We start from the raw sequence: 230,686 nt of genomic DNA, 5'->3' as shown, positions 1-230,686 counted from the left end.
GAGCGACGGAAAACGGGAGAGTTTTACGGAGCATGAGGAAGTCTCAACGGGTATGAGGAGATGTATCGTTATAGTAAGGCGAATGATACGAATTTTGATTCACAATCACAACACGAAAGGCAAGGCACTCTGATTTTTAGATTTTTCTAATTGAAGGTACTCACCGCGCCGGATAGTATGGACATACAAATAAAACTTAATAGCTGGGTAGGCAGCTCGATACGGAGCCTTGAGACGATGGCCAGGTTCATTCCAACACTGACGACCATTCCTCGTATGAATCCCGGTGAACGCCGGGTAGCACAGCGACTCGACAGCCTGCTCGAAGACGACTATCTCGTTTGGTACGACATACCGTTAGGGGCAAAGCGCCGCTATCCCGACTTCATCGTCCTGCATCCTGCTCGAGGTCTGCTGTTTCTTGAAGTCAAGGATTGGAAGGTCGACACCCTGCGTTCGATCACGCCGGACAGTGTTGAAATCGACACTCATCAAGGTCGCAAGACCATCAGCAATCCGCTCGCCCAGGCCCGCCAATGCGCCTTTTCCGCCATCAACCAGCTACAGCGCGACCCACAGTTGACTCAAGCGGGTCAGCGCTATCGTGGGAAATTGTGTTTCCCCTACGGCTTTGGAGTCGTCTTTCCCAATATCACTCGTTTGCAGTGGAATAAGGCCGTTTCAGAGGAGGATCAAGCGCTTGTCTTGCCAAGCCGCCTGGTGATATGTAAAGACGAGATGCTGACCACCACAGATCCCGAAGCCTTTCAGGAACGACTCTGGAACATGTTCGAGTATCGCTTCGGTGAGAAGCTTAGCGTCCCGCAGATCGACCGAATTCGTTGGCAGCTATTTCCGGAAGTTCGTATCGATGCACCCACGCAGGACTTCTTCGAGAGTGATAGCGCCGAGAAAGAAGAGTCAGCCGTGAGTCTCGTACCCGATATCACTCGCGTGATGGACCTACACCAAGAGCAGCTGGCACGCAGCATGGGGGACGGCCACCGAGTGATCCACGGCGTGGCTGGCTCTGGCAAGACACTGATTCTCGGCTATCGCTGCCTTCACCTAGCCCAAGCGACGAGCAAGCCGATTTTGGTGCTCTGTTTCAACATCACCCTAGCGGCACGACTACGCAGCTTCATTGCCGACAAGGGGCTTTCCGAAAAGGTCAAGGTGCACCATTTCCATGAGTGGTGCGGACTGCAACTCAAAACCTACCACGTCAACCTGCTACCGGGTCATCAACCCATTTGGGAGCGCCAAGTGGAAAGCGTCATACAGGCCGTCGATCAGTCGCATATTCCGCGGGCGCAATATGGCGCGGTGATGATTGACGAAGGCCATGATTTCGAGCAGGCCTGGCTCAAGCTGGTGGTACAGATGATCGATCCAGATACCAACTCGCTGCTGCTGCTCTACGACGACGCTCAATCCATTTACCAAAAGGGCTCACTCAAATTCCCGCTCTCCTCGGCCGGCATTCAGGCACGTGGACGCACTACCATTCTCAAGCTCAACTATCGCAATACCCGAGAAATACTGACATTTGCCTACGACTTCGCACGGGATTTTCTCGAGGCACACGATACCGACGAGGATCACGTTCCATTGATTGCGCCAGAAGTGGCCGGTGTCAGCGGCCCCAAGCCCGCCTTTCGCCACTTCGACAGTGACCAGCAGGAGAGCCGTTATCTCGTACACTGTATCCAGGCTTGGCAGCAGCAAGGTAGCCCCTTAAGCAGCATAGCGGTGGTGTATACCACCAATACTCAAGGACAGTACTTCCACAAGGCCCTTCAAAAAGCGGGCATCCCTAGCCGTTGCCTTCAGCAACCTGCCGACAAGCATCGCTACGACCCAAACAGCGATGAAGTCGTGCTTCTTAGCCGCCAAAGCAGCAAGGGGTTGGAGTTCGACACCGTGCTATTGAGTGGACTCGGAGCGCTGAGTAACGACGAGGAGAGGCTGGCTCAAGAAGCACGCCTCCTTTACGTCGGGATGACTCGCGCCAGGCGCCGGCTACTAGTGACGAGCTGTAAAGAAAACTGGTACACCCAGCGACTGAAAGAGCAGGCATGCGCATAATGACGGCCAACGAAAGGGGCAAGTAATAATTCGAGGAAGGTGGTGGGTCCAATAAATTCTGAACCTATGACTAAGGGATTATGAGTTGGCTTTTAAAACAATAAGCCACTGATACAAAAGGAAAAGTGACCGTAATCAAGCGGAAGGTACAGTTCTTTGGAATCAGTAGCTTAGCGAAAGTTAAGGATAGCATACGAAGCTGGTGTGTGTACCGGTCGTGTACCTTTGACGCAGCAGATCACTGGAAGAGTAGCTCTTCTCGGAAGAGCTCTCATTCTCTGCTGTGGCTGAATAGATATAAATTGATGCGAATTAAAGGTTACAGAACCAACGAACATAGCTCAGCAATTGCCAAATGGCGCAGACAATGACCTCCCCCCCTCTTACGCAGGAAGAAAAGCTATGGTATAATAGAAGGTTTTTATGAGATATCACACCTCTTTTTGTAAACTTGATAGCATGGAGAAGTAGGCGGGCATAAACATGCAGAGAAAATTCATGCAATCTACAGATGCCTTGATTAGAGAGGCATTGCATAAAAAAATATTGCAACCTCAGCACAGCTGCCCCCAGACCATAGTTTTGGATGAGTTGGGCCTTGCTCATGGGAAGAATAGAATAGATATTGCTGTTATCAATGGCGACATACACGGCTATGAAATAAAGAGCTCGAAAGACAATCTTTCAAGATTCACCTCTCAACTTGACCAGTATAGAAAAAGCCTCCAAAAACTTACCATTGTTGCCGCCCCAAATCATATTGATGAAATCTTAAACGTCTCGCCAGATTGGTGCGGAGTTATAAAAGTAGAAATAGGACCTAGAGGAGGAGTAAAGTTCAAGACCATAAGACGGTCTTCTAAAAACCCAAGCGTAGATATGGTCGAACTAGCACACTTACTTTGGAAAAAAGAAGCCATAGAACTTCTACAGGAATACGGAATGAAGAACAATCTAAACAACAAGAACAGAAAAGCACTGTATGAAGAAATAGCAAACTGCGCAAAGATGGAAGAATTAGTGGCTTGGATAAAAAACAAGTTCAACAAACGCGAAACGTGGAGAGCTGTTTAATGACAAATGTAATATGGTGATTTACACCCACACCTTTCCATGTCCCCTGATTGCCAGTGCCTTCAATTTTATGTAAAGTGTCATATATCCTTTTATCTCCGTGAGAAAATTTTGGCCCACAATATTTACCAGAGTTAACAATATAGGAGCAGTGACCAACCATTTGACCATTGTCCTCTCTGAAATTTTTACCTTTTGGCACCAGCCAAGTACTATCTGTCGTATATACAATCTTACCAGCAGGCTTTAGAAACCTCATATCCTGATCGATAAAATTAGGGGTTTCGATAGTATAATCCCCATACTCAGGAATTCTAATGTCTTTTAGCTCACGAGCCAGCTCTTTATAAAAGAGCCATTCATGTCGGGTAGGCTCGCCGCCAGGTCGCTGAACGTTAGATAGTTTCAAAGAAGTTCCAACAACAAAAAAAGTCCTGAACGCAACTAAGTCTGAGATATTCCTCATAGCACTTGACAATGCTTTAGCAAAAATATCATAGGGTTGAAAGGATTCCGGGTCTTCAACATCAACAATCAAGTCAACATTGGAAATGGCAACGTCTACTCTTGACATGACTAACTTAATCAAAGAACCAATTTTTGGAGACATAATATCATCAAGAGAGATACATAATGCGACTCCTTTTCCATCAACAGAAACAATGTGCTTAACCTCGCTGAGGAAGCTCACGTCATGAGAAAGCCTAATCACGGGGATAGCAGCACACCCTTCCTGCCTTAGCTCTTCAAAAATATAGCTTACAACAAAGCTCGCATTCTGCATCCGAGCAGAAACAAGGCTATCATGGAGATCGATGCAAGCCTTCCTGCCTCCCCACTTTTTGATAAAGCGTTTCGCAAAAGGTTGAATATGCTCTTGTACTGTTTTCTTAGGGCGCTTCTCCTCAAAATCATATTCAACAGGCGGAACTACAATTAGCGGGAAGACGTGATCTTTAACCGGTTCATGCAATCTGAGCAAGGCTTGGTACTCACCTTGTCGCCACTTAATTACCGGCATGTACAGAAAAGGGTTTTCCATCAATCTCCTCCGAGAATAGTACGTACCTCACCATGCCCTAACAAGTCGGTTAATATCGTATAGTTGTTTTTCTCCTTTCGAATTCGCCCTGCAATAATACTAGGATGAATCTTCAACCTTTCTGCATCTTTTAAAACTGATTGTCGACTCATTGAAAACCTAGACAAGCACGTATCCCAAGCATCCTGGGGGATCAGAGAATCCAACGCAAACTTGTCAGCCTCCTCCTCAAGAGGATCATGATAACTGCCATCTTCTTCGTCAAAGAAATCCATATTTAACGAATCGTAAAGATGAAGAAAAACGTGGCCAAGCTCATGAAAAATCACAAACCAAAAATTATCTAATCTATCGTGACGTAGCGTAATCGCAATGACTGGATGCCCAGTATCCAGCATCATAGCGGCACCGTCTAAATATGTGCCTTGCAGATGCGGTTCAATTATAAGTATGACACCTTTGGATGCTAAAAAATCTTTAACATTTTCAAGAGCATTGTCTGAAACAGAGAGTAAAGCGAGATCCCTTACCCAACTGTCATTCAAGAAAAAATCACCAACATCTCCAGAGGAAGCAACATCTCGGGCTTTCTCAAGCACCCTTGCTTGCCAAGCAAGTAGAGAATACTCTTTTGGAGAATTTCCTCCGTAAAACTTTTTTCTATGTAAAGCCGTAGCATACTGGCCTCCAGCTGCACGTAAAAAGAAATTCTTTACTGCCTCAGCCGGTGATGCCTTATGCTTAAGCTCGATCCAACCTCTTTTTATCATTTCTTTTACAGGAAATTCAGCCCAATCTACATCCTCTTCTTTTTCCCAAACGAAAACAGTACTTCCACTAGAATTCGTAGATCCACCCCAGGATTCAGAAACCTTTACATCCAATATCCGAGAAATTTCAATCAACCTAGATAGGCTAGCTCCCATGTACTCTGAAGACTCATATCTTTGTATCTGCTGAGGTTTAACTTTGACTAAATCTGCCAAAGACTTCTGAGACAGCCCTTTTGCTATTCGAGCTTGGATTAACACCCTAGGCAAACTGCTTAAATCAGAATGTTCAGAATGCCTTAAATCACCTTGCTTCAGAAATGAATACTCAGCAACTTGAGATTCAAGATCAGATATCTGGCTCTCTAAAGCTGCCTTTTGTGCGTTGACAAGCCAATCACTAGCCTCTCCCCCATTTAAAGAGATCAAGGCAGATTTTAGCTCCTCAAGCTGCTTTGAGGTGATTTTGTATTGCCTTTCATTACAAATCATGACGATCCTCCTTCAACAGCGTTAAAGGATTCAGCAGTTAAATCGATAGCGACAATACCTTTTCCACCCCCAGAATGTTTTTCTATCTGAAAAAATTCTATAAATGTCTTACCAGGCGCGGCTTCTAAAGAGAAAGGAAACACCTCTCCCAAAAACTTTTCTTTTTGTTTTCTTCGCATTTCTGAGAAATCAAGAAGAACCGGGTCTAGTAAGCTAGGGTCAACGGCACACGGATCCCAACATCCATCGTAATCCCCCGGATTAGGCTTCCCAGTGACATAACTACCGTCTAGAAATAAACGTCTGCATCCAGCACGTGCCAGCGCTTCAGATACTCCCAAGAGACCAGAAAAAAGCTTTCGTCTACATACATTCGTCGCAAACGCTGCCTCAACCTCGGCAAGGGTCGCCCAGTGGATACCTGGAGGGAGCACGCTCCAAGGCGCGTCATGTAAAGTCACTAAATTGGGCAGCATAAACACAACGATAGTGTTGTGTTTGTTAATTGTCAACAGCTAATGCAATGTACTGAAAAAACGAAAGGGATTAAAAACCAAAAAAATCAATAACTTATGTAAGAGCCCAGCTTATGCGATTTAGAAATTAAAAAATAGCGCTTTGCTTTCGTTCACCTCTCATCCAAGGTTCCAACGTTTTCGGCTACCTGTCGCCACGCACAATCTTGATCTTACACACACAACCATGAATCTCGACAAGGCTGACCTCCTAGCAACCCTTAGCCGTGAAACGCATAAGGGGTATACCCAACTTAATGCGCCAAAGCTTGGGGACAGTTCCTCATCACTCCATTAATGGAAAAATCACGCCTTGGTTGCTCATCTCATGCGTTCCCCTCCGCCAGCAATCTCAGTATCAACAGCGCTCCCTGCCTCCCCATTACGTTCGATATGGTCGACGATGCCGTTGGCGAAGCGAGACCAGCAGCCGGACCTGTTCGTGGTAGCGAGCTTCAATCGGCATGCAGGAACGCCTCCGGCACCGTCACGTGATATTCCCTGTCCAGCTTGCCGCCACTGCAAAGCTGCCGCTTGCCCTTGCCTAGGTCCAGTCGACGAGGTTCCAGGCGACCGTACCAGGCATGCCCGGCGTGGCGAGCCAGCACCAGGAAGGCCCGCTTGGTTCTCACCGAACGGCACCCCTCCAGCAATGCCTGCAGCCGTCGCGGGCGCAGCGTATTGAGCCCGCCGAAGGTGTCCACCAGCTCACTGCTGAACAGCAGCTCATTCGGCGTCACGGCGATCCACTCCAGCACCGCTCGCTCTGGGGTCGATACCTGCAGGCTGAAGGCCCTGCCATCCGGCGCGTAGTCCATGAAGCTGCCGGGAATCTGAACTGGCAGGCCCTTTTCGGAGTGGAGCGCCATCCGCCCTGCCCACTTAGCATCATTCAACCATCGGGGCAGCCGAACGGCCTCCTTGCCATATAGGTGCGTCGTGCTCTCCCCCATGGGCAGATAGTGGGCATAGCCATGCAGCGCCAGGGCCGTCTGGCCTCCCGGCCACAGCAGTGGTAAGCCCGTGTCGTCGCTCGTCTGCAGGGCGAAAACAGCGCTCTCCCAGTTGAGGGGATCTCCCGCCCGGCAATAGGCGCCGTGCCCCACGCGTTGCAGCCAGCCACTGCTGGCCAGCTTACGCGCCTGATCAGATGTGACGCCGTGTGACGCCAGCCAGGCGGTCGTCACGACGGCGCCATATGGGATCTTGTGCAGCAGTTGGTTTATTTTCACGTAAAAAAGCGGCCTTAAATTCCGTCTACATAGTGCAGAATAAACCACGCCGGTTAATCTTCAAGCACAGAATCGCCATTCCAAGCCGCTTCTAGTAAATATCTTAAACCGAAAGCTGGACAATCCTCCCGAAAAGCAGCTTGTTATCGTCGCTGATCTCGGCGCCATGGAGGTCGTTGAGCCGTTTGATGATCCCAGCCAGGCGCTGCTTCTCAGAATCGTGAGGCTTGCCGGCCCCTTCCTCGTCCCCCATGCGTTTCTGCTCAGATTCACGTAAGCTAGCGTAAAAAAGTGGTAAGTAATCTATAGCGCAGCAGGGAAGCAGCTATGACAAGGCAAGCTTTCAGCGAACGGGACATCTGCACCAAGTATATCACCCCCGCCATCCAGCGGGCTGGGTGGGATATTCATACCCAGGTGCGCGAGGAGTATCCCGTCAGCGATGGCCGCATCACGGTACGTGGTCGCATGCACCACCGAGCGCATCCGCGTCGGGCGGATTACGTGCTGTCTTTCCAGAAAAACCAACCCATCGCCGTTATCGAGGCCAAGGACGCCAGCCACAGCCTGGGCCATGGCATGCAGCAGGCCCAGGCCTACGCAGAGAAACTCGATGTCCCCTTCGCCATTAGCTCCAACGGCAGCGGTTTCCTGTTCAGCGACCCCCACCGCCTGGTCTTCGATCAGGCTGAGACCACACTGCCGCTCGATCAGCTCCCCGGGCCCGACGCACTCTGGCACGGCTACCGCCGCTGGAAAGGCCTGAGTGAAGAGACACGCCCGGTCGTCGAGCAGCCCTTCTACGACGACGGCAGCGGCCGCACGCCCCGCTACTACCAGATGGTCGCGGTCAATCGCACGGTCGAAGCCATCGCCAAAGGGCAGGATCGCCTGCTGCTGGTGATGGCCACCGGCACTGGCAAGACCTACACCGCTTTCCAGCTGATATGGCGACTTTGGAAGGCCGGGCGCAAGCAGCGCATCCTGTTTCTGGCCGACCGTAACGTACTCGTCGACCAGACCAAGAGTGGCGACTTCAAGCCCTTCGGCGCGGCCATGACCAAAATCACCAAGCGCCAGGTAGAGAAATCTCACGAGATCTACCTCTCGCTGTATCAGGCCGTCACCGGCAGCGAAGAAGAGCAGAACATCTACAAGCAGTTCAGCCCGGACTTCTTCGACCTGATCGTCATCGACGAATGCCACCGGGGCAGCGCCGCCGAAGACTCCGCCTGGCGCGCCATTCTGGACTACTTCAGCGGGGCCACCCATATCGGGCTGACCGCGACGCCCAAGGAGACCACCGAGGTTTCCAACATCCACTACTTCGGCGAGCCCATCTACACCTACTCGCTCAAGCAGGGCATCGACGACGGCTACCTGGCGCCCTACAAGGTGATTCGGGTCGACCTGGACCGCGACCTGCAAGGGTGGCGCCCCAGCGACGGCCAGACCGACATCCACGGCGAGGTGATCGAGGATCGTATCTACAACCAGCGCGACTTCGACCGCAATCTAATTCTGACGCAACGCACCGAGCTGGTCGCGCGCACCATCACCGACTATCTGACCCAGACCGACCCGATGCAAAAGACCATCGTCTTCTGCGAGAACATCGATCATGCCGAGCGGATGCGCCAAGCGTTGGTCAATCTCAACCCTGAGCACGTGGCCAAGAACCGCAAGTACGTGATGCGTATCACCGGGGATGAACTCGAGGGTAAGGCCGAACTGGATCACTTCATCGATCCCGAAGAGCCTTATCCGGTGATCGCCGTCACTAGCAAGCTGATGACCACCGGCGTCGACGCCAAGACCTGCAAGCTGATCGTGCTCGACCAGCGCATCCAGTCGATGACCGAGTTCAAGCAAATCATCGGGCGCGGTACGCGGATTGATGCAGAGCACGATAAGTTCTGGTTCACGATTCTTGACTTCCGCAAGGCCACGGAGCTGTTTGCTGATCCCGCCTTCGATGGCGAACCAGAAAAGGTCTACGTACCAGGCGCCAACGACCCACTACTGCCCATAGAAGACGACGATACCGAAGACACGGATGACGGGAGTGACCCTACGGACGAAGATGTCGTCTCTCCTGATGACGAGTCACCGACGTATCCCTCCCCCACCGGAGAAGATGACGAGGGGCTTGTCATCGGCGAGCCGCGCAGAAGGTACATAGTGGATAACGTCACCGTGGCGGTCATTGGCCGACGCGTGCAGTATATGGGCCCCGATGGCAAGCTGATTACCGAAGAGCTGACCGATTACACCCGCAAGACGGTACGCGCTCATTACGCCACTCTGAGTGACTTCCTACGCCGCTGGGAGGCCAGCGACCGTAAACAAGCCGTGCTGGATGAATTGGCAGAGCAAGGCGTGTTCTGGGAAGACCTCACCAGCGAGGTCGAGAAGACCCTCGGGGATGCGCCAGATCCCTTCGACGCCATTTTGCACATTGTCTACGGCCAACCCGCACTCACCCGCCGCCAGCGTGCGGCCAAGGCCCGCCAGTCGGATTACTTCGAGCGTTACGAGGGCCAGGCCCGCGCCGTGCTGGACGCGCTGCTCGACAAGTACGCCGACAACGGCGTGGCCACGATCGAGGACACTAAAGTCCTGCAGATGGCACCGCTGGACCGGCTCGGCACCGTCGTGGAACTGGCCGATGCCTTCGGTGGCAAAACAGGCTATCGCGAAGCCGTGCGGGAGCTTGAGATGCACATTTACGCCAGCTAAAGATCAATAAGAGCATGACACCTTGAGATACGCCTATATTTCGAAATCATCTGCAAACGAAAGCCATGAAAAATGGCTCAGGATCGATGACAAAGGCATTGGCTTCTTGCTAGCGCCAATTCTCAGAAGCGCTAGTTTTACAGAGAGCCATGATGGAAAAATCTGGCACCTGGGATTTTTCCAAAATAAATTTAGTCGAAGCCTTTTCAAGATAGAGCTGAAAGTCGAGTTCTCGGACGCCCCAAAAGCTGCGGACGAAGAAAGCAATTACTTAGCCAAGGCCATGTGGCTGCCTCGAGAACAGGCTTTTTCCAGAGAAGACATGCGTCGCCAGTCTTCAGAATTCCTGAGGCACTCTAATACCCTGGAGCTATCCAGCTTTGTAGAGACAACCCGAGAGCGCGATTTTGTCACAGATAGAAAAGGGCTTGTCTACGTATCCAATGACGAACACCAATTTCATCGCGTCTTATTATGCCTTGCGCTAACAGTAGCTTATGGCAGAGTGATTCAACGCTGCATAGAAAAGTTGGTCGACTCCATCAACAGCGGAAACTCTTCAGAGCTTTCCAAGCTTTACAAGGAGGTACTTTCCTATAACGCCACCGACTACTTTGGCCAACCTGTCGAGCTCGACCGGCACGAACTTTTGTCCGTTTGGAAAAACTTAAAAACCCACTGGCACATCGACGAACTAAACAACGAACTAGTTCAGCAGCTCTCGGGAATTGCCAAACTCATTGAAGAGGAGCGCAAAAAAGAAGAAACCCAACAAAGGCACCAATTTTACGCAGATCAAAATAAAGCCTGGCAGAAAGAACAACAACTCTGGCACCAGGAGAACCAGCGCCTGAAGCAATTGCACGCTGAAGAGAAAAAAAGATTCGAGCAGGAGATACTGAATCACCAAAGGATCACCACCGCGTACCGCGAACAGAAAGAGGCACAAGCGGCCAGCCAGCAAAGCGTCGAAAAACAGTACAAAAAACTGAACATAATACTTGTGGCAATAACGGTAATTTTTACAGCCATCACAACGCTCAGCACAACGCCTTCCGACATTGGCACGTCAATTCAGGAGTGGTTTTCTGTGCTAACACGTCTCTATTCATGGGGCTCCACCCATGCTGTAGAATTGTGGTCATGGCTTATATCCCACCTTGGATGACCCCTATTTCATGAGCATCAGCACCACCATCAAGAGCATCCAGGACATCATGCGCAAAGACGTCGGCGTCGACGGCGACGCCCAGCGCATCGGCCAGCTGGTCTGGATGCTGTTCCTGAAAATCTACGATGACCGCGAGCGGGAATGGGAACTGATCTACGACGACTACGTGAGCCCCATCCCGAAAGACCTGCGCTGGAGAAGCTGGGCCGCCAACTCGGAGGGGCTGACTGGCGAGGGACTGAAGGGCTTCATCGACAACACCCTCTTTCCCGGGTTGCAACAGCTGGATGCCGGCGGCGACGCCCGCGCCGCCGTCATCCGCAGCGTGTTCGAAGACGCCTACAACTACATGAAGTCCGGCCAACTACTGCGCCAGGTGATCAATCGCATCGAAGACGGTATCGACTTCAACGCCTACCAGCAGCGTCATGCCTTCGGCGATATGTACGAGCAGATCCTCAAGGACCTGCAAAGCGCCGGTAATGCCGGTGAGTTCTACACACCGCGCGCCGTGACCGAGTTCATGGTCAACCGCGTCGATCCCAAGCTTGCCGAGAGCGTGATGGACCCAGCCTGCGGCACCGGCGGCTTTCTCACCTGCGCTATCGAGCACAAGCGTAAACATTATGTGCAGACGCCCGCCGACGAGCAGACGCTGCAACACAGCATCTACGGCTGGGAGAAGAAACCGCTGCCGCACCTGCTGGCTACCACCAACATGATCCTGCACGGCATCGAGGTGCCCAGCCAGATTCGTCACGACAACACCCTGAATCGCCCTTACCGGGACTGGGGCCCGAAGGAGCGGGTCGATGTGATCGTCGCCAACCCGCCGTTCGGCGGCACCGAGGAAGACGGCATCGAGAACAACTTCCCGGCGGAATTCCGCACTCGTGAGACCGCCGACCTGTTTATGGCGCTGTTCATTCGACTGCTGAAGCAGGATGGCCGCGCCGCCGTGGTACTGCCGGATGGCTTTCTCTTCGGCGAGGGCATGAAGACGCGCCTCAAGGAAAAGCTGCTCAGCGAGTGCAACTTGCACACCATCGTTCGCCTGCCCAACGGCGTGTTCAACCCCTACACCGGCATCAAGACCAACCTGCTGTTCTTCACCAAGGGCCAGCCGACCGAACAGGTGTGGTACTACGAGCACCCCTACCCCGAGGGCTATAAGAACTACAGCAAGACCAAGCCCATGCGCGTCGAGGAGTTCGCCACCGAGATCGACTGGTGGGGCGACGAAGCCGATGGCTTCGCCAGCCGCCAGGAAACCGAGCAGGCCTGGAAGGTCGGTATCGACGAGATCAGGGCGCGCAACTACAACTTGGACATCAAGAACCCCTGGCAGGAAGAGCAGATCAGCCACGACCCCAACGAGCTGCTCGCGCAATACGCTCGCCAGCAGGCCGAGATCCAGGAACTGCGCGATCAGCTGAAGACCGTGCTCGGCGATGCGCTCAGCCATAAGCCGCAAGACCAGGTAGCACCGCAGCAAGCGGAGGAGCCGGCATGAGCGCTCAGGAGCTGATAACCGACCATCTCGACCTCTGGACCGGCGCCGTGACGCACAAGCGCGGCACTGGGCGTGGCGCATCGAGCAAGAACGGGAATGTCGAGTTCACGGGCATCAAGAAGCTGCGCGAGCTGATCCTGGAGCTCGCCGTGCGCGGCAAACTGGTGGAGCAAGACCCAAGCGATGAACCTGCCAGCGTACTGCTGGAACGTGTCGCCGAGGAGAAAGCCCGGCTGATCAAGGATGGGAAGATCAAGAAGCCGAGAAAGCTGCCTCCACTAACCGATGCTAACAAGCCATTTTCGCTGCCAGAACGTTGGGAATGGACTCAAATAGAAGCGGTCGGTCATGACTGGGGACAAAAGGAACCAGATCAGGTATTTAGCTATATTGACGTATCATCGATTGACAACATCAAGGGGATAATAGATCAGCCTGAAGCTGTCAGTCCAAGTAATGCACCTTCACGGGCCAGAAAGAAAGTTAGACAAAACACCGTTGTTTACTCAACTGTTCGACCCTATCTTAAAAACATAGCGGTCATTGATAAAAAGATTGAACCCGAGCCCATTGCTAGCACAGCTTTCGCTATAGTGAGCCCGTTAAGTGGTATCCCTGCAAAATATCTATTGCACTACCTTAGAAGCCCAGTATTTGTTCGCTACGTGGAGTCTGTTCAGACAGGCATTGCCTATCCAGCCATTAATGACAAGCAGTTCTTTTCGGGCGCTCTTCCAGTTCCACCTTTGCAAGAACAGCACCGCATCGTCGAAAAAGTCGACGAGCTAATGGCCCTCTGCGATCGGTTGGAACAGCAGGTTGGCGACCAGCTGGAAGCCCATAAGGTGCTGGTCGATACCCTGCTCGATGCCCTCACCCGCTCCACGGATCCCGCCGAGTTAGCCGAGAACTGGGGCCGCGTGGCCGAGCATTTCGATACGCTCTTTACCACCGAAGCCAGCATCGAAAAGCTCAAGCAAGTCATTCTTCAGCTGGCGGTGATGGGTAGGCTGGTGGAGCAGGATCCCAACGACGAGCCCGCCAGTTTGCTGCTGGACAAAATCGCTGAGGAGAAGGCGCGGCTAGTCAAGGAAGGTAAAATAAAACCAGCAAAATATCAGCCCCCACTTACCGAGGATAAACTGCCGTATAGTCTTCCGCATTCATGGTCTTATTGCCGAATTTCCGATGTCGGAGAGGTCAAGCTTGGTCGACAGCGATCACCTAAAGATCATACTGGAACCAATATGACGCCTTATCTCAGGGTTGCGAATGTTCTTGAGGATAAGATCGATACATCTGATATCAAAGAGATGAATTTCACGGAAGCTGAAAAGAATACTTTTAGCCTCTTCCCAGGGGACGTTCTGCTCAACGAGGGGCAGAGTAGAGAGCTTGTTGGAAGACCTGCAGTCTATCAGGGAGAAGTTCCTGGCGCATGCTTTCAGAACACACTTCTTAGATTTAGAGCTTACGACGGAGTTATCCCCGAGTATGCAAACAAGGTGTTTTTGGCATACCTCCACAATGGGAGGTTTCAAAATGCTGCTACTCAAACCACCAACATCGCTCATCTCAGTGCTGGCCGTTTATCTCCCATTGAATTTCCATTACCGCCTCAAAATGAGCAGAAGCGAATTATTGAGAAAGTCGACGAGCTGACGGCTCTTTGCAATCAGCTTAAAGCACGCCTGGGTGAAGCCAGCGAGACTCGCGCTCAACTGGCTGAAACTGTGGTGGAACAGGCGGTGAGCTGATGGCCTATGATCGCCCGTGGAAGTCGTTTCAAGAGCAGCTGGCCCTGCTCACCGAACGCGGGATGCAGGTCGGCGATGAGGCCGCCGCCCTAGACTATCTGGAGCGCGTCGGTTACTACCGCCTGAGCGCCTACTGGTACTCCTTTCGGGTCTTCGAGACGGTGGATCACGACCAGCATGGTCGACCGATTATCCAGGCCACCGACCGGTTCGTTCCCGATACCCAGTTCGTCGACGCGGTGCGACTTTACCTCTTCGACAAGGAGCTTCGGCTGCGCCTGACCGATGCCCTTGAGCGCATCGAGATCGCGCTGCGAGTAGATATCGCCTATCGGCTGGGGGAGCCGGATGCCTTCGCGCACCTTCACCGCGACACCTTCCACCCCTCCTTCGCCCGCCGCAAGTCCGGGCGTGACCCACGCGACAACTTCGAGAAGTGGCAGGAGCGCTGCGAGGGGATGGAGCGACGCTCCAAGGAGGACTTCGTCAAGCACTATCGGCAAAAGCACGGGCCGCGGCTACCGATCTGGGTCGCCGTCGAGACCTGGGACTTCGGGACCCTCTCGCAGCTCTTCGCCATGATGAAGGTGCCGGACCAAGTACGGATCGCGCAGAAATATGGCGTTCAGGACTGGAAGGTCTTCCAGAGCTGGCTTCGCTCGATCAACTACCTGCGCAATGTCTGCGCACACCACAGCCGGCTCTGGAACCGCAACGTCATCGACCAGCCCAGGCTGCCCAAACCTGGCGAAATACCATGGTGCGATGCGTTCCGCGACGAACAGCGGCTCGCCCGTCCTTTCCTGCTACTGAGCATCGTTCGGCACATGACCCTAGTGGTCTGCCCCAATACCGGATGGCATCGACGCCTACAGGCACATCTGGAACGTTTCTCGGTGCCGCATTCCAGGCGGAGGCTATCGCTGGAGGACATGGGGGCTCCACCGGGCTGGGAGCGCTGGTGGGCCGAGTGAGGCGGCGAGAACACAAATAAGAACCCCCGCGTAAGCTCGTGAGAGCCAAGAGGCGAGGGCCGTGTTAACAACTATGGTAGATCACCCTCCTGGGCGAGGCAACGCTTTTCTCTACCAAACGCAAGGAGGCACCTGGATGGCCATCGAGCAAGGAATCTGGAAGCTGGCAGGTACTACGGGCGAGCTGCCGCAGAAACTGCGGCCCACGGGGCTCGCCGACGAGGGGCAGCTGGAAGATCAGATCATGCAGGATGTCTCGATCCTCAACCGGGACTGGCTGCTGATCGGCCGGCAGGTACGCACTGGTTTCGACAAGCTGATCGACCTGTTGGCCATCGACGCCAACGGCACGGTCATCGTCATCGAGCTCAAGCGCGACAAGACGCCCCGCGACGTCGTGGCTCAGGCCATCGACTATGCCTCCTGGGTCGTCACCCTGGCCGACTACCAGCTGATCGAGATCTACCAAGCCTTCGCCAAACGCTATCAGCGCCCGCATACATCTCTCGAGGAGGCCTTCGAGGCCAAGTTCGGCATCCCGCTGGACAGTGTCACCCTTAACGAGAATCACCAGCTGGTGGTCGTGGCCACCCAGCTCGACGCCAGTAGCGAACGGATCATCAACTACCTCAACGCGCATGCCCAACTCTCGATCAACGCTATGTTCTTCTCAGCCTTCGAGGATCAGGGTAACCATTACCTGAGCCGCGCCTGGATGATCGACCCGGACGAACCCACTCAACCAGCCGTGCGCAAGATACGTAAAGCGCCCTGGAACGGCGAGTTCTACGCCTCATTCGGTGACGACCGGCCTTGGGAGCTGGCACGCCGCTATGGCTTCATCGCGGGCGGCGGTGCGGCCTGGTACTCGAAAACGTTGGCGATGCTCTCAGAGGGAGACCGTGTCTGGGTCAATATCCCCAAAACCGGCTATGTCGGGGTCGCCGAGGTGATGGGAGAGCGCTGCCGCGCCGATCAATTCATGGTCGAGACGGAACAGGGGCCTTCTCGGCTACAAGAGATCGTCACCCTAAACGAATATCCGCACATCCACCGATCGGTGGCAGCGGGAGAGGAGGAGACGGCGGAGTACCTCGTGCCTGTTCGCTGGGTGGCCTCATTGCCTACATCGCAGGCATTCAGCGAGGTTGGTTTATTCGGCAACCAGAACACTGTTTGCAAGCCGACAACCCCGAAGTGGGAACACACCGTTACCCGTTTGAAGCAGGCCTGGGGCATCAGCTGATAGCCGGCGCGCTATTTGTCCCTAACTAACGATGTCAGCGCTGCCGAGCATAGCCTTACCCAGCAGGCGAAGTCGCGTCAGTTGGGAAAGCTAGTGCTTGGGCACAGGAAGCTCAAAGCAGGCACTCGAGCTCTGAAATGGTCCGGAGTAGACCTGAAAGACGGGAAACTGTGGTGGGCCCAGTAGGACTTGAACCTACGACCAAGGGATTATGAGTGCAACCAAACAACCTTTGGGATCGCGCCTGCAATGCGGAAACAAATATTTTTCAATGAGTTAGGGTTTTCCATGATTTACATTACTCACACCGTTCTCACCCTGTTAGCAGCCAAATGACAACCAAGCGACGACCAGTAGGCGACCAAATCACTGCCAGCCACAGCAAAATATAGGATGGATAATTGATAACCAAAAATGTACTATGTACACCAAACCAACGCATTGGCTAAAGGAAGCGCCCTAACGTGAGTCATGCGATTGAATTTATCGAAACCCCGACGTTCACACGCCAGGTCCAGGCCATTGCGACAGACGACGAATTAAAGGAGCTGCAGCGAACCCTGATTGCTCAACCCGACAAAGGTGACCCGATTCAAGGCACGGGAGGGCTGCGCAAAATACGCATGGCGCTGGGCAACCAAGGTAAGAGCGGCGGTGCCAGGGTCATCTATTTTTTGGCAACAGCAGAGAGAATCTATCTGATACTGGCCTACCCCAAGAGCGTGAAGGACAGCTTAACGCCCGCTGAAAAGGCCGCACTGAAAACACTGACCCACCAATTGAAGGGGGAGGTTTCCAAATGAGCATCTTTGACGATCTGCAATCATCACTGCAGGAAGCCGTTGAGATTAAACAAGGCAAAGCGCAGGCCAGCCGCATCACACGTCATGAAGTAGCCGATGTGAAGGCCATTCGCGCCAAGCTGCATGTTTCGCAGGCGGAGTTTGCTGAGGCTATGGGAACCAGCGTGGACACAATCAAAAGCTGGGAAACCAAGCGCCGTAACCCTACAGGACTAGCTGCTAAGGTACTGGCGACGATTCAGGCCAACCCAGCCTTTTTCAACGAACTTGCTTCGCATTAGCGCTTTTTTTTGCAGGACGAATGCAGTGTCAATATCTAGTTAATATTCATGAAGAATATCGCTCGATACTCAAGTGGTATTTGCCGTAGGCAATCTGCCGATTAAATAGGCCTTTTACTTTGACCACCACCCGCGCCGGAATTTGTGTGCCGCCCGCCTGATAAGCTTTTTCTGCACTGGCTGGCTCCCACTGCACCCCTAGGCGGTTCAATGCCTCTTTGCCAACTTGGTCATAACCACCCAGTTGCAGCGAAATCATCACGTAGAAAAACCATCCGCCGACTTTTACGAATTGTGTCACGAATGCGTGACTCAAGCGTTTGAGTAGCCATGTAACCTGATCCATGGATATCATGGGTTAGTTTTGAAGATACACTCTTTAGATCTTCGTTCTTTTCTACTATTGCACTTTAGCGCAGATTTCTCGATGTTAGAAGTTGAAATTCAGGTGCTCAATAAATTTAATAAAAAATAAACAGAGGAGTATGTATTAAAGCATTGCGAAAAACTAACGTTTGATCACTTGTCTAAATAACTTTTCAGTGGACTAACAACCTCCTCGTGACTGAACTTTGATATCGAATCCTCTTGTATTAACTCCCCCTCATAAATCTTACAACAAACCTCTTTTACAATAATTCCTTTTTTTACAGTAACCTGAAGCTTCTGTGAAATACCAGACACCCCTTCTTGCAAATAAGGAACTTTATCATAGGCTTCAATTATTCCACTATACCACTTTGAGAATACTCGATCTTCGCCGTTAGGGAAAAATCTAAGCATCCCATTACCTTTATAACCAGATATCTTCACATCTTTAATATAAAGTCTCCCACAATCAACTTCCCATGTTGCCACATAACCTCTTTTCAGGGCCGTGCTCGCAAAGAAATTCTTGAAGCCAACGTGCTTTGCCATATCGCTCAACGGTTCCTGCATTGTGTAAAGCACTGCTGAATTGTATATAATGATCTCAGGAGACTGTATAGTCACAACGCACTCCAGCCAGACTTTAATTTAGCATCAGAAACATGAAAAGAAGAAAAAATATTTTATTTCAAGCGAGAACCTCTCCACACATCAATCTCCATTGAAGACTTACCATAGGTATCATAACGATATTTTCCTTTTGGCTTTCCCATTGGGCCAGTGGATTCAGGGGCTGGGTTTCTATTCAAAAAATCTCTAATAACTTTTTTCTCTTCTTCTTTTAATTCATGATCTTTATCGACACCTCCATTTTTCTTTAAATATTCAGCCCTATTTTTCACTAAACCCACTATTCGCTCTAATTCAGCCTGAAGATAATCAACAAATCCTTCAAGATCTAGCGGAATATCTACAGGCCTATTCTTATACCTTTGAAATCTTTCGGCCTCATTGTGAAAGTCTTCAGGATCACAAGCATAAGGGGTGTTAAGCGCACCTTCTATCGACCAGCATTTTCCAGCATTAATTACTTTTCTTCCTGATATTTCATATGGAGTATGCCTCCTGATCCATCCTAAAAAACCCCTGCGCACTTCTAATTGATCGGCTGCATATACAACATTTTCCATAGAAATTTCGCCAGAGCCACTCTTTACTTCACGAAGCAACAAAGATAAGAATGCATGTTTTGTCACAGCATGGATCTTTAATGCTCTGACAGTCCAATCGAACATTTTGAACCGCCCCGGTTATTCCGGAGACCGGTTTGTTTGAGTCAGGCAGCTTCACCCGACTCTTCCAGTTGATGATAATACGTCCTTTCTCGTTCTGCTGGTGGAACGTTTCCGATGGGGTCCAGCAGTCGGCGGTTGTTGAACCAGTCAACCCACTCCAGCGTGGCATACTCAACGGCATCCAGTCCCCTCCATGGGCCACGATGATGGATCACCTCCGTTTTGAACAAGCCGATGATGGTTTCAGCCAGCGCATTGTCGTAGGAGTCGCCGGTGGTGCCGACTGAGGCATTGATACCCTCGTCAGCCATACGCTCGGTGTAGCGGATCGAGAGATATTGGCTTCCCCTATCACTATGATGGATCAACCCTTGTCTGTGTTTTCGTGCCCACAGAGCTTGCTCCAGAGCGTCCAGCACCAGTGCCGTTCTCATCGACGTCGCTACACGCCAACCCACGATACGGCGTGCATAAACATCGATAACGAACGCAACGTAAACGAAGCCAGACCAGGTAGCGACATAGGTAAAATCGGCCACCCAAAGCTGATTAGGACGCATGGCCGTAAAGTCACGTTTCACTAAATCAGGTGCCCGTTTCTGGCCGGTATCACTGATGGTCGTGAAGGGGCGTTGGCCTCGCACCACGCCGCGAATTCCTAGGCGGCGCATGAGCCGTTCTACAGTGCAACGAGCAACATTAACGCCTTCACGGCGGAGTTGCCGCCAGACCTTACGGGCACCGTAGACGCAGAAGTTTTCTTCCCACACGCGCTGAATCTCAGCGGTAAGAAACGCATCCTGCCGATACCGGTCTGCCCGCCGTTCAGGATCAGCTTCAAGTGCCTTGTGGTGGTAATACGTCGATGGGGCGATTGGCAGTTGACTACAAATCGACTCGACCCCGAACTGAGCACGATGCTCGTCGATAAATGACACCATCAATTGGGTTTGCGGTCGAGCTCCGCCTGGGCGAAAAAAGCAGCCGCCTTACGGAGAATTTCATTAGCGCGCTTCAATTCGACGTTTTCACGCTCTAGCTGCTTGAGCCGTTCATGTTCAGGCAGGTTAGCCGAACTATCTTTCTGCGTGAGTTCTGAGCGTTTGCACCAGGCTCTCAAAGTCTCTGGTGTACAGCCGAACTTGCTGGCAATGGAGCATATCGCCGCCCACTTGGACGGGTATTCGCCTTGCTGTTCAAGGACTAATCGAACAGCTCGCTCCCGGACTTCTGGGGAATATCGTTTTGGTGAGTTCATAACTCCATCCTCTCAAGATATGGAGTCTCCGGTAAAGCCGGGGCGGTTCAATTTTACTGTCAAAGTATTCTTTTTCTTTCATGACACGACCCCAATTATTGTATTCTTTAAAAAAGGAGCGTTGTAGCGCTCCTATACGCCACTACCCCTCAAACTCTGAGCTGCTAAATTTCAACACATTGCAGTTCTCTTTGATTGTCCGCTGAAGCGCCTCATCAAAGCCATCGGTACTCGTTGCTTCAATCTCTACGGAGATCTTCACCTCTACGCCTGTGCGCAGAGTAAACTGCTCGACAATCTCATCAACGACGGTCGCAAAGTCCATTTTGGCCTTTACCGGATCAAGACTCACCGTACCGTAGAATTGCTTCTTGGCAATATGAGTAGGAGCAGCCTCTGGCCCAGCCGAACTACCGCTGCTTACTCCAGCGCCCATAGGGTGAGCTATTCCACTGCCTACCCCTACGCCTGAACCACCACCTCTTACCCTTTCATCGCTTTGGCCAGATGAATCGTCTGTGTTGCGATCAGCAATCTCTCTAGCGCGCCGCTGGGCAGCGTCGGCCACGAGCTTGTCTCGGTAGGCTTTAGCAGCCTCACGCTCGATAATGCGTGCCTCACCATCCAGCCCACCAATACTCCCTTCCCCAAAGGTAAAGCCAAGATAAGTGTCGCCCTCTTTTCCAGAGGCGTAGCCAAAGAAATCCTCCGAGGCGACACCTTGGTTCATGGCATTTTTAAATACCTGATCATTCACAAGGCGTGGCAAGTAAAGATAATGACAACTGTCTTGCCACACCTTCAGGGCGCTGACCGCGGTCACGCCATCCTTGAAATACCATTGATTGAGGATATTGCGTAAGAAGATTGGCGACCATTCGTAAATCAGCCACTCTTCTTCACGCAGTTTGTTCTCAATGGTATCTACTAAGTTCGTCGTTGTGGTCGAGACCTGAACCACTTCCCACTCCAGTGTTGGTTTACCTTTTACGAACTCCTCTACCGGCGCCATCAGCCACTTATAAGTCTCGCGGATTAACTGAGACAGCGACGAATCTGCCGAATCACGGCTTTGTTTGGCCTGCCGTAAGTGCGTCATATCGTGATTCAGAGAACCATTTTCGATGTCCTCCACAATCGATTTCCACGCTAGATAGGTACGACCTTGATCCTTCAAGCGGCTTACTACATCAAAGTCGGCTGCCAAAAAAATCAACCGGTTCCGCTTCTGGCGTGGTTGTTCACCACGGGTTTGCAAAATGTCCTGCGCCGCCAGATAAGCCTGATTACTCTCTGTGCGGCTATAAGCGGACTCTGTCGGCAACACCACCAAACGTGGCCCAATTCCGTATTCATCCGGCACATCGCTAGATTGAGTGAATACGTGGATGCCCGCAAAGTGGTGTTGACGTCCCATTAGACGGGTCGTGCGATCTTTAAGCAGTGGAATCAGTGCATCACGGTCGCTAATGTTCTGCTTGCGGCTTTCCATCTCCTTTCGGAGGTTAGGCTTCGTATCGAACCAAAAACGATCCTGCTCGGAGTAGAGGTAGTGCAACCGATCACGCAGGCGTTTGAGCACATCTTCAAAAATGCCAATTGACTGCCCCGGTTGAACAGCACCCAGCAAGATACGCTCTTGCTTGATACCTCTAGCGGCCTGGATGCTGTTGGAAGCAGCACTACCCAAAAAGATGGTGCGCGCAGCACGACGGGCTGCATGCACGCCACCAAAGAGGGCAACCTCATTATCAAGCGTTTGTGCTGCCGAACGAGGCCCATCTATCTCTCGCTCAATCACCGGCTGCCAACCTCCGGGCAGATAGTGAATGCTCTTATCTCGCACATGGCTGTCTTCTAAAGGCAGCGACCCAGGCATAATTAAAGCGTCATGATTGCCCGACTCCCACAATTTGTGGATCACGAACGCCATGTACTGCAGCACACCACGGGTGCGTTGGAATTTATCCAGTGTTGACCAATCTTCGTAAAGGCGGTCGAACACCTCGGGATGGATCGGATAAGAGCGGCAAAGTCGCTCAAAATACTCGTTGGACTGCGTCTCGTTAGGAAACTGCCCGGCGTACTGCCGGTAAAAGTCAGAAAACTGACGGCTGATGCCTTCTATTTCGGCACGCTCACCGGCATGTTCAAACAGGCGGCGGCGAACAATCTCGAATGCCTCTTCGGTAGCCACCGGCTTCCACACCGATTCTACACGACCAAAATACTTCTCAAGGGCCGTCAGCGTTTGCTGGCCCATTGTGCCGCCTACTTCGAGCTCAGACTCCGGCAACGAAGCCAGCAGGATGGCACTGGGAACCGCCTTCATCGCCTCAGTCAGCGCTTGGATGAAGCTGATATTGCTGTCGTAGGTACCTGCAGAATACGATTTTCCTAGCTCAAACTGACGAATATAAGCTAACAGCTCATCTACCAGCACTACACAGGGAGCGGCTCGCTGTAGCAAATCGACCAGCACCTGCTTACCCGGCGACGTGCCCTGCTCGTGGGATTCTTTTACCAACGCCAGGCCTTCATCACCCAGCAGCTGCCACGCCAGCTCACCCCATAGGGTCGTGACTTTTTGCCCCTGCTTTTTAACCGACTGCTGGCTCGGAGCCATGTTGATACCGTCGATAACGGCTACACGAGCATGGGGCAGCTCATGAATACGAGCCTCATCTAAAATAGGGGGAATGCCATGCAGCTTATCGGTAGAAGTCTTGCGAGATGCGAGGTGATAGACCGCCAGCATCGTGTGGGTTTTGCCACCACCGAAAGCTGTCTGCAGCTGAATAACTGGGTCGCCACCGTTGCCAGAGAGGCGCTGGGCTACCGAAATCAGAAGTAGGCGCATACCCTCGGTAATATAGGTACGTGAGAAGAATTTCTCTGCGTCTTGGTACTCCTCGGGCGCCGTACCGGTTGCTACCTGAGTGATATCCGCAGCAAACTCCGCTTGTTGGAACAAGCCTTTTTGAACATCTTTATGGGGACGGGCGATTTCACGCCAGGGCTTTAGGCTCATACTCAATGCTCCTCATCATCTAGCAAGTCCATCGCTTTGAACTTCTCAAGGATCAGCACCTGCCGTTGCTCGATGAACTCTTCAAATTTTTCCGGTTTCCATAAAGACTTTTTACGCGGTATGCAGTGCAAATCGAGAAAATCATCATCGACTGTTTTAAGCCATTGATCTAAGGATTTCGCGCCTTTATCGCCCACACTGTTTTGGTGTGCAGGCAAGAGCATGCAATTTGCTAGCTGATCAATTTCACGCTTGCTATAGCGTTGCACCATTCGTCCCGTATCGGGACTTACCTCTTTCTGTTGTTTCAGAATAGTGCGGGCAAAAATGTGATCGATTTGAGGTTCATGTTTGATGCTGGACGCCTTGTACTCAGCGCCATACCAGAGATTAAACAGCAGGTGGATATTGCCGCTGCCATACCCGCAACGGTACAGCAGCTTTTCTTCACTGATATCGAGTGTGCGCCCATTATCTCGGATGGTGTCGAAGATACTGTTAAGCTTAAAACCTTGGTCTTCTTTGATGGTGTTGATCATGCGATCAATCAAGCCATCCGGCTGACCTGAGAAGGCACCGCTCAGTAGCGCACGAATCAAGTACTTGGGCAAAAATACCGCTCGGCCCCAGCTTTCGGGGTAGTGATAATAGGTATACACCAGCGGAATCAATGCATTGTAAGACACCATCGCCTTGCCAGAACGTATATAAGTTTTCTTGACTACCTCATCCTTAACGAACCGCAGCGCCTTTTCAATATCCGTCCAACGCTCGCTGATGGACTTTCTGACATCCTCTCTGCGTAGTTTATCAACATCGTATTTGGCACCGTAGCCAAGCAGAGTTGTGCTCAGTTTGATCATGAAGTCACGCGTGAATTGGAAGCGGTCGTTGTCGTTAATATCTTCTAAGAAGTCTTCCAGCTCAATATCCGCATCTGACCATTCCGTTGTCAGCAAGGTGAACATCAGATCAGACTTGCTGAGTTTGGTACCGCCAGAGTTAGCACGAATAAACACCTCAACGACGTCTTCAAACGACATGCCGTTATCTTCGTAGGTGTTATCCAGTTCCTGATAGAGCAGGCTGCCTTCGTTGCTGAATTCGCGAGAAACCCTCTCAATGTTAATCGAAGCCTGATCCTTCTCAGCTGACGACAACTTAACGTCGTGTAACTTCATCAGCCTTGGAAGTATTTGAGATGGCAAATCATTGGTGAATACCAAATTAGCCACCGACACCCAAGGCCAGCCTGAGTCTTTGGAATTCATAAAACTGAAGCGATAACGCACGTCATCTGTAGGGCTGGCATCACCGCTGAGAATATCAAAGTGCAACTCACGGCCATCGATGCTGCCGCGCAGGCCCAGATAAAGGCTTTGTAGACGCTGCTGACCATCCAGCACCAGGCGCTTGGTGCATTTGTGATTGTTCTGATAGTGCGACTTTAGACTAACCTTCGCATCGTTGTAGCTCTGGATGAAGGCACGGTGCTTAATATCATCACGTGTTTTCCAGATCAACATTGATGACAGGGGGTACTGACGCATGATTGAGTCAAACAGCCGTTCAATCTGCTCTTCTTCCCATACGAATTCCCGTTGGATATTAGGCAGCCAAAGCCCGCCACCGTCAGCTTCCGGGTTATTAATATCCTGAACCATCGCCTTGATTGATTTACTCGGCATCGTGCTCTGTCCTTAACCTTGCTATTCGATAATTATTTCCGTTCAGGATCTTCGTCAGAACCCAAGCCCGCCTTGCTCACCCGCATGTCCCGATTCATGTGACGCCGCCACGATGGCATGCCAGGAGCCAATTAGCTCGTTGTAGGCGCGTGCTTCCTCGGCCCACTTCCTGCGCTCGCAGAGAGTGTAGAGGTGGTACGACAGCTGACGGATCGCCTCGCCCTTCTCCGGCATCTTGGCCAGCAGCTCACCGGCAGCGGATTCGCCATGGTTCTGCAGGCGGCGGATCATCTGATGGCAGGCTTCCCACACCGGCGTGCGCTTGTCGGTGGTCGGGTTCCATTCAGATTGGTACTCGCCCCACTTAAGCAGGCGCACCTTGCCGCTACCGGATTCGATAACACCGGCTTCCTTTAAGCCAGCCTCACTGGTGCCCTTGGCCCGTGCAAGCGTATCCGCTTCACCGAAAGGTCCAGCGCTCCAGGCGTACTGGTCGAACCAGCTGGCACAGAACTGAGTATCGGCATCGAAGTTGCCGGAATCGGGGCTTAAGAACTCGGTAATTGCACGGTTGATCAGCACCAGGGCATCGTGGACACTCATTTTTGAGCCATCCTGGTTCAGCACTGCTTCGTACTTGGAATAGATTGCCATACCTGGGCCGATCGCCGCCTGGGCTAGATCCACCGGTGCAATTGGCGCCTGGCCGGTAACGCCGCCGATCATTGTTTCCAAGGCTTCGGGCATTTCCTCGCGAAGCTGACGTTGAAAGTCGCGGCGAGAAATGGTCTCAGCGGTAATTAAGCGTTTGCGGCAGACAAGCACGATTGAGGACGCAAGGGCGTTGGTGCCTGAACCGATCATCCGGTTAGCCATTTCAGTGCGCATGGGCCAGGTGCCGTCAATTGAAAAGCCGGCTTGTATAACTGCCTCAAGAAAGGTGACCCAGCCGGTACTGGTGGTGCTGCCGTCTTTGGTTTCAGACTGCTTAAAAGCATAGTAAATAGAAACTGGAAAAGCTGGATGAGCCTGCTCTGCCAGGTTATGAATAGCTCGTGTCATGCCATCCATAAAGAAGGCATCGGCTTTTTCTTTGTTCCCATGCCGGTAAGGCGTGGCAACCAGCTCCTCTGCCTTGGGGACAGCCATCGTTCCAAACAGCGAAGGATAAATACTTCGCAAGGAGCGGCGCATCCATACATAGAAAAAATCTGATAAGTCGGCATAGCCAATGTTGTCGTAATAAGGAGGATCAGTCGAAATAACCTTATTGACACTCAAGTTTTGCGAAGCTGCATCTAGTTGTTGCGCACTACTTCCGATAAAAGCAGGCAGCTTATAAACTACTTTTAGAAGACTGCTTAGGCTTACTAAAAAGCCACCTGCAGCTTTTCCAAAAGGGTTATTTTCACCGAAATCCCAAAGCATAGGTATAGCTTGTTTCGTAAACAAGTGACGCACTTGGGTCTTGGAAGACTCCCAACTACAAAGTGAGTTAAGTATGTCTGCTAGTCTACTGACACCAAAACCTAAATATACTCCTACTGCATCCCCATAAGCAGTCGGCCCTGAACCTCCTTTTGCAAGCCCCTGATTGTCATCCGCAATTCCGGCTGCTCTGGCATCGGCAATAGCTTTTATTCGGGCTTCCTGTGCCAAGTCAGAAAAGGTGTTTAATGCTACTAATTGGCGAGAAGTAAACAGGTCTCCAAAAGTGTTAAGCCCATAGTTAGGTGTTTTGAAATCTCGTGGGTTCACTGGCAAAGCATGTTCTGGCTTCCACTCAGGTTGAGCTATTCGAGCCATCTGCACCATTTCTTCAGTCGGTGAGAGGTAAACTCTACCTCGGGCTCCCTCTGCAACAACTGCCATCAGTCGTTCGCCCATACGACCAGCTTTACCCTCTGCCCTGACGTACTTAAATGGCATAGCGGTTTGCGACATGATGCAAGTAGCACCGGTGCGCTTTACCGTCCCTTCAATTGCTTCGTCGGGTTGCTGCCCCATTCTGACTTCAAAGCGATAGTTGTCACCCTCAATAACAGGCTCGACCCAAACTTCTTTGCCCTTTTTGGAGGAAAGAACAAACGAACGCACCAAGGGAACATCGACATCATTGAACGCCGGGTTAGGGCTTTTCACCGTTCTGGCCCACAGCCAGGCAATCACCGTCAGCTTTTCACCTTCATACTGCTTCAAATCAAGTCGTTCAGCGACCATTTCCGAAGTGATCTCTACTTTAGGATAAAGGTGCCCAATCCGCTTGAAAGCTTCTTCGCGCATCCAGTGGCCATAGCGGCGCACGTCTTCTGCCAAGCCCTTGGCGCCGGACCAGTCCTCATGCATTTTTTGCTGCTTTTCGCCCTCGGGAATCGGCCCCACTGGCGGCTGACCAGCAAACTTAGGCGGTATCTCGATCATCGCTTTGTTGATCATCACCGCTACGGGATTGAGGTCCGAGGCGTAGCTCTCAAGCCCCAGCCGCTGGGCTTCTAGTGGTATCGCGCCACCACCGGCAAATGGATCGTGAAAGGCTGGCAGCTTCTCAGGGTTGAATAACTCGGTTGCCTCGGGGTGGTTGCGATTGAGATGACAAGTCTCCCGCCAGCTCTCCCAAATCGCCTCACGGGCACGATTCAACACCTCTTCGTTATTGGTGTTCTCCCACTTCACCAAGTCGCGGATGATATCGAACAGCTTCTCGCGTTTAAGCTCGGCTTCTTGCTTATTCACCCCGTAGCCTAATTCGCGCTGATAGCCGGGGTCGTTAACCAACTGGGCAAACAGCACCGCCCGAGCCGCCGCCAAGGGGCGACGTGCCCACCACAGGTGCAATGTGCTGGGGTGGCCATGGCGGATCGATTTCTCACGGGCGGCCGCAACGTTGATATCGTCCAGCGGCAACGCCACTTCGATCAGCTTTTTGGGGGATTTAATCGGGTGCATCGGTATTCCTTATCCGCTCACCCGGCACAACGTGTGCCGAATGGCAGTGACAAACGGGAGGTGTTCAATAGCAGCAAGTTCTTCATCGAGCAGCGCTTGCCACTCTTCATCAGAGAATTCGTTAACTAACGACCAAAGTTCTTCGGCAGTGTCTAAATAGCCAGCCGTCGCGGCTTTACGCATTCGGCGCAACGCACCGTGCTCAGCATCCAGGTTGAAGATGCGCAGGGTTTCTTCTGCCCTGCGCTGTTGCTCAGCATTGAGCCATTGCCGTGGATAAATCGTTCCGTCTGGAACAAATACAAAAAAATCATCGGGGTCATCAGTATCAGGTTTTAGTAGGTCAGCCGCATGGTAGTGTCCAGCGTCATGATCCTTGTGCTTACCGCAGGTATCTTGGCGGTTACACGAGCCAAAGAGGTTATCCCACTGAAACGTCACACGAGGGTCTCGACCTTTCTGAACAAAATGTTCTACATGACGCCGACCCTGCTGAAGCTCTGCCTCACAGTAGGCGCAGCGGTTTCCCTGCATGGCTTCAAGTGCCTGCCAGAGTTCAACTCGGTCGTCATGGCTTAAGTCGCGCCAGTTATCTCGGCCATGCTGGTAGTTTTTTAGGCAATCAGGCGCTTGGCCACGGGCGAGAAAATGCATTCCTAGCGCCCCTCTTCATTACGCCGAGTATGCTTACGCCGTTTAAGCGCCTGCAGCCTGATTAACCGATCACACTCCAGCATGTGTGGATGATGCTTTCCATAGTGCACTTCCAACAGCGAGCGTAACTGGTTTGCCTCATCGCTTGATTCCAAGTCTTGCTGAATCAGCGCCATGTAGTGGCTGAGCTGGCGGACAATCTCGATATTCGGTAATGGGTCGGTACCCATGATCTCTGCCAGCAAATCTGAGCTTGCGACCCCTTGAGTCTGACGAGTCACCGGATGAACCACGATGCGTTGCTGGTCACGTTCCTCATCCAACTCCGACACCAGGATTCGAATGCATTCAGCCGGAATGGTACTAAGCACCTGAGGGCTGTGCGTAGTGACGATGAATTGCACTTGTGGAAAAGCCTCTTGCAGCTGCTGCAGCACCACCTGCTGCCAGCGTGGGTGCAGGTGCATATCCACTTCATCAATCATTACCACGCCTATCGTTTCCCGTGCGGCATTGACGCCCATGTGTGGGTTAAGTTTGATGCAGCGGTAAGCAATGTCCCCCACCATGGCCAATACGCTGCGAATGCCGTCGCTGAGCTGTTCGACATCGAGAGTGCCTTGATCCTCATGGTGCAGAATCAGCGATTTCTCGCGGCTGATGCTGTATTCCAGCGTATGCCAGCCGGTGATGGGCTTTAAAAAGGTATCGATCGCCTGCTGAACCACACGGATGCGGCCCTGTGCTGCGCTCAGCTCCTCGTCGTTGGCACGACCTTCCATCTTGTTGATCTGCTGCTCTCGCAGGCTCTCATAGGCCCAGATAAACCACTCTTTGAAGTGCTTGTAAGAAGAAGCTGGGTCAAGGCAGTTCACATAGCCAAAGGTTCGAATATAAAAATCAGGATCCTGCGTATCATCTTTCCCTTTTGGCTTTTCAATCAGACGCTTTTGCGCCCAGAGCCTTCCTGTACCGTAGTAACCAAAAACTGGCAGGTCCAGCGTAGGTTTGTCGGGGCTCCTAATCTGGGCTTGAACGGCAGAGCTCCAGTTTTTCATCTTACTGGTATCGCCATCGTCTTTGGTCTTGGTCGCCTTTGCTTCACTATCACGATAGCGTACCCAGGTATCAGAGCTTCCCATACCGAAATCACCAGTGAGCGCCACTTCGGTAGGTAGCTGCCTAGCCATATCTCCATTTGGTAAACGAACCAAGCGAACATCACTAATAGCGATAGCATTGCCCGGCGGATTAAAAGCTGACCGAGCAAGATCAAAACTACTAACAAATGGCCATAGACCAATACGAATGGCATCCAGCAGTGCCGATTTACCCTGGCCGTTCTCTGCAACAAGAACCGTCAATTGTTCGTTGAGTTCCAACTCAAGGTCGGTGAAGCAGCGAAAATTCTTGATACGTAGTTGGGAGAGCTTCATTCGAGGACACCCACTGGCGCTGCTTTAGAAAGCAGCTCCTCCAGGTCATAGTTGATACTGGCCACGCCAAAGTCAGGTTCACTCGTGAAGGGCTTCTGCACGTAATAAGGCCCATCTACGCTATCGCCCTCAACAATGGCGATAGCCAGCCAGAATTTGTCGGCTTGGTTAAGGCCATAGATAATCTCGTTACGTGAAACAGTAATGGTGCTCTGCCCTTTTGCACGCCCCTTCACCTCAATATGGCGGTCAGGCAGAATCGAGCCATCCGGGTTGGCTGGCGGGCGAGCCGTTACATCCCAACCACATTTCTGGTCAGATACGTCAAACACTTGATTACCCATGGCACGCTCGGCGTCCATTACCGCCTGCATGGCAAGCTGTTCGATGCGGGCACGGGCCTGAGCATCGACGCTGAACTGGGTCTCACCTTGGCGCTGGGCCAGCAGCCCCTGCGGAATCACCAAGGCACCGCCAATCACCACTGGCGTGCTGGAGACCACCTGCTTCATGGCATCGAGCTCGCTGCGGCGCTGGTTGAGCCGCTCGGTCAATTCATCCACCCGCCTGCGCGCCATCTCTGGCTGCATGCGTGGCTGCTTTCCGGCCTTCATGTCGTCGGTGAGTTTGATATAGCGATCCGACCAATAATTAATCTCTTTAACCAGCCGCTCGTTGACGGCATTGAGCACCTTGTCGGCGTGGCGTTCGCGGCGCCCCTTCACCTCGCGGAAGTGCTCTGGCACAAGCGCCTCCACAGCGTGATTGAGCGCTAGGGCCTCTAGGTCGCCAGTGATCCAAGGCGCTTTGAGCACATCCTGCACCAGGTTGAGTTCATGATCATCAACGGGCTGCATGTCCAAATGCGGCGCCCAGCCCGCATGGATCGCTCTGCCCTGCTCGTCGATTTCCACGAACTGTAGGCGGCGTGAAACCACCCGGGGTGAGCCGTTGATCTGTTTCTCAACTTCACGCACCGAGTGATCGACCATGAACAGCACTTTAGGCTCAGTGCCGTCGTCGTTGGGGTCGACAAGCACGGCGCCCTGCTTTAGCTTGGCCCTGTGGGCCTGCAGCACCAAATCGGTCGTGGCATGCATTAGCGGGTGCATGGGGTGAATCAAGTCCGCCATTGGCTTGCCAGGCAGGCGTACATGCTCTTTCTCAAAGCAGATACGCTCATATTTTCTCAGCACTGGCGTTCTACTTTCCCCAACGATGCGATCCCGCTCACGTATGGCGGCGGGAACGTGGCGTACTTCATAGCGCCCTTGCTCTCTTGGGCGCATTTCGCCTCGCAGCCCTTGAAATGCTTCAGTGAAAAAAGCGCGGATAAAGTAGGGCTGTAGCTTGCGTGCTTCGGCCTTTTCCATCTCCTCCTTCACCGCGTAGAGCTCTTCCAGGCCCATATGCTGTTCGACGAGGGCATTCCGGCGAATGATCTCGCGCAAGTGGTCGGTATCCAACGCACCTTCAATCACCTGCTCTAACCGCGACTTCACTTCGTCGGACTCGCCATAGCGAATGGCTTCTACTAACAGGTCTTTCAGCGAAGTATTCTCAAACGCCTCACCAAGAATATCGAAGACCTTGCCACCAAGCGCGCTCTTCTCCACCTCGAGCTTGTCGAAAAGCTTCTGAAATACGGCACCTTCACGCGTCTCATTAGCCACCAGGTTCCATAGGTGGCAGACCTCAGTCTGGCCGATGCGGTGAATTCGCCCGAAGCGCTGTTCCAACCGGTTTGGGTTCCAAGGCAAATCATAATTCGCCATCAAGTTGGCATTCTGTAGGTTAACGCCCTCACCGGCGGCATCAGTGGCCACTAATACCAGCACATCCGGGTCGTTGCGGAACTGCTCTTGGGCTTTACGGCGCTCATCACGGTTAGTGCCGCCATGGATGGTGATCACCGCCTCAGGGCAGCCCAACAGGCTGCGGATGCGATCAACCAGATAGTTGAGCGTATCCTTGTGCTCGGTGAAGATGATCAGCTTTCGGCGGCTGCCGCCGGACGTGTACATCTCAGGGCTGTCTTGTAGCAGGTGCGAAAGCTCTTCCCACTTGCGGTCGTTACCAGATGCGACCAGCTGCGAGGCCTGCTCCTCTAAGTCCTGAAGAATCAGTATCTCAGCCTCCAATTCAGGCACAGTCTCCGCGGCGGTGGCCTGATCCACTACCTGTTCGGCGTAGAGCTCGTACTCCTCGGCGCTCAGTTCTTCATCTAGCTCGTCTAAATTATCTGGCAGTTCAATCTGCTTCTGTACCGCATAAGTGCCCAGGGTGGAGGCGACCTTCCCTTCATGAATAGCCTGACCACGAGCCATAAGCTTCATCTCATTTAGGCGGTCTTCCAACTTGCGACGGCGCCGCTTGAGAGACTGGTAAATCGCTTCTGGGCTGGACGCCAACCGCCGCTGCAGCTGAGTTAGCGCGAAACCTACAGTGCCCTTTCGTTTACCAGAGAGCGCATCGGCTCGGTTCATTTCGTTGCGAACGTAGTCGGTCACTTGCTCGTAGAGCGAAGCCTCTGAGTCGGAGAGGTCGTAATTAGCGGTGTAGGCGCGGCGCTCAGGGAAAAGTGGGGTGCCATCGAACTTGAGCAGCTCTTCCTTAACCCTACGCTGCATCATGTCGGAAACATCGACCTTGTGGGCACCTTCGCGGAACTTGCCGTAGAAGCGGTCGCTATCAATCAGCGATAGCCAAATCTGGAAGTCTTCTTCCTTGCCATTATGCGGGGTGGCCGTCATCAACAAAAAGTGGCGGGTAATCGAGCCTAGCAGCTCACCGAGTTGGAAGCGCTTGGTCTTGTTGATCTTATTGCCGAAGTAGTTGGCCGATAGCTTGTGGGCCTCATCGACAATTATCAGATCCCACTCCGTATTGGCGAGCTTCTGTTGATAAAGCTCGTTGCGCGAGAGCTGGTCCAAGCGGCAGATCAGTTGGTTTTGCTCATCGAAATAGTTACCAGAAGCGCACTGCTCCTGTTTCTCGCGGCTAAAGATTTCGAACTGCACGCCAAATTTCTCTAGCAGCTCATCCTGCCATTGGTCGGTCAGCCCGCCGGGCGACACGATGAGGATGCGCTTAGCATCGGCACGCATCAGCAGCTCGCGAATCAACAGGCCCGCCATGATGGTTTTACCAGCACCGGGATCATCAGCCAGTACAAAACGTAGCGGCTGACGAGGTAGCATAGCCTCGTAGACAGCAGATATTTGGTGGGGTAAAGGCTCCACGTTGGAGGTATGCACCGCCATCATGGGATCAAACAGCGCAGCCTGGCTGATGCGGTAGGCCTCTAGGCCCAGCTTGAAGTCAGCGCCTGGGGCGTCAAAGGCCCAAGGACGCCCAGCCTGGGCCAGCGAGAGGTTGGGCTCGTTGTCACGAAACAGCATCTGCTCATGAACCGCGCCCTGGCTATCCTTGTAGTAAATGGTCAGCGCATCGGCGCCCACTGGCACCACGGCTACAACTCGTACCACCTCATCAGGCTTGATGCCACGAACCTGAGCATCCTGTTTGATCTCTTCCAGCTTCAGCATGCAGCTCCCTCCGCAAGTCGGCTTTTGCCGTTTCTTCATTTATCGTCGATCTAGGCCAGCTGGAGTATTGCCCCTACTGGGCTAATACTAACTGATACGCTGCATTTCTTCAGCGCTCCCACAGAAACTCAGCCGCTGCTCACTTAATTGCCTACAAAAATCAAAAAAAATACTGTGACAAACAAGCCGCCAAATGAGGCGGCTTTATGGGGCACATCAAGGTTGCAGCGACACAATCAGATCAATCTGCTTAGCGGTTTGGCTCATCATACAAAGCTTATAATTTAATTCACCACCTGGGGCGTAATCTGTCACGCCTTCAAGCTGGCACCAGCTCTCTCGAAAATTGAGCCACGCTCGCTGACCAGCAAGCAGTGCTGACTGCTGATCTTGCGAAAAGCTTCCACGTAGCTGTTGGTACTCGCGATTAAGCACCACATCCTGCCTTTCAAGCTCGCCTTCTACGCAGTTATCTAGCTGAGAGTTTCTAAAAGCACTATCATCAATATTGCCTAAGCACGCATAGTACTGGTCTGAATACGCTGTTTCTGCGGCAACAGGCAACGACACTAATGCAGTAACACATGCCCCAACAATCAACGCCGCCTTGATAGCTGTCTGACTCTTCATTTACTGCTCCGCTTCATGATCAATATAAAGTGAATGGGTAGCACCATAGTCTCATCATTCTTAGATATATCCCATCTCAGCAAGTGATTTGCACCCATCGCTTCCCACTACCACATGATCAATCACCCGTATATCCATCAAGCCAAGCGCTTCTTTGAGGCGTTCAGTAATACGCCGATCCGCATCGCTAGGCTCAGGATCACCGCTGGGGTGGTTATGTACCAGAATGACAGCGGCGGCGTTGTAAGCGAGTGCCGCTTTTAGTACCTCTCGTGGGTACACGCTGGCAGAATCAATTGTGCCGCGAAACAGCTCTTCAAAGCGGATGACACGGTGTTGGCTATCGAGGAATAGAACGCTGAAGACCTCGTACTCATAGTCCTGAAGCAGGAGCTGCAGGTGCTCAAACGCTTGCGAGGGCTTGGATATCTTGCGGCCTTTGGCGAGCTTGCGGCGTGCGAAACGCTTGGCCATCGTAATGATGTCAGTTTCCGTGACCGGCGAAGTGACTAAGTAGGTGCCTGCCACTTCACCGGCTTTGAGTTTGCTATGGGGCATGATGACCTCCAAAAAAATAAAGATGCCGGGGTGGTGGCCCCGGCATCTATGTCGTTAATTGTGGATGTGTATTGTGGTTCAGTGGGCAAGTCACGCGGCCATCACTTGGCTGATGCGTCGCTCCATCTCTTCATGAAAGGCATCAACCCGCTCGGCAATCGTGCGGATCAGAGCCTCGTCTCGGTAAGCGCGTTTCACAAACAGCGGCATTCCGGGCCAATAGCTCACAAAGTCGATCCATTCCCGTTCACTGACCCATAGCCCACCTTGGCATTGGGGCACGTGTTCGTCGGGTATTTCCCCGCTGAGCAGCACCTCAATTTGGAACTTAGGCAGCTTGGTTTTGATCTCCAGCAGGCCGTTTCTGCCGATCAAGCTATCCGGTGAGTAGCCCACGTCGTAGTTGAGGATCAGGCCCACTTCTTGGGGTTTCGGTGCGCCGGTCATATCGCGATACAGCGAGCGGGCGACGCTCTCTAGCTCCTGCCCTCGCTTGGTGTGGGCATTGCCTTGAAACGGCTCGGCCAGCTCTCCGGTCATACGCTCACCGATCAACTGGTGCATATAGGTTATGGCTCCGGTACCCAACCCGCCGGGACCTTTGCCATTTACCAGCAATGCCTTGAGTTCTGACATGGTGACGCGCCCAAGACGCGCCGCCAGCCACTCCGGCGAGCCTTGTGGCATGGTGAGTATCTTCATAACGCCTCCTTTAGGCGATGAGTGGTCGGGCTGAGCCGCTATTTCACGGCTCGTTTGGTGAGGGATGCGCGGAGTTTGTCGAAATCTGCCTGAGGCACCTGAACCGCAGCGCCGTATTTGCCGCTGAACCACTCTTGCGTTGTGGCTGGGCATTGGCTGATCAAACGCTGAATCTGCCCCGCCTGAAAGGCCGTAACCCTCTTTACAGCTGCTCGTGTGCTGGTCTGGCCATTATCGTCTTGCCCGCGTGTGGTGATATTGAGCAAGGCGCAGAGTACGTAGCGCTTGCCGTAGCTGGTAGACGATCCAAAGGCCTGAACGGCATTCTTGTTACCGCTCATATCCGCAGGCAATAGCATGCTGGTCTCTTCCCGATGGCCGTCCTTGTGCATCAGCACGCCCGTTACTTGGATACCGCGTTCCTGGGTCTGAATACGGAAGCTCACTGCGAAGCCGTGTTTTTGCAGGATGGGCCGCACAGTATCGACGATATCCTCCAGCGTGGCGTAGCAACCGTTGTTGGTTTGGCCGCGCTCTTCAATGCTGGGCAACTCGGTCTGCATCGCTGCCATAGCAGCGCTGTAGGCCATCATGGCCTGGCGGTCCATCACGCGCTCCTGCATTTGCAGCAGGCGCTCCATCTTGTCGATATCAACGTCTGGGTTAAGAGCAGCACGTTCGATTACCTGGATGATCGCGGTGCTATCAGCTGTAGGATGCGCTTCTAGCGCCGCTGAGCTTGGGGAATGTTGAGCGTTGGCGTCTGCTGGAATGGAAGGTACTGGGCCTTTTTGGGGAGACGCATTTACTACATGAGTACGCTGTGCCATGGGGCACCTCCTTTTATGTGAATAGAGAAATGCGGGCTAGTCAGCCCTGTTCATGGGGTGTGTCATTTAACGAGCGCCGGAACGTCGGGTAAGTGACGCGCAATGTCAGCGGGATCGATACGCTCCAGGCGTATCTCCGCGCGATAAAACTCGCCCTGGGCGCACACCAGCGACGTTGCGTTGTGGGCGTCGTGCTCTAGCAGTTGTTTGGTTAGTCGAGTGAGCGCCATCTCAATGGCGTCGGAAATAAAGCTCATGCAGTTACCTCTCGGCATAAGCCTCACAGCAAAACGCCCAGCCTTTTCAGGGGCTGGGCGTCTATGCCGTGAGGGTTAGGATGATCATTAGGTGAATCGCTTGTGGGGGTGGGTGTATTGATGGTTAAGACACCAGCTGAAGGGCGGCATCTAAGGCCTCTTGTTTGAGCTGTGCCCCCTGACCAAACCAGGCTGAGTCCATACGGGTATCGTTACTGCGTGCCCGCTTGTCGTGATCGACGTACTCAGTCACGGCATTAAGCAGGCCCCAGGCCGTGTCTTTGGCGGTCACCAAGTGAGCTCCACGCCCTTCGCCGTGGTAGAGCTTCTGCACCTTGTTCAGCGCCCGGTAGTTGGGCAGTTTGGAGGGATCGTCCAGCGGCTTCTCGGCCCCACAAATCACCGACTGAAGATACTGCTGTGCTTCCTGCCGAGTAATTTTACGCTCCGCTAGGGTTTTCATCCGGTACATGAAGTCATTCCATTGCGACACCGAAATGCCTAACTGACGCTTCACGGCACGCGGATCAAACTCTGAACGATGGGGCACTTTCACCGCTTGCGACGTGCCATCGACGGCAATTTGCAGCGTGTTGTTGCACACCACCCGCACCGTGGTGGGCGTTGCCATGGTGGCAAGGGTGCCATCGCAGGAAGTGGCCAACAGCAAGTAGTCGTTGACCTCATCCTGACCTTTGAGTGACGTGCTTAAGCCGCTACGCGCCAGGGCCCAGAACTTACGTCCGCCTTTGAGCACGCCAGCGGTTTCTAGCTCATAACCGGCGTACTCGGTCAGGTCACGGTAAAACTCCAAAATCTCCTCGGGCTGCACCACCTTATAGCGCTGAGACACCACCGACAGCGGTGCTTTGGTATCTGAGCGGTAGAGCACCTTTTGCTCAGGGAACGAGTGAATGCTGCCCAGGTGACTAGCCCCTTCGGCAATAAAGCGCACCGGCGCTTCTTCGATATGCCAATTCATACCGGCCTGTTGCTGCCAGACCTCCAGCGGTTGATGACGAGACAGCTGTTGCCCCAGGCCATGCCAAGGGGTATCGCCTACGTAAGCCATGTGTTCAACGAGATGTGCCATGAGTCATTCTCCAGACATAAAAAAAGCGCCGACCAAAGGCCAGCGCGAGAAAGTGAATAGGCGGATCATTCGCCCCACACAGGGCGAACAACGATAGGTTAAGCGTTAGGTGCTAAAGGCGGATAGGCGTCGCGGTAGGTGCAGCCGCACGACAAGCATAACCATGGTGTTCCGCTACCTACTGGCAGCCACTGTTCAAACAATGAGGTGGCCATGCGCGAGCCGGTTTGGCCACCGACCACGGCCCCCATCATGGCGGCAGGCAGTTTTGCCAGTGGAAAGCGAGTCACCGCCAATGGCAATGGGCCGGTGACGGCGGTTGCGCGCCATGCGCCAATAGCACCGCCAATCAATGTGCTGCCTACCACGCTCACGCGTTGGGCAGTCTCCAGGTTCAGCAGGCGTGTTGATGCACAACGCTTACAGGGTAGGGACATATTGAAGCTCCTATGCAGCGGAAAAGGTTCCCGTGGGGTGGATGCATAGGAGTGATATAGGTCTGAATATTTTTTACTGGCGTGACTGATACTGTGAGCCTGAAAGCTTTCTTATTATCTCATTGATTAAATGGAATTATTTTTTTCATCTTCAGGGATAGTCCCTCAACACATCTATCACTGAACATCATGCCTCGAATGGTGCCGACACCACCATAAGAATAGGAATAATGACGGTAATAGTAATATGCAATAGCAAATTCATAACTAATAGTAATAAAGGTACTGAGGAGGTTGAGAAACAGATTTACCAGGGAGGAGGACTTTCGGAGGCTCCGACCATCCCATAAAAGAGGCCAGAGAAATGCTGTTCCTCACAGTATCAACAGGAAGGATCACACCGACAGCAACTTGATGGCGAATAACGCCATGACAATAAGGCCACCTCAGAAGATCGCCTTTCCAAAAGGCGATACACAGACAACCCTTCTACTGACCACCCCTTACAGCGCTGCGCTTCCTTATTCGCCCAAGGCCACCCCATGTAAGGGCATTGACGTTCACCCAATGACCATCAATCAAAGCCACCGCTTAACTGCGGAGAGTGCCGTGTACGCGTGTGTCATTAACTACATCTAAGAGACTCTCATGTTCACGAATAAACCAAAACGCCACCCTTACAACCCAAAGCTACGCCTCTATTACGATAGCTGGTACCAGGGGCTACCAGTTCAGCAGCGTCTACAGGGCCCTCAGATTGAGAACTATCTGGAGACCACTCTGCGGGTACTACAGCACACTACCTACGAGCAGAACCGAACCTTGGCGTTTCGCCTCGACCTGCGCTTCCCCCAAGCAATGCCAGTTGGGCCGATCCACGCTGACAACGCGTGCCTTAACCGGTTTTTTTATGCCTTGCGGAAGGAGCTTGAAGCGGCAGGCACCAAGTATCACACCGAAATCCGCTACCTGTGGGCCCGAGAGCAGGACACTAGCGACAAGCCTCACTACCATATGCAGTTATTGCTTAACTATGATGCCTTTTGTTCACTGGGGTGCTTCTCCCCCTCCTTCAGTGGTAAATACGAGCAGGGCAATCTCTACCACCGCTGCGTTAGGGCTTGGAGCTGGGCCATCAACTGGCCGATTTACGACATGGCTGGACTACTCCATGTCGCCACGGACAAGCTGACAAAGCAGCCCTATGTGTATCGAATGCACCGAAATGACGCGGAAACTTTTGCACAGGTTTTCTACGCAGCCTCCTATCTGAGCAAAGCCTACTCCAAGCCCATCGCCCAAAGAATCCGCTGTCACCAAGGCAGTAGCCGTTAAGTCTTTAATTGGACCCCATATTTGGATTATCTCTAAGTTGTTCCAAGCTCAGAACGTAATTCCATCACCCCCGTATCGACTGATTAAAGCAACGTCTTTACTCATTGGCATGTAGCGCGGCAAGCTAGAAACCTCCCATAAACCATCCATTATCAACTTAGTATATAAAGAAATAGAATATAAATTTTAACCACCCACACCCTGTAGGTGCTCATCGGTATGGGGCATAGCTCCTACTGCCAGTGTAAAAGCCGGTCATTTTGGCTATCCGTAGCCAAAATGACCGGCTAGATTGACTGTTTACCTTTAAATATTCAAAAACCTCGTCATTATTTTAATTCTTTTGTCAACCCCTCTGCTTATCCAGCCGTCTCGCTTGTAAGCAGCGCTAGTTTCACCACTTTCAACAAGCCTCACTCTCTTCACTGACACCGAAACAGGCTCGATGGAGCCCAACCACACGAATTAGGAGAGTGACAATGAGCTATCTCTTTTACCCGATACTGCCTGCCCCGGGCAGTTTCAATCCCCAACGCGTCGCATCAACTCTATTGTGGCGATCCAGCAATGAGCTCAGTCAGAATTGCCAGGCGTCGCAAGACCTCACCACTCTGACCCTGTTAGCAGGGGTCAGTATAGTGGCTCAGGGTCGCTACGATTTGAGGATGCCCTTTGGTGCGATCAAACCAATCTCTATCAACGTGCTAGGAGTTGCTGGCTCCGGCGAAGGTAAATCTCCGCTCTTCGACAAAGTGCTACACCCCATTCAAGAAGAACAGCGCAGGCAGCGCAAGGAGTGGCGCAAACAGCTGGATACCTATCAAGGGGAGCTAGAGGAGTGGCGAACCGAGGAGAAGGTGCTGACTCAATCAATCTATCGCAAACGGACCAAAGGCGGTACAGCGGAGCGTGAACGACAATTGCTGCAAGAGCTGCATCAACGCCGGCCCCAATTACCACGCGAGTTCCGGTTACTGTATGACGACACCTCACCAGAAGCACTCTTTTCAGGACTGGACAAAAGGGTGCCAAGCGCCGCGTTGGCGACAGACGAAGCGGAGCTATTCTTCAAGGGCCCTATGAATCGGGCACGCAGCCATATCAACTCCTTATGGAGCGGTGGTAGCACAATCATCACCAGGGCTACTAAAGAAGATATTGCCTTAGATGATGTCCGCCTGATGCTGCTACTGATGGTGCAGCCCGGCATCCTGGACAATTACATAGAAGCACAGGGTCGACAGGCAAGAGACTCCGGCATGCTCGCTCGCTTTCTCGTCTGTGCACCGCTACCGACTCGCGGTCAACGGCTCCACTCGCAACCGTCCTCCTCGACATGGGATGCTTGGGAACAAGCTGAAGTACGCCTGACCACTCTGATGCGGGAGAACCTGATCCTGACAAACGAACCAGACACACCAAGAGAGGTACTTGAATTTACGCAAGAAGGTGCAGCCTGCTGGATACAGATGGCCAATGAGATCGAGCAACAGATGCGCCCCGGGGGATACTTTGAAGCGTGTCCCGACCATGGCTCGAAGCTGGCGGAAAACGTGGCTCGCATCGCGGCATTGATCCACTTGCTCGAGGATTATGACGGGGGTATCACACAAGAGACAGTGTTGATGGCAATGGATATCAGCCTCTATTACTCTGGCCACTTCATGCAGGTTTTCATGCCACCTCCACAAGAGGAGCAAGATGCTCAGCGGCTAAACGAGTGGTTCAATGAGCTGAGGCAATTCAACTGGCGTATTATTCGGTACAACGAAGTGCGTCAACGCGGTCCACGCCCGTTGCGTGATAAGAAGCGGCTCAAAGCAGCGCTTGATGTGCTGCTTAACCATCAGCAAGTGGCTGTTTTTACTCTCAACCGAACCCGCCACATCGACATCGCTCCTTGGCTGGGTCCGCAGAACCCGAGCATTTACTGACATTCGTGGTTTATTGCCGCCCAGCTGGGTTGGGCGGCAAGTACAATTACATCATTTGTCTTCTTCAGGCACCTGCAGCACGGCTTGCCAAGACACCGCTTCGGGCAACCGACCAAGGCAGGCCTGGAGGTTATCAATATCAGAAATCGAAAGAACCAGATCTAGCCCTTCATCTGGCAATTCACCGAAACGTTGCTCTAACACATTTATTAGAGCGAATTGAAACCCTTCTCTTTGACCTTGCTCGCGTATCAGCTCTGCATCTTCACACCTGCTATCGTCACTACTAGACTTACTGTTCCTTTCTGAAAGGCCTTGAAGTTTCAATCTTGAACGCATTTGACTTTCGCTAACACCTTCACTCTTACTACGTTTCTTTATTAATACATCTAGAACTTCTCCTTGAAACTTATCAAGCCCACCGCCCCAGCTAAAAATAGGAATTCTCTTATTAATCTCGTAAATTTTTTCTGCCCACTCATCTACTACTGCTGTAACATTCCGCTCAACTCGGCTTGGCGCCTTTGGATCTGAGATCATCAATCCTTTTATCATGACTTCTAGAAGTTTCCGCTGATCTTTTTCTGAAGCAGATCGTGATCGTGAGTGCCCACCTTTGGCCGCTCGAATGGTATAAGTCTCCTTCCTAACATTTTCCAAAACATCTAATGCGGCCAAGTGCCGATGCGATTCAACGAGCCAGCTTATCATGAGCTGAAAGGACTCAGCTGATTGTTTTAAAAAAGGTTCTTCAGGGTATACTAGCGAGGTTTTTACATTTCTATTGAACTCCTCCAAAACTGCAACAGCATATCGCATCGCTTGGTCAGCACAGAGCCTCCGAAACTCAACACCTTTAACTTCATACTGATTAAACTCGATAGCTTGATATAACTTACGATCCTTAAAACGGATATCAACGATACTTTTCTCAAGCTTTGATAAGTATTCTTCTCGCTTATTTTCATCGAAAATACTTAAACGCTTGAAAGCCTGATTGACAACTTTCTGCGCACAAGCACCTAACTCTTGGAAAACCCAAAACATAGCCCCGATCGACTTAGGGCGCAATATCTCTTCCCCAGGCCTCTCATCACCTACCATATTTAGCCCCATCTCATCCCCACGCATAAAACACCACCTAATCATTACCAAAGTTTAAGCAGACCAAAAATCAATGCGAACTAGAAAACTCTTTATTCAGCCTTAGACGCATCCACCTAATCGATTCAGAGCAGCTCCTCAAGCGACTCACGATCCACGGCTCACGACTCACTAAAAAAGTCAACACCTCTGCTTGTCTAAAAAACTGTCGCTTAGCAGACAGTATGAAAAAGCCAAGACTTTTCGCAATCATATTTTCGTCAACTTCTTCAGTGGCGAGGATACTTATGGCCAGATCGCTAATAAAACCAGAGCAGGTAGCAGAGCAGTTGGGTATGAGCCTGAGCTGGGTATACGAGCACAAGCAAGACATCGGATTCGTTCAATTTGGGAGCGCTGTGCGCTTTGATCAGCAAGAGGTTGAGGAGTACGCTAGGAACTGCAGGCGCGGTCCTCAGCGTAAGGAGGATCGAAAATGGGATACACCGTCTCACAAAGGAAAGATCGTGGCACGTGGATCGTGCGCGCCAGGGTCAACGGCCAGCGTACTCAACGAACTTTTCGCACAGAAGGAGAAGCGAGGCAGTACGCGTTAAAGGCAGAAGCCCAGCGCCAAGAAGATGAGTTTAATGGTGTTATGGGCCGCAAGCCCAAATACACCTTCTCAGAGGGGCTGCAACGGATGGTCAGCGAATATGACGTTCGCTCTCAGAAGCAGCACATCCTATTGGTCGCTAGGTGGATGGATGAGCATGCTCCAGGCGTCATCATCGGCCAGGAACTGCTAGACGCGGCTCGTAGGATGCAGAAGGCTCTGAAAGAAAAGGGATTGGCACAGTCGACCATCAACAACCGCATACAGGCTGTCAAGCGAGTGCTCTCGCTATCGTATCGCGAATGGGATTGGATAGACTTGCCACTTGACGGCAAGCTACGTAAGCCTTCGCCTAAAAACGAGCGCCACGTTTATCTCTCTGAATTAGAGCTTGCAGAGCTGCTGGAAGCTGTACCCGAGCGGTATCAGGTCGAACGGAAGGTGATTTTGTTAGCCATGCTGACAGGGATGAGACGCGGTGAGCTGATGGCACTGGAGCCGGGGAATGTCTTCAACGGACGTATTGTGCTCAAGCCACACCAGACGAAAAATGGCAAACCCAGAGTCATCCCGCTTTCTGAAGAAGCAATACCGCTGCTTGAAAGCTTACCGTTTGATACAACGGGGGATAGAGTCAGGGGAGCATTTGAAAGGGCTAGGGAAGCAATCGGCCGACCAGATATCCGTTTTCACGACATGCGCCACTGCTACGCTTCATTGCTAGCTAGCAAAGGAGAGTCACTAACGAGTATCAGAGATTTGCTGGGGCATTCATCACTGACGGTAACAAGCCGATATGCCCATGCTGATCCAACAAGGTGGGATAGCGTGGTTGCCAAATTGCCGCGCATTAGCAACCAAATGGCAACCAAGCACTGACAGAAACTAGCTCTAATCTCTGTAACCACTTGATTTCATTGGTGGGCCCAGTAGGACTTGAACCTACGACCAAGGGATTATGAGTCCCCTGCTCTAACCAACTGAGCTATAGGCCCGAAAAGCGTGCATATCATAGCGAATGTGGGGGGGCGAGGCTACCCCTTCGGGCGCTATCTTACGGCGTGATCGGCATTTTTTCGGCACTAATTACCGGCGCTGGGGTCTGGTGATGAATGCTTCTATGGAGAATCGCTTTGAAAGCTTTGATGGCTCTTTTTCCACTGCTGTTGGCGCTGCCGGTGCAGGCGGATTGGCAGCTTGATCCTGGCCAATCCCAGGTACAGGCGTCGATTACCAAATTGGATGGCGAGGCTCCGCAAACCCATCACCATCGGGTGAGCAATTTGCAGGGTGATATTTCGGCCGATGGCACGCTGCGCCTGCCGCTGCGCTTGAGCCAAACCGACCTGCTCGACCGCTTTGGAGAACTGCCGCCGTGGGTGGGCATGCTGGCGAACACCCCGCTGGTGACGCTGGTGGCGCAAATGCCGCCGGAGCGGTTAGACGGCTTGGATATTGGCGAGTCGATGGTGGAAACCCTCACCTTTCGGGTGCAAACCGATCTGATTAACCAGGAAGAGGCGGTGCCGCTGCGCTTTACCCGCGAGGGGTTGAACGAGGTGCGCGTGACCCACGCCGAACCCATGGCGTTGGATGGCAACGCGCTGATGGCCAACAGCACGGTACGCACCGTGCTGTCGATGTTGGGCTACCAGCAGATTGATGAGCATGTACCCGTCACGCTCAATGCGCTGCTGGTGAACCGCTAACGTTGGCTTAGCCACTGATGAGCGCTTAGTGGCTAAGCGCTTCCACATCGCCTGCTTGGGCGGCCCCGGTTTGTACCCGCCACTGGGCGGCGTAGTGGCCGTTGGCGTCTAGCAGGCTGGCGTGGGTGCCGCGCTCGGCCACTTGGCCTTTCTCAATCACCACAATCTCGTCAGCGTGCACAATAGTGGAAAGGCGGTGGGCAATCATGATCACCGTGCGGCCGTGGGCGATGCGTTTGAGCGAGCGCTGAATGGCCGCTTCGGTTTCGTTATCCACCGCGCTGGTGGCTTCATCCAGCACCAGAATCGGCGGGTCTTTTAACAGCGCCCGCGCCAGTGACAGCCGCTGGCGCTGGCCGCCGGAAAGGCGCACGCCCCGCTCGCCCACCGGTGTATCCAACCCTTGCGGCAGCGTTTCGATAAAGCTCCAGGCTTCGGCAGTGTTGGCGGCCTCGATAATCGCGGCCTCGTCCGCATCCGGCTGGCCGTAGGCGATGTTGTCGCGAATGCTGCCTTCGAACAGGTACACGTCCTGGCTGACCAGGCCAATCGCCTGGCGAAGTGAATGCATACTGACGTCGGTGATGGGCTGGCCATCTACCAGCACACGGCCACTGGCGGGGTCGTAAAAGCGCAGCAGCAGTTTGATCAGCGTCGATTTACCGGAGCCGGTGGCCCCTACCAGCGCCAGCGTATTGCCAGCGGGCACGTGGAGGTCCACGCCGTTCACGCCTACTTGGCTAGCCTCATATTGAAAGCTGACCGCCTCGAAACGCACGTCGCCTTTTACCGGGGCGGCCAACGGCGTGGTGCTGTCGTCCTTCACGGTAATCGGCACTTCGAGCAAATCCAGAATCCGTTTGGTGCTGGCCATGGCGCGCTCGAACAGATCGATCACCTGGGCAAGGCCGGTAAGCGGCCACAGCAGGCGCTGGGTCAAAAACACCAGCACGCCGTAAGCGCCCACGTTGAGGCTGCCGTTCAGTGCCATCATGCCGCCGACGGTGAAGGTAGCAAGAAAGCCCGCAAGAATCGCCATGCGGATGACCGGAATAAACGCAGAACTGACTTTGATCGCGCGGCGGTTGGCGTCCACATAGGCTTCGCTTGCCTCCCGCAGCCGCTCGGCTTCCCGCGCTTCGCTGGTGAAGCTTTTGATCGTGGCGATACCGCTGAGGTTGTTGGAGAGACGGCTGGCCAGGTCGCCCACTTTTTCGCGCACGTCGCTATATAGCGGCCCCGCTTTGCGCTGGAAGAAGAACGCGCCCCAAACGATCAGCGGAATCGGCGTAAACGCCAGCAGCGCGATGAGCGGAGAAAGCACGAAGAATACCGCGCCTACGGCCACCACCGTTACCACCACTTGAATCAACGCGTTGGCACCGCCGTCCAAAAAGCGCTCTAGTTGGTTGACGTCGTCGTTCATGGTGGCCACTAGCTGGCCGGAGCTTTTCGATTCGAAAAACGCCATGTCGAGGCGCTGGGCGTGCTCATACGTGTCCTGGCGCATATCTGCTTGCAGCCGCTGGGCCAAGTTGCGCCAGAGGATCTGGAACAGGTACTCGAACAGCGACTCCCCCGCCCAAATAAAGAAGGTGAGCACCGCCAAAATGGTGATTTGTTCCTGGGGGGACTCGAACCCCAGCCGCGCCACGAAGCTGCTCTCCTGGTTCACTACCACATCGATCGCCACGCCAATCAGAATCTCTGGGGCGATATCGAACAGCTTGTTGATGATCGAGCAGATCGTCGCGGTGATGATTTGCCGCCGATAGCCTTTGGCGTAGCGCAGCAGGCGCATCAAGGCATGAAAGCTTTGATTGACGGACGCTTTGTCAGCGCGGGGTGGGGAAGAAGCCACATCGATTCCTTTTACGTCGTTATCTAGCGTTGTTATAGAGCATTAGCCGCCTTTAAACGGGTGGCGCTGCTCGGCGCACGTTGGCCAGCAAAGGGCTGCCGGTATCGGGGTCGAGCAGCAGCGTGCACTCTACCTGATACAGCTCCCGCACTAGCGCTGGCGTAACCACTTCAGCGGGCGCCCCCTGGGCAACGATTTGCCCGTCGCGCATGGCAATCAGGTGGTCGGCGTAGCGGCAGGCGCTGGCGAGGTCGTGCAGCACCATTACCACGGTGCGCCCGTGGCAGGCCAGGTCGCGCACCAGCTCGAACACTTCGATTTGGTGGCCTAAGTCTAACGCGGAGGTGGGCTCGTCGAGTAGTAAAAGCGGCGTTTGCTGGGCGATGGTCATGGCGATCCAGGCGCGCTGGCGCTGGCCGCCGGAAAGCGCTTCCAGCGGCCGGTCGGCCAGCGCTTCCAACCCGGCAGCGGCAAGGGCGTGGTACACCACCTGTTGATCTTCCGCCGACCACTGGCGCAGCCAGCCTTGGTGGGGCTGGCGGCCAAAGCGAATCAGCTCGGTCACGGTTAACCCTTCCGGCGCAACCGCCTCTTGGGGCAGTAGCGCTAGCTTAGTAGCCAATTTGCGGGCGGGCATCTGTGCGATGTCCTGGCCGTTAAGCAGCACGGCACCGCTGTCCGGTTTATGCAAGCGGGCAAGCCCTGAGAGCAGCGTGGATTTACCGCAGCCGTTGGGGCCAACAATGGCGGTTACTTGCCCGCTGGGCAGGCTAACGCCGAGGTCGTAAATCACTTGGCGCTGGCCGTAGCTCATGCTGAGCGCATCGGTAGAAAGCGTGGGTAACGAGATCATGGGCGGCTCCGTTGCGGGCGCATTAGTATCCAGAGTAGCCAGGGGCCACCCACCACGGCGGTGACGATCCCCACGGGGATCTCGATGGGGGCAAACAGCGTGCGGCCCGCTAAATCGGCCAGCACCATCACCAGCGCCCCCGCCAGCGTGGCGGCTAGAATGGGTACATGGCGGGCGCTGGAGAGCGAACGGGCGATTTCAGGGCCAATCAGCGCCACCAAGCCCACCGGCCCCGCCACGGCAACCGCCAGCGCCGTGAGCACCACTGACAGTAACAGCACCTGCAGCCGCCGCGCTTTCACCGCGGTGCCCAGGCCGCTGGCGGTCGCATCTTTAAAGCGCAGCAGCGTGAGCGAGCGGGCCAGCGCCAGCGCGGCCACCAGCCCAAGCGCCAGGCCAATGCCCAGCAGCTGTACCGCGCTTGCCGGGCGGGCATTGAGGGAACCAACGGTCCAGGGGTAGGCAGCGTTGGCGGTATCAATCGCTACCCGCGCCAGCATCAGCTGTGTAACCGCGCCAAAAACCGCGCCCACGCCAATGCCCGCCACGATAAAGCGATAGCCCTGGGTGCCGCTGCCCGCCGCCAGGCCAAAGGTGAGTACGGCGGCGGTAGTCGCCCCCGCCAGCGCCATGGCGGGCGGGGCGATGCCGACGCCCAAGCCGACAATCGAGGCCACCGCAAAGGCAGTGGCACCGTTATCGATGCCGATGATGCCGGGGGTCGCCAAGCGGTTACGGGCCAGGGTCTGCATCAGCACGCCGGCCAGCGCAAAGGCGGCCCCGGTGAAACAGGCGGCGATGAGGCGCGGCAGGCGCAGCTGCTGCACCATGAACGTGGTCATGCTATCGCCCTGCCCTATTAAGGAAGCCACCACCGCACTCGGGGAAAGCGTCACGCTCCCCAGGCTTAAATAGAGCACGCAGGCGGCCAACAGCACGGCACTCAACCCGATATTGACCGCCACGGCGCGCTTTTCCAGCAGCACGCTCACCCCATAACGGGGCAGCGCGGCGCGCCAGTAGCCCAGCGGGGCAGCCACCGTCTGGGCACTCGCCTCTTCTTGATAAGCGGTGGATGTGCGGGGCAGTGTCACACCGCTCATCGACTGTTTTGCCGTTATTTTCATAGCATCAGATAACCAAAAAAGTGCGTTAGAGCATGGGCAGGCGCTTGGCCCGCACCACCGCAATCAGCACCGGCGCGCCGCATAGCGCGGTGAGCACGCCCAGGGGCAGCTCGGAGGGAGCAACGACGACACGGGAGATGATATCGGCGGTAAGCACGATCAGAGGGCCAATGGGCAGGCAGAACCAGAGCGTGCGGCGAATATCCGGCCCGGCGATGGCCCTCGCCACGAACGGCACCACTAGCCCTACGAAGGCAATCGGACCGGCAATGGCGGTCGCCGCGCCGACCAGCAGCGCCACACAGCCCACCGCCAGCCAGCGAATCAGCCCAGGGCGGTGCCCTAGTCCGCTTGCGGCCCGCTCCCCTAGCGCCAGTGCGGCCAATGGCCGGGCAATCACGACAACGCCCGCTCCTGCTATCAACAGGCTTGGCAGCACGGCCCATAAATCGTCCAGTCGCCTTCCTGCCAAGCTGCCTACCACCCAAAAACGGATCTCGTCGGCGGCGCGCTGGTCGTAAAGCAGCATCAGGGCGCTGAGCGAACCGAGCAGCCCAGAAAACGCAGCCCCCGCTAACACTAAGCGCACCGGGTCGCTACCAACACCGCGCAGCCGCGCCACGCTGAGCACGCACACACAGCCGATCAGTGCGCCTAGCTGGGCCACGGGGATGCGTAAAGTGGCCGCGCTGGCCCCTAACACCAGCGCCAGGGAAACGGCAAATGCCGCGCCTGCGCTCACGCCCAACAAGCCCGGCTCGGCCAGCGGGTTGCGGGAAACCGCCTGCAGCAGCGCCCCCGCTACGCCCAGCGCCACGCCAACGGCAATGCCAATTAGCGTGCGGGGCGCGCGCAGCTCCCAGACGATAAAACGCACTTCCGCGTGATCACTACCGCTCAGCAGCCCTAACACTTGCCGGGGGCCAACGCTGCCTGCGCCTATCAATAAGCTAACGACGCTCACCGCCACAAGGGCGGTGAGCAAAATAAGCATCCAAGCGCGTGGCGAACAGCGCCAGCCGCTCGCAAGGTGAGCAAAACGATTCACGGCACTCGTCACGGCAACAGGGCGTTCTCGATATCATCCAGAATCGCCTGGGCCGCCAGCGGGCCGTTGGCGCTGCTCCAAAGCTGGCCGTTGACTGGCACCACCCGCTCGTTCTGGACCACGTTCAAGCGGTTGAAGGCCGCGCTCTGTTTAGCGCTCTCCAGGGCGGCTTGGCCATCGTCGTTCAGCGTGGCCAGGAACAGCCAGTCGCCGTCTACCTGGGAGAGGTTTTCAAGGCTCAACACGTCGCTATGCACACCCCGCTCCCCAATCAGCTCGCCGCCTTGAACGTCCAGACCAACGCGCTCCAACAAGCCAGTGGCAATCAGCTTTTCCGACATGACCATGGGGCCGCCGGGCATCCAGCGCACCAGATAGGCGTTGTCGCCTACATCGGCGTCAGCCACCGCCTCTGCCATCGCGTCGACACGCTGATCGACGGCGCTGATGGCTTCGTCAATGGCCTCTTCCTGGTTCAAGGCCTGGCCGAACAGGCGCGCTTCGGCTTCCCAGTTATCGGCTGCCAGTGGCTGTGTGGGAGGTACCACGGTGGGGGCGATTTGCGATAGCAGCTGGTACTGCTCCTCCGGCAGCTGTGCTGCGGCTAGAATCAGGTCCGGCTGCTGGGCCAACACGGCTTCGATATTGATTTCCCGCACGACGCCCACGATCTCGGGGTGCGCAAGCTCGTGGGCATTCAGGTAGTCAGTAACGTATTGCGCCACGTTATCACCGCCACGGGTGGTGACGGCCCCTATCGGCGTCACGCCCGCCGCCAGCGCGGCATCCAGCGCGCCTTCATACAGCGTGACGACACGCACCGGGTTATCAGCAACCTCCACGTCGCCGTAGGCCGTCTCCAAGGTGCGCGCTTGGGCAGTACCCACCAGCAAACCGCCTATCACCATTCCCAGTAAACCGCGCTGCAGTAACGTGTGTCGCATATGACTCTCCGGTGAAACGCTATGCCTAAATGATCCTCGCCGCTGATAATAACGATTCTCAAAAACACTTGCACCTATATTCCAACGAATCTCCCGTTGCATGTCCTGCAACGCTGGGTGGAACGGCACATGGCGCTTCTAACTCCATGGGCAGCTCAGCGTCTTTCTGCCAGCGATCGTTCCACTACTAGCAACGCCTTGTTCGATAAAACCATCTCGCAAGTGGGAACCTTTCTTCTTAGAATCCGCAACTCATTTGATAATCAGTTTCATTAACAAACAAGATTCATATCAGGGGATCGCCATGCCACGCTTTACTCGCACCGCCCTCGCGAGCGCCATCGCGCTTAGCGTTACTGCGGTGGCTCATGCCCAAGAAGCCACCCAAAGCAGCACACCGCTCAACAATATAGTGGTCACCGCCGCCGGTTATGAGCAAACGCTGAACAATGCCCCTGCGAGTATTGCCGTGATTACCCGTGAAGAGCTGGAGCAACAACAGTTCTCTAACATCGCCGAGGCGATTGCCGATGTGCCGGGGGTCGATGTGCGCGCCGGGACGGGCAAAACCGGCGGATTGAACATCTCCATCCGCGGCATGCCTAGCGACTACACGCTGATTTTGATCGATGGCCGCCGCCAGAACACCTCAGGTAGCGTCACGCCGAACGGTTTTGGCGAAACCTCCACCAGCTTCATGCCGCCGCTCTCTGCCATCGAGCGTATCGAGGTCATTCGTGGCCCGATGTCGACGCTATATGGCTCGGACGCCATGGGCGGGGTCATCAACATCATTACGCGCCGCATTGGTGACGACTGGGCGGGCTCGGTGAGTGTCGAAAACACCTTCCAGGAAGATCGCGATGCGGGCAACCGCTCGGCCATCAATCTCTACAGTGCCGGGCCGCTGGTGGAGGATACGGTAGGCCTGCAAGTACGTGGCCGCCTGTTCGACCGCGACAGCTCCGAGCGCATGATCGAGAACAGCGCTGGTCGCGACCCGCGCCCTTCTGAAGCGCGCATTTACTCCATCGGCGGGCGTTTGAACGTCACCCCGGATGAAGCCAACGAGTTCTGGCTGGATGCAGAGCGCGCTCGTCAGGTGTACGCCAACGACGATAACCGCCTGGGTACCCAGGATGGCACCGACCGTGCCGGTCAGCCTTCGCCGGGCCGGGTCAACGGCTATAGAGACGAGCTGCGCTTCAATCGCGACCAGATCGCCATTGGCCACACCGGCCACTACAGCGCAGGCACCTGGGAAAGCAGCGTAACGCGTAACTTCACCGAAACCCTCGGCCGCACGCTGCCAGCAGGCAGCGCCCCAGATTACGGCTATGAAGCCCAGGGCGGTGAAGATCGCCTGCTGGAAAACCGCGATATTATCGTCGACACCAAATTTGTAGCGCCTTTAGGTGACCACATGGCCACTATTGGCGGCCAGTACATCGATGCCGAGCTGCAGGACGGCACCGCAGGCGATATTACCTTCGAGCAAACCAGCTGGGCGCTGTTTGCCGAAGATGAATGGATGCTGCGCGACGACTTAGCGCTAACACTAGGTGGCCGCTATGAACACCACGATGCTTTCGGCGGCCACTTTAGCCCACGGGGTTACTTGGTGTGGAACACCACGCCCGAATGGACGCTGAAAGGCGGCGTGAGCCGTGGCTACAAAACGCCGAGCCTGAACGACCTGCATAGCGGCATCAACGGTTTTGGCGGCCAGGGCACTACGGTCAACATTGGCTCGCCGGACCTAGAACCCGAGAAGAGCACCAACTACGAAATTGGCGCTATTTACGATAACCAAAGCGGCTTCTCGGCAGGGGCGACGGTGTTCTACAACCGGTTCACCGACCGTATCGCCGATGCGGCCGACATTCCTAACTGCCAGTTTGTGGATGGTAATGGCAATACGCCCAACGCCGGGCTGGCGAACTGCCTGAGCGTCGGCAACTTTACCCAGCAGGAGAGCTTTGGCCAGCTGACCAATATCGACGAAGCCGAAACCCGTGGCGTCGAGCTGAATGCCAGCTACCAGCTAGCGCCGGCATGGCGGGTCAGCGGTGGCTACACCTTCACCGATTCCGAAATCACCTCGGGGGCCAATGAAGGCCAGGTGCTGACCAACACGCCTGATCACAAGCTGACCGCTGACCTCACCTGGGCGATCAACGACCGCTGGAGCACTACGCTGGAAGGTGAGTACTACTCTTCCCGCGAGCGTTTCGTGGGCGAGGTGAGCGGTGAATCCGCCTCGCTGGTAGAGCAGTTGGGCAACAAGCTGGATGGTTACGAGCTGTTCAACCTGCGCAGCTCCTACCGCTTCAGCGACAACGTGCGCCTGACCGGCACCATCTACAACCTGTTCGATAAAGACTTCACCGGCGCGGATACCTTCGTGCACAACGGCGACACGCTGCTGGCCTACCGCTTTACCCAAACCGGCCGCTCCACCGACGGCGTAGCGCTGGATGGCCGCAGCGTCTGGGTCTCTGCCACTTATGATTTCTAACGTCTGACGGTTCACTTACTGTTTCAATGCTGACTTCTGCCCCGGTGACGCGCCGGGGCTTTTTTATGACGTGCATTTGTGGAGCGCCACGCTCGCCTCCAACGCCACCACCATTTACGATCGCTTCCCCGGCATGCGCGCCTTTGCCTCGAAAGGCTCGATCATTTCCAGCAACGACGGCGGCACGCGCAGCATCAACCTGGATGTGGCGGGCCCGGACTTAGCCACGGTGTACGGCGCGGCCAACACGCTCTACCGGGAAGCCCAAACGCTATTTGGCAACCCGCGCATCCAGAGTCAACCCTCTTCGCTGTCGCTCGACCAGCCCTTGATCCAAATTCGCCCCGACTGGGCGCGGGTCGCGGAGCTGGGTATTTCTGCCGAAGCCATAGGGTTTAGCGTTTCCGCACTGGGGGAAGGAGCGTATGTGGATGACTTCTTTCTGGACGATGAGAAGATCGATATTTACCTCTACGGCTCGCAGCCGTCGCTGCCGCTAGATCAGTTACCGAATCTGCCGCTGCATACCCCCGATGGCTACACGCTGCCGCTGTCGGCGGTGGCGCGTATCGATGAAACCATGGATACCAGCGTGATTCGTCGGATGGACAGTCGCCGCACGGTGACGCTGAACGTGATCCCCCCTGCCAGCATTGCACTGGAAGCGGGCGTTGAGCAGGCCGAAGGAATGCTAGAGCGGCTGCGCCAAGAGGGCGTGCTGCCCTCGTCGGTAGGTGTCTCGATCTCCGGTGCCAGCGACCAGCTAAACGCCACCCGTGAGGCGCTTACCGGCAACTTCCTGATCGCTATCGTGATCGTTTACCTTCTCCTGGTGGCGATCTTCTCCCACTGGGGTTATCCGCTGCTGATTCTGACGTCGATACCGCTGGGCGTGGTGGGCGGCATCATGGGGCTGGCCGCCATGAACGGCGTGGGCAGCCTACTGCCATTGATCGGTATGGCACCGCTCAGCCAGCCCTTCGATATGATTACCATGCTGGGCTTTTTGATTCTGATGGGCACGGTGGTCAACAATCCGATTTTGGTGGTCGACCAGGCCAGACGGCGCTTGCATGACAAAACGCTCAGCGTTCAGGAAGCGGTGTCTCAGGCGGTACAGACCCGACTGCGTCCCATCGCCATCACCACGCTGACCACTCTGTGCGGGCTCTCGCCGCTGGTCTTTTTACCCGGCGAGGGCACCGAGCTGTACCGCGGCGTGGGGGCCATCGTGCTGTTTGGCCTGTTAGGCACGGCCATCGTCACAGTGACGTTCCTCCCTGAGTTGATGATCAGCGTGCTCAATATCACCGAGCGTCGTTCAGCCCGCTCGCGGGCATAAAAAACGCGGCCACCCATCGGCGGCCGCGTCTATTGCCTACTGACAGGATGTTTAGAAAGCGACGTTCAGGCCCAACCATACCCGGCGGCCGTCATCCACGTAACCGTACTCGTCGTAGGTGATGCGCTCGTCGAACAGGTTGTAGATACCGGCGTTCACCGTGGTGCTATCGTTGAGCTGATAGCCGATACCGGCATCCACGAAGGTGTAAGACGGCGCGACGATGGCGCTTTGCGAGGGCCCGGTGGTGGGCTGGCTCTCTTCTCCCCGGTAGGTCACTTTGGTCCACTGGCTAAGCCGTGCGTTCACGTCCCAATCCAGCGAGGCCGACACCTGATGGCGGGGCAGCTGGGTCAGCGGCTCGCCGGCGTACTCACCGCTTTTCTGTTCGGAATCGGTGAACGTGTAGCTGGCGGTCAGCGCCAGCGTATCGCTCAACGGTGCGCTCAGGCTGGCCTCGACCCCTTGGGTCACCGCGTCATCGATGTTGACGCGATACGTCGGGTCGCTGCCAAACTGATTCGCGCCATCATTACAAATATCAATGGGGCAGGCGATACGGGTAATTTTGTCTTCGAAGTCGTTGTGGAACAGCGTCAGGCTGCCGTTCAGGCCTGCGTCGTTACCGTAAAGCAGCGCGATCTCTTTGTTGAGCGAGGTTTCCGGCTCGAGATCCGGGTTGCCATAAATATTACCGCCGCGGCTGACCTGCCCCCAATCCGGGGTGATTTCCCGCAGGTTGGGCGAGCGGTAGCCGGTAGACACGCCGCCTTTCAGGGTCCATTCCGGCGTCATGTTCCATACGCTATAAAGACGCGGGCTCAGGTGGCTGCCGTAGTTGTCGTCATCGTCCAAGCGCAGCCCGCCGGTCAGTGCCCAAGCGTCGGTCAGCATCCACTCATCTTCCACGAACAGCGCCCACTGGCTGTTTTCGATGGTCTGCCGGTCGGAGATTTGGTTGGTCGAGCTATCGTCCAGCGACTCCTCCTCCCAGCTCGCGCCAACGGTGAGCATGTGCATACCCAAGGGAATCACTGCGCTGGTTTTCGCGGTGGTGTTGGTAATCTCGATACCCCGCGATTGGTTTTCGCTGCGCTCGCGCTGTACGAAGGTCTCACTGGTGCCCCAATCAAAGCGTCCGCTGTGGGTCACCGCCACGTGGGTGTTGGTGTACTCGCCGATGCTGTCGGTGCAGCCGCCACGGCAGCCGTCCACCGGCCCGGAGCGGCCCACCAGCGAGCGGCGGTCCTGCTCGGTAATCCCCGCTTCGGCAGTCACGTCGTGGTTGTCGCTAGCCGCCAAGCTCAACCGTGCGGTGAGGCTCTGCAGACGCTTCTCTTCGTAGCCGTATTCGATGTCGTCTTCGTCGCGCTCGGAGGTGCGGCCATAGAGCTGTAGCCCTAAGCGCTCACCCACCAGCGGCCCGCTGAGATAAAAGTTCGCTTGGCGGCTATCGCCAGAGGCGCTGTCTTCCTGCAGTACGGTGTCGAGCTGGATGTTGCCGTGCCAGGTATCCGCCACTTTGCGGGTAATCACGTTGATCACCCCGCCGATGGCATCGGAGCCGTACAGGGTCGACATCGGCCCTCGCACCACCTCGATGCGCTCGATGGCCTGCAGCGGTGGCAGCCAGTCCTGCTCGAAGCCCGCATCGCCGTTGGGGCGCGATTCGCGTGAGTTGATCGGGCGACCATCTACCAGGATCAGGGTGTACTGCGACGGCATGCCACGAATGGAAATATCGTTGCCGTTATCGCCACGCCCACCGCCGGTGACCACCACGCCCGGCACGTCGCGCAGGGCATCGGTGACGTTTTGGTAGTAACCCCGCTCCAGCTCTTCACGGGAGATCACGCTGATCGAGGCGGGGGCGCTGCTGATTTGCTGCTCGAAGCCGGAGGCCGTCACCACGATATCGTTGAGCTGGGGCGTTTCTTGTGCAACGGCGGTAGTGCAGGCAACAGAGGCGACAGCGCTGGCCAGCAGCGAACGGCGCAAACGAGGAGACATAGAAGATTCCTTGAGATGAAAGAGCACTTTTTACAAATACGAATTATTAGCATTTATATTTTTACATACTCTTTGCACAAAGGGGCGGGACGGTGCGTTCAATCAAACGGAACACAAATGGCAATTATTTTCATTCAGCCAATTCGGTGGCACAATAGTGTGACTCCGTTCCGCCAGTGGTCCCGACTATGTACGATTTCGACGAACTTGCCGCTTTTGCCGATGTGATGACCACCGGCAGCCTGACGCGCAGCGCACAGAAGCTCGGGCTGGCAAAATCGACGTTGAGCCGCCGAATTAGCCAGCTAGAAGCGCGGCTGAACCAGCCGCTGCTGCGTCGCCAGGCGAACCGTTTGATTCCCACCGAAGCGGGCCTGCTGTTTCATCAGTACTGCACCGAGCTGCTGGCCATGGCCACCCACAGCCAGGAGGCGCTGGCGGAGCTGCGCGAGGAGATCAGTGGGAAAGTGACGCTGGAAGTCCATGGCGCGCTGGCACGGGGCTGGATGGCAGGCGTCGTGGATGCGTTTCTGACCCGCTACCCCAAGGTCGAGCTGACCCTGCATACTCGGGAAACGCCGCCCACCAAGATGCACAGCAACAGCGTGCACATTTGGCTAGGCGCCACCCATGAGTGCGGGCTGAATCAAGAGCGCTTGGGCCACCTCACCCGCGGCCTCTACGCCAACCCACACTATCTGGCCCACGCGGGAACACCGCAACACCCCCAAGAGCTGGATGCGCATGCCTGGATCGACTTGTTGGATACCGCATCGAGCGGTCTTATGCTGCATCACCCCGAACACGCCGACTACCTGTTCAACGCACCCCGCTCGCGGCTCCGGGTAGATCTCACGGCGCTCCACATCGATGCCATTGCCTATGGCCAAGGGATCGGCCTGCTGCCCCACTGGGTGGTCGAGAAACGCGAACGCCACCACCCTGGGGATCTGGTCAACTGCCTGCCCGGCTGGGAGCCCGCCCCCTTACCCGTGACGCTGCTGTATGCCTATGGGCATCACTCCCGCCGGATCAACGCGCTGCTGGACTTTCTGCGTGACCAGGTGCCTAACGAGTGGCAAACCCACGCAAACGCCGTTTACGCCCATTAGCAATTCGCCTTGCCAGTTAGCCGCCTAATTACCCACAATAGGCGGCCGATGATCGTCAAGGAACGTTAATGCTCGCTGAACTCTTCGCCGTCATGGCCCCCGTGTTGGCCGGTGCCGGACTGGGCTTTTTATGGGTTCGCCTTGGCCAACCCTACCCCGTCGACTTTGTGACACGCCTCGTTTTCAATATTGGGACGCCCGCGCTAGTGCTGGCGTCGCTGTCGGGGGCAACGATCGATGCCAGCACGTTCGGCCAAGTCATGCTGGCTGCCGCCCTAGTGATCGTCGGCATGGGGGCCGCTAGTTTTGCCGTTGCCAAGGTGCTGCGGCGAGACTGGCGAGTGCTCATCGCGCCGATGATGTACCCCAACACGGGCAATATGGGGCTGCCGGTGGTGCTGTACGCCTTTGGGAGCGCGGGCTTTGCTTACGGCATTACGGTCATGGTGACGGTCTCGCTGTTTCAATTCACCTTGGGAGCGGTGCTCAGTAGCCAGGGCAACCCGGTTAAAACTCTGCTCAAAACCCCGACAGTGTATGCCATCGTCATCTCCATGGCGCTGCTGCTGACCGAGACCCCGCTGCCGCTATGGATGGCCAATACGGTCGATCTCATGTCGGGCTTTACCGTGCCCCTCATGCTCATCACGCTTGGCGTATCGCTCGCCAGCATTCAGGTGAAAAGCCTGCGCTCTGGGGTTGGCTTCAGCCTCATCCGCATTCCCCTGGCCGCGGCGGCCGCGTGGTTCATCGCTGGCTGGCTAGGCCTGCCGCCGCTGGCGCAGAACATTCTGGTGGTACAGATGTGCATGCCAGTGGCGGTCTTCAACTACCTATTTGCCCAACGCGCCCAACGCGAACCGGCCTATGTGGCCAGCCTCGTGTTCTGCTCGACCTTGATGGCACTGTTCTATTTACCGGCCTTGCTGGCGCTACTGATGTAGCGCTGGGGAACCCCCACCCGTCGATGGCAGTCACTGCTAGACTACTACAGACGCTGCGCCACTCGAGGACATACAATGCCCATGCGATACGCCCTGCCCATTCGACCGCAAACGCCACACCCCCGCTCGCTCTGCCATCGCGCCGCTCGCTGGGTGGCCCCTTCTTTAACGGGGCTTCTGCTTGCCAGCGCTGCCCATGCGGACGTCGTTCACCAAGCCCTCGACACCGATCATCTAGCCATCACTATCGAGCGCGTGGCTGATGGCTTCGAGAATCCCTGGGCGGTGGCGTTTTTGCCCGATGGCCGCTACCTGGTCAGCGAGCGCAGCGGGGAGTTGAATCTGGTCGACGCCGAGGGGCGCGTCGAGGAACTGAGCGGCCTGCCCCGCGTCAGCCAAAACGGCCAGGGAGGCCTGCTCGACGTGGCCCTGCACCCTGAGTTCGGCGACGGCGAGCACGATTGGATCTACTTCACCTGGAGCAAGCCAGAAGGCAGCCAAAGCCGCTCGGCGCTGTCGCGCGTCAAGTGGCAAGACGACGCCTTGGGCGACGTCGAGCATTTGTTCGAGCAGGATCGCGCCTCCTCCCCCGGCCGACACTACGGTTCTCGTATGGCGTGGCTCCAGGATGGCACGCTACTGATGAGCATTGGCGACCGTGGCGTCGACCCTTCCCGTGCCCAGGACAGCGGTGACCATGCGGGCTCTACGCTGCGGCTCACCGAAACCGGCGGCGTGCCCGATGACAATCCCTTCGTGGATGACGACGATACGCTGGATGAGATTTACACCCTGGGCAACCGTAATATTCAGGGCATGACCGTGCTAAGTAATGGTGAGTCCTGGGCCACCGAACACGGCCCGCGCACCGGCGATGAATTGAACCAGATCGTGCCTGGCAACAACTACGGCTGGCCGGAGGTGAGCTTGGGCAACGATTATGCCACCAACGAACCCATCGGTGTGGAATCCAAACCCGGCATGGAAGACCCGGTTTACCGCTTCGAGGGGCGCTTTGCCCCTTCTGGCTTGGCCGAAGTGACCAGCGATGCCTTCGCACCGTGGCAAGGTAGCTTGCTGGCGGGCGGCCTGGGCAGTCAAAAGCTGCTGCGCCTCACCCTCGACGAGGGTCAAGTGGCCGATGAAGAGCTGATTCTGGAAGGCGAGATTGGCCGTATCCGCGACGTTCGCCAAGGGCCCGATGAGGCGATTTACTTGCTAACCGACGGTAGCCAGGGCAGCCTTTATCGCTTGACGCCCACACAGCGCTAACCTTGTTCGACTCCCGAGACACCACCAGGAAGCACGATGCGATTACGTAACCTCATCATCTTAACGGTCATCGTGCCGCTCTTCGTGATCCTGGTGGTGTTTAGTCTAGTGGCGATCAAATCGCTGGAAGACAACGTTCGCTCCAAACTGCAAACCGAAGTCGAGATCATTACTCGCGCACTGAGCACGTCGTTGAGCTATGCGGTAGCCCGCGACAGCGCCACCCCGTTGGAAGAGGCGCTGCAGTCGGCGTTTTCGTTTCACCGTATCTATGGCGCTTACGTGTTCGATCCCCAAGGGCGTGAAGTATATGGTTTAGGGTTGGGTAAAGATCTCTTCACGCCAGAAGAGATCCAGCAGGTCATCGAAACCGACGACATGCATAGCAGCTACCGTCAGCAGGAGGGCTGGACCTACTACTCCGCCCTGACGCCGTTGCGCACCCAAGATGGCACGGTGCTGGGCGTGCTGCAGGTCAACCGCCTCAATACCGGCATCGAGAATTACACCGGTTTCATTAGCATCGTGGCGGTGCTGGTCTTCGTCATTGGCGCGGCGGGCATCGTGTTCAGCATTTGGTGGGGGTTTCGTCACTACATCGAGCGGCCGCTCAACCGCCTGCTGCGCGTCATGCTCTTGGTCGAAGATGGTGACCGCAGCCAGCGGGCCACGGCAGATGGCCCCACGGAGTATCGCCGCTTAGCCTCTGGCCTGAATGGCATGCTGGATGCCATGGCCGAAAAAGATCGCGACATCGATGCCCGCCAGCGCCGTGAAATCGAGCTGGAAAAACGCCTGCGCAAATCCAAAAAGCTGGCCGAGCTGGGCGTGCTCGCCGCCGGGGTCGCCCACGAGATCGGTGCCCCGTTGACGGTCATCAACGGTCAAGCCCAACGACTGGCACGCCGCGATACGATTGGCGACGATGAGCGGGCACGGCTGGGCAGGATACGTGGCGAAGTGGAACGTATCGTCGATATCGTCCGTCAATTGATGGAGCTTGGCCGACAACATAACGTAGAGAAAGGACACCAAGCGCTCGATCAGCTTATCATCAGCGCCAGCGAGCTGGTCGAAGAGGAGCTGGAACCACGAAATATCCACTTGGATATTGATCTTCCCACTCCGACACCCCATTTATTGGTCAATGGTCAGCAAATCGTTCAGGTGTTGACCAATTTATTACGCAATGCCGCCCAAGCTCCCCAGGTCAGCCACATTCGTGTGCGCGCGCAGGCACACAGTGAAGAGTTGACCCTTTGGGTTGAAGACGACGGGCCCGGCATACCTGCATCGCACCATCACCAAGTGTTCGATCCTTTTTTCACCACCAAGCCGGTGGGTCAAGGCAGCGGCTTGGGATTATCGATGGTGCACCGCATTATCAACGACCACGGCGGGACGATTGGCGTATTTGACAGCGCACTTGGCGGCGCTGGCTTTGAAATTACGCTGCCCCTTAGTGAAACCGCATCCGCTTGAGGACGACGTTTGTGACCCATCAGGAACACCTTTTACCGTTATTGGTGGTGGAAGATGACGCCGCTATCCGTGAGTTGCTAGAGGAGGAGCTCAACGACGCGGGCTACGACACACTGGGTGTCCCCAGCGCAGAAGAAGCCATTGCCCTACTGAGCCATACGCCGGTGGCGATGATGATCACCGATGTACGGCTACCGGGCATGACCGGCATTCAGTTACTTCAACAGCTCCGCCAGAGCGGCAGCGAGCTAGGCATCATCGTGATTACCGCCTTTGGCACCATCGATCAGGCGGTAGAAGCCCTCAAGCTAGGTGCCGATGACTTTTTGACCAAACCGCTCGATTTGGATGCCATTCGTGACGCCGTTTTTCGCGTACTGGAGCGTCAGCGCTTGTCGCTGTCTCATGATACGGAGCTCAGCCATTTCCACGGCATCGTGGGTAAAAGTCCGGCCATGCAGTCGCTGTTTCACGATGCCTCTCGGTTGGCGAAAAGCGATGCGCCCATTTTGATTCTGGGTGAAAGCGGCACCGGCAAAGAGCTGCTGGCCCGGGCGATCCACCAGGAAAGTAGCCGTCACGACGCGCCCTTCGTGCCCGTGAACTGCGCCAGTATTCCTGCCGATCTGATGGAGAGCGAATTCTTCGGCCACGTAAAAGGCGCTTTCACGGGCGCAAACGAGGCCAGAAAAGGGCTTTTCCAAAGTGCCCAAGGCGGTAGCCTATTCCTCGATGAGATTGGTGAAATGCCGATCAATCTGCAGGCCAAGCTGCTGCGCGCCCTGCAAGAGAAAACCGTACGCCCCGTGGGCGGTGAGCGGGAGGAACCGGTGGATGTGCGCATCATTGCCGCTACGCACCGCCACCTGGAGAAAGAGATCGAGCAGGAGAACTTCCGTAGCGACCTGTTTTACCGCCTGGAAACCTTCTCGCTACGCATTCCACCGCTACGTGAGCGCGGCACGGACATCGAGCACTTGGTGTTCGCCTTGATCGACAAACATGCCGACACCCAAGGGAAACAGATCGAGCAGATCGAGCCAGAGGCCCTCAATAGCCTGTTGAACTACTCCTATCCCGGCAACGTGCGCGAGTTGGAGAACGCGATCATGCGCGCGGTCACGCTCAGCGAAGCAGGCGTGCTACAGCATCAGGATCTCCCCGAGCGCCTGCGCGAACAGTCCGGCCAGCAAAAGAGCAGTACCGACACGACGCCCACGCTAAGCGGGGAGGTACTACCAGGCACGCAAATTCCGGCACCCGCGCCAGCCCGCTGGCCAAGTTTGGAAGAGGTGGAAAAGCGCTATATTCGCAAAGTGTTGGAAGCGACAGGAGGAAATAAACGTCGGACGGCCGAAGTACTAGGCATCGCCCGCCGCACTCTTTACCGGCGTTTGGAAGATAGCGAGGAGTAAGACCAAGCCGGTCGCACTCGCCGACCGGCTTTTTCATGCTTACTCCGGGTCACTCACGCCATCGCCGGGCGACTCACGTGTCGCTTGCCCATCATTCGCCATGGGGCCGGTATCCATGGGCTCTTGAGGTTCGTCGGTCGGTACTTCCGAATCGGTGGTCGGTGCTTCGGAATCACCGCAGCCTGTCAGCACGCCCGCCATGAGCAGTGCGCTCAACAGTAGCGCCGTCCCACGCGCATTGCGTAATCGTGACATCATGTCCATTCTCCTTCCTTGTTCATGGGCTAGCAGCCGCCAAAGCAGCGTCTGCTCCCCCTAACCTTAGCGGCTGACGGGTAACTTGCAACCGCCCAAACTCACCGTCATACGCTTTAAACAAGCAAAAAAAGCCCCCGCGGGCGCGGGGGCGAAAGGATGATAAACCGTGTGGAGCAGCCGCAGGGAACAGACAGCTGGGTCGGCTTACCATCGTAGGGAGCGTTGACGGCTATTGGCCGTTAGTCATGTCGTCTTCATCATCGGTACTGTTAACGTCGTCGGTAGTGGTATCGCTTGCACCGGGCATGGGATCGGTACCTTCACCGAAACCAGGGTTCTCTTCAGGATCATTGACAGCGCCCGTTTGCGTATTCTCACCCGGCATTGGCTCTTGCGTCGCCGCGGGATCTTCGCCTAAGCCCGGGTCTTCATTCATCGGCTCGTCTGCCATGGTAGGCTCGTTACCGGAAGCCGGAGCCGTCGTGGTCGTCGCGTCCTGCTCCATGGTGTCAGGTTGCTGCGCCGGGGGCATTTCCTCTTCGCCGTTGCCACACCCCGCCAGGGCCAAGGTGCTAACGGTTGCGGCTAACATGCACAGTGTCAGCACACGTGGACGCTTGCGCGATTGGCTCACTTGTTTATCCATAAAGATTGCCTCCTTTTTCGACTAACGTGCTTGCGTCACTTGCCAAGCTTTTCTAGAAAGATAATTTCACACTTCGTGCCAACATTGAAAAAAAATAAATTTATGTTTTAAAAAACAGCAACTTATTAAAAAATCGTAGCCACCATTCGCTGTCACGACAGGGTCATGGGTGGGGGTTCAAAATGGCACATGTGGCGTAAATTGCCGGGGTGAGCAGGAGCGTTGTGGCACATCCTGCTCACTTATGTATAATAATTTGTAATAACTTGTTAAATATAATCTTAACTCCTACTTATGAACCGTTTTGTGTCGCTGCTTGCAGGAAGCACGTCTAGGCCGCAGGTAAGCGCGTTGAGTAACGACACAAGGCTGCTCATTCAATCAAAAGGCACCGCTGATGGACGAGACACGCCCTGTCAAAATTCAGGTACGCGGCTTGAGCAAGGTCTTTGGTAAACAGCCCAAAAAAGCTCTCGAGTTACGCGACCAGGGCCTCAAACGCCCTGAGATTCTCGAAAAAACTGGCCAAACCCTCGGCCTTTCCGATATCTCCTTCGACGTCTACGAAGGTGAACTACTGGTCATCATGGGCCTGTCTGGCTCGGGTAAATCCACGCTGATTCGCTGCTTGAATCGCCTGATCGATACGACCGAAGGCGAGATCATCATCGACGGAGAGAACATCCCCACGTTGGGTGAGAAAGCGCTGCTGGAGTGCCGCCGCCGTCATTTCTCGATGGTGTTTCAAAACTTCGCGCTTTTCCCTCACCGGACGGTACAACAGAACGCCGAATTTGGTTTGGAGATTCGCGGGGTAGAGAAGTCCGAGCGGCAGTCGATCGCCCACAACGCGCTCAAGCAGGTGGGCTTGGAAGGCTGGGAAGATGCCTACCCCAACCAGCTATCGGGCGGTATGCAGCAGCGTGTAGGACTTGCCCGCGCACTGGCCAACGATGCCAGCGTACTGCTCATGGACGAGGCCTTCTCAGCCCTTGATCCGCTCATCCGCAAGGACATGCAGCAAGAGCTTCTGCAGCTGCAAACCAAAATGCAGAAGACTACCGTCTTCATTACTCACGACTTGGATGAGGCGCTCAATATCGGCGACCGCATCGTGCTGCTGAAAGATGGCGAGGTGGTGCAGATCGGTACGCCCGAGGAGATTTTGACCAAGCCTGCCGATGATTACGTGCGCCGCTTCATCGAAGGGGTCGATCGTTCTCGTATCTTGACCGCCGAAAGCGCCATGCGCCCGGTGCGCACCACCGCCCGCGACAGCGACGGCCCGCGTACGGCACTGCACCGCATGCGTGATCACAGCATCGACTCCATCTATGTGACCGACCGTGACCGCCAGCTATTGGGCTTGCTGGAGGCCGACGCTGCTAGCCGTGCCATCGAGGAGAAAGCCGACACCATCACCGATTACCTGACCCAAGATTTCCGCAAAGTGCCGCCAGACGAGCCGCTGCAGCACCTCTTCGCCATGTTCAGCGAGAAGAGCTACCCCATTGCCGTGGTCGATGAGCAGCAGCGCCTATTGGGCGTCGTGGTAAAAGGCGCAGTCCTGGATGAACTGGCACGAGCAGGAGAACAGTAATGGAGATAACACGCATTCCTTTAGGTAGTTGGATTGAATCCGGCCTGACATGGCTGACCAGCGAATACTCCGCCGTGACGCGCGGCATTTCGCGTATTACGCAAACCGGCATCAATAGTTTGAACGATAGCCTGATGTGGTTGCCCGAGTGGGCGTTGCTGGCGATCATTGCCCTGCTGTGCTGGAAACTGGCCAGCATGCGCTTGGCGATTGGCGCCACGGCTGGGCTTGCGTTGATCTGGAACCTAGGGCTTTGGAACCCGATGATCGAAACGCTGACGCTGGTGGTGATTGCCACACTAGTGGCGGTGGTCATCGCGCTGCCCGTAGGCATCGCCGCGGCGCTTTCCGAGCGACTCTACCGGCTGATCATGCCCGTGCTGGACTTCATGCAGACCATGCCCGCGTTCGTGTACCTGATCCCTGCCATCCCGTTTTTCGGCATTGGCTCGGTGTCGGCGATTTTTGCCACGGTCATCTTCTCCATGCCGCCCGCCATTCGCTTTACTACACTAGGCATCCGCCAAGTGCCGACCGAACTCATCGAAGCTGCCGACGCCTACGGTGCCACGCGAGGCCAAAAACTGTTCAAAGTGCAGTTGCCGCTGTCGCTGCCCACGGTGATGGCGGGCATCAACCAAACCATCATGCTGGCCCTGTCGATGGTGGTCATTGCCGCCATGATTGGCGCCGATGGTTTGGGTAGCGAAGTCTGGCGTGCCATCCAGCGCTTGCGTCCAGGGGATGGCTTCGAGGCCGGGATTGCCGTGGTCATTCTAGCCATGCTGCTGGACCGTCTGACGCAGTCGCTGCGCAAATCGCGCCGCTCGCCTTAGCATTGAGCGCTGCGTTGATTGGCATGCTTGAACCACCGGTCATGAATGACCATGCTGATCGATTCAAGCGATCATTAAGGTCAAGACCTTGAAGTAAGCAAAGAACGACCTCTTCATACCGCAGTGGCAAGTGCCACTGCCCATCAACAGGGAGCAAGTGAATGAAAACGCGTACGTTGAATCACCGCATCCGTCTCGCCTCTTTGGCCCTGGTCGCGGGTACCGGGCTAGCCGCTGGCAGCCTGGCCCACGCCCAAGATCAAGGCACGGTCAACTTGGCCTATGTCGAGTGGTCCTCTGAAGTCGCTTCCACTAACGTCATTGCTGCGGTTCTCGAGCAGGCAGGGTTCGAGGTGGAACTGACCTCGCTGTCCGCAGCGGCCATGTTCCAAGCCCTCTCCACGGGTGATGCCGATGCCATCGTCGCCGCCTGGCTGCCGACGACCCACGCAGACTACATGGAGCGTGTCGGTGACAATACCGAAGACTTAGGCCCCAATCTGGATGGCACCAAACTCGGCTTGGTCGTACCTGAGTACACCGACGTGGACTCCATCGCCGATCTGAACGACAACGCCGACAGCTTCAACGGCGAGATCATCGGTATTGACCCCGGTGCTGGCCTGATGGCACTCACCGAAGAGGTCGTGGATACCTATGACCTCGGGCTGAACCTGCGCAGCGGCAGCGGTGCCACCATGACGGCTGCTTTGGCCAGCGCCATCCAAAACGAAGAGGATGTGGTCGTCACTGGCTGGACGCCGCATTGGATGTTTGCTCGGTTCGATCTGAAATACCTCGAAGACCCAGAAAACGTCTACGGCGGTGCCGAGCAGATCCATACCGTCGTACGTAGCGGTCTGGAAGAAGACATGCCAGAAGCCTACGCCATTCTGGATGCCTTCGAGTGGACGCCCGAGCAGATGGGCGAGGTGATGCTGATGAACCAAGAAGATGGCAGCGACCCCTACGAAAATGCCAAGCAGTGGGTAGAAGAGAACCAAGACGTGGTCGAGCAGTGGCTCAACGGCTAGTCATACTCTGCCCCGAGCGTTAAATGACAGAGGGCTTCGGCCCTCTGTCGTCGTTGTAAATGTGACGTTTTTTCGTGCTAACGTGCCCGCGCGTTGAACAAAGATTAAGCAACGTTTGCTACTGTTACTGATGTAATACACGCCTGCTAATGCATTTGTGATTGGCCAGAAGGTAACTGCTGGTCCATCCAGGTGCGTTTGGCGGTTTCTGTCCGACATGGAGAGGCTCCCGTGGATAATCCTGACTCTAAGCGTCCCGCTGATGAGCCGGTATCAGAAGGCATCCCCGCCCCTGATGGCCCGGCTAACCTGATCGATACCGATTACGTGATCGGCCAAGACAACATTACGACGAGTGCAATGGGCTTCAACCTTGACCTACACGGCAAGGTATTCACCATTTCGTCACTCGTGGTGCTGCTGTTCGTCATACTCACCTTGGCACTGCAAGATACGATTTCGCCGATCTACGACGCCGTTTTTGGCTTCCTGACCGGCAATCTGGCTTGGTTCTTCATTTTGGCCGCCAATATCTTCGTCATTCTTTGCCTGGGTTTGATCGTCTCTCCCCTGGGTAAAATCCGCATTGGCGGGGCAGATGCCAAGCCGGACTTTACCTATGCCGGCTGGTTTTCGATGCTGTTCGCCGCCGGTATGGGCATTGGGCTAATGTTCTTTGGCGTCAATGAGCCGCTGACCCACTTCGGCACCTCTTTGGATGGTGGCGACTGGGCACCGCTGGCTGGCGCTGAGGGCGATACGGCAGGCGCAGCGGCGCTGGGCATGGCGGCAACGATCTTCCACTGGGGTCTGCATCCGTGGGCGATTTATGCCGTGGTGGCTCTGTCATTGGCGCTATTCTCGTTCAACAAAGGCTTGCCGCTCTCCATGCGCTCGGTGTTCTACCCGCTACTGGGTGAACGCGTTTGGGGTTGGCCGGGCCACTTGATCGACATTCTGGCAGTGTTTGCCACACTGTTTGGTCTGGCCACGTCACTGGGGCTGGGCGCTACCCAGGCCGCTGCTGGCTTGACCTATCTGTTTGGCGCGCCGGAAAGTGATATCACGATGATTCTGCTCATCATCGGTATCACGATGATAGCGATTGGCTCGATCGTTGCCGGTGTCGACAAGGGCGTACAGCTGCTGTCGAAAATCAACATCGCCATGGCTGCCGCGCTGCTGTTCTTCGTGATCGGTGTCGGCCCGACGCTGCTGATCGCGACCGGCTTTTTCGAGAACCTATTGAGCTACGTGGTTCATCTTCCGGCGCTGTCGAACCCCTTTGGCCGTGAAGACGCGAACTTTAGCCAAGGCTGGACGGCCTTCTACTGGGCATGGTGGATCTCCTGGTCTCCGTACGTCGGCATGTTCATTGCGCGGGTATCCCGCGGCCGTACCGTACGTGAGTTCCTGGTCTCCGTGCTGATCGTGCCGTCCGTCGTTTCGGTACTGTGGATGACGACCTTCGGTGGCACCGCCATCGATCAGTACGTCAGCCAAGGCATCGAGGCCGTGCGCGACGCAGGCGTGGATCTGCAGCTGTTCATCATGCTCGAGCAACTGCCGCTGTCACAGATCACCTCGTTCATCGCCATCGTGCTGGTCATCGTGTTCTTCGTGACCTCGTCGGATTCTGGCTCGCTGGTCATCGATTCCATTACCGCAGGTGGCAAGGTCGATGCACCGAAACCGCAGCGTGTGTTCTGGGCGATCATCGAAGGCGCGATTGCCATTGCACTGCTGCTGGGGGGCGGTTTGACCGCGCTGCAAACCATGGCCGTGTCGACCGGGTTCCCGTTCACCATCATTCTACTGGTGGCCTGCTACGCCATCATCAAAGGCTTGATGAGCGAACCCAAAGCAGTGTAAGTAGCAGCTTCAACTCGGCAAGACGTCAACGGGCAGCCCAAGGGCTGCCCGTTTTATTATGCAAAGAAGGTGCGAGCGCTAACACCACAGCGCTTTTAAAGGCGTCTCAGGGCTATAGCGATTGGCGATTTGCGCCTGCAAAAGCTCGGCAGTGGCCAGAGCATCAATGAGCGCATGGTGGCCTTGGTAAACGGGTAAGCCGTAGCGCTCGCGGCTGGCGTTGAGGCGAATCGATACCGGCGGACGACCCAGCCAGCGGCGAAAGCGGGCCCACAGTGTTTGTCGATGCAACCGCGCTTCCAGCGACATGGTATCGATCATGGGAAACAACACTCCCTCACCACGGCGCGCCTTCACCGCCGCATCGAGAAAAGGTCGCTCGATATTACGAAAGTGAACCACCACGACCCGCCCGGCCAACACCGTCAACAGCTCGTCTAGCACGCTATCCAAGTCTGGCGCATCGGCAATCTCCGAGTGCGTGATGTGGTGATACGCTATCGAGTCCTCATCTAACGGACGGGGCGGTTTCACTACCCAGTAACGGCGCTGAGCCATGGATATACGCCCTAACGTAAACGGCACGACGCCAATACTGACGATCGCATGGCGTCGCTCATCGAGTCCGGTGGTTTCCATATCCAGCGCGACGAGCGGCACCTCGGACAGCGGCGTCTCGGAATCAGGCATCGGCGTATCGAAAAAGCGTATCAAGGTGTCATCTTTGGCCCGCTCGGCCCGAGCGGCCATATAGCCCTTCCAATCGGCTTGAGTGACCTTTTGGCGCGGACGAATACCGTGCATATCAGCGCCTCTGCCGTTGGGTGGGAACGGGGTAGCGGAACTTCAAAAATTTCTGAGCATTGCTCAACACCTGAAAAGCATCCTTTAGGGTGTGCCGTTCGCTGTCTTCTACGTTCTCCGGCTCGATATTATTGTCCGGCTCACGCTCCTCCTGCAGGTCGATCATTTGGTGACGGATCCGCGACATGCACAAGAACTCGAGCGCATAGCTGAGTTTGTCACTCACCCCGGTGGCTAGCAGCTGGGTTTTGCTGATGTCGTCCAACCGTTGAAAGGAGCTTTGCGCTTTAGAACCACAGGCCAAGGCATGCACACGAATCAAATCTACCATCGGCGCCGTGCCGCGTCGCTTGAGGTTGATGGAGTTGTTGTGCTTGCCATCTTTTTCCATGACGATAGTGCGGAAAAAGCCCAAAGGTGGGGTGCGATTGAGCGCATTACGCGCCATGGCCGCCAGGAACAGCGGTGATTTGGGAGCCGTTTGGGCAATTAAATCCTGCAGCGTTTCAACGAACAGGTCCTCCCCGTAAACACTATCGAGATCGAAAAAGATCGAGCTGTGCAGCAGCTTCTCGGGCGTTGGGTTCGCCATCCAGTCCTGGAAGTAGCGCTTCCATACCGCCAACGGCTGACGCCACTGCCGGTTGGTCGCCATGACATCCCCTTTGCAGTACGTATAGCCACAGGCGGCAAGGCCGTCGCTGACGAACGCGGCCAACGCATGGAAGTACTCATCATGCTCTTCGGCAACGAAGTCATCGGAGAGAATCAGCGCGTTATCCTGATCCGTGACGATGCTCTGCTCGTTACGCGCCATGGAGCCATTGACCATGAAGCAGTAGGGTACCGGCGGCGGACCCAACGTATCTTCTGCCAACTCCAGCAGTCGGCGGGTGAAGCTGCGGCCGATGGTAGAGAGCGCGCTGCCCACCATTTGCGAGTTTGCGCCCTCCTGCACCATGCGTACGAACGCTGCTCGAACGTCGGGCGCCAGTTTGGCAAGCCCTTGTGCACTGGACTGGTTGAAGATATTGCTCACCAGGTAGAGTCCGCTGTGCGTTTCGTAGCGAATGATATCGGATAGGTGCACCACACCCACCGGGCGCTGGCGGTAGAGTACCGGGAGGTGATGGACGTTGCTACGCAGCATGGTCAGCATCGCTTCATACACGGATGCATCGGACTGGACGGTAATCAGCCGCTCGGAGATGACCTCTCCCACAGGGGTGCTGGGCGATAGCCCCTCGGCCACGACCCGCGTGCGGAAATCGCTATCGGTGAGAATACCGCACATCTGCCAAATTTGGCCTTCGCTATCCTGAAAGCTATAGCGAGGGTTATCGCTCCCCTCTTTGATGACCAACACCGCAGACGCCTGGGCATCGATAATTTGCCTAGCCGCCTGCTGGACACTCGTCGTCGCCTCCACCATGACCGGATAGCGGGTGACCAGTTTGCGAATACGCGTCACCATCATGTCGTTCGACTTCTTCTGCTGCTCTGCGGCAGTCTCTAAGCGTGGGCGCTCGAGTTCGACGAAGTCGGCAAAGTCATCGTCCTCTTCACATAGGCGCTGAAATACCGCGTCGGGAATAAAGTAAATCAGCGTGTCTTCAATGGCTTTGGCAGGAAAGCGAACCTTGTGATTTCGCAGCAGGCTGAAGTGACCAAAAATATCGCCCTCGCCCAAGCGGTTGTAGAGCTCTCCTTGGCGACGATACACCTCGACCGCGCCGCTGCGGATGTAGCAAAGCTCGTCGAGGGTATCGTTGAGCGCCAGAATATCGCTGCCCGTTTTGAAGTAGCTTACCTCTACCTGCTCGGCAATCGCATCCAGCAGTTCATCCGATAAGCCATCAAACGGGGGAAACTGCCCCATGTGCTGGCGTATTTCTAATAACTCGACGTCCATACGCTCTCCTGCTGGGCGCTGACTCTGTTGAACGGACGGTGCTTTGATGCATCATGGGACGACAATAGGCCGTCCTGGTCTCAGTGTGTCGTGAACATTCACCTTGGACAACCCTTTGAGGTGAAACGAAAGTGCCGGACTCAATGACCCGCACAAAAAAAGCCCAACGCATGTACGTTGGGCTTTGGTCGGCTTGCGGCGTGACAGTTACTTCGCACGTTAAAGAAAATCTGGCACTATCCACATAGCCTTGGGTAAAACATTCAATTCATGGCCTTTACGACTGGCTAGCCATTTCCTGAACGCGCTGCATCATTTCTGGATCTTGCTGAATGGACTGACCGATTGCGTTGAACGTATCGACATCCAAGCCGCTATCTTCGACGACTTCGATCATGCGGTCGTTAGCTTCAGCGCGTACTTCCTGTTGTGCGGCTTCGTCTTCTGCTTCCTGCAGACGCTGTGTGTACTCTTGCGAGATCACGGCGATTTCTTGAGAAGCATCGGCGAACTGCTGTAGCTGCTGATCAGAAAAATCCTGAGTCGGGGCTTGTTGAGTAGCCATTGGGTCTTGCGCTTGACCGTCGGCTTGTTGGGCGTGAGCGGTGCCCGCCATCAGACCCGTCGCAAGAAGTGCAGCAGAAAACAAAGCAGTCATACGTTGCATGGTAAGAAACCTCATTGGCGCGTTATGAATGTGCCCAGTGTGACGCGTCGTTTGGGCGCTGGTTCAATCTTTTATGTAAAACTAAGTAACAAAAAGAACAAAGCGTAAGTCACCCAACTCACGAATCATGCTACTCCAGGAAGATTATGTCTATTAATTTCAGAAAGTTAACAGATAAGGACGCTGCCTCCCTTGGTTTGACTGCCATGCCAGGCCTGTTCGTTCTGTTGTGGAGTACTGGCTTTATTGGCGCAAAATTTGGCCTCCCCTACGCCGAACCCTTCACCTTTTTGTTCATCCGTTTCGTACTCACCCTACTGCTACTGACTCCCTTGATATGGGTAATGCGTATTTCTTGGCCTTCATCACCTACGTTATGGAAACATATTGCGGTATCGGGTTTGCTGGTCCATGGCACCTACTTAGGCGGTGTATTTTACGGTATCTATTTGGGCATGCCTGCAGGTCTGGCTGCGCTCTTGGTCGGCCTGCAGCCACTCCTCACCGCCGCCTGCGCAGGACCGCTGCTCGGCGAGCGGTTGACCAGACGGCAGTGGTTAGGCCTGTTGTTGGGATTGGTCGGCATCAGCTTGGTTCTGGGCAGTAAGCTGGAGCTCGGCAGCACGCTCTTTAGCGGCTTCGGGATGGGTGCGTTGGTGAGCGTGATGGCCGCCCTAGTGGGTATCTCGCTTGGCACCCTATACCAAAAGCGCTACTGCACCAGCATGCCACTGCTGTCGGGCGCAGCGATCCAGTACATGGCGGCAGGTGGACTGTTGGGCATTGGCGCCCTACTGTTCGAAAGCCGCGAGGTGGAGTGGAGCACAACGTTCATACTCACGCTTGGCTGGCTCGTGCTGATTCTCTCAATTGCCGCTATCCTGCTATTGATGGCCTTGATAAAGAAGGGGGAGGCTTCTCGTGTAGCGAGTCTCTTTTATCTGGTGCCTCCAGTCACGGCGCTTCAGGCGTGGTGGCTATTCGATGAGCGTTTGCCGCTGCTGGGATTGGCAGGCATGGTCATTGCCATTATCGGTGTGGTCATGGTGGTACGCCCCTCGACGACATAATTCGATACGAAAAAAACGAATCTTCCAGGGCTTGGAAAAAATGACTGCACAACCTCACTGCGCCAGGGTCGACGGCGTTTGCAACCGATGCGATACCCCAGTTCCCTTTGCGTTTACGATGGCCTTTCAACCCATTGTCGATGTTTCCCAACGACGAGTGGTGTATTACGAAGCATTGGTGCGCGGAGTTAACGGCGAATCGGCCTTTTCGATCCTGAATCAAGTGACCGATGAGCTGATGTATCGCTTCGACCAAGCCTGTCGCGTAAAGGCCATCGAGCTTGCCAGCGAACTGGGCATGACCGAGCGGCTGTCGATCAATTTTTTACCGAATGCCGTGTACGAACCGGAGGCGTGCATTCAGTCCACGCTCGACACGTCACGCCGCGTGGGCTGGCCCACCGAGCGGCTTAACTTCGAAATCACCGAAACAGAGCGTGTCGTCGACAGAGCGCATATGCGTAATATCATCGATAGCTATCGACGGATGGGGTTTACCACCTCGCTAGATGACTTCGGCAATGGCTACGCCAACTTGGATTTGTTGACCGACCTTCGCCCCGACACCCTCAAAATCGACCGCGAGCTGGTCATGGGCTGCGATAGCAACGTGCGTCGTCAGGCCATTCTCAAGAGCATGGTGTCATTGGCACGCACTCTAGGCACACAGCTCGTCGCCGAAGGGGTCGAAACCCGAGAAGAGTCCCGCTGCCTGCTGGCGCTAGGCATTTCCGTGCAGCAAGGTTACTACTTTGCGCGCCCTCAGATCGGCGAACTGCCTACCGTGGCACCCGTGCGATACGACTGAGCCAAGCGGCTCAGTCAAACGCCCACCTCATTGCCTCTACGCTCATAGCCGCTCCAAGTAGGCCGTGCCGCCTAAATTGCGCATCTGCTGACGAATCCACTGGCTGCGACGCTCGACCTGGGCGTCGGGCCGGGAAGCGCTGCGAGTGCGTGGGCTGGGTAGTATGGCGGCCAACAAACTAGCCTGACGCTCGGTCAACGCGCTGCCTGAAGCACCGAAGTAGTGATTGGCCGCCGCTTCCAAACCGAACACGCCGGTATCCCACTCGGCGACGTTGAGATACACCTCTAGAATTCGCTGTTTCCCCCAGAGCGTTTCGATCAACAGAGTGAACCACGCTTCTAGCCCTTTACGCACCCAGCTACGCCCGGTCCATAGAAACACGTTTTTGGCAGTCTGTTGGCTCAGGGTACTGGCGCCGCGCAGCCGCTCACCGTCTCGACTTGCTTCCCAGGCGCGACGCATTTCGACGAAATCGAACCCGCGATGCTGGGGGAACCGCTGATCCTCTGCGGAGATCACCGCCAGTTTGGCATTGCTAGACAGTTGCTCCCAACTACGCCACTGACGCTGAATGTCGATGGGCTCACTGTTGATCCAGCTCTGCACTTTACGCTCGACCATCACCATGGAGCCAGGCGGCGGTACGAAACGAAATAGCAGCACCAACGCCACGGAGAGCACCACGAACCCCAGCGCACCACGCCAGACAAGCCGCCATAGCAGACGAAGAAAACGGCGCAGCGCGCGATCGAGCATCTCGGAATCCTTAGCGTTTCATGAGGTGTTCCGCATGATAGCGCAAATGATCCTCGATGAACGAGGCGATGAAGAAGTAGCTATGGTCATAGCCCGGCTGGCGACGCAATGTCAGCGGGTGATCGTGCTCTTCACAGACGGCTTCCAGGCGCTCAGGCATGAGCTGCTCTTCCAAGAACTGGTCCGCCTCGCCCTGGTCGATGAACAGCCGCTGGCGAGACGCACCGTTGGCCACTAGCTCACAGGCATCGTATTGACGCCAGCGCGACTGGTCGTCGCCCAAGTAGCTGGTAAAGGCTTTTTGGCCCCAAGGGCAGTTCATTGGATTGACGATCGGCGCGAAGGCCGAGACCGAACGGAACCGACCGGGATGGCGCAGCGCAAGGATCAGCGCGCCGTGCCCGCCCATGGAGTGACCGCTGATCGATTCACGACCATTGACGGGAAAGTGCTGGCGCACGACCGACGGTAGCTCCTCGATCACATAGTCGTACATCCGGTAATGCGGCTTCCACGGCGCTTGGGTGGCATTGACGTAGAAACCGGCCCCAGAGCCGAGATCGTAGCTGTCGTGCTCGCCGGGTAGATCGGTACCTCGCGGGCTGGTATCGGGGCAGACGATCGCCACCCCAAGCTCAGCAGCAATCCGGTGGGCGCCCGCCTTCTGCATGAAGTTTTCGTCATTACAGGTCAGCCCGGACAGCCACCACAACAGCGGCACCCGCTCGTTTTCCGCTTGCGGCGGCAGGTAAACGGCGAAGACCATGTCGCAGTCAAGCGCCCGGGAGTAGTGGCGGTAGCGCTTGTGCCAGCCGCCGCTGCTGCGGTTGGCCGACACCAGTTCTAAGGTTTCACTCATGCTCATGGGGCAGGCTCCTCGAGAAGATGAAAACGCGGAGGGTCGCCCCTACCGCGTTCGTTTACCCGGTTTCGTTGACTTGATGATACTCAGTAATGCAGCACGGTACGAATGCTCTTGCCCTCGTGCAGCAAGTCGAAGGCTTCGTTGATCTGCTCGAACGGCATGTCGTGGGTGATGAAGTCGTCGATATTGAGCTCGCCGTTCATGTAGCGCTCGACGTAACCCGGCAGCTCGCTGCGCCCCTTCACACCGCCAAACGCAGAGCCTTTCCAAACACGACCCGTGACCAATTGGAATGGACGTGTAGAGATCTCTTCGCCTGCGCCAGCCACACCAATGATGATCGATTCGCCCCAACCCTTATGGCAGCACTCCAGCGCCGAGCGCATGACGTTGACGTTGCCGATACACTCGAAAGAGTAGTCGACGCCACCATCGGTCATATCGACGATGACCTGCTGGATCGGATCGCTGTAATCTTTAGGATTGACGAAATCCGTCGCGCCGAACTGCTTGGCCAGGGCGAATTTATCCGGATTGACGTCGATCGCGATGATTTTGGACGCCTTGGCCATCACCGCACCCTGAATGACCGCCAAGCCGATGGCGCCCAAACCAAACACGGCCACCGTCGAGCCGGGCTCTACTTTAGCGGTGTTCAAGACGGCACCAATGCCCGTGGTCACGCCACAGCCCAATAGACAGATTTTGTCCATGGGTGCTTCTTTGGACACCACCGCTAGGGACACCTCCGGCAGCACCGTGTACTCGCTGAACGTGGACGTCCCCATGTAGTGGTGCAACATCTTACCGTCTAGGGAGAAACGCGACGTGCCATCAGGCATGACGCCTTTGCCTTGAGTCGCCCGTACACTGCCGCACAGGTTGGTTTTACCTGACAGGCAGAATTTGCACTTGCCGCACTCTGCAGTGTAAAGAGGAATGACATGATCGCCTGGCTTGACGCTGGTGACGCCTTCCCCCACCTCTTGAACGACGCCCGCACCCTCGTGCCCGAGCACTGCCGGGAAGTTGCCCTCTGGGTCGGCGCCAGAGAGCGTGTAAGCGTCGGTATGGCACACGCTTGTAGCGGCCATTTTGACCAACACTTCTCCCGCCTTCGGGCCTTCTACATCGATCTCTACCAGCTCAAGAGGCTTACCCGCTTCGAGTGCAACTGCCGCGCGTGATTTCATGGTGACTCCTTGGGGTTCACGGTCATCGAACGCGTCGTGACGCGTTCGCGAAAACAGACAGAAAGTGTAGGTCAGCTAGGCGACCGGGATAAAGCGGGATACACTCATAAGATTATTGTCACTGAGCAACAATCCACTCGATTAAGGGCTCGCCATGCAGCGCTGGGATCGTATCGAAGCCTTCGTCGAGGTGGTCAGGCTGGGCACCTTTTCCGCCGCTGCTCGACACCTCAAAGTCTCTACTTCACATATCAGCCGTTTGGTCAGCCAGTTAGAGAACCAGCTAGGCGTGCAGCTACTCTACCGCACCACGCGGCAGATTCGGCTGACCGATGCGGGGGCGCTTTACGTGGAGCACTGCCGGCATCTCTTCGACGGACTGCGCGACGCCGAGCAAGCCATCAGCGAACTTCAAGCCAGCCCGCAAGGTCTGTTGAAGCTCACCTCGGCCACCACCTTTGGCGAGCGCTATATCGCGCCGCTGGTCAACGACTTCCAGCGTCTGCACCCCCAGTTGGAAGTCCACATGCACTTTACCAATCGCCCGGTCGAGCTGATCGAGGAAGGCTTCGACATTGCCATCCGCATGGGCGTACTCAAAGACTCCAGCCTGATTGCCCGACGGCTGTGTGAACGCCAGGAGTACGTGGTGGGCTCGAGCGCCTACTTTCGTCAAGCGCCCAGGCCACACACCCTGTCGGAATTGAGCCAGCACCGCTGCCTGATCGGCTCGCGGCCCAACTGGCTCTTCGAAGTCAACGGCCAGCGCCGGGAGGTAAAGGTAGAGGGATGTTGGAGCGCTAATTCTGGACCGGCCCTGCTGGATGCCGCTCTCAAAGGGCTGGGGCTCGCCCAACTGCCGGATTACTACGTGGCGCCTTATCTGGCCAGTGGAGAGTTAGTGTCGGTGCTGGAGCCGTTCCAGCATCACGATACGGCGGTCTGGGCGGTGTACCCTCGCCACCGCCACTTATCGCCCAAGATTCGTCAGTTGGTCGACCATTTGGTCGACCATATCGACACTCTGTTACCTGCTCATTAGCACTCGATGGCATTGACTGCGAGACCACCTTTCGAGGTCTCTTTGTACTTGTCCTGCATATCGCGACCGGTATCGCGCATGGTGCGGATCACCTTATCCAGCGAAACGAAGTGGTCTCCGTCGCCATGTAGCGCCATACGTGCGGCGTTGATCGCCTTCACCGAGGCAATCGCGTTGCGCTCGATACAGGGCACCTGTACTAGTCCTGCCACTGGGTCGCAGGTCAGCCCCAAGTTATGCTCCAAGCCGATTTCGGCAGCGTTCTCTACCTGCTTGGGCGTGCCGCCCAGCACCTCGGCAAGGCCCGCCGCGGCCATGGCGCAGGCGGAGCCCACCTCCCCCTGACAGCCTACTTCAGCGCCGGAAATGGACGCGTTCTTTTTACACAGGATGCCCATGGCCCCCGCCGCCAACAAGAAATCCACCACATCGGCATCGCAGGCGTCCGGCTCGAACTTCAGATAGTACGCCAGCACGGCGGGCACGATGCCCGCAGCGCCGTTGGTCGGCGCGGTCACCATTCGCTTACCGGCGGCATTCTCTTCGTTCACCGCTAGGGCAAACAGATTGACCCAATCCATGACCGAGAAACTGGTCACGATGAGACGCTGATGGTCGGGCGGTGCAAGCAGCTGCTGATGCAGCGCATGAGCGCGGCGGCGGACGTTCAAACCACCCGGCAGCCGCCCGGTGGCCTTCAAACCGTTATCGATACTCTGGCGCATGGCGTGCCAAATCGTTAACAGCGTTTGTCGAATCGACGCTTCGCTGCGCCACGCTTTTTCGTTTTCGAGCATCAGCTCGCTAATCCGCAGATCGTGCTGCTGGCACAATGCCAGCAGCTCATTGGCCGATTCGAACGGGTATGGCAGCGCCGTTTTATCCTCATCCAGCCCCCCCTGATCGGCACAGGCCTGGTCCACGTAGAACCCACCGCCGAGTGAATAATAGGTGTTCGTGCTAACCACCGTATCGTCATGGTAGGCCGTCAGCGTCATGGCGTTAGGGTGGAAGGGCAAGCAGGTGTCGTCCCATTCGATGTCCTGAGCGCGCTGAAATACCAGGGACTGGCCGCGGGGAAGCGTCAACGGCTTACCGTCATCCAAACCGGCCAATCGCCCGGCAATGATGTCCGGGTCGATCGCTTCGGGTGTCTCACCCATGAGCCCCATGATGACCGCACTATCGGTCCCGTGCCCAACGCCAGTGGCGGCCAGCGATCCATGCAGCCTTACCACCACTCGGGTGAGGTCTGGTGCGGTCAGTGACATCACGAAATCCCGCGCGGCCCGCATGGGGCCCACGGTATGCGAGCTGGAGGGCCCAATCCCTATTCGAAACAGATCAAACACGCTAATGGCCATAATAGTGCCCGCCCCTCAACGGTCATGCTTAGTAGTGACGACGACTTGATACCATCGCCGCTTGGTATTTTCTTGGTTACTCTTACTTTGCAGCGTTATCGACTGTCCGTCGAGTCATGCATAGAAGGTTAGACGTGCGAGCACAGGAAAGTGACGATATAATGAACATTCATTTCTGAATGTTTACTCTCCTCGCCTCACCCCCAATAAGGATGTTGGTATGCCATCGTCACCCCCCTGGGCGATCAGTTTTCGCACCGCGCTACTTCGTGCCACTCTGTACACGCTCGCCATCGGCGGTATCGCCCAAGGCGGTTACCTGGAAGTGCTTTATTTGCCCGAGGTTCGCTACACCGAGCTTGGTTTTACCGAATTCACCCAAACCTTGGTATTGGCAAGCTGCTGCGCGCTACTGATCTATATTCGCCACGTATTGAAAGTATGGCCCACCGTCACGCTGCTGCTGCTGGCGTTTATCGGCGCATCGCTCGTGCGTGAGCAGGACTACTTTCTCGATCACTACGTGGCGGAAGACACCTGGAAATATCTCGTCGCGCTGATCGTGCTCCCAAGTCTTGGCTGGGTCATCTTTCACCGCCAGCGGTTTTTGGAAGAGTTTCGCCACTACAGCAACACCTTCTCGTTTGGTCTATTTGCGGCAGGCGTGCTGGTCACCTATATCTTTTCTCGCCTTTATGGACGCCAAGATTTTTGGCGAGCCGTGTTGCAAGAGCACTATATCCGTGACTTCAAAGACATTGCCGAAGAGGCCATCGAACTACTCGGCTACAGCTTGATTCTGTTTGCCACCATCGAGCTTCTCTTTCTCGCACGACGCATCTATCGCGCACGGCAAACGCCTTAACCAATCACTTATCCCCCCAGCCAAACACCGCTGACGCCCCGCATCAGCGGTGTTTCATTTTTTACATCTCGCTATACGTAAAGCCATTTGCGCCCTTGGCACCATCAACGTAGTGTCAGCCGATCTGTTTTCATAGGCATTTTTGCTAAACAATAACCTACCAACGATATAAACCTTATGACAAACCCACGAAATCGCGAAGAAAACCTGAGCCGCGGAGCGTTCACACGCTTTCTCGATAGCGTCGAATGGCTGGGAAATCTATTACCGCACCCGGTCACACTGTTTGCCATTCTCTGTGTACTGGTCGTGCTGGCTAGCGGTATCGCTGCCGCCCTGGGCGTATCCGTCGCCGACCCGCGCCCCGCGAACGAGGGCGAGTGGATTGCGGTGAATTCACTGCTCAATGCGGAAGGGCTACGCCTTCTCGTCACCAATATGGTGACCAACTTCACCGGTTTTGCACCTTTGGGCACGGTGCTGGTGGCCATGTTAGGAGTCGGCGTTGCCGAACACTCCGGCCTATTATCGGCGAGTATGCGCGCGCTGGTGCTCAACCGCTCTCCGCGCATCGTGACTTACGCCGTAGTGTTTGCCGGGATCATGTCGAACATGGCCGCCGAGCTTGGCTATGTGGTGCTCATTCCGTTGGCCGCAATGATCTTCCACTCCTTGGGTCGCCACCCACTGGCCGGCTTGGCAGCGGCTTTCTGCGGCGTTTCCGGTGGCTATAGCGCCAACCTTTTGATCGGCACGGTCGACCCGCTGCTTTCCGGCATCACCCAAGAAGCCGCACGCCTGCTCGACCCTGCCTACGTCGTTGGCGCTGAGGCTAACTGGTTCTTCATGTTTGCCAGCACGTTCTTCGTCACCCTGATTGGCGGTTTGGTTACCGAACGCATCGTCGAACCCAAGCTTGGCAAATTCGATTCGGCCTATGCCGATAGCGACATCGACCAGCATCGTATGGATGGCCTGACCGCTACAGAGAAACGGGCACTCAAAGGTACGGGCTTAGCCGCCCTGGCGCTGGTAGCGTTAGTGGCCGTCATGGTGGTGCCGGAGAGTGGCATTCTGCGCAACCCAGAGACGGGCCTCGTGAGCGGTTCGCCGTTCCTACGCGGCATTGTGGTCATCGTTGCCATTGCGTTCACCGTACTGGGCTTTGTCTATGGCCGTTTGGCGGGCACCATGCAAAACGATCGCGATATCGTCGATGCCATGGCCAAAAGCATGAGCAGTCTCGGCCTCTATATCGTGCTGGTGTTCTTTGCCGCTCAGTTCGTGGCGCTGTTCAACTGGAGTAATTTTGGCACCGTTACCGCCGTGGCGGGCGCTGACCTGCTGGACTCCCTTGGCTTGCGAGGCCCCGGTCTGTTTGCGCTGTTCATTCTCATGTGTGCCTTCGTCAACCTGTCGCTGGGTAGCGCCTCGGCGCAGTGGGCGGTCACTGCCCCTATCTTCGTCCCCATGCTGATGCTCATGGGTTACGCGCCCGAAGTCATTCAGGCGGCGTATAGGATCGGCGATTCCGTCACCAACCTAATTACGCCCATGATGAGCTACTTTGGCCTGATTCTCGCGGTGGCGACCCGTTATCGTAACGACATGGGCATCGGCACGCTGGTGGCGCTCATGCTGCCTTACACGCTGTTCATGCTGATCGGTTGGAGTGTGCTGTTCTTTATCTGGGTGTTTATTCTTGGCCTACCGGTTGGTCCAGGCTCTGCCACTTACTACACGCTCTAAGCTTTAAACGGCATAACATAAAAAGCCCGCCGTTCAGAGAACGGCGGGCTTTTCGGTCTTCGTGGCTACTCTATTCACCACTCACTCTGCACTACTCGCGGCTTTACTCGTCCAGGAACGAGCGCAGCGGTTCTGAGCGGCTGGGGTGACGCAGCTTGCGCAGCGCTTTGGCCTCGATCTGACGAATCCGCTCGCGGGTAACGTCAAACTGTTTGCCCACTTCTTCCAGCGTGTGGTCGGTATTCATATCGATACCAAAACGCATACGCAGGACTTTCGCTTCCCGGGCCGTCAAACCACCCAGCACGTTGCGGGTCGCTTCGATCAAGCCTTCGCCAGTGGCCATATCGATCGGCAGCAGCATGGTGCCGTCCTCGATGAAATCCCCCAGGTGCGAATCGTCGTCATCACCAATCGGCGTCTCCATGGAGATCGGCTCTTTGGCAATTTTGAGCACCTTACGCACCTTGTCTTCAGGCATTTCCAGACGCTCGCCCAGCTCTTCCGGCGTCGGCTCACGCCCCATCTCTTGCAGCATTTGACGGGAGACGCGGTTGAGCTTGTTGATCGTCTCGATCATGTGGACCGGAATACGAATGGTCCGCGCCTGATCGGCAATCGAGCGAGTGATGGCCTGACGAATCCACCATGTCGCGTAGGTCGAGAACTTGTAGCCACGACGGTATTCGAACTTGTCCACCGCCTTCATCAAGCCAATGTTACCTTCCTGAATTAGATCGAGGAATTGCAGGCCGCGGTTGGTGTACTTCTTGGCAATCGAGATCACCAAGCGCAAGTTCGCCTCGACCATCTCTTTCTTGGCACGACGTGCTTTCGCTTCGCCAATCGACAGCTTGCGGTTGACCTCTTTCAGATCGGCTACCGAGAGCTGCACCATGTCCTCTTCGAAGGCAATCTTGCGCTGAGAGCGGGCGATATCGGCACGCAGTGGCTCTAAGCGGTCAGCGTACTTGGGCTGCGCTTCTTGGAAGGCGTCCAGCCACGTCTGATCAGACTCGTGGCCCGGGAACGACTTGATGAACGTCTTGCGCGGCACCTTGGCTTTCTTGACGCACAGCTGCATGACCGCTTTTTCTTGGGCACGCACCTGCTCGACGCTGATCCGCACTTGGCCTACCAGTCGCTCGAAGTGCTTCGGCACCAGCTTGATCGGCGAGAACAGCTCGGCGAGGCGCTCCTGTTCGAATTTCAATTCGGAGCTACCACGACCGTGTTTGGCTAACGCGGCTTCCACCGCCGCGTTCTGCTCACGAATCTGCTCGAAACGCGCTTTGGCCTCTTCTGGATCTGGACCGCCTTCGCTGGCGCTGGTGTCTTCTTCGTCATCGTCGGCGTCGCTATCGATATCGTCATCGTCGCTCAGCTCGGTATCGACGTCAGGCTCCGGCGTCTCCGCTTCGGCAACCCCGGGGATACCTTCGTCGGGGTCGATGAAGCCAGAGAAAAGATCGGATAGGCGCCCAGGCGCTTCTTCGTCCTGAGTGGCGTCGTAGGCTTCGAGGATCGACGCGACCGCGCCCGGCAAATACGCCAGTGCGGACATCACTTCCCGCGTGCCTTCTTCGATCCGCTTGGCGATTTCGATTTCGCCTTCGCGGGTCAAAAGCTCGACCGTTCCCATTTCACGCATGTACATGCGAACGGGGTCGGTGGTGCGACCTACGTCGCTTTCCACGGCGGCGAGTGCCGCAACGGCCTCTTCCGCAGCGGACTCGTCCGTGGAGTGATCCGACATCATCAAAGTGTCTTCATCAGGCGCTTCCTCAACGACACTGATACCCATGTCGTTGATCATGCCAATGATGTCTTCCACTTGATCCGGGTCGGCGATATCCTCGGGTAGATGGTCGTTGACCTCGGCATAGGTCAGGTAGCCCTGCTCCTTGCCGCGCGCGATCAACTCCTTCAGACGTGACTGCTGCTGCGCATTTCCAGCCATAGAAACCCTATCTCGACGAAGAAGAATGAAACACCTGGGGCGCTGAATCGATTAAACTCAACAAGCCGAACAGTATAGCGTAAATAGCGGGATTTTTTCCAGCGAAACGTATTTGCGCGGTCATTCAGGTGTGTTAGGTTGTTCGGTTAGGCCAGCGCCTGGCGACTAACCCTATATGTGGTGTTGAAGCGTCGTAATTCAACCCCTCGCTATGTATTGCTCTTGACCGGTCTGTCTCCTGAGCGCTGAACCAGCTCCATCATCAGACTCGCCAATCGCTGACGCTGCTCCTTATCCAGCCTCTGTCCAGAGCGCTCCAGCGCCAGCAGCGCATCGTACTCTTCCTGAGGCGAGCGCTTGCGCTGCTTTTCTAGCAAATGTTCGACCAAACCATTGAGCTCCGCCTCCCGAGTGCTTTTCGGAATCAGCAGCTCACGCTGGGCGAGCTCGGCCAACACCTGACCCTCATGGCTACCCTGAAAATGCGCCAGCACCACCTGCGGACTCCGGTAGCGCCCGGCGCGCAGCAGCGCGATCAGGTCGCGACACAGCGGTGCCTCTTCGCTGTTGTCGGGTAGCCACTCCAACGTCTCGGGCAGCACCGTCACCAAGCGTGGTTCGTGAAGCAGTAGCTGTACGATCCGAGCCACCGTCGATAGCGCCTGCAGCTTCGCTCCCTGACGGCGGCGGGCAGCAGGGCGTGAAGTCTCGTCCGCCACCACCGGCTCGAGCGGCGCGTCATCCACTGGCTCCCACTGCGGCGATGCGCTGGCGGCAGCAGTGCGCTTATCCAGCAGCGCCTGAAGCTGCGACTGGGCCAGTCCGCTGCGTTTGGCCAGTGACTCGAGCAGTAGCGATTTCAGCATACCGTCAGGCACCTTGTTCAGCGCCTCTAGCACTTGACTCGCAAATCGCTCGCGCCCTTCCACCGTATTCAAATCGCGCCCCTGGGCGGCCTGCTCGAAGAGAAACTCCGAGAGCGGCATCGCACAGGTGACACGATCTTCGAACGCCTCTCTGCCCTCTCGACGCACCAGCGAATCCGGGTCGTCACCCTCCGGCAAAAACAGAAACCTTGCCTCGCGCCCATCGATCATCTGCGGGAGTGCTGTTTCCAATGCGCGACTTGCCGCTTGGCGGCCCGCGCGGTCACCGTCGAAGCAGAACACTACCCGGCTCACCAAACGAAACAGGCGGCTCAAGTGATCTTCCGTGGTCGCCGTGCCCAACGTAGCGACGGCGTTATGAATGCCGAACTGGGCCAGCGCCACCACGTCCATATAGCCTTCGACCATCACCAACTGCTCGAGTTTGCTAGACGCTTGACGCGCCTCGTACAAACCGTATAGCTCGCGCCCTTTATGAAAGACAGGCGTTTCTGGTGAATTGAGATATTTGGGCTGTTCATCCCCCATGACCCGGCCGCCAAAGCCTAGGGTACGACCACGCAAGTCGCGGATGGGAAACATCACTCGGTCGCGAAAACGATCGTAGGTGCGCCCAGTGTCTTCGCGGTGGATCAGCAGTCCGTACTCGACCTGTACCGGCTCGCCGATCCCTTTTGCCGACAGATGCTGCTTGAGCGCCTCCCAGCCACCCGGCGCATAACCAATACCGTAGGTGTCGATGACCTCTGGCGACAGTCCGCGGCCCTGCAGGTAGCGCTGAGCACTTTGACCCTCCTGCATTTTCAGCCGCTCGCGGTAGAAGCTGGCGGCCACTTCCAGCAGGTTGACGCCCTCTTTACGCTTTTTCTCGCGCTGCTGAGCACGCGGGTCATCCGCTCCCTCACGGGGAACATCGAGACCTAAACGCCCGGCCAACTGCTCTACCGCTTCGGGGAACGGCAGCTTGTCGTACTCCATCAAAAAGCGCAGCGCGTTGCCATGAGCGCCACAGCCAAAGCAGTGGTAAAACTGCTTGTCGGCACTCACCGTGAACGACGGTGTTTTTTCCTGATGGAAAGGGCACAAACCGGAGAAGTTACGACCCGCTTTCTTAAGCTGCACGCGCTCGCCGACAACCTCCACCACGTCAACGCGGCCGAGCAGGTCGTCAATGAAACGCTGTGGAATTTGGCCTGCCATGAACTGCGGGCATCCTCGCGCGAAGCGCTAATGGGCGGGTCTAACGTCATCAGACAATGCGCCTGATCACCTTAAACCGCGCAAAACACACATCACAGAACGAAAAACAAACGGCCACCTAGTGGCGGCCGCTTGGCATCCCTCTTGGGATAACCGGTCAATTGCGCTGGCTATCCCCAGGTACGGATCAATAGAGCCGTTCGAAACGCTTACGCTCACGCTGCAACTTCTTAGCGTGACGTTTTACGGCAGCGGCCGCTTTGCGTTTACGCTCAGCAGTCGGCTTCTCGTAGTGCTCGCGACGACGTACTTCAGACAGAACGCCAGCTTTTTCGCAAGAACGCTTGAAGCGACGCAGGGCGACGTCAAACGGCTCGTTATCACGTACTTTTACAGAAGGCATTAAGCACTCACCTACCTTAAGGAGTCTTGAGTTCGGATAGTACGCACACCGAACACAACGGTGTACGACCCAGTTTTACAGCGCACAGTAGTCTAGTCGCGGTTGGCGATCTTTGCAAATGCTTACGCCCCTCTACTGCCATAATGCTAGACTAGCCGGTTTGTAACCTCTGCCTTACCACCTACACGAGTTCTTTTGCCATGCGCGTACTGGGCATTGAAACGTCTTGCGACGAAACCGGCGTCGCCATTTACGATACCGCGTTCACCGGCGGGCGCGGCCTGTTGGCCGATGCGCTGTATAGCCAAATCGCCATGCATGCGGAGTACGGCGGCGTCGTGCCGGAGCTGGCCTCCCGAGATCACACCCGCAAGCTGTTGCCGTTGATCGAGCAAGTATTGAAAGACGCCCAGCTCACCCGCCAAGACCTGGACGGTATCGCTTACACCGCCGGACCGGGCCTCGTCGGCGCGCTAATGGTTGGCGCCAGCACTGCCCACGGCATGGCCAAAGCGCTGAACATACCGGTGCTGGGCGTTCACCACATGGAGGGCCACCTACTCGCCCCGATGCTGGAAGATGACGCCCCCGATTTCCCGTTCGTGGCCCTTCTGGTCTCGGGCGGCCACACTCAGCTAGCCGAAGTACAGGGGTTAGGGCACTACCAACTGCTGGGGGAGTCGGTGGATGACGCCGCCGGGGAGGCTTTCGACAAGGCCGCCAAAATGCTCGGCCTTGCTTATCCAGGCGGACCGCTGGTCGCAAAGCTTGCCGAACAGGGCGACCCGACGCGCTTTCGTTTTCCGCGCCCAATGACTGATCGTCCGGGGCTGGACTTCAGTTTCTCAGGCCTTAAAACCCACACCCTAACGGCTATTCGACAGCTAGAAGCGGCAGACGAACTGGATGATCAGGCGAAGGCCGACGTTGCGCGAGCCTTCGAAGAAGCCGTCGTCGATACACTGGTGATCAAATGCCGCCGCGCCCTTGACCAAACCGGCCTAAAACGCATCGTGATGGCAGGCGGCGTCAGCGCCAATACTCGCCTGCGTGAACGGCTAGCGCTGGAGACCCAAAAGCGCCAAGCCCGTGCTTATTACCCTCGCGGGCGCTTTTGTACCGACAACGGCGCCATGATTGCCTATGTCGGTGCGCAGCGCTTGGCAGCCGGCGAGCGGGATGACAACGGCGTGATGCAGGCGACCCCTCGCTGGCCGCTCGATACGCTTACCGCACCACGGTAGCTCTCGCGCCTATCCGCGTAGGGGCGGCTCTTCCCCGCGGCGCAAACGGCGAATATTGAGGCCATGGCGGGCCAATACGAGCAGGCTAAAGCCCCCTACGACGCTGACGTAGCCGGGGGCTAGCCAGAGACACAGCAGCGGTGCCAACAGCGCGCTAACGAGCGATGCAGCCGCCGCCGTGCGCAAACGCCACGCGAGTAGCGCCCAGCAAAGCGCCGTGAGCAGCGCCACGCTGGGTACCAGCACCAACAGCACGCCAAACGCGCTGGAGACCGACTTTCCGCCGCGAAAGCCGTGCCAGATCGGATAGCTATGACCCAGCAACACGGCCAGCCCCACAATTCCCTGCAACCATACCGGCAGCGCCAGCAGCTTGGCAGCCAGTACGGCAGGCACCCCTTTTAACGCATCGAGCAGCAGCGTGGCCGCGGCGAGCCTTGGACCATATAGGCGGAGCACGTTCGAAAATCCTGGGTTGTAAGAGCCGCAAAACCGTGGATCCGTCACACCGGCCCACCGACATACGCTCACCGCCGCCAGCCAACTACCGCTCAAATAACCGATTACGATCCATATCATGGACTGCCTACCCTGGCATGGGCGGCCGACGCCGCTGCCTTACTGTCGTTTCTGGTCATCCTCAAGTACAATCGCCCGCTTGTTGACCCTGGGGGAAGGCCTGTGGACCGCATTTTGATCGAAGCACTCACCGTCGACACCGTCATCGGTGTGTACGACTGGGAACGCACGATAACGCAATCGCTGAGCCTGGATCTATCGCTGGCAACAGATATTCGGCCAGCGGCCGCCACGGACGAGCTACGCCTAACGCTGGATTATGCCGCTATCTGCCAGCGAATCCAGCAGTTTGCCGACGAGCATCAATTCGCCTTGGTGGAAACGTTCGCAGAGCGCCTTGCTGCCTGCTTGCAGCACGAATTTCCGATCAGTTGGCTTCGCATGACCGTCCGCAAACCCGGTGCCGTTCCTCAAGCGGCCAGCGTCGGCCTGGAAATCACGCGCGGCACGCTGCCGGAGGCCACGCAGGACACATCGTCATGAATCTGGTCACACTCAGCTTGGGCAGCAACATCGATCCTGACACCCATATCCGACTTTGCCTAGACGCCCTGGAAGATACCTTCGGCCCGCTGCAGATATCACGCATTTTCGAAAGTGAGCCGGTCGGCTTCAACGATAGCCGCAACTTCTACAACTTGGTGGTCGCTTTCTATAGCGACTGGTCGGTGAGCGAGCTTCAAGCATGGTCCAAAGAGCTCGAAATCGCCCACGGCCGAACGCCGGACATGATGAAATGCAGCCCCCGCGCGCTGGACATCGATCTACTGACCGTCGGCGATGCCTGCGGGGTCATCGATGACGTCGCGCTGCCGCGTGGCGAAATCACCCGTAACGCCTTCGTGCTTCAACCCCTGGCGGAGCTTTTGCCCAACACGCGCCACCCCGCCTGCCAAACCCCCTATGCCACACTCTGGAAGCGCTTTACCTTAGGCGACCAACGCCTATGGCCGATCGATTTTCACTGGCGAGGCCGCTGGATTTCCCAAGCCGACCCGCAGCTCCGGGTGGCCATAGCGCGCTAGCGCGACGCCCCCTCGTCTAACGCGCCTGCCACCGCTTTTTGGCGATGCTGGCGCAGCGCGTCTCCTAGGGCGGCGCCACGATACCCCTCACCGAGCAATGCCTGGGGGCTCACTGCCTGAGCGGCTTGCCACGCCTTCTCAAGCCGGGGTTGGCGCGCCGGTGCCAAACGGCTGACAAGTTGTAACTGCGCAATGACTTGAGCGGGTTTGCGCCAGCCATCCAAGCGCTCCAACCAGTGCAGCACTCGCTCATCGTCGAGCGGTTCATTGAGCAGCGCTTTCGTCAGCGCGGTATGGCGGGCCAACTGCGCCACCGCGTTGGGCAGCCGCAGCCTGCTCGCTAACGCGTCGCGCTGCTCATCACTAAGCACCGACACCAATAGCGCATAGCGCCAGTGGGCCAGCGCGGGTGACGAGGTCTCAGGCGCGCTGGCTAGCGCATCGAGGGCAGCAGCCAACGTTTCGTCATCGGCAAGTTCCGGCCACCAAGTGGCCAGCGCTTGGCACTCGTGTAGCGTCGTGAAATAGCGCTCTGGATTGGGTTCGCCAAGCGCTTTTTCGGTCTCGACCCACACCCGCTCTGCGGCGAGATGGCCAAGTTCGCCGCTTTCACTGACATGACGCATCAACGCCTGGGTATCTGGGGCGATGGCAAAGCCCAGATGCGCATAGCGAGCTAAAAAGCGCGCGGTACGTAGCACCCGCAGCGGATCTTCGCTGAAGGCAGGCGATACGTGGCGCAACAGGCGTTGCTGGATATCCTGCCGACCGTGAAACGGGTCGGTCAGCGCTCCGTTAGTCCCTTGAGCGATGGCATTGATCGTCAGGTCACGCCGTGACAGATCTTCTTCCAGCGTCACGTCCGGGCTGGCATACACATCGAAGCCCCCGTAGCCATGACCGGATTTGCGCTCGGTGCGCGCCAGCGCATACTCCTCTGACGTATGGGGATGCAAAAAAACCGGAAAGTCGCGACCCACAGGCTTGAAGCCCCGCCGACGCATGTCGTCCGGCGTCGCCCCTACTACGACCCAGTCGTGATCGACCACCGGCCAGCCCAGCAGCGCATCCCGCACTGCTCCACCTACCCGGTACACCTCTAACCCTTGGGTAAGAGCATCCTGTTGAAACACTTAACGGCCTCCTTGCTGGCTAATCACGCAGGTGCGCTCGCCGGTCTCCAGATTCATAGCGGTCAACGCGCCGCCCCATACACAGCCGGTGTCCAGCCCCTCGACGTTGATCTTGGCGTGGGGCGTGCGCCCCTCCAACGCGGCCCAGTGGCCAAACATTAGGCGTATATCATCCTGACGTGGAAACTGGAACCAGGGAGCGAATCCATCAGGGGCGCTATCGAGCCCCTCTTTGGCCGCAAAATCGAGACGCTCCTGGGTGTCGATGAAGCGCATCCGGGTCAACACGTTGACGATACAGCGCAGACGATCCATGCCTTCCAGGTCGTCCCGAAAACGATCCGGCTGATTGCCAAAAAGCTGGGACAGAAACTCGCCCGAACGCTCGCTCTGAAGTGCCGACTGCACTTCACCGCTAAGCGCTAGCGCCTGCTCGGCACTCCAACTTGGCAGTAGGCCCGCGTGCGCCATGAGCGTACTCTCCTCGCGCACGACCAGGGGCTGGTTCTGCAGCCAATCCAGCAGCGACTCACGCTGGGGAGATGCCAGAATATCGTCCAAGGTATCGTTCTTTTTCAACTTGCCGCCCCCACGAGCCACCACCAGCAAATGAAAATCGTGGTTGCCCAGCACGCAGCGCACGGCCCCCCCCAACGCCTTGGCCTCCATCAGGCAAGCGAGCGAACCAGGGCCGCGATTAATCAGATCCCCTACCAGCCAAAGCCTATCCTGGGCCGGGTTGAAGCGTAGTTTTTCCAACAGGCTGACAAATTCGGCATGGCAACCATGGAGATCGCCAATGGCGTACGTACTCATAGGCTAAGGCCTTGTGATGAATGGAATGAAAATGATGGACAACACGCCTAACGACTCAGGGGAACGCCTCGGCGTTATCTCCCTCCAGCAGCACAAAAATTCTGGAGCAATCGGCAAAGTTACATCACTATGTACTCAGACAGCTCGCGACTCTCTGTTAAGGATAACGGTACGCTGATGAGCCCTTACTTGCCGCGTCACTCCCCGATCGATCTTGCCCGCCGAGACGTTTTAAGATGCCTGCTTGTTTCGACAGGCACCGTGCTCACCCTAAGCCGGTGGCCGATAGCGGCTGCACAATCCGTCTCTCCACCGGCGCCGGTACTGGTGAACGGTTGGCTGCTAAGCGCTGAAGATCGCTAATGTATCTCGCCTTTGACACCCTCGCGACCCAAGCAACCGACTACGACATCTGCATCATCGGTGCCGGTGCAGCCGGAATCGCCATGGCCGTGACGCTGGCTGAGCAAGGCCATCGTACGTTGCTGTGCGAAGGTGGAGAGGCCTCTTACAGCGAGCGCTCCCAAGCCATTTACCGAGGCGAGGTCGTCGGCGACACCTACATTCCCCTGGATGACGCACGCCTACGCTATTTAGGTGGCTCTACCAATCACTGGGGCGGGGTATGTAGGCCTTTGGACGCCCACGATTTTACTGCAAAGACGGCCGCCCCTGATACGGCTTGGCCAATTACTCAAGAGGCGCTCGCGCCCTATTACACCCAGGCCGCCAAGCTACTGAATTTAACGCAGCCCCATGCCGATTACCCGGTGCCCGGCTCAGGATTTGAGCGTATTTACTTCTCTTTGGGCAACCCTGTGCGGCTGAAAGATAAATATGCCGCCACACTCAATGCGTCTGCCCATGTTAACTACTGTCTGACGGCCAATTTGGTGGCGCTTGAACGTCACGCTGGCCGAGTCGAGCGCGCCACCTTGCGTAACTTTCAGGGGGATGAGTGCCAGGTTCGTGCACGATACTTCGTACTCGCCTGCGGCGGCATCGAAAACTCGCGACTGCTGCTGTGGTTAAACCAGCAGTCCAATGGTCAGCTTATCCGCAACGCCTCGACATTGGGTCGCTATTGGATGGAGCATCCGCATGCTTCCGTGGGCCAAGCACTGCTGTTTGAGCCGCAGGCACTGGGGCTGGATCAAGAGTACAACGTCTTTTTATCCCCCACTCCCGATATGCTTTCCAAGCGCCAGTTGCTCAACTGCGGCCTGCGCTTACACCGCATGAACAGGGAGGCCACTCAGCAGTTGATCAATACGCTGTCACAAGACGCGCCAGCACTAGGAGAACAGCTCTCCACGTGGCAAGCCCAAGGTCGCGTCATGCATGGCGTGATTCTACGCGCCGCCTGGGAGCAGGAGCCGCGTTTCGACAATCGAGTGGCGCTGGATACGGAGGTCGATGAGTTCGGTATCCCACGCAGTCGGCTTATTTGGCAGCAGTCAGCGCTAGACCGCCACACCATTCGCGACAGTATGCTGCTACTTGGAGAACACCTGCTCAACCAGAATATCGGGCGCTTAAAGCTCGCTGATTGGTTAGCTGCCCAGCCTGTCGTAATGCCCAGCGAAGGCGAGCTGGCGGGGCGCCACCATATGGGCGGTACTCGGATGAGCCATCGCGCCGAACAGGGGATCGTCAATAGTGACTGTCGCCTGTTCGACCAAGAAAACATGTACTTAGCGGGGTCAAGCGTGTTTCCAAGCGTCGGCCACGCCAACCCTACGCTGACGATCGTTCAACTGGCGTTGCGCCTTTGTGACCATTTAGATCGTCAACTCAGGCGACCGTCCCACGCCTGATCAGCGTCAATGTAGCTGCCGTGGAACGGCGAGCCGAAACGGTGCAATGGGCACGTCGAAGGCTCGTTGGGTATAGGTATTGAGCAGCGTATAAGCCCCCTCCATCACCCCCACCGGCGTTTGTAAGATCGCTCGACTGGTGTAGCGAAAACGCTGACCAGGGCCAATCAGCGGCTGCTGGCCCACCACGCCTTTGCCGCGTACCTCTTGGCTATCGCCGCTGCCCTGGGTGATCTTCCAGTAACGCGCCATTAGCTGCACGCTATGTGGGCTTTGATTGTGGACCGTTACGGTGTAACTAAACACGTAGCGGGATTCACTGTCGCTCGACTCGGCATCACGAAACTCGGGCGTAACGCTGACCTCGATCTCCAAACCACTCACCCCTCGTCGCCTCCCTGGCGGTCGTTGTCTGCGCTGGCCGACTCGTTGGCCGCGACCTGATTGGCGATGGTGACGTACTCCGCCACCGTCAGGGTTTGCGGGCGTCGCGCCGGGTCGATGCCCAACGCTTCCAACGTCTCGGCGCTGACCCGCCCTTTCAGGTTATTGCGCAGCGTTTTACGCCGCTGCCCAAAGGCCAGCTTGACCAGTTCGAACAGCAGGGCCGGATCGTCGGCGATGTGGGGCAGGTGCTCAAAGGGAGTGAGACGCACGATCGCGGAGTCCACCTTCGGGCGCGGCACGAAGGCCTCCGGAGGCACGATGAACAGCTGATCGACCTGACAGTAGTACTGCGCCATCACCGACAGGCGACCCCAGTCGGTGCTGCCCGGCTCGGCGGCCAAGCGCTCCACCACCTCTTTCTGCAGCATGAAGTGCATATCGGCGATGGCGCTACCCATACTCAGCAAATGCACGATCAAAGGCGTGGAAATGTTGTAAGGCAGGTTACCCACTACCCTCAGCGCCGGGCCCTCGCCCTTGAGCTCGGCAAAATCGAACTTCAGCGCGTCGCCTTCATGAATCACGAATTCAGGGTAGTTAAAAAACTGTACTCGCAAGCCTGGAACCAGATCGCGGTCCAGCTCGATCACCTCCAGCTTTCCCGCCGCTTCCAGCAGCGGCGCCGTCAGTGCACCTTGCCCGGGGCCAATTTCGACGAGTCGGTCGCCTTCGCGTGGCCCAATGGCGCGGACGATACGCGAAATGATGCCGAGGTCACGCAGAAAGTTCTGACCGAAGCGTTTACGAGCACGGTGCTGCTGAGGCACTTGAGACATCTAACAGTGTTCCTTGGAGGGTTGATTCATGAAGCGGCCAGGGAGCTGGCACGCTGAGCGGCAAGCCGCTGCGCGAGGGCAAGCGCGACGCCCAGGCTATTGGGGTCGGCAGTACCGTGGCCCGCCAAATCCAGCGCGGTGCCGTGGTCCACCGAGGTACGCACCAGCGGCAGCCCCAGGGTAATGTTCGCGGCCTGACCAAAGCCGGCGTATTTTAGCACTGCCAAGCCCTGGTCGTGATACATCGCGAGAACGGCATCGATCCCGGCCAAATGACGCGGCGTGAATAGCGTATCGGCGGGCAGCGGCCCTTGGATATCCAACCCGTCGGCACGCAGCGCGTCGAGGGCCGGAATGATCGTGTCCAGCTCTTCGCGCCCCAAATGCCCTTCCTCCCCGGCATGGGGGTTGAGGCCGCACACCGCAATGCGCGGATTCGAGATGCCGAATTGGCGCTTCAAGTCAGCGGCCAGCAGGCGAGTAATCTGGGTGACCCGCTCGAATGTGATGGCATCGGCCACGTCACGCAGCGGCAGGTGAGTCGTCACCAGCGCCACGCGCAAATCGCCGCTGCCTTGCCAAAGCGGGTTCTTGGCATGCAGCGCGGCATCGGTCGCCAACAGCATCACCACCTCATCGACGCCACAGGCGTCGCGCAACCACTCGGTATGGCCGGTGAAATGGGGAAAACCCCCTTCGATGATGACCCCTTTATGCAGCGGCGCGGTGACCATAGCCGCAGCCTGCCCTGCTTGGCAGGCGTCTACGGCGATTTGCAGTGTCTCCAACACGTAGCGGGCATTGGCGGGATCGAGCACCCCAGGCGTGGCAGGCGCTCGCAGTGTGGCGGGCCACACCACCAAACGCCCTGGAGAGGATATATCCAAGCCACCCGGCGTGGCCTCGACGACCTCTACGGCCAGCCCGAGCAGCGCGGCGCGCTGGCGCAGCATCTGCGGGTCACCCACCGCCACCGTGTTGGCTAATTGCCCACGAGCGGCCAGCATCAGCGCAAGCTCTGGCCCGATGCCCGCGGGCTCACCGGTGGTCAACAGCAGCGGCCGCGTCATTAGAGACGAATATCCACGAAGGCCTGTTCACGGATTTCACGCTGCCAGGTTTGCAGCTCTTCGTTGGCACGACGCTGGAAAATCGCTTGGCGCACCTGCTCACGACGGCTCTCTTCGGTCACGTCCTGACGGCGACGCTCCAGCACTTCGATGACGTGATAGCCGAACTGCGAGCGCACAGGCTCGGAGAGCTGGTTCGGGCTGAGAGACGTCATGGCTTCTTCAAACGCAGGGACCGTTTGTCCAGGGCGCACCCAGCCCAGGTCGCCGCCGTTCATGGCGCTACCACGATCGTCGCTGTACTCACGGGCCACCGACGCGAACTCTGCGCCCTGCTGTAAACGCTGGCGAGCCTCTTCTGCGCGGGCACGGGCTTGGTTCTCGTTACGCGTAGGCGTCAGTTCCACCAGGATATGGCGGGCACGGGTTTCTTCGATAAAGGCTTGGCCCTGCTGCTGGCTCGGCTGCTGGCTCAAGAAACGCTCCACATCGCGATCGGAGACCGTGACACGCTGACTGATCTGGCGCTGCTGTACTTGGCGCATCAACATTTCACGACGTACGTCTTCGCGCACGTCGGCCAGGGTAATGCCGTCGGCTTCTACCGCATCGGCAAACTGGTCCAGCGTCATGCCGTTGGATTCGGCAATGCTGCGCAGCTGGCGGTTGAGTTCGGTGTCATCCACGCTCAGATTGGCTCGGCGGGCCATTTGCAGCTGGATTTCATCCATGACCATACGCTCCAACACTTGCTGGGCCAGCTGGTTACGCGGCGGCAAATTGCCGCCCTGAGCCGCTGCTTGCTGCTCCACCTGGGCAATGCGGTCATCCAACTCGCTGCGCATGATGACGCCATCATTGACGACTGCGACGACGCTATCCAACTGCTGACGCTGGGCCGACTCGAAGTTTTGCGCATGAACGGTCAGCGGAACCAGCGCCGCACCCGTGCCCAGGCAGAGCACCATCAGGCTGCCTGCGGACAGCTGGGTGGCTCGTTTCTTCAGCGCGCAGCTCAGCAAGGTCTTTCTGATCATCATAAAAAGTCTCTTTCAGTCGCTATTTTAAAGTGGTCGTTCATAAGGGCGTGGGACGGTAGCCAGGAATCGCCTGTTCAAAGTAGCCGTCGGCCTCTTGGCCCACGCCACCTAGACCACGAAACACGAAGCGCAAAAATAGCCCGCGGTCGTTGAAGTCATCGCCAACCCGCGCCGTATCGTTGTCGTCGATCCATTCACGCCATACCAGCTGTACGCCGTAGCAGCAGTCGTTCCACTGCAGGCCCGCGAGCTGTTCCAAGGGACGGTTGTTGGTTTGATCGTGCAGGTAGCGGCCAATCAAATCAATCCTTGGGCTCGCTTTCCACGCCAGCGAAAGATCCCACTCTTCACGGCTGTAGTCGCGGAAACCATCGTCCCCCGGCACCACGCTCGGATCGAACCCTTCGATCTCCCAACGGTAGCCAAGGTTCACTACGTGCCCCTCCGGATGGCGATAGCGAACGTCCACGCTGGATCGCTCGGTCTGTTCACGCTCATCATCGTAAAGCCACTCGTAACCGGTACTCCAGCGATCCGATATTTGCCAATCCAGGCGAGTGACCAGCGGAGAGCGGTCACGGGTGGCCTGATAGCGGCTTTCCGGATTCACGGAAGGGTCTTCGCTGGGGCGCGGCGGCAGCGTGTCCGGGTCGCCTTCGCTATCGATGCGCCGCTCGGAGAAATAGTAACTTTGACCGACGCCGAAGGTGAGCCGGTCCCGACCAGCGCTATCTTCGATCAAGCGTGACTGTACGCCGAGCGAGACGCGGTTGAGGTCGCCAACGCGGTCAGCTCCAGAGAAGCGGTGCGGCGACCAGAGCTGATCCCAGGAGAACGCCCGCTCACGACTATCGAAATCGGGTAGTTGGGTCTGGTCGGTGCGCGGCACATAGGCATAGTTCACCCGGGGTTCGAGGGTTTGGCGATAATCGCGCCCGCCGAGCTCCAGTTCACGTTCGAAGACCAAGCCGCTATCGATGGAGGTGATCGCCACGCTGCGCGAAGGCGAGGTGGCGCGATCGGTCACCCGATCGCCATAATCCAATTCGTACGCGGTGTGCCAAAGCTCGGTGCGCGGCTCGATATAGCCCCAAGGCTGCTCGTAGCGCCAGCCCACGGCGGGCGTCAGGTGCAGGCGCGAACCGATGGCCGCTTCGCGTTCAGGAACTCGCCGCTCATCCACGTCGCGCCAGAAGTAGGTCGCGTTCGAGCGCCACTGCGTATACAGGCCGTTGTCTAGCTGCCAGTTGGCGTTGGCGGTCAAACTCGGCAGGCGGTAGAACGGACGATCGGTATCGCTGAGCGGGTCTTCCAGGCGCTGAAAGCCCTGGGCCCTTGCGTCGAGCTGCCAGCGCTCACCGCGATAATCGACCTGGGCCAGACGCTCCATACTGACGCGGTCGCTGTTGCCGAACTCGCCGCCAAAGTCGTCGAAATAGCGGCCATCGCTGGCCGCGCCGTAGCGCAGTCGATAGTCGCTGCGCGGCGTGAGCCGTCCTGCATGCTGAGCATCAATGTACCAGCGGTCGTCGCCTTCGAAGCGGTTATCGCCGTTATTGGTGCCGCCGTCGCTATCGAGATAGCCGCCCTCCACCAAGCCCTGGCTACCCTCGAGCAGGTAGCGATACTCTCCGTTGAGCAGCAGACCACGGTCCGACATCCAGCGCGGGGTAATGGTGGCATCCTGGTTCGGTGCAATGTTCCAGTAGAAAGGCTGCGTATAATCGAAGCCATCGCTTGAGAAGCTCACTGACGGCGAGAGCAGCCCGGTATGGCGGCGGTCATCGATGGGGAAACGCAGCCACGGCCAGTAAAATATCGGGACGTCTTTGACTTCCAGCCGCGCGTGACGGGCGGTACCAAACCCCGAGGCTTGATCGAGACGAATATCGCTACCCACCAGTTGCCAGCTATTGGCACCGGGGTCACAGGTAGTAAACGTAGCCTCCTGAAGGCGGTACTGATTTTCGCCAGTCTGCTCTAGCTGTCGGGCTTGCCCACGCAGATGCTGTTCGTAAAGCACGTAGTGGCTGTTACGCAGCGAGGCGCGATCTTCGTTCAGCATCAGCGTGGCTTGTTCACCGCGCACGAGGGCCTGTCCATCACGAATGGCCAGGCTCCCCTCGGCATCCACCCGCTGGCGATCCGCCGGAAGAAAGACGCGCTCGGCCTCCAGCTCGGTATTACCTCGGCGCAGCACCACATCGCCCCGCAGCAAGGCTTCGCCATCGGCGGCGTAGTCCACTTCGTCGGTTTCCACCGAAAGCGTTTCTGGGTTCTGTTCCGCTGGCAAGCGGTAGCCGGGCATCACATAGCGCCCCCGGCATAGCTGTTGCGACGCTTCGTCTTGGCGCCAGGCCTGCCAGTCCAGCGCCTCTGCGGGCAGGGTTGGGTCCTGTGCCACCGCTGAAAACGAGGCGCCAGCGAGCAAACTGCCCAGCAGCGTATGCGCAACCGGTACGGTGCGCGAGATTCGCTTGCCCATGTTCGTTATCCTTGGCATCCAGAATCGGTATTATACAGCCCGCATGATGCCCGACCAGCAAGGAGCTTGCATGTCCTCTTCTCGGATCGACGCCCTCACTCAGTGGGCGGCGCAACACCACGGCCTCGACCGTGCCACTCTTCGCCTCTCTGCTGCGGGCGGTGACGCCAGTTTTAGGCGCTATTTTCGGCTAACGCTACCGGATGGCAACACGCAAATCATCATGGATGCGCCACCTGCCCAGGAGGACTCCGCGCCGTTTGTGACCATCGGCCAGCGCTGGCACGCCGCCGGGCTACCGGTTCCCGCCATTCACGCCAGCGACTTGGAGGCCGGCTTTTTGCTGCTCGACGATCTGGGCGATACGCCGCTGCAGGCTACCTTTACCGACCCGACACGCACGAAAGAGAACTACTTGGCGGCGCTGTCACTGATTGCCGAGTTGCAAAACCGCGCCAATCCGGCCGCTCTTCCCGCCTACGATGCCGCCCTGCTCGCCCGGGAACTGGATCTCTTTCCCGAATGGTGCCTGGAGCGCTGGCTGTCGCTATCCGCTCCCGATAGCTGGGAAACGCTGCGCACGAGCTTGATCGAGCGCGCCCTAGAACAGCCGGTGGTGAGCGTTCACCGCGATTTCGATGCGATGAATCTGATGTGGCACGATCAGACGCTTTATATGATCGACTTTCAAGACGCCGTGGCAGGCCCGCTCAGCTACGACGTCATTTCGCTGTTGCGAGGTCGCTACTGCCGTTTCAGCGCTGACCAGTTTGCCGCGCTGGTGAGTACCTTCTATCAGCAAGCCCGGCAAGAGGGTCGCTTGACCCGCTCGGTGAGCGAGGCTGCCTTTTTGGCCCAGTGCCACGCGATGGCCGCCCAACGCTCGCTCAAAGTCCTGGGCATTTTTTGTCGATTGACGCTGCGTGACAGCAAGCAAGGCTACTTGGCCCGCCTGCCGCACTTTTTAAGCCACTTGGAAGATAGCTTAATGGCCCTTCCCGAACACGATGAGTTTGCCGACTGGGTCCGCGAGGTGCTGCGCCCCGCCATTCTCCAGCGCCTGGAGGCATCAGCGCCATGAAAGCGATGATCCTAGCAGCGGGCTTGGGCAAACGGATGCGCCCACTCACCGACCACTGCCCGAAACCGCTGCTACCCGTAGCGGGCAAACCGCTGATCGTCCACCACCTGGAGCGTTTGAAGCGTGCGGGCATCGAGGAGGTGGTGATCAACGTAAGCTACCGTGCCGAGCAGATCATGGAGGCGCTGGGTGATGGCTCGGCACACCAACTGCACCTTCACTGGAGCGTGGAGCCACAACCACTCGAAACCGGCGGAGGCATTCGCAAGGCGCTGCCTCTGCTAGGTGAGGCGCCGTTTTTACTCGTCAATGGCGATGTGTGGTGTGATCGCCTGCCCAGCGCGGCCGCGCTGACAGAGGGCGATCTTGCCCACTTGATCTTGGTGGACAACCCGGAACACCACCCAAACGGCGATTTTGCCCTCGACCGGGGCCGCGTTACGCCAATGGGAGAGCCACGCCTGACCTACGCCGGTATTGGCATCCTACACCCCGAACTCGTCGCTCGAGAGCCCCTTGGGGCGTTTGCACTGGCACCGTTACTAAAGCAAGCCATGGCCAAGCAACGAGTCAGCGGTGAGCATTTTTCCGGCCACTGGGTAGACGTAGGCACCCCGGAGCGGCTCGCCGAACTGGAACAGCATCTGGCGCAGCCTTGACGCCTGTTAACCGCGCGCGATGAAGCCGTGCGCTGTCGCCTAGAAATGTTATGCTGCGCGACTTACCTATCGTCGCCAAGATGAGGAGAGCAACGTGAAAGCACGGGTAAAATGGACCGATGGTCGTCAGTTCGTCGCAGAGTCGGGTAGCGGGCACAGCGTAGTTATCGATGGTCCGCCCGATCACGGTGGCCGCAATACCGGCCCGCGGCCGATGGAAATGCTGCTGATGGGCATGGGAAGCTGCACCGCTTTCGATATCTTGAACATTCTCGATAAGGCCCGCGCCGATGTCACCGACTGCGTGGCGGAGCTCGACGCCGAGCGTGCCGACGAAGTGCCCTCTGTGTTTACCAAGATTCACGTCCACTTTGTCGTTACAGGCCGCAGCCTGAAAGAAAAGCAGGTACAACGGGCGGTAGAGCTGTCCGCGGAGAAGTATTGCAGCGCCTCGATTATGCTCGTCAACGGCGGCGTCGAGATTACTCACTCCTTCGAGATTATCGAAGCTTGAGCCCTGCGCCGCGAGACGGTCGCTCTGCGTCAAAAAAAATCGCCTGGCCGGATGCAACCCACGCCACGGGCGGGCATAATACGCCCGCTTGTTTCTCCCCCTACTGCGTAGTGCGGGGCCGCGTCGGACGTCGCGGCTGCTTCAGCACGGTAACAAGTGTTTATCGGTTCCGGCGCTGGATCGTCGGGGTGTCTTCATCTGCCATAGGGAGGTTCGGACGTGTCAGATAATCTCCGACTCCACGGGTTCAACAACCTGACCAGCTCGTTGAGCTTCAATATTTACGACATCTGTTACGCCAAGACCGAAGAGCAGCGTGCGGCTTACATCGACTATATCGATGAGCTCTACAACGCCGAACGTTTGACGCAGATTCTCAAGGACGTGACCAATATCATCGGCGCCCACGTGCTGAATATTTCACGCCAGGATTACGAACCCCACGGGGCGAGCGTCACCATCCTGATCGCCGAGCACGAGCTGGATGAACCCACGCCGGGTCAAACCGAGCCGGGGCCGGGCCCGCTACCGGAAACCGTGGTCGCGCACCTGGACAAGAGCCACGTGACGGTGCACAGCTACCCAGAATCGCACCCGGACAACGGCATTAGTACCTTCCGTTTGGATATCGATGTCTCGACCTGTGGTCATATCAGCCCGCTGAAAGCGCTGAACTACCTGATCCACAGCTTCGACTCCGACATCGTGACCATGGATTACCGCGTACGTGGTTTTACCCGGGACGTGGATGGCAAAAAACTGTTCATTGATCACGATATCACGTCCATTCAGGACTACTTGGCAGAAGATACCAAGCAGGCCTACCAGATGATTGACGTGAATGTGTATCAAGAAAACATGTTCCACACCAAGATGCTGCTCAAGGATTTCGAACTGGATAACTACCTGTTCGGCACCTCACGTCGCGACATCACCTTCGAAGAAGCACGAGACATCGAAAGCCGTCTGCGCAAAGAGATGCTGGAAATTTTCTACTCCCGCAACCTCGACTAATACATGGCTGTAAGACCGCCTCGATACCAATGAAAAGCTGCCCGCGGGCAGCTTTTTTCTTACCTTGACTGGGCAGCGATGGCTAGTAAACACTCTCCTCGCCCTCTGGGCGAGTCTTGAACCGCCGATGCAGCCATAGATACTGCTCGGGATGTTTGCGTATCGCCCGCTCGATGAAGACATTCACCCGCGAGGCATCGGCCATTTCATCCCCACTAGGGAAATCCTCGAACGCCGGCAAACACTCGATGGTGTAGGTGCGATTATCCGGGTTGCGGTGGAACATCAGCGGAACGACGGGGGCGCCCGTCATGCGGGCGATTTTCGAGGTGAGACGGATGGTCGCCGCCGGCTGACCAAACAGCGGCGCAAAGACGCTGACATCGCGGCCGAAATCCTGATCCGGTGAGTACCACACGATGTGCCCCGCTTTGATGCGGCGCACCACGCCGCGCAGGTCATGGCGATCAATGGCTTGGCCAAAGATGCGTGAACGTGCTCGGGTCATGAATCGCTCGAAGAGCGGGTTGTTATGGGGGCGGTAAACCACATCTGCCGGGAAGAACAGCGAGTGTAACGCCCCGCCTAAGTCCAGCGTCGAAAAGTGGATACCCACCACCAGCACGCCTTTGCCCTGGGCTTTAGCGCGTGCAAGGTGCTCTTGGCCGTGATAGGCCACTCGATGACGCAGCCCTTCGGCATCACGACACCAGCCAGTTGCGGTTTCGACCAAACCGATCCCGTTGGCAATGAAGGTCTCTTTGACCAGTTGGCGCTGCTCGTCGGCGCTTTTTTCTGGAAAGCAGAGCGCGATGTTCGTGGCGGTGATGTGCCGACGACGCTTCACGAAGCGCCACGCCAGCAGGCCAATCGCTTTCCCCACCCAGAGCTTCACGCGCCAAGGAAGCCACGCGGCCACGTACATAAGGCCAATCGCCAGCCATGTTGGCCAGTAACGAGGGTGCGCAAAGGAGCGCGGATTAGACGCGTTAGACATACCGATAACCGTTCAAACGTTAGCCCCATGATAACGCCGAGGAGCTCTAGGCAGCACCCCGGTGAGCAGTGTATAGCTGATGGTAGCGCAATAGCGGGCCACCTCATCCACCGGCAGTACGGCGCCATTGCTGGCTGCTCCCCATAGCACCACTTCACTGCCAATGGCCGCGTCGGGTACATCGGTCACGTCCACCGTCAGCATGTCCATCGACACCTTTCCAGCAATCGGGCAGCGCTGGCCATTAACTAGCACCGGCGTGCCGTCGACCGCGTGGCGATCATAGCCATCGCCATACCCTGCCGCCACCACGGCAATCTTGGAGGGACGCGGAGCCTTCCAGCGCCCGCCGTAGCCGACCTGCTCGCCGGTATCGAGTTCGCGCAGCGCGATGATTTCCGAGCGTAACGACATGACCGGGCGTAGCTGGCGGGTGACGTCGTTGGCCACTTCCAGCGGGTCGCTGCCATAGAGCATCACCCCAGGGCGATTCCAATCACCGTGAGCGACTGGCCAGGCCAGCGTCGCCGGAGAGTTGGCCAAACACAGCGGTGCCTTCAGTTCATCCGCTAGCCCTTGCAGCACGCGCATCTGCTGGTTGAAGACGCTAGGGTCTTGGGCATCGGCACTGGCAAAGTGGCTCATCAGATGCAGCGCCGTTACCTGGGGTGCGTCGACCAGCCGCTGCCACACGCTGACCGCTTGCTCGGGCGAGAACCCCAGCCGGTGCATGCCGGAATCCACCTTCAGCCAAACAGGAATCGGCTGCCGGGGCGAATAAGACAGCAGCGCCTCTACCTGCCAGGCGCTATGAACGCTGATCCACAGACGGTGTTCATCTACCAGGGCCAGCTCGTCGGCGTCGAAGATACCCTCGAGCAGGACAATGGGGGCTTGGATACCGCCTTCACGCAGGCTCAACGCTTCTTCGATGCACGCCACGGCAAAGGCCGGGACGTCGGCTTCCAGCGCACGGGCGCAGGCCAGTGCTCCATGCCCATAGGCGTCGGCTTTGATCACCGCTACCGAGCGGCTTTGCGGGGCGCAGCGACACGCCAGTTGATAGTTGTGACGCAGGGCGTCCAAATCAATATGGGCCACTAGCGGGCGCATGGCATTCTCGCTCTTTCATCTACCATTTCATTCACTATCTCGTTCACCCTCTCATTCACTCCTGCATGGGCAGGTAGTGCCGCTGGCGGATGGACAATGCTGACACGATCAAGCGTCCCGCCCGGCAGCGGTGGAAAACCTTTCGCCCAAAAACAGCGCACCGAGTGGGTCACTCGGTGCGCTATCGGTGCTGCGTGCCTAGGCTTGGCCAGAACGGCTGACGCGACTCACGACGATCGCCTAGCTCTCGAAAATCGCGTCGAGAGAGAGGCCCTGTTTTTCCAGCGAGCGGCGTAGCTTCTTTAGCGCTTCTACCTGGATTTGACGCACCCGCTCACGGGTGAGACCAATTTCGGCACCCACTTCTTCTAGCGTTGCCGCCTCGTGGCCGCGCAGACCAAAGCGACGCACCACGACTTCTCGCTGCTTCTCGCTCAGTTCATCCAGCCAGTGGTCTACGTGCTCACGCACGTCGCCGTCCACTAAGCAGGCTTCCGGGCCGAGTACTTCATCATCGGTGAGCGTATCGATCAGCGGCTTGTCGCTTTCGCCTCCCATGGGATAATCCACCGACGATACTCGTTCGTTCAGCCCGAGCATTTTCTTGACCGTCTCGACCGGCTTGTCGAGATGTTCGGCAATCTCTTCGGCGGTGGCTTCGTGGTCCAGCTTTTGGGTCAGTTCACGAGCAGCGCGCAGATAAATATTCAGCTCTTTAACCACATGGATAGGCAGACGAATGGTGCGCGTCTGATTCATCAACGCACGCTCGATGGTCTGGCGAATCCACCATGTGGCGTACGTCGAGAAGCGAAAACCCCGTTCGGGATCGAACTTCTCTACCGCACGGATCAAACCAAGATTACCTTCTTCGATTAGATCGAGCAGCGTCAACCCCCGGTTCAAGTAACGTCTGGCAATTTTAACCACCAAGCGCAAGTTCGACTCGATCATCCTCGAACGCCCCAGGGCATCGCCTTTGCGCGCCAAGCGTCCGTAATACACTTCTTCTTCCGGCGTCAGTAGCGGAGAAAAGCCAATCTCATTGAGGTAGATCTGTGTCGCGTCCAAGCTTTGAGTCGATTGACGGTCTTCACGGCCCAGCGCTTTTTCGAACGCATCCTCTTCGGCTGTGGCGTCGTCATCGGCGTCATCCAACGCCTCTTCAACTTCATCCAGGTCAATCTCCTGTAGGTCCTTCTCCAGCATACTCATGGTCATACCCCCGTGGTTTCGCCTATCCGCCATGTAGAAAAGTAAGGGTGGTCGCACTTCCTGTGCGCGTGCACCTTATTGTTATATGACGCCCTGATTCAGCTGTTCGGGTAGTCTTGGCAGGTCTACCTTACACCCGCCAAGGGATGACTAGCGAGAGGGCAGATAGTCCAACGGATTTTGCGGCTGGCCATCGCGGCGCACCTCAAAATGCAGTTTGACGGCATCTGCATCGCTATCGCCCATCGTGGCGATGACTTCACCAGCCTCGACGACATCATTCTCTTTTACGCTCAAACTATCATTGTGTGCGTAGGCACTGAGAAACTGATCGTTGTGTTTCAGTAGTATTAGGTTACCGTAACCGCGTACGCCGCTACCGGCGTAGACCACGATCCCAGGACCTGCAGCACGGACAGGTTGCCCCTTTTGTCCGGCGATATCAATCCCAGCGGTGATGCTGCCGCCTTGCCCGAACTCGCCGGTCACTTGGCCGTCGGTGGGCCAGCGCCAGTCGATGTTTTCGGCAGGCGTAAAGGTCCGTGACGAACGATCGGTGCGGGCAGCTTGAGCCGGCTCAGCGGCAGGCTCTGGTGCGGCGGCGGGTGTCGGCTCAGGTTCCGGCGCGGGTGCCCGCTCGGGCTCGGGCTCCTGCTCGGGCTGAGTGCTTGGCTGCTGGGGAGCAGCCACCTCAGACGACTCGGTAGCGGCAGCGACCTGTTGAGACGCCTCGACCGCCGTGCGCTCCGCACGCTCTGCCGTCAGCCGCTGGTTGCGCTCGATGGCACTCTCGTCCGGCAGCAGCCAGTCGAGTTCCTGGTCATTGCTCGCCACGGCAGTGGCTTGTGGTTGTAGCCCCGTAGCAACGGCACCGCTGGTCGAAGCGGGTGACGCGTTGCCGCCAGACGCAGTCGACATGCCTCCCGCGCCTTCACGCAAAGCGATGGTTTGACCAGGATAAATTTGGTAAGGCGCGTCGATATTGTTGATGGCGGCGAGCTGGCGATAGTCCAGATTGTGCTGCCACGCGATGCCATAGAGCGTATCGCCTGCTTTGACGGTGTACTGTGGTGAGTTTTCCACCGCACGGCGTGCGTCGCTCAAATCGCGCACCTGGGGGGTGTTGGACTGCTGACTGGCACAGCCACTCACCGCCAGTGCAAGCACCGTCATCATAAAAACCTTACGCATGGAAAACCTACTCCTGTTCAACGCCGTGCTAACGATCAATGGAACGATTATCTGTCGAGTGATGCTGGGCATGAGTGGCCGCACGACGGTTGAGCGCTACGACGAGTAGCGCACCGACGACCATCAACGTTATCACGCCAGTTACCTGTGCCGACGCCCCTGTCAGCACGGCGTAATCGCTGGGTAACAAATAGCGGTAAGCCAGCGGGATCATCTGCCCATCGGGGCCTAGCTGGTAGCGTAACAGTTCACGCCAGGGCCAGAGAACCGGTAGCGAGCCGATAATGAAGCCCAGCAGCAGCTGCAACGTCGCGCCATGGTAGCGCCGTAGCAGCCACGATAGCAGGCGCGACGAGAGTGCCAGCCCCACCACACAGCCCATTCCAAACAGTATGATAATACCGATGTCGAAGCTGCGAATAGCCCCCATGATGGTGCCGTAGAGCCCCATCGTCAGCAGTAAAAAGCTGCCCGATACGCCGGGCAGCAACATGGCACTGATCGCAATGGCACCCGCCAGGATGACGACCAGCGACTCGTTACCCACCATGAGTACCAGCGGCATCAGGCTCGGCAACCATTCGGCGAGCATCAAGCCAATGAGCAGCGGCAGCAAGTACCAAATTTTCCATCGATCACCGGCTTGACCGACCACCAAGGCCGACGCCGCGACCAGCCCAAAAAAGAAGCCTTCCAACAGTAGCGGATGGGCCTCCATCAGCCACAGCGCCAAGTGGGCAACGCTGAACAAGCTGACCGCCACACCCAGCAGCAGCGGCAGCAAAAACGCCACGTTCAGATGCTGCGACAGCCCTTTCCAGCCGCCGCTGCGCCATGCGCCAAGAGCGCTGGGGCCAAACTGCTTGATGGTATCGATGAGTTCTTCGTAAATACCGGTAATAAAGGCAATCGTGCCTCCCGAGACGCCGGGAACGGCATCGGCCGCGCCCATCCCAGCGCCTCGCAAAAACAGTCCTAGGGGTCGACGCTTCAATCCACCACTCCTTGCAATAAAGGTACGAAACGCACGGGTTCTAAGCGGCGCTTTTCGAAGGCGGAGCCAATCCGCTTGATTTGGGTCAGCCACTGGCTGCCGTCTGGCTCTTCCAGCGGCGCGATCATCACGCCATCGGGGCGTAGCTGTTCCAGCAGCGCCTCAGGCAGCGTTTGCGCACAAGCGGTGAGCAGGATGACGTCGAAAGGGGCTGCTTCCGGCCACCCCTCACCGCCATCGGCGACGGCCAGCGTGGCCGGTGCTTGCAGCCGCCAAAGACGTTCGGCGGCACGCTCGTGCAGGGTATAGATTCGCTCGACGGAGTAAAGCGTTTCTACCAGCCGCGATAGAATCAGCGTTTGATAGCCTGAGCCAGTGCCCACTTCTAGCACACACCGGGGCGATGCGCGCAGCACTAACTCCGTCATGCGCGCCACCGTTAGCGGCTGCGACAGCGTTTGGCCGAAGCCAATGGGCAGTGCGGTGTCTTCATAAGCACGATGGGCCAGCGCTTCGTCGACGAACAGATGGCGAGGCTCGCTGGCCATGACGTCCAGTACGCGCGGGTCGCTCACGCCTTGCTGGACCAGGCGCTCGATCATACGATCTCGAGTGCGCTGAGAGGTCATGCCCCGCCCGCGCAGCTCCCTAGGGGATAGATCAGGCAAAGGCATCCAACCAATCCTGCACATCACGACGCGCCGGGTGGCGCGTTAAATCGGTTTGCAGCGGCGTGATCGACACATAGCCTGCATCGACGGCGGCAAAGTCAGTATCCTCTCCGTCATCCGCATTCGCCGCCACCGGCGCGATCCAGTAGCGCGTACGCCCTCGGGGGTCTTTGACGGGCACCGGTTTTTCTGCGGGCCCGCGATAGCCGAGACGCGTGACCTTGACACCCTTGATCGCTTCCCAGGGAACGTCTGGCACGTTCACGTTCAGCAGCGTGCGCGGCGGCAGCGAGAGCTGGTCGGCCGCGCCGATCAAGCTGGCAGCAAACTTGGCTGCCGTGGCAAAGTGCTGGGTGCCGCATAGCGACATGGCGATGGCCGTCATGCCGAGATTGCGTCCCTCCATCGCGGCGGCCACTGTGCCCGAGTAAAGCACGTCGTCCCCCAGGTTACTGCCATGATTGATACCCGAGATGACCAGATCCGGACGCTCGTCCCACACGCCGTTGACGCCCAGATAAACGCAGTCCGCGGGCGTGCCATCGACACTGTAAAAACCATTCTCCAGCGCGGTGAGCGACAGCGGACGCGACAGCGTGAGCGAGTTACTTGCGCCGCTACGGTCGCGATCCGGGGCGACCACACGCAAATGGGCATGGGGCAAAAGCGCCTCGTAGAGCGCACGTAAGCCAGGAGCATGGACGCCGTCATCGTTGGAAAGCAGCAGTCGCCGCATCAGAACCTCCTTCTTACTTCGGCGTCATGCCGTGTCGGGATGATGAATCAATTCGCCAATCACCGCCGTCGCGAAACTGCCTCGGGGCAGCGCGAACGAGAGTAGCACGGACTCTTGTTCGAAGTTGGCCTGAGGCGCGATCAACCGGGCACGCAGCGCACGCTGTCCACGCTTGACGCCGCTCTGCTCGAGGCCGGCGCACAACGCAGGATGGCGTGCCGCCAGTTGCGCTTCGTAACGGCCCGCATCGCCGTGCGCCCCGCCGCCCACACCCCACAAAACGCCCGTGGGATGAACATCCAGCGCGGCGGCGCGTGCCACCAGGCTCTCCTCGACGTCATCGATGGAAAACACGCTTTGCGTGCCATCAAGCATCAAGGTATCGCCCGCGACGGGCTGGCACCAGTTACCGTCTGCCAGTCGGACACTGAGCAGCTCGTTGAACAGAAAGCTGCGCGCGGTCGAAAGCATCATCCCCTGGCGATCATCGCGTTTGCGCCAACCTTTGGCCAGTACGGCAGCGGCGCGCTGCAGATTGCGCGCACCAGCGCCAAACCGCTGGTGGCCAAAGTAGTTGGGGACTCCTTGGGCGCAGAGCGCTTCCCAACGCGGCAATAAATCGTTTGGGCGAACCGCGTCACCACTTAGGCGCAGCGTAAAATGATTCGTGCGGTGCACGCCCCGCTTTAACTTTCGCGGATGACGCGCCATGGCCAGCACCGTGACGCCCGCTGTGCCGAGCGTGGCAGTTAAGTCCTCAGGCGCTTCGCGACCGGGCAGATGAACGCTCAGCCACTGGCGCGCAACGGCCACGCGATCCTTCATACCGGAGTAGCCGATATCGCGCGGGGTGACACCGCACAAACGGCTGAGCAGTTTCACCACATCTAACGTGGTTTGGTTACGCTTTTCAAGGCGTAGCCACAGATGCTCGCCGTGTTCCTCCGGGGTAAAGTCGAGCTGTTCATCGACGATGAAGTCTTCCGGCCGAGCGCGATACTGGCCGGGCGCAGGCACGCCGAATGTTGGCGTCAAGCTGCGCTGCCAGGTGGGGAGATCAAGCATTCGATGCCTCTTGCGCGGCCAGCAGCACCACCGCTTCGGCGGCGATCCCTTCCCCCCGCCCGGTAAAGCCAAGACGTTCGGTGGTGGTGGCTTTAACGTTGACCTGCCCCAGCGTCACGCCTATTTCCTCGGCAATCGCGGCACGCATGGCCTCGATGTGCGGCGCCATTTTGGGCGCTTGCGCCATGATGGTAGCGTCCAGGTTTACGACGTCGAACCCTTCGTCCCTCACCAGCGCGACCACATGACGAAGTAAGCCGCGACTGTCCGCGCCTTTCCATGCCGGGTCGGTATCGGGAAAGTGGCGGCCAATATCGCCCAGCGCACAGGCGCCGAGCAGCGCATCGCTGATGGCGTGGAGCAGCACATCGCCATCGGAGTGGGCAACGAAGCCCTGTTCGAACGGCAGCTTGACGCCACCGATCATCAAATGATCACCCGGCCCAAAGCGGTGTACATCGAAGCCGTGGCCAATTCGCATTAGAAACTCCTGTTACTTGAGCTGCGCTGGGCTGCCATGATGGCCGTTGCCAACGCTAAATCGTCAGGGTGGGTGACTTTCATATTATCGCGCCGCCCACTAACGAGCTGGGGAGCTTCCCCCAACGCCTCGACGGCCGAGGCTTCATCCGTGACCACGGTGCCCTGCTGCTGGGCCTTGGTCAGCGCGCGCCGCAGCAGCGCATAGCGAAACCCTTGCGGCGTCAGCGCGTGCCACAGGCCATCACGCGGTTCGGTGGCGTGGCTTAGTTGGTCCCCCTGATCGCGCTTCATGGTATCTGCTACCGGCATGGCCAGCAGGGCACCACTGGGATGAGACTGGGCCGCCCGATACAAGGCGTGCAGATCGGCGCGGGTGATACAAGGTCGCGCGACGTCGTGCACCATGACCAAGTCGCTGTCGTTGGCCGCGATGGCCTCCAGTGCGTTCATCACGCTATCCATCCGTTCTATACCGCCGGGCACCTGCTGCCAGTGACTGAACGGTACCCAGTCTGGCCGAAACCAGTGATCCTCTGGGTCCAGGCAAAGCACTAAATGCGCCTGAGGGAAGGCATCATGCAGACGTGCAAGGGTGTGCGCCAAGATGGGTTGGCCTTCCAGGGGAAGGTACTGTTTGGGCTTGTCGGCGCCCATTCGTTTCCCCTGCCCGGCCGCAGGCACAACGAGCCAAAGCGGCGAGGTCTGCATCACTCGCTCTCACCGTCGGCTGGAATGACACCGGGCTGAGCGACTAGCCCGGCATGAATGCCGACCAACTCGTTTTCGATGGCCACGCCCGGCACCCAGAAGAACTGCTCGTCGGTGCGCACCATGCCCATGTCGCTGCGGGCGCGTTCCTCGATGGCATCCAACCCGGTTTTCAAATCGGTGATTTCCGCCGCCAGCCGTGCGTTGCGTTCACGCAGCGGATCATTGGCCGCCTCCTGCAGGGCCACCCGCTGCTCCACCTGCTGCAGATCTTGCCAGCCGCCGTTGCCCAGCCAAAGTTGGTACTGTAGCAACCCCAACACGGTCAGTAGCAGGCCCACGAGCCATTTGTGCATCCCAGACATCCTTCGTGAAAACGGAAACGGCGCGCATTATGCCATTAAGGGTAGAGTCCAGCGAGCCGCGACGCGGTAGGCGTTACTTAAACGGTAAAGCATCTTCGGCGGCGCGGCGATAGGCCATGATATGGACACCCTCTTGCTGACAAAACTGCGCCACGCCAGCGGCCAACCCCGGGTGGGCCAAATAGTGCAGCGAACGAACCCGCTGGGGAGCAAACCCCCGTACGAGCTTGTGTTCGCCCTGGGTGCCGGGATCGAATAGCGTCATGCCCTTTGCCAAGCACGCGTCGATGCCCTGGTAGTAGCACGCTTCGAAATGCAGGCAGTCGGCGACGACCTCACTCCCCCAGTAGCGACCGTAGAGCGTCTTGCCTCCCTGGAAGTAGAGCGCTGCGGCGATGGGACGCCCCGCTAGCCGCGCCTGCACCAGCATCAGCGCTTCGGGCATCACGTGACGCAAACGTTCGAAGAAGGCGTGATTGAGGTAGGGCGGGCGTCCGCGTTCGTGGTAAGTAATGGTGTAGCAGCGGTAAAAATGCGCCATGTCGACATCGCGGATCTCCCCGCCTTCCAAACGGTGCAGGGTAATGCCCTGGTCGGCCACTAAACGCCGCTCACGCTTGATCATTTTCCGCCGCTTGGAAGTGAGGCTGGCGAGAAAGCCTTCGAAATCACCGAAACCACGATCTCGCCACTGAAACTGTACGCCTTCCCGAGCGATCAGATCAGGGCACTGGCGCTGCCACGCCTCGACTTCCGGCTCTTCGGCAAACAGCAGGTGCCAACTCGACAGCGCCAGGGTGTCACACTGCTCCCGCCAGCCTATCGCCAACTGGGCTCGAACGGCGTCGGCATCGGCGTCTGGCGCGATCAAGGTACGAGGGCCTGGCACTGGCGTGAAAGGTATCGCACTCAGCGCCTTGGGGTAATAATCGCCGCCGGCGCGCTCCAGCGCGTCGGCCCACCCCCAGTCGAACACGTACTCCCCATAGGAATGGTACTTACGGTACATTGGCAGCGCACCCACCAGCGCCTCGCCCTGCCAGACACACAGATGACAAGGCTCCCAGCCGGTGGCCGTGCTGACGGAGCCGCTGGCCTCCAGCGCGTGTAAAAACCCGTGACGTAAAAAAGGCTGTTCGTCAGACCCGAGCGCATCCCACTGGCTTGCCGCAACGGCCTCGATGGTAGGTAGAATGGAGTAGGAGAGCGGACGAGAAGGCATAACATCTCCCTGGCACACTGGCACAGATGGCGTATGCCTTACTGTACCACTCCGGCCGCTGACGCGTGTGAAGCGCCTAGTTTGTAAACAATTGTCGATCCTGCTCAAACAGCGTTTCAAGGTCGCCTGGCCCTGCGTATCGTCGGCAGTCAGTATACCCCTAAGGAGAGGCCATGAATCGCGATTTAACGGATACGTTACAGGCGCAGCGCGAGGCGGCAGGCCCGGCGCCTTTTCCCACGCTGGGCGTACGGCGCGAGCGCTTGGCGCGCCTCGCCCGCATGACGAAACGCCATCAGCACGACATCGTGCGAGCCATCCAGCTCGATTTCGGCCAGCGCAGCGAAATCGAAATCCATCTCGCTGAAATTCTTCCCGTCCTTCATGCCGCTCGCTATGCGCGCCGCCACCTGTGGCACTGGATGCGCCCTCGTCGCGCACGCGTTCCGCTGCGGCTCTGGCCAGCGCGCGCCCGAGTCGCTCCTCAGCCGCTGGGCGTCGTGGGGGTAATGTCTCCCTGGAACTATCCTTGGAGCCTTAGCATGATGCCCGCCATCGATGCGCTAGCGGCTGGCAACACGGTGATGCTCAAACCCAGCGAACACGCGCGGCACACCAGCGCACTGCTCGCCAAGCTGATTCCCCAACACTTCACGCAAGAGGAGTACTGCGTGATCGAGGGCGGGGCCGACGTCGCCAAGACGTTCAGCGCGCTGGCGTTCGACCATCTGGTGTTTACCGGATCGACCCAGATAGGCAGGCAGGTCGCGACGGCTGCCGCCGCCAACCTAACACCGGTCACGTTGGAGCTAGGCGGCAAATCACCAGCGCTGGTGGCCAGTGATGCGGACCTCGACAGCGCCGCTGAGGCGATTATCTTCGGTAAAGGTTTCAACGCAGGACAAACCTGTATCGCGCCGGATTACGTCATCGTTGAGAGCCGCCGCTTGGACGCTCTAACCCACGCCTTGGAACGAGCCATTCGCCGCCAGCGACCCGATGCCAAAGACGCCACCGGCTACGTCAGCGACGCCCACCACGCACGAATCGAACGGCTGCTCGATGATGCCCGAGCGCGCGGTTGTCGCGTGCTCGAACACGGACCCCACGCGCCGGCGTTGGTCATCGACCCGCAGCAGAGCTTATCGCTCATGCAAGAGGAGATCTTTGGGCGGGCGCTACCGGTGATCAGCGTCAAACATATCGATGATGCCATTCGGCTGATCAATGCACGCCCTCGCCCCTTGGCGCTATATGCCTTCACCCACCAGAAGGCGCTGCAGGAGACGCTTCGCCATCAAACGTGTTCCGGGGCGTTGGTGTTCAATGAGACCCTCCTTCACCACGCCGTACCGACTCTTCCTTTTGGTGGCGTTGGCGAGAGTGGCAGCGGCGCTTACCACGGCCGCCACGGGTTTGAACGCTTTAGCCATCAACGTAGCGTGTTCTACCAGCCCAAGCGCTCCAATAGCGGCTGGTTAAGACCGCCCTATCATCGCTGGCTGCTGCATTTGCTGCGTCTTGGTTAAAGCTAGGGGATTAATGTCCGATATTTATTTAATACGTTCTTTTCACCCCCCTCACGTCTAGGAAACGCCATGCAAGCCGCCAAGCGACCGGAGAATGAAACACAGCGCCTGACGGCCTTGCGCGCGTTGAGCATCCTCGATACCCCCGCCGACGACGCCTTCGAGCGTCTGACACAGCTTGCCCGGGACCTGTTTGACGTGCCGATGGCACTCGTGTCACTGGTCGACGAAGAGCGCCAGTGGTTCAAGTCTCACCCGGGGCTACCCATCTGCGAAACCAGCCGAGAGGTCTCTTTTTGTGCCCACGCCATCGCCGCCGATATGCCGCTGGTCATCGAAGATGCCCAGAGCGATCGGCGCTTTGCCGATAACCCGCTCGTCACCGGAAAACCTCATATCCGCTTCTATGCGGGGCACCCGCTCAGGCCTTCCGATACGCTGGCCGTGGGTACGCTATGTTTGATCAGTGATCGGCCACGCGCATTCTCGACGCGGGATAGACAGCTGCTGGCCAGCTTGGCAGGGCAAGTGGACGAACTGTTGCGCCAACATCAAATGCGCCACACCCTGTCGCAAACCACGCGACGTTACGAGGCGCTGTTCAACGAGAGTGCCACCGGCATCGTGCGAATCGACCTAGCTGGCAACGTGCTGAGCATCAACCCTTTTGCACTCACCATGTTGGGCTATACCAAAGCCGAGGTGCTGGGTCGCAACGTCTCGATGCTGACCCCGGCCGCAATTCGCGCCGAACATGACCAATTCATTGCGCGCTTTTTGGCTGGCAGTGCCCCTAATGTCATTGGGCGGGGTCGCGAAGTAGAGGCGTTGCACAAAGAAGGCCACCTCGTTCCCGTTCATCTAGCGGTCAACGCCATCCATAACGAGCAGAACGACGTGGTGGAATTTCTTGGTATTTTGACCAACCTGAGCGACGTTTACGACGCCAACCACCGCATGCATAAAGAGCAGAGCCTGCTGAAAGTGCTGCACCAGGGCATTACCGATTATCAGGCGCTAATGTCCGGCGAGCAGCTCTGGACCTTTCTCATGGAGGCATTGCGCGAGCTGACTGACAGCGATTACGCGCTGATTGGCGAAGTAATGCCAACGAGCACCACCAATACGCTCAAGATCCACGCCATTACCGATCTCTCTTGGAGCGATGAGTCGCGCCATTTGATGGAACAGCTGCGCAGTGGGGATATGATGCTGACCAATCCCGACTCGCTGTTGGGCCGTGTGTTTGCCCACGGCGACGTGGTGATCACCGACGACGTTTATCGTCACGCCAAACGCGGCGGCTTTCCACCGGGCCACCCGCGTATCGATAATTACCTGGGCGCGCCAATTTTCAGTGGCGATAAATTGATAGGCATGTTCGCCATTGCCAACAGCCAACAAACGCTGAACCATTCGTTGTTACACTGGCTTCAGCCGTTTACCGATACCTGCGCGCTGCTGATCAACCTCTATCGACAGATGGCAGAGCGCGAGCAGGTCACCATGGACCTCGCGGCGGCGAGGGACCAAGCCGAACAGGCCAATAGGGCGAAGAGCGAATTTCTCTCGTCCATGAGCCACGAGCTACGTACGCCGCTCAATGCCATCATTGGTTTTGCGCAGCTGCTTGGCAAAGGGCGGCGCGAGCCGCTCAGCGACAAGCAGAAGCGACAGGTAGGGCAAATCCAGAAAAGTGGGCAGCACCTGCTTAGCTTGATCAACGAAGTGCTCGATTTGGCTAAAATCGAGTCCGGCCACATGGCGCTCTCCATCGAGCCGATCGCGATAGAGAGCGTGATCGAGGATGCCTGCAGCACGTTAGAAGCCAATATCGAGGCATCAGGGCTAGTGCTTCAGCGCGAGCCACTCGCGGCGCCTTGGCGGGTCGCCGCGGATTACACCCGCACCAAGCAGGTATTGCTCAACTTACTCTCCAATGCCATCAAATATAATCGCCCCCAGGGCTCGATCCGGATTGCCGTCGATCAACGGGACAACGACGTGTGCGTTCGCGTCACGGATGCCGGGCATGGTATCGCACCCGAGCGACAGCACGAGCTCTTCGAACCCTTCAATCGGCTCGATGCCGAGCATGGCACCATCGAGGGGACGGGTATTGGGTTAGCGATCACCCGAGAGTTAGTGGAGCGAATGCAGGGCCAAATTGGCGTGACGAGTGCACCCGGCCAAGGCGCGACGTTCTGGTTTACCCTCCCCATCACCGAGGCCGATGCGCTTAGCGAGACGCCCTTGCCGATGACGCTGGCCAGCGCCGCCCCTGGCCAGCGTCATCACCTACTCTATATCGAAGACAACCCCACCAACCAGCGCTTGATGGAAGATATCATGGAGGACTTTGACCAGGTGCGGCTACAGACCGTCACCAGCGCCGAGCTAGGGCTCGATCTCATGCGCTACTCTCCTCCGGATCTGGTGCTGATGGACATTCACCTACCGGGCATGAACGGCTATCAGGCGCTGGATGCAATTCAAAAAGATGCCTCGTTACGTCACATTCCAGTGGTGGCCCTCTCGGCCAACGCCATGGAGCGTGACCGAGCGCACGGCCTAGCGGCAGGGTTTGCCGATTACCTCACGAAGCCGCTCGACATCGATCAGCTCTCGGCGACACTGAGACGCTATGTGTCTACAGACGCCATACCAAGGAAGGCGCCATGACGTTCATGAACAAACACCTGCTGGTAGTGGATGACAACAGCATCAACGTCGAGCTACTGCTAGATCTGCTCGACGATCATGGATTCGATAACGTGCATGGTCTGAGCGATCCTCGCCAAGTCCTGCAACATTGTCAGCAAGCGATGCCGGATCTCATCTTGCTGGATATCCGTATGCCTCATTTAGATGGCTACAGCGTGATGGAGCAACTGCAGGCGACGTTTGCCGAGCATGCGCCGCCAATCATCGTGCTGACCGCACAAATCGATGACGAAACCCGCCATCGCGCGCTGAGCATGGGTGTAAGGGACTTTCTGACCAAACCCTTCAAACACGATGAAGTGCTTCAGCGGATTCACAACACGTTGAGCGTGGAGCACCGCTATCGTGTTCGCGACCAGCAGGCCGAGACGCTGGAGGAGATGGTGGCCAAGCGCACCGAGGAGTTGGATCGCCAGTCACGCACCGACCCTATCACCCAGCTACCCAACCGTCGCGCCTTGACACAACGCTTGGCCGATGCGGCGCAACAGGGCTGTCCCACGGGGTTGTTGTTTATCGCGCTGGATCACCTCGATGATGTCGTGCGTTTACATGGCTACGGCATTGCCGACCAGCTCATGGTGCACATTAGCCGCCGGCTCGACGGCCAGTTGGACGTTAGCAGCACACTCGGGCTGTGGGGCGGCAGCGAGCTGCTGGTGATTACCCCAACGGCCGAGCTGAGCGAGCTGCGTCAGCTCGCTTCACGGCTGCTCGACTGCTTCGAACACGACCAGTCCCTAGACGACCTGCTACTGCCGCTTAACGCGCGTATTGGTATCAGTTGGTCGCAGGGCCACTTCGACATCGAGCGCTTGGTGCACATGGCCGCCCTGGCACTTCCGCAGAGCGGCACACTGCGACTGCAAAGCTACAATGAAGCTCTGGAAAACCAGCAGCGCCACCGACTGCACCTACAGCAGGCCATTCGCGGCGCCACACAGCGAGGGGAAATGTCCCTGGCCTTCCAACCCAAGCTGTCACTCGAAACTCAGCGCGTAGTGGGCGCCGAAGCGCTGCTACGCTGGCACCACCCAGAGCTGGGCCACGTCTCCCCTGGCGACTTCATTCCTCTGGCAGAAGCCAGCGGTGATATCCTCTACATTGGCGAGTGGGTACTCGAGGAAGCCATGCGCTATATTGCCGACTGGCGGGCCAAGGGACTGTTGGACGACGATTTCCATATTGCCGTGAACGTAGCAGCACGTCAGCTAGCGCGTAAGGACTTTGCCGAGAACCTGCTGGCGCGACTGGCCAATCATGGCATCCCGGCGAGGTTCTTTGCCCTGGAAGTCACCGAATCGGGTCTGCTCAGCGATATGCACAATGCGCGCATCCAGCTCGCGCAGTTGGCAGAGGTGAACATTGCCGTGGCCATCGATGATTTTGGTACCGGGCACTCGTCACTGGCGTATGTCAAAACGCTGCCCTTCTCGACGCTGAAAATCGATCGCGCCTTCGTGATGGACCTGGAGGAGGACGCCATCGATCGCCATTTGGCTCTCACCATCACCCAGCTTGCCCATGCCGTGGGCTGCGACGTGGTCGCCGAGGGTATCGAAACGGCTGCGCAGGCCGACTACTTACGTTCAATTGGTTGCGAAGCTGCTCAGGGGTATTACTATGCTCGTCCATTGCCTGCCGATGAGTTCTATCGCTGGTGCAGGGACTGGACACCTTCTTCACACCTAACGCTTGCCACGGAGTCAGTTAATGGCGCATGACCTGCTAGACCGCTTACGGGAACGCTTGGAAGAGTTGAATCGCTCAGAGCGTAAAGTTGCGAACGTCATTCTGGAAGACCCCGCAGCGGCCACCAGCCTGAGCATCGCCAGCCTTGCTCAAGCGGCGAGCGTCAGTGAACCGACCGTCAACCGCTTCTGTCGCAACTTCGGCGCCAAGGGCTATCCCGATTTCAAAATCAAGCTGGCCCAGAGCTTGGCAGGCGGCACGCCCTACGTCACCCGTGCCGTCGAGCCGGGCGATAGCGCTACTCAGTACACCCATAAAATCTTTGGGGCGACCATTGCGGCGCTAGACGAAGCGCAGCGGGAAGTGGACATGGCCGCCGTCGAAAGGATGGTGGATTACCTGACGCAAGCCAAACAGATCCACTTTTTTGGATTGGGCGCCTCCGGCGCCGTGGCGCAAGACGCCCAGCATAAGTTTTTCCGCTTCAACCTACCGGTGATGGCCTACGTCGACGTGCTGATGCAGCGAATGGTGGCAGCCGCTTGCCATACCGGCGATGTGGTAGTGATCATCTCCTACACTGGGCGTACCCGTGAGCTGGTCGACATTGCCAAGGTAGCCAGGGAAGCAGGCGCCGTGGTGCTGGGCATCACCGCCCCCCACTCTCCGCTCGCTCAGGAGTGCACGGCCACGCTGGAAGTCGCCACCCCTGAAGATACCGACCACTACATGCCGATGACGTCTCGGGTCATTCAACTGACGCTGATCGATGCCCTGGCCACGGGTGTCACGCTCAGGCGCGGCGAAGATTTTCTGCCGCACCTAAAAAAGATCAAAGATAGCCTACGCGACACCCGCTTTCCGGCAGAAAAGCCTGTCAAATAAGCGATAGCAGTTACGCACCCACGGCCGTCGTCACGGTAATCTCGACTTTCAGCTCATCGGCAGGCATCGGCGCGCATACGCAGGTGCGTGCCGGTGCATGGCCTTCCGGTACCCAGGCATCCCATATCGCGTTCATGGCGGCGAAATCGCTGCCATCTTTCAAGTAAATCGTGGCGCTTAGCAGTTGTTCTCGGCTAGAGCCGATCTCTTTTAAAAGCGCATCGACGCGCGCCAGCATGCTCTCGGTTTGTGCTTTGATATCGCCATGGCGAGCCTCGGGGCCTGCTACCTGACCGCATAAATAGGCCACCCCCTGATGTATCACGGCACGGCTCATGCGGGCTTTTGTATCATGGCGCTGAATATGCATAGATCGAACTCCTGGCTAGATGAAAAAAAGCAGTGTAAACCGCTATGCCGCCGCTGCCTACGCTTCGTTAGCCAGCGAGTATGAGGTAGGCACGGGGCGATGCTCGAACACCCGGCGCAACACGAAACTCGTATGGGCGCCGGTGACGCCTTCGATGCGGTTGATCACATGGAGCAGCAGGTGTTGATAATCGTCCATGTCTCTCACCAGAATTTTGAGCTGAAAATCCGCCGCTTGCCCGGTAATGATCAAACACTCCACCACGTTGGGAATGTTACGGATATGACGCTCGAAGTTATCGAAGCGCTCGGGGGTGTGCTGATCCATCGAGATATGCAGCAGCGCCATGAGTTGAAAGCCGAGCGGCCGCGCATCGACCACCGCTCGATACTGGGTGATCAAGCCGTGCTCTTCCAGGGCTCGCACGCGCCGTAAGCACGGCGAAGGGGACAGTCCAATGCGTTCGGCCAGTTCCTGATTGCTGATACGCCCCTCCTGTTGCAACACGTCGAGGATGCGGCGATCAAAACGGTCGAGGGTCAAAGGCGCGTTGGCCACAGCGATACCTCCTACCAAAATAAGAATTTAATTCGATATATTCTGCCATTTTTTTGCGCTAACGCCATATTTTCGCAATAACCTTTCGCGCCATGTGTCGTAGACTATGTTGACTGCCAAAAGCAGTCCTCGATTGACGCCTTACCCAGGCGTCCTCCCTAGGCTCTCCCTGACCCGGAAGAGCACGCCACAGCGGCTTGCGCCACCAGCGGCCGCCCCAAACAACTCACCGTTCTCAGGAAATTCACCATGCCTGCTTTTGATCATCGCAAATATCGTCCTGCTCCCCGGGTGCCCGCGTTCGACCGTCAGTGGCCCGACCGGGAGCTGACTCAAGCGCCCATCTGGGTGAGTGAAGACCTACGCGATGGCAACCAGGCCCTGCTCGAGCCGATGACGGTAGAGCAGAAACAGCGCTTCTGGCATCAGATCATCAAGGTCGGTATCAAAGAAGTGATGGTCGGCTTTCCCTCCGCCAGCCAGCCGGATTACGATTTCGTGCGCTGGCTGATCGAAGAGGATCAAATTCCTGACGACGTGACCATCGCCGTGCTCGTGCAGTGCCGCGAACACCTGATCGAAAAAACGTTTGCGTCATTGGTGGGCGTCAAGCGCGCCATCATCCACCTGTATAACTCCACGTCCACGATCCAACGGGAGCGGGTGTTCGAGATGGATCGCGACGGTATCACCGATATCGCCGTGCAAGGCGCAACGTGGGTCAAGACCTATGCGGCCCAATATCCCGACGTCGATTGGCGCTTCCAGTACTCACCGGAGAGCTTCTCCAGCACCGAAATCGATTTCTCCCTGGCCATCTGCGAAGCGGTGATGGATGTCTGGCAGCCCACCCCAGACAACAAGTGCATTCTCAACCTGCCCACCACCGTGGAAGTGGCAGGCCCCCACCATCACGCCGATCAGATCGAGTACTTCTGCCAGCACATCAGTCGCCGCGATAGCGTGATCATTTCGGTGCATACCCATAACGACCGGGGCGGTGCCGTGGCGTCGGCAGAGCTTGCACTACTGGCGGGGGCCGACCGTGTCGAAGGCACCTTACTGGGAAACGGTGAACGCACCGGCAACATGGATATCGTTACGCTGGCCATGAACCTCTACAGCCAGGGTATCGATCCCAAGCTGGATCTTTCCAACCCCGACGAGATCATTCAGGTGGTGCACGAGTGTACAGGGATTGCCATGCATCCCCGTCACCCCTGGGTAGGTGAGATGGTGTATACCGCCTTTTCTGGCAGTCACCAGGATGCGATTCGTAAATCGCTCAAGCACCAAAAACCCGACGAACCGTGGCAAGTGGCCTATTTGCCCATCGACCCGCACGATATCGGGCGGGACTATCAAGCCGTCATTCGGGTTAACAGCCAGTCGGGCAAAGGCGGCATGGCCTTTCTGTTGGAGCGCGACTACGGCATCAGCCTGCCTCGTTGGATGATGCTCGCGCTGGCCCCCTACGTACAACAAGAGAGCGAACGCCGTAATAGCGAGCTCTCCAGCGAAATGATTCGACAGGTGATGTTCGACCATTTCTCCCATGGTGCGCCGCTGTCCCTCGCCGACTATCGACTCTCGAAGGGGCAGCAGGAAGGGATCGACATCACGCTGTGGCAGGGTGCCGACACGCTGCGCTTATCAGGGACCGGCAATGGCGCCATGTCGTCGTTCACCGATGCCTGGAGACGCCATACTGGTAGCCACGTCGCCATTCTCGATTACAGCGAACACTCACTGGGCGGCGACAGCGAAGCCAACGCCATTGCCTTCGTGCAGCTCAACATCGATGGTCAGCGGGTGTGTGCCGTGGCGGAGGATAGCGATACGGTGAGCGCATCGCTCAAAGCCGTGCTGTCGGGGATTAATGCGACTCAGCCCGCTCGCGCCGAGCAGCAGGAAGTGGCTAGTAGCACCGCCTGATCGGTCCCCCCGGCCGCTGCCAAACGCGCGGCGGCCGGGGGGACCACCGCTTTACATCAGCGTAAAATCAACACCGGCAAGTGGGCATTACGCAACATCGCCGTGGTAGTGCTACCCACCAGCAGATGACGAATGCGCGAGTGACCGTACGCGCCCATCACGAGCAGGTCGATCCCCTTTTCCTCTTTATAGGCACGCAGCGCTTCTTCGACGTCTCCCGCTCGAATGGCACCTTCGGTATGGTGCCCTGCCGACCGAAGCGTCTCGGTGGCCCACTCGAGCTGCGAGCGATTCTCGGCGGTTTCGGCCCCCACGATCACCACGTGACACTCAGCGCCCTCGAATAGCGGGCTTTTTGCCAGCATTTCTACCCCTTTGCGGGCGGTTTTGCTGCCATCGAAGGCCATCAGAATGCGCTTGGGTGGGGCGAATGCCTTCGGCACCATTAATATGGGCCGATGCAGCTCGCGAACGACGCGCTCGAGGTTAGACCCTAGATGGCCGCTGGCTTGGTGCGCCGTTTCTCCTCGTTTGCCGAGCACCAACAGGCGGAGCTCTTTTTCATGCTCCGCCAAGGTATCCACCAATGTGCCGTTACGCTGCATGCAGGGAGTGTCTGCAAAACCGGCTGCCTCGCTGCGCGCTTTGGCAGCATCCAGCATCAAACGCCCCTGCTCGCGGGCGAGCTTTCCCCTCTGCTCTTCGATGTCCGAAAGCTGTTCCAAGAGGTGCTCGCGGGTGCCTAGGCCAAGATGGCCGGTCAGATCGGGCTCGGCGACTTGGGCATGGTTATCGACGGTGTGCAGAAAACGCAGCGGAGCCGAGAGCGCCGTGGCGGCCCACACCGCATAGTCACAGACACTTTCTGAGTAGTGGGAACCATCGATGGCGGCTAACACGTAGTCAGACATGGGGGTGTCTCCTTACACGGGTGCATGAACAGTGATCGTCATTCTGACTCTTTTGTACACGAAGAGGTGGATCGGCAACACCGTAGCACCGGCTTTTTTGAGTAATGGCCGACTTCTGCGTCCCTCCCGTCGCAATGCTACACTTAGCCGCCTAGCGATTTCACCACGACAGCGCGAGGCGTAGCATGGGGCACGGCATCACGAGTCTATTACTCGTCGCATTGGGCGGTGCACTGGGAGGATTGGGACGCTTTGCGATCTCCAATACCATGGCCCGCTTACTGGGCAACGCCTTCCCCTGGGGAACACTCGTCGTCAACGCTAGCGGAGCGCTGCTGGCAGGCTGGCTGCTAGGCGTTTACGGCGTGCCCAACACACAGCCGTTTTGGCTATTTGCGCTAGCGGGTCTGCTCGGCGGCTATACCACGGTATCGTCGTTTAGCTTACAGACCCTCGAGCTGTGGCAGCGCGGCCAGGCGTTGCGCGCCGCCCTCAACATGGTCGCCACGCTACTGTTGGGCGTCGCCACGGCAGCGCTGGGCTGGTGGCTGGCCCAGGCTTGAAGAGCAGAGGAGCCCTCGATGAATCTTAACGCCTATCTTGCCGTTGGCCTTGGCAGCGCTCTGGGCAGCGTGCTGCGCTATGGCGTTTCGCTGGCGTCGATGGCCGTGCTGGGTGGCCACTTCCCTTGGGGGACATTGCTGGTCAACGTGTTGGGTTCTTGCCTCATCGGCTGGCTCGCCGCGACGACGACCCGCCTGCCCCAAAGCGCGCTGGCACGACAGCAACCGCTGCTAATGGCAGGTTTCTGCGGGGGATTCACCACCTTCTCACTGTTTAGCCTGGAAACGCTGCACTTGGCCCAGCAGGGCAGCCTAGGGCTGGCGCTGCTCTACGGTATAGGCAGCTTACCGCTGTGCGTAGCCGCCGCCTGGATGGGCGAGCGCTTGGCCTTTTTAAACCAACCAGTGGCCTAAGCTCTTGATACGTGAACAGCTCGAACAGCAGCAGTCATGGATTTATCTGGCGTTTATCGCGCTCGGACTTTGCCTTGGCCTATTGGCTCCAGAACCAATGGCAGCGTTTGAGCAGGCACTATGGCCGCTGCTCGGTTTACTGCTCTTCGCCACGTTCACCCAAATCCCGCTGCTGCAAATAAAGCAGGGTCTTCAAGATACGCGCTTCATAGCGGCGCTGTTGATAGGTAATTTTGTCGTGATTCCTGCACTGCTGGGGGTGTTGGTGGTGTGGATTCCCTTGCCGCTGCCCGTGCTGGCAGGCGTTTTATTGGTGCTGCTGATGCCTTGCACCGACTGGTTTATTACCTTTACGCACTTAGGCCAAGGCGACGCAGCCCGCGCCATTGCCGCGACCCCCCTTTTATTGCTCGTGCAGATGGTGGCACTACCTGCCTATCTATGGCTATTGCTAGGCAGCGAATGGTTGCAATTAACACTCTCCCCTACGTTACTGAGCGCCTTTTTGAGCTTGATAGTGCTGCCCCTGCTGCTCGCCTGGCTCACGGAGCGCGCAGCGCAGAGATCCGCCACTATCGAACGGGCTACCCGAGCACTGGGATGGATGCCGGTACCGCTTTTAGCCTGCGTGTTGCTGATCATTGCGGCGACTCAGGTCACACAGGTGTTGACCCTGCGTCAGCTACTCGGGCACGCAGTGTTGATCTTCATAGGCTTCTTGATCGTCGCGGCGCTGCTCGGCAAAGCGCTTGGCCACCTCTTTCAACTGCCGCCCACCAGCACACGCACACTGGTGTTTAGCTTCGGCACCCGTAATTCCTTCGTCATGCTGCCCATCGCTCTCACCCTACCCAATGGCTGGCAAGCCGCGGTGGTCATCATCGTGTGCCAATCGCTGGTCGAGTTACTGGGTATGGTGGCATACCTTCGCTGGGTACCGAAGCGTCTAATTCCCAGCAAAGACACAAAAAAAGCCGACGCTCACGGCAAGTAAGCGTCGGCGATGACAGGATGGCCGTGAGGATTAATGGCCGCCCATCAGTTTATCGACCGCTTCCGGGTCGTTATGAACGGCGTAGCGATCCACGACAGTGGCGCTTGCTTCGCTCAAGCCCACTAGGTCTACCTCGGTGCCTTCGCGACGGAACTTGATCACCACGCGGTCCAGTGCCTGAACGGCGGTCACATCCCAAAAGTGCGCTTTCGATAAATCAATGGTGACTTTGTCGATGCTCTCTTTGAAGTCGAACGCAGCCATAAAACGCTCGGATGAGGCAAAAAACACCTGCCCCACCACCTGATACTCGCGCTGTTTGCCGGCCTCTACCTCTTTCGAACCAACGTACATGATGTTGCCGACTTTGTTGGCAAAAAACAGCGCCGCCAGCAGTACGCCCACGAAAACCCCGATCGCCAGATTGTGGGTACCGACCGTGACGGCCACCGTTGCCAGCATGACGATATTGGTGCTCAACGGGTGCTTCTTCAGATCGCGAATGGACTCCCAGCTAAAGGTGCCAATCGAGACCATGATCATCACCGCCACCAGCGCTGCCATGGGAATTTGCGACACCCAGTCTGCTAGGAATACCACCATCAGCAGAAGCACCACGCCCGCGATCAGTGTCGATAGGCGCGTCCGGCCGCCCGACTTGATGTTGATCACCGACTGGCCGATCATCGCACAACCGGCCATGCCGCCCATAAAACCCGCCCCAATGTTGGCGATGCCTTGGCCTTTACACTCGCGATTTTTATCACTAGGCGTATCGGTAAGGTCATCTACAATGGTGGCCGTCATCATCGACTCAAGCAGACCCACCACGGCCAACATCACAGCATAGGGGAAAATGATCATCAGCGTTTCAAGGTTCAACGGCACGTTTGGCCACAGGAAAACCGGCAGCGTATCCGGCAGCTCGCCCATATCCCCCACGGTGCGAATATCCATACCGCTCACCATGTACACCACCGTCAGTACCACGATGCATACCAGCGGCGAAGGCACCGATTTTCCGATCATCGGCAGATAGGGGAACAGATAGATAATGCCCAGGCCTACCAGCGTCATGGCATACACGTGCCACGTCACGTTGGTCAGCTCCGGCAGTTGCGCCATGAAAATCAGAATCGCCAGCGCATTCACGAACCCGGTGACCACCGAGCGAGATACGAACCGCATGAGTTCCGCCAGCCGCAGGTAACCCGCGATGATTTGCAGCACGCCGGTCAGCAGCGTGGCGGCCAGCAGGTACTCTAGCCCGTGCTCTTTCACTAGCGTCACCATCAGCAGCGCCATCGCCCCTGTCGCGGCAGAAATCATACCTGGGCGGCCACCGGTAAAGGCGATCACCACCGCAATACAGAACGAAGCATAGAGCCCTACTTTCGGGTCCACGCCAGCAATGATCGAAAAGGCGATCGCTTCAGGAATGAGCGCCAGCGCGACGACAATACCGGACAGCGTGTCGCCCTTGATGTTAGAAAACCACTCATGCTTGCTGAAAGGTGCCATTCAGGGAGTCCATGGTTTGAGGTTTAAAGATAGTGCGTGCCATAGCCGCACAGAGGCAGCAAATGAGCACACATTAGTCATAGCTTGTCGAATGAATGCTACCGAACGAAGACGCACACGCGTCGGTAGCCAAATAGCGGCATCGGAGTGGCATAGCGCCGGGATGACGCGACAAGCATCATGGCGCTGATAAGGAGGGAAAAACCTAGGGTGGAGTCATCAGCCCTGAAGTCGGCAGAGCAATGAATGCCCATGCATTGTTCATTATGGTTACACCTTGCTGTTCTATCATCGTTATTCAGGCGAGAGGCCATACGTGCTGGTCGCCGTGAGCGCGGCATTCTACCAGCAAACAGGCCGATTGACACCCGCCTCCCTAGACGTTTAGACGATGACCTGCCCCCTAAGCTTGGCTTACCATGGCACTTGTATGGCGATATTACCGTCGCCTTCTCGACATCTTGATTCTTTCCCACGCTATCGAACGAGAGGACCCGCACATGAGCCAGACAGTCGCAGTGATCAAAGGTGATGGCATCGGCCCTGAGATCATGGACGCCACCCTGCAAGTGCTCGACGCACTCGAGTGCGGGTTGACCTACGAATTCATCGACGCGGGCTTGGTCGCGCTAGACAAACACGGCACGCTCATCCCGCAATCCTCGCTGGATGCCATCGAAAAGCACGGTATCGCTCTGAAAGGCCCGCTCACCACGCCGATTGGGAAGGGATTTTCATCGATCAACGTACAGCTACGCCGCCACTTCGATCTCTATGCCAACGTGCGTCCCGCCATCAGCTTTCCGGGCACGCGCTCCCGTTACGACGATATCGACATGATCACCGTGCGGGAAAACACCGAAGGGGCCTACCTCTCCGATGGCCAGGAGATGATTGACGACGGCAACACCGGCATTTCAGTGATCAAAGTGACCCGCCAAGGCTCCGAGCGCATCGTGCGTTACGCCTTTGAACTCGCCAAGCAAAACGGCCGCAAGAAAGTCACTGCCGTTCACAAAGCCAACATCATCAAAACCAGCTCCGGCCTGTTTTTGGACGTAGCCCGCGACATCGCCAGCGAGTATCCCGAGATCGAATTCCAAGAGATGATCGTGGATAACGCCTGTATGCAGCTGGTCATGAACCCTCATCAGTTCGATGTGGTGGTCACCACCAACCTATTTGGCGATATTCTATCCGACCTCTGCGCCGGTCTCGTAGGCGGTTTGGGCCTCGCCCCAGGGGCGAACATCGGTGAGAAAGCAGCTATTTTCGAAGCGGTACACGGCTCAGCCCCCGATATTGCAGGCAAGAAAATTGCCAACCCCTGTGCCCTACTGCTCGCCGCCGCCCAGATGCTCGACCATCTCGGCATGACCGCCAAGGGGGATGCCATTCGTCAGGGGATTCGCGCCGTGCTCGAAAACCGCCGCGACATGGTGACACCCGATATGGGCGGCACCGGCACTACCGATACTTTTGCCCAGGCGCTCGTAGAACACTTGCAACGCTGAGCCTAGCCCAGCCACACATCGAGAAACAGCATGATCACCAAGCCCATCGCCAGGCCAAACGTCGCTTTCTTCTGATGGCCGCAGCGGTGGGTTTCGGGAATGATTTCATGGCTGATCACATAGAGCATGGCCCCTGCCGCAAACGCCAACCCCCAAGGCAGCAGTACTTGGGAGACGGTGACGACGCTAGCACCAAAGAGCCCCCCAATCGGTTCGATGAGCCCGGTCAGCGCGGCGATCGACCAGGAGCGCCACTTGGAGTAACCCTCGCCCATCAGCGCGACGGCCACCGCCAGCCCTTCCGGCATGTTCTGTAAGCCAATACCTATCGCTAGCGGCATACCTCCTTCTAGGCCATTGGCACCAAAACCAACGCCGACCGCTAACCCTTCCGGCAGATTGTGAATCGCAATGGCAAACACGAATAGCCAAACGCGGCGCAGCGATGCGGCTTCGGGCCCTTCCCGCCCCTGTTGAAAGTGCTCGTGGGGCAACCCCTCGTTGAGTAAGGCAAGGGCACCCATACCTAGCAAAATGGCAGTGCAGACGAGAGCCGCAGGCACCGGCCCGCCAGCATAGTAAATCTCAGCGGCGTCGAGTGCGGGAATGATCAGTGAAAAAAACGAGGCCGCCAGCATCACACCCGCGGCAAAACCCAGCGCTAAATCTCGAAACCCTCGACTCGGCGTGGTTCCCAGCAGTACTGGCAGAGCCCCCACTGCGGTCAATGACCCCGCCACCAAACTCCCTACGACTCCTAGTACCAGCGTATTTTCCATGAGAAATCATTGACTCGATATGTCATATAAAAAGGTGAGATAACCGCTGACGACGTCTGTAAGGAAACGGGCGTCTGGGTCACCCATTGGCGAATCAGTGTAACCTCACATGGCGATGTCTTCGAGAGCACTCGAAGTACAGCTGGGTTCGCGAGCAGGGGTCAATCGTAGGTTAACGTGCATGAAAGCGACACCCTGCGCGCAGTTAGAGAGATGACCACTATGACAACGAAAAGAAAGCATCAAAACGGTATGTGCGGCACGTCTTGGCCATGTCTCATCATGACGTTCTTAATCAGCGTTAACATCACTCATCACGCCTCGGCGCAAGAAGTACGCTTTACACCAGAGCGAATCATGACATGGCCAACGCGCAGCTTCGCTGGGGAAACGCGCTACCGCGTGGTGGAAAAATCCGGCCAGCGCGTGCTTCAAACAGACGCCTTGGGGCAAGCCTCCGCTCGCTATCTTGAGCGAACCATCGACCTAAACGCCACACCGTATCTGCACTGGTGCTGGCAAGTTAGCACTACCTACCCGGGACTTGACGAAACGACCAAAGCGGGCGACGACTACCCCGCAAGAGTATACGTTGCCCGAAAAACAGGCCTATTGCCCTGGCAAGTGGAATCCGTGAATTACGTTTGGGCGTCTGAGCAACCGCAGGGAGCTCATTGGTCCAATGCGTTTACTGACCGCGCTCAGCTTCTGGCACTGCAAAGCGGCGAACACAACGTAGGCCAGTGGCAGGCGGAAGTACGCGACGTGCGCGCCGACTATCGCTCCCTGTTCGGCAGCGCGCCCGATGAGATTCACGGCATCGCTTTAATGAGCGACGGCGATAACGCTGGCGGCAGCGCAATAGCTTGGTTCACCCACTTGGGCTTCTCCGCCGATGCTACCCCACCTACCTGTCCATACTAGTCAACATATGTTAAAACATATACATAACGCTACCCATGTGACATTTTGTGTCACACTGATACAAAACAATGTTTTCTATAAGAAACTGGTCTACTCTTAGCGGATTTATAATAACGTGTTTGAGAGTCTGTCCCATGTTTAGCCCCTTCCCCTCTGATAACTTGCGCGGCGCCATGGCGCAACATACGGCCTGCATTTACTTCACTCCCGCAGGCATCATTCAAGATGCCAGCCCGCAGTTTCTGGAAACGGTGGGATACTCTCTGGCAGAGATCAAAGGTCAGCATCACCGTCTTTTCTGCTATCCAGAAGATACTCAGAGCGCAGCCTATGCCACCTTTTGGGAAGCACTCGCCGCAGGAGAGCGTCAGCAAGGTCGTTTCCGGCGCATCAATGCCCACGGTGAGGAAGTGTGGCTAGAGGCCACTTATGTCCCTATTAAAAATCGTCGAGGCAATGTAGTACAGGTGTTCAAAGTGGCCACTGACGTCACCGACAAACACCAGCGCGCCGCCCGTGAACGCGCGATTTTACAGGCGCTGGATAGCTCTATGGCAGTCATCGAATTTACCCCAGACGGTTACATCTTGGATGCTAACCGTAACTTCGAGCAGGCCATGGGCTATTCGCTAGGTGACATTCGTGGCAAGCATCACCGTATGTTTTGTACGAAGGAGTTCTACCAGCAGCGCCCAGACTTCTGGAAGCAGCTCGCCAAGGGTGAGTTCAAGCAAGGCAAGTTCATGCGCTTGAATGCAAAGGGCCGCGTGGTCTGGCTGGAAGCCACGTACAACCCCATCGTGGACGATGATGGCAAGGTGGTGAAGGTGGTGAAATTCGCCACGGACATTACCCGTGCTATGGAAGCATCCGAAGCCGCTCGCGCGACCGTGGGTAGCGCCCGCGTGTCGTCTCATCAGACTCAGCGCATTGCGCAAGAGGGACTCGAGCATCTGCGAAACGTCCTCTCTCACTTTCAGCATGCAAGCCACACGCTGGGAGACGCGCAGCGCCTGATTAGCGACCTAAACAAACAGGCAGAGCAAATCAACAAAACGGCCAACACGATTGCTCAAATTGCCAGCCAAACTAACTTGCTTTCCCTCAATGCTGCCGTGGAAGCCGCCCGTGCGGGTGAACAAGGGCGTGGTTTTGCGGTCGTGGCTAACGAGGTTCGCCAGCTCGCCCGAGGCTCAAGCGACGCCGTCAACGAGATCACCCGAGTGCTCAAAGAGAATAGCGCTCTAGTGCTGCGCACCACTGAGGCGATGCAACAGGTCGTGGAGCAGGGGCAAACCAGCCAGACCAGCGTGCAGGAGATAGAGGCGATCGTGAACGACATTCTTCAGGGGGCACAAAGCGTTTCTCACTCCATCGAACACCTGACGCTCGAACCTGCATGACGGTGACGCCCTATGAACACGAAAGCCCCGCCAGCTTGCGCTGACGGGGCTTTTAACACGTGCTATCGGCGTGCTTAACGCAGCTTGGTCTTGCGCAGGTAAGGCAGCACGGCATCAAACTCACCAAACTTCTGCTTGGCATCCTCGTCGGAGACACTGGGTGGAATGATGACATCCTGACCCACCGTCCAATCCGCCGGGGTGGCGATGCCATGCTTCGCAGTGGTTTGCAACGCATCCAACGCCCGCAAAATCTCCGCAAAGTTACGGCCAACGGTCATCGGGTAGGTCATGGAAAGCTTGAGCTGCTTGTCCGGGCCGATGATGAAGACCGAACGCACCGTGGCGCTATCGGCGGGCGTGCGGCCATCAGGCAGGTAGGCATCTTCCGGCAGCATATCGAACAGCTTGGAGACGGTGAGACCTTCATCGGCAATGATCGGGAAGCCGACGCTGCTGCCGCTCACGGTTTCGATGTCGCCCGCCCAGCGCTTGTGATCCTCTACACCATCGACGGACACACCGATGACCTTGGTGCCACGCTTTTCCCACTCGGCACTTAGCGTTGCGACGGCGCCGAACTCCGTAGTGCACACCGGCGTGAAATCTTTCGGATGTGAGAACAGAATCGCCCAGTTGTCGCCGATCCAATCGTGAAAACGGATCGGCCCGTGGCTCGTCTCTGCTTCGAAATCAGGCACGACTGCATTGATACGTAATGACATCGTTGCTCCTCGTTAAAATGAAGTGGTTCTCATACCATATATGACTTTCAACGCCTTCACTATAGAACGTTTAGTGCTAAAGCAATGAAATGATGGCAGCGTTCACTCGGCCGGTTTTACCTCTTTCTCTTCGCGTTTGATCCGCTTAACCCAGCGCTGTTTTGCATAATGGCGCAAGTTCGCCACGCTATCGGTCTCATCGACGATATCTTGACCCAGGATGGTTTCGATAATGTCCTCCAGGGTGATCAGACCCACGAAGGTACCGTGCTCATCGTAGACCACGCGCATATGAAGGTGATCTTTCAACATGGAGGTGAAGACCTGCTCCACATTATTGGAGACGTCGACGCTGCCGATGGGATGCATCAATTCACGCATCGTCTTGGTGTCATCGGCGTGGTACATATCCGATTTATGCACATAGCCAAACGCCTGCTCGCCGTTATCCATCACCGGAAAGCGTGTGAATGGCGCCTTTCCGTACTGCTCGTCGAACTCGCTGACGGTCATGTTGGGTGGCACGGTCTCACATACGGTGCGTGGCGTCATAGCCTTGTTCACCGTAATATCGTGCAGGTTGAGCATGTTGATGATGGTGCGTGATTCGTCAGCATCCAACACCTCCTCTTCGAGCCCCACCCGCGCCAATACTTTAATTTCGTCACGCAAATCCACGTCATGTTCAGATTTACCTAGACGGCGAGTAATCTGCTCTGACATCCAAATGAACGGTAGTAAACCTACGATCATTGGATTGAGGAGTTTTGGCAATACAGGGGCCAAACCACGCCAGTAGGTCGCACCAATCGTTTTGGGGATGATCTCTGAAAGGATCAGAATCAACATGGTCATGACCGCAGACACGATCGCAATGGAAGACTCGCCGAACACCACCGCTGCCTGGGCACCGACAGCCGTGGCACCGACGGTATGCGCAATCGTATTGAGCGTCAGAATCGCCGCCAGGGGCCTATCGATATTGGTTTTTAACTTGGTCAGCGCGGTATGTAGCTTTGGATTGTCTTCTTTTTGCTTGGCAATATAGCTCGGCGTAATCGACAGCAGCGCTGCCTCAAGGATGGAACACAGAAAGGAAAACGCGATTGAAAGGGTAGCAATCGTGATGAGAAGGAACATGGAAGCTCTTGGTAGTGGGTGAAATAGCCTTATAGAGACTCAACATTAGGCTGTCAATCATTAGAGCTTAGGCAATTCATTGCTGCACTGCTAGCCCACCTATGTAAAATGTGTCGATATGCTCGGCATGTGCCATCTCACCCGATTGCGTCCCTCTTTTTTGGCACGATATAGCGCCATATCGGCATGGCGTAAATCCTCTTCCCAATGTTCATCACTCCCGCAGGGGCTTACTTGGCAAGCGCCAATGCTCACTGTGACATGCACCGCCCCTTCACTGGTCAAAACAGGCTTTTCAGCGATCCCTCGCCGAAGTGTCTCTAGCGTTGGGGCGTCATGAGTGTCGCACAAGCAGACGCCAAACTCCTCGCCGCCCATACGTGCGACCAAGTCATCCGTACGTAGCGAGTTGCTGAGACGATTGGCCACCTCTTTGAGTACCTCATCGCCTACATGATGTCCGTATTGATCGTTGATCGACTTGAAATAATCAATATCGATGACAGCAACAGTAAAGGTAAACCTCGCTTGTAAATAAAAGGCCATTGCGCGCTCCACAAAAGCGCGCCGATTTGGCAATGTCGTCAACATATCGGTTTCAGCGAGATAACGTAGCTGCTGTTCTGCATGATGGCGGGACTTTTCCACTTCCAAGGCATAAAAGAGGGCGCCTAACGTATCTAAAAGTGGCTGAAAAAAGAGGGCGTCCTCGTCAGTGTAGTCGTCTTGTTTATTGGCGAGCCCTATCATACCGACAGTGTCATCGGCAATTTTGATAGGTAACCCTAAAAACCTCTGTAGCGGTGGATGCCCGGCAGGCGTACCGCGAGATGCATGATGCTGACGAGGGCGATTGGCAATCACGACATGACCACTGGTCACTACGTGGCCAAACAAATTGTCCAGATTATTGAAAAACAGTTCGCCCCGTTGGTAAGCCCGGTACTGTTCATTGGTCTCCTCGCTCCAGCTAATGTTCGATAGGGCGTGGATAAACAGGGATTTCTCCCCGTCGCTTCGCACTTGCACCTGGCCGATCAGTCCAAACTGGCTCTCTGCGAGATATAACAGCTCATCGAAGATCAGTTCACAGGAGTGGCGAATGTCTTTTTCGCGAAGAAAAACGCTCTGGGCGCGGTTCATGAAGTTGAGTAGCTGCACCTGCTTTCGCTCCCGAAGCTCGGCGCTCTTTTTCTCCGAAATATCCCGCGTGATGCAGGTTAAACGCAGCGGCCTCCCTGCGCTGTCATTGGCCACCACCCGGCCATAGGAGTTGACCCACAGCCAATGGCCCTCGGCATGACACATGCGATACTCGACGTTCAATACACCGTCCTCCTGCGCCAAGAGCCGCCGGATAGCGTTATTGACCGACGTGAAGTCCTCCGAATGAATCAAACGTTTCCAGAAGCTGGAGCGACTCTCCACCTCATCGCACTCCAGGCCCAGCATCTCACACCAACGCTGATTGAATACACTGTGATCGTTGGCTATCTCCCAGTCCCAAACGCCCACGTCAGCAGACTCGATCATCATGGCGAAATCACTATTACTGATGCCTGATCTTTGCTTATCGATAAGATAGATGTAATCGCTAATGAAGTAACTCAACGACTCCAAGAAACGTAGGTCTTTCTCAGACAGGGTATTGGGTCGGTTATCGATCAAGCAAACGGCCCCTACCTCGCGACCGCCTGCCGTGAGGGGCACGCCCGCATAAAAGCGTATGTGCGGCGCTGCTAGCACCAGTGGGTTATCGCAAAAATCAGGATGTTGGCTGGCATCCTCGATCACAAGTGGAGCCCGTAAAGCTACCACGTGGCGGCAGAATGCATCCTCCAACGACGTAACATCTACGTCTAACCCTGATTTGGCGATAAACCACTGTTTCTGACCCAGAACGGAAACCAGCGCAATGGGAAATTCGAAAAAGTCTGCGACGGAAGCAATGAGCTTATCCAGTGCGTCGGTGTCGACGTCAGCAGACAACTTATAGTGACGAATGTGTTGCCAGCGCTTGTTGAGCATTACGTTATACCCTGGTGGCATCGACCCAGTTGCCCACATCATAGGCTAGCTATACTTTATCTCGCGCCAGGGTAGCACTGTCAATTGGTAAAACGCCTCGTTTTCTAAGCACCATTACTTTCAGATGATTACTTCAAAAAGTTGATGTTTTTTAACATTAATGAAACACAAGGAGTGATACGACCAGTGTGCAATCAGGCTAAAACCTAAAGAGCAATGAAATAGCAAAAGAACCAAGCGGACACTTTTTATTATATGCTTCATCAAACATTTAGCTGCGCTGATAGGCGTACTGCACATGCACAAGTACGTGCACCTTAGCGACTCGCCAGCGTGCGTAATACATGTTCGACCTGCGCTTTCGCTTGCTGTTGATTGACACCACTTTTGAGTAGTAACCGCAGCCCTGACATAGAGAGCGTCAAGAAGTACGCCAAGCTGCCTGCATCATGTCCCGGAGAGATAGCGCCTTCTTGCTGTGCTTGTTCAATCACCGTAACGAAGAAATCGGTGATGGCCTGAACACTTTGCTTGGCCGCCTGGGCCTCTGCGCTGTCACCGTTACCCAACTCAGTGGCCGAGTTGAATATCAAGCAGCCCAACGCCGCTTGCTCGCTCTCTGCCTGCTCGGCAGTGCGTGTCAGTAAACTGTCGATAAAGTGCCAAGCGCTCTCTTGTTGAGCGAGCAATGTCGCTAACTCTCCCAAAAGCTGATCCCGGTAACGTGTCAGCGCTTCGGTAAAAAGCGCTTCTTTACTGCCATAGGCATGATAGAGGCTACTGCGGGAAATGTTCATGGCACTCAGCAAATCGCGCAGCGATGTATGATGGTAGCCCGAACGCCAAAAGGATTGCATAGCAGCGCTCAATGCGGCTTCTGGCTCATGCTGCATCGGTCTTCCAACACCCATGTATCTACCCCACTGCCTGTCTGACTCATTAGCGGCCTAATATACCATGGGCGGTCTCGTTTGCGATGGCCACGCTTTCCTATACCCCAAATGCCCGCACGACATGTGCGGGCTATAAAAGGCTTAGTTGAGCAGCTCACGTACCTGCTTGATGCCTTCACGGGCAAGCTGTACTGGCCGTGAGTCGCTAATGGTCCAGGCGGCCATAGAGCCGTCGTACATGGCGATATTCTCAAATCCGGCCACTTCACTGAGCACAAACCAGTCGGTCGCCGCCCAATGCCCGGTATTGCAAAACGCGATGGTGCGCTCACGGCTATCGAGGTCGGCTTCATTGATGCGTGATTGCAGACCATCCACATCCAGATAGTAAGCACCGTTTTGAACATTCAAGTGGCTTTGGTGCGGTAGGCTTCGTGCGCCTGGTATCGTGCCGGCCACTCGTGCGGCGGGTGATTTATTCTCACCTGAAAAATAGTCAGAGGGTCGTGCGTCTACCAACTGCGCCTGCTCTTCTCGTGCTGCCTCTACCTCTTCCGTGCTGGCCACTAACTGCTCCCGTAACGACGCTTCGAAGCTGGTCGAGTCAACAGCACTTGGTTTACCGCTGGCAACGTCATAGCCCTGCTGCTGCCAGCCTGCAAAGCCACCGTTCAAAATTGCCACGTCATCGTGACCTAATACTTTCAAGGTCCAATAAATCCTGGCTGCACTGCCAAAGTCAGTCGGCCCCGTGCCTGCTGGCACAATTACTACATCGCTGTCGTTGCTGATGCCCAAACTACCGATCAATGCTTCCAGGTCATCGACCTCGGGCATTATCCCCGCCACGCTGTCACGAGTTTCACGCCAGCCGTCATCGGTGTAGCTGGTGTAACGGCTGCCCGGTATGCGCGCTTCTCGAAAGCTATCTTCATCTCCGCCGTTATCGATGGAGGAACGAACGTCCAAAATCACCAGCGATGGCTCATCTTTGTGGGTATCTAACCACTGCGCATCCACAAGGGGCGTCATTTCCAACGCTTGCGCTTGGGCAACCACACTGAAGACACCAACGACACTGATAACGCTGCGTTTCATGGAGACAACTCCTCTGCCAGGAAGGAACGATTGGTACAATACTCTTATCATGCGCTATAAAGAGAGAAGCTGACAATAGAGTTTGGCTATATGGCACTCGCCAAGGGCACAAGAAAATAATCTGCGTGACGCTGTAAGTATTTTGAAAGTGGCCTCACTGAACATCAGCACAATGCATGAGAACAATGCAACAGGAGCACTGCTATGCCCCCTTCCACCCCACGCTCGTCTGAGTCAGCGCCTACCTTCTGGCTCAGCGGTAAGCGCCATGCCGAGCAGGATCATTTTTTCCGTCGCAATTTAGAAGCTCAGCAGTGGAAGGAAGGGGATGAACGTCACTGGCAGGCTGCTTGGGTAACCGGCATGCCGTTGAAGAGTGCTTTCCGTCACACCTCGCCCACGTGCAAAATGAACCATATCCCGGGTAATGCCGCACTCACCGTTAAGAGCCGCTTGCACGAAAGTCTGAACGGCTTGCGCGAGCGCATGCGTCACGCCTTCGGGGAAGACCATGAGACCGTAACGCGGCTGGACTTTTTTCCGCGTGCCTATGAAATGCCTCACGACTACCCGGCCTTGATCGAAGATGCCTCGGCTAACCCGCATAAACACTGGATTTTAAAGCCCACCAACGCTTCCAAAGGGCAGGGTGTTCGTGTTCTCAAGGACCCCACCACCGCCCCTCTCACCCCCAACTGGCTGGTACAAGAGTACGTCGCGAACCCGCATACCATTCGCGGGCACAAGTACGTGCTGCGTCTTTATATGTTGATCGCCAGTATCGATCCGCTGCGGGTGTACCTGTATGACCAGGGTTTTGCCAAGCTCGCCTCTGAACCCTGGGACCCCGACGATATCGACAACCCCTTTAGTCAGTTAACCAACCCAGATATCAATGCCTTGAATATCGAGGCGGAGATCCCTGTCGAGTTTATTGATCTAGAACGCTACCGAGAGTGGTTACGCGATCAGGGGCATGATGATGACGTGCTGTTCCACCAGCTGCGGGATCTTGCCACGCTCACGGCGCTCTCGGCAGCCGGTACCATGCGGTTACGAACCCAAGAGGATGGCGCAGACCCTATGGGCTGTTACGAGTTGATTGGCTTGGACTGCCTGGTGGATGATCAACTGAAGCCGTGGATTTTGGAGTGTAATTTAAGCCCGTCGCTGGGTATTTGCGCAAAACCAGAACATGGAGGTACCGTCGAAGAGGCGGTGAAAGGCGCCCTAGTGAGCGATATGCTTAGCCTTGTAGGACTCTCACCACGGGTGACACCTCCCTATATAGATGCAGAAGCGCTGGCCGCTGAACGCAAGCGCTCAGGAGGGTTTGTGCCTCTCTATCCTGAGGCCAGCTTAGATGCCACGCTGGATTACTTACCGTTCATCGGACTCCCCAGCCTCGCCGACTACCAGCTGGCTTCACCTGAGCTTCAGCAAGCTATCGCGTTTCGTACTCACGGAGTGAGTGAGCTGATTGAAGGCGACCAACTGGCGCTTTATCACCACCCAAGCGGCCTCTACTACCAGTTAAACGATAGCGCTGCCTTGATGTGGCTACTGGCTAGCGAGGGCGAGTCTATCGAGCAGATGATCGTACACCTCACCGCCGCCAGCGGGGGGCAAATAGCCAAAGAGCAGTTGATGGCCGACCTATGGGCAACGTTAACCCCTTGGTATCAGCAAGGCCTCTTGACACCGCATACGACTACTTCAGACGTGCCGGAGGCCTATTCCGAGCGCCCAACATCTACCGCGTGGCAAACCACCTTTTATTTTGCAGGGCGACAGTGGCTATTAACGGCCCCTAGCGGTGCTATCGCGGAGCATTTATCGAGCGCCTTATCGCCATTGGCGAAAGGCATGCATGACGCCGCCTTACCCGCCGAGCCTTTACACCTATTAGAAAGCGCCAACGGTTACTGCCTCACCAACCATTGCCGCGTCATCAGCGCTCGCCTTAAACGGCCCGATATTCTGAATGCCATCACCCGCTACTGCATGAAGACAGCCTCTCGTGCGGGCGAGTTAACGCTCGATATTGCGCTACTGGGCAATACACAGCAGCAATTCGCCTGCGTATTACCCACCCCAATGTCCCCAGGCGTACTCGACACACTGGCACACGTGGCTACGCAGCACGGCTTGAGCATCACCCGTGGGGCACGACTTTTCCCTCAGTCACCCACGTGCCTTGTTCCACTGAATCTTCCGCTCAGTGATCACGATTGGACGCCTCTGCCTCATCAGCACTTAGAGACACCTCCCGTCATCGTCCTCTCCGCAGATGCCGAAACGCTGCCCGAGCCGCTCACTTCTTTGTCTTTACTAGGCGCGCTGTTACCGACAGCGTATGAAACAGAACACCACCTCAGCGCCGAATCGCTTCATGCGCTGCACACGCTGTGTCAGCGCTCAGAGCAGGTATCGCTTAGCTTGGCTTCTCAGGGTCATGATCTTGACGCATGGCTGAGCCGCCACGTATTGCAACCCACTTCCCATGCCGCTGTGTAGCGGTGGGTAAGAGGCGCCATTTGGCGCAATGATCGCGACCATAGGAGAACGACCATGTCTCAACATGAAGCAAAACGCCGGTTACTCAGCCGTTTGAGCCGTCAGTTTGGCTACACGGCTCCCGCCCTCGCGCTGGTAGCGAGCGGTCTGGCGTTTCAAGCCCACGCTGATGAGCCAACCGACAGCATGACGAACGTTCAGCAAGCACCCATGATGCTGGCGGAAGGTGGTGCTGAAGGCGGCGGTGAAGGCGAAAAACCAGAAGGTGAAGGGGAAGCCGAAGGCGGTGCTGAAGCCGGTTAACACTGCGCTCACTGCTTAATCCGTTGTGCTGAGCTGGTGCTTCGACCAGCTCAGCTTATGAGGAGCCTTCGCTATGCCCGTGACATCGCTGCCCGTCTCAAAATGCCAATTTCCCTGCCAACCGTTGGTTGAAGAGAACACGCTCTCGCTCACACAGCTGCAGTCGCTCGTGGCCTCTCTTGCTAGCACGTCGTATAGCCAACTATTTGGCAGCCAGTCAGTGGGCAAACATGTTCGCCACATCATAGAGCACTACCAAACGCTGCTGGCGGGATATACTAACGCACCCCATGTGGATCAGATTGATTATGAGCAGCGCCTACGAGAAGAGGCACTTGAAGAGAGTCCTGCGGTAGCCGCTCATACGATTAACGCGCTACACAGCGCTCTTCACGCATTGAATGATAAGCCCGCGGATGCCCCCTTGATACTGAACTATCCCGTTGGCCATGAAGGCCATGCGTATCCGCTCGCCTCTAGTTTAGGAAGAGAGTTGGCGTTTCTTACCAGCCATACGGTGCACCACATGGCACTGATTCGCTTACTGTGCGACACCCTGAGTGTCACGGTACCCAAAGACTTTGGTGTTCACCCCTCCACGCTTCGCCATTGGCGGCAATGCGATCATTAAATAGAGTGTTACCAAGCTGTGATCGCGTACCGCCATGGCACCGACGTGCCATGGCGCTCTATCCAGTCTCCTTATCCGTAAACACAATGCGTTGCACTGGCCTGGCCGATCATTTGGTAAATATCCATGTCGGTGACCGGCTCAGCGTTTTCCTCTTCAGACACATAGAGCGAGGAAAGTAACCAAATCTGGTCGTCTGATTGCTCGAACCACTGGTTCACCTTGTCGGCATCTAATAAGGCCAGCTCGTCTTCCTCGATTAACGCCTGGGAAAGCAGCAGCGCCTTAAGCGTTTCCAAAGTGGCTTGTTCATCGTCAAGGGTGTTGAACACCTGCACCACTACATCACCGTCTTGGCCACTGCCTACCTTAATGGGTTCATCAATGATATTGACCTGCGTTCCCGTAGGCACGTTATCGAAAATTGAGCCAATGTCTTCCGGATACATCCGTATGCACCCTCGGCTGGCCCGCATGCCAATCCCGTCGGGCTGGTTGGTACCGTGGATTAAATACCCAGGTATATCCAACAAAATAGCGTGCTCACCCAGCGGATTATCTGGCCCGGGTGGCACCACAGCGGGTGCGGGCTCACCACGCGCCGCCGCCTCTTCACGCATGGAGCGCGGCGGGTACCAAGCAGGATTTTCAAGGCGCATGGTCGTTTGTGTGATACCCAGCGGCGTATCGTAGCCATCACGCCCGATCCCGATAGGATAGGTCTCAACCCTAGGGGCTTCCCCTTGAGACACATTTGGATAGTAATAGAGCCTTAATTCCGCCACGTTGATGACGATGCCCGTGCGTGGCACATTGGGCAGAATGTGTTGCCTGGGAATGGTGACAGCCGTTCCTTCCCCTGGCACCCACAGGCTTACATCGGGATTGGCCGCACGGATCTCTTCGTAGCCTACTTTGTGCGTCCGAGCGATATCAATCAGCGTATCTTCTTCATTGGCAAGCACTTGATAATATTGACCGATGACATCGCCACTGTCAGGCAGCGGATAGTGGTTATCGGGCACCGTCGTTTCCTCTGCGCTCACCCATATCGGCCATGTCAACACGCTCAGTAATGCGGCGTTACGTACCGCCGCGACACTCTGTTTCAACATCACTCGTTTTACCTTCTGACGCATAACAGCACTCATTGTGTTACCTCCTTAACATTGGCAGCAGGCTGATAACGTGACCACAGCATTAACCCCAGCCCCCCTACTATCATCGGTAGCGTAAGCGCATGACCCATGGTGACCCAGTCGAAAGCGATAAACCCAAGATGGGCATCGGGCATACGCACAAACTCCACCGCAAAGCGGAATACGCCATAGCCGAATAGGAATGCCCCGGATAGCAATCCCCTTTGACGAGGACGACGTGATAACCAGAAGAGCACAACAAATAGCACCACTCCTTCTAGCAGCATCTCGTATAGCGCAGAGGGATGGCGTGGCTCAGGCCCTAGCTGCGGGAAGATCAGCGCCCACGGCACATCCGTCACACGGCCCGGAAGCTCTTGATTAATAAAGTTGCCCAACCGCCCAGCGCCTAAGCCAATGGGCACAAGAAGAGCCACAAAGTCAGCGATATCGATAAACGCCATTCGCTTTTTGCGCGCAAAAAAGAGCGCTGCCGCGATCACGCCAACGAGGCCACCATGGAAGCTCATGCCTCCATCCCATACCTGCAATACCCACAGCGGGTCGCTTGACCACTGCTCCATGCCATAGAAAAGGGCGTATCCCAATCGGCCGCCAACAATCACGCCAACAGCGCCATAAAAAATCAGATCACTAATGTCATCTTTACTAAGGCCCAAGTAGTCGGCACGCCAACGCCCCAACCACCATGCAGATAAGAAACCCACCACATACATTAATCCATACCAATGAATCACCAGTGGCCCAAGCGCCACGGCAACGGGGTCAATCGCCGGATAGTCCATTGTTTTCTCCGTTTTTCTAACAGGCATACCGTGATGTCACGGAGTATCTCCATGAACGCCAAGCGGTATGAAAAAGCGTTTAAGGTGCTAGAAAGACAAGAAAAAGCGGGGAGGTTTCTCTAATTGCTCAGGAAGGGATTGCGGGTAAGGCACCTTCATCAACCCTTGTGGGGAAGGTGTTAGCACATGGCCTGACATCGCGCAGGCACTCGCAGGTGCAAAGGGAGAACAGGAGGCGTCGGTATGCTCGGCGGCCTGCTCTAAGGCAGAGAGAGAAAGACAGTGGGCGTCAGCCACACTAGACACTGACACAGGCGCATCGACTAAGCAGCTGCCTTTAGCAAGGCTGCTCACACTGGCTCCTGACAGCATAACGATGACCACCATCATCATGGCAGCCAGTTGCTTAGCTAGTCCGTTACGCATTTTTCGCCATGTCAGCCAACCTTCGATGTCTAGCTACCAGTGTCTTTTAGCCATGCCCTCTTTACCCAAGCGAGCAAACGCGAGCAAATAGTCTTACCACAAAAAGAACAGTCAGTCCAAAAGGCGACTTTCAGCTCAAGTCTAAAGCCGCCCTGCATCTCTAAATCCTGCGGGTCTACCTATTACAGTGCCCATCTACCTCACCTGTGAAGCGTTGCTGTGCGTGCACCACATACGCCGCCAAGGCCGCTAGCTCCTCAGAATCCCATGGGAGTGGGTCCGCTGCCATAGGCGCTACCATGCACAGTTGAACCATTTCATCGGCATGAACAGTCTCCATGCCAAACATGTTGGTTCCCATCGCGACGGGGTGGGGGAACGGCTGCTGAAAGCTCGTTTGAAAACCGGCATCGCCTTTTGCGCCGTGGCAGCTTGCACATGAAAGGCCATTGGTGCTCAGCGAAGCATCGTTAAACAGCGCTTCACCGCGCTCGATGAGCGATGCCGGGTTATTTCCACGCTCATCATACTGCGGCGTATAGCCGTCAGGCCTTCTCACCAACGCTGCTTTAGGGTGCGAGGCTGCTTCTGCTTGGGCTTCACCTTCTGCTTCCCCCTCTGCTTCTGCCTCGGCTTCGCCACCCGCCTCTGGGCTTGCCTCCGCCGAGCGATGGTTGCTCGCCAACATGATGCTCGTAAATGACGCCTCTTCTGCCAAAACGGTTTGTTGCCCCGTGAATGTTTGGAACATAACGCCGCCTGCTACCAAGGCAATGGCAGGGGCAGAGTAGCAAAGCTGTTTACGCAGACGGTCAAGCAATTGGCTTCGTAGATCACGATCTAGGCGCATAGCGATCACCTGTCGATAAAATTGTTATTGGGGCATGCGCTTCTCTGTGATCGAACCATAAATATCCTTACACACGGCACGCAAAAAAGAGCATTGTCATTTTTGAACCGATTGTTCCATAATCTTACAGCATCCTGGCATGACGCCTTGCGTGATGCCTTCATCGATTTATTTATCGTACAGAAGGAGGTTGTAATGGCTGATTTTCCGCTTCACACCACGGAGAGTGCTCCTGAAGCTGCCCACGCTAACTTGCAGGCTGCCGAGAAAAAAATGGGCTTTTTGCCCAACATTTTTGCCAAGATGGCAGAAGCTCCTACCCTACTGGAAGCCTACCTAACGCTTGATGGCATTTATGCCAAAACAAGCTTGAGCCCCGTCGAGCAACAAGCGGCTTTGCTGGCCATCAGCGCGGATAACCAATGCTCTTTTTGCGTCGCAGCCCATACCGGCGGTATCAAAAAAGCAGGCGCGGATGATGAATTAATTAAAGACTTACGCTCTCGCAAGACCCCCAACGACGCGAAAATTGCGGCGGTGACCCGTTTTGCTCGTCATCTAAACGCACAACGCGGTTGGGCAGAACAAACAGAAATCGATGCCTTTTTAGAAGCGGGTTTTTCGCACCAGCAAATCTTAGAACTGGTCATTGCCTGTGCGTTAAAAACGCTGTCTAACTACACGAACCATGTCGCTGGAACACCACTTAACGAAGAGCTAAAGCCACTTGCTTGGAAAGCTGACACTTAAATCGATCTCTGTGGCCGCCACAGCGGCCGCTTCGATAACCGTTCTCTAGGGATACACCTGACGATGACGCTGTTACCTATGGATGATCACATCGCCGCCCTGCGACCAAAACTTATTTCCTTTGCACGGTTACAGCTACGAGATCACACGGCAGCGGAAGACATTGTTCAAGATACGCTCATCACTGCGATTGAAAAACAAGACACCTTCAGCGGCCGATCTGCCTTTGAAACATGGGTGTTTGGGATTTTAAAAAACAAGCTTCTTGAACGAATACGATACGAACGCCGCTACATTTCATGGCAAGACGAAGAGTATAGCGACGAAGACTCCTTCGAGAACTTGTTCAAAGAAAATGGACGATGGCAAGCCGCCAGCAAACCTAAGTCCTGGGGTGAGCCTGATCAAATGTTAGAAAATGCGGCTTTCTGGCAATTGTTAGATACCTGTTTGATCGCCCTTCCTGGCAACACAGCCCGTGTTTTTACGATGCGCGAACTCATGGATCTCACCACGCAAGAAATTTGCCAAATACTTTCGCTGAGTGAAGCGAATTGCTGGGTCATCTTACATAGAGCAAGGCTCAAATTACGTGCTTGCATTGAAAAAGGCTGGTTAATAGAGAAATGAAGAAGACGTCAAAAAAGGCAAACAAGCCGCTAAAGAAAGGCATCAAATTCCGCAAGCTGATGCGCAAAGCAGCCATCCTTCTCGCCTTCTTGGCGGTCCCCATTGCTTGGCTAATCGCTAACGAACAGTCGGCTCGACAAGAATCAGACTTGAGCATCCTGGGAAGTGGTCAGCCGGTGGCGGTACAAGTGCATGATCACAGCTGCCCACTGTGCCAACGTCTCAGAACGAATGCGGAGCAAGCGCTGAACGAAATGGAGCATCCGCCAGCTTGGCGCATTGCAGATATCAACACCACCAGTGGTGCCGATTTTGCGCATAGATACGGAGTGGGCCACGTCACTATTCTTCTATTTGATGGGCAGGGAAATCGCCAGCAGACCATCGAAGGTGTTACTGCCTCACATGATTTACGCAGTGCTTTCGAGAAGCTTATGCAATCGAGCTACTAGAGCCAAACTTACTTATTTGATTAATTTCAATATTATTACCAGGGAGGGCTCCAAAAATGCAAAAAGTAAACTTAAACAAACATCTTCCCAATACACCCTAAAATAACTCAATGGAGGACCCAGGTATGATTATGTGCAAAGAAGCCACTCGGCTAATGTCACTGAGAATTGAGCAACCACTAACATTTCAACAAAAAACTCAGCTAGCAATTCATCTTTCAATGTGTGGAGCATGTCGTCGCTGTGACAAGCAGTTTCGTTTTCTACACGACTCATTCAATCGCCACCCCAGTCAACTTGGCGATACTAACAAAAAATAAAGTGAAAGCATCTAGCTATTAACAAGTGACTAGATGCTTACACTTTTAACGTTATATTACCTATACAGCCCATCACCGACGTCATGCATCAAGTCGATAACGCTAGTATTGTCAAGCCTTCCTGTTCGCGTATTGAATATAGAAACTGCCTACACTCTCTAACGAAAACGCCCCCAATGAAGGGGGCGTTTGGCGTGTTAGATTAACGCCAGGGTTTTAAGCAAAGACCTCGGTCCATTCACTGCGCTTGGCCAGCAGGCCTTTGGCGAGTTCCTGAGCGCCTTCCAAGCTGTGGCTGGCGGCCCAGCCGCACTGCATTTCGTTGCAAGCGGGCACCTCGGTGGCGGTAAGTACGTCGTTGAGGGTCTGCTCGATGATCGACAGTACATCGTCGTAATCATCGTGGTTGATCAGCGCGATGTAAAAGCCGGTCTGGCAGCCCATTGGGCTGATATCGACCACTTTATCCGTGTGATTGCGCGACATTTCCGCCATCAAATGCTCCAGGGAGTGCAGCGCAGGCATCTCCATGTGCTCTTTGTTAGGCTGGCAGATACGCAGATCGTATTTATGGATACGGTCGCCGTTCTGGCCCTCTTTGATATCGGCCAAACGTACGTAGGGGGCTTTTACCTTGGTGTGATCCAGGTTAAAGCTTTCGACGTTCATCTTTTTCTCGGTCATATGGGCTCCATCATCGTTCGGTTTTGGTCGCCTATTCTACACGTTGTGCCCTCATGACACCTTGGGCGCATCAAAATTCCACGGCTCATCGGTGTAGACGCACACGTTGGCGTCTTCGATATCGCCATCGGGCGACTCAACGTGCTGGGCGAAGAACTCTTGAATTTCTTTGCGCTGGCAGTGCGCCTCGAACTCTTCACGACTGGCCCAAATCTCGTGAAACACGATGGGATAGCTAGTGCCCTGGGCAAACGGGTTATCGATTTGGCGGGTCACCGTGTAGTGCAGGCAGGCATCTTCGCGATGCGTATTGGGCTCCAGGCTCTGCAGCGCTTTGAAGACGGCTTCCTCTTTACCGGCTTTGGGTTTGAAGCTTGCGATGCAGTAGATTTTTTTCGACATATCGTCTTACCCGTGAGAATGAAAGCTGCCCCCATTATGGGGTCGATAGCGATGGATACCAACCTATCGCATCATGCGTTCTGCCAACGTCTCCAACTCGGGCACCGTCATATCGGGTTCGATCCCCCAAGGGTCGAACGGTGCATCCGAATGGCGACGTACCCAGGCACTGCGCAAGCCCGCATGGGTGGCACCAATCACATCGAACGGGTTACTGGAGATGAGCCATGTGGTTTCCGGCCGTGTCTCTAACCGTGTGCGAAGATAGGCGTAAACGGCGGGGTCGGGCTTGAAGCGCTTGATGGCGTCGACACTCACCACGGCGTCCATGTGACTTTTCACCCCGGCGCGCGTCAACAGCTGATTGACGGCGTCTTCGGTACCGTTCGAAAACGCCACGCAGCGAATACCGGCATCGCGCAGTCGGTCCAGCGCGGGCACCACGTCGGGGAAAGCGGGCAGCTCAGCATAGACGGCCATCAAGTGATCGCGGTCGTTATCCGACAGGCCGGTTTGCAGCGCGCGGTCGGTAAACACCAGCGCCTCGCGAGTACACTCGGCAAAGGGCACGTAGGCGCCCATCAGCCCATGGCGAAAGCTGTACTCGAGCTGTTTTTCCCGCCAGCGCTTGGCGAACTCTCCCGCCTGCTGCGCATCTTGCAGGCGACGTTCCAGCTCGATCGTCACGCCTTGGGTATCAATCAGCGTGCCGTATACGTCAAAAGCGAGTACCGGTTGCATGACAGGCTCCTTTCCAAACATTGATGGCTTTATGACGTTAAGCGTAGCGGGCTGGCCGAAAACCTCCATTAGCATGACATCTCTCTTGGCCGTGAAAAGAGACCTCGCCTTGCGGTGTTCGTTTCATTACTTGCCAACAGTAATGCAAACAATCATTATTATCATTCGCCAGAACAATGCTCTTTATGGTTCATGATGCCTGCTCCTCACCATCTCTTATTGATCGACGATGACCCCATCCTTGGTAAGCAGTTGATCACGCTGCTCAGCCAGCGTAACTACCGCGTTACTCACTGCCTGGATGCCGACAGCGGTTTTCGATGTGTACAGGAAAACGATATCCATCTACTGCTACTGGACGTCCGACTGCCGGGTATGAGCGGCTTGGAGCTACTCGCAGTGCTGCGTGACAGGTTCTCCCTGCCCGTTCTAATGCTGAGCGCGTGCGGGGCCGAAGAAGAGCGCATCAAAGGGCTACAGCACGGCGCGGATGACTATTTGGCCAAGCCCTTCCACCCGCTCGAATTGGCGCTGCGTATCGACGCATTGCTGCGTCGCTCGGCCCCACCACCCGCTGCCCAAGCGCAGTGGTTGCAGGTCGATGACCTCTCCCTTGACGCCTCTCGCACAGAGCTCAAAGTGGCAGGGAAAGCCGTCGAGCTTACCCCACTACAGTTTCGTTTACTTTGGTTGTTGGCCCATCACCGAGGCCAAACGCTGAGCAAGACGTATCTTTATCATCGCCTGTTTCAGCGGGAGTACAGCCCCTATGACCGTAGCCTGGATATGCACGTCAGCCGCGTTCGTCGTAAGCTCAGCGGTGCCGGGTTCGACGCGCTTAGGCTGCAAACTCAGCACGGCAAAGGGTACTGCTTGCAATGAGACAGCGATTGCGATGGAAGCTGTGCGGCATCGTGGCGACCGGTGGCATTGCGTTAGTGGTCTCGACGTCACTGCTCGAGAAATGGGCAGAGCGCCAAATGAGCGTGATTGCCCCACACCACCAACACACTTTGGCAAGCTGGGGCGAGACTGCCGAAGCCCTATACCGCGCGGGCGACGACGCCGCACTCGCCGACTGGCTAGACGCACTGCAAGCCCAGGAGAACACCTGGGCAGCGGTGGTTACCTCCAGCGTAACGCCAGTGGCTGGGGGCACGCTCTCCGAACAGTTTCGAGAGGGTTATCGGTTGGGCCGGCTGATCGAGTGGCCGATTCATCTCTATTTTCCCGACAATCCCATCATGGACATCACCTTCGAAGGCGGCCACCGTCACTTTTTAATTACCCTGCCCCAGCGCATGCGCCCGGGTAGCCACTTGAGAAGCGTCATTTGGCTCGTCAATGGTGTTATCCCGCTTCTGACGCTGTTAGCCATTGGCTTGCTGCTGTATCGACACATTAGCGGGCCGCTGCGCTACCTGCGCGATGCCACGCAGGCCATCAGCGACGGTCAGCCTCATCCGCCACCAAGCACGATGCCCCGTGACGACGAGTTAGGCGAGCTCATGCTCCGATTCGACGGCATGGCCAGCAAAACCCAAGCGACCATCGCTGCCCAGCGGCAGCTTTTGGCCGATCTATCCCATGAAATTCGCGCGCCGCTGACACGCCTTGGCTTGGCGATCGAGCATATGAAAGCAGGCGCTAGCTCGCCTTCGTCCGTCGCTCGCCTGGAGCAGGAAAGTCAGCAGATGCGCCAGTTAGTCAATGATGCCCTAACGCTTGCTTGGCTGAGCCATGAGACACCGGTTTTGGGTACCGACACCTTTGATCTGGTCGACCTACTGGACGCTTTGTTGGACGACGCGCGTTTCGAGTACCCCGATCACCGCTGGAGCGTGTCGCTGCCGGAGAGCGCTCTGCTGTACCACTCTAGCCAGCGCGCATTGGGACAGGCGCTGGAGAATCTGTTACGCAACGCCTGCCACTATTCGTTGGCTACGTCACCGCCGCCCACAGTGACACTGTCTCTGACCCCCCAGCCGCGCGGCTATCGGCTAACCCTGCGCGATAACGGTCCAGGCGTCGAGGCCTCGCAGTTACCACACTTGTTTACCCCCTTCTATCGCACAGCCGATGCACGCCGATGCCGCCCAGAAGGCACGGGGCTAGGACTTGCATTATCACTGCGTCATATCCATGCCGTGCACGGTAACATCGTCACACGTAACCACCCCGAGGGTGGTTTGGAACACCTCATCACACTGCCGAGAGATGCAGCCCAGCAAGGCATCGACCTACCCGCACACGATCAGTTGTAACAGTTGTAAAAACGGTAGCCAGCCGCGCACACTCAAACGAGAATAATAATCAAATAGAAAAATATGGGAGCCTACTCGTTACCATGCAGCCAACCGCTCGCTTTCTTCGTCATCCTCTTACGCTAACCATCGCTACTCTGATGAGCAGCACCGCGTTTGCTCAATCGCCAGCGTCGCTGGATACCCTTCACGTCGTCGAGGAAGCGCCTCTCCATGGCGACAGCGTGGTAGAAGCCGAGACGCTGGAGCGCTACCAAGCCGACGATCTTGGCGATCTATTCGATCAAGACCCACAAATCAGCGTGGGCGGCTCGCTCGGCATCGCACAGAAGCTCTACGTGCGAGGCATCGAAGACCCGCTGTTGAACGTTACCATCGACGGCGCGGCCCAAAGCGGCAGCCTGTTTCACCATACGGGCCGTATTGGTGTAGATCCTGCCCTGCTCAAGCGCGTCGAAGTCACCACGGGGGCCGGTCGTGCCACTGATGGCCCCGGTGCCCTAGGCGGCAGCGTGCGCTTCGTCACTAAAGACCCCGATGATCTACTGCGTGATGGAGAGCGCTTGGGCGGGCTATTGTCGGCGGGAGCGGGCACCAACCCAGAAAGTTATCGCGTGAGCACCACCCTGTTTGGTCGCGTCAACGACCAGTGGAGCGCCATGGGCACTCTCGTCGAACGCGACCAGCAACGCTATGAAGACGGCAACGGCAGCGAACAGGCCGGCACCGAGGCCAATCAGCAGTTGGGCCAAGTGAAACTGCTAGGGGACTTCGGCACACAGCGTTTTACGCTCAGCCATGAGATTCGTCAGGACGAAGGCGAGCGGGCCCAGCGGCCTCAATGGGTCGTTAGCGGCTTCAATCGCCTGTACTCGCTGGATGCCGAGCGCCAAACCAGTACGCTGAATTACCAACTGCGCCCGCAGGGGCAATCATGGCTCGACCTGGAAGCCACGCTATACCACACCACGGCCGATGTGGAACAAAACGTCGCGGACCGCTGGGGACGTTATTTCGGCGAATCCGAGTCCACCGGGCTGACCCTTGCCAATACGAGCCGTGTGGGCAGCCACCGTATCGTTTACGGCATTGACTATCGGGATGACGAGGTCACCGCAGGTTACGAGGAAAACCCTACACAGGAACGCGAAAGCGGTGATATCGCCGGGATATTCGTACAAAACGACCTGCAGCTCACCGATGACGTTCGGCTGGGGATCGGCGCCCGGTACGACCGCTATCGCCTCACCGATAATAGCGGCCTCTCTTACCGCGAGGACGACATAAGCCCCAATATCGACGCCGAATGGATGGTCTCCGATCACGTCACGTTGAGCGCTGCCCATGCGCGCGCATTCCGCGGCCCGAAAGCCCACGATGCGTTCAAGCTCGAAGGCGCCGCCAACGCCCCGGATCTTCGCGGCGAACAGGCACGTAACAGTGAAATCGCCGCGCGCTTCGAGCAGGGTCCTTGGCAACTCAGCGCGGAGCTGTACCGTTCGACCATCGATGACGTCATTGCCGACCCCCTGGGCCGCCCTACCCTGTATCAGAACGTCGGCGATCTTGAATCCAACGGTTATGTGCTCAGCGCGAATTACCAGTGGGCATCGCTGTCCGCCGGGCTGAGCTTCCATCACAATGATATCGAGCTGAATGGCCAGCCGCTGACCGTTTATGAGTACAACGGTATTGGTAACACCATCGGCAATACCTGGACGGCAAACGTCGACTACCAAGTCAATCGCGCCTGGCAGGTGGGCTGGCGTGGCCAGTTCGTCGAAGGCATTAGCGCCTTGGAGACCTCGGTGGGCACCATTGGCAAACCGGGGTATGGCGTACACGATGCCTATGTCCGATGGCTTCCCACCCAAAGCGAGGACTTAGCGGTCACGCTAACCGTCAACAACTTGCTGGATAAGCAGTATCTGGACCATGCCAGCAACGCTGACTTCGAGCACCTCCCAGGCTATGAGGGCATCGTAGGGCTGGCCGAGCCCGGGCGCGACGTTCGCCTGGGCGTCGACTACCGGTTTTAATCCCAGTGATCACTACGTACTGAAACGACACTGCCCGCAGCAAGCGGGCAGTGTCGTTGGTCGAGTTATGCGTTCAGGCGTTAAATCGTGAAGGCGGCTTCCTGCTGGCCGGTTTTCAGATCACCCGCGCGCACCAGCTCATCGGTCACGCGGTCGATGGCGCGCTTGGCACGGCCGATCATCTCGTCCACTTCACCACGGTTGATGGTCAGCGGCGGCGCGAAGCCGAGAATGTCGCCCTGGGGCATGGCGCGGGCAATCAGATTTTCTTCCATAGCCGCTGCCGCCACCCGAGGGCCGACTTTCAGCGTGGGGTCGAAGTGCAGGCGCTGCTTGGCATCCGGTGAAAACTCCAGCGCCGCCATCAGGCCTACACCGCGCACGTCGCCCAGCAACGGGTGGCCTTCGAAGGTCGCTTTCAGCTGCTGCTGGAAGTAAGCGCCGGTTTCTGCTGCGTTGCCCACTAGGTTTTCGCGCTCGATGATATCCAGGTTGGCAAGGCCAGCAGCACAGCCCAAGGCGTGGCCGGAATAGGTCCAGCCGTGGCCGATGGGGCCGAATTCACCGGTGCCCTGCTCCAGCACTTTCCATACCTTGTCGCCGACGATGACGCCGGACAGCGGCTGGTAGGCGCTGGTCAGGCCTTTGGCGATGGTGATCAGGTCAGGTTTCATGTTGTAGTGGTGGCTGCCGAAGTCGGAGCCAGTACGGCCAAAACCACACACCACTTCGTCGGCAATCAGCAGCACGTCGTACTTGTCCAGCACCGGCTGAATCGCTTCCCAGTAGCCTTCTGGCGGCGGCACGATACCACCGGTGCCTAGCACCGGCTCGCCGATGAAGGCGGCCACGGTGTCCGGACCCTCTTCCAGAATCATCGCTTCGAGCTTGTCCGCGCAGTAGGCGGAGAATTCGAGCTCGGTCATGCCGTGTTGTTCGGCGGCACGCAGGTAGTAGTGCGGCGCTTCGGTATGACGGATGGTTTCGATGGGCAGATCGAAGTGGTCGTGGAACGCCTTCAGGCCGGTCAGTGAGCCAGACGCGATGCCGGAGCCGTGGTAGCCGCGCATACGCGAGATGACCTTTTTCTTCTGCGGGCGGCCCAGCACGTTGTTGTAGTAGCGCACGATCTTGAGCTGGGTTTCGTTGGCGTCAGAGCCGGACATGCCGTAGTAAACCTTGGACATGTTGAGGCCCGCGATTTTCAATACGCGCTCGGACAGCTCGATTTGCGGCTCGTTGGAGTGGCCGACGTAGGTGTGGTAGTAGGAAAGCTCAAGCGCCTGCTTGTAAATCGCTTCCGCCACTTCGGTGCGGCCATAACCGATGTTGACGCAGTAAAGGCCCGCAAAACCGTCGATGAACTCACGGCCATCTTTATCCACGATGTGGATGCCTTTACCGCCGGTAATCACGCGGCCCGGCGCATCGCCATGGGCGAAATCACGCAAATGGGTAGAGGCGTGGAAGGTGACTTTGCGGTCGCGTTCGATCAGGTCCTGATGCAAGCTCATAACGTTCTCTCTGTACGATACGCCTTTCACATATTAGAAAGGCTTCAATTCAATAGTACTGGGGCCAGCGGGGCTGGATAGGGGCTAAGCGAACCGTCTTTTTCAGGGATGAAAAAGCCGAGCGCCCAGGGATGGGTCTACAGCGTGTTCGTGTGCCCCTATCCAGCCATGCACAATGGCGATATTTAACTACCCGATACGGAACCCAGCGCCCCCAGGCAGTAGTACTTCGTTTCCAGGTACTCATCGATGCCCGTCGCGCCACCTTCACGGCCAAGGCCGGACTGTTTGACGCCGCCGAAAGGCACGGGCGGGCCGGTCATCTTCACCGAGTTGACGCTCACCATGCCGTACTCCAGCGCGCGCATCAGCTTCCAGATGCGGCGAATATCGTGGGTATAGATATACGCAGCCAAACCATATTCGGTGTCGTTGGCCATCTCGATCACTTCGTCGTCGCTACTATAAGCGGTAATGCCGGCCACGGGGGCAAAGTTCTCTTCCCGCCATACTTTCATTTGCGGCGTCACACCGGTCAGCAGCACCGGCATGAAGAAGTTATCGCCCGGCGCTTGGCTTTGGTCACCCGCGATCATCGTGGCACCTTTCGAGATCGCATCATCGACAATCGCAGCCGCTTTTTCGACCGCTTGGCGGTGAATCAGAGGGCCAAGATCTACTTCGCCGTGCAGGCCGTTGCCCACGGTGAGTGCCGCCATGCGCTCGGTGAACTGGGCCACGAACTCATCGTGAATGGATTCGTGTACCAGTATCCGGTTAGCGGCTAGGCAATCCTGCCCGGCGGTTTGGAACTTCGCGGCCACCGCCGCATAGGCGGCTTCTTTGGGGTCCATATCCGGTCCAACGATGAACGGCGCGTTGCCACCCAGCTCCAGCGAAAGACGTTTTACCGTATTGGCGCTCTGTTCGATGAGCAGGCGGCCCACGCGGGTGGAGCCGGTGAACGAGAGCGCACGAATGCGCGGTTCGCTGCATAAAATCTTGGAGACTTCCGCAGGGTCACCCAACACCACGTTGAAGATACCCTCCGGAATGCCCGCACGCTCGGCAAGCTCGGCCAGCGCCAGTGCCGAAAAAGGCGTCTCGTTGGCGGGCTTCACGATCACCGGGCAGCCTGCGGCCAGCGCAGCGGCGGCTTTACGGGTGATCATCGCCAGCGGGAAGTTCCAGGGTGTGATCATCGCCGCAATGCCCACCGGCTCCTTGATGGTGCCGAGCGATGCATTGGGAATGTGGCTTGGGATGGTTTCGCCGTAGGTGCGTTTGCCCTCTTCGGCGAACCAACGCACGAAGCTGGCACCGTACTCCACCTCACCACGAGCATCCGGCAGCGGTTTACCCTGCTCCAGCGTCATGATAGTGGCCAGGTCTTCACGGTTGGCTTGAATCAGGTCGTACCACGCCAGCAGGCGTTCGCAACGCTCATCGGCGCGCAGGGCGCGCCAGTGGACGAAGGCCGCTTCCGCTGCGTCCACCGCCGCGGTGATTTGAGCCGCCTCTAGCAGAGGAATATGACCAATGGCCTCATTCGTCGCGGGGTCAACCACCGCTTCTTCGCGGCCACCCTCGCCATGGGTCCATTTGCCATTCACATAGGCGTACTGCCGAAACAGGCGCGGATCTTCCAGACGTTTCACGAGCGTGGTGGATAGTGTGGTCATGAGTATCTCCCCAGGTGCAGCCAGTACGGTGAAGCCAGCCAACGGCGACACACCGTGTACATCGAAAGAGCCATTAACGGCGGTTAAGGCCGTGTGGAATCTATGTGCCTAGCGTAAGGGAGAACCATCACGAAGTGTTTTCGAAAGCGCCGGAGATTTCCGGCACTTTTTTTGTGGCAGGACGATTTAAATCGGTTTTTTTTGGCAGCCCATAAACGTAGCTATAGTGCGGCGCTGGTATCGATGCCGATGGGCTGATGCTTGACCGTTTTCGTCACGATATAGGTGAAGTAACGCTCGATGCCCGCCTCGGAGACCAGCCACTTATCCATTAGGCGCTGATAGCTGTCGATGCTGCGGGCCTCGAACTTGACCAGATAATCCACCCCGCCGCCGACGGCCACGCACTCGGTCACTTCGGGGGTTTGCATCACCAGGGCTTCGAAGCGGGCAAAGCTGTCGGCATTGTGCTGTTTGAGTTCGATCTGCACCCATACCGGGTTGCGCGGTACCAACACGTCGGCATTGATTCGCGCGGTGTAGCCCTCGATCACCCCAGCCTTTTCAAGGCGCTTCACCCGTTCCCAGCAGGGGCTAACGGACAGGTTAATCGCCTCGGCCAGTTTGGATTTGGTGATTCGCCCATCCCGAGAGAGGATATCAAGGATTTTGAGATCAAAACGGTCCAGTTTCATCATGCCGGGGGCTACGCCTCCAGGCGTTCGACAACATCGGCGATCACCGCCAGGGTATCCCCCATATTGATCAGTGACGGCGCACGGCGAGCCATGAGAATGCCGTCACGCTCAGCTTGGTAGGCCACCGGAGCCGTGCCGCTGCGGGTCATGTCGTAGACATAGGCGATGGTTTGACCCTTCTTCACTTCATCCCCCAGGGCCACTAACAGTTCCAACACGCCGGAGTGTTGGCTCTGCACGTAGCAGCTGGCATCGGGCATATCGAGGTACATCTGCCCACCTTCGGGCATCTCAACATCACCCGCTACTAGGCCGTAATGAATCAAGAAGTTGCGTACGCCACGCTCGGCAATGGCGATGCTTTGCGGTGTAGAGGTGCCGCCGCCGCCCAGCTCAGTGGCTACAAACACTTTGCCCTGGCGCTCGCAGGCAGTGTCGAACAGCTTTTCGGCATCCAGCTCGAACATCACCATGGCGTAAGGCGCACCAAAGGCCTTGGCACCTTCCAAGGCGGCCTGCTGCTGCTGTTTGTCATCCAACACATGAGAGGCACCAAACGGCAGGATATCCAGCGTGCGGCCGCCGGAGTGCAGATCGAGCACCACATCGCTCATGGGCACCAGTACGCGGGTGAAATAGTCGGCGATTTGCGAAGTCACCGTGCCGTTGGGGTCACCGGGAAAGCTGCGGTTCAGGTTGCCCTTGTCCATCGGCGAGGTACGCTTGCCTGCCATGACCGCCGGGGTGTTCATGCAGGGCACGATGATGACGCGGCCGGTCACGTCCTCTGCTTTGAGCGTCGAAGAGAGCTTGAGTAGGGAGGTAATTCCCTCGTACTCATCGCCGTGGTTGCCCCCCGTCAACAGCGCCGTAGGGCCTTCGCCGTTTTTCACCACCGTGACGGGAATCATCACCGCGCCCCAGGCCGACTCATCGGTGGAGATCGGCAGTTTTAAAAAGCCGTGCTGAACGCCGTCGGCGTCGAAATCAACGGTGGCAGCAATAGGGCTTGGGCGCAGTGAGTTCGGTTGAAGCGTCATTGTGTGTCCCTTGTGTTGTCACGCAGCTACTTGACGAACAGCTGGCGGGGGAAGTTTGCCAGCGTTTCGCAGCCGTCTTCGGTAATCAGTATGCTTTCGGTAATTTCCAGCCCCCAGTCATCGACCCACAGGCCTGGCATGAAGTGGAACGTCATACCGGGCTGCAGAATCGTTTCGTCCGACGGGCGCAGGCTCATGGTGCGCTCGCCCCAGTCGGGGGGGTAGGAGATACCGATGGGGTAGCCACAGCGTGCGCCGCCGCGGTCAAAGCCGTACTTGTCCATCGCCGCGCCCAGCGCCATGGCGATATCGGCCGTGCGGTTACCGGGTTTTGCCACCGCCAAGCCGTGCTCGATGCCTTCCAGCAAGGCCGACTCGGCGCGGATGAAGTCGGTGGGCGGCGTGCCGAGAAACACGGTCCGAGACATGGGGGCATGGTAGCGTTTGAACACCCCGGCAATTTCGAAGAAGGTGCCCTCGCCGCTGCGAAAGGGCGTGTCGTCCCAGGTCAAGTGTGGGGCGGCGGCGTCTTTACCGGTGGGCAGCATCGGCACGATGGCTGGATAGTCACCACCAAACACCTTGCCGTTCTCGTCCACGAAGCCTTCGATACCGACGCGATAGATTTCAGACACCAGCTTGCTCTTTGGCAGTCCTGGCTCGATCACCTCTAGAATGCGTGAGTGCATACCTTCGACGATTTTGGCCGCCACGCGCATATAGGCGACTTCTTGCGGTGACTTGATCGCCCGGCACCAGTTGACCAGTGCATTAGCATCCATGAAGCGTGCGTGGGGCAGCTCCTTGAGCAGGCTTTGGTAGGCTTTAGCAGAGAAGTAGTAGTTATCCATCTCCATACCCACCACGCCGGTGTGCCAACCGCGGTCGGGCATGATCGACTGCGCCAAATACTCCATCGGGTGCATGTCGGGGTTCTGGACGTAATAATCCGGGTAGTAGGTAATGTTGTCTGGATGAATCCAACAGGTGCGCAGCGCGCCGTTGGCATCCATACGTCGCCCAAACCACACCGGCTCGCCTTCCAGCCCTACCAATACACACTGGTGAACATAAAACGACCAGCCATCGTAGCCGGTTAGCCACGCCATGTTGGAGGGATCGCTGACGATCAGTACATCGATGCCGCGAACGGCCATTTCGGTACGCACCTTCCAAAGGCGGTTTGCATACTCTTCACGAGTGAAAGGCAGGGAAACCTCAGTCATCGGGCAACTCGCCATCAAAGATCACTAAGAACCAGCGCGAGCCGCAAGGACATGCCGCACTGGGCCACAGGATCGACCTGGCCACCGCCGCTGTTGGCCCGCCAATGTCGTCTTAAGCCGATACTAGCACCCACCCTTGGTTGCCGGTCAAAACCTTTATGACAAAAATTTCATATGCCGTTAACGTTGTATACATCGAGGTGTTAACAGCGCTCTTACTCCTTGGCACAAGGCGCTCTACGGGTTGCGAACTCGTAAGACTCTCACCCATGATAGTGAATGACGGCATTGGCTAGATAACGAGGAGATCATATGAAAATTGTCCTGCATATCGACGACGCGGCCCAGTGGCAGGACGCCATTGCCCAAGCGCTACCCCACGCGGACGTCGTGACGAGCGACGCTCCCCCTAGTGAGCGCGCCAATGCCGATTACCTCGCGGTGTGGAAAGCGCCCGCGCATCTCTTCGAGGAACAAACCCAGCTGAAGGGGATTATCAACCTGGGAGCCGGCGTCGATCATTTGCTCAAGACGCCTGAACTACCCAAAGACGTGCCCATCGTCAAATTGCGTGATGCCGGGATGAGCGAGCTGATGGCCGACTATGTGCTCTACGGCGTGCTGTATTTTTATCGCAGTATGGATCGTTACGCTGCGCAACAATCCAGCGCTCGTTGGCAGCCCCAGACAGTGCCGGATAAAGCAAACTGGCCAGTCGGCGTATTAGGGCTGGGCGCCATCGGTAGCTACGTCGCCAGTGCACTCCAGCAAGCAGGCTTCCCCGTTTTGGGCTGGAGCCGAACGCCCAAGCACATCAACGGTGTGCGCTGCTTACATGGCGATGAGGGTCTGAACGACCTGTTGAGCCAAGTACAAAGCGTGGTGACGATCTTGCCTGACACCGCGGCAACCCGGCACATTCTCGACGGCGAGCGGCTGGCCCAACTGCCTAAAGGGGCCAGTGTCATCAATCCAGGTCGCGGTAGCCTGATCGACGAACAGGCGCTGCTCGATGCGTTGGGTCAGGACGAGCGTTCAGGCCATCTGCGCGGCGCGCTACTGGATGTGTTCGATAAAGAACCCTTGCCCGCTGACCATCCGCTATGGCGGCACCCCAAGGTCATCGTCACGCCTCACATGGCGGCCCCCACACCGCTGAACGATGCCATCGACCAGGTCATCTCCTACCTGCATGCCTTCGATGCAGGAGAGCCGGTCGCCACCGTCGATCCCAAGCTGGGCTACTGACGGCAAGTAGCCCGCTCGCTATACTCACCCAAGGAACCAAGCGCTTGCTAAAGGCTCTTAGGACGACACACTGTAGGGAGGAAGAGCCTTTGCAACACACATTCGCTCGTAACACACGGCACGGCCTAATGGGCGCTACACTGACTGCCGCGCTGATGACGACCAGCGCCGCCGCGCTTGCCGATGACAGCGCTTCCTTGGCCTCTCCTCAGCCATTCGAGGCGCAGTACCGGCTTGACATTCGCGGCTGGCCGAGCGCCAACATTACCCATACGCTCACGCATGAAGGCTCGCATTGGCTGAGCGACATGAGTTTCTCCATTGCCGTCGCCCGAGGTAACGAGCGCAGTCGTTTCTACATCGATGATGGCGACACACACTCTTTGCTTTATAACAGCAGCTACTCTCTCTTCGGCGTCGGCGACAGCTATCAGCTCAACCAAGACGACATTCCCTCCATCGATCGTCAAGCCGCCCTGTTCGACCTCTCCCGCCGGGCTGGCACAGAAGGCTGCACCGAGAGCAACCCCTGCGATATCGACTTCGTGGATCACCGTGGGCGCGACGAACACTTCCAGTACTTCGTGAACGAGCCCACTACAGCCCGTGTGCCTGCCGGTGAGTTCGACGCCAAGCAGGTCACGCTGATCGATGCTGAAAAGCCCGATCGGCATTTGCTGATCAACTTCCATCCTGACTGGCCGGGGCTCATCCTCTCAGCCACCTATGAAAAAGAGGGGCGCCGACAAACGACGCTCACCATGACCCAGTTCACCCCTGCCGAGGATAACGCGCCCTAAATGCTGTCTGGCCTATTGATCGTTTTACTGCCGCTGTTTTTGGGCTACTTGGTACGCGTTGGCTCATCAACTTTACTCAACCTGATCAACCGAGCCGTTAGCAGCTCGGTATATGTGATCCTGCTGTTGATGGGCATCAGCCTTGCCGGTCTCGACAACCTAGGCAGCCAGCTCTCTCGTTTGGGGGGCAATGCCCTGCTGCTGTTTAGCATGACCACCCTATTTAACCTAGCGGCGCTATGGTGGCTGTCACGGCGGGTACGACTCAGCGCGGGCGGCTCGCCAGTGGTGAAAGATGCCCCCACCAGTAAACTCGCCGCGATGCAGGGCTCGTTAATGTTAGTGGGAGTGGTCGCCGCGGGTGTCACTGCAGGTCTGCTGCTGGGGCCTAGGGTTGGCGAGGCGCTATTCACCACGGCTGACCGGCTGGCGGAGTGGGTGCTCTACCTGCTGTTGGCGTTGATTGGCTGCCAGTTACGCAACTCCGGCATGCCATTGAAGCAGATTTTGCTAAACCGCTTGGGGCTTGCCATTGCCATCACGCTGGCGCTGAGCTCGCTGCTGGCGGGACTGGCCGCCGCGCCGCTGCTCTCGCTTAGCTGGAACGAAGGATTGGCCCTGGCTTCTGGGTTTGGATGGTACTCGCTGTCGGCCATCCTGATTGGCGACCAGCTCGGCCCTTTGATGGGCGGCGTGGCGTTCTTCAACGACCTCACCCGCGAGCTGCTGGCGTTCATTTTGATTCCCTTGGTCATTCACCGCCACACCGCGCTAGCAATTGGCTACGGCGGGGCCACCTCCATGGACTTCACCCTGCCCGTCATACAGCAGCACGGCGGCGTGGCCTGCGTGCCGATTGCGGTGGTTAGCGGTTTTATCCTGTCGCTGCTGTCGCCTCCGCTGATACTGTTTTTTCTTTCGCTGTCGGGTTAGCGCGTACGGGCGCTCCTTGGGTAGGATACGCAGCAAGTGCTCTGCTTTATTCATCACCAAGGACGCCCACCCGCCATGCTCAACGGAATTTGGTTAAGTTTTTTCATTGCCGCCTTTGCGGCATCGCTTTGGCAGTGGCTGGTGGGTGGCGACAGCGAGGTGTTTGCCCGCCTAGTGCAGTCGCTGTTCGATATGGCGAAGGTCAGCGTCGATATCATTCTGGTGCTGCTGGGCACCATGACGCTGTGGCTGGGGTTTCTGGCCATTGCCGAAAAGGCGGGCTTGATACGCCTGCTGGGGCGAGTGCTCGACCCGCTGTTCTGCCGATTGATGCCCGAGGTGCCCCGCGGCCACCCAGCCATGGGCCTGATCAGCATGAACTTTGCCGCCAACATTCTGGGGCTGGACAACGCTGCGACGCCGATTGGCATCAAGGCGATGCACTCGCTGCAAACCCTGAACCCCAGCCGCGATACCGCCAGCAATGCGCAAATTCTGTTTCTTGTACTGAACACCTCGTCGCTGACCCTGCTGCCCGTCACGATCTTCATGTACCGTGCCCAGCAAGGGGCGGACGAGCCAACGCTGGTCTTTCTACCGATCCTGTTGGCGACAAGCGCCTCCAGTCTGGCAGGGCTGTTAGCCGTGGCGATCATGCAGCGCTTGAAACTATGGCAGCCGGTGGTGTTGGCCTATCTGTTAGCCGCAGCACTCGCGCTGGGCCTGCTGATGACCACACTCGCCGGGATGTCCGCCCAGGCACTGGCGGCAGCGTCTACTCTGGTCGGCAACCTAACGCTATTTAGCATCGTGATACTGTTCTTGATGGTTGGGGCGCTACGCGGCGTCAAGGTGTACGACGCTTTTATCGAAGGGGCTAAAGAGGGCCTGAGCTTTACCATCACCCTACTGCCCTACCTGATTGCCATGCTTGTCGCGGTGGGTGTGCTGCGCGCCAGCGGCGTGCTGGATGCCGGGCTTGGCGGTATCCGCTGGCTGGTGGAGGGCATTGGCTGGGATATCCGCTTCGTGGATGCGCTGCCCACCGCCTTTGTGAAACCGCTTTCTGGCAGTGGCTCCCGTGCCATGATGATCGAAACCATGAACACCTTTGGGGTCGATAGCTTTCCTGGGCTACTGGCCGCGACCTTCCAAGGCAGCACCGAAACCACGTTTTACGTGCTGGCGGTTTACTTCGGCGCCGTGGGCATTAGCCGCATTCGCCATGGGTTGGGATGCGCCCTGGTCGCCGATATAGCAGGCATCACCACCGCCATTCTGGTGTGTTACTGGTTCTTTGGCTGAATCAGCAAGACCGTTCGCCACGAATCGCTGCGCTGAGTGCTTTGCGCAGCGCTGGCCCGGAAAGCCCACGGCCAAGCAGAACGATGAGCTTGGCCACGGCGGCTTCCAGCGTGATGTCTCCTCCAGCGATCACGCCCGCCTGATTGAGCGCCGCCCCGGTGGCGTAGGCGCCTTGAATGACCTCCCCCTGAGCGCACTGAGTGACGTTGAGCAGCGCCACGCCCCGCTCATGGGCTGCCTTCAAGGCGTCGAGCAGTGCACCGTCAAAGCTGGGCGGGTTCCCCACGCCGTAGCTGTGTAGCACCACACCTTTCAGCGTGTCGTCTGCCAGTAGCGCTTTTGCGCGCGTTAGCGACATGCCTGGGTGTAGCGATAGCACCGCTACCGCCTCGTCATCGAGTTCGATGGGAGCAAAGTTGGGCTCCCCGCTGAGCAGCGCCGAGGGCTGGGGAAAGGTGATGCCAATGCCGATCTCGGCCAGCCAAGGGAAGTTGGGTGAGTCGAAAGCATCCAGACCTTGCGTGCGCACCTTACGGGCGCGATTGCCGCGCAGTAGCCGGTCATGAAAGAGCAGGCTCACTTCGCAGGGCGTTGCCGGATGAGCCGCTAACTGTAATGCGCTGACCACATTGTTCAGCGCGTCACTTCTTGGCTCACCCAGCGGAATTTGGGAGCCGGTGAAGAGCACCGGCTTGTTAATCGCACCGAGCATGAACGACAGCGCCGCCGCGCTGTAGGCCATGGTATCGGTACCGTGCAGGATGACGAGCGCATCGTAACGCTGCCAGTGCGTTTCCAGCACGGCCACGAGGCGATTCCACGCCTCGGGCATCAGCTCAGCGCTGTCGATCAGTGGCTGTATTTCAACCACCTCGAAGACAGGCAGCCGATAAGGATCACCTACGGCCAAGTGCGCCGCCAAGCGCTCGGCCAGCCCCGCGCTTGGCACGTACCCTTGGGGCGAGGGTTGCATACCGATGGTGCCGCCCGTATAGAGGATGAGGACGCGGGGCATGGGTTCTCCTTATGAGCTGAAAAGAAGCGAACTTACTTCGCTAGCGCACTTTCCAGGCGCTGTTTTAGCGCTTCGGCCTCTTGGGGCTCCAGCTCCCACGCTTTGGGGTCCAGGTCGAGATCCGGGTGCTGGTTGGCGTCGAAAATCGGCTGTTCGATGCCCTGACGGCGCTGGCTGTCAAAATCCTTCATAATGCGCAGACCGCATTTGAACAGCAGAATGAGCGCCACGAGGTTCACGACCGCTAAGAGGCCCATGGTGACGTCGGCAAAACCGAACACGGTGCCTAGGTCGGTCGTCGCGCCCCAGCACACCAGCAGCACGATGGCCACGCGGAAGGCGTTGAACAGATTCTGGTTATCACGGCTGAAGAAGTTCAGGCTGTTTTCGCCCAGGTAGTAGTTGTACAAAATGGTGCTGAAGGCAAACAGCAGCAGCGCCAGGCTCACGAAGGTGCGGCCCCACTCACCCACATGGTCTGCCAGAGCAGCTTGGGTCAACGCAATACCTTCGACACCCGCACCGGCAGCCGGGTCATACACGCCACTAAGCAGAATCAGAAACGCCGTGGCCGAACAGATGATGACCGTGTCGATAAACACCGAGAACGCCTGAACGATCCCTTGGTTGGCCGGGTGCGGCACGTAGGCAACGGCGGCCACGTTGGGCGCACTGCCCAAACCCGCTTCGTTGGAGAACAGGCCGCGCTTCAAGCCCATCATGATGGCCGCGCCAATACCGCCGCCCACCAGCGGCTCCAAACCAAAGGCGCTCTTCACGATCAGCGCGATCACGCCAGGAATCTCAGCGATGTTCAACGCAATGACCAGCAGCGCCACGGCGATGTACCCCACGGCCATGAACGGCACCAAAAATTCGGAAATTCGGGCAATCCGCTTGATACCGCCAAAGATGATCAGCCCCACCAGCATGGCCAGCGCGATACCGCTGTACAGCACCGGCACGCCAAAGGCATCGCCAAAGGACGTGGCAACCGCATAGGACTGTAGGGCTGTAAAGGCAAAACCGAAGGTAATCAGCAGCAGCACCGAGTAGAACGCCGCCAGCCAGCGCCACTGCTTGCCCAGGCCTTTGACGATGTAGTACGCCGGGCCGCCACGGTAGGTGCCGTCGCCCTCGGCCTCTTTATAGGTTTGCGCTAGCGTACACTCCAGAAAGCTGGTGGCCATGCCCATTAGGCCGACGAGCCACATCCAGAAAATGGCCCCAGGACCGCCCAGCGTAATCGCCACGGCCACACCGGCAATGTTGCCGCCACCTACACGACCCGCCACCGACAGCACCAGCGCCTGGAACGAGCTCAAGTGGCCGTGCTGGTTACGCTTGAAGGCTTGTCCTGTGCCCAGGATACGGAACATTTCACCAAAATAGCGAAACTGTACGAAGCGGGAGGCAACGGTAAAACCGATCCCCACTCCCACCAGTAAAACAAGTAATACCTTCCCCCAGAGGAGGTCATTGAGCATATCGAGCATGGAGTACTCTCCGCGTTATTATTGAGCGTTATGTTGTAAGTTGCGTCGTTAACGACCGCGTCTTTGTGCTATTGGGATGCGTGGAGAGTGTTGTACCAAGCCAAGGGCGGGATGAAATTTGGCGCAGCGGTGCAGTTGGTTGCACTCACTGCGCCAATTGCTGCACCACAGTGCATCACATAAAAAAACGGTGCGGGCCAAGGGGCCGCGCACCGCTGTCGTTACTCACCGATAAACGCCGTTAGAGACCCGCTTTAGCCGCTCGCGCTGCGTGAAGCTTCTTGTAGCTTTCGATCAGGCGCTGGTGGCGATCCAAGCCCTCTAACTGCATATTGGTGGGCGTGAGGCCGTGAAAGCGTACCGTGCCGTCTACCGAACCGACGACGGCTTCCATGGTGGCTTCGCCGAACATGCGTTTGAAGTTGGGCAGGTAGTCCTCCAGCGCCAGCTCGTCGTCCAGGGCAATTTCTAGCACCGCATTCACGGCTTGATAGAACAGGCCGCGCTCGACAGTGTTGTCGTTGTACTGGAGGAACATCTGCACGCAGTCCAGCGCCTCTTCATGGCGTTGCAGGGCCAGGTAGACCAGTAGTTTGAGCTCCAGAATGGTCAACTGGCCCCACACGGTGTTCTCGTCGAACTCGATGCCGATTAGCGTGATGATATCGGCGTGGTCGTCCATCTGGCTCTCTTCCAGCCGCTCGACCAGATCGGTGAGCTGCTCGTCGTCCAGGCGGTGCAGGTTGAGGATATCTTCGCGGTAATCCAGCGCCTTGTTGGTGTTGTCCCAAATCAGGTCTTCGATGGGGTACACCTCGGAGTAGCCCGGCACCAGAATACGGCATACCGGTGCGCCCAGGTCTTCGTGCACCGCCATGTACACTTCGGCCCCCAGCTCCTCGAAAATGCCGAACAGGGTCTCGGCTTCCTCTTCGTTGCTGCCGGAGAAGTCCCACTCGCTGAACTCGAAATCAGGCTTGGCACTGAAGAAGCGCCAGGAGACCACGCCCACCGAGTCGATGAAGTGCTCGACGAAGTTGTTGGGCTCGGACACCGTTTGCGAGTTGAAGGTCGGCAGCGGCAGGTCGTTCAGGCCTTCAAAGCTGCGGCCCTGCAACAGCTCGGTCAGGCTGCGCTCCAGCGCTACTTCGAAGCTTGGGTGGGCACCGAAGGAGGCAAACACGCCGCCGGTGCGCGGGTTCATCAGCGTGACGCACATCACCGGGAACTGCCCGCCCATGGAGGCATCCTTCACCAGTATCGGGAAGCCTTGAGCTTCCAGGGCATTAATGCCCTCTACAATGCTCGGGTACTTGGCCAGCACTTCTTGGGGTACGTCGGGCAGGGTCAGCTCCTGCTCGAGGATCTCACGCTTCACCGCCCGCTCGAAAATTTCAGATAAACACTGCACCTGAGCTTCCACCAGGGTATTGCCCGCGCTCATACCGTTACTGAGGAACAGGTTCTCGATCAGGTTGGAGGGGAAGTAGACCGTTTCGCCATCGCTCTGGCGCACGAACGGCAGCGAGACGATGCCCCGGTCTTCGCGGCCCGAGTTGGTATCGATCAGGTGCGAGCCGCACAGCTCGCCTTCGGGGTTGTAAATCGCCAGGCAGTGCTCGTCGAGAATCTCGGCGGGCAGCTCGTCATTTGGGCCGGGCTTGAACCACTTCTCATTGGGATAGTGTACGAACGCGCTGTCCGCGATCTCTTCACCGAAGAATTGATCGTTGTAGAAGAAGTTGCAGCTCAAACGCTCGATGAACTCGCCCAGCGCCGAGCAGAGCGCGCTCTCTTTGGTCGCGCCTTTACCGTTGGTAAAGCACATCGGCGATGCCGCGTCGCGGATATGCAACGACCACACGTGGGGCACGATATTGCGCCAGGAAGCGATCTCGATCTTCATACCGAGATCGGCCAGAATACCGCTCATGTTGGCAATGGTCTGCTCCAGCGGCAAGTCTTTGCCTTCGATGTAGGTGCTGCTCCCTTCCGGCGCGCCCAGCAGCAGCGCCTGGGCGTCCTCGTCGATGTTCTCGACCACCTCGATCTGAAATTCCGGGCCGGTCTGCACGACCTTCTTCACCGTGCAGCGGTCAATGGAGCGGAGTATGCCTTCGCGATCCTTTTCCGAGATATCTTCCGGCAGTTCGACCTGGATTTTGAAGATCTGCTTATAGCGGTTTTCCGGATCGACGATATTGTTCTGCGACAGACGGATGTTCTCGGTGGGGATATTGCGCGCGTTGCAGTACACCTTGACGAAGTAAGCGGCACACATGGCCGACGAGGCCAGGAAGTAGTCGAACGGGCCGGGGGCCGAGCCGTCGCCCTTGTAGCGAATCGGCTGGTCGGAGATGACCGTAAAATCGTCGAACTTGGACTCCAGGCGGAGGTTGTCGAGGTAGTTGACTTTGATTTCCATGGGCGGGCGTCCAGAATAATGAGTGTGCCTGAGCGCCAACGCATCAGGCGAATGGCGGCCATTATCCAGTTTTTTGCCCGCCTCGTCTTGGGCCACCGCCTAAATCACCGGCTGCCGTTATGTGCCAATGGCAGTGCCGGCCATAGCAGCATCCTGGCGATCCGTTCAGGAGAGTAACGTCTTACTGCGCTTGCAACATACGCTCGGCCTCGGTGTCACTGATCCCGAGCATGAGTAGAATCTGGCGCTGTGTGGCGATCAATACCTGCTTGCGCTCTGCCTCGCTAGGTAGACTTTTCGCAATCGCCACGGCTCCCACTAGAGATGCCAATATTACCCGCGACTTATCCGCAATCGCGTTGCGATCAGCCGCAAAGGGGAGTTTTTTCAACTTGCTAAGCGCCATCAGCCGCGTTTCGAGCATCTTTTTCATACTCATGTAAGACGCTTCGAACAGGGTGCGGATTTCGGCTTTTTCACTGCCTATTTCATTGAACAGCACCGATTCGGGCCCAGGCTTATGCTTCGCTTCCAGCTCTTGGAGATTGCAGTAATTATCGACTAACTCGGTCAGGTGTTTTAACGAAAGAGGGCCTTTTACCAGTCTAGCGGCCCGACTGTTATCGATGGTCAGGCGTACGGATTCATGGTAGAGGGCCTCTTTTGACGCGAAATGGGCATAAAAGGCGCCGTGAGTCATCTTCGCCAGCTTCATGATCTGGCCAATTGATACCTTCTGAAACCCGTTGCGGCTGAATAGCTCGGTCGCCGACGCCAAAATGCGCTCTTTGGTTTTCGATTTATGGCTCTTGGGGTAAGGCATACTCACCTCATCGTGCGTCAGCTAAATATTATCTTGATCATATACTGCCCATTGCTAGGGTGACCACACTACTGATTCAGGAGTCACTTATGCAGTCACCTATTGTGATTACCGGCATGGGAATGGTCAGCCCGCTAGGCAACAGCGTCAATAAAAGTTGGCAGCGCCTGGTTGACGGCCAATCTGGCATCAGCACCATTGACCGCTTCGATACCAGCAATATCCCGATCAAAATTGCTGGGACGGTACCAAGCATTCACCAGGACCCCAGCGGCGGCGTTGACGTGAGTGCCATCGCCGACCCCAAAGAGCAGCGCAAAATGGACCTGTTCAGCCTGTACGCGTTAGCAGCCGCCCAAGAGGCACTGTCGCAGGCCGACTGGTTCCCCGTCGAGCAGTCGCAAAAACGCCGAACGGCTACCATCATTGGCTCTGGTATTGGCGGGTTTCCTACCATCACACAAGCGCAAAGGACGCTGGTCGAGCGCGGCTATCGCAAACTTACCCCTTTCACGGTGCCTGCCTTTCTAGCCAATCTGGCAGCGGGCAATCTATCTATTCGTTATGGATTCCAAGGCCCCTTGGGGTGTCCGGTAACGGCGTGCGCCGCAGGACTACAGGCGATTGGCGACGGCATGCGCATCATCCGCAGTGGCGAAGCCGATGTCGCCCTCGTCGGCGGGGCTGAAGCATGTATTGATCCGCTTTCGCTCGCCAGCTTTAATGCTTTAAAGGCCGTTTCCACTGAATCAGACGCCCCGGAGCGTGCTTCCAGGCCGTTTGATAACGCCCGTAATGGTTTCGTCATGGGAGAAGGCGCTGGCGTCATGGTGATCGAACCCCTTGACCATGCGATGGCACGGGGCGCCACGCCCTTAGCAGTGATTAGCGGTTACGGTACCAGCGCGGACGCCTACCATCTGACGGCGGGTCCAAAAGATGGATCTGGCGCAGCCGCCGCGATCCAAGCGGCGCTAGGGATGGCCAAACTAGATCCTGATGCGATTGACCATATCAATGCCCACGCCACCTCCACACCCGTTGGCGATCGGGCTGAAATAGCGTCATTGCGCAACGTATTCGGTGAGCGCTTGCCCGCTATTCCCATATCGGCCACGAAAGCCGCCACAGGCCACTTGTTGGGCGCAGCCGGCGGCATAGAGAGTATTTTTTCCGTACTGGCACTCCGGCATCAGCAACTCCCGCCCACCATTAACCTGGAGGCGTGCGACGAGGATATGCAGGATTTGACCTTCGTCACGTCGGCGCATCAGCACGCCACTCAGCATGTATTGTGCAACGGGTTTGGTTTTGGTGGCGTCAATGCGGCACTGATCGTCAGCAGCATGGAACGTTAAGAGTAGCGCTAGCAGAACCGACGCGATGTTCAGTGCTGCTGGCGCCTAATGTCATTCATCCTGGTGTAGAAACGACAGCGCCTCCTCCAGCAGCAAGTCAGGAACCTCCTCGGCAATGTAGTGCCCGCAGGGCAGCGCCTTGCCCTCTACCTGCGTCGCTACCTTGCGCCATTCAGCCAAGGCATCGAAGCAGGCTTCAATCGCCCCTTCGGCACCCCACATCACGTTGATCGGGCAGGAGAGTTTTACCCCCGCGTCAATATCCGCCTGGTCGTGCTCCAAGTCGATGGTGGCGCTGGCGCGGTAGTCGCCGCAGATACCGGTGGCCGTGCCGGGAAGCGCCAGGCAGCGCTCGTACTCCGCCAGCGCTTCTGGGGCGAACGGTGCCATGCCCGCGCTGCGGGCGCCCATCACGCTTTTTAAGTACTGAGCGGGATCGGCTTGAATCAGCATTTCCGGCAGCGGCTGGGGGCGAATCAAAAAGAACCAGTGCCAGTAGCTGCGGGCAAACGCCTCATTCGTGCCGCGATACATGGCCAGCGTCGGGGCAATGTCCAGCAGTACCATGCGCTCGACCCGCTCTGCGTGATCGACGCCTAGACGATGCGCCACCCGCGCGCCACGGTCGTGAGCCAGTACTTTAAAACGCTCGAACCCAAGCGCGCCCATCAGTTCAGCCATATCGGCGGCCATGGTGCGCTTGGCGTAATTCTGGTGCTCTGGGTCGTCGTCGGGTTTGCTGCTGCCGCCGTAGCCGCGAAGATCGGCGGCGACCACCGTAAAGTGCTGGGCAAGCGTATCCACTACCTTGTGCCAAATCACATGGGTCTGCGGATGGCCGTGAAGCAGCAGCAACGCCGGGCCGCTTCCTCCTACCCGATAGGCAATCTCGACGCCATTGACGCGGCGTGTCTGCTTCTCGAAATGTTCGAACACTCGCTCACCTCCCCCATTCAGCGTGGCGCCCCTTTCCATGGGCGGAAAGTCCGTACAAAGCATTGCACTCGCTGGCGCAAGGCGGCACATTAGCCGCACCGCCACCGCCCAAGAGCTCCGAGTCACGCCCATGCACGATGAATTTGTGGCCAATTTGCGCCTGCTGTGCAGCTACTATCCCTCGATTGCCGACGTGTGCCGTCGCCTGCCCATCAATCGGGCACAGTTCAATCGCTACCTCAGCGGACGTTACTATCCCAGCCATGCGGCGCTCCAGCGGATCTGCCACTTTTTTGGCGTAACGCCAGACGATATTGCCCTGCCCCATCACGATTTCCGAGCGCTGGTTCAAACCGGGCAGCTCAACGCCGACACCGCAAGCACCTCACTGCCCTGGCCCAATGCGCTCATCCAGCGGGGTAGCGAAGGTTTGGAACGCTATCTGGGGCGCTATTTCGAGCTTTATCACTCGATGTCGCGCCCCGGCTATTTAATGCGCACACTGGTGTGTTTGGAAAAACGAGAAGGCGGCGTGGTCTACCAGCGTACCGAGCGCATGCAAGTAATACCGGGTAAGCGACCCTGTCATAACCGCTACGTCGGCGCCGCGGTCAAGCTGGCCGATCGGCTGTTTTTGGTCGACCACGAAACCCTGAACGGACACGAAATCACCCAAACCATTCTGTTTCCCAGCTTTCAGAGCCAGGTCACGCGTCTCACCGGCCTGAAAATGGGCGTGGCGGACAACAGTGAACGTTTGCCCTGCTGTGTTCGAGTGGTGTATCAACGCCTGGATGAACAGGTCAGCCTACGCGAGGCGCTAGCCAAGTGCGGTTTGCTAGCCATGGATGATCCGTCGCTAGATGCGTCGCTGCTCGCCGCCGTGAGCAACGACGTGCAGAGTGGAGATCACCACTTCCGCGCGCGTCACTGAGCGCTAGCGTGCTAGCGAGGTACCAAGACGTGCTCGAACAAAATGGCTTCGAAGTGTTCCATAGGCGCAACGGATTTGAGGGTTTTGGCTCGTAGAATCGCGCCTTCCCAGCCAGAGAGTATAAAGCTCGCCAGCGACTCGGGCGCGATGGCTGTATTAATCGTCCCGTCGGTTTGGGCGTGGTTTAGGCAGGTGACGAAACGCCTTTCCCAACGCTGAAACACCACGTTCAACGCATCGCGAAAGGTATCGCTCTGACCGGAGAGCTCTTGACCAAGGTTGCCGATCAGACAGCCGGTGGTGTGATCACAATCGAGCATGTGGGCGCGACCGGTGGCAAAGTAGCGGCGCAGGCGCTCGAGAGGCGCCAGCGTCGTATCTTCCAGCAGCGCCGCCAAGGATGCATCGTAATCGTCGGCAAAGCGCTCGATGACCGCCAAGCCGAAGTCTTCTTTACTGGAAAAGTAGTGGTAAAACGAGCCTTTGGGGACACCGCAGGTTTTTAATACAGCATTGATACCCGTCGCATTATAGCCCTGCTGGGCAATCAGCTCGGCACCAGAATCAATGAGTTTGTCGCGGGTGGCGGTGTTTTTCATAACGTCGTACAGACCAGGAAGTCTATGGCTTTTCACATGGATGATGGCAGTTATAGCGCAGTTCGTCAGCGCCGGGTGCAAAAAAAGCGCTTCTTGTCGGCTTGCACACTCTTTGCACAAAGCTTACCTAATCGCTGCTCGGCAATCGGTGATGCTAGCATGATACGCCTATTTTTCTGGAATTTTCGCTCTTAGCCAACGGATATCACCCGTCCATGACCCCCTTTCGCTCTAACGCTTTCTTTCAGCAAGGCCGCATCGGTATTGGTGCACTGGCATCACTGCTGGTGTTCGTCGGTGGCTTGGCGCTCGCGTGGTGGATCGTCAGCCAGCCGCCTCGGATCGAGCGTCGTCCGCCCCCGCCGCCAACGCCGCCGGTGGTCGATGTCATCACCACCGAACAGCGGCTGCAATCCCCCACGCTAGAGGGTTTCGGCCGCGTGGAAGCAGAGAAAGCCACCGAGCTTGCCAGCCGCGTAGCGGGCCAGCTCGAACGCTTTGGCGAGGGCGTGTTGCCTGGGCGAGTCGTGGAACAGGGCGAACCGGTGGCCTATATCGATCAAGCCGACCTGCGTTTGGCTCTCGAAGACGCCGAAGCTCAACTGGCGAATGCTCAGGCGCAGTTAGCATTGGAGCAGGCCGAACAGCAGCGCGCGCGCAGCGAGTATGAATCCTTTGGACGCCAACTCAGCGCCGAACGCCGCTCCCTGGTACTGCGAGAACCACAGCTTCGTCAGGCACAGGCCCAATTGACCCAAGCCCGCGTGGTGCGAGACCAAGCGGCGCTCAACCTGGAGCGTGCGACCTTGACCGCCCCGTGGCGAGCCATGGTCCAAGAGCGTTTGGTGGGCGCTGGCAGTCTATTGAGCCAAGGCACCGCCGTGGTGAGTTTGGTCGGCGTCGAGCAGTTCTGGGTGCGCGCATCACTGCCGGGGGAATCGCTGGACTGGCTGTCGCCGGGGGGCAGCGTCACGCTCTCCAGCCAAGGCTGGCCGGAAGGCGCTTCCAGAGAAGGCACCCTGCTCTCTATTTTACCCAACCTCGAAGAGAACGGCTTGCAGGCCCAGCTATTGATCGCCGTGGACGATCCGCTGGCGCTCGATCACGATGGCCCTGCCCTACGGATGGGCGATGTGCTGCGTGTGGCGTTCCACACCACCGCCGAAGAGCCACTGATCGCGCTGCCTTCGGCAGCGCTGCGCCCCGGCGAGCAGGTGTGGTGGGTAGACGACGAGAACCGCCTACAGCGCACTAAGGTAACGCTGGCCTACCGCGGCCAAGACGACGTGTTGGTGCGCAGCGGCCTGGCGCCCGGCCAACGGGTAGTGGTCGCGGGCCTTGCCCAGCCGCGAGAAGGTCAGGAAGTTCGCCTTCGCCAGCGCGGCGACACGCCCGCTCAGAATGAGGGAGCGGCTCGATGATGCGCAAAGGACCGTTGGCATGGATGGTCGATCATGGCGTTGCTCCTAACCTGTTGATGGTGCTGTTCATCGTTGGCGGTTTGATGGCGTCGCTGGCGATCAAAAAAGAGGTGTTTCCCGAATTCGAGACGGAAATCGTCCAGGTCACCATCAGCTATCCGGGCGCTACGCCAGAGGACGTCGAGCAGAGTTTGCTACTGCCGGTCGAGGCCGCCATTGCCGATGTCGAAGGCATCGATGAGCTAACCGCCAGTGCCAGCGAGGGCAGCGGGGTGGTCAGCGCTACGTTGATCGATGGCATCGACGTGATGCGGGCGTACCAGGATATTCAGCAATCCGTGAATGCCATCACTACCCTGCCCGACGCCGCCGACCCGCCCCGCTTCACCCTGGCAGGCCGCTCACGCAGCGTGGTCAGCCTGCAGGTGTATGGCAGCGTTGGGTTGGCCGCGCTCCACGACGCCGCCGAGAGCGTGCGTGCCGAGCTGCAGGCCACGAGCGGTATTTCACGCGCAGAGCTCTCGGGCAATCGTGAGCGAGAGATTCAGGTGCATTTGGATGAAGAGGCCATCGAGCGCTACGGATTGGATCATCAGCAGTTGGCCAGCCGCATTGCCGAGGAGGCGCTGGACCTTGCCAGCGGCCAGCTCACTACCGCCGAAGGCGAGTGGCTAATCCGCTACCAAGGACGACGCAATAGCGCCGACGAGTTCGCCGAGCTGCCGATCTTGACCACCGCCCAGGGCGCTCCCGTGGTGCTAGGCGATATTGCCAAGGTCAGCGAGGGCTTTGCCGAAACCGACCGAGAGGAGTTCTACAACGGTTTGCCAGGGCTATCGGTGGACGTGTACCAAATCGGCGATCAGACCCCTACTAGCATTTCCAATGCGGTCTATGGCGAGCTGGAGCGACTACGCACCAACCTACCTGATGGCGTTCGCTTGGACGTGTCACGGGATAGTTCGGAGGTCTATGAGGACCGTCTTAGCCTACTGTTGAAAAACGCCTGGATGGGCTTGGCCCTGGTGCTGTTCTTGATGGCACTTTTTTTAGAGGCGCGGCTGGCCTTTTGGGTCACGCTCGGCATTCCCACGGCGTTTTTGGGGGCCATGCTGTTTCTACCCTGGGTCGGCGTGTCGCTCAATATGATGTCGATGTTCGCCTTCATCATCGCCCTGGGCATCGTGGTGGATGACGCCATCATGGTGGGTGAAAACATCTACAGCTATCGGGAGCAAGGCTATTCGCTGCGCGATGCGGCCGTCAAAGGCGCTCAAGAAATCGCCACCCCGCTGACCTTCGCGATTCTCTCCAATATCGTCGCCTTTCTACCGCTGCTATTTCTGCCGGGCTTTTTGGGGCTGATTTTTGCCACCGTACCGGTCGTCGTGATCACGGTGTTCATCATTTCTCTGGTAGAAGCGCTATTCATTCTGCCTGCCCACTTAGCGCATGCTAGCAAGCCCCGCCAAACGCCCGCCTGGCAGCGACCCATCGAAGCGGTGCGCCTGCGCATGCAGCGCGGCTTGCATCACGTTACCTACCGGCAGTTCGAACCCTTGTTGCAGCGCGCGCTCGACCAGCGCCTGCTGACCGTTTCTGTGGGGGTGGCCATTCTCTGCGTGACGCTGGCCTGGGCGATGAGCGGCCGGCTCGGATTCTCTCTGATGCCCCGGGTCGAGTCGGATCAGGTGCAGGCCAGCGTGACGCTGCCGATTGGCAGTCACATCAGCGTGAGCCGCGAGCTGAGCCAGCAGTTGCTCGACGCCGCCGAGCAGCTCAGCGAGCGAGAAGAGACGCTTAGTTTTCGCAGCACTCGCAGTCGTTTGGACGGCGAAAGCCTGGAAGTGCGTCTGGATATCGCGCCAGAAAGCCTGGACGCCTGGCCACCGTCACGTATTGCCCGGGAGTGGCGAGAGCTCACTGGGGATCTTTTAGGCGCGCAGTCGGTTCGCTTCGAATCTGATGTGGGCGGCCCAGGCAGCGGCGCGGCCTTGAGCCTACGCCTTTCCCACCCTGACACCCACGTCTTGGAAGCCGCCGCCGCCCGTCTGGCAGAACGACTTGGCGAGTATGGATTGACCGATATCGACAGCGGCTTGGGCGACGGCAAGCCTCAACTCGAAATGCGCCTATCCGCCGAGGGGCGCTCGTTAGGGCTGACCGGTAGTGACCTGGCTCAGGCGCTGCGCGGCCCGTTGCAAGGCGCCACGGCAGTGGAGCAGTTCATCGGTCGTCAGGAAGTCAGTGTGGAAGTGCGCCTGCCAGAGACGTCGCGTAACAGCCTTAGCGAGCTCTACCGTCTGCCGATCCGCACGCCGGACGGCATGAGCGTGCCGCTCTCGAGAGTCGCCGATATCACACTGAGCCAGGCCTCCAGCAGCCTACAGCGGATCGATGGGCGGCGCATCATCACCGTCACCGCCGATTCCGAGGGTGACCAAGCGATTAATCAGGTAATCGCCACCCTGCAAGAAGAGGTGTTCCCAACGCTCAGCAACACTTGGCCGGGGCTCGAAGTGAGCATGGGCGGCCGACAGCAGGACACCGCCGACAACCTCGCCACGCTGCGCACCGCCATGTGGCTGATGCTCGCCGCGCTTTACGCGCTGCTCGCCATTCCTTTCAGAAGCTACCTGCAGCCGCTGCTGGTGATGGCTGCCATTCCGTTTGGCATCGTGGGCGCGGTAGGTGGGCATCTACTCATGGGCTTTGGGCTGTCGATCATCAGCCTATTGGGTATGCTAGCACTCTCCGGCGTGGTGATTAACGATGCGCTGGTGTTGATCGACTACGCCAACCGCAAGCGTCGTGAAGGCTTGGCCCCGCGAGAAGCCATCGTGGCGGCCGCAACCCGCCGCCTGCGGCCGATCATGATGACCACGCTGACCACCTTTTTGGGGCTTGCGCCGATGATTTTGGAAACCTCCCGTCAGGCTCGTTTTATGATTCCCATGGCGATTTCGCTTGGTTTTGGCATGCTGTTCGCCACCCTGATTCTGCTGCTGGTGGTGCCGTGCCTCTATCTAAGCCTGGAAAATCTGCGTGAACGGTTGAGCGCACCACACCCGCCTAGCCAAACGGATATGACCTAATGCGTAGATGGAGTCGACTTCGCCAGTGGCGACCGTCGCGGCTGGGGCTAAAGCTGTTCGTCGTGATTCTCAGCGTCAACGTCGCCATTGCGGCCAGCGTGTTTCTGGCCGTGTCGTACAGTATCGACCGCGGTTTTCTCGAGTACCTCAATCAAGCCCAAGAGCGGCGGGCCACGCTGCTCGCCGACGGGCTCATTACCCGCTGGGAGACCCAAGGCGACTGGGCATGGTTGGAAGCGTCTCCAGAGCGCTGGCCCTACATCGTCCGGTTCGAGTTGGGCCAAGAGCATCGTGATCGCCCTTCTCCCTTGGGCGAGGCACAAGACTTCGCGCTGCGCGATAGCGACGGTGAGTATGTGATACCGCCGACGGATACCCCGCGCGGCTCGATAGGCTGGCGCTGGCTGATGCTGTATAGCGATATGACCCCAAGCGGCCAGCGAGAAGCGATTGGCGCGCTGGGTTTTCGTCCACCGCAAGAGATGATGGAGCGCATGGAGAGCCGGTTTTTGGAGCGCCAGCAGCGCAATCTGGTACTCATCGTCATCTCGCTGGGGCTTGCCTCGCTGCTTCTAGCAGGAGGCCTCTCCTGGTGGCTTGGGCGCCGTACCCGAGCGTTAGCCGGCGCCACCCTGCGGTTGACCGAAGGCGACTATCACACCCGCTTGCCAGAGCGCGGACGAGACGAACTATCGCGCTTGGCACGGGACTTCAACGTGCTGGCCGCCACGCTCGAAGCCAGCCGCGAAGCCCGCGCCCGCTGGGTCTCGGACACTGCCCACGAACTGCGCACACCGCTGGCCGTTCTGCGCGGAGAAATCGAAGCCATGCAAGATGGCATCCGCCCGCTCAACCAAGAAAATCTGGGGTCACTGGCCCAGGAAGTGGCCCAACTCGAGCGGTTGGTGGCCGATTTACGCTTGCTCTCCCAAAGCGACGCGGGCGCGCTGGATATTCAGCTAGCCCCCATGAACCTCAGTGAGAGTCTGGAAAGTCGCTTGAACGATGCCGACCGTTGGCTAGAAGAGAGCGGCCTTTCACTGAGCACCGATCTGGCACCAGACGTCATGATACGTGGCGATGCCCAGCGGCTGCGCCAACTATGGAACAACTTACTGGACAACAGCTGTGCCTATACCCAACCGCCTGGTCAGCTAAGCGTCGCCCTGACCTGCGAACGCGACCACGCAGTGATTACTTGGCAAGACAGCGCGCCTGGCGTACCCCCAGAGGAACTGTCACGATTGACCGAGCGGCTCTATCGTGTGGAGGGTTCCCGCAACCGCGCCAGCGGTGGCAGCGGCTTGGGGCTTTCCATTGCCAGCGCCCTCGTCGCCGCCCACGGCGGCACACTCACGCCTAGCGCTTCGCCCCTGGGCGGTTTGACCTGGATCCTCCGCTTACCGCTGCTAAGCGCCTCATAATCCGATCATAAGCGAGCCGATATGTCTCAGAGTGCTGCACACCCCGACGCTTCATCTCACGACGGCCTCACAGAGGATACTCCTCTACTGATCGTCGAGGACGAGCCCAAAATCGCCCGGCTCATGGCCGACTATCTGCAAAACAACAACTTCGCCCCGATCATCATCAGCCACGGTGGCGAGGTCATGCCATGGCTCACTCAACACGCGACGTCCCTGGTGCTATTGGACGTGATGCTGCCAGGTAAGGATGGCCTGACGCTCTGTAGGGAAATTCGCCAACAGTGGCCCACGCTCCCGATCATCATGGTCACGGCCAAGGTCGAGGAGGTCGACCGCTTACTCGGGCTCGAACTGGGCGCCGATGATTACATTTGCAAACCCTTTAGTCCCCGCGAAGTCGTCGCCCGGGTAAAGGCCGTGCTGCGCAGAAGCCAGGCCGCCGCTCAGGGCGATGCTCCGACGACCGTCAAACTCGCCCCGGTCACGCTGGACGAAGAGGGCTGGCAAGCGCTGGTCAATGGTCACGACCTGGGGCTCACGGCAGTGGAGTTTCAGTTACTGCGAGTCATGATGCAGTCGCCCGGACGTATTTTCAGCCGCGAGCAGCTGATGGACCATATGTACCGTGACAACCGCATCGTCTCCGAACGTACCGTTGACAGCCATATCAAGAAGCTGCGTAAAAAAATCACCGAAGCGCTACCCGAGCAGGAAATCATTCTCTCGGTGTATGGCGTGGGCTACAAATATCAGCCCGAGGGGTAAGCCGCTTCCCTAAGTGAAACCTGGCGATTCAAAAACGCAATGCCCGCTTCGATGGCACTGCCACGCAGCAGGAAGCTCGTGACATGGCCTCGCCCACGCTGTAGATAGAGTTCGCTAGGCGTTCCCTGGGCTTTCAACGCCGCGTAGAAGTCAGTGGCGTGGTCGACCGGCACGAGCTGATCCCAACTGCCGTGAAACAGAAAAAAGGGCGGTGCCTTCGCGGTAATCTGGCGTGCCGGAGAGGCCAATGCGTAAGCTTCCGGCCGCTCGGCCCGCGTCCCGCCGATAAAATCGACCACCAAGCGGCCATCGTCGAACTTCAGCAGATCACTGGGTAATCCTCCGGCCATGACCGCAGCCAAGCGTGCGTGCTCACCGCCGTAAGGATCTGCCAGCGGGCCGTCACTGCCCGCAAGCGCCAGCAGGCTGACCAAATGCGCGCCGGAGGAGAAACCGACACCGACAATGCGGTCGGTATCGATCTGCCATGTCGCGGCGTTCGCGTGTATCCAGGCCATGGCCTGCTGAAGATCGTGTAGCTGGGCGGGGAAGCGATAGTCGGGGGCAAAACGGTGTTCGATATTTACCGTCACGTATCCCTGAGCCGCTAACTGCTCTGCGATACGCTCCATATCCTCCGGCCCACGATTCCGCCAGCCGCCCCCATGCACGACGAGCGCTGCTGGGCGAAGCGCGCTGCTTTGCGTACTGGGGAGCAGCACGTGGGCACGTAAGGGTTCGGGCCACGCCTCTGGTGTATAGCGTTGGGGGTCCAGGCGGGTGAACGGCTGGGGCTCACGCAGGGCACTCTGCTCGATGGCAGGCTCACCCTGAGTGACTTGATGGGTGGCGCCGCAGCCGCTTAACCATAACGCAAGCGCGCTGAAGCCCACGATTCGTCGAAGACCAAGCATATCGGGCATGCAATTCTCCTTCTGACCATCGGTAGTGGCGTTTCCCCTCACCGCTCGATCGCCCCGTGTTCTCGTTGTCGAATTGTCTGAGCAAGATCACGGTTGTTGCACACTTTGTGCAACCGTTTTACACCAAGCCATTGAATACTGACATCGTCAAATTACCACGTATTCACCGATGAGGTATGCCATGAAGATGTCACTTCGCCAACTGTTTGCTCCCGCGTTTCTGGCCGTTGCCCTAATGCCACTCGCCTTCACTGCACAAGCGGACCATCACGACGGACAAGGCATGGATCGAGAAGCCATGAAAGAGCGCATGGAAGAGCGCCGTCAGGAGGTCTACCAGCGCGCGGAACTCAGCGAGGAGCAGCAAGCAGCGCTCGATGAGGCCCACGCCGAGCACCGTGAAGCCGTTCTGGCGCTGCGTGAAGAGCACCAAGCCCGAGTCGCCGAGATTCTCTCCGAAGAAGAGCAGCAGGCGCTCAGTAATGCCATGCACGAGATGCTCGCAGAATATCGCCAGGAGCGCGGCCATGGTGGTCATGGCAAGCGCGGCCACCACGACGATGCTGCCCACGAGATGAACGCTGAGTAAACCTCAATCGAGCAAGCGTTTATTTAGCGTCTAATACGCTCTTCGCGCCCAGCCTAGCTGGGCGCGTTTGTTTCTATACTCCTCTCATACGCGACCACCCCATCTCTCACCCTCGGCCAACGACTTGAAGCGAGCGTCTAAACCGCGTATTTTATTTGAACGCTCATTCAAAAATAACGTATTTTCTTCTTTGTCTTAACAACAGGAGTCCGCCTCCATGGCGAAAGACAACCCCGTCCTCCCCTCCCGAGACCGCTTGAACCCCGTGGTTTTCCACGGCAGTGTCGCGGGTATTCTCGTGTTCTTGATCATGACGATGCTGTTCACCGAGCAAGCAGGCGCCTTCTTCGATGCAGGTCTCGCCTGGGTGAGCGAAACCTTTGGCTGGTACTACATGTTGGCCATCGTGGCGTACCTGGTGTTCGTCATCCTCATTGGCATGTCCCGTTACGGCTGCATTCGCCTAGGACCCGACCACTCACGGCCCGAGTTCTCGTTACTCTCCTGGTCGGCCATGCTGTTTGCCGCAGGTATCGGCATTGACCTCTTGTTTTTCAGCGTTGCCGAGCCGGTCGCCCACTATTTGGCGCCGCCCGATCTAACTCCTGAAAGCCAAGAGGCCATGCGTAACGCCGTCGTTCAAACCTATCTGCACTGGGGGCTCTCCGGTTGGGGGCTGTACGTGCTGATGGGCATGGCACTGGCCTACTTCAGCTACCGCCACCGTTTGCCGCTGGCGATTCGTAGTGCGCTCTATCCGCTGCTGGGCAAGCGCATTCACGGCCCAATTGGCAACGCCGTGGATATCACCGCCGTGATCTCGACCGTATTCGGGATTGCCACCAGCTTGGGTATTGGGGTGATCCAGCTCAACTACGGCTTGAATTATATGTTCGACGTGCCGGAAACCTTGACGGTTCAGGTCATCTTGATCGCCCTGGTGGTCGTGCTTGCCACGATCTCGGTGGTGACGGGTGTCGAGAAAGGCATCCGCCGCCTCTCCGAGTTCAACATGCTGCTGGCTCTGGCGCTGATGCTGTTCGTTCTTTTCTCCGGTGACACCCTGGTGCTGCTGGATAAAGTGGTCAACAACGCTGGCGACTACCTCTCAGGCTTCGTTGCTGCCAGCTTCGATACTTACGCCTTTGCCGATGAAGGTGCCCAAGAGTGGAAAATGTGGTGGACCATCTTCTTCTGGGGCTGGTGGATCGCCTGGACGCCTTTCGTCGGGCTGTTTCTGGCGCGCATCTCCCGCGGCCGTACCATTCGCCAATTCGTGGCTGGCGCCCTGTTCATTCCGCTCTCGTTCATGATGGTATGGATGTCCATTTTCGGTAACAGCGGTATCGAACTGGTGGCCAACCAAGGCGTTGCCGAACTGGGCGAGCAGGCCTTGAATTCGCCACAGACCACGCTCTATACGCTGTTGGAGTACTACCCCTACGTGGGCATCACCGCTGCGGTCGTGACCGTTCTGGGGATCGTATTCTTCATTACCTCGGCGGATTCGGGTGCGCTGGTGCTGGCCAACTTCACTTCGATCTTGAGCGACGTGAACCACGACGCACCGGTGAAACTGCGTATTTTCTGGTCGGCCGTGATTGGCCTGATCACCGTCGCGCTATTGATGGCTGGCGGGCTGAACGCGCTGCAAAGCGCCGTGGTGATCACCGCGCTGCCGTTCTCGGTGGTGATCTTCGCCATCATGGTGGGGACTTACAAAGCACTGAAGTTGGAAGGTAGCAAAGCCGACGCCCGCCGCATGATTGCGGGCAGCGCGCCCGGCGGCGACTGGCGCGAGCGCCTGGACCGCGCGCTGGACACTTCCAACCGTGCAGGTGCCGCCGCCACCATCGAGCACTCGATTCGTCCGGCGATGACACAGTTTGCCCAGGAGCTCGAGAGCCGGGGCCAGACGGCCAACGTCACCGAAGAACAGGTCGAGGGGGAATCACTGCCCACGCTGACGCTGCAGGTCGACCTTGGCGACGCGACGAGCTTCGTCTATCAGGTTTGCCCGCACCGCATGCGCACACCGAGCTTCATCCCCGCAGACGATGACTTCTACGTGCGTTTGGACGTCTATTTGGCAGAAGGTGGTCAGGAAAAAGACCTTAACGGCTACACCCGGGGTCAAGTGATTGGAGACCTGGTGGCAGAGTACGAACGTCACCTACACTTCCTCACCCTGGCGGGCCAGCAAATGGGCCATGTCCAGGCTATGCCAGGCACCATCGGCGAACCGCCGGAGGATGCTCAGATGTAATGACATTCGCTCAATAAGAAACCCCGGTCACATCGACCGGGGTTTTTTGTGCTTTGCGTACTCGCGCGGCTTAGAAGAAGCCCAGCGGATTGATATCGTAGCTGACCAGCAGGTTCTTGGTTTGCTGGTAGTGCTCGAGCGCTACCTTGTGGGTTTCGCGGCCAACGCCGGATTTCTTGTAGCCCCCAAAGGCCGCGTGGGCGGGATACTGATGGTAGCAGTTAGTCCATACGCGGCCCGCTTGAATGCCACGCCCCATGCGGAAGGCGACGTTGATATCGCGGCTCCACACGCCAGCCCCCAAGCCAAACTCGGTATCGTTGGCAATCGCCAGCGCTTCTTCTTCGTCCTTGAAGGTGGTCACCGCCACCACCGGACCAAAAATCTCCTCTTGGAACACGCGCATCTGATTATTGCCTTTCAACAGCGTCGGCTGAATGTAGTAACCGCTATTGATGCTGTCATCCAACGTCTCTTTATTGCCCCCAGTGAGGAATTCGGCGCCCTCGTCACGGGCGATATCCATGTACGACATGATCTTGTCGAACTGCTCTTGGGAAGCCTGCGCACCTACCTGCACATCGGTATCCAGCGGGTTCCCACGCTTGATGGTCTTGGTACGCTCGATGACCTTTGCCATGAACTCGTCGTACATGCTCTCTTGAATCAGCGCACGCGATGGGCAGGTACACACTTCGCCCTGGTTGAAGAACGCCAGTACCAGCCCTTCGACCGCTTTGTCGATGAAGGTCGGCTCGGCGTTCATGATATCGGCGAAGTAGATGTTGGGGGACTTACCGCCCAGCTCGACGGTAGAGGGAATGATGTTCTCTGCTGCGCATTTCAGAATGTGTGAGCCCACGGGCGTCGAGCCGGTGAAGGCAATCTTGGCAATGCGCTTACTGGTGGCCAGCGCCTGACCGGCTTCTGCGCCGAAGCCGTTGACGATATTGAGTACGCCAGGCGGCAGCAGGTCGCCAATCAACTCGACCACTTTCAAAATGGAAGCAGGCGTCTGCTCGGCGGGCTTGAGAACGACACAGTTACCTGCCGCTAGCGCCGGGCCTAGCTTCCAGGCCGCCATGAGAATCGGGAAGTTCCAGGGGATGATTTGCCCCACCACGCCCAGCGGCTCGTGGAAATGGTACGCCACGGTATTGGCGTCGATATCGGCCGCTGTCCCCTCTTGGGAGCGCAGGCAGCCAGCGAAGTAGCGGAAGTGGTCGACCGCCAGTGGGATGTCCGCATTGAGGGTTTCACGCACAGCTTTGCCGTTGTCCCACGTTTCGGCCACGGCCAGCATTTCGAGATTCTGTTCGAGGCGGTCGGCGATTTTGAGCAGGATATTGCTGCGCTCTTGCACCGACGTTTTGCCCCAGGCCGGGGCGGCTTTGTGGGCAGCATCCAACGCTTTTTCGATGTCTTCCGCGCTGGAGCGGGGAATTTCACAGAACACTTTGCCATTGACTGGGCTAACGTTGTCGAAATACTGACCGTTCACGGGGGGAACGAATTCGCCGCCGATGTAGTTGCCGTAGCGCTTTTCGAACGATACAACCGAGCCCGCTTCACCTGGGTTGGCGTAGATCATGGTACTGCTCCTGAGTATTATGATTGTTAAAAGGTGCCTACCCAGTGTTGGCCACTTGCGCCGATCACGATATAGCCCGATGGCAGGACGCACCCTCATTCCTTGGTAGGAGACGCCATGTACTCGCTGTTAGTGGCAGATGACCATCCGCTGTTTCGCGATGCGCTGCAAGCAGTGATCGTCAGCGGCTTCACCGATACGCAGCTGTTCGAGGCCGATAGCCTCGCCGCGGCCATGGCACGTATCGATACACAAGAAGGGTTGGATCTGCTGCTGCTGGATTTGAGCCTGCCGGATGCCGATGGGCTGGAGGGGTTGAAAACCCTACGCGAGACCTTCCCCTGGCTGCCGGTGGCCATCGTCTCGGCGCATCAAGAGCGCCAGCTCGTGCTCGATGCCATTACGCTCGGTGCCGTGGGCTACATCCCTAAATCGACCCCGCGCGCGCAGCTGCTGGCTGCTCTGCAGCAAATTCTTCAGGGACAGCTCTACTTACCCGCTGATATCATGCGCCGACCTCCCCCTCCGTCACGCGCGGCATCGGTCGCTTCCCCTTCGACTACTCCGTCAAGCAGGCTGACGCGGCTCACGGAGAAGCAGTTAGACGTGTTGAGCTGTATGAGTCAGGGCATGTCCAACAAACAGATCGCCCGGGAACTGAACATTGCCGAAACCACGGTCAAAACCCATGTATCGGCGATTTTGCGTAAGCTCGGCGCGAGCAGCCGAGTGCACGCCATTGTCATGGCGGGTGAGGAAGATTTGAGCGGCTATTTAGCCAAACGCCCGGCGCGCTAGCCGTTCTCCAACAGCGTGCCCAGCAGCATTTTGAGGCGCAGCGGCTTGAGCGGTTTCAACAGGCAGTGGATGCCCGCTTCGCGGGTGGCCCGCTTTACGGCGGCTTCGTGATTGGCCGTAATGACCACGGCCGCTAATCCGGGATAGCGGCGGCGCAGCCTGGCAGCGAGATCGATACCGTTCTCACGATGCTCGCCGAGGTGGTAATCCACCAACAGCACGGCCGGACGTTCACCGTCGCTGGCCGCCTCCAACGCGCTCACCGTCGCGGCCGCTCGTACCCGGCATCCCCAACCGCCCAAGAGCGCCTGCATACCTTCGGTAATGGCCGGATCATCGTCCACCACCCACACGATGCACCCCTGCAAGGGATCGACATCCCACTCGATGGACGTTCGCAGCGGGGCAGCTTGGTCCTTGCCGATATCGGCATAGGGCACCAAAATCGAGAACAGAGAGCCGTGGCCCAGTTGAGAGGCCAACCGAACAGGATGGCCCAGCATCGTGCTAATGCGGTCCACGATGGCCAACCCCAATCCCAGCCCACGACTCTGGTTCGCCTGAGGCTGACTGGCGCGGCGAAACTCCAGAAATATCGCTTGACGCTGTGGTTCTGGAATTCCTGGCCCCGTATCACCCACCATGATCTCCAACCCCTCACGGCGACGGCGGCAGCCTAATAGCAAATGGCCATGCTCGGTGTAGCGCACCGCGTTGCTGAGAAAATTGCGAACCACCCGCGCCAATAGCGCCAAGTCCGACTCCACCCATACCTGAGAAGGTACGTAGTGGAGAGTTAGCCCGCGTACCCCGGCGACTTGGCGATACTCCTCGGCCAGCGCATCCAACAGCGTGCTAACGGCAAAGGGTGCTTTATCAGCGTGGAGCACACCGGCGTCCAGGCGGGAGATGTCCACCAGCGTTCCCAACAGCCCTTCGACATCTTTCAGCGACCGGCCAATATGGCCGACCAGTGCTTGGGACGCTGCCGGAAGCGCATGGGCTTCCAGGGCACTGGCAAACAGTCGCGCCGCGTTGAGCGGCTGAAGCAGGTCATGACTGACGGCTGCCAGAAATTTGGTTTTCGATGCGTTGGCCGCCTGGGCGTCGGCATTGGCGGCCAGCAGCCGGCCGTTGACCTGGCTTAGTTCATCCAACGTGCGGTGCAGCGCGTCGGTGCGCTCGCGCACCTGCTCGGCCAACAGCACCGAGCGCTCGAAGGCCGCATAGGGCGCCCCGTTAGGGCCACCGCCGGACTCCACGCGCTCCATGAGCGCTGCACACACTTTGCGCAGGCGCTGATTCTCTTCACGCAGGGCCGCCACGTCGTTCGACGACGGCGCATCAGAGAGCTGGAAGAGTGCCAAAGGCCACCCCCGTAAAGGTTTGATTCACATGCATCCCGTGGTGCTGCTCGCCGTAAGTATTGAAACCGATCACTCTTGCCTGGCGCAGTAGTGCGGAGGCTCGATCGAGTTGACCCAGCGACTCGAGCGCCATTCGCCGCAAAAAGCAGTCACAGCCGATGATCGCTGCGGGTTCGCCGAGGCGCTCTTCCACGTCCTGCAGCATACGAGCCAAATCTTCCAATAGCGGCGTGGGTTGCATGGCGGTCAGCACAATGCCGTTTTCCACCGCGCAATAGAAGCTGAGACTACCGTCGTCGTTGACCCGCTGAATCGAGCGAATATAGTGCTGCCCACCTAAATGCACCGCCAGCGGATGCTGGGCAAAGACCGCAGGCGTCAGTGCTTCCACCGGGCATCCCACGAGGGAAGCATACAACTCGGCAGCCGGCAGGCCATTGAGTTCCAGCACCCGGCGGCGCTCTCGGTCGACAGCGGTGACCACGAGCTTATGCGCCAGCGGCTCTAGGTGATGGGTAGAGAAGACGTCGAACGGCAGCCGCGTATTGATCATGACCACCACGGCCGCCCGAGTATGGAAGCGACCCTCAGCATACACATGGGTGTGGGTGAGGTGGTTGTCGTCCCCGGCGGAGCCGCCAAAACTTGGAATGCGCCCAAGCGCGGCATCCAGCGTTGCCAGCACCTGCTCTTCACGGCTGGAAAGCCCATCCAGCAGTGTCAGAGCAAAGCTATGCTCATTGACCGGCGCCACGGCTTGCTGGCGGCAGCGCTCCAGTAGCCCATCGACCAGCGGTTGAGCGGTGGGCAAATCAAAGTGTTCGAGGTCATCGATCAGCGCGGTTTCGACGGCAAACAAGCGCCTATCGAAACAGATGGCGACAATAGAGCCGCGATCGTAGCCATCGGGCGTCAGCTCACCCGCCGTCGTGCAGCCACTGACTGGAAGCTCGCCAAACGCCTGACAAAGCGCGTCCGCTAGCTGCGACAGCGGATACTCAGCGCTACAAAAGAACAGCACGAAACCGGCGTGCTCGTGACACAGCGCGAGAGCCAGCGCATGGGCAGCATCCTGAGGGTTGGGCTCACGGCTCGCGGCCGCACTCAAACCATGATTAGTGAAGCGGGTGGTCACGACGCCATTTCTCCAGCGCGGCATAAGTTCGTGCAGCGCAGTGACGCAGCGTGTCAAAACACGCTGTTAGCGGCTCGAGCGATGCCTCGTCAAGCGCAGCCATGCTCTCCAACCGCTTGGCTTGCGCAGCCAACTGCTCTGCGCCCATGCTCACTGACTCGCCCCGCAGTTGATGCGCTAGCCGCTCGACCTGACGCCAGTGGTCACGACTCGACGTGCTCCCGGCAGCAAAGTAGCCAGAAAGCTGGGCAATGTAGTCACTCGCCTGCTGATGATAGAGCACTGCCAGTTGATCGACACTATCAGCCCCCAGCGAGCCGACGAGGGTGGCCAACGTCGTTTCATTGAGTAGGGCCGCGTCACCTCCTTCCTCACGCAACGCAGAAGGGATCGGCATCATCGGTGTTGGTGTCGTTGATAGCTGCAGCGCCAACACGTTGCCAAGCGCCAACAGCGAGAGCGGCTTGGTGATGTAGTCATTCATACCCGCAGCGAGGCAGCGGCGACGATCATCCTCTGCCCCCCCTGCGGTCATGGCCACGATGGGCACCTCGCTGCACCAGCCGCCCATTTCACGCAATCGCTGAGTCACCGTCACGCCGTCGATATCAGGAAGCTGTATGTCCATGAAAATAAGATGTACCTGCTGGCGTCGTACCATGGCAAGGGCTTCGCGGCCGTTTTCTGCGCACACCACCTCGCAACCAAGTCGCGACAAAAGTCCCACCGCGACTTTGCGATTGACCGCATTGTCCTCGACCAGCAGCAACGAGGTGCCGTCAAAATCTCGCGCTGGCTCAACGGGCAGGGGGGAGCTGACAGGAGAAGCCTCGACTAACGGCAGTTCGCACCAAAACGTACTGCCTTGACCCGGCGTGCTGTCGACACCCAGACGTCCCTGCATGGCTTCGCTCAGCCGTTTACAGATTGCCAATCCCAAACCGGTGCCGCCGTAGCGGCGTGCGACGCTCTCATCCGCCTGCTGAAAGGGTTCGAAGAGCGTCTCTTGCTGTTCACTGTTCAGACCACAACCGGTATCGCTGATATCAAAGAGCAAATGCTCGACGGTCGAGGAGACGCGTACCGAGACGCTGCCGTAGTCAGTGAATTTGATCGCATTAGCAATGAGATTGAGCAGTATCTGTCGCAGACGCCCCGCATCGATCATGACCCATGCTGGCACGAGTGGGTCCACATGAAGCGATAGTTGCAGCCCTTTTGCTTGCGCTCTTGGCTCGAATAGCGCCATGACACCTTCGACTAGCGGCGTCAGCGCCGTAGGCGACGTCTCCAGGGTCAAATGGCCGGCCTCGATTTTAGAAAAATCGAGGATCTCATTGATCATCGCCAGTAACTGATTGGCACTATCGTGAATAGTGCGAGCATAGTCTTCGACCTGGGCGGGGCTGGCGGGCTCGCGCAGCAGCTCGCTCATGCCAATCACACCATTGAGCGGCGTACGAATTTCGTGACTGACCATGGCGAGAAAGTCTGACTTTGCATGATTGGCCGCTTGGGCCTGCTTCGCAGTGACCTGGAGCTGTTTACTGAGCTGCTCTTGTTCTCGACGCGCCGCTGCGCTTTCGCGCATTTCACGTACCAAAAAGACGATGACCGTCAACACGGCAAAGCTGATTCCAATCAGCAGCGAAATGAGCAGCTTATAGAGCGTACTTAGCAGCGCCCTCTCTTCGGTGGCGGATTCCGCTAGATAACCGTTGATCGCAATCACCAAACGCTCGGTCAAACGGGTAAGCGATTGAAGCTCGCTCTCCAAGGCCGTGACGGGCAGCCGATCCATCTCCTCGTGGGGTTCGAACATGGGATCGAGGGTGTCGAGCTGCTGCTGAATCTGATCCAACAGCTCGCTCGCTGCACCGATACTTTGCAATAGCGAACTAACCTCTCCCTCTCGCAGCAGGGTGATCCGGCTATAGAGCAATTCGAAGCGAAGATTGAGGGCGTCCTGGGCGGCAGGCGATAAGGGGCCCCGCGTGTCGGCCAACAAATGATTGAGCAATTGCACGGCATCGCGGTCGAGTTTATAGACCACCCAGGCGGTGTCCTCTCGCAAGCTCTGCGTCAAATTATCCTGCCGCCATGCCGAAAGGCCAGCCACCACCAACGCAGCCGCAAACAGCAGTACGGTGATGATCGCGACCAGCTTGAGGCGGCGCGGGTAGCGTAGCAGGCGGGGTGCCCGAGCGGACTCACTAACGGACATTGATGTGCATGACCTGCCATACGGCCCTGAAACGCATACGCTCGCTCAACAGCGCCTCATCATGGTCGAATGGATATAGCACCCATAGTGGGCCATATTCGCGGATAGGAATGGCCTGCCCGTCCCGCTCTAGTGCCAAAATAACGTCGTAGTCGTAAAAATCCTCAATAGGAATTTCGGCCTCATAACCGTTCAAGGCCGCTACGTTAATGGTGTCGCCTTCGGCCCCTACATGCTCGAGCAGCGTGCGCATCAGCGGGCCGCGGTAGTGGCTCGCTCCCTCGGTCCACGGTGTACCGGTCGTAAAAGCGTGCTGCGGCAGCGCGCCCAACATCTCACGGTCAAAATGGGCCTCTTCCTCGACGTTGGCTGCCGTTACTTCACCATCTATTTTGAGGATGACGGGCCCATCAGGAGCGGCCAATTTATCCACGTCTGCCTCAGCCGCGTCCGCTAGCCCCGTATGGGGAATGCTGAACGCCAGCATAGTCCACCCCAATAACAACGCTTTCACCATCGACTCCTTGTATCGCAGTGCCTGAACGACGCAGCAGCGGCCGCCCCAGGCAATAAAAAAGAGATGGCGTTAGGGTACGCCATCTCGTTTCATTGGTCAGTCGAATGTCGACTTTTTTACTTAGCGATGAGAAATGTAGCGGAGATGTCGTTAAGTACTCAGCTTCTCGACCGGCTCGAACCGAACGAGTTCTTCGTAGGCATGCCAGCTAGCGTGACCAAGCACGGGCAGTATGAGGGCCAGACCGATGTAGAAGGTCATCACCCCAACGACGACGCAGCCGGTTAAAATAGCAGCCCATAGCAGCATGGTCCGGAAGTTACGCGCCACGCAGCGCACGCTGGCCTCGATGCCTTCCATGAACGTCAGATCTTGATCCATCAGAGTTGGAATAGCGACCACACTAATGGCGAAAGCGCCAAAGGCAAGAATGCCACCTGCCACTGTGCCGACCGCCAGCATGCTGAGCCCTTCCGGTGTGGTGACCAAGGCCGTGTAAAGCGTTGCCGGACTAGGTACTTCAAAACCGAAGAAAAGTGCAAACAGCAGCGTAGCCAGACGTATCCAGGCTAGAAAGAAAATCATCATCATCACGCCCATCATGGCCAACTGCCCAGCATGCGGCCGCCAACTGCCGAAGGCATCGCCCAAGTTAGGCACCCGCCCACGCTCGAGCGCCAAGCTGATGCCGTAAGAACCCACCGCCACGAGCGGCCCAATGAACATGAAGCCCGCAATCATGGGCAGCAGCCAGTGCCAATAACCCAGTGTGTAGGCCCCTAACGTGATGGCAATACTCAAACCAACCCAAAACATGCCATACGAAAGACTGACGGCAGTCGCACGGCGGAAGTCTTCCATACCGGCGGCAAGCCAAGCCTTTGGTCTGTCCATCCCGACTTTGTTGATGATGATTTTAACGTTGGGCGCGTCGGCTGATTGGCCGTGTGTTTTTGTTGTTACTGCATTCATGGCGTAACTCCTGTGATTTACCCCAAATGGCTGTCTCTGACCCAAGCACCAAGGTAAATAGCTACCATGTGTGTTGACACCATTAATCCAACGTTAATGGCTTAATGTTCTTTTAATGTAGCTGAGCCAATGCCGACCGAAGAGCTTTACCGCCACTCGGTACAAAAAATCCTTCTTTAGCGCTCTCAACGACGATTAAATCGATGCGTTAGCAATTCACGATATTGATGACAAAAAAAACTCCAGGCCACTGGCCTGGAGCTTCGTTGGGGTAACGGCGTTCAGCGCACGATCATCACTGATACCTTGGCATGATGAACGACATGTTCCGCGTTGGGACCGAGCACATAATCGACGAATTTGCGCTTGGTGTGCGACGCCATCACGATCAGATCAGCATCGATCTTCTTGCCGACCTTGATGATGGCTTCCCACGGTGAACCATCGACGATTACGCTTTGGGTTTTGATCCCTTCCGGCACATGCTCTTGAATGAAGGTGTGCTGCGCCTCTTTCATTGCCAAGTGCGCTTTTTCCGAGAAGTTTTTCGGAAAATAAGCGCCCACCATAGGCATAGTGAATTCTGGAAGAACCGATACCACATGCAGCGACGCACCAAAGGTTTGGCACAGCGTTACTGCCGTAGGCAGCGCTTTCTTCCATGAGGCTTCTTCGTTCAAATCCACGGGGAGTAGCACTTTATGGTACATGGCAACCTCCTTAGGCAGCGGCCACTTCGTTGGATTGCTCATGACGCCGACGACGGCGTTGCATCACCACGACCAAGCCAAAGATGCCCAGCGCGGGTAGCCACATCCACTCTTTGGTCCAGCGATCCACCGGGGCCAGCACTTCGAGAATCTCTTGGTCGAAATCAAAGCCCAGCTCGGCCGCTTGGCTGCCGAACTCGACGAAATCGACCAAGGTTTGGTCACCATCTTCGTAAAGTTCGATACCTAGATTCGCCATGCGCTCTTCACCTGTTTCACCGCGCGGCACGGGGACGAGCATATAGGTGGTCATCGGCGCCCCGAAATCGTCTTCACCGGCAATTTGCACGCGCAGGTTGCTACCGTCATCGACCCGGCCCAGTGCCTCGGCAAATTGCGCAGGCGGCACCGATTCATAGGGGTCGTGGATTTTGTCCATCCAGAAGCCGGGGCGGAACAGCGTAAAGGCGACCAGCAGCAGCAGCAGCGATTCGTACCAGCGGTTGCGGGTCAGCATGTAGCCCTGAGTGCCTGCCGCAAAGATCAGCATGGCAATGGTGGCCACTATGAACACCAAAATACCCTGCATCACCGTGACATCGATCAGCAGCAGGTCCGTATTGAAGATGAACAGGAATGGCAGCGCAGCGGTACGTAGGCTGTAATAAAACGCCTGGAAGCCAGTGCGCAGCGGATCCCCACCCGACACGGCCGCCGCCGCAAAGGAGGCCAAACCTACCGGTGGCGTGACATCCGCCATGATACCGAAGTAAAACACGAACAGGTGCACGGCAATCAGTGGGACGATCAAGCCGTTTTGCTGCCCAAGCAGTACGATGACCGGCGCCATCAGCGCCGACACCACGATGTAGTTCGCGGTTGTCGGTAAGCCCATGCCCAGGATCAGACTCAGCAGGGCCGTCAGCAGCAGAATCATCATCAGGTTGCCGCCGGAAAGAATCTCGACGACGTCTGCCAGCACCAAGCCCACACCGGTTTGCGACACCGCCCCGACCACGATACCCGCTGTGGCCGTCGCGATACCGATCCCAATCATGTTTCTGGCACCCGTCACTAAGCCATCCCACAGGTCTTTAAAGCCTTCTTTAATATCCGCCGCCATCCGGCTACGACCACGGAAGATCGCAATGATCGGGCGCTGCGTCACCATGATGAAGATCATGAACATGGTGGCCCAGAACGCTGATAGCCCAGGAGATAGACGCTCGACCATCAGGCACCACACCAAAACGACGACAGGGAGAATATAGTGAAGGCCCACCATCACCGTGGGACGGGTTTGCGGCAGCTTCACGACCTCCGAATTAGGATCATCCATCTCCAGTTCGGGGTAGTTAGCACTCACTTTCAGCAGCGCCACGTAGACAATCGCAAGACCGACAGACACCACCCATGGCGTCGCTTCACCCAGCACGGGTTTTAACCATCCCAGGCCATAGTAGACGGCAATCGAGAGCCCCATGAGCAGCAGCAAGCCGGTCATGAAACCGATCACCTTGTTCAACAGCGGGCGCGCCGGGTTGCTGGAAGGCAGGCCTTTCATATTGGCCTTGAGCGCTTCCAGGTGAACGATGTAGATCAGGGCGATATAAGAGATCAGCGCTGGCAAGAAGGCGTGCTTGATCACGTCGACGTAGGGAATACCGACGTACTCCACCATCAAAAACGCTGCTGCCCCCATGACGGGTGGCATGATTTGGCCGTTCACCGAAGACGACACTTCCACCGCGCCCGCTTTTTCAGCGCTAAAGCCGACTCGCTTCATCATCGGAATCGTAAAGGTACCGGTCGTCACAGTATTGGCAATCGACGACCCCGAGATCAAACCGGTCATGCCTGAGGCGACCACGGCTGCTTTCGCCGGGCCGCCTTTGAAGTGGCCAAGCATCGAGAACGCTACTTTGATGAAGTAGTTACCGGCGCCTGCTTTATCCAACAGTGCACCGAACAGCACGAACAGGAACACGAAGCTAGTGGAGACCCCTAGCGCAATCCCGAACACGCCTTGCGTACCCAGCCACTGGTGATTGATCAAACCGCCGAGGCTCACGCCACGGTGGGCCAAAATGCCGGGCATGTAAGGACCAAACAGTGAATAGGCGATAAAAACCGCCGCCACAATCATCAAGGGTGGCCCCAATGCGCGGCGCGTGGCTTCTAACAACATCAATATGCCGACGACGCCCACGACGATATCCTGGGTAATCGGCAACCCAGGCCGCTGGGCCAAATCCGCATAGAAAATAAACAGATAGGCGCCGCAAAAGGCTGCCACTGCCGCAAGAACCCAGTCGGCCAGCGGCACGCGATCGCGCGGCGAACGTTTGAAGGCGGGGTACGCCATAAAGGCTAGAAAGAGCGCAAACGCCAAATGAATCGAGCGCGCCTCTGTGGCGCTGAACACGCCAAAGCCAACGATGTAGGGAAGTGGCGATGCAATCCATAGCTGAAACAGCGACCAAGCGGCTGCAATACTCACTAGCAGCTTACCGGGTACGCCTAGGGGTTTCCTTGCCCCTGTATCGCTGGAAGCGACCATATCCTCCAGGTCGTTCTCAGCGGCTGCCGAAGGGTGTTTGTCATCACGCATACGCTTGCCCTGCCTAATGGTCAGCGCTGACAATCAGCGCTCTCAACAAGAAGCGCGGACACCCAAGGTGCCCGCGCTTTGCAACTCAAAGCGACGCCATTCACCTTTCGTCAATAGCGTCACTCTTTTTACGACTTATTCGATCCAGCCGCGCTCACGATAGTAACGTGCTGCGCCATCGTGCAGCGGCGCCGTCAAGCCATCAGAGATCATGTCTTCTTCGTTCAGGTTCTCGAACGCCGGGTGCAGACGCTTGAAGCGATCGAAGTTTTCGAAGACGGCTTTCACGGTTTCGTAAACGATGTCTTCATCGACGGCGGTCGAGGAAACGAACGTAGCCGCAACGCCGAAAGTCTCGACGTCTTCGTCGTTACCACGGTAGAGGCCACCCGGAATCACGGAACGGGTGTAGTAGGGGTACTCTTCGATCAAGCCGTCGATCTCTTCACCGGTCACGGAGACCAGACGCGCATCGATGGTGGTGGTCGCTTCTTGGATAGAGCCATTGGGGTGACCTACCACGTACACCATGGCATCGATGTTGTTGTCAGACAGGGCAGCCGCCTGCTCGGCCGCGTCGAGCTGAGACGCCAGTGCGAAGGTGTCTTCATCCCAACCGAACGCATCCATGACCACGTCCATGGTGTTACGCTGGCCAGAACCGGGGTTACCGATGTTGACGCGCTTGCCAGGGAAGTCGCTGATGTTTTCGATACCGGAATCCGCGCGGGCCACCACGGTCAGCGGCTCACCGTGCATGGTGAAGACGGCACGCATATCTTCCCAAGCGCCTTCTTCCTCGAAGTTAGCTTCGCCATTATAAGCGCGGTACTGAACGTCGGACTGTACGACACCCATGTCCAGCTCGCCGCTCTTCATGCCGTTGACGTTAGCCACGGAGCCACCGGTGGACGGAGCGTTACAGCGGATGTTGTGCTCATCGCTGCCACGGTTGACCATGCGGCATACCGACTGGCCAACGACATAATAAACACCGGTTTGGCCACCGGTACCGATCGTGATGTAGCGCTCCTGGGCAACGGCCGGAGAGGCGAAGGTTGCCGCCGCGATGAACGCGCCTGAAAAGGCCGCGGTAGAAAATACATGGCGTTTCATGAACACACCTCTTTATCTTGATGTTGTGAGCGTTATGCGCTTTGAAGCCACCTGCAGAACGGTTCCCTTCAGGTGTATAGGTTCCAAAACGTTGTCAAGACAGTCTGTTATCAACCTCGGCATTTAGTGCCGACTGTTCCTACTTTAGCGAAAAAAAAGCTAATTGGCGAAGCGCGATGTCATTTAACCGAGGATGCAGTGCAGCATCGCCACTTGACGTTTCGTTCTTTTCACCAGTGGTGATCGCTGAGATAGGCACTGACAAAGACGCCACTCGGCCTATTGTTCTAAGCCACACCAAGCATCCCCGTGTGCACGTTGGGTGATACTCGACAATTCTAGCGGCCTGTAACGTTTAGTAAGCGTTAAACATAGGCATAAAGGTATGCCGGTTTGGCATGGGCCATCACTGATCGTATCCCTGCCATGCTCAAACGTTATAGCCCAGCACCGTGGGGAGCCAGAGCGCGATGCTTGGAAAGATGGCGACGAGCGCCAAGGCGCCGCCCATGGCCACCACAAAGAGCAGCGCCCAGCCAAGTGTGTGCTCCAAGCGAATCTTGGCAACTTCCGTGGTCACCATCAGATTCACCGCCACCGGCGGGGTAAACTGACCGATCGCAATGTTCATGGCCAACAATATGCCAAACCACACCGGGTTCCACTCGAAGTGCTGCATTACCGGAATCAGAATCGGCATCATGATCAGGTAAATGGAAATCGCGTCTAGCAGCATGCCCGCTACCAGCACCGCTAACATGATGAGTATTAGCAGCAGCACTCCGTTGTCGGTCAAGCCAATGATCCACTCTGCCAAATGACGGAAGGTGCCCAGCATGGTGCCTGCCCAAGCGAAGATACCTGCCAACGCAATGATCAACATGACCACGCCTGAGATGATCGCGGCCTCCCCTAGCAGCTCCCATACATCGCGCAGCGTGAGTTCTCGCGTCAAGAACAGGCCTACTACCGCTCCGTAGGCAACGGCGACCACGGCGGCTTCCGTGGGGGTAAAGAGGCCTGAACGCAGCCCCCCTAAAATCAGCACCGGCGCAAACAAAGCAGGTAGCGCTTCACGGAAGGTGCCTCGTACCGTCAGCCTTTCAGCTCCTTCTACCGGTGTCCCCTCCCAGCCATGACGCTTGGCAGCCAGCATGGCTGGCACCAGCAACGCCAATCCGGCTAAGACGCCCGGGAAAAGCCCCGCTGCAAACAGCGCCCGGAGATCAACGCCGGGTACCACAATCGAGTAGAGAATCAGCGCCACCGATGGTGGAATCAAAATCGCCGTAGAGGCCGACGCCGCAATGAGCGTGGCAGAGAACGGTTTGGGGTAGCCCGCTTTGGTCATGCTGGGTAGCATCACCATCGCCACGGCGGCGGCATCGGCGGGCCCAGAGCCGCTCATCCCCCCCATGATCATGCACACCAATACCGCGACCAGTGCCAGCCCGCCGTGGCGGGGACCAATCAGCGCTTGGGCGAAACGCACTAGGCGTAGCGCGACCCCTGCCCGCTCGAAAATCAGCCCGGTAAGAATGAACAGCGGAATGGCAATCAGAGGATACTTGGCGATGCTGTTGTAGGTATTGGTGCCCAGGGTAGCCAACATATCCGGTGACAGCCCCAGTACGATGCCCACCGCTCCAGACAGGGCCAGCGAGAACGCCACCGGCACGCCAGCAATCAGCAGTCCGGCGAACGCTAAAATCATCCAGATATCAGGTGTCACCGTTGATCTCCCCCGCAAACCGATCACGGGTTTGCTGCACCAAACGCCACAGCATGGCCGCCGACAGCACGGGCAGCCATACCAAATACCACCACTGTGGCAGCCCTAAGCCCGGCGAGAGCGACTCCCATTGGTACTCCTGCCACGCTAGCTTGCCACCGTACCAAGTGATTAAGCCCAGCACGATCAAGCCACACAGGGCTTGAAAGAGAATCAGCGCACCACGCCAGCGAGGTGGCAATGCGCGCTCTAAAAAGCCAATACGGATATGACGGTCGCACCTCAAAGCAACCGACGCCCCAGCAAAGGTCAGTACAACCAATAGGAAGACGGAGAACTCTTCGGTGAACGAAAACGAGCCGCCTGTCAGATAGCGCGTGACCACATTGCCTAGGCTAATCAGCGCAATCACGATCAACGAAAGCGCGCCAAGCCAGCGTTCGGGCCGCGCATCGGGAAAGCCTTTCATGGCAGTCTCACATCAGCAAGCTGCCGCCCTGTAAGGGCGGCAGCGAAAACATGCGAACATCAACGGGCGTCGATAGCGGCTTGGGCGGCTTCGACCACCTCTTCACCAATGCGCGGGGCCCACTTTTCATAAACGGACTGAGTGGCATCCACGAAGGCTTGGTACTGCGCATCGGTCAGCTCGGTCACTGTGACACCACGCTCTTGAATCGCGGCCAGACGCTCGCTCTCCTGCTCACGAGTCATGGCAATTTCCCAGGCACCCGCCTCTTCGGCCGTCTCGCGCAGCATCGTTTGCTGCTCTTCGCTCAATGTCTGCCAGACTTGCTGGTTGACGGCAAAAATCAGTGGATCGTTCATATAGTTCCAGAGCGTCAAATGCTCCTGGCCTACTTGGTCGATACGCGCCACGTCAAAGACCGACAGCGGGTTTTCCTGGCCATCCACCGCGCCCGTAGTGAGAGCGGGCTGGGCGTCGGTCCAGCTCATCTGCGTAGGGTCGGCACCTAGCGCAGAGAACGTATCCTGGAACAGCGGCGAGCCCACCACGCGGATCTTCAGACCTTCCAGATCCTCTGGCTGGCTGATCGGGCCGCGGGAATTGGATACCTGACGAAAGCCGTTTTCGCCCCAGGCCAAAGGAATAACGCCACGTGATTCGATCGCTTCGAACACCATCGTGCCTGCGTCCCCGCCGGTCACGGCATCGACGGCGGCCTCGTCAGGAATGAAAAACGGCAACGAGAACAAGTTCAGTTCCGGTACCTGGGGTGACCAGTTGATGGTGGAGCCAACAGCGGCATCGATCAGGCCAGAGCGCATGGCAGAAAATTCGCGGGTTTGGTCACCCGAGACGAGCTGTGAATTCGGATAGACCCGCAGGGTAAGCTCCCCCCCGCTGCGTTCTTCAACCAGCTCTGCCCACTTTTCAGCGGCCTGCCCCCAAGGAAAGGCATCTGAAAGCACGGTAGAGACCGAGAGTTCGCGGGCCTGCGCGGAAAAAGCAGCCGAGAGCAGTGCAGCGCCAGCCAAGCCAGCGGTAAAACGAGCCATAGAGCGTGTCAGCGTCATTATTGTCGATCCTTTTTTCTTTTTTATGGGGTGTTCATGAAGTGTCGGGGCAAGCTTACACCTCCTGCCCAAGTGTCGCTCAATGGCGGCAATCGCCATAGCGAGTGACACCCCATTGTAGGCACTCGACGAATGAAAGAAAGCCATTGATTAGGCTTTTAACCATCAACTTTCGATGCATCACGTGCTTGCTGATAAGCTGTTGTCTCCTTCAGCGTTTCAAGGATAGATACGTGCCGCTTCGTGATTTGCTCCTGGGCCTGCTGGTCATTGCCATCTGGTCGCTCAACATCATCGTGATCAAAGTGGGCGTAGCGGAGCTGCCGCCACTGTTAATGACGACGCTGCGCTTTATGTTGGTCGCCGCGCTGCTGGTGCCGTTTTACCCGGTCGCTCGGGCACAGCTACCCTTTTTAATATTGCTATCCATCACGTTTGGCAGCCTTCACTTTGCGCTGCTGTTCATTGGGCTAGGGCAAGCCGAAGCAGGCACCGGGGCGCTGCTCGTTCAAATGGGCACGCCCTTTGCCACCCTATTGGCGGTGATCTTCTTGAAAGAGACATTGGGCCCCAAGCGTTTGGCGGGCTTGCTGCTCTCGTTTGCGGGGGTGGTGGTGCTAGCAGGCGGGCCCACGCTTCCGTCACCGCTGCCATTGACCATTCTGCTGCTAAGCGCACTTGGCTGGGCCGTCTCACAGCTCTTGATCAAGCGCGGACCGCCCATCGCCCCGCTGGCGCTGGCAGGCTGGGTGGCGCTCTTTGCGGTGCCTCAAGTGGCCGTAGGTTCGTGGCTCTTTGAACAACACCAGTGGCAGGCCATCACTCAGGCCAGCTGGTTGGGCTGGGGAGCGGTGGCGTACACCGCGATCATGTCGTCCATAGCGGCTTACGGCATTTGGTACGCGCTGCTACGCCGCCATCCGGTGAATCGTGTGGTGCCGATGACACTACTCACCCCCGTGTTTGCGGTGGGCTTAGGCGCGCTACTGATGGACGACCCGCTGGGGGTGCATAAACTGGTCGGCGGCGGCTTGGTGGTCGCAGGCATCGCCCTGATCGTGCTGAAATTTGGCCAACAGCCGCCAACCAGGGCGTGAGCGTGGGCATTAGTCGGGGCGACAAAAGCCCGCCAACGCAGGTACCGAGACACAGTCGCCTACCTGGATGCCACGCTCGGCAAAGTAGCCCGCATTGACTTCCAGCGCCGCATGATAGGCCGCACCTGCTGGATAAGAGGGGCACTCTTGAGGCGCACTGGATTCGCAAGGCGGCATGGTGTTGATGGCGACGATGCGGCCTTCACCATCGATATAGGCAATATCCAGCGGAATCAGCGTGCGGTACATCCAAAATGCATTGCCTGCAGGCTGCTCACGCTCGAAGCGAAACAGCATTCCTCGTGTTTCTGGCAGATGTTCACGTCCCATCAGGCCGCGCTGGCGCTGGGAAGCGGTTTCGGCGACTTCGACATCCAGACGGTGCGGACCGCCTTCACTGTGTATCGCCAGCGGTAGCGTGTTGGCAGATGTCGATTCCGCGGCCCACGCCGCCAACAAAGGAAGCGGCAAACAAGCCGCAAGCGAAACGCCTAAAGCGGTTTTGAGCAGTTGGCGGCGTGTCAGGGTCATAACAGATTCCTTTTGTTGTAGGGTGCCATATGCATCTGCTGCTCGGGCATGAGGTGAATGCCCTCGGCCAGTAGCGAGACGTGTACCCGCTCTCCCAGTCGAAGCTGATTACGTTTAGCCGCGTGGGTGGCGATGTCGAAACGTAGCATATCTTGATGGGAAACGCGCAGCGAGATGGACGTCATGCCGCCCAATACCACCATTTCGCTGACCGTTGCCGCTACCGGGTTTTCGCGTTCACCTTGAGACGGCCGTCCCCGACGATGCAGCACGATATCCGACGGCGGCAGGTACCAAGCTAGCGGTTTGCCGAGTTCAACACGGTCTAGCCCTTCTGCCACTTCTAGCCGCCACTCTCCCCACTGCAGGCGTCGCCCAGCGTCCGTCTCTACCACTTCCCCGCTAAAAACGTTGTGGCGATCCAGCAACCTAGCGACAAGCGGCGAAGCGGGCCGTCGAAACAGCGCTTCAGGTGTGCCCTGCTGCAGGCTCACCCCGTTATGCAACACGCAGATTTGATCGGCGAGCGCGGTGGCTTCATCCAAGTCATGCGTAACGAGAATGATGGGGATGGAGATGTGTTGGCGCAGCAGTGCCAGCTCGCGCTGCAAGCGTCGACGCGTCACTTGATCCACCGCAGAGAACGGCTCGTCCAGCAGCAGCGCTTGGGGCTCCCTCGCCAATGCTCTCGCCAATGCCACTCGCTGGCGTTGGCCGCCGGAAAGCTCGCTGGGATAGCGCGCTTCGAGCCCTTGCAGGCGCACCCTGCTCAACCACTGCGTAGCCTGCTCGAGGCGCTGGACGCGGGGCAGATGCCCCATGGCGAGCTGCACGTTCTGCAGCGCCGTCAAATGCGGAAACAGCGCATAGTCCTGAAACACCATGCCGATCCGACGCGCTTGCGGCGTCAGCGATCGGCGCTGGCCCTCCTGCGCCCAAAACCACTCCGCGCCCGCGCAGCTCACTCGCCCCTGCTCCGGCTGGTAAAGCCCCGCAATGGTGCGCAGTAAGGTGGTTTTGCCACTGCCGGACGGTCCGACGAGTGCCAAAAGCTCGCCAGGAGCGCAGCGAAACGACGCATTGAGCGGAATCGGGCCAGCCTGTTGGGCAGTCACTACCAGCTCATCCACGTGACCACCTGCGCTTGCCAGCGAGCCCATAGACCAGACCTAAGGTGGCCAAAGAAATGACCAGCAGGAGGGCAGACATATTCGCAGCACCCTGCTCATCGAAGGCTTGCACACGGTCATAAATGGCAATCGAGAGCGTGCGGGTCTCACCATCGATGGCCCCACCGACCAGCAAAATCACGCCAAATTCGCCTAGTGTGTGAGCAAAGGTTAGCGCTGCCGCCGATAGGATGCCCGGCCATACGAGAGGCAGCTCGATACGCCATAGGGTTTGCCAGGGGCTTAGCCCACTGCACCAAGCGGCCTCGCGTAAGTTGGCAGGCACGTGCTCGAAGGCGCGCTGAATCGGCTGGATGGCAAACGGAAGATTGGCGATCACAGACGCCAGCAAAATACCGCTGAAGGTAAAGTTGAGCCCACCCCCCGTCAACGCGGCCCAAGCGCTGCCCAGCGGTGCATCGCGGCCAAACTGCTGGAGAAGATAAAACCCCAACACCGTGGGCGGCAGTACCAGCGGCAGCGCAATCAGCGCCTCGCATAGCCCCTTACCTCGAAACGACGTCGTCGCCAGTCGACGTCCCCACCATATACCGAGGGGTAACAAGAAGAGACAAGTAAACGCCGCGAGCCGCAGCGAGACGGAGAGGGCCGACCAGTCCATCAATCGGTACTGAATCCGTAGGTGTCGAAAATCGCCTTCGCCTCAGGCTGCTGCAACCACTCATAAAAGGCATGGGCTGCCCGGGTGGCCTGGGGCGTTAACACCATGCGCTGGCGCAGCGGCGTGTGCCACGCTTCAGGGATCAATACCGTTTCGCTACGCCCGGCCAGCGCAGGCGCCACGGCTAGCGAGTAAGCCACCAAGCCGCCGCGCGCTTCATCGGACAGGGCAAACTGCATCGCTTGGGAGACGTTCTCACCCTGCACGCGAAGCGGCTCGCTGGTTTCCCAAAGCCCCGCTTTTTGTAGCACTTCTTGGGCGGCCACGCCGTAGGGGGCGTGTTCAGGGCTAGCAATGGCGATACGCAGCCGCTGACCTTCTTCTAAAGCGGCAATGGCCTCCTCCACACCGGCGAGTGGCGTTTGTTCGTCGGGTTGGACATAGCGGCCGACAGGCTGCACCCAGGCCAAACGTCCCCGAGCATAAATCACGCCCGCGTCATCCACGTGCCCCTCGTCGTACAGCGCCTGTACGTACCCTTCATTGGCCGATAAAAACAGCTCAAAGGGCGCACCCTGGGCGATTTGGCGGCGAAAGTTGCCAGAAGAGCCAAAATTGAGACGCAGCGCCTGGCCGGTTTGCCGAGTGAACTGCTGGGCAGCCTCTTCCAAGGCGAACTGCAGGCTAGATGCCGCCGCCACGATGGGCGCGCCCGCCATCACAGGCGCGCTCAGTAGCCAACCGCATAGCAACAGCAGTGAGCGCATATGCTAGGCCTTTGCGCTGTCGGCGTGTTGCTCGGTAATAGCCATCACTTTCATGGTATTGGTACCACCGTGGGCGTTCATGTGATCGCCACGGGTCAAGATGACGTGGTCTCCCGGCTTGGCGACGCCCTGCTTCACCAGCAGCGTGAGCGCTTGATCATTCAGCTCGGTGGCGGTCATTTGCGACGTGTCGAATGGCAGCGATACCACGCCCCGGTACAGGGCCATGCGGCGCTGGGCAATCGGGTTGTGAGCCAACCCCACGATAGGCAAGCCCGAGCGGATGCGCGAGGCGATCAACGGCGTGTAGCCCGAGGCGGTCATGCAAGCAATCGCCACCACGCCGTTCATGTGGTTAGCAGCGTACATCGCCGATAGCGCAATGGTTTCGTCTGGGCGGGTAAAGCCTTCGTGGATACGGTGGCCCGACTCTTGAGCGACCCGCTCACGCTCGGCGCCAAGACACACCCGCGCCATCGCTTCCACGGTCTCCAGCGGGTAATCCCCTGCGGCGGTTTCTGCCGAGAGCATGACCGCATCGCTGCCATCCAGCACCGCGTTAGCGACGTCGAAGACTTCAGCGCGAGTGGGTAGCGGCGCTGAGATCATGCTCTCCATCATTTGGGTCGCGGTGATCACGGCACGGTTGAGCGAGCGGGCACGCTTGATCATACGCTTTTGCACGCCGACCAGTTTGGCATCGCCAATTTCTACGCCCAGATCACCACGGGCGACCATCACCGCCTCGGAAGCTTCGATGATACCATCCAACGTGGCTTCATCGGCCACGGCTTCGGCGCGCTCTACTTTGGCAACGAGGCCAATCTCCTTGCCCTCTTCCCCTAACAAGCGGCGGGCTTCCAGCATGTCTTCCGCCGAACGCGGGAAAGAAATCGCTAAGTAATCGACGCCAATCTCGACGGCGGTTTTCAGGTCGGTTTTATCTTTGTCCGTCAGCGCGGGGGCCGAGAGTCCTCCGCCCTGTTTGTTGATACCTTTATGGTTAGAGAGCTTGCCGCCCACCACCACCTCGGTATGTACCTGCTTGCCCTTGACACGGGTAACGTCCAACACCACACGGCCATCGTCCAGCAGCAGTCGGTCGCCTGCGGTGACATCGTCGGCCAGCGTTTTGTAATCGCAGCCAACGCCGTGACTGTCACCGGCATCACTGTCCATGGCCATGTCCAGGACAAACGGCTGCCCCTCTTCCAGGTACACCGCGCCGTCTTTGAAACGCGCAACGCGGATTTTAGGCCCCTGTAAATCGCCCAGCGCGGCGACACTGCGGCCAAGCTGAGCAGCAATCTCACGCACACGCATCAAGCGGCGGCGATGGTCGTCAGCAGTGCCATGGGAAAAGTTCAAGCGAACCACATCCACCCCCGCCTTCAGCATGGCTTCCAGCACGCCTTCACGATCGCTGGCGGGGCCGAGGGTCGCGACGATCTTGGTACGACGAAGGGGCGTATGGCTGTGTGCGCTCATAAATGTCCTAACCGTTCATGGAGTGGAGTGTCAGCTTATCAGGATAACCCAACCAAGATGACACTCGCATGCACTTGAGGTGGGCTACTGCGCTAACGTGACGGTAACATCCAGCGGGTACTCGTCACAGTTGTTGCCCTCCCCTCCGCGATCTACCACCAAAAACTCCCCCTCGCGCTCCAGCACCGACTGAATGGCATGCCAAGTCCCGGCGCGGTAGTTCACCCCCTGGCGGCCGTCGGTCACGAACGCCTGCACCTCGTCTAGCACAATGCTGTCGCCCGGCGGTGCCACGACAATGATGAAACGCTCCTGATGCAGCGGCATGAACGCTTGGCTGCCCTGCGGGTGGCGCTCTAAAAACGTGAGGGTTAGCGGCAGCGTCACCGGTTGGCTAACGAAAATATTGATCAGCGTATGGGCGTTCTGGCCCAACGTTTCCACCTTGGCGAGGTCGTGATGACGCTGGGTGCGGCCGGCATTAATCGGAAACGAGGCCGATGTTCGGGCATCCAACACATCCCCAAACGGTGCAAAGGCTTCTGCCGTGAGCGGCTTCGCCGTCAGCTCTAACATAGAATCATCCTAGCAAGTGAGGTGGGGGATCGGCTGGCCGACTCAGATTTTTAGCGCCGCGTGACGGTTAACGTCTTTGTACAGCAGGTAGCGGAACGGGCCGGGTCCACCTGCGTAGCACGCCTGTGGGCAGAAAGCGCGTAGCCACATAAAGTCACCTGCTTCGACTTCCACCCACTGCTGGTTCAAGTGATACACCGCTTTGCCTTCGAGGACGTAAAGACCGTGCTCCATGACGTGGGTTTCATCGAACGGAATGACGCCGCCCGGCTGAAAGGTCACGATATTGACGTGCATATCGTGGCGAACGTCGCTGGGGTCGACAAAGCGCGTCGTCGCCCAGCGACCTTCGGTGCCCGGCATCTCGATCGGCGCGATCTCCTGCTCGTTGGTCACGAAAGCTTTGGGGACATCCAACCCTTCTACATACTCGTAGGCTTTGCGCACCCAGTGGAAACGCACCGGCTCGCGGGCTTCATTGCGTACCTGCCAGTGGCTGCCCGGGGGAATGAACGCGTAGCCACCGGGCCCCATGGTGTGGCGCTCACCCGCCAAAGTAAGCGTTAACTCACCTTCCACAACAAACAGCACGCCCTCCGCTTGGGGATCCAGTTCGGGCTTGTCACTACCGCCTTCCGGCTGCACTTCCATGATGTATTGGGAGAAGGTTTCCGCAAACCCTGACAGCGGCCGCGCCAGCACCCATAGCCGAGTGCCCTCCCAAAACGGCAGGTTGCTGGTCACGATATCGCGCATCACGCCTTTAGGAATCAGCGCGTAGGCCTCGGTAAAGACCGCACGGTCAGCGGTGAGCTGGGTTTGCGGCGGATGCCCGCCGGTGAGGGCGTAATAGTGAGCGGGTTGGCGTGTTGTTGGCATTGTCTCTCCCTGAGAGTGTAAGCGTACTCGACGACGATGCAGCACAAGCGTGCTGCATCGTCTTTTTTGTATACAATATTATGGAGTGCGGCTTCAAACAAACCTTAAAGGCCCGCTTCACTTAAAGTACCGCTGAGATAAACTGCCTGAGCTCTGGGGTTTTAGGATTGCCGAACAGCTCGGCAGGCTCGCCCTCTTCGTGAATGCGCCCTTGGTGCATGAACACCACGCGGTCGGCCACATCCCGAGCAAAGCCCATTTCGTGGGTGACTAGAATCAGCGTCATGCCTTCTGCTGCCAACGCCTCCAACACGCGCAGCACTTCGCCGACTAACTCAGGGTCGAGAGCCGAAGTGACTTCATCGCACAGCAGCACCTTCGGGCGCATGGCCAGCGCACGGGCGATGGCCACCCGCTGCTGCTGGCCGCCGGAAAGCTGGGCGGGGTAAGCATCGTACTTGTCTGCCAAACCCACTTTATCCAGCACTTCTCGGGCCACTTTCTCGACATCGGCGCGGGCCTCGCCACGCACCACCACGGGGGCGAGGCACACGTTGTCGCCCACAGATTTATGGGGAAATAGATTAAAGCTTTGAAACACCATGCCAACGTTTTCACTCAGCTCTTTGGGCGACATGGAGCCCGCATCGAGCTGCTGTTCGGCAATGGTGATCTCGCCGCTATCGTGCTGTTCGAGCTGGTTCAAGCAGCGCAGCAGCGTACTTTTACCCGAACCACTGCGGCCGATGATGGCGACCACTTCCCCCTGAGCAACGTTGAGGTCGATCCCTTTGAGCACTTCCAGGTCGCCAAAGGCTTTATGAACGTTATTAACGCAGACCAGCGTCATAGAGCTTTTTCTCCAAATGGCGCGCGTAGCAGGAGAGCGGGTAGCACAGCGCGAAGTAAAAAAGGGCCACGAGGGTGAAGATAGTGAACGGTTCAAACGTGGCGTTATTGAGCATCGTGCCCGCTTTAGTGAGCTCCACGAAGCCAATGATGGAAGCCAGCGCCGTACCTTTTATCACCTGTACTGAAAACCCCACCGTGGGTGGAATCGAGAGTCTCAGCGCCTGCGGCAGAATCACATGGCGCATGGTTTGGAAATAGTTCATGCCCAGCACGCGAGCGGCATGCCACTGCCCCTTCGCCACGGCTTCCAGGCAGCCCCGCCAGATATCGCAGAGAAACGCGCTGGTAAAGAGCGTCAGTGCGATGGAGGCGGCCCACCAGGCAGAAATGGGATGCCCCATCGCCGCCGCGCCAAAGAAGATCAAAAAGAGCTGCATCAATAGCGGCGTGCCTTGAAACAGGTCCACGTACAGCGAGGTAAAACGCTGCAGCCAGCGGCGGCTGGAAAGACGCATAAAGGTGAGCACCAGCCCCACGGTAGCCCCGCCGATAAAGGCAATCAGTGACAGCACCACGGTCCAGCGGGCGGCGAGCAGCAGGTTGCGCACGATATCCCATAGGGTGAACTCGATCATCGTTGCTCTCCTTGCTGATACGCGAACACACGCTTACCCACCAGCATAAAGGCGCGGCGCATACCAAACGCCAGCAGCAGGTACACCAAGGTAATCAGCAGGTAGACTTCAAAACTTCTAAAGTTGCGCGACTGAATGAAGTTGGCCGCGTAAGTGAGGTCGAAAACGGAAATCTGCGACACCACCGCCGAGCCCAGCATGACGATGATCGACTGGCTAATCAGTGAGGGGTATACCCTGGCAAAGGCGGGCACCAGCACCACATGGCGGTAACTTTGCAGGGTACTCATGCCCAGCGCTCTGGCGGCTTCTAGCTGCCCTTTCGCCGTGGCGCTAATGCCGGCGCGTAGTATTTCGGCGCTGTAAGCGGCGAGGTTTAGCGTCATGGCGATGAACGCGGCGGTAATGGCATCGATTTTGATACCCAGCCCCGGTAAACCAAAAAAGATAAAAAACAGTTGAACGATAAAAGGCGTGTTACGGGTGATTTCGACATAGCCCCCCAGCCCCCAGCGCATCCAGGGCTGCCCGTTCACACGCAAATACGCCACCGCTACGGCCAGCCCCAGCCCGGTCAAGGTGGTCACCACGGTCAGCACGACCGTGGTGGTCAAACCTTTGATCAGCTCGCTGGCGTAGGGCAACAGGGTGAGAAAATCGAGTGTTGGCCCCATACCGCCTCTCAGCTACCGAAGTTGTCAGGAAGGTCCGCGCTGAACCAGCGCTGGGAAAACTCGTTGAGCGTGCCGTCTTCCAATGCCTGGGCAATCAAGCGATTCACTTCTGCTTGTAGCGCCGCTTCGTTTTTGTTCAGGCCAATGTAGCAAGGGGAATCTTTCAGCTGATACATCAGCGAAGGCGCACGATTGCTGTTGCGCTCGGCAATTTCGGCGGCCACTACGTTACCGGTGGCAATGTAATCTACTTGGCCAGAAAGAAACGCCGAGATGGTGGTGGCGTTATCTTCAAAGCGCTGAATGGTGGTGGAGTCGGGAGCGACGTTGGAAAGCTCCATATCCTCGACGGCACCGCGAGTCACGCCAATGGTTTTATCGGCGAAGCCTTCGGGTCCTTCTACGCTTTCGTCGGCATCCGCACTAAACACGCCCAGGAAGAACGGCGCGTAGGCATCGGAGAAATCGATCGCCGCTTCGCGCTCCGGATTTTTACCCAGACTCGAGATCACCAGATCCGCCTGACCTGTTTGCAGATAAGGAATGCGGTTGGCGCTGGTCACGGTAATCAGTTCCAGGGTGACGCCCATCTCGTCGGCAATGTAGTTGGCCATGTCGATATCGTAACCGCGCGGCTGTAGGTCGGTGCCTACCGAGCCAAAGGGAGGGAAATCCTGCGGAACCGCGATACGAATCGTGCCGCGAGATTCAATGTCTTCCAGCGCATCGGCGTGAACCGCGCTGCTGGCACCCAGCCCACCCATAGCCAGCGTGGCCGCTATGCCGGTGGCCACCACGCCGGTTTGAAGACGTTTCAAGTAGTGCTGAACCGAATCTTTAAAGCCCTGAAGGGTAGTTCCCATGACGCTCTCCTGAAAGTGTGTCGCAAGCCAATGCCGAGAAGAAGGTGTAACGCGTGTGATGTCGCCCTCTGAAAAGTTCGTTGCACAAATCTCATCAAAGAAACTTTTGTTTCACACGCCCACTAGCATTAGCAATAACGAGACCAGCCGCAGGGAAAGCAGCGCAACAACAGTGCGTTAGGTTACAATCAGGCAGGAGAGCACGCAGGGTAACCCAGCGTGCGTTCAGTAAAGCGATTACATTTGGTGCATCAGGCAGTCAAAGCGCACCATTATTGATGGGCGTCCCAATCGACGCTCATGATGGGCGATGCCAGCTCGTTCAACTCAGCATAGTGGTCGCTTATCGCGCTGATTCGCTCGCGGCCCTCCGCTAAGCGCTGGTGCAAAACGGCATTTGCCAACAGGCAAATCACGCTGTTGGCGGTGGCATAGCTATCGAACGCCGAGAGACTCTCTAACGGTACTTCCAACCACCACGTCACTTGCGAAGCAAACGGAGAGGCGGTGGGGTCAGCGATCAACAACACCTTGGCAGGCGAGCGTTCAAGGGCGTCCACTAACGCGCCAAATGCCGATGGACGACGGCGAAAACCAAACAGCACCACGGTGTCGTGTTCAGTTAAATCCACCAGCTCTTCGGCCAACGACTGGTTCGGCTGCGGCGCCAAGCGCACGTGGCGACGGGCTTGCACGAGCTGCTGACGTAAGTGCAGTGCCAGCGGATAGCTGTTGCGGAAACCGACGATCACGACCTGCTGCGCCACCGCTAACGCCTCGACCATCGCAGCAAATTCCTGGGGGACAAGGCTCGCGAAACAGCGCTGCAGATTCTCCTGCTCCCGCTGCAGGTGGCGCTGGAACGAGGTGCCGCTCTCGCTCTTCTCCTCCATGGCATGGGCATCGATCACCAACGGCACGCCCAAATTACGCAGCTGTCGAGCGTGATCCTTTACCGTGCGATAGCTTTCGAACCCTAGTCGCTTGAATAGGCGGCTGACGGTGGACTTTGACACCCCGGTCAAACGCGCCAAGTCGGCGGCGCTGTACACGGCCAAATCATCGAAGTGATCCAGAATGAAACTCGCCACGCGCTGCTCTTGGGCGCTGAGCGCATCAAACTGGGCGGCAATCCGTTGTCCGATATGGGGTGTCATGGTGTCCTGTTTGTTTATTTGGGTGCTGGGTGATGCTCTGCCCAGTGACGGGCGATATCGACCCGTCGGGCTACCCACACACGGTCGTGGGCTTCGATATGGTCTAAAAAGCGCTGCAGCGCCCGGAAACGCCCAGGGCGGCCCAGCAAACGGCAGTGCATACCAATAGAGAGCATTTTCGGCGAATCCTCCCCTTCGGCATACAGTACATCAAAGGCGTCGCGCAGATAGGTAAAGAAATGATCCGCCGTGTTGAACCCTTGTGGAGCCGCAAAACGCATGTCGTTGGTATCTAAGGTGTAGGGCACGATCAGGTGGTTATGCTCCGCGCCTTGGCTATCGCTCACCGTGGTCCAGAACGGCAGGTCGTCGCCGTAATAGTCGCTGTCGTAAAGAAAGCCACCTTCGTCCAGAATCAAACGGCGCGTATTGGGGCTGTCGCGCCCGGTGTACCAACCTTGGGGCTTTTCACCGTACAAGCGCTGGAAGATCTCCATAGCCTTTTGCAGATGCTCGCGCTCGATATGCTCGGGTACTTCCTGGTAGTGGATCCAGCGGTAGCCGTGGCACGCCACTTCATGGCCCAGCTCTTTGAATGCCTGGGCCACGTCCGGGTGGCGCTCTAGCGCCATGGCCACGCCAAATACGGTGAGCGGCAACCCGCGGCGCTCGAACTCGCGCAGAATACGCCACACGCCAGCGCGGGAGCCGTATTCGTAGATGGACTCCATGCTCAAATGGCGGTCTGGATAGCTGGCTGCACCAATGATCTCGGACAAAAACTGCTCCGAGCCTGCATCGCCATGCAGTACGCAGTTTTCCCCGCCCTCCTCATAATTCAGCACGAATTGAACGGCGATCTTGGCCTTGCCTGGCCAGTTAGCGTGGGGCGGCGTACGGCCATAGCCGATGAGATCGCGAGGGTAATGAGAGGTCATGGACAGGCTCCTTGATAAAGGCAGAGCGTTTTAGTTTGTATACAAAATAGCCATTTTGAATAGTCATCGCAATTCAACGCAGGGCTAATCAATTGAGATGACGGCGCTTTTCGGCTCAATAGCACGCTAACCCTTTGAAACTTGAACACTTGGTCAACTCTTCCAGCGCCTACACGTCGCATGAAAGGGCTTGCGCATCGCAGAAAAGCGCCCTATTTTCGTATACAAGATAGAAAATATTGTTCACATGCGAGTATCACCCCGTGCATATACGCCTGATTAACCCCAACACGACGGCTGCCATGACAGCGACGATTCGGCAAGCGGCCGAACGATTGGCGGCTCCTTCGACCACCGTGAGCGCCACTCAGCCCGACGCGGGACCGGTTTCTATCGAGAGCCATTTCGATGAAGCCGTGAGCGCGGTGGGCGTGGCCGAAGAGGTTTTGAAAGGCGAGCGAGAGGGCAACATCGATGCTTACGTCGTGGCCTGTTTTGGTGATCCCGGCCTACTGGCTGCCCGCGAACTGACCCGCGCGCCGGTGATCGGCATTGCCGAAGCCGCCTTTCATATGGCGACCCTGATTAGCACGCGCTTCTCGATCGTGACCACGCTAGGCCGCACCGGGATTATTGCCGAACACCTGCTCGAGCAGTACGGCTTTAGCCACCACTGCCGCCGCATTCGCGCCGCTGAAATCCCGGTACTGGATTTGGAAGACCACCCTGACGCCGCCTTCAGCCGGATCGTGCAAGAGTGCTGCCGTGCCCGCGATGAAGATGGTATTGGCGCGATCGTGCTGGGCTGTGGCGGGATGGCGAACCTCACCCACGCCATTAGCCGAGAAGTGGGCCTGCCCGTGGTGGAAGGGGTCAGTGCGGCGTTGAAGCTTGCCGAATCGCTGGTGGGGCTGGGCTTATCTACCAGCAAATACGGCGATTTAGACTACCCGCGCCCGAAACCTTTTACCGGCAAGTTTGCGGATTTTTCAAACCTCACCTTGCCACCTACACGCCGTTGAGACATTCCGCATCACACTAACAATAGGCTACACAGCACGACTAAAAAAGATAACAACACAACGACTACCGCCATCAGCACGCCACGCCGCAAGCGTCTCCTGGGCCAGTAGCGCCCAGGTTACCAATAACATCGATAATCTTGCGAGGACGGTAACATGAGCACTTCAACCTCTGCTCTTACCTCAGATGAAGCGCCGGGAGCAACTAGCCCCGCCACCGCCAAAGCCGTTGGGGCCGAAAGCCTAGCTCCGCAAAGCACCCGCATCATGGGGCGCACCTCCTATTTTTTAGCCTGGTTTGGGGGGTGCGTGTCGATTGGCACCTTCGCCATGGGCTCAAGCGTAGTGGGCACGCTCAACTTACTGCAAGCCACCCTGGCGATTGCCATTGGCTGTTTTGTGATTGGCGTGGCGCTCGCCATTAACGGGGCCGCTGGTTATAAATATGGCATTCCGTTCATGGTGCAGGCCCGCAGTGCATTTGGTTTTACCGGCACGCGTATTCCCGGTTTGGTGCGCGCCGTGCCCGCCATCGTCTGGTACGGTTTTCAAAGCTGGATTGGCGCGGGCGCCCTCAACATGGTGTCGGCGACGCTGTTCGGTTTCGATAACCTGATCTTCTATTTCATTGCCTTTCAGTTTTTGCAGATTGGCCTTTCGGTACTCGGCTTTCAGGGCATCAAGTGGCTGGAGAACATTGGCAGCGCCTTCATTCTCTGCTCGCTGATGTACATGTTTTACGCCACGGTGCAGCGTTACGGCGACGAGCTTTCCACCAGCCTGCTGACCATGGAAGGCTCTTGGGGGATGCCCTTCTGGAGCGCCACCATGCTATTTTTGGGCATCTACAGCACCATGATGCTCAACGTTAGTGACTACTCCCGGGAGCATAAAAAGGGCACCGGCCCAGGGCTATTGACCACCATTTACGCGATGTCGATTCTACCCTGCACGCTGTTTATGGGCCTGATTGGCTACATGGTGTCGCAAGCTACCGGCACCGCCGACCCTATTCAGGTGTTCGCCAACGCGGTAGATAATACACCGCTACTCATGATCACCCTGCTGTTCATCGCCTTCGCCCAGGTGACCACCAACGTGCTGAACAATGTGGTGCCGCCCACCTACGTGCTGATGGACGTGTTCAAACTCAAGTTCTCCGTTGCCACCGTTATCGTGGGGCTGCTGGCCTTCGCTACCTTCCCTTGGAAACTGGTGCAGCCGGAATCCGGCGCAGGCCTACAGCTCTTCGTGCAAACCTACTCTGCCTTCCTTGGCCCCATCTTCGCTATTCTGGTGGTGGACTACTACGTGATTCGCCGCCGCACGCTGGATATCGGCAAGCTCTACGATGAAAACGGCCCCTATCAAGGCATTAACCAAGCGGCGCTAATAGCAACGGCAGTAGGGATCGTCGCTGCGCTCTCGTTCTCGGCGGTCTCTTGGTACGCCAGCCTGATTCCTGCCGGGCTGACCTACTACCTGCTGATGAAACACTGGCCCGCCTGCCAGCGCTTCACCCAGTAACCCGCCCTACCCGCGCCTGCCACCTTCGTGTGGCAGGCGATCATTTCCGGATAACGAGCCTTGCCATGAATGAACAGCCCAACCAAAGCGATCTCAACATTCAGCAGATCGATCCAACGCTCTATAACGACGACCTCGCCCCGCTCAAGCCAGAACATCGCACCTGGGGCGCATTCGAGATTTTCAACGTCTGGTCCAACGACATCCAAAGCCTGTTTGGCTACACCCTGGCAGCCTCGCTGTTTCTCTCTCACGGCCTGAACGGCTGGGCCGTGATGGCCGCAATCATTTTGGCCGGGGTGATCGTGATGTTTCTAGTCAACCTGACCGGCAAACCCAGCGTGAAATATGGCATTCCCTTCCCGGTGATGGTGCGCGCCAGCATGGGCGTGCGTGGTGCCAACCTGCCCGCCATGCTGCGCGCCATCGTGGGGATCTTTTGGTACGGCGTGCAGACCTACTTCGCCTCCACCGCGGTGGCGCTGCTGATTACCGCGCTGTTTGGTGTAGGCAACGGGGGGACTTTCCTCGGCCTTTCCGGAGTGGCGTGGCTTTCGTTCGTGATCGTGTGGCTGTTTCAGATCGCGATTTTTTGGCAGGGCATCGAGCGCATCAAGCACTTCCTGAACTGGGCAGGCCCGCTGGTCTATGCGGTGATGGTGGTGTTGATGCTCGTGGTATGGATGCAAGCTGGTAGCGAGCTGCTCCCCGCCATTAGCACCATTTTTAGCGGCAGCGGTGAGCAGGGTGGCCTGGGGGCGTTTCTCGCCATCGTGGGTACGATGGTGGCCTACTTCGCCGCGGTGGTGATCAACTTCGGCGACTTCACCCGTTTTGTGAAAACCGAGCGCCAGATGAAGCTGGGCAACCTGCTGGGCCTGCCGTTAAACGTGGCATTCTTCTCGTTCATTGCGCTGATCATCACCGCGGGCACGCTGGTGCTGTTTGGCGAAGCGCTCACCAACCCAGCGGATATCGTGGAGCGCGTCGATTCGCTGCCGCTGACCATCGTGGCCGCTCTCACCTTCTTTGCCGCCACGGTGGGTATCAACTTGGTCGCCAACTTCATTCCCCCCGCCTACGACCTCGCCAACCTGTTCCCCAGCAAAATCAGCTTCAAAATGGGCGGCTTGATTACCGCCGTGATTGCCTTTTTCGTCGGTGCACTGTGGATCTCGGTAATCAGCCAAATTGGCGTGCCGGGCTTCGTGAATGCGCTGGGCGCTATCGTCGCGCCGTTTTACGGCATCATCGTGGTGGACTACTACCTGATCAAACGCCAGCACCTCAATATGCAGGAGCTATTCTCCTCAGCCCCCGGCAGCGCTTACTACTACGTCAACGGCTGGAACACTCGCGCCCTCATCGCCTTTGGCGTGGCGGCGATGTTCTCGCTATCTACCGTATTGGTACCGGCCTTATCCAGCCTGGGCGGCTACGGTTGGCTGATCGGAGCAGGCTTAGGTGGGATATTTTACTACGGGCTAATGAAGCGGTTTGAGGCAGCACCTGTGATGGCTGAGCAGAAAACGCACTAAGCCATGACGTGATGACTCACAGAAAAACGCAGTAACCACTCAACACGCCACAGGATGAGCTTTGGTGGCGTGTTGACGTTAATAGAAAGCCTCAAAAACGCTGCTTAACCGTCATTGCCGTTGAGCAGAGCGAGCAGAGCGGCTACGTCGCTAAACGCCAAAAATCTGCTGCAGATCCGGTACGTTTTCCTCCTCTTCGACCATGGAAAGCGACGCCTCGATGGCTTTGAGATGACGGCTCATGAAGGCTTTGGCGCGCTCTCCGTTGCCGGTTTCCAAATAGCCAATCAGGTCGTCATGGTCGTGGGATTCGCAGCCTAGGTGGCCGCGATGCCCGTAGACGGCGAGGATCAGCGAAGAGCGGGAGCAGAGGCGTTCCACGAACTCCGCCAGGGTGGCGTTGCCGGAGAGCTGAGCGAGCCGCACGTGAAAATCCGCCGAGAGGCGAATGGCCACGCTCTGCTGACCGCTGCGCAGGGCTTGGCGCTCTTGGCGGGCCATCTCGCGAAGCTCCGCCGCTGCGGCGGTGTTCATTCGCCTGGCCACATCGGGCATGAGGCCGCATTCGATCAACTGGCGGGCATCGAACACGTCTTTCGCTTCCTCGGCGGTAGGTCGCGTCACGCTAGCCCCACGACGCGGGGTCAAGGTTACGAGCTGCTCCAGCGCCAGCCGCTGGAGAATTTTACGAATCCCCGTGCGGCTAATGCCGAACACCTCCGCGAGCGCATCTTCCCGCAGCCGAGCGCCGGGTTTGAGGCGTTGCTCCACAATGGCATCGCTCACTGCCCGGTAAATCGCTTCGTGGCGCTCGTCACCCTCTTTCTCAGTGGGTCGTCGTTTTAACGCCGCCTGCGCATCGCTCATAGTGTCTCCTGTCCGCGACTGTGATCACTCCTTCCAGGCCGCAATGATATCGCGCTCTTCGTCACTCATGTTGGTGATATTACCCAATGGCATGTAGCGACTGCCAACGACCTGCTGGATGTGCGCTTTGTGGCCTAGAATATCGTCCCAGCTATCGAAGGCATAGCCTGCCGGTGGCGCGGAGAAACCGGCGTGCTCAGGGTTGCGGGCATGGCACTGGGTGCAGTGTTGCTCAATCAATCCAGAAATCTGTGCTTGTGTGGGCGCACCGCCAGTGCTTTCTGCGGTGCTACTTGGGCTGGGCGCCGCCATCCAGAACGCGAGCAGAATCAGTCCAACGCCCACCGCCGGGTAAGCAGGCTGAATCTTCCCGGCATGCATCAGCACGAAGAACTGACGAATCAACGCACCGGCAAAGATGAACAGCACCATCACTACCCAAGCAAGTTCATGGGCGTAGATAAAGGAGTAGTGATTACTCACCATCAGCAGCACCACGGGGAGCGTGAAGTAGGTGTTGTGCACCGAACGCTGCTTGCCGCGCTTGCCGTCTAGTGGGTTGGGAGCCTCGCCCGCCTTCATGGCTTTCACCATGCGGCGCTGGCCGGGAATGATCCAGAAAAAGACGTTGGCCGACATGGCCGTGGCCATCACCGCGCCAGTGAGTAGAAACGCCGCACGTCCGGTGAACATCTGGGTACTTAGGTAGGCCACCACCACCATCATCACCGCCACGGCAATGCTCAGCAGGCCATCGCGCTCCATGTTGGGACTGATGCGCTTACATAGCTCGTTATAAACCACCCAGCCGCCGAGTAGGAAGCCAAGCGCCAGCAGGTTCGCCTGCCAACCGGTCAGGTTAGCCGCCCAGGCCCAGTTGCTGTCCGGGTTCACCAAGTAAAAACCGGGATTCACCATGTAAAGAATGACGAACAGCGCAAACCCCGATAGCCACGTGGTATAGGCTTTCCAGAACGACCAGTGCAGGTCGTTGGGCAGCTTGGCGGGGGCCGTCGCGTATTTCTGGTTATGATAGAAACCGCCGCCGTGGACGGCCCACATCTCACCAAAGATGCCTTTCTCACGATCTTCAGCGGCTTTGGGAGTGCGCAGGCCGTTATCGAGCATGACGAAGTAAATCGATTCGCCGATCCAGGCAATGGCCGCAATCACGTGCAGCCAGCGCAGCAGCAGGTTGACGAATTCGATGATGTACGCTTGCATGATCTGCCCTCTTAACTACCGCGATAGGTCGAGTAGCCATACGGCGAGAGTAGCAGCGGCACGTGGTAGTGCTGGCTTGCATCGGCTACGCCAAAGCGCAGCGGAATCACGTCTAAAAAGCGTGGCTCGGCGGCTTCGATACCCTGACGGCGTAAATAGTCCCCCGCGTGGAACACTAACTCATACTCACCGGGCGTGAGCGCATCGCCTTCTAACAGGGGCACATCACAACGGCCATCGCTGTTGGTGACGGTGGAGCCTAAGTGCTCGCGGTGGCCGCTCGCTAGCCGAAAGACTTCAATGGTAATGCCTTGGCCGGGCTGCCCTTTGGCGGTATCCAGCACGTGGGTAGTTAAGCGTCCCATCGTCACTCCTTACATTGGCGAGGTTGTTGGCGTTATGAATAGACGTTATGAGTAGGGTTTGACCTATTGGTCAAAGAGTACCGTCGATGCTATTTATTGTATACAGCATTTCCCTTTTCGCACGCCTGGAGAATTTTTGTGTCAACCGCCACCTCACTCACGTTATTCCCTCTTCCCAGCCAATCCAACTTGGAAACGTTCATTGCCCACTATGGTGATGTGTATGAGCACTCCCCCTGGGTGGCGGAAGCCGCTTGGCAACACGGCTTACGCCAAGAGCATGATGCCCCTGATGCACTGGCCGAATTGATGGGCTTGATGCTTCGACAAGCTACTCCTGAGCAGCAGATTGACGTCATTCGCGCCCACCCCGATCTAGCGGGCAAGGCAGCGTTGGCGGGCGAGTTGACCCACGACTCCACCAGCGAGCAGGCCGGCGCAGGGCTCGACCAGTGCTCGCCCGAGGAATTTACTCGCTTCGAACAGCTGAACGCCGCTTATAAAGAGAAATTCGGCTTTCCGTTCGTAATTGCGGTGAAAGGTCTGGATCGCTACGACATCCTTGCGGCGTTTGAAGAGCGTTTGGATAACGGCTTGGCCCAGGAGCGTGAAACCGCGATTCAACAAATTATTCGCATCGCGCGCTTCCGTCTTCGAGCCCGTGCTGACGAGGCATCCTAGTCATCTTTCCTCCATCCCAAAAAAATGCCGCACCCAGAATCGGTTCTGGGCGCGGCATTTTTGCCATCAGACGGTTGCTTACTGCTTGGCAGTCTCTACCGCTTTCTTGGTGGTTTCTTCGGCCATTTTCTGGCTGTCTTGCATGAAGCTCTGGCTAATGGAGGTGACTTTTTCAGAGTCGCCTTTCATGCGCTCCATTAGATCGGTAGCGGTTTTTTGCTGGCTCTCCATCGCTTTTTTGAAGCTGTCCGCGTCTTTCACGTCTAACCATGTACGCGCTTGGGCGATGGTCATGTCGGAGTAGGCACGGGCTGCATCCATCTGCGCGCCCACTAGCTGCTCGTAGTAGTTCAGCGCAGCGAGCGTGTAAGAACGCATCGGGGACACGAAAACAGAGTCGAACTGTTGGCTGGTTTTTTCTGCGGCCTTGTTCATCACGTAATCTCCTTGAGTGAGATAGTGGTTCGGCCTGCATTGACGCAGGTCGTAAGCGGGCGTTTGCCTTTGCTACCCACAAAGCTAGCAGCGCTTTTTGTGCAGCGCAACATGATTTTTGGTCATACTGCGCTTGCTCATCTGTCGTTCTCTAGGACGCTCGAAAAGGCCGCTTGATTAACGATTTCCAAACAGGTGCTTACGAGCTTCAGCATCCATCGTCACGCCTGACTCGGGGTTCACATCTTCCACTAAGGCATAGGCTTTACGCACGGAGGGGCGTTGCGAGACGTCGTCGAACCAGCGTTCAAGATCGGGAAACTCCTCAAGCGTTTGGCGCTGCTTCTCCCAGGGAACGATCCAGGGATAAATCGCCATATCGGCAATGGAGTAGCGGTCACCGCCAACAAAATGCTGCTGGGAAAGCCGCTGATCCAGCACGCTATAAAGACGATTGGTCTCACGCACGTAACGCTCGATGGCGTACTCGATTTTTTGCGGCGCGTAGTGGCAGAAGTGGTGATTCTGCCCCGCCATGGGACCCAGTCCGCCCATTTGCCAATGCAGCCACTGCAGCACCACGTAACGTTCGCGCCCTTCTGTCGGTAGAAACTGGCCCGTCTTGTCGGCGAGATACTCCAAAATAGCGCCAGATTCGAATAGCGCCATGGGTTGGCCGCCATCTTTCGGGGCATGGTCCACGATGGCTGGGATACGGTTATTCGGCGCAATGGTCAAAAATTCAGGGTCAAATTGCTCCCCCCGACCAATATTGATCGGCTTGACGCGATACGCCAGTTTGGTCTCTTCGAGCATGATGGAGATTTTGTGGCCGTTCGGGGTTGTCCAGTAGTACAGGTCGATCATCGCCATCTCCTTTCACACCAACGACCTAGGTCGTTGGTGTTGCCTGTGGGTCGTCTGACGGCTTATGGCCGTCTCAACGATTATAGATCACGAACAGTGACGGCCTTGCCTGCCACTGAATCGTGCACCTCTAGCATACGCTTGAACCAAGCCGCGACAGGGTCTTTTTCATCCACTAGTGTTTCGGTTGAAACGGTGTAGGCCCACATCATGCTGCCAAACAGCAAATAATCGGCACCGCTTGGGGTATCGCCATCTAAAAACGGGCTCTCTTTCAACTGAGCATTCACCGGTACCAGCGCTTGCTTCAACAGGTGTCGCCCCTGCTCAGGATCGTTGACGGCCTCTAAAGTAGCTCCAAAGCGCGCCTCACGTGTTTTACGAAAGTAATCACGATCCTCAGGATGAATAGCGGCTAACAGATCTAACGCAACGATCTTGAATAGCGCAGGAGTAATGCTCCGCTCTACCGACTGCTTGAACAGCATCAAGCGCTGCAGACTCATCCCTTCACCCACCACGGGGGCATCTGGATAAGCGCGGTCTAAGTAGCGCATGATGTCAAAGCTATCGGTGACCACGTTGTCACCATCCGTCAGCACGGGCACTTTGTCGTAATCGGCAAACGCGAGCGCCTCTTTTTCCTGAAAGCGCCAAGCCACGGTGGTGACCTCCAAGCCTTTGTGGGCCAGCGTCATACGTACACGCCAACAATAGGGAGAAAAACGCAGGCGTTCGTCACGGCCGCACAGGTCATAAAGGGTGATTGCCATCGAGTCATACTCCTTTTGTCATTGGGGGGCATCGCCACTACAGTGAGTCTAAGTGATCGACAGCGCAAGCGGCGCGTTTGGCGATGTCGGTGCAAGCGCTTCACACTGTCTATTAGTCTAATGAGGCCCACCTAGCTAGCATGCTAACGCAAACTTTAAAGCTCCATAAAAACAACATCTTATTTTAAAACGACCGCTTGGTTCCCATGCTATCTTGCGCCTATTTACTGGTAAGACCAATTTTCCAATGTAGTCATTCAGCCTGCCTGACCGTATCTTTCACGCTGACCCAACTATCATTGCAATGACAAGTTGGCTTTCGCGGAGCATACCAAATCAATAACAAGGGGCCGTTCCTCCCATGAATGAATCTATACTCGCTCTTCTGGCGTTTCTGCCGCTGTTGCTAGCCGGAATATTGCTCATAGGCTTTAAGATTCCGGCCAAAATAGCGATGCCAATTGTCTTCCTCACGGCAGCCATCATTGGTCTGACCGCCTGGGATATGTCGTTTAGCCGCGTGGCGGCATCCACGGTACAGGGTCTTATCCAAACCGCTGGTCTATTGTGGATTATCTTCGGCGCCATCTTGCTGCTCAACACGCTCAAGCACTCGGGAGGCATTACCGCGATCCGTAACGGCTTCTCGGGCATCAGCCCTGACCGCCGCGTACAGGCGTTGATCGTTGCTTGGCTGTTTGGTTGCTTCATCGAAGGCGCCTCCGGTTTCGGCACACCGGCGGCTGTCGCCGCTCCGCTGATGGTAGCGCTGGGCTTCCCGGCGCTAGCCGCGGTGGTCGTGGGCATGATGATTCAATCCACGCCGGTATCGTTTGGCGCTGTGGGCACGCCGATCGTCGTGGGTGTCGGCAGCGGCTTGAACCGTGCTGACATTACTGCTCAGCTGGAAGCGAACGGCTCCACCTGGGACGTGTTTTTTCAACAGGTGACCAGTTCGGTGGCGATCACCCACGGTATCGTGGGTATTTTGATGCCGCTAATCCTCGTGCTGGTAATGGTGCGCTTCTTCGGTGCCAACCGCTCTTGGAAAGAGGGGCTCTCGATTGCACCGTTTGCCATCTTCACGGGTGTCTCTTTCGTGGTGCCCTACATGCTAGTAGGCGTACTGCTTGGCCCGGAGTTCCCCTCCATGATTGGGGCAATGGTGGGCTTGGCCATCGTGGTGCCTGCTGCTCGTAAAGGCTTCCTGCTGCCCAAAGAGACCTGGGACTTCCCTGAATCGACCTCGTGGCCTGATGAGTGGATCGGTAATCTGCAAATCAAGCTCGACGATGTGGCCGGTAAAGCCCCAATGTCCACCTTCAAAGGCTGGGTACCCTATGTACTGCTAGCACTGTTCCTGGTGGCCTCTCGTACCATCGAGCCACTGCGGGCGGCGTTGACCTCGGTTAACCTGAACTGGGCCAATATCTTCGGCGAAGCAGGCGTGAGCGGTGGCGTTCAACCACTTTATCTGCCGGGCGGCATCATCCTAGCCGTCGTATTCATCACTTACTTCCTGCATAAGATGAACCCTCGCCAGATGAGCGCAGCAGTCTCCGAGTCCACCAAGACCATTTTCGGAGCTGGTTTCGTACTGATCTTTACCGTGCCGATGGTGCGGATTCTGATCAACTCTGGTGTTAACGGTGCCGACTTAGTCTCGATGCCGGTCATGATGGCGCAAGCAGTGGCTAACGGTGTGGGCGGTATCTACCCGTTCTTTGCGCCTGCCGTCGGGGCAATGGGGGCTTTCATTGCGGGCTCCAATACGGTGTCTAACCTCATGCTGGCAGAATTCCAATTCAGCATCGCTGAAACACTGGGACTATCAACGGCCATGATGGTGGCACTGCAAGCCGTTGGTGCTGCGGCAGGTAACATGATCGCTATTCACAACGTGGTGGCAGCATCAGCGACCGTTGGTCTCTTGGGACGCGAAGGTACCACCATTCGTAAAACGATCATCCCGACCATCTACTACCTGGTATTCACCGGCGTTATCGCGATGATTGCGTTTTATGTTTTAGGGGTGACAGATCCGTTGATGTAGTCCTCTTCTCAACCCCGTAAAACGATTTACCCCCAGGCATTGCCTGGGGGTAAATTTTTTACGACTTACTCACCTCAACCAATCCGCTTCAGAGTCGTTGCATGCTGCTGGCCTCGAATCACATAGCTTTGCGCATTGAGCTTCAGTGCTTCCACCGCCTCCGCCGTCAGCTCTCTGACCACTTTGGCGGGTGAGCCGACGATCAACGAGTTTGGCGGAAATACCGCCCCTTCCTTGATGAAGGCCCCCGCGCCTACCAAGCTGTTCTCGCCAATCACGGCGCCGTTGAGCACTACCGCCTGAATGCCGATCAAACAGCCATCCCCCACGGTACAGCCATGCAGCATCGCCTGGTGCCCGACGGTCACCCCCTTTCCCACCTTCAGCGGGTAGCCGGGGTCCGCGTGCAGCACGGCGCCATCTTGGATGTTGCTCTCTTCACCGATGTCCAGATGGTCGCTGTCGCCGCGCAATACGGCTTGATACCACACGCTGGCGCGAGCCTTCAGGGTAACCTGACCGATAACGTCCGCCGTGTCGGCAATGTATACGTCTTCATGAATAGCGGGCTGATGCTCGCCAAATTGATAGATGGCCACGTAACGCTCCTTTTGTTGGTTGTCGCTATCAGGCTAGCGCTTGCGCCAGCAGGCGAGCAACGTGAATCGCTTGGCGTCCGCTGCCATCCTGAATTTGATGGCGACAGCTGGTGCCATCGGCCACCAACACCGCCTGCTCATTCGCGCTTCGCACGGCAGGCAACAGCGTCAGCTCTGCCATTTTCATCGAGGCTTCGTAGTGTTCGGCTTCGTAGCCAAAACTGCCTGCCATGCCGCAGCAGGACGACTCGACCGTCTCGACCGCCACGCCAGGAATCCAGCTCAGCACTTGTTCTACCGGACGCAACGCATCAAACGCTTTCTGGTGGCAGTGGCCATGCAGCATCACGCGCTGGCCTTCCATGGGCTTGAGCGTTAACGACAGCGCTCCTGTCGAGTGAGCATGTAGCAAAAACTCCTCAAACAGATAGGCAGCTTCCGACAATGCCTGCGCCTGTTCGCCAAAGCCATACTGCAAGAATTCATCACGCATGCTGAGCAAACACGAGGGCTCCAACCCCACCACGGCCACGCCACGCTCCACGAACGGCATCAGGAAATCCAGCGTGCGCTGTGCCTCGGCCTTGGCTTTCTCGAACTGGCCCGAAGAGAGGTAGGTGCGGCCACAGCAGAGCGGCCGCTGACCTTGGGTCACGTTAAGATGAACCTGATAACCAGCGGCCTCCAGCACTCGCTTGGCGGCGGAGGCATTATCGACCTCCATATAGTTATTGAAGGTATCCACAAACAGCAGGACTTCTTTCTCTGCAATCGGCCTCTCTGCAGTTGGCCTCTCAGCGGTTGACGAAGAGGCCGCCGTCGCCAGGAAGTTGCCGTTAAACGCGGGGAGCGCTCTTTGCGGGGCGAGCTTGAGCGCCTGCTTGATGCGCTTCGCCAGCCAGGGAGCCCGTTCGATACCGTTCACCAAACCTGAGAACCGGCTAGCCCAAGGGGCGTAACGGGGCATTTCGCCAACCATGCGATCACGCAACGTGAGGCCTTTGGCGCGCACTCGAGCCGCCCGCGCTTCGATCTTGAACTTGGCCATATCAACGCCCGTGGGGCAGTCGCGTTTGCAGCCTTTACAAGAAACGCATAGGTCCAGCGCGTCTTTCACCTCATCGCTGGCGAGTCCTTCATCCCCCAACTGCCCCGAGAGCACTTGCCGTAATGTATTCGCTCTGCCCCGAGTCAGGTGCTGCTCCTCTTTGGTGATGCGGTAGCTTGGGCACATGGTGCCTGCATCGAACTTGCGGCAGTGGCCGTTGTTGTTGCACATCTCAACCGCCATGGCCAAGCCATGGGTCGTGTCTCCAGCACTGCCAGGAGGCGTTTGCTCACCCGTGAGCGGATCTCGCTTCACGTTCCAGGAGGACCAATCGAATACCGGTGTCATCGGAATACGCTGATAGGTGGACGGAAAACGGAAGTAGCGCTCGTCATCCATTTTCGGGGTATCGACGATTTTTCCAGGATTGAGTAGGTTCTTCGGATCAAAGAGCTGTTTCACTTCGCGGAAAGCGTCATTGATGGTCTCGCCAAACTGCCAAGCAACCCACTCGCCACGGCAAATACCGTCGCCGTGCTCACCCGAGTACGCGCCCTTGTACTCACGTACCAGCGAAGAGGCCAGCTCTGCGATTTCACGCATTTTTTGCGCCCCGTCGCGGCGCATGTCCAGAATGGGGCGAACGTGTAGCGTGCCGACCCCCGCATGGGCGTACCAGGTGCCCTCCGTGCCATAGCGATTGAATACCTCGGTGAGCTTTGCGGTGTACTCGGCAAGGTGCTCAAGGGGAACGGCACAATCTTCGATGAAGGAGACCGGCTTACCATCGCCTTTCATGCTCATCATGATATTGAGCCCAGCCTTGCGCACGTTCCACAGCGCTTTCTGCTCGGCCGCCTCCGGCATATTCACCACGCTGCCGGGCAGGCCTAAATCGCCCATTAGCTCATTAAGGCGCTGCAGCGATTCAAGCTGCGCCTCTCGGTCTTGCCCGGCAAACTCCACCAGCAAAATGGCTTCCGGCTTGCCGATCAGCGCTTTTTCGATCACCGGCCTGAACGCCGGATTCTCAAGCGAGAGCTCAATCATCGTGCGGTCGACGAGTTCGACCGCCATCGGCCCCAGCTTGACGATATGCTGGGTAAAATCCATGGCTTGATAGAACGTGGGGAAGTTGACGACCCCCAGCACTTTTTGTTCGGGGAGCGGCGACAGCTTCAGCTTGATACGGCGGCTTACCCCGAGCGTCCCTTCAGAGCCGATAAGCAAGTGCGCTAAATTCGCCCGCCCATTCGGGTCATAGGGGATAGGGTTTTGGCAGTCGAACAGGTCGAGGTTATAGCCCCCCACGCGACGCAACACTTTGGGAAAGTGGTCGCGAATATCATGGCCGACCCGCTCGGCAATGGCTTTTACCTGCTGGGCAAGTTGGTGTTCTCTTGTGCCCTCAGCGAACCCATCCACAAAGCTGAAATTCACGTCGCATCCATCGGCCAGCGTGGCTTCGATGCCCTCGACGTTGTGCACCATGTTGCCGTAGTAAATAGAGCGCGACCCGCAGGAGTTGTTACCTGCCATACCGCCAATGGTGCACTGGGCACTGGTGGAGACATCCACCGGATACCATAGCCCATGGGGCTTGAGCCAAGCATTGAGATGATCCAGCACCATGCCTGGCTCCACCACCACGGTGCGTGCGTCGGGGTCGAACTCCACCACTTGGTTCAGCCAGCGCGTGGTATCGATGACCAATGCCTCACCCACGGTTTGACCACACTGGCTGGTGCCTGCCCCACGTGCCAACACCGGCACGTGGGCGTCACGGGCAATGTCCAGGGCAATTTTCAAATCTTCCTGATGGCGTGGGACCACCACGCCAACGGGGGTTACCTGATAAATGGATGCGTCAGTGGCATAACGCCCCCGAGTCGCCTGATCAAATAAGACATCGCCTGTGAGCTCTCGTGAAAGCCGTTCAGCCAGACCGCTGATCGGCTTGATCTTGGCATCTCTAGGCGCAGGTTGGCTGGTCAGTGACGTCATGACACTTCTCCCCTTTTTAACGCGCCTGATGGTCGCTTGACGCTTGCAACGGGTTCGCCGCGAAGTACTCCAACGCTGCCAAGACACCGCTGCCGCGAAGCGATACGCCTGCCAGCTTCATGCCCGCTTCGCAGCCGCCCAGCGTGGCAATCAGGGTCAAGTCGTTGCAATCCCCCAGGTGCCCGATCCGGAACATCTTGCCTTTCGCCTTGCCAAGGCCCATTCCCAGCGACAGGTCAAAACGCTCATAGATGATCTTGCGCACGGCATCCGCATCCACGCCTTCCGGCATCACTACCCCTGTGAGTACCGGCGAGTACAGCGCGGGGTCCTGGCACTGAATCTCCAAGCCCCACGCTTGTACCGCCGCACGCACCCCTGCCGCCCAGCGCTGGTGGCGGGCCAAGACCTGCGGCATGCCCTCATCCAGCAGCATGTCGAGCGCTTCATTAAGGCCGTACAGCAAGTTGGTGCTGGGGGTATAGGGCCAATAGCCGTTCTGGTTGGCTTCCAGAATTTCATCCCAGGCCCAGAAACTCTTGGGCAGCTTGGCCTGCTTGCTCACCTCGATCGCTTTGGGTGAGAGCGCATTGAAGCTGATGCCCGGCGGCAGCATCAGGCCCTTCTGTGAGCCGGACACCGTGACATCCACGCCCCACTCATCGTGGCGGTAATCGGCACTGGCCAACCCGGAAATGGTATCCACAATCAACAAGGCCGGGTGATTGGCCTCATCGATGGCGCGACGAACCGCCGCGATGTCACTGGTGACCCCCGTGGAGGTTTCGTTGTGCACCACACAGACCGCTTTGATCTCGTGCTCGGGGTCGTCTTTTAGCCGCTCTTTGATCATCTCGGCCTGCACGCCTTGGCGCCAGCCTTCATACCCCGGCAGGCCTATGAATTCCGGCGTCAGATCCAGGCGCAGCGCCATCTTGTGCCACAACGTAGCGAAGTGGCCTGTTTCGAACATCAGCACCCGGTCGCCAGGCGACATAGTGTTGGCAAGCGCCGCCTCCCATGCGCCCGTGCCCGAGGCGGGGTAGATCACTACCGGGTGCTCGGTCTTGAATACCTGCTTGGTCTTGGCCAGCAGTTCGCGGCCCAGCGCGCCGAACTCTGGCCCGCGGTGATCGATCGTTGGCAGGCTCATGGCGCGCAGGATGCGGTCGGGCACCGGCGATGGGCCAGGAATCTGCAGAAAATGACGACCGGAGGGGTGAAAATCTAGCTTCAACATGATGTCGCTTCCTCATTGTTGTTGTAATGCGGTTGTTGTGATGCGGTTATCGCGAAACAGCACGGCACTAAATTGGATAATGAATTCAAACTGAATTTTTAAAAAAACTACTTTATGCACCCTTCGGCACGCAGTGTGTCACGCTCTTCATCCGACAGGCCCAATTGCTCGAGTACCTCGTCGGTATGCTGAGCAAAGAGCGGCGCTGAAGAGCGGATCTGAGCAGGTGTGCGTGAGAACTTGCTGGGAAAGCCGATGGTTTTCATTTTGCCGATCACCGGATGGTCCATCTCCTCCACCATGCCACGGGCCAAGTAGTGCTCATCCTGCATGGCCTGGGCAAAGTCATTGATGGGGCCTGCCGGTACGCCTGCGGTATCGCAGAGTGTCAGCCACTCATCGACGGTCTGGTGGGCCATCAGCTCTTCGAGCAGCGCCTCCAGTTCATCCACATGCTGGCCACGATCATGGTTGGTCAGAAAGCGGGGGTCTTCCATCAGTGCGGGACGTTTCAATACATCGCCGCAAAACCGCTCCCAGGTTCGTTGGTTGGCGCAGCCCAGCATCAAATAACCATCCTTGGCCTTCACCGCCTGATAAGGCGCAGACACCCGATGGCGCCAGCCAGTGGGGCCAGGCACGGTGCCTTCAGAGAAGTAAGCCGCCGCTTCCCAGGTAAACCAGGGCAACCCGCATTCGGTAATGGCGATATCGATATGCTGCCCTTCCCCCGTCTTCATCTTGTGGATGTGGGCGGCCAAAATCGAATAGACCGCCGTGATGCCACCGCCAATGTCGTAGACCGCGATGCCGGTCTTCAAAGGGCGCCGCCCGGCTTCGCCGGTCATCGACATCAGCCCGGTCATGCCTTGCGCCACCAGATCGAATCCGCCTCTGTGGCTGTAGGGCCCGGTTTGGCCATACCCCGAAATGGAGCAGTAAACGATGCCTGGATTAATCGCTTTGATGGTGTCGTAGTCGATCGACAGCGATTGGGTGACCCCCGGCCGATAGTTCTCGACGATGACATCCGCATCCGCTGCCAGTCGATAAAAGATCTGGCGGGCACGCTCGTCTTTCAGGTTGAGTGAAATGCTTTTCTTGTTACGGTTGATTTGCGAAAAGCAGGTCGACTCGCCGTTCACGTATGGCCCCATCTGACGGCTGTCATCGCCACCATTGAGTTTCTCTACCTTGATGACCTCGGCCCCCATATCCGCCAGCACCATGGTGCAGTAAGGGCCAGCCATGATCTGTGACACATCGAGTACTTTTATATCTTGTAAAGGAAGCATGCGCTTTCCTCCTCAAGCCTGTGATAGGCATCTACTGAGCAGAGCGGCAGCCTTACTGGCCGCGCCACTCAAAAGGCGTTTTATTGACGAACTTGTTCACCGCTGCCGAGAAATCCTGGCTCAGGTAGCAAGTGGCCACCCAATCGTCGCTAGCATCGGCCGGGAGCCGCCGCTGGGCCTGCACGCGATTGATCAGCGCCTTGCTGGCCTGCAGGGTCAGGGGTGCACGTTTGGCAAATTCGGCGGCAATGGTGGCAACTTCGGCGTAGATATCCGCCCTATCGAACAGCTGATTGACCAAACCCGCGCCCAGCGCCTCTTCTGCCGTCACCAGTTTCGCCATCATCAACACTTCTTTCGTGCGCGGGATACCGACCATATCCACCAGTCGAGACACATTGGAAATGGAGAGCGTATTGCCCAGCGTCTTGGCAATGGGCACGCCAAATTTCAGCGTGTCGGTGGCATAGCGAAAATCACATACCAGCGCCAACGCCGCGCCACCGCCTACACAGGCACCTTCGATCAGCGCCAGCGTGGGTTTCGGAAAGGCTTCCAGCTTTCCCACCACGCGGTCGATGCGCCGCTCGTAGCCAATGGCATCCTCCGCTTCCGCAAAATGTGCAAATTGGGTGATGTCGGTACCCGCCACGAAGGCTTCCCCGCCGACACCGTGAAGCACCAGAGCGTGGATCTCGGTATCGTCGGCTAACGTGTCGCAGTAGTACTCCAAGGCGTTGTACATTTCCCACGTCATGGCATTGCGGCTTTGCGGACGGTTGAACCCTAACCAGGCCACACCGTCTTTCACCTCGAAGCGCACACTCTCAGTGGTGGGTGCTTGTCGTTGCTGTGTCATGGAGCACCCCTTATCCGTAGATGAAGTTGACCAATGCCAGGGCAAAGGCAGGAATGTAGGTATTGATCATCAAAATCGTGAACAGTACGGCAATGAACCAGAGATTGGTTCTGGACGTGGCCCAGATGTCTGATTTCGCAATGGAGCAGGAGGCAATCAATACGCTGGCAACCGGCGGGGTCTGCTGCCCAATGGCCAGGTTCAGCGTGACGATCAGACCGAAGTGCAGCGGGTCGATACCCCCCCCACTGTCAAGCTAGTTGGAGTGTCAGCGGCTGTTAGACTCTGAACGATGTGGGGCGTGACGAGGTTCCGATGAAGTACTCCGACGAGCGCCGGGAAGCCATCCTCAAGAAGCTGCTCCCGCCG

206 protein-coding genes, 1 tRNA gene and 1 other annotated feature (1 of these 208 cut by a window edge) are annotated in these 230,686 nt (G+C 57.3%); of the genes, 78 read left to right on the top strand and 129 right to left on the bottom strand.

Features of this window, described 5'->3' with window-relative positions; all coding sequences use genetic code 11:
* Nucleotides 1-34 carry the start of a TonB-dependent siderophore receptor gene (locus tag MHM85_RS05595; protein WP_239285410.1) on the bottom strand. 2,048 nt of this gene lie to the left of the window's left edge, so only the first 34 of its 2,082 coding nucleotides appear in the window; its start codon is at nt 32-34; its stop codon lies beyond the left edge, outside the window.
* Nucleotides 35-237: 203 nt separating this feature from the next.
* On the opposite strand from MHM85_RS05595, the gene MHM85_RS05590 reads away from it, so the two are divergent.
* Together MHM85_RS05590 and MHM85_RS05585 are read left to right on the top strand one after the other, a co-directional pair.
* Nucleotides 238-2,088 (top strand): 3'-5' exonuclease, encoded by a 1,851-nt coding sequence (locus tag MHM85_RS05590; RefSeq protein ID WP_219861509.1) that lies wholly within the window; start codon nt 238-240, stop codon nt 2,086-2,088.
* A 498-nt stretch (nt 2,089-2,586) separates the two neighbouring features.
* Complete coding sequence (locus MHM85_RS05585) at nt 2,587-3,162, top strand: sce7726 family protein (protein WP_239285412.1); 576 nt, start codon at nt 2,587-2,589, stop codon at nt 3,160-3,162.
* On the opposite strand, the gene MHM85_RS05580 is transcribed toward MHM85_RS05585, so the two are convergent.
* From MHM85_RS05580 to MHM85_RS05560, 5 genes are all read right to left on the bottom strand, one after another.
* A complete protein-coding gene (locus MHM85_RS05580) occupies nt 3,131-4,204 on the bottom strand; it encodes a beta family protein (protein WP_239285414.1) in 1,074 nt (357 codons plus the stop codon). The genes MHM85_RS05585 and MHM85_RS05580 overlap by 32 nt on opposite strands.
* Complete coding sequence (locus MHM85_RS05575) at nt 4,204-5,466, bottom strand: XRE family transcriptional regulator (RefSeq protein WP_239285416.1); 1,263 nt, start codon at nt 5,464-5,466, stop codon at nt 4,204-4,206. The genes MHM85_RS05580 and MHM85_RS05575 overlap by 1 nt, the downstream gene beginning before the upstream one ends.
* Nucleotides 5,463-5,978 carry a hypothetical protein gene (locus MHM85_RS05570; RefSeq protein WP_239285418.1) on the bottom strand — a complete coding sequence of 172 codons (516 nt, stop codon included), beginning with the start codon at nt 5,976-5,978 and terminating at the stop codon, nt 5,463-5,465. Before MHM85_RS05570 ends, MHM85_RS05575 begins: the two co-directional genes overlap by 4 nt.
* A 458-nt stretch (nt 5,979-6,436) precedes the next feature.
* Nucleotides 6,437-7,213, bottom strand: a complete 777-nt coding sequence (locus MHM85_RS05565) for a type IV toxin-antitoxin system AbiEi family antitoxin domain-containing protein (protein ID WP_239285420.1) — start codon at nt 7,211-7,213, stop codon at nt 6,437-6,439.
* Between the two features lie 103 nt (nt 7,214-7,316).
* On the bottom strand, nt 7,317-7,466 hold the full coding sequence (locus MHM85_RS05560) for a hypothetical protein (RefSeq protein WP_239285422.1): 150 nt from the start codon (nt 7,464-7,466) through the stop codon (nt 7,317-7,319).
* A gap of 74 nt (nt 7,467-7,540) precedes the next feature.
* Between MHM85_RS05560 and MHM85_RS05555 the strand changes: the two genes are divergently transcribed.
* From MHM85_RS05555 to nadS, 8 genes are all read left to right on the top strand, one after another.
* Complete coding sequence (locus MHM85_RS05555; protein WP_239285424.1) at nt 7,541-9,952, top strand: DEAD/DEAH box helicase family protein; 2,412 nt, start codon at nt 7,541-7,543, stop codon at nt 9,950-9,952.
* 22 nt (nt 9,953-9,974) lie between these two features.
* On the top strand, nt 9,975-11,120 hold the full coding sequence (locus MHM85_RS05550) for a hypothetical protein (protein ID WP_239285426.1): 1,146 nt from the start codon (nt 9,975-9,977) through the stop codon (nt 11,118-11,120).
* A 10-nt stretch (nt 11,121-11,130) separates the two neighbouring features.
* A complete protein-coding gene (locus tag MHM85_RS05545; protein WP_239285428.1) occupies nt 11,131-12,636 on the top strand; it encodes a class I SAM-dependent DNA methyltransferase in 1,506 nt (501 codons plus the stop codon).
* Nucleotides 12,633-14,393, top strand: a complete 1,761-nt coding sequence (locus MHM85_RS05540) for a restriction endonuclease subunit S (RefSeq protein WP_239285430.1) — start codon at nt 12,633-12,635, stop codon at nt 14,391-14,393. Before MHM85_RS05545 ends, MHM85_RS05540 begins: the two co-directional genes overlap by 4 nt.
* Nucleotides 14,393-15,367 carry an Abi family protein gene (locus MHM85_RS05535; RefSeq protein WP_239285432.1) on the top strand — a complete coding sequence of 325 codons (975 nt, stop codon included), beginning with the start codon at nt 14,393-14,395 and terminating at the stop codon, nt 15,365-15,367. The genes MHM85_RS05540 and MHM85_RS05535 overlap by 1 nt, the downstream gene beginning before the upstream one ends.
* Nucleotides 15,368-15,428: 61 nt before the next feature.
* Nucleotides 15,429-16,613 carry a hypothetical protein gene (locus tag MHM85_RS05530; RefSeq protein WP_239285434.1) on the top strand — a complete coding sequence of 395 codons (1,185 nt, stop codon included), beginning with the start codon at nt 15,429-15,431 and terminating at the stop codon, nt 16,611-16,613.
* A 476-nt stretch (nt 16,614-17,089) separates the two neighbouring features.
* Nucleotides 17,090-17,416, top strand: coding sequence for a type II toxin-antitoxin system RelE/ParE family toxin (locus MHM85_RS18490; protein WP_343218326.1), 327 nt, complete (start codon nt 17,090-17,092; stop codon nt 17,414-17,416).
* Nucleotides 17,413-17,697: a NadS family protein gene (gene nadS / locus MHM85_RS05520; RefSeq protein ID WP_239285438.1), complete on the top strand. Its 285-nt coding sequence runs from the start codon at nt 17,413-17,415 to the stop codon at nt 17,695-17,697. The genes MHM85_RS18490 and nadS overlap by 4 nt, the downstream gene beginning before the upstream one ends.
* Nucleotides 17,698-17,743: 46 nt before the next feature.
* On the opposite strand, the gene MHM85_RS05515 is transcribed toward nadS, so the two are convergent.
* The 17 genes from MHM85_RS05515 to MHM85_RS05435 all read right to left on the bottom strand — a co-directional run bounded on the left by MHM85_RS05515 (nt 17,744) and on the right by MHM85_RS05435 (nt 38,429).
* The gene (locus MHM85_RS05515) at nt 17,744-18,043 is read right to left on the bottom strand and encodes a hypothetical protein (RefSeq protein ID WP_239285440.1); all 300 of its coding nucleotides are present in this window, start codon (nt 18,041-18,043) and stop codon (nt 17,744-17,746) included.
* Nucleotides 18,044-18,216: 173 nt separating this feature from the next.
* Nucleotides 18,217-18,690, bottom strand: a complete 474-nt coding sequence (locus MHM85_RS05510; protein WP_239285442.1) for a hypothetical protein — start codon at nt 18,688-18,690, stop codon at nt 18,217-18,219.
* 59 nt (nt 18,691-18,749) lie between these two features.
* Nucleotides 18,750-19,361, bottom strand: a complete 612-nt coding sequence (locus tag MHM85_RS05505) for a hypothetical protein (RefSeq protein ID WP_239285444.1) — start codon at nt 19,359-19,361, stop codon at nt 18,750-18,752.
* A 41-nt stretch (nt 19,362-19,402) separates the two neighbouring features.
* A protein-coding gene (locus MHM85_RS05500) for an IS3 family transposase (RefSeq protein WP_239285446.1) occupies nt 19,403-20,619 on the bottom strand; the annotation gives its coding sequence in 2 pieces (ribosomal slippage) (nt 19,403-20,334 and nt 20,334-20,619; 1,218 coding nt in all).
* Nucleotides 20,228-20,344, bottom strand: a sequence feature (AL1L pseudoknot). (Overlaps the previous gene by 117 nt.)
* Before the next feature lie 142 nt (nt 20,620-20,761).
* A complete protein-coding gene (locus MHM85_RS05495; RefSeq protein ID WP_239285448.1) occupies nt 20,762-23,650 on the bottom strand; it encodes a DUF499 domain-containing protein in 2,889 nt (962 codons plus the stop codon).
* A gap of 2 nt (nt 23,651-23,652) precedes the next feature.
* Nucleotides 23,653-25,338 carry a DUF262 domain-containing protein gene (locus MHM85_RS05490; RefSeq protein WP_239285450.1) on the bottom strand — a complete coding sequence of 562 codons (1,686 nt, stop codon included), beginning with the start codon at nt 25,336-25,338 and terminating at the stop codon, nt 23,653-23,655.
* 54 nt (nt 25,339-25,392) lie between these two features.
* Complete coding sequence (locus MHM85_RS05485) at nt 25,393-28,284, bottom strand: DUF1156 domain-containing protein (RefSeq protein ID WP_239285452.1); 2,892 nt, start codon at nt 28,282-28,284, stop codon at nt 25,393-25,395.
* A 9-nt stretch (nt 28,285-28,293) separates the two neighbouring features.
* Nucleotides 28,294-28,938, bottom strand: coding sequence for a retron Ec78 anti-phage system effector HNH endonuclease PtuB (gene ptuB, locus MHM85_RS05480; protein ID WP_239285454.1), 645 nt, complete (start codon nt 28,936-28,938; stop codon nt 28,294-28,296).
* Nucleotides 28,939-28,940: 2 nt separating this feature from the next.
* Nucleotides 28,941-30,374: an AAA family ATPase gene (locus tag MHM85_RS05475; protein WP_239285456.1), complete on the bottom strand. Its 1,434-nt coding sequence runs from the start codon at nt 30,372-30,374 to the stop codon at nt 28,941-28,943.
* Nucleotides 30,371-33,922 carry a helicase-related protein gene (locus MHM85_RS05470; RefSeq protein ID WP_239285458.1) on the bottom strand — a complete coding sequence of 1,184 codons (3,552 nt, stop codon included), beginning with the start codon at nt 33,920-33,922 and terminating at the stop codon, nt 30,371-30,373. The genes MHM85_RS05475 and MHM85_RS05470 overlap by 4 nt, the downstream gene beginning before the upstream one ends.
* 216 nt (nt 33,923-34,138) lie before the next feature.
* Nucleotides 34,139-34,552, bottom strand: a complete 414-nt coding sequence (locus tag MHM85_RS05465; protein WP_239285460.1) for a lysozyme inhibitor LprI family protein — start codon at nt 34,550-34,552, stop codon at nt 34,139-34,141.
* A 60-nt stretch (nt 34,553-34,612) separates the two neighbouring features.
* Complete coding sequence (gene radC, locus MHM85_RS05460; RefSeq protein WP_239285462.1) at nt 34,613-35,110, bottom strand: DNA repair protein RadC; 498 nt, start codon at nt 35,108-35,110, stop codon at nt 34,613-34,615.
* 90 nt (nt 35,111-35,200) lie between these two features.
* Nucleotides 35,201-35,812: a lambda exonuclease family protein gene (locus MHM85_RS05455; protein WP_239285464.1), complete on the bottom strand. Its 612-nt coding sequence runs from the start codon at nt 35,810-35,812 to the stop codon at nt 35,201-35,203.
* Between the two features lie 38 nt (nt 35,813-35,850).
* On the bottom strand, nt 35,851-36,642 hold the full coding sequence (locus tag MHM85_RS05450) for an ERF family protein (RefSeq protein ID WP_239285465.1): 792 nt from the start codon (nt 36,640-36,642) through the stop codon (nt 35,851-35,853).
* 62 nt (nt 36,643-36,704) lie between these two features.
* Nucleotides 36,705-36,899, bottom strand: a complete 195-nt coding sequence (locus MHM85_RS05445) for a hypothetical protein (protein ID WP_239285467.1) — start codon at nt 36,897-36,899, stop codon at nt 36,705-36,707.
* Nucleotides 36,900-37,023: 124 nt separating this feature from the next.
* Complete coding sequence (locus MHM85_RS05440) at nt 37,024-37,992, bottom strand: DUF932 domain-containing protein (protein WP_219862285.1); 969 nt, start codon at nt 37,990-37,992, stop codon at nt 37,024-37,026.
* Nucleotides 37,993-38,090: 98 nt separating this feature from the next.
* Nucleotides 38,091-38,429 carry a hypothetical protein gene (locus MHM85_RS05435; RefSeq protein WP_239285469.1) on the bottom strand — a complete coding sequence of 113 codons (339 nt, stop codon included), beginning with the start codon at nt 38,427-38,429 and terminating at the stop codon, nt 38,091-38,093.
* A gap of 648 nt (nt 38,430-39,077) precedes the next feature.
* Here MHM85_RS05435 and MHM85_RS05430 point away from each other — a divergent pair.
* Together MHM85_RS05430 and MHM85_RS05425 are read left to right on the top strand one after the other, a co-directional pair.
* Entirely contained in the window at nt 39,078-39,764 is a 687-nt protein-coding gene (locus MHM85_RS05430) for an inovirus-type Gp2 protein (RefSeq protein WP_239285471.1), read from the top strand.
* Between the two features lie 479 nt (nt 39,765-40,243).
* Nucleotides 40,244-41,698: a YfjI family protein gene (locus tag MHM85_RS05425; protein ID WP_239285473.1), complete on the top strand. Its 1,455-nt coding sequence runs from the start codon at nt 40,244-40,246 to the stop codon at nt 41,696-41,698.
* Nucleotides 41,699-41,749: 51 nt separating this feature from the next.
* Here the strand turns inward: MHM85_RS05425 and MHM85_RS05420 are convergent, their stop codons facing one another.
* On the bottom strand, nt 41,750-42,829 hold the full coding sequence (locus MHM85_RS05420; RefSeq protein WP_239285475.1) for a hypothetical protein: 1,080 nt from the start codon (nt 42,827-42,829) through the stop codon (nt 41,750-41,752).
* A gap of 448 nt (nt 42,830-43,277) precedes the next feature.
* On the opposite strand from MHM85_RS05420, the gene MHM85_RS05415 reads away from it, so the two are divergent.
* Nucleotides 43,278-44,276 carry an integrase gene (locus tag MHM85_RS05415; protein ID WP_239285477.1) on the top strand — a complete coding sequence of 333 codons (999 nt, stop codon included), beginning with the start codon at nt 43,278-43,280 and terminating at the stop codon, nt 44,274-44,276.
* A 39-nt stretch (nt 44,277-44,315) separates the two neighbouring features.
* Here MHM85_RS05415 and MHM85_RS05410 read toward each other — a convergent pair.
* Nucleotides 44,316-44,392 (bottom strand) — tRNA-Ile (locus MHM85_RS05410).
* 138 nt (nt 44,393-44,530) lie between these two features.
* Here MHM85_RS05410 and MHM85_RS05405 point away from each other — a divergent pair.
* A complete protein-coding gene (locus MHM85_RS05405; RefSeq protein WP_239285479.1) occupies nt 44,531-45,106 on the top strand; it encodes a hypothetical protein in 576 nt (191 codons plus the stop codon).
* Between the two features lie 25 nt (nt 45,107-45,131).
* On the opposite strand, the gene MHM85_RS05400 is transcribed toward MHM85_RS05405, so the two are convergent.
* From MHM85_RS05400 to MHM85_RS05380, 5 genes are all read right to left on the bottom strand, one after another.
* Complete coding sequence (locus MHM85_RS05400) at nt 45,132-46,907, bottom strand: ABC transporter ATP-binding protein (RefSeq protein ID WP_219863921.1); 1,776 nt, start codon at nt 46,905-46,907, stop codon at nt 45,132-45,134.
* 112 nt (nt 46,908-47,019) lie between these two features.
* Nucleotides 47,020-47,820 carry an ABC transporter ATP-binding protein gene (locus MHM85_RS05395; RefSeq protein ID WP_219861548.1) on the bottom strand — a complete coding sequence of 267 codons (801 nt, stop codon included), beginning with the start codon at nt 47,818-47,820 and terminating at the stop codon, nt 47,020-47,022.
* On the bottom strand, nt 47,817-48,947 hold the full coding sequence (locus MHM85_RS05390; RefSeq protein ID WP_239285481.1) for an iron ABC transporter permease: 1,131 nt from the start codon (nt 48,945-48,947) through the stop codon (nt 47,817-47,819). The genes MHM85_RS05395 and MHM85_RS05390 overlap by 4 nt, the downstream gene beginning before the upstream one ends.
* Nucleotides 48,948-48,972: 25 nt before the next feature.
* Entirely contained in the window at nt 48,973-49,941 is a 969-nt protein-coding gene (locus MHM85_RS05385; RefSeq protein ID WP_239285483.1) for an iron ABC transporter permease, read from the bottom strand.
* 62 nt (nt 49,942-50,003) lie between these two features.
* Nucleotides 50,004-50,939 (bottom strand): ABC transporter substrate-binding protein, encoded by a 936-nt coding sequence (locus MHM85_RS05380; RefSeq protein ID WP_219861552.1) that lies wholly within the window; start codon nt 50,937-50,939, stop codon nt 50,004-50,006.
* 304 nt (nt 50,940-51,243) lie between these two features.
* Between MHM85_RS05380 and MHM85_RS05375 the strand changes: the two genes are divergently transcribed.
* On the top strand, nt 51,244-53,457 hold the full coding sequence (locus MHM85_RS05375; protein WP_239285485.1) for a TonB-dependent receptor: 2,214 nt from the start codon (nt 51,244-51,246) through the stop codon (nt 53,455-53,457).
* Between the two features lie 70 nt (nt 53,458-53,527).
* Nucleotides 53,528-54,799, top strand: coding sequence for an efflux RND transporter permease subunit (locus MHM85_RS05370; protein WP_239285487.1), 1,272 nt, complete (start codon nt 53,528-53,530; stop codon nt 54,797-54,799).
* Nucleotides 54,800-54,850: 51 nt separating this feature from the next.
* On the opposite strand, the gene MHM85_RS05365 is transcribed toward MHM85_RS05370, so the two are convergent.
* Nucleotides 54,851-56,809, bottom strand: coding sequence for a ligand-gated channel protein (locus tag MHM85_RS05365; protein WP_239285489.1), 1,959 nt, complete (start codon nt 56,807-56,809; stop codon nt 54,851-54,853).
* 188 nt (nt 56,810-56,997) lie between these two features.
* Between MHM85_RS05365 and MHM85_RS05360 the strand changes: the two genes are divergently transcribed.
* From MHM85_RS05360 to MHM85_RS05340, 5 genes are all read left to right on the top strand, one after another.
* The gene (locus tag MHM85_RS05360) at nt 56,998-57,921 is read left to right on the top strand and encodes a LysR family transcriptional regulator (protein WP_239285491.1); all 924 of its coding nucleotides are present in this window, start codon (nt 56,998-57,000) and stop codon (nt 57,919-57,921) included.
* A 68-nt stretch (nt 57,922-57,989) separates the two neighbouring features.
* Nucleotides 57,990-58,865, top strand: coding sequence for an AEC family transporter (locus tag MHM85_RS05355; protein WP_153842614.1), 876 nt, complete (start codon nt 57,990-57,992; stop codon nt 58,863-58,865).
* 75 nt (nt 58,866-58,940) lie between these two features.
* Nucleotides 58,941-60,137: a PQQ-dependent sugar dehydrogenase gene (locus tag MHM85_RS05350; protein ID WP_231125557.1), complete on the top strand. Its 1,197-nt coding sequence runs from the start codon at nt 58,941-58,943 to the stop codon at nt 60,135-60,137.
* A gap of 36 nt (nt 60,138-60,173) precedes the next feature.
* Nucleotides 60,174-61,619 (top strand): HAMP domain-containing sensor histidine kinase, encoded by a 1,446-nt coding sequence (locus tag MHM85_RS05345; RefSeq protein WP_139526539.1) that lies wholly within the window; start codon nt 60,174-60,176, stop codon nt 61,617-61,619.
* A gap of 11 nt (nt 61,620-61,630) precedes the next feature.
* A complete protein-coding gene (locus MHM85_RS05340) occupies nt 61,631-63,034 on the top strand; it encodes a sigma-54 dependent transcriptional regulator (protein WP_153842613.1) in 1,404 nt (467 codons plus the stop codon).
* A 39-nt stretch (nt 63,035-63,073) separates the two neighbouring features.
* On the opposite strand, the gene MHM85_RS05335 is transcribed toward MHM85_RS05340, so the two are convergent.
* A complete protein-coding gene (locus MHM85_RS05335; protein ID WP_139526537.1) occupies nt 63,074-63,292 on the bottom strand; it encodes a hypothetical protein in 219 nt (72 codons plus the stop codon).
* A gap of 229 nt (nt 63,293-63,521) precedes the next feature.
* Nucleotides 63,522-63,938, bottom strand: a complete 417-nt coding sequence (locus tag MHM85_RS05330) for a hypothetical protein (RefSeq protein WP_153842612.1) — start codon at nt 63,936-63,938, stop codon at nt 63,522-63,524.
* A 397-nt stretch (nt 63,939-64,335) separates the two neighbouring features.
* On the opposite strand from MHM85_RS05330, the gene MHM85_RS05325 reads away from it, so the two are divergent.
* The 4 genes from MHM85_RS05325 to MHM85_RS05310 all read left to right on the top strand — a co-directional run bounded on the left by MHM85_RS05325 (nt 64,336) and on the right by MHM85_RS05310 (nt 69,280).
* The gene (locus MHM85_RS05325) at nt 64,336-65,538 is read left to right on the top strand and encodes a glycine betaine/L-proline ABC transporter ATP-binding protein (RefSeq protein WP_139526535.1); all 1,203 of its coding nucleotides are present in this window, start codon (nt 64,336-64,338) and stop codon (nt 65,536-65,538) included.
* Nucleotides 65,538-66,374 carry a proline/glycine betaine ABC transporter permease gene (locus MHM85_RS05320; RefSeq protein ID WP_153842611.1) on the top strand — a complete coding sequence of 279 codons (837 nt, stop codon included), beginning with the start codon at nt 65,538-65,540 and terminating at the stop codon, nt 66,372-66,374. The genes MHM85_RS05325 and MHM85_RS05320 overlap by 1 nt, the downstream gene beginning before the upstream one ends.
* 161 nt (nt 66,375-66,535) lie before the next feature.
* Nucleotides 66,536-67,408, top strand: coding sequence for a glycine betaine ABC transporter substrate-binding protein (locus MHM85_RS05315; RefSeq protein ID WP_153842610.1), 873 nt, complete (start codon nt 66,536-66,538; stop codon nt 67,406-67,408).
* 231 nt (nt 67,409-67,639) lie between these two features.
* A complete protein-coding gene (locus MHM85_RS05310; RefSeq protein WP_139526532.1) occupies nt 67,640-69,280 on the top strand; it encodes a BCCT family transporter in 1,641 nt (546 codons plus the stop codon).
* A gap of 78 nt (nt 69,281-69,358) precedes the next feature.
* On the opposite strand, the gene MHM85_RS05305 is transcribed toward MHM85_RS05310, so the two are convergent.
* The 3 genes from MHM85_RS05305 to MHM85_RS05295 all read right to left on the bottom strand — a co-directional run bounded on the left by MHM85_RS05305 (nt 69,359) and on the right by MHM85_RS05295 (nt 72,663).
* Nucleotides 69,359-70,084 carry a 3'-5' exonuclease gene (locus tag MHM85_RS05305; protein ID WP_153842609.1) on the bottom strand — a complete coding sequence of 242 codons (726 nt, stop codon included), beginning with the start codon at nt 70,082-70,084 and terminating at the stop codon, nt 69,359-69,361.
* A 1-nt stretch (nt 70,085) separates the two neighbouring features.
* Nucleotides 70,086-71,996 carry a DUF294 nucleotidyltransferase-like domain-containing protein gene (locus tag MHM85_RS05300; protein WP_139526530.1) on the bottom strand — a complete coding sequence of 637 codons (1,911 nt, stop codon included), beginning with the start codon at nt 71,994-71,996 and terminating at the stop codon, nt 70,086-70,088.
* A 277-nt stretch (nt 71,997-72,273) separates the two neighbouring features.
* A complete protein-coding gene (locus MHM85_RS05295) occupies nt 72,274-72,663 on the bottom strand; it encodes a DUF4168 domain-containing protein (protein ID WP_139526529.1) in 390 nt (129 codons plus the stop codon).
* Between the two features lie 146 nt (nt 72,664-72,809).
* Between MHM85_RS05295 and MHM85_RS05290 the strand changes: the two genes are divergently transcribed.
* Nucleotides 72,810-73,733 (top strand): DMT family transporter, encoded by a 924-nt coding sequence (locus MHM85_RS05290; protein WP_139526528.1) that lies wholly within the window; start codon nt 72,810-72,812, stop codon nt 73,731-73,733.
* 118 nt (nt 73,734-73,851) lie between these two features.
* Complete coding sequence (locus tag MHM85_RS05285) at nt 73,852-74,541, top strand: EAL domain-containing protein (RefSeq protein WP_139526527.1); 690 nt, start codon at nt 73,852-73,854, stop codon at nt 74,539-74,541.
* A gap of 42 nt (nt 74,542-74,583) precedes the next feature.
* Here MHM85_RS05285 and mtgA read toward each other — a convergent pair whose 3' ends face one another.
* The 3 genes from mtgA to MHM85_RS05270 all read right to left on the bottom strand — a co-directional run bounded on the left by mtgA (nt 74,584) and on the right by MHM85_RS05270 (nt 77,358).
* The gene (mtgA, locus tag MHM85_RS05280; protein ID WP_153842607.1) at nt 74,584-75,300 is read right to left on the bottom strand and encodes a monofunctional biosynthetic peptidoglycan transglycosylase; all 717 of its coding nucleotides are present in this window, start codon (nt 75,298-75,300) and stop codon (nt 74,584-74,586) included.
* Nucleotides 75,301-75,310: 10 nt separating this feature from the next.
* On the bottom strand, nt 75,311-76,165 hold the full coding sequence (gene fghA / locus MHM85_RS05275; RefSeq protein ID WP_139526525.1) for an S-formylglutathione hydrolase: 855 nt from the start codon (nt 76,163-76,165) through the stop codon (nt 75,311-75,313).
* An 83-nt stretch (nt 76,166-76,248) separates the two neighbouring features.
* Complete coding sequence (locus tag MHM85_RS05270; RefSeq protein ID WP_139526524.1) at nt 76,249-77,358, bottom strand: S-(hydroxymethyl)glutathione dehydrogenase/class III alcohol dehydrogenase; 1,110 nt, start codon at nt 77,356-77,358, stop codon at nt 76,249-76,251.
* Nucleotides 77,359-77,512: 154 nt separating this feature from the next.
* Here MHM85_RS05270 and MHM85_RS05265 point away from each other — a divergent pair, with 154 nt between their 5' ends.
* Nucleotides 77,513-78,400, top strand: a complete 888-nt coding sequence (locus tag MHM85_RS05265; RefSeq protein ID WP_219861577.1) for a LysR family transcriptional regulator — start codon at nt 77,513-77,515, stop codon at nt 78,398-78,400.
* On the opposite strand, the gene MHM85_RS05260 is transcribed toward MHM85_RS05265, so the two are convergent.
* A complete protein-coding gene (locus tag MHM85_RS05260; RefSeq protein ID WP_239285493.1) occupies nt 78,397-79,764 on the bottom strand; it encodes an L-serine ammonia-lyase in 1,368 nt (455 codons plus the stop codon). The genes MHM85_RS05265 and MHM85_RS05260 overlap by 4 nt on opposite strands.
* 220 nt (nt 79,765-79,984) lie before the next feature.
* Here MHM85_RS05260 and MHM85_RS05255 point away from each other — a divergent pair, with 220 nt between their 5' ends.
* The gene (locus MHM85_RS05255) at nt 79,985-80,629 is read left to right on the top strand and encodes a hypothetical protein (protein ID WP_139526521.1); all 645 of its coding nucleotides are present in this window, start codon (nt 79,985-79,987) and stop codon (nt 80,627-80,629) included.
* 177 nt (nt 80,630-80,806) lie between these two features.
* Nucleotides 80,807-82,378: an AbgT family transporter gene (locus MHM85_RS05250; RefSeq protein WP_239285495.1), complete on the top strand. Its 1,572-nt coding sequence runs from the start codon at nt 80,807-80,809 to the stop codon at nt 82,376-82,378.
* Between the two features lie 103 nt (nt 82,379-82,481).
* Here the strand turns inward: MHM85_RS05250 and rpoD are convergent, their stop codons facing one another.
* The 3 genes from rpoD to rpsU form a co-directional block, all read right to left on the bottom strand.
* Nucleotides 82,482-84,338 (bottom strand): RNA polymerase sigma factor RpoD, encoded by a 1,857-nt coding sequence (gene rpoD, locus MHM85_RS05245; protein ID WP_139526519.1) that lies wholly within the window; start codon nt 84,336-84,338, stop codon nt 82,482-82,484.
* Nucleotides 84,339-84,547: 209 nt separating this feature from the next.
* Nucleotides 84,548-86,425, bottom strand: a complete 1,878-nt coding sequence (gene dnaG, locus MHM85_RS05240; RefSeq protein ID WP_239285497.1) for a DNA primase — start codon at nt 86,423-86,425, stop codon at nt 84,548-84,550.
* A gap of 187 nt (nt 86,426-86,612) precedes the next feature.
* The gene (rpsU, locus tag MHM85_RS05235; protein ID WP_016416934.1) at nt 86,613-86,828 is read right to left on the bottom strand and encodes a 30S ribosomal protein S21; all 216 of its coding nucleotides are present in this window, start codon (nt 86,826-86,828) and stop codon (nt 86,613-86,615) included.
* 200 nt (nt 86,829-87,028) lie between these two features.
* Here rpsU and tsaD point away from each other — a divergent pair, with 200 nt between their 5' ends.
* A complete protein-coding gene (gene tsaD, locus MHM85_RS05230; protein ID WP_153842601.1) occupies nt 87,029-88,072 on the top strand; it encodes a tRNA (adenosine(37)-N6)-threonylcarbamoyltransferase complex transferase subunit TsaD in 1,044 nt (347 codons plus the stop codon).
* 9 nt (nt 88,073-88,081) lie between these two features.
* Here tsaD and plsY read toward each other — a convergent pair whose 3' ends face one another.
* Nucleotides 88,082-88,651: a glycerol-3-phosphate 1-O-acyltransferase PlsY gene (gene plsY, locus MHM85_RS05225; protein ID WP_139526516.1), complete on the bottom strand. Its 570-nt coding sequence runs from the start codon at nt 88,649-88,651 to the stop codon at nt 88,082-88,084.
* 102 nt (nt 88,652-88,753) lie between these two features.
* On the opposite strand from plsY, the gene folB reads away from it, so the two are divergent.
* Together folB and folK are read left to right on the top strand one after the other, a co-directional pair.
* A complete protein-coding gene (gene folB, locus MHM85_RS05220) occupies nt 88,754-89,134 on the top strand; it encodes a dihydroneopterin aldolase (protein WP_139526515.1) in 381 nt (126 codons plus the stop codon).
* Nucleotides 89,131-89,676, top strand: coding sequence for a 2-amino-4-hydroxy-6-hydroxymethyldihydropteridine diphosphokinase (gene folK / locus MHM85_RS05215; protein ID WP_139526514.1), 546 nt, complete (start codon nt 89,131-89,133; stop codon nt 89,674-89,676). Before folB ends, folK begins: the two co-directional genes overlap by 4 nt.
* Here the strand turns inward: folK and MHM85_RS05210 are convergent.
* Both MHM85_RS05210 and MHM85_RS05205 read right to left on the bottom strand, forming a co-directional pair.
* The gene (locus tag MHM85_RS05210) at nt 89,673-90,809 is read right to left on the bottom strand and encodes a polynucleotide adenylyltransferase (RefSeq protein ID WP_153842600.1); all 1,137 of its coding nucleotides are present in this window, start codon (nt 90,807-90,809) and stop codon (nt 89,673-89,675) included. The genes folK and MHM85_RS05210 overlap by 4 nt on opposite strands.
* On the bottom strand, nt 90,810-91,625 hold the full coding sequence (locus MHM85_RS05205; protein ID WP_139526512.1) for a symmetrical bis(5'-nucleosyl)-tetraphosphatase: 816 nt from the start codon (nt 91,623-91,625) through the stop codon (nt 90,810-90,812).
* A 362-nt stretch (nt 91,626-91,987) separates the two neighbouring features.
* Between MHM85_RS05205 and MHM85_RS05200 the strand changes: the two genes are divergently transcribed.
* Nucleotides 91,988-93,442, top strand: coding sequence for an FAD-dependent oxidoreductase (locus MHM85_RS05200; protein ID WP_239285499.1), 1,455 nt, complete (start codon nt 91,988-91,990; stop codon nt 93,440-93,442).
* 6 nt (nt 93,443-93,448) lie between these two features.
* Here MHM85_RS05200 and apaG read toward each other — a convergent pair whose 3' ends face one another.
* The 5 genes from apaG to MHM85_RS05175 are packed head-to-tail and all read right to left on the bottom strand — an operon-like array spanning nt 93,449 to nt 99,260.
* Nucleotides 93,449-93,826, bottom strand: a complete 378-nt coding sequence (gene apaG / locus MHM85_RS05195) for a Co2+/Mg2+ efflux protein ApaG (RefSeq protein WP_139526510.1) — start codon at nt 93,824-93,826, stop codon at nt 93,449-93,451.
* Nucleotides 93,823-94,665, bottom strand: a complete 843-nt coding sequence (gene rsmA / locus MHM85_RS05190; protein ID WP_139526509.1) for a 16S rRNA (adenine(1518)-N(6)/adenine(1519)-N(6))-dimethyltransferase RsmA — start codon at nt 94,663-94,665, stop codon at nt 93,823-93,825. Before rsmA ends, apaG begins: the two co-directional genes overlap by 4 nt.
* A gap of 26 nt (nt 94,666-94,691) precedes the next feature.
* The gene (gene pdxA / locus MHM85_RS05185) at nt 94,692-95,735 is read right to left on the bottom strand and encodes a 4-hydroxythreonine-4-phosphate dehydrogenase PdxA (protein WP_139526508.1); all 1,044 of its coding nucleotides are present in this window, start codon (nt 95,733-95,735) and stop codon (nt 94,692-94,694) included.
* Nucleotides 95,735-96,775 carry a peptidylprolyl isomerase gene (locus MHM85_RS05180; protein ID WP_139526507.1) on the bottom strand — a complete coding sequence of 347 codons (1,041 nt, stop codon included), beginning with the start codon at nt 96,773-96,775 and terminating at the stop codon, nt 95,735-95,737. Before MHM85_RS05180 ends, pdxA begins: the two co-directional genes overlap by 1 nt.
* Nucleotides 96,776-96,812: 37 nt before the next feature.
* Complete coding sequence (locus tag MHM85_RS05175; protein ID WP_139526506.1) at nt 96,813-99,260, bottom strand: LPS-assembly protein LptD; 2,448 nt, start codon at nt 99,258-99,260, stop codon at nt 96,813-96,815.
* A gap of 70 nt (nt 99,261-99,330) precedes the next feature.
* Between MHM85_RS05175 and MHM85_RS05170 the strand changes: the two genes are divergently transcribed.
* The 4 genes from MHM85_RS05170 to speD all read left to right on the top strand — a co-directional run bounded on the left by MHM85_RS05170 (nt 99,331) and on the right by speD (nt 102,528).
* Complete coding sequence (locus MHM85_RS05170) at nt 99,331-100,341, top strand: phosphotransferase (RefSeq protein WP_239285502.1); 1,011 nt, start codon at nt 99,331-99,333, stop codon at nt 100,339-100,341.
* The gene (gene murU, locus MHM85_RS05165; RefSeq protein WP_239285504.1) at nt 100,338-101,000 is read left to right on the top strand and encodes an N-acetylmuramate alpha-1-phosphate uridylyltransferase MurU; all 663 of its coding nucleotides are present in this window, start codon (nt 100,338-100,340) and stop codon (nt 100,998-101,000) included. The genes MHM85_RS05170 and murU overlap by 4 nt, the downstream gene beginning before the upstream one ends.
* A gap of 94 nt (nt 101,001-101,094) precedes the next feature.
* Nucleotides 101,095-101,514, top strand: coding sequence for an OsmC family protein (locus MHM85_RS05160; RefSeq protein ID WP_139526503.1), 420 nt, complete (start codon nt 101,095-101,097; stop codon nt 101,512-101,514).
* Nucleotides 101,515-101,733: 219 nt separating this feature from the next.
* Nucleotides 101,734-102,528, top strand: coding sequence for an adenosylmethionine decarboxylase (gene speD / locus MHM85_RS05155; protein ID WP_044629679.1), 795 nt, complete (start codon nt 101,734-101,736; stop codon nt 102,526-102,528).
* An 82-nt stretch (nt 102,529-102,610) separates the two neighbouring features.
* Here speD and lpxL read toward each other — a convergent pair whose 3' ends face one another.
* The 12 genes from lpxL to MHM85_RS05095 all read right to left on the bottom strand — a co-directional run bounded on the left by lpxL (nt 102,611) and on the right by MHM85_RS05095 (nt 113,288).
* Nucleotides 102,611-103,525 (bottom strand): LpxL/LpxP family Kdo(2)-lipid IV(A) lauroyl/palmitoleoyl acyltransferase, encoded by a 915-nt coding sequence (lpxL, locus tag MHM85_RS05150; RefSeq protein WP_219861585.1) that lies wholly within the window; start codon nt 103,523-103,525, stop codon nt 102,611-102,613.
* A 12-nt stretch (nt 103,526-103,537) separates the two neighbouring features.
* Nucleotides 103,538-104,638, bottom strand: a complete 1,101-nt coding sequence (gene alr, locus MHM85_RS05145) for an alanine racemase (RefSeq protein WP_239285506.1) — start codon at nt 104,636-104,638, stop codon at nt 103,538-103,540.
* 240 nt (nt 104,639-104,878) lie between these two features.
* Complete coding sequence (gene rpoS / locus MHM85_RS05140) at nt 104,879-105,853, bottom strand: RNA polymerase sigma factor RpoS (protein ID WP_139526500.1); 975 nt, start codon at nt 105,851-105,853, stop codon at nt 104,879-104,881.
* Between the two features lie 150 nt (nt 105,854-106,003).
* Nucleotides 106,004-107,044 (bottom strand): peptidoglycan DD-metalloendopeptidase family protein, encoded by a 1,041-nt coding sequence (locus tag MHM85_RS05135; protein WP_219861589.1) that lies wholly within the window; start codon nt 107,042-107,044, stop codon nt 106,004-106,006.
* 28 nt (nt 107,045-107,072) lie between these two features.
* Nucleotides 107,073-108,038 carry a DUF368 domain-containing protein gene (locus MHM85_RS05130; RefSeq protein WP_219861591.1) on the bottom strand — a complete coding sequence of 322 codons (966 nt, stop codon included), beginning with the start codon at nt 108,036-108,038 and terminating at the stop codon, nt 107,073-107,075.
* Nucleotides 108,035-108,712 carry a protein-L-isoaspartate(D-aspartate) O-methyltransferase gene (locus MHM85_RS05125; protein ID WP_139526497.1) on the bottom strand — a complete coding sequence of 226 codons (678 nt, stop codon included), beginning with the start codon at nt 108,710-108,712 and terminating at the stop codon, nt 108,035-108,037. The genes MHM85_RS05130 and MHM85_RS05125 overlap by 4 nt, the downstream gene beginning before the upstream one ends.
* The gene (gene surE, locus MHM85_RS05120) at nt 108,699-109,445 is read right to left on the bottom strand and encodes a 5'/3'-nucleotidase SurE (RefSeq protein ID WP_153842593.1); all 747 of its coding nucleotides are present in this window, start codon (nt 109,443-109,445) and stop codon (nt 108,699-108,701) included. The genes MHM85_RS05125 and surE overlap by 14 nt, the downstream gene beginning before the upstream one ends.
* Nucleotides 109,446-109,469: 24 nt before the next feature.
* Nucleotides 109,470-110,510, bottom strand: a complete 1,041-nt coding sequence (locus MHM85_RS05115; protein WP_219861594.1) for a tRNA pseudouridine(13) synthase TruD — start codon at nt 110,508-110,510, stop codon at nt 109,470-109,472.
* Complete coding sequence (gene ispF, locus MHM85_RS05110; RefSeq protein ID WP_139526494.1) at nt 110,503-110,991, bottom strand: 2-C-methyl-D-erythritol 2,4-cyclodiphosphate synthase; 489 nt, start codon at nt 110,989-110,991, stop codon at nt 110,503-110,505. Before ispF ends, MHM85_RS05115 begins: the two co-directional genes overlap by 8 nt.
* The gene (ispD, locus tag MHM85_RS05105; protein WP_219861596.1) at nt 110,991-111,701 is read right to left on the bottom strand and encodes a 2-C-methyl-D-erythritol 4-phosphate cytidylyltransferase; all 711 of its coding nucleotides are present in this window, start codon (nt 111,699-111,701) and stop codon (nt 110,991-110,993) included. The genes ispF and ispD overlap by 1 nt, the downstream gene beginning before the upstream one ends.
* Nucleotides 111,701-112,057 carry a cell division protein FtsB gene (gene ftsB, locus MHM85_RS05100; RefSeq protein WP_219861598.1) on the bottom strand — a complete coding sequence of 119 codons (357 nt, stop codon included), beginning with the start codon at nt 112,055-112,057 and terminating at the stop codon, nt 111,701-111,703. Before ftsB ends, ispD begins: the two co-directional genes overlap by 1 nt.
* An 82-nt stretch (nt 112,058-112,139) precedes the next feature.
* Nucleotides 112,140-113,288 carry a GNAT family N-acetyltransferase gene (locus tag MHM85_RS05095; protein WP_219861600.1) on the bottom strand — a complete coding sequence of 383 codons (1,149 nt, stop codon included), beginning with the start codon at nt 113,286-113,288 and terminating at the stop codon, nt 112,140-112,142.
* 173 nt (nt 113,289-113,461) lie between these two features.
* Here MHM85_RS05095 and MHM85_RS05090 point away from each other — a divergent pair, with 173 nt between their 5' ends.
* From MHM85_RS05090 to MHM85_RS05075, 4 genes are all read left to right on the top strand, one after another.
* Nucleotides 113,462-114,817, top strand: a complete 1,356-nt coding sequence (locus tag MHM85_RS05090) for an aldehyde dehydrogenase family protein (protein ID WP_239285508.1) — start codon at nt 113,462-113,464, stop codon at nt 114,815-114,817.
* Between the two features lie 69 nt (nt 114,818-114,886).
* Nucleotides 114,887-117,499, top strand: a complete 2,613-nt coding sequence (locus MHM85_RS05085; RefSeq protein WP_239285510.1) for an ATP-binding protein — start codon at nt 114,887-114,889, stop codon at nt 117,497-117,499.
* Entirely contained in the window at nt 117,496-119,265 is a 1,770-nt protein-coding gene (locus tag MHM85_RS05080) for an EAL domain-containing protein (protein ID WP_153842586.1), read from the top strand. Before MHM85_RS05085 ends, MHM85_RS05080 begins: the two co-directional genes overlap by 4 nt.
* The gene (locus MHM85_RS05075) at nt 119,255-120,118 is read left to right on the top strand and encodes a MurR/RpiR family transcriptional regulator (protein WP_153842585.1); all 864 of its coding nucleotides are present in this window, start codon (nt 119,255-119,257) and stop codon (nt 120,116-120,118) included. The genes MHM85_RS05080 and MHM85_RS05075 overlap by 11 nt, the downstream gene beginning before the upstream one ends.
* A 10-nt stretch (nt 120,119-120,128) precedes the next feature.
* Here the strand turns inward: MHM85_RS05075 and MHM85_RS05070 are convergent, their stop codons facing one another.
* Both MHM85_RS05070 and MHM85_RS05065 read right to left on the bottom strand, forming a co-directional pair.
* Nucleotides 120,129-120,488 carry a RidA family protein gene (locus MHM85_RS05070; RefSeq protein WP_153842584.1) on the bottom strand — a complete coding sequence of 120 codons (360 nt, stop codon included), beginning with the start codon at nt 120,486-120,488 and terminating at the stop codon, nt 120,129-120,131.
* A 57-nt stretch (nt 120,489-120,545) separates the two neighbouring features.
* A complete protein-coding gene (locus MHM85_RS05065) occupies nt 120,546-121,046 on the bottom strand; it encodes an Lrp/AsnC family transcriptional regulator (protein ID WP_153842583.1) in 501 nt (166 codons plus the stop codon).
* 249 nt (nt 121,047-121,295) lie between these two features.
* On the opposite strand from MHM85_RS05065, the gene MHM85_RS05060 reads away from it, so the two are divergent.
* Nucleotides 121,296-122,981, top strand: coding sequence for a 2-isopropylmalate synthase (locus MHM85_RS05060; protein WP_219861604.1), 1,686 nt, complete (start codon nt 121,296-121,298; stop codon nt 122,979-122,981).
* 56 nt (nt 122,982-123,037) lie between these two features.
* Here MHM85_RS05060 and MHM85_RS05055 read toward each other — a convergent pair whose 3' ends face one another.
* Nucleotides 123,038-123,892, bottom strand: a complete 855-nt coding sequence (locus tag MHM85_RS05055) for a universal stress protein (protein ID WP_153842582.1) — start codon at nt 123,890-123,892, stop codon at nt 123,038-123,040.
* Between the two features lie 185 nt (nt 123,893-124,077).
* Between MHM85_RS05055 and crcB (MHM85_RS05050) the strand changes: the two genes are divergently transcribed.
* Genes crcB (MHM85_RS05050) through MHM85_RS05040 form a run of 3 tightly spaced genes read left to right on the top strand, consistent with a single transcriptional unit; the run spans nt 124,078 to nt 125,863 of the window.
* The gene (gene crcB / locus MHM85_RS05050; protein ID WP_219861607.1) at nt 124,078-124,455 is read left to right on the top strand and encodes a fluoride efflux transporter CrcB; all 378 of its coding nucleotides are present in this window, start codon (nt 124,078-124,080) and stop codon (nt 124,453-124,455) included.
* A gap of 18 nt (nt 124,456-124,473) precedes the next feature.
* On the top strand, nt 124,474-124,869 hold the full coding sequence (crcB, locus tag MHM85_RS05045; protein ID WP_219861609.1) for a fluoride efflux transporter CrcB: 396 nt from the start codon (nt 124,474-124,476) through the stop codon (nt 124,867-124,869).
* A 7-nt stretch (nt 124,870-124,876) separates the two neighbouring features.
* A complete protein-coding gene (locus tag MHM85_RS05040; protein WP_153842717.1) occupies nt 124,877-125,863 on the top strand; it encodes an arsenic resistance protein in 987 nt (328 codons plus the stop codon).
* Nucleotides 125,864-125,893: 30 nt separating this feature from the next.
* Here the strand turns inward: MHM85_RS05040 and MHM85_RS05035 are convergent, their stop codons facing one another.
* Nucleotides 125,894-127,384: a SulP family inorganic anion transporter gene (locus tag MHM85_RS05035; protein WP_139526480.1), complete on the bottom strand. Its 1,491-nt coding sequence runs from the start codon at nt 127,382-127,384 to the stop codon at nt 125,894-125,896.
* 500 nt (nt 127,385-127,884) lie between these two features.
* On the opposite strand from MHM85_RS05035, the gene MHM85_RS05030 reads away from it, so the two are divergent.
* A complete protein-coding gene (locus MHM85_RS05030) occupies nt 127,885-128,898 on the top strand; it encodes an isocitrate dehydrogenase (protein WP_139526479.1) in 1,014 nt (337 codons plus the stop codon).
* Nucleotides 128,899-128,900: 2 nt separating this feature from the next.
* On the opposite strand, the gene MHM85_RS05025 is transcribed toward MHM85_RS05030, so the two are convergent.
* A complete protein-coding gene (locus MHM85_RS05025) occupies nt 128,901-129,677 on the bottom strand; it encodes a ZIP family metal transporter (RefSeq protein WP_139526478.1) in 777 nt (258 codons plus the stop codon).
* A gap of 282 nt (nt 129,678-129,959) precedes the next feature.
* On the opposite strand from MHM85_RS05025, the gene MHM85_RS05020 reads away from it, so the two are divergent.
* Nucleotides 129,960-130,601, top strand: a complete 642-nt coding sequence (locus MHM85_RS05020) for a DUF3047 domain-containing protein (protein ID WP_239285512.1) — start codon at nt 129,960-129,962, stop codon at nt 130,599-130,601.
* A 134-nt stretch (nt 130,602-130,735) separates the two neighbouring features.
* The gene (locus MHM85_RS18365; protein WP_219861611.1) at nt 130,736-132,004 is read left to right on the top strand and encodes a PAS domain-containing methyl-accepting chemotaxis protein; all 1,269 of its coding nucleotides are present in this window, start codon (nt 130,736-130,738) and stop codon (nt 132,002-132,004) included.
* Between the two features lie 74 nt (nt 132,005-132,078).
* On the opposite strand, the gene MHM85_RS05005 is transcribed toward MHM85_RS18365, so the two are convergent.
* From MHM85_RS05005 to MHM85_RS04985, 5 genes are all read right to left on the bottom strand, one after another.
* Entirely contained in the window at nt 132,079-132,729 is a 651-nt protein-coding gene (locus tag MHM85_RS05005) for a peroxiredoxin (protein ID WP_219861614.1), read from the bottom strand.
* A gap of 102 nt (nt 132,730-132,831) precedes the next feature.
* On the bottom strand, nt 132,832-133,869 hold the full coding sequence (locus MHM85_RS05000) for a CNNM domain-containing protein (protein ID WP_139526475.1): 1,038 nt from the start codon (nt 133,867-133,869) through the stop codon (nt 132,832-132,834).
* 99 nt (nt 133,870-133,968) lie between these two features.
* Nucleotides 133,969-135,897 (bottom strand): diguanylate cyclase, encoded by a 1,929-nt coding sequence (locus MHM85_RS04995; RefSeq protein WP_219861616.1) that lies wholly within the window; start codon nt 135,895-135,897, stop codon nt 133,969-133,971.
* 317 nt (nt 135,898-136,214) lie between these two features.
* Nucleotides 136,215-136,790, bottom strand: a complete 576-nt coding sequence (locus MHM85_RS04990) for a TetR/AcrR family transcriptional regulator (RefSeq protein ID WP_219861618.1) — start codon at nt 136,788-136,790, stop codon at nt 136,215-136,217.
* 141 nt (nt 136,791-136,931) lie between these two features.
* Nucleotides 136,932-137,888, bottom strand: a complete 957-nt coding sequence (locus tag MHM85_RS04985; protein ID WP_219861620.1) for a sulfurtransferase — start codon at nt 137,886-137,888, stop codon at nt 136,932-136,934.
* A 204-nt stretch (nt 137,889-138,092) separates the two neighbouring features.
* Here MHM85_RS04985 and MHM85_RS04980 point away from each other — a divergent pair, with 204 nt between their 5' ends.
* The 3 genes from MHM85_RS04980 (at nt 138,093) to MHM85_RS04970 (ending at nt 141,339) form a co-directional block, all read left to right on the top strand.
* The gene (locus tag MHM85_RS04980; protein WP_219861622.1) at nt 138,093-140,405 is read left to right on the top strand and encodes a hypothetical protein; all 2,313 of its coding nucleotides are present in this window, start codon (nt 138,093-138,095) and stop codon (nt 140,403-140,405) included.
* A 54-nt stretch (nt 140,406-140,459) separates the two neighbouring features.
* Nucleotides 140,460-140,708, top strand: coding sequence for a hypothetical protein (locus MHM85_RS04975; RefSeq protein WP_038484122.1), 249 nt, complete (start codon nt 140,460-140,462; stop codon nt 140,706-140,708).
* A gap of 73 nt (nt 140,709-140,781) precedes the next feature.
* Nucleotides 140,782-141,339, top strand: a complete 558-nt coding sequence (locus MHM85_RS04970) for a DinB family protein (protein WP_219861625.1) — start codon at nt 140,782-140,784, stop codon at nt 141,337-141,339.
* 71 nt (nt 141,340-141,410) lie between these two features.
* Here the strand turns inward: MHM85_RS04970 and MHM85_RS04965 are convergent, their stop codons facing one another.
* The 4 genes from MHM85_RS04965 to MHM85_RS04950 form a co-directional block, all read right to left on the bottom strand.
* Complete coding sequence (locus tag MHM85_RS04965; protein ID WP_153842572.1) at nt 141,411-142,490, bottom strand: L,D-transpeptidase family protein; 1,080 nt, start codon at nt 142,488-142,490, stop codon at nt 141,411-141,413.
* A complete protein-coding gene (gene lgt, locus MHM85_RS04960) occupies nt 142,487-143,284 on the bottom strand; it encodes a prolipoprotein diacylglyceryl transferase (protein WP_153842571.1) in 798 nt (265 codons plus the stop codon). Before lgt ends, MHM85_RS04965 begins: the two co-directional genes overlap by 4 nt.
* 87 nt (nt 143,285-143,371) lie before the next feature.
* Nucleotides 143,372-143,638 carry a hypothetical protein gene (locus MHM85_RS04955; protein ID WP_219861627.1) on the bottom strand — a complete coding sequence of 89 codons (267 nt, stop codon included), beginning with the start codon at nt 143,636-143,638 and terminating at the stop codon, nt 143,372-143,374.
* A 247-nt stretch (nt 143,639-143,885) separates the two neighbouring features.
* Nucleotides 143,886-144,560: a hypothetical protein gene (locus MHM85_RS04950; protein WP_219861629.1), complete on the bottom strand. Its 675-nt coding sequence runs from the start codon at nt 144,558-144,560 to the stop codon at nt 143,886-143,888.
* Nucleotides 144,561-144,755: 195 nt separating this feature from the next.
* Between MHM85_RS04950 and MHM85_RS04945 the strand changes: the two genes are divergently transcribed.
* From MHM85_RS04945 to MHM85_RS18360, 4 genes are all read left to right on the top strand, one after another.
* Nucleotides 144,756-145,310: a carboxymuconolactone decarboxylase family protein gene (locus MHM85_RS04945; RefSeq protein ID WP_153842569.1), complete on the top strand. Its 555-nt coding sequence runs from the start codon at nt 144,756-144,758 to the stop codon at nt 145,308-145,310.
* Between the two features lie 63 nt (nt 145,311-145,373).
* Nucleotides 145,374-145,940 carry a sigma-70 family RNA polymerase sigma factor gene (locus MHM85_RS04940; protein WP_039175543.1) on the top strand — a complete coding sequence of 189 codons (567 nt, stop codon included), beginning with the start codon at nt 145,374-145,376 and terminating at the stop codon, nt 145,938-145,940.
* Nucleotides 145,937-146,392: a thioredoxin domain-containing protein gene (locus MHM85_RS04935; protein ID WP_219861632.1), complete on the top strand. Its 456-nt coding sequence runs from the start codon at nt 145,937-145,939 to the stop codon at nt 146,390-146,392. Before MHM85_RS04940 ends, MHM85_RS04935 begins: the two co-directional genes overlap by 4 nt.
* 110 nt (nt 146,393-146,502) lie before the next feature.
* Nucleotides 146,503-146,712, top strand: a complete 210-nt coding sequence (locus MHM85_RS18360) for a zf-HC2 domain-containing protein (protein WP_331250788.1) — start codon at nt 146,503-146,505, stop codon at nt 146,710-146,712.
* A 216-nt stretch (nt 146,713-146,928) separates the two neighbouring features.
* Here the strand turns inward: MHM85_RS18360 and MHM85_RS04930 are convergent, their stop codons facing one another.
* From MHM85_RS04930 to MHM85_RS04920, 3 genes are all read right to left on the bottom strand, one after another.
* Complete coding sequence (locus MHM85_RS04930) at nt 146,929-147,396, bottom strand: S-ribosylhomocysteine lyase (protein WP_219861635.1); 468 nt, start codon at nt 147,394-147,396, stop codon at nt 146,929-146,931.
* Nucleotides 147,397-147,447: 51 nt separating this feature from the next.
* A complete protein-coding gene (locus MHM85_RS04925; protein WP_139526471.1) occupies nt 147,448-147,798 on the bottom strand; it encodes an antibiotic biosynthesis monooxygenase in 351 nt (116 codons plus the stop codon).
* Nucleotides 147,799-147,861: 63 nt separating this feature from the next.
* On the bottom strand, nt 147,862-148,539 hold the full coding sequence (locus MHM85_RS04920; RefSeq protein WP_139526470.1) for a haloacid dehalogenase type II: 678 nt from the start codon (nt 148,537-148,539) through the stop codon (nt 147,862-147,864).
* Between the two features lie 192 nt (nt 148,540-148,731).
* Between MHM85_RS04920 and MHM85_RS04915 the strand changes: the two genes are divergently transcribed.
* From MHM85_RS04915 to MHM85_RS04905, 3 genes are all read left to right on the top strand, one after another.
* Nucleotides 148,732-149,421 carry a response regulator transcription factor gene (locus tag MHM85_RS04915; protein ID WP_219861637.1) on the top strand — a complete coding sequence of 230 codons (690 nt, stop codon included), beginning with the start codon at nt 148,732-148,734 and terminating at the stop codon, nt 149,419-149,421.
* 8 nt (nt 149,422-149,429) lie between these two features.
* The gene (locus tag MHM85_RS04910) at nt 149,430-150,803 is read left to right on the top strand and encodes a sensor histidine kinase (RefSeq protein ID WP_219861639.1); all 1,374 of its coding nucleotides are present in this window, start codon (nt 149,430-149,432) and stop codon (nt 150,801-150,803) included.
* An 83-nt stretch (nt 150,804-150,886) separates the two neighbouring features.
* Nucleotides 150,887-152,842, top strand: coding sequence for a TonB-dependent receptor (locus MHM85_RS04905; protein WP_219861642.1), 1,956 nt, complete (start codon nt 150,887-150,889; stop codon nt 152,840-152,842).
* A gap of 80 nt (nt 152,843-152,922) precedes the next feature.
* On the opposite strand, the gene MHM85_RS04900 is transcribed toward MHM85_RS04905, so the two are convergent.
* The 5 genes from MHM85_RS04900 to doeA form a co-directional block, all read right to left on the bottom strand.
* Nucleotides 152,923-154,356, bottom strand: a complete 1,434-nt coding sequence (locus MHM85_RS04900; protein WP_139526466.1) for an aspartate aminotransferase family protein — start codon at nt 154,354-154,356, stop codon at nt 152,923-152,925.
* A gap of 185 nt (nt 154,357-154,541) precedes the next feature.
* Nucleotides 154,542-156,038 carry an NAD-dependent succinate-semialdehyde dehydrogenase gene (locus tag MHM85_RS04895; protein ID WP_219861644.1) on the bottom strand — a complete coding sequence of 499 codons (1,497 nt, stop codon included), beginning with the start codon at nt 156,036-156,038 and terminating at the stop codon, nt 154,542-154,544.
* 221 nt (nt 156,039-156,259) lie between these two features.
* Nucleotides 156,260-156,736, bottom strand: a complete 477-nt coding sequence (locus MHM85_RS04890; protein WP_139526464.1) for an Lrp/AsnC family transcriptional regulator — start codon at nt 156,734-156,736, stop codon at nt 156,260-156,262.
* A gap of 8 nt (nt 156,737-156,744) precedes the next feature.
* Nucleotides 156,745-157,776, bottom strand: coding sequence for a N(2)-acetyl-L-2,4-diaminobutanoate deacetylase DoeB (gene doeB, locus MHM85_RS04885; RefSeq protein WP_139526463.1), 1,032 nt, complete (start codon nt 157,774-157,776; stop codon nt 156,745-156,747).
* A gap of 26 nt (nt 157,777-157,802) precedes the next feature.
* Nucleotides 157,803-159,002 (bottom strand): ectoine hydrolase DoeA, encoded by a 1,200-nt coding sequence (gene doeA, locus MHM85_RS04880; RefSeq protein WP_139526462.1) that lies wholly within the window; start codon nt 159,000-159,002, stop codon nt 157,803-157,805.
* A gap of 312 nt (nt 159,003-159,314) precedes the next feature.
* Between doeA and MHM85_RS04875 the strand changes: the two genes are divergently transcribed.
* The 4 genes from MHM85_RS04875 to MHM85_RS04860 all read left to right on the top strand — a co-directional run bounded on the left by MHM85_RS04875 (nt 159,315) and on the right by MHM85_RS04860 (nt 163,288).
* Nucleotides 159,315-160,250 carry a glyoxylate/hydroxypyruvate reductase A gene (locus MHM85_RS04875; protein ID WP_219861646.1) on the top strand — a complete coding sequence of 312 codons (936 nt, stop codon included), beginning with the start codon at nt 159,315-159,317 and terminating at the stop codon, nt 160,248-160,250.
* A 155-nt stretch (nt 160,251-160,405) separates the two neighbouring features.
* The gene (locus MHM85_RS04870; protein WP_139526889.1) at nt 160,406-161,050 is read left to right on the top strand and encodes a hypothetical protein; all 645 of its coding nucleotides are present in this window, start codon (nt 160,406-160,408) and stop codon (nt 161,048-161,050) included.
* Nucleotides 161,051-161,983, top strand: a complete 933-nt coding sequence (locus tag MHM85_RS04865; RefSeq protein ID WP_139526460.1) for a lysine exporter LysO family protein — start codon at nt 161,051-161,053, stop codon at nt 161,981-161,983. It abuts the gene before it with no gap.
* A gap of 75 nt (nt 161,984-162,058) precedes the next feature.
* Nucleotides 162,059-163,288 (top strand): spore maturation protein, encoded by a 1,230-nt coding sequence (locus MHM85_RS04860; RefSeq protein WP_139526459.1) that lies wholly within the window; start codon nt 162,059-162,061, stop codon nt 163,286-163,288.
* Between the two features lies 1 nt (nt 163,289).
* Here the strand turns inward: MHM85_RS04860 and MHM85_RS04855 are convergent, their stop codons facing one another.
* The 4 genes from MHM85_RS04855 to MHM85_RS04840 form a co-directional block, all read right to left on the bottom strand.
* On the bottom strand, nt 163,290-164,303 hold the full coding sequence (locus MHM85_RS04855) for an asparaginase (RefSeq protein ID WP_139526458.1): 1,014 nt from the start codon (nt 164,301-164,303) through the stop codon (nt 163,290-163,292).
* A 32-nt stretch (nt 164,304-164,335) separates the two neighbouring features.
* On the bottom strand, nt 164,336-165,799 hold the full coding sequence (locus tag MHM85_RS04850) for an alanine/glycine:cation symporter family protein (RefSeq protein ID WP_219861648.1): 1,464 nt from the start codon (nt 165,797-165,799) through the stop codon (nt 164,336-164,338).
* 241 nt (nt 165,800-166,040) lie between these two features.
* A complete protein-coding gene (locus tag MHM85_RS04845) occupies nt 166,041-168,224 on the bottom strand; it encodes an OsmC domain/YcaO domain-containing protein (protein WP_219861650.1) in 2,184 nt (727 codons plus the stop codon).
* Nucleotides 168,225-168,405: 181 nt separating this feature from the next.
* Entirely contained in the window at nt 168,406-169,047 is a 642-nt protein-coding gene (locus MHM85_RS04840; RefSeq protein ID WP_219861652.1) for a TetR/AcrR family transcriptional regulator, read from the bottom strand.
* A gap of 89 nt (nt 169,048-169,136) precedes the next feature.
* Here MHM85_RS04840 and fabF point away from each other — a divergent pair, with 89 nt between their 5' ends.
* Nucleotides 169,137-170,405, top strand: coding sequence for a beta-ketoacyl-ACP synthase II (gene fabF / locus MHM85_RS04835; RefSeq protein ID WP_219861654.1), 1,269 nt, complete (start codon nt 169,137-169,139; stop codon nt 170,403-170,405).
* Nucleotides 170,406-170,456: 51 nt separating this feature from the next.
* On the opposite strand, the gene MHM85_RS04830 is transcribed toward fabF, so the two are convergent.
* Entirely contained in the window at nt 170,457-171,341 is an 885-nt protein-coding gene (locus MHM85_RS04830; RefSeq protein ID WP_239285530.1) for an alpha/beta hydrolase, read from the bottom strand.
* A 37-nt stretch (nt 171,342-171,378) separates the two neighbouring features.
* Between MHM85_RS04830 and MHM85_RS04825 the strand changes: the two genes are divergently transcribed.
* Nucleotides 171,379-172,275, top strand: coding sequence for a helix-turn-helix transcriptional regulator (locus MHM85_RS04825; RefSeq protein WP_239285515.1), 897 nt, complete (start codon nt 171,379-171,381; stop codon nt 172,273-172,275).
* Between the two features lie 11 nt (nt 172,276-172,286).
* On the opposite strand, the gene MHM85_RS04820 is transcribed toward MHM85_RS04825, so the two are convergent.
* Nucleotides 172,287-172,874 carry a TetR/AcrR family transcriptional regulator gene (locus MHM85_RS04820; protein ID WP_139526449.1) on the bottom strand — a complete coding sequence of 196 codons (588 nt, stop codon included), beginning with the start codon at nt 172,872-172,874 and terminating at the stop codon, nt 172,287-172,289.
* A 215-nt stretch (nt 172,875-173,089) separates the two neighbouring features.
* Between MHM85_RS04820 and MHM85_RS04815 the strand changes: the two genes are divergently transcribed.
* The 4 genes from MHM85_RS04815 to MHM85_RS04800 are packed head-to-tail and all read left to right on the top strand — an operon-like array spanning nt 173,090 to nt 179,582.
* A complete protein-coding gene (locus MHM85_RS04815; protein WP_219861658.1) occupies nt 173,090-174,295 on the top strand; it encodes an efflux RND transporter periplasmic adaptor subunit in 1,206 nt (401 codons plus the stop codon).
* On the top strand, nt 174,292-177,390 hold the full coding sequence (locus MHM85_RS04810; RefSeq protein ID WP_219861660.1) for an efflux RND transporter permease subunit: 3,099 nt from the start codon (nt 174,292-174,294) through the stop codon (nt 177,388-177,390). Before MHM85_RS04815 ends, MHM85_RS04810 begins: the two co-directional genes overlap by 4 nt.
* Nucleotides 177,390-178,814 (top strand): ATP-binding protein, encoded by a 1,425-nt coding sequence (locus MHM85_RS04805; protein ID WP_239285517.1) that lies wholly within the window; start codon nt 177,390-177,392, stop codon nt 178,812-178,814. Before MHM85_RS04810 ends, MHM85_RS04805 begins: the two co-directional genes overlap by 1 nt.
* A 21-nt stretch (nt 178,815-178,835) precedes the next feature.
* Nucleotides 178,836-179,582, top strand: coding sequence for a response regulator (locus tag MHM85_RS04800; RefSeq protein WP_219861665.1), 747 nt, complete (start codon nt 178,836-178,838; stop codon nt 179,580-179,582).
* Here MHM85_RS04800 and MHM85_RS04795 read toward each other — a convergent pair.
* Nucleotides 179,567-180,505: an alpha/beta hydrolase gene (locus MHM85_RS04795; RefSeq protein WP_219861667.1), complete on the bottom strand. Its 939-nt coding sequence runs from the start codon at nt 180,503-180,505 to the stop codon at nt 179,567-179,569. The genes MHM85_RS04800 and MHM85_RS04795 overlap by 16 nt on opposite strands.
* Nucleotides 180,506-180,686: 181 nt before the next feature.
* Here MHM85_RS04795 and MHM85_RS04790 point away from each other — a divergent pair, with 181 nt between their 5' ends.
* Entirely contained in the window at nt 180,687-181,094 is a 408-nt protein-coding gene (locus MHM85_RS04790) for a hypothetical protein (protein WP_139526443.1), read from the top strand.
* A gap of 217 nt (nt 181,095-181,311) precedes the next feature.
* Complete coding sequence (betT, locus tag MHM85_RS04785; protein ID WP_219861670.1) at nt 181,312-183,360, top strand: choline BCCT transporter BetT; 2,049 nt, start codon at nt 181,312-181,314, stop codon at nt 183,358-183,360.
* A 70-nt stretch (nt 183,361-183,430) separates the two neighbouring features.
* Here the strand turns inward: betT and MHM85_RS04780 are convergent, their stop codons facing one another.
* Nucleotides 183,431-184,951, bottom strand: a complete 1,521-nt coding sequence (locus MHM85_RS04780) for an aldehyde dehydrogenase family protein (protein WP_139526441.1) — start codon at nt 184,949-184,951, stop codon at nt 183,431-183,433.
* 117 nt (nt 184,952-185,068) lie between these two features.
* Here MHM85_RS04780 and MHM85_RS04775 point away from each other — a divergent pair, with 117 nt between their 5' ends.
* Nucleotides 185,069-185,749 (top strand): response regulator transcription factor, encoded by a 681-nt coding sequence (locus tag MHM85_RS04775; RefSeq protein ID WP_139526440.1) that lies wholly within the window; start codon nt 185,069-185,071, stop codon nt 185,747-185,749.
* On the opposite strand, the gene MHM85_RS04770 is transcribed toward MHM85_RS04775, so the two are convergent.
* The 11 genes from MHM85_RS04770 to MHM85_RS04720 all read right to left on the bottom strand — a co-directional run bounded on the left by MHM85_RS04770 (nt 185,746) and on the right by MHM85_RS04720 (nt 199,672).
* Nucleotides 185,746-187,116 (bottom strand): hybrid sensor histidine kinase/response regulator, encoded by a 1,371-nt coding sequence (locus MHM85_RS04770; protein WP_139526439.1) that lies wholly within the window; start codon nt 187,114-187,116, stop codon nt 185,746-185,748. The genes MHM85_RS04775 and MHM85_RS04770 overlap by 4 nt on opposite strands.
* Nucleotides 187,094-188,251 (bottom strand): nitric oxide-sensing protein NosP, encoded by a 1,158-nt coding sequence (gene nosP / locus MHM85_RS04765; protein ID WP_239285519.1) that lies wholly within the window; start codon nt 188,249-188,251, stop codon nt 187,094-187,096. Before nosP ends, MHM85_RS04770 begins: the two co-directional genes overlap by 23 nt.
* Nucleotides 188,232-190,475 (bottom strand): ATP-binding protein, encoded by a 2,244-nt coding sequence (locus tag MHM85_RS04760; RefSeq protein WP_139526437.1) that lies wholly within the window; start codon nt 190,473-190,475, stop codon nt 188,232-188,234. Before MHM85_RS04760 ends, nosP begins: the two co-directional genes overlap by 20 nt.
* Nucleotides 190,465-190,992, bottom strand: a complete 528-nt coding sequence (locus MHM85_RS04755) for a molybdopterin-dependent oxidoreductase (protein ID WP_239285521.1) — start codon at nt 190,990-190,992, stop codon at nt 190,465-190,467. The genes MHM85_RS04760 and MHM85_RS04755 overlap by 11 nt, the downstream gene beginning before the upstream one ends.
* A 150-nt stretch (nt 190,993-191,142) precedes the next feature.
* Nucleotides 191,143-191,964 (bottom strand): DUF2189 domain-containing protein, encoded by an 822-nt coding sequence (locus MHM85_RS04750; RefSeq protein ID WP_139526436.1) that lies wholly within the window; start codon nt 191,962-191,964, stop codon nt 191,143-191,145.
* A gap of 281 nt (nt 191,965-192,245) precedes the next feature.
* Nucleotides 192,246-192,674 carry a universal stress protein gene (locus MHM85_RS04745; protein WP_139526435.1) on the bottom strand — a complete coding sequence of 143 codons (429 nt, stop codon included), beginning with the start codon at nt 192,672-192,674 and terminating at the stop codon, nt 192,246-192,248.
* Nucleotides 192,675-192,684: 10 nt separating this feature from the next.
* Entirely contained in the window at nt 192,685-195,285 is a 2,601-nt protein-coding gene (locus MHM85_RS04740) for a TRAP transporter permease (protein ID WP_219861674.1), read from the bottom strand.
* 135 nt (nt 195,286-195,420) lie between these two features.
* The gene (locus tag MHM85_RS04735) at nt 195,421-196,401 is read right to left on the bottom strand and encodes a TAXI family TRAP transporter solute-binding subunit (protein WP_139526433.1); all 981 of its coding nucleotides are present in this window, start codon (nt 196,399-196,401) and stop codon (nt 195,421-195,423) included.
* A gap of 430 nt (nt 196,402-196,831) precedes the next feature.
* Entirely contained in the window at nt 196,832-198,133 is a 1,302-nt protein-coding gene (locus tag MHM85_RS04730; protein WP_139526432.1) for a TRAP transporter large permease, read from the bottom strand.
* On the bottom strand, nt 198,123-198,602 hold the full coding sequence (locus MHM85_RS04725) for a TRAP transporter small permease (RefSeq protein WP_219861676.1): 480 nt from the start codon (nt 198,600-198,602) through the stop codon (nt 198,123-198,125). Before MHM85_RS04725 ends, MHM85_RS04730 begins: the two co-directional genes overlap by 11 nt.
* A gap of 59 nt (nt 198,603-198,661) precedes the next feature.
* Nucleotides 198,662-199,672 carry a DctP family TRAP transporter solute-binding subunit gene (locus tag MHM85_RS04720; RefSeq protein WP_219861678.1) on the bottom strand — a complete coding sequence of 337 codons (1,011 nt, stop codon included), beginning with the start codon at nt 199,670-199,672 and terminating at the stop codon, nt 198,662-198,664.
* Between the two features lie 233 nt (nt 199,673-199,905).
* On the opposite strand from MHM85_RS04720, the gene MHM85_RS04715 reads away from it, so the two are divergent.
* The gene (locus tag MHM85_RS04715) at nt 199,906-200,769 is read left to right on the top strand and encodes an EamA family transporter (RefSeq protein WP_239285523.1); all 864 of its coding nucleotides are present in this window, start codon (nt 199,906-199,908) and stop codon (nt 200,767-200,769) included.
* Nucleotides 200,770-200,778: 9 nt separating this feature from the next.
* Here the strand turns inward: MHM85_RS04715 and MHM85_RS04710 are convergent, their stop codons facing one another.
* The 13 genes from MHM85_RS04710 to puuE all read right to left on the bottom strand — a co-directional run bounded on the left by MHM85_RS04710 (nt 200,779) and on the right by puuE (nt 211,920).
* Nucleotides 200,779-201,300: a DUF192 domain-containing protein gene (locus MHM85_RS04710; RefSeq protein WP_219861682.1), complete on the bottom strand. Its 522-nt coding sequence runs from the start codon at nt 201,298-201,300 to the stop codon at nt 200,779-200,781.
* A complete protein-coding gene (locus MHM85_RS04705) occupies nt 201,297-202,460 on the bottom strand; it encodes an ABC transporter ATP-binding protein (RefSeq protein WP_239285525.1) in 1,164 nt (387 codons plus the stop codon). The genes MHM85_RS04710 and MHM85_RS04705 overlap by 4 nt, the downstream gene beginning before the upstream one ends.
* Nucleotides 202,423-203,091: a molybdate ABC transporter permease subunit gene (gene modB / locus MHM85_RS04700; RefSeq protein WP_219861686.1), complete on the bottom strand. Its 669-nt coding sequence runs from the start codon at nt 203,089-203,091 to the stop codon at nt 202,423-202,425. Before modB ends, MHM85_RS04705 begins: the two co-directional genes overlap by 38 nt.
* Nucleotides 203,091-203,858: a molybdate ABC transporter substrate-binding protein gene (gene modA, locus MHM85_RS04695; RefSeq protein ID WP_219861688.1), complete on the bottom strand. Its 768-nt coding sequence runs from the start codon at nt 203,856-203,858 to the stop codon at nt 203,091-203,093. The genes modB and modA overlap by 1 nt, the downstream gene beginning before the upstream one ends.
* 3 nt (nt 203,859-203,861) lie before the next feature.
* The gene (pyk, locus tag MHM85_RS04690; RefSeq protein WP_219861690.1) at nt 203,862-205,346 is read right to left on the bottom strand and encodes a pyruvate kinase; all 1,485 of its coding nucleotides are present in this window, start codon (nt 205,344-205,346) and stop codon (nt 203,862-203,864) included.
* An 84-nt stretch (nt 205,347-205,430) separates the two neighbouring features.
* A complete protein-coding gene (locus tag MHM85_RS04685; protein ID WP_139526423.1) occupies nt 205,431-205,922 on the bottom strand; it encodes an ureidoglycolate lyase in 492 nt (163 codons plus the stop codon).
* Between the two features lie 42 nt (nt 205,923-205,964).
* Nucleotides 205,965-206,801: a bifunctional allantoicase/(S)-ureidoglycine aminohydrolase gene (locus MHM85_RS04680; protein WP_139526422.1), complete on the bottom strand. Its 837-nt coding sequence runs from the start codon at nt 206,799-206,801 to the stop codon at nt 205,965-205,967.
* A gap of 121 nt (nt 206,802-206,922) precedes the next feature.
* On the bottom strand, nt 206,923-207,651 hold the full coding sequence (locus MHM85_RS04675; protein ID WP_058577177.1) for an amino acid ABC transporter ATP-binding protein: 729 nt from the start codon (nt 207,649-207,651) through the stop codon (nt 206,923-206,925).
* Complete coding sequence (locus MHM85_RS04670) at nt 207,632-208,288, bottom strand: amino acid ABC transporter permease (RefSeq protein ID WP_139526421.1); 657 nt, start codon at nt 208,286-208,288, stop codon at nt 207,632-207,634. Before MHM85_RS04670 ends, MHM85_RS04675 begins: the two co-directional genes overlap by 20 nt.
* A complete protein-coding gene (locus MHM85_RS04665; protein WP_058577175.1) occupies nt 208,285-208,962 on the bottom strand; it encodes an amino acid ABC transporter permease in 678 nt (225 codons plus the stop codon). Before MHM85_RS04665 ends, MHM85_RS04670 begins: the two co-directional genes overlap by 4 nt.
* A gap of 8 nt (nt 208,963-208,970) precedes the next feature.
* Complete coding sequence (locus MHM85_RS04660) at nt 208,971-209,825, bottom strand: transporter substrate-binding domain-containing protein (protein ID WP_153842533.1); 855 nt, start codon at nt 209,823-209,825, stop codon at nt 208,971-208,973.
* A gap of 272 nt (nt 209,826-210,097) precedes the next feature.
* The gene (locus MHM85_RS04655) at nt 210,098-210,982 is read right to left on the bottom strand and encodes a MurR/RpiR family transcriptional regulator (protein WP_139526419.1); all 885 of its coding nucleotides are present in this window, start codon (nt 210,980-210,982) and stop codon (nt 210,098-210,100) included.
* Nucleotides 210,983-210,996: 14 nt separating this feature from the next.
* On the bottom strand, nt 210,997-211,920 hold the full coding sequence (puuE, locus tag MHM85_RS04650) for an allantoinase PuuE (RefSeq protein WP_139526418.1): 924 nt from the start codon (nt 211,918-211,920) through the stop codon (nt 210,997-210,999).
* A 263-nt stretch (nt 211,921-212,183) separates the two neighbouring features.
* Between puuE and MHM85_RS04645 the strand changes: the two genes are divergently transcribed.
* The 3 genes from MHM85_RS04645 to MHM85_RS04635 all read left to right on the top strand — a co-directional run bounded on the left by MHM85_RS04645 (nt 212,184) and on the right by MHM85_RS04635 (nt 216,007).
* Nucleotides 212,184-212,942, top strand: coding sequence for an aspartate/glutamate racemase family protein (locus MHM85_RS04645; RefSeq protein WP_139526417.1), 759 nt, complete (start codon nt 212,184-212,186; stop codon nt 212,940-212,942).
* Nucleotides 212,943-213,098: 156 nt separating this feature from the next.
* The gene (locus MHM85_RS04640; protein WP_219861692.1) at nt 213,099-214,469 is read left to right on the top strand and encodes an NCS1 family transporter; all 1,371 of its coding nucleotides are present in this window, start codon (nt 213,099-213,101) and stop codon (nt 214,467-214,469) included.
* A gap of 65 nt (nt 214,470-214,534) precedes the next feature.
* Entirely contained in the window at nt 214,535-216,007 is a 1,473-nt protein-coding gene (locus MHM85_RS04635) for an NCS1 family nucleobase:cation symporter-1 (RefSeq protein ID WP_219861694.1), read from the top strand.
* A 150-nt stretch (nt 216,008-216,157) separates the two neighbouring features.
* Here MHM85_RS04635 and MHM85_RS04630 read toward each other — a convergent pair whose 3' ends face one another.
* The 3 genes from MHM85_RS04630 to uraH are packed head-to-tail and all read right to left on the bottom strand — an operon-like array spanning nt 216,158 to nt 218,463.
* Nucleotides 216,158-216,874, bottom strand: a complete 717-nt coding sequence (locus MHM85_RS04630) for a GntR family transcriptional regulator (RefSeq protein WP_219861696.1) — start codon at nt 216,872-216,874, stop codon at nt 216,158-216,160.
* Nucleotides 216,875-216,898: 24 nt separating this feature from the next.
* Nucleotides 216,899-218,098, bottom strand: a complete 1,200-nt coding sequence (locus MHM85_RS04625; protein WP_219861698.1) for a urate hydroxylase PuuD — start codon at nt 218,096-218,098, stop codon at nt 216,899-216,901.
* Nucleotides 218,099-218,109: 11 nt separating this feature from the next.
* Nucleotides 218,110-218,463: a hydroxyisourate hydrolase gene (gene uraH / locus MHM85_RS04620; protein WP_153842528.1), complete on the bottom strand. Its 354-nt coding sequence runs from the start codon at nt 218,461-218,463 to the stop codon at nt 218,110-218,112.
* Between the two features lie 138 nt (nt 218,464-218,601).
* On the opposite strand from uraH, the gene uraD reads away from it, so the two are divergent.
* A complete protein-coding gene (gene uraD, locus MHM85_RS04615) occupies nt 218,602-219,144 on the top strand; it encodes a 2-oxo-4-hydroxy-4-carboxy-5-ureidoimidazoline decarboxylase (protein WP_139526411.1) in 543 nt (180 codons plus the stop codon).
* Nucleotides 219,145-219,222: 78 nt separating this feature from the next.
* Here the strand turns inward: uraD and MHM85_RS04610 are convergent, their stop codons facing one another.
* From MHM85_RS04610 to MHM85_RS04600, 3 genes are all read right to left on the bottom strand, one after another.
* On the bottom strand, nt 219,223-219,579 hold the full coding sequence (locus MHM85_RS04610) for a phasin family protein (RefSeq protein ID WP_139526410.1): 357 nt from the start codon (nt 219,577-219,579) through the stop codon (nt 219,223-219,225).
* Nucleotides 219,580-219,756: 177 nt separating this feature from the next.
* On the bottom strand, nt 219,757-220,446 hold the full coding sequence (locus MHM85_RS04605; RefSeq protein WP_219861700.1) for a glutathione binding-like protein: 690 nt from the start codon (nt 220,444-220,446) through the stop codon (nt 219,757-219,759).
* 80 nt (nt 220,447-220,526) lie between these two features.
* A complete protein-coding gene (locus MHM85_RS04600; RefSeq protein ID WP_139526408.1) occupies nt 220,527-221,219 on the bottom strand; it encodes a glutathione S-transferase N-terminal domain-containing protein in 693 nt (230 codons plus the stop codon).
* Between the two features lie 361 nt (nt 221,220-221,580).
* Between MHM85_RS04600 and MHM85_RS04595 the strand changes: the two genes are divergently transcribed.
* Entirely contained in the window at nt 221,581-223,272 is a 1,692-nt protein-coding gene (locus MHM85_RS04595) for an L-lactate permease (protein ID WP_139526407.1), read from the top strand.
* Between the two features lie 74 nt (nt 223,273-223,346).
* On the opposite strand, the gene MHM85_RS04590 is transcribed toward MHM85_RS04595, so the two are convergent.
* The 6 genes from MHM85_RS04590 to MHM85_RS04565 all read right to left on the bottom strand — a co-directional run bounded on the left by MHM85_RS04590 (nt 223,347) and on the right by MHM85_RS04565 (nt 230,546).
* A complete protein-coding gene (locus tag MHM85_RS04590; protein ID WP_153842527.1) occupies nt 223,347-223,871 on the bottom strand; it encodes a gamma carbonic anhydrase family protein in 525 nt (174 codons plus the stop codon).
* A gap of 28 nt (nt 223,872-223,899) precedes the next feature.
* A complete protein-coding gene (locus tag MHM85_RS04585; RefSeq protein ID WP_219861702.1) occupies nt 223,900-226,923 on the bottom strand; it encodes an FAD-binding and (Fe-S)-binding domain-containing protein in 3,024 nt (1,007 codons plus the stop codon).
* Between the two features lie 16 nt (nt 226,924-226,939).
* Nucleotides 226,940-228,163 (bottom strand): aminotransferase class V-fold PLP-dependent enzyme, encoded by a 1,224-nt coding sequence (locus MHM85_RS04580; RefSeq protein ID WP_219861705.1) that lies wholly within the window; start codon nt 228,161-228,163, stop codon nt 226,940-226,942.
* Between the two features lie 107 nt (nt 228,164-228,270).
* Entirely contained in the window at nt 228,271-229,458 is a 1,188-nt protein-coding gene (locus MHM85_RS04575; RefSeq protein WP_139526403.1) for a CoA transferase, read from the bottom strand.
* Between the two features lie 52 nt (nt 229,459-229,510).
* A complete protein-coding gene (locus MHM85_RS04570; protein WP_219861707.1) occupies nt 229,511-230,317 on the bottom strand; it encodes an enoyl-CoA hydratase in 807 nt (268 codons plus the stop codon).
* A 10-nt stretch (nt 230,318-230,327) separates the two neighbouring features.
* The gene (locus MHM85_RS04565) at nt 230,328-230,546 is read right to left on the bottom strand and encodes a TRAP transporter large permease subunit (protein WP_275443403.1); all 219 of its coding nucleotides are present in this window, start codon (nt 230,544-230,546) and stop codon (nt 230,328-230,330) included.
* Nucleotides 230,547-230,686: the final 140 nt, after the last annotated feature.

Origin of the sequence: Halomonas sp. McD50-4 (genome assembly GCF_022348135.1) — a bacterium.
Lineage (GTDB): Bacteria > Pseudomonadota > Gammaproteobacteria > Pseudomonadales > Halomonadaceae > Vreelandella > Vreelandella piezotolerans.
Note: the sequence above shows the minus strand (reverse complement) of the source record. Positions and strands in the feature narration are given on the sequence as shown.

Bases quoted from the DNA above. Each gene is read 5' to 3' on its own strand.
- MHM85_RS05590 (WP_219861509.1), top strand. From the start codon at position 238: ATGGCCAGGTTCATTCCAACACTGACGACCATTCCTCGTATGAATCCC.
- MHM85_RS05585 (WP_239285412.1), top strand. From the start codon at position 2,587: ATGCAATCTACAGATGCCTTGATTAGAGAGGCATTGCATAAAAAAATA.
- MHM85_RS05580 (WP_239285414.1), bottom strand. From the start codon at position 4,204: ATGGAAAACCCTTTTCTGTACATGCCGGTAATTAAGTGGCGACAAGGT.
- MHM85_RS05575 (WP_239285416.1), bottom strand. From the start codon at position 5,466: ATGATTTGTAATGAAAGGCAATACAAAATCACCTCAAAGCAGCTTGAG.
- MHM85_RS05560 (WP_239285422.1), bottom strand. From the start codon at position 7,466: ATGGGGGACGAGGAAGGGGCCGGCAAGCCTCACGATTCTGAGAAGCAG.
- MHM85_RS05555 (WP_239285424.1), top strand. From the start codon at position 7,541: ATGACAAGGCAAGCTTTCAGCGAACGGGACATCTGCACCAAGTATATC.
- MHM85_RS05545 (WP_239285428.1), top strand. From the start codon at position 11,131: ATGAGCATCAGCACCACCATCAAGAGCATCCAGGACATCATGCGCAAA.
- MHM85_RS05540 (WP_239285430.1), top strand. From the start codon at position 12,633: ATGAGCGCTCAGGAGCTGATAACCGACCATCTCGACCTCTGGACCGGC.
- MHM85_RS05535 (WP_239285432.1), top strand. From the start codon at position 14,393: ATGGCCTATGATCGCCCGTGGAAGTCGTTTCAAGAGCAGCTGGCCCTG.
- nadS (WP_239285438.1), top strand. From the start codon at position 17,413: ATGAGCATCTTTGACGATCTGCAATCATCACTGCAGGAAGCCGTTGAG.
- MHM85_RS05515 (WP_239285440.1), bottom strand. From the start codon at position 18,043: ATGGATCAGGTTACATGGCTACTCAAACGCTTGAGTCACGCATTCGTG.
- MHM85_RS05505 (WP_239285444.1), bottom strand. From the start codon at position 19,361: ATGTTCGATTGGACTGTCAGAGCATTAAAGATCCATGCTGTGACAAAA.
- MHM85_RS05495 (WP_239285448.1), bottom strand. From the start codon at position 23,650: ATGAGCCTAAAGCCCTGGCGTGAAATCGCCCGTCCCCATAAAGATGTT.
- MHM85_RS05490 (WP_239285450.1), bottom strand. From the start codon at position 25,338: ATGCCGAGTAAATCAATCAAGGCGATGGTTCAGGATATTAATAACCCG.
- MHM85_RS05485 (WP_239285452.1), bottom strand. From the start codon at position 28,284: ATGCACCCGATTAAATCCCCCAAAAAGCTGATCGAAGTGGCGTTGCCG.
- ptuB (WP_239285454.1), bottom strand. From the start codon at position 28,938: ATGCATTTTCTCGCCCGTGGCCAAGCGCCTGATTGCCTAAAAAACTAC.
- MHM85_RS05475 (WP_239285456.1), bottom strand. From the start codon at position 30,374: ATGAAGCTCTCCCAACTACGTATCAAGAATTTTCGCTGCTTCACCGAC.
- MHM85_RS05470 (WP_239285458.1), bottom strand. From the start codon at position 33,922: ATGCTGAAGCTGGAAGAGATCAAACAGGATGCTCAGGTTCGTGGCATC.
- MHM85_RS05465 (WP_239285460.1), bottom strand. From the start codon at position 34,552: ATGAAGAGTCAGACAGCTATCAAGGCGGCGTTGATTGTTGGGGCATGT.
- radC (WP_239285462.1), bottom strand. From the start codon at position 35,110: ATGCCCCATAGCAAACTCAAAGCCGGTGAAGTGGCAGGCACCTACTTA.
- MHM85_RS05455 (WP_239285464.1), bottom strand. From the start codon at position 35,812: ATGAAGATACTCACCATGCCACAAGGCTCGCCGGAGTGGCTGGCGGCG.
- MHM85_RS05450 (WP_239285465.1), bottom strand. From the start codon at position 36,642: ATGGCACAGCGTACTCATGTAGTAAATGCGTCTCCCCAAAAAGGCCCA.
- MHM85_RS05445 (WP_239285467.1), bottom strand. From the start codon at position 36,899: ATGAGCTTTATTTCCGACGCCATTGAGATGGCGCTCACTCGACTAACC.
- MHM85_RS05440 (WP_219862285.1), bottom strand. From the start codon at position 37,992: ATGGCACATCTCGTTGAACACATGGCTTACGTAGGCGATACCCCTTGG.
- MHM85_RS05435 (WP_239285469.1), bottom strand. From the start codon at position 38,429: ATGTCCCTACCCTGTAAGCGTTGTGCATCAACACGCCTGCTGAACCTG.
- MHM85_RS05430 (WP_239285471.1), top strand. From the start codon at position 39,078: ATGTTCACGAATAAACCAAAACGCCACCCTTACAACCCAAAGCTACGC.
- MHM85_RS05425 (WP_239285473.1), top strand. From the start codon at position 40,244: ATGAGCTATCTCTTTTACCCGATACTGCCTGCCCCGGGCAGTTTCAAT.
- MHM85_RS05420 (WP_239285475.1), bottom strand. From the start codon at position 42,829: ATGCGTGGGGATGAGATGGGGCTAAATATGGTAGGTGATGAGAGGCCT.
- MHM85_RS05415 (WP_239285477.1), top strand. From the start codon at position 43,278: ATGGGATACACCGTCTCACAAAGGAAAGATCGTGGCACGTGGATCGTG.
- MHM85_RS05400 (WP_219863921.1), bottom strand. From the start codon at position 46,907: ATGCGCCTGCTGCGCTACGCCAAAGGCTATCGGCGGCAAATCATCACC.
- MHM85_RS05395 (WP_219861548.1), bottom strand. From the start codon at position 47,820: ATGATCTCGTTACCCACGCTTTCTACCGATGCGCTCAGCATGAGCTAC.
- MHM85_RS05390 (WP_239285481.1), bottom strand. From the start codon at position 48,947: ATGAAAATAACGGCAAAACAGTCGATGAGCGGTGTGACACTGCCCCGC.
- MHM85_RS05385 (WP_239285483.1), bottom strand. From the start codon at position 49,941: ATGCTTATTTTGCTCACCGCCCTTGTGGCGGTGAGCGTCGTTAGCTTA.
- MHM85_RS05380 (WP_219861552.1), bottom strand. From the start codon at position 50,939: ATGCGACACACGTTACTGCAGCGCGGTTTACTGGGAATGGTGATAGGC.
- MHM85_RS05375 (WP_239285485.1), top strand. From the start codon at position 51,244: ATGCCACGCTTTACTCGCACCGCCCTCGCGAGCGCCATCGCGCTTAGC.
- MHM85_RS05365 (WP_239285489.1), bottom strand. From the start codon at position 56,809: ATGTCTCCTCGTTTGCGCCGTTCGCTGCTGGCCAGCGCTGTCGCCTCT.
- MHM85_RS05360 (WP_239285491.1), top strand. From the start codon at position 56,998: ATGTACGATTTCGACGAACTTGCCGCTTTTGCCGATGTGATGACCACC.
- MHM85_RS05355 (WP_153842614.1), top strand. From the start codon at position 57,990: ATGCTCGCTGAACTCTTCGCCGTCATGGCCCCCGTGTTGGCCGGTGCC.
- MHM85_RS05350 (WP_231125557.1), top strand. From the start codon at position 58,941: ATGCCCATGCGATACGCCCTGCCCATTCGACCGCAAACGCCACACCCC.
- MHM85_RS05345 (WP_139526539.1), top strand. From the start codon at position 60,174: ATGCGATTACGTAACCTCATCATCTTAACGGTCATCGTGCCGCTCTTC.
- MHM85_RS05335 (WP_139526537.1), bottom strand. From the start codon at position 63,292: ATGATGTCACGATTACGCAATGCGCGTGGGACGGCGCTACTGTTGAGC.
- MHM85_RS05330 (WP_153842612.1), bottom strand. From the start codon at position 63,938: ATGGATAAACAAGTGAGCCAATCGCGCAAGCGTCCACGTGTGCTGACA.
- MHM85_RS05325 (WP_139526535.1), top strand. From the start codon at position 64,336: ATGGACGAGACACGCCCTGTCAAAATTCAGGTACGCGGCTTGAGCAAG.
- MHM85_RS05320 (WP_153842611.1), top strand. From the start codon at position 65,538: ATGGAGATAACACGCATTCCTTTAGGTAGTTGGATTGAATCCGGCCTG.
- MHM85_RS05315 (WP_153842610.1), top strand. From the start codon at position 66,536: ATGAAAACGCGTACGTTGAATCACCGCATCCGTCTCGCCTCTTTGGCC.
- MHM85_RS05305 (WP_153842609.1), bottom strand. From the start codon at position 70,084: ATGCACGGTATTCGTCCGCGCCAAAAGGTCACTCAAGCCGATTGGAAG.
- MHM85_RS05300 (WP_139526530.1), bottom strand. From the start codon at position 71,996: ATGGACGTCGAGTTATTAGAAATACGCCAGCACATGGGGCAGTTTCCC.
- MHM85_RS05295 (WP_139526529.1), bottom strand. From the start codon at position 72,663: ATGCAACGTATGACTGCTTTGTTTTCTGCTGCACTTCTTGCGACGGGT.
- MHM85_RS05290 (WP_139526528.1), top strand. From the start codon at position 72,810: ATGTCTATTAATTTCAGAAAGTTAACAGATAAGGACGCTGCCTCCCTT.
- MHM85_RS05285 (WP_139526527.1), top strand. From the start codon at position 73,852: ATGGCCTTTCAACCCATTGTCGATGTTTCCCAACGACGAGTGGTGTAT.
- mtgA (WP_153842607.1), bottom strand. From the start codon at position 75,300: ATGCTCGATCGCGCGCTGCGCCGTTTTCTTCGTCTGCTATGGCGGCTT.
- fghA (WP_139526525.1), bottom strand. From the start codon at position 76,165: ATGAGCATGAGTGAAACCTTAGAACTGGTGTCGGCCAACCGCAGCAGC.
- MHM85_RS05270 (WP_139526524.1), bottom strand. From the start codon at position 77,358: ATGAAATCACGCGCGGCAGTTGCACTCGAAGCGGGTAAGCCTCTTGAG.
- MHM85_RS05265 (WP_219861577.1), top strand. From the start codon at position 77,513: ATGCAGCGCTGGGATCGTATCGAAGCCTTCGTCGAGGTGGTCAGGCTG.
- MHM85_RS05260 (WP_239285493.1), bottom strand. From the start codon at position 79,764: ATGGCCATTAGCGTGTTTGATCTGTTTCGAATAGGGATTGGGCCCTCC.
- MHM85_RS05255 (WP_139526521.1), top strand. From the start codon at position 79,985: ATGCCATCGTCACCCCCCTGGGCGATCAGTTTTCGCACCGCGCTACTT.
- MHM85_RS05250 (WP_239285495.1), top strand. From the start codon at position 80,807: ATGACAAACCCACGAAATCGCGAAGAAAACCTGAGCCGCGGAGCGTTC.
- rpoD (WP_139526519.1), bottom strand. From the start codon at position 84,338: ATGGCTGGAAATGCGCAGCAGCAGTCACGTCTGAAGGAGTTGATCGCG.
- dnaG (WP_239285497.1), bottom strand. From the start codon at position 86,425: ATGGCAGGCCAAATTCCACAGCGTTTCATTGACGACCTGCTCGGCCGC.
- rpsU (WP_016416934.1), bottom strand. From the start codon at position 86,828: ATGCCTTCTGTAAAAGTACGTGATAACGAGCCGTTTGACGTCGCCCTG.
- tsaD (WP_153842601.1), top strand. From the start codon at position 87,029: ATGCGCGTACTGGGCATTGAAACGTCTTGCGACGAAACCGGCGTCGCC.
- plsY (WP_139526516.1), bottom strand. From the start codon at position 88,651: ATGATATGGATCGTAATCGGTTATTTGAGCGGTAGTTGGCTGGCGGCG.
- folK (WP_139526514.1), top strand. From the start codon at position 89,131: ATGAATCTGGTCACACTCAGCTTGGGCAGCAACATCGATCCTGACACC.
- MHM85_RS05205 (WP_139526512.1), bottom strand. From the start codon at position 91,625: ATGAGTACGTACGCCATTGGCGATCTCCATGGTTGCCATGCCGAATTT.
- MHM85_RS05200 (WP_239285499.1), top strand. From the start codon at position 91,988: ATGTATCTCGCCTTTGACACCCTCGCGACCCAAGCAACCGACTACGAC.
- rsmA (WP_139526509.1), bottom strand. From the start codon at position 94,665: ATGTCTCAAGTGCCTCAGCAGCACCGTGCTCGTAAACGCTTCGGTCAG.
- pdxA (WP_139526508.1), bottom strand. From the start codon at position 95,735: ATGACGCGGCCGCTGCTGTTGACCACCGGTGAGCCCGCGGGCATCGGG.
- MHM85_RS05180 (WP_139526507.1), bottom strand. From the start codon at position 96,775: ATGATGATCAGAAAGACCTTGCTGAGCTGCGCGCTGAAGAAACGAGCC.
- MHM85_RS05175 (WP_139526506.1), bottom strand. From the start codon at position 99,260: ATGGGCAAGCGAATCTCGCGCACCGTACCGGTTGCGCATACGCTGCTG.
- MHM85_RS05170 (WP_239285502.1), top strand. From the start codon at position 99,331: ATGTCCTCTTCTCGGATCGACGCCCTCACTCAGTGGGCGGCGCAACAC.
- murU (WP_239285504.1), top strand. From the start codon at position 100,338: ATGAAAGCGATGATCCTAGCAGCGGGCTTGGGCAAACGGATGCGCCCA.
- lpxL (WP_219861585.1), bottom strand. From the start codon at position 103,525: ATGTCTAACGCGTCTAATCCGCGCTCCTTTGCGCACCCTCGTTACTGG.
- alr (WP_239285506.1), bottom strand. From the start codon at position 104,638: ATGCGCCCGCTAGTGGCCCATATTGATTTGGACGCCCTGCGTCACAAC.
- rpoS (WP_139526500.1), bottom strand. From the start codon at position 105,853: ATGAGTATGCTGGAGAAGGACCTACAGGAGATTGACCTGGATGAAGTT.
- MHM85_RS05135 (WP_219861589.1), bottom strand. From the start codon at position 107,044: ATGCGTAAGGTTTTTATGATGACGGTGCTTGCACTGGCGGTGAGTGGC.
- MHM85_RS05125 (WP_139526497.1), bottom strand. From the start codon at position 108,712: ATGCCTTTGCCTGATCTATCCCCTAGGGAGCTGCGCGGGCGGGGCATG.
- surE (WP_153842593.1), bottom strand. From the start codon at position 109,445: ATGCGGCGACTGCTGCTTTCCAACGATGACGGCGTCCATGCTCCTGGC.
- MHM85_RS05115 (WP_219861594.1), bottom strand. From the start codon at position 110,510: ATGCTTGATCTCCCCACCTGGCAGCGCAGCTTGACGCCAACATTCGGC.
- ispF (WP_139526494.1), bottom strand. From the start codon at position 110,991: ATGCGAATTGGCCACGGCTTCGATGTACACCGCTTTGGGCCGGGTGAT.
- ispD (WP_219861596.1), bottom strand. From the start codon at position 111,701: ATGCAGACCTCGCCGCTTTGGCTCGTTGTGCCTGCGGCCGGGCAGGGG.
- ftsB (WP_219861598.1), bottom strand. From the start codon at position 112,057: ATGCACAAATGGCTCGTGGGCCTGCTACTGACCGTGTTGGGGTTGCTA.
- MHM85_RS05095 (WP_219861600.1), bottom strand. From the start codon at position 113,288: ATGCCTTCTCGTCCGCTCTCCTACTCCATTCTACCTACCATCGAGGCC.
- MHM85_RS05090 (WP_239285508.1), top strand. From the start codon at position 113,462: ATGAATCGCGATTTAACGGATACGTTACAGGCGCAGCGCGAGGCGGCA.
- MHM85_RS05085 (WP_239285510.1), top strand. From the start codon at position 114,887: ATGCAAGCCGCCAAGCGACCGGAGAATGAAACACAGCGCCTGACGGCC.
- MHM85_RS05080 (WP_153842586.1), top strand. From the start codon at position 117,496: ATGACGTTCATGAACAAACACCTGCTGGTAGTGGATGACAACAGCATC.
- MHM85_RS05075 (WP_153842585.1), top strand. From the start codon at position 119,255: ATGGCGCATGACCTGCTAGACCGCTTACGGGAACGCTTGGAAGAGTTG.
- MHM85_RS05070 (WP_153842584.1), bottom strand. From the start codon at position 120,488: ATGCATATTCAGCGCCATGATACAAAAGCCCGCATGAGCCGTGCCGTG.
- MHM85_RS05060 (WP_219861604.1), top strand. From the start codon at position 121,296: ATGCCTGCTTTTGATCATCGCAAATATCGTCCTGCTCCCCGGGTGCCC.
- MHM85_RS05055 (WP_153842582.1), bottom strand. From the start codon at position 123,892: ATGTCTGACTACGTGTTAGCCGCCATCGATGGTTCCCACTACTCAGAA.
- crcB (WP_219861607.1), top strand. From the start codon at position 124,078: ATGGGGCACGGCATCACGAGTCTATTACTCGTCGCATTGGGCGGTGCA.
- crcB (WP_219861609.1), top strand. From the start codon at position 124,474: ATGAATCTTAACGCCTATCTTGCCGTTGGCCTTGGCAGCGCTCTGGGC.
- MHM85_RS05035 (WP_139526480.1), bottom strand. From the start codon at position 127,384: ATGGCACCTTTCAGCAAGCATGAGTGGTTTTCTAACATCAAGGGCGAC.
- MHM85_RS05030 (WP_139526479.1), top strand. From the start codon at position 127,885: ATGAGCCAGACAGTCGCAGTGATCAAAGGTGATGGCATCGGCCCTGAG.
- MHM85_RS05025 (WP_139526478.1), bottom strand. From the start codon at position 129,677: ATGGAAAATACGCTGGTACTAGGAGTCGTAGGGAGTTTGGTGGCGGGG.
- MHM85_RS05020 (WP_239285512.1), top strand. From the start codon at position 129,960: ATGACGTTCTTAATCAGCGTTAACATCACTCATCACGCCTCGGCGCAA.
- MHM85_RS18365 (WP_219861611.1), top strand. From the start codon at position 130,736: ATGTTTAGCCCCTTCCCCTCTGATAACTTGCGCGGCGCCATGGCGCAA.
- MHM85_RS05005 (WP_219861614.1), bottom strand. From the start codon at position 132,729: ATGTCATTACGTATCAATGCAGTCGTGCCTGATTTCGAAGCAGAGACG.
- MHM85_RS05000 (WP_139526475.1), bottom strand. From the start codon at position 133,869: ATGTTCCTTCTCATCACGATTGCTACCCTTTCAATCGCGTTTTCCTTT.
- MHM85_RS04995 (WP_219861616.1), bottom strand. From the start codon at position 135,897: ATGCTCAACAAGCGCTGGCAACACATTCGTCACTATAAGTTGTCTGCT.
- MHM85_RS04990 (WP_219861618.1), bottom strand. From the start codon at position 136,790: ATGCAGCATGAGCCAGAAGCCGCATTGAGCGCTGCTATGCAATCCTTT.
- MHM85_RS04985 (WP_219861620.1), bottom strand. From the start codon at position 137,888: ATGAAACGCAGCGTTATCAGTGTCGTTGGTGTCTTCAGTGTGGTTGCC.
- MHM85_RS04980 (WP_219861622.1), top strand. From the start codon at position 138,093: ATGCCCCCTTCCACCCCACGCTCGTCTGAGTCAGCGCCTACCTTCTGG.
- MHM85_RS04975 (WP_038484122.1), top strand. From the start codon at position 140,460: ATGTCTCAACATGAAGCAAAACGCCGGTTACTCAGCCGTTTGAGCCGT.
- MHM85_RS04970 (WP_219861625.1), top strand. From the start codon at position 140,782: ATGCCCGTGACATCGCTGCCCGTCTCAAAATGCCAATTTCCCTGCCAA.
- MHM85_RS04965 (WP_153842572.1), bottom strand. From the start codon at position 142,490: ATGAGTGCTGTTATGCGTCAGAAGGTAAAACGAGTGATGTTGAAACAG.
- lgt (WP_153842571.1), bottom strand. From the start codon at position 143,284: ATGGACTATCCGGCGATTGACCCCGTTGCCGTGGCGCTTGGGCCACTG.
- MHM85_RS04950 (WP_219861629.1), bottom strand. From the start codon at position 144,560: ATGCGCCTAGATCGTGATCTACGAAGCCAATTGCTTGACCGTCTGCGT.
- MHM85_RS04945 (WP_153842569.1), top strand. From the start codon at position 144,756: ATGGCTGATTTTCCGCTTCACACCACGGAGAGTGCTCCTGAAGCTGCC.
- MHM85_RS04940 (WP_039175543.1), top strand. From the start codon at position 145,374: ATGACGCTGTTACCTATGGATGATCACATCGCCGCCCTGCGACCAAAA.
- MHM85_RS04935 (WP_219861632.1), top strand. From the start codon at position 145,937: ATGAAGAAGACGTCAAAAAAGGCAAACAAGCCGCTAAAGAAAGGCATC.
- MHM85_RS18360 (WP_331250788.1), top strand. From the start codon at position 146,503: ATGGAGGACCCAGGTATGATTATGTGCAAAGAAGCCACTCGGCTAATG.
- MHM85_RS04930 (WP_219861635.1), bottom strand. From the start codon at position 147,396: ATGACCGAGAAAAAGATGAACGTCGAAAGCTTTAACCTGGATCACACC.
- MHM85_RS04925 (WP_139526471.1), bottom strand. From the start codon at position 147,798: ATGTCGAAAAAAATCTACTGCATCGCAAGCTTCAAACCCAAAGCCGGT.
- MHM85_RS04920 (WP_139526470.1), bottom strand. From the start codon at position 148,539: ATGCAACCGGTACTCGCTTTTGACGTATACGGCACGCTGATTGATACC.
- MHM85_RS04915 (WP_219861637.1), top strand. From the start codon at position 148,732: ATGATGCCTGCTCCTCACCATCTCTTATTGATCGACGATGACCCCATC.
- MHM85_RS04905 (WP_219861642.1), top strand. From the start codon at position 150,887: ATGCAGCCAACCGCTCGCTTTCTTCGTCATCCTCTTACGCTAACCATC.
- MHM85_RS04900 (WP_139526466.1), bottom strand. From the start codon at position 154,356: ATGAGCTTGCATCAGGACCTGATCGAACGCGACCGCAAAGTCACCTTC.
- MHM85_RS04895 (WP_219861644.1), bottom strand. From the start codon at position 156,038: ATGACCACACTATCCACCACGCTCGTGAAACGTCTGGAAGATCCGCGC.
- MHM85_RS04890 (WP_139526464.1), bottom strand. From the start codon at position 156,736: ATGATGAAACTGGACCGTTTTGATCTCAAAATCCTTGATATCCTCTCT.
- doeB (WP_139526463.1), bottom strand. From the start codon at position 157,776: ATGACGCTTCAACCGAACTCACTGCGCCCAAGCCCTATTGCTGCCACC.
- doeA (WP_139526462.1), bottom strand. From the start codon at position 159,002: ATGACTGAGGTTTCCCTGCCTTTCACTCGTGAAGAGTATGCAAACCGC.
- MHM85_RS04875 (WP_219861646.1), top strand. From the start codon at position 159,315: ATGAAAATTGTCCTGCATATCGACGACGCGGCCCAGTGGCAGGACGCC.
- MHM85_RS04870 (WP_139526889.1), top strand. From the start codon at position 160,406: ATGACGACCAGCGCCGCCGCGCTTGCCGATGACAGCGCTTCCTTGGCC.
- MHM85_RS04865 (WP_139526460.1), top strand. From the start codon at position 161,051: ATGCTGTCTGGCCTATTGATCGTTTTACTGCCGCTGTTTTTGGGCTAC.
- MHM85_RS04860 (WP_139526459.1), top strand. From the start codon at position 162,059: ATGCTCAACGGAATTTGGTTAAGTTTTTTCATTGCCGCCTTTGCGGCA.
- MHM85_RS04855 (WP_139526458.1), bottom strand. From the start codon at position 164,303: ATGCCCCGCGTCCTCATCCTCTATACGGGCGGCACCATCGGTATGCAA.
- MHM85_RS04850 (WP_219861648.1), bottom strand. From the start codon at position 165,799: ATGCTCGATATGCTCAATGACCTCCTCTGGGGGAAGGTATTACTTGTT.
- MHM85_RS04845 (WP_219861650.1), bottom strand. From the start codon at position 168,224: ATGGAAATCAAAGTCAACTACCTCGACAACCTCCGCCTGGAGTCCAAG.
- MHM85_RS04840 (WP_219861652.1), bottom strand. From the start codon at position 169,047: ATGCCTTACCCCAAGAGCCATAAATCGAAAACCAAAGAGCGCATTTTG.
- fabF (WP_219861654.1), top strand. From the start codon at position 169,137: ATGCAGTCACCTATTGTGATTACCGGCATGGGAATGGTCAGCCCGCTA.
- MHM85_RS04825 (WP_239285515.1), top strand. From the start codon at position 171,379: ATGGGCGGAAAGTCCGTACAAAGCATTGCACTCGCTGGCGCAAGGCGG.
- MHM85_RS04820 (WP_139526449.1), bottom strand. From the start codon at position 172,874: ATGAAAAACACCGCCACCCGCGACAAACTCATTGATTCTGGTGCCGAG.
- MHM85_RS04815 (WP_219861658.1), top strand. From the start codon at position 173,090: ATGACCCCCTTTCGCTCTAACGCTTTCTTTCAGCAAGGCCGCATCGGT.
- MHM85_RS04810 (WP_219861660.1), top strand. From the start codon at position 174,292: ATGATGCGCAAAGGACCGTTGGCATGGATGGTCGATCATGGCGTTGCT.
- MHM85_RS04805 (WP_239285517.1), top strand. From the start codon at position 177,390: ATGCGTAGATGGAGTCGACTTCGCCAGTGGCGACCGTCGCGGCTGGGG.
- MHM85_RS04800 (WP_219861665.1), top strand. From the start codon at position 178,836: ATGTCTCAGAGTGCTGCACACCCCGACGCTTCATCTCACGACGGCCTC.
- MHM85_RS04795 (WP_219861667.1), bottom strand. From the start codon at position 180,505: ATGCCCGATATGCTTGGTCTTCGACGAATCGTGGGCTTCAGCGCGCTT.
- MHM85_RS04790 (WP_139526443.1), top strand. From the start codon at position 180,687: ATGAAGATGTCACTTCGCCAACTGTTTGCTCCCGCGTTTCTGGCCGTT.
- betT (WP_219861670.1), top strand. From the start codon at position 181,312: ATGGCGAAAGACAACCCCGTCCTCCCCTCCCGAGACCGCTTGAACCCC.
- MHM85_RS04780 (WP_139526441.1), bottom strand. From the start codon at position 184,951: ATGATCTACGCCAACCCAGGTGAAGCGGGCTCGGTTGTATCGTTCGAA.
- MHM85_RS04775 (WP_139526440.1), top strand. From the start codon at position 185,069: ATGTACTCGCTGTTAGTGGCAGATGACCATCCGCTGTTTCGCGATGCG.
- MHM85_RS04760 (WP_139526437.1), bottom strand. From the start codon at position 190,475: ATGTCCGTTAGTGAGTCCGCTCGGGCACCCCGCCTGCTACGCTACCCG.
- MHM85_RS04755 (WP_239285521.1), bottom strand. From the start codon at position 190,992: ATGGTGAAAGCGTTGTTATTGGGGTGGACTATGCTGGCGTTCAGCATT.
- MHM85_RS04750 (WP_139526436.1), bottom strand. From the start codon at position 191,964: ATGAATGCAGTAACAACAAAAACACACGGCCAATCAGCCGACGCGCCC.
- MHM85_RS04745 (WP_139526435.1), bottom strand. From the start codon at position 192,674: ATGTACCATAAAGTGCTACTCCCCGTGGATTTGAACGAAGAAGCCTCA.
- MHM85_RS04740 (WP_219861674.1), bottom strand. From the start codon at position 195,285: ATGCGTGATGACAAACACCCTTCGGCAGCCGCTGAGAACGACCTGGAG.
- MHM85_RS04735 (WP_139526433.1), bottom strand. From the start codon at position 196,401: ATGAAACGCCATGTATTTTCTACCGCGGCCTTTTCAGGCGCGTTCATC.
- MHM85_RS04725 (WP_219861676.1), bottom strand. From the start codon at position 198,602: ATGAAAGGCTTTCCCGATGCGCGGCCCGAACGCTGGCTTGGCGCGCTT.
- MHM85_RS04720 (WP_219861678.1), bottom strand. From the start codon at position 199,672: ATGACGCTGACACGCTCTATGGCTCGTTTTACCGCTGGCTTGGCTGGC.
- MHM85_RS04710 (WP_219861682.1), bottom strand. From the start codon at position 201,300: ATGACCCTGACACGCCGCCAACTGCTCAAAACCGCTTTAGGCGTTTCG.
- MHM85_RS04705 (WP_239285525.1), bottom strand. From the start codon at position 202,460: ATGGGCTCGCTGGCAAGCGCAGGTGGTCACGTGGATGAGCTGGTAGTG.
- modB (WP_219861686.1), bottom strand. From the start codon at position 203,091: ATGGACTGGTCGGCCCTCTCCGTCTCGCTGCGGCTCGCGGCGTTTACT.
- modA (WP_219861688.1), bottom strand. From the start codon at position 203,858: ATGCGCTCACTGCTGTTGCTATGCGGTTGGCTACTGAGCGCGCCTGTG.
- pyk (WP_219861690.1), bottom strand. From the start codon at position 205,346: ATGAGCGCACACAGCCATACGCCCCTTCGTCGTACCAAGATCGTCGCG.
- MHM85_RS04685 (WP_139526423.1), bottom strand. From the start codon at position 205,922: ATGTTAGAGCTGACGGCGAAGCCGCTCACGGCAGAAGCCTTTGCACCG.
- MHM85_RS04680 (WP_139526422.1), bottom strand. From the start codon at position 206,801: ATGCCAACAACACGCCAACCCGCTCACTATTACGCCCTCACCGGCGGG.
- MHM85_RS04675 (WP_058577177.1), bottom strand. From the start codon at position 207,651: ATGACGCTGGTCTGCGTTAATAACGTTCATAAAGCCTTTGGCGACCTG.
- MHM85_RS04670 (WP_139526421.1), bottom strand. From the start codon at position 208,288: ATGATCGAGTTCACCCTATGGGATATCGTGCGCAACCTGCTGCTCGCC.
- MHM85_RS04665 (WP_058577175.1), bottom strand. From the start codon at position 208,962: ATGGGGCCAACACTCGATTTTCTCACCCTGTTGCCCTACGCCAGCGAG.
- MHM85_RS04660 (WP_153842533.1), bottom strand. From the start codon at position 209,825: ATGGGAACTACCCTTCAGGGCTTTAAAGATTCGGTTCAGCACTACTTG.
- MHM85_RS04655 (WP_139526419.1), bottom strand. From the start codon at position 210,982: ATGACACCCCATATCGGACAACGGATTGCCGCCCAGTTTGATGCGCTC.
- puuE (WP_139526418.1), bottom strand. From the start codon at position 211,920: ATGACCTCTCATTACCCTCGCGATCTCATCGGCTATGGCCGTACGCCG.
- MHM85_RS04640 (WP_219861692.1), top strand. From the start codon at position 213,099: ATGAGCACTTCAACCTCTGCTCTTACCTCAGATGAAGCGCCGGGAGCA.
- MHM85_RS04635 (WP_219861694.1), top strand. From the start codon at position 214,535: ATGAATGAACAGCCCAACCAAAGCGATCTCAACATTCAGCAGATCGAT.
- MHM85_RS04630 (WP_219861696.1), bottom strand. From the start codon at position 216,874: ATGAGCGATGCGCAGGCGGCGTTAAAACGACGACCCACTGAGAAAGAG.
- MHM85_RS04625 (WP_219861698.1), bottom strand. From the start codon at position 218,098: ATGCAAGCGTACATCATCGAATTCGTCAACCTGCTGCTGCGCTGGCTG.
- uraH (WP_153842528.1), bottom strand. From the start codon at position 218,463: ATGGGACGCTTAACTACCCACGTGCTGGATACCGCCAAAGGGCAGCCC.
- MHM85_RS04610 (WP_139526410.1), bottom strand. From the start codon at position 219,579: ATGAACAAGGCCGCAGAAAAAACCAGCCAACAGTTCGACTCTGTTTTC.
- MHM85_RS04605 (WP_219861700.1), bottom strand. From the start codon at position 220,446: ATGATCGACCTGTACTACTGGACAACCCCGAACGGCCACAAAATCTCC.
- MHM85_RS04600 (WP_139526408.1), bottom strand. From the start codon at position 221,219: ATGGCAATCACCCTTTATGACCTGTGCGGCCGTGACGAACGCCTGCGT.
- MHM85_RS04595 (WP_139526407.1), top strand. From the start codon at position 221,581: ATGAATGAATCTATACTCGCTCTTCTGGCGTTTCTGCCGCTGTTGCTA.
- MHM85_RS04585 (WP_219861702.1), bottom strand. From the start codon at position 226,923: ATGACGTCACTGACCAGCCAACCTGCGCCTAGAGATGCCAAGATCAAG.
- MHM85_RS04580 (WP_219861705.1), bottom strand. From the start codon at position 228,163: ATGTTGAAGCTAGATTTTCACCCCTCCGGTCGTCATTTTCTGCAGATT.
- MHM85_RS04575 (WP_139526403.1), bottom strand. From the start codon at position 229,458: ATGCTTCCTTTACAAGATATAAAAGTACTCGATGTGTCACAGATCATG.
- MHM85_RS04570 (WP_219861707.1), bottom strand. From the start codon at position 230,317: ATGACACAGCAACGACAAGCACCCACCACTGAGAGTGTGCGCTTCGAG.